Genomic DNA, 162,558 nt, shown 5'->3' with positions numbered 1-162,558 from the left:
AAGGTATTGTTCAACTATTTTTACCTTTTCTGCTGAATTGATTTTACTTTTTCTAGACATGAAAATACCCCCATATAGGACTTTTATATTTCATTGTCCTATATGAGGGTAGCATATCAAAGTGGCTGGTGGGGAATTTTTATTGTGGAGAATAATTATATACTATACAACACAAAAATATATAATATATTAAATAAACTATCAGACAAAAGAGTTGCACCTGTAATTACAATGGTGCTATACTTTGGAATAGATAAAGAAACAGTGGAAGTGGCATTGACATGCTTATAAATTATTGTTTGTATATGAATATGTAATATAAAAGGAAATTACAAATGTCATTATTTAAAAAAGATATATCAAAGAAAGAGCTTGAAAAAGCATTTAATGAGATTCAGATGAATCTGGAAAATAATTATAAAGATTTGGCGATAAAAGCATATAAAGACGCTGATTTAATGCTGAATAATTACCATAAAGAATCAAAGATTGATGAGAAAACATATACCAAATTCAAAGCAAGACTTGATATTTTTGCCAAGAGAATGGAAGGTTACAGTCATCGTCTTAATGTTAAGTATTAGAAGTCGGTTAAAATGAAGATATATGTGAAAAAGATATGTAAATTTGTTAAAACAGATACAGTGCTTGTTGTATCAATTGTATTAGCAGTGATTTCAATGCTTGCAGTTAAACCTGACAGACAGTATTTAACATATATAGATTTCAGGACACTTGCAATACTTTTTTGTCTTATGACGATAGTGGCAGTATTCAGACAGGAGGGGATTTTTGATTTTATTGCAGATAAAGTGTTAAACAAAGTAAGAAATACATCTTCAATTGTACTTGTATTGGTTCTGTTGTGTTTTTTTATGTCTATGATTATTACGAATGATGTTGCACTTATTACTTTTGTTCCGTTAGCGATTATAATACTTAATAAAACAGAGGAATGTGTGCGTGAAAAATGGATTCTTAATTGTGTAGCAATGCAGACGGTAGCGGCAAATCTTGGAAGTATGCTAACGCCGATAGGCAATCCTCAGAATCTTTTTTTATATGGTAAACTTAATAGCGAATCAGCCAATACAGGTGTACTGGGTTTTGTGAAATTAATGCTACTATATAGTATTGTTTCGTTGATTCTGCTTATTGTATGGGTAGCAGCTTTAAAAATAATATTGGAAAAAAGAAGTGACAACAGAAATGAAAAAAATCAGTATGATACGGGAAATATAAGAAAAGTATATGGTAAAACATTGAAAAATGTTAATAAGGCATATTTAATAAATTATTCAGCTTTATTTTTGATAAGTATTCTTGCTGTTGCACATAAGGTACATTATATAATTCCGCTTATACTTGTATTATTGTATTCAGTTATAAGAAATAGAAAAGTATTAACGAAAGTTGATTATTCTTTACTGGCTACATTTGTTGCATTGTTTGTATTTATAGGAAATGTGGGAAGAATTCCGTTTTTCAGTCATGCCCTTATGAGAATTATAGGCGGTAGGGAAACTATTACTGCTATAATTGCAAGTCAGGTTATAAGTAATGTTCCGGCTGCTATTTTACTTGCTGGTTTTACAGATAATATTTCCGCATTAATTGTAGGTACAAATATTGGAGGACTGGGAACATTAATTGCATCTATGGCAAGTCTTATCAGTTTTAAATATATATCAAGAGATAAACCTGATTTGAAAAAGAAATATTTTATTACATTTACTATATCAAATATTGTATTTTTGATAATTCTCGTTGTATTATATTATCTGAGTTTATAAATTTAATCTAAGGATGACTGTTAAGTTACAGAATAATCATAACCTGTTACAGCCAATGCATCAATGTTGGAACCGTTATTAACATGAACGCCTATTGTACATGAGGAAGCTTCGGATGCATTGAATGTTATTGTTGCAGAACTTCCGGAAACACGGCTGTTAGCTGATACACCATCAACTTCTACCTGATCAATAGTATTATTAAAATTGATTGTAAGAGAAACTGTTCCATTGATTCCTGACCACGAAGCAGAGATAAGTCCTTTTCCACCGCCATTCCATCTGTCCCAGACATTGAGAGAACTAACAGTCATATTTCCAGAACCGCTTGCGGCATAGATGCCTTCTGCTGATTCAGGTATAACAAAGGCAACAGGTCTTTCATAATTATTATTCATAAGACAAACCTCCTGTCATAAAAAGCAAATTAAAAGGATATAGTTGAATGTTACTCATTCTGTAATATATCATACATGAGAATCAATCAACTCGACACAAATATATTATATAGTTATAATGCACAAAAAATCAATAGTAAATTTATGACATTTTTTATTTAATATTTTATATCATTTCTTTGTAATCTTTTTTAATGTTTCGTATTACAAAGAATGCAACGATGCAAGATAAAATAGTTGTAAGTATATTACTTAAACACATTACGATTCCGACACTTTCACTTCCGAGAGTTGTAAAGTTCTGTAATGCCCAAAGAATAGGGATTCTGAAAACAAAAACACGGCAGAAATTACAAAAAAGAGTGAGCTTTGTTTTTCCAAATCCAAATAAAAGTGCCATGACTGCTGCATTTATTCCGAGAGGAACACATCCGCCGAGTGAATCGTAACGGAAAACTTTAATAATCATATTCTGGAATTCCACATTATATCCATCCTGGCTGTTGGCAAAAAGGTATGTTATTGGACCAGCAAAAATATTTAATATGATATACATAATTAATCCAAGTGATGCTTCAATAATCACAAGTCTCCAGAATGTTCCAAGAGCACGTTTGATGTTTCCGGCACCACGGTTCTGGCTTATTATTGAAGCACCGCCATCCTGAAAACCATTTTGCATCTGGGTTGTAATTCCGTTGATGTTATTTGATATTCCAAGTGCACCGACAGTTACAGAACCATAGTTTTTACTCATAGAATTAATTACTGTTTTTCCCATTGCAAATGCAACTTTTTCCACAATGACAGGGAAAGAAAGATTAAGCATAGGATTAACAACGTTTTTCTTAAAGCGGATACTTTTAAAGCTGAATGTAAATGCATCGTTGCCTGAACATAAATTATGTATTGCCATTACAAAAAGAAATGCCTGTGAAATAACACTTGCAACGGCAATCATTGTAATATCGGCGTTGAGTCCATAGATAAAATATGCTGTGATTGAAAGCTTTAATATGATTACAAACATATTAAGGCGGAGGATTCTTTTAGAATTGCCGCGTGAACGTTCAATGGCTATGTATACATTATTAAAGAAACTAAGTACTGTTGAAAAAAGTGTAATTATAAAATACTTTGTTCCTACATTAATAAAATCCTCGGGTGTTCCACATAAACGCAGAAGCACAGGAGTAAAAGGAAGTATACAAAGAACAACTGCTGAGCATATGCCACAGATTGTAATTAACGTACTTAACCGTTTTTTAACCATGTCATAATCACCGGCACCATATGCCTCACTGATTTTTAAGGAGCTTCCTACTGCAAGACCTGTACCAACGGCACTAATCATATTTTGGAGCTGTGAAAGATATGCAACTGCCGAAACAGCTATAGCACTTACATGTGATGCCATCATAGTGTCAAGAATGTTAAAAAGGTGGTTTATAAGCTGAAAAACGGACAGTGGTATACATACGTAAAATATTACTTTCCATAAATTACCATTTAATGCAAAGTCCCTGAATTTTTTGTCTTTTTCAGATAATTCAGAACCGGATGAATTGATATTGTTTTCTGCAGCCATTAAAAATGTCCTCCATTTAATTAGTAATCAGGTATTAGTTTAAAAAAATAATGCTGTAAATGCAATGATAAAAGTTACTTTTATTTAATAAAATACAGAAAAAAAGCATTACTTCAATTTATTATGATGGAAAATGCAACTGCAATATGGTAAAATAATTAACATTAATTACAGAAGTTAATAATAAATTAAAGATGAAAGAGAGGCAATACCCCGTGTCTAAATTTACACAACAGGCTATTATTGATACTTTTTTGAAAATGCTTGCATGCAAATCTCTTGACAAGATAACTGTAAAAGAAATTGTGAATGAATGTGGAATTAATAGAAACACATTTTATTATTATTATAAAGATATATATGATTTGCTTGAAGATGTGGTAAGCACAGAAAGCAAGAAAGTAATAGAAGAAGATGGAAACAGCAAGACATTTTATGATGAATGTGTGAGAGCATTTGATGTAATGATGAAATATAAAAACGCATTGCTTCATATATATAATTCACGAAGCAGAAGTGTAATTGAAAAGTATTTAATGGCTGTTACACCTAATTTTATAAGGCGTTTTGTTACGCTTAATTCTGAAAATATTGAAATAAATGAAAAAAATATTATATTTATCTGTGATTTTTATAAGTATGCTGTAACTGGATGTACTATAGAATGGATTCGGAGTGGCATGCCTGAAGAACGGGAAGAATTTGTAAAGAAAATTGCAGATATATTTGAGGCGACCGTGTCCGATGCGGTTAAAGCATTTGAAATAAAAAAGAATTAAATATACTTGTTAAAAATTAGACATTTTCAGACAAGTGACTGAAATTTAGACAAAATGGCCTATCTGACTGTGTGAAGTTATATTTTATAAATATATAATGCATTTAAGTTTAAGAATTTAAACGCAGGAGGAATATTTATGGGTACAATGACACATATAGCAGGAAGAGCTGCATTTTCAAAGGCAGTTGATATTGTTTTAAAGAATGCTGATAAGGACAGAGAGAAAGAAATTACAAAACTCGTTGACCTTATGGAAAAATATATGGGCTCAGAAAAGATAGATGTTGATTATAATAAAGTAAAAGAACTTATTTGTGATAAAGACAAAACTTTAAATAAATATATTAACAGACTTCTCGATGAAATTAATCCGCATGTCTTAAAAACAACGGCACTTAATCTTGGTTACGAAGCATTTTTCCATGGAACTAAGACTATAAGAAAGATGAGAGAAGTACATGACTGTAATGTGCCATGGCTTATTCTTATGGATCCTACAAGTGCATGTAATCTGCATTGTACAGGATGCTGGGCGGCAGAGTACGGCAATAAACTTAATCTTACATTCGATGAGATGGATAGTGTTATAACTCAGGGAAAAGAGCTTGGTATATATCTTTATATGTTTACAGGTGGAGAACCGCTTGTACGCAAGGAAGATATTATAAAATTGTGTAAAAAACATAGTGATTGTGCATTTCTTGCATATACAAACGGTACTCTTGTGGATGAAAAGCTGTGTGAGCAGATGGTTGAAGTCGGCAATTTCTATCTTGCAATAAGTCTTGAAGGCTTTGAAGCAGTTAATGATCTGAGACGCGGTAATGGTGTTTACGGAAAAGTAATGCATGCAATGGAGCTTTTAAAGCAGTATGGACTTATATTTGGTACATCAATATGTTATACATCAAAGAATATTGAAACAGTTACAAGTGATGAATTTGTTGATTTGATGGTCGAAAAAGGATGTCGTTATGCATTTTATTTCCATTATATGCCGGTTGGCAATGATGCAGCAGTTGAACTTCTGCCAACAATGCAGCAGCGTATATATATGAAAGACCGTGTAAGGCAGATTCGTAATATGAAAGACGGCAAAGGAATATTTACAATGGATTTCCAGAATGATGGTGAATATGTTGGCGGATGTATTGCTGGAGGAAGAAATTATTTCCATATTAATGCAAATGGTGATGCAGAACCTTGTGTATTTATACATTATTCAGGTGCTAATATACGTACGCATTCATTGCTTGAAATATTGAAACAGCCATTATTTATGGCATATCGTGACAGACAGCCGTTTAATGAAAATCATCTCCGCCCATGTCCGATGCTTGAAAATCCGGAGATTTTGCAGCAGATGGTAAAAGAAACAGGTGCGAAGTCAACAGATTTGCAGTCTCCGGAGGATGTAACGCATCTATGCGGTAAATGTGAGGAATATGCAAGAAAATGGAAGCCTTGTGCAGAACGTCTCTGGGCAGAAGAAAAACATAAAAAACATTCTTACGAAAATTATAAAAAGAAATAATGTATGTGAAAATGCACAAAAATAGTGCTGAACATCTGTTGAATATATAAATATTGACTATTTTCATAGATATGATAAAATACAAAATAGAGTTTGATAAAACTCATATTATGTAAAAAGGGAGTAAATTTATGAAGAAGGGTATTTTATTCAGATGCAGGAAGACTGCGGCTGTAGTGATGGCGTTTGCAATGACGCTTTCATATCTGCCACAGCAGGGGATTTCTGCATATGCAAAAGACGGTTCTGCGGCATCACAGTCACAGGTAACTGTGAGCAGCAGAGAATGCAGCGGATGGTACGAGAGTGCCTATGTTGAATGGCAGCCTGTAGATGGGGCAAAGTCTTATAACGTCTATATCAAGGGCGAAACAGAAGCAGATTCAGCTTACAAAAAGCTTGACGATGAGCTTATAAGACAGTATCCGGATTACTGGAGAGCTGATGCACCCGGCCTTAAAGCGGGAAAATATATGTTCAAGGTTGAAGCTGTTACTGACAGCACAACAGCAAGCATTGTTACGTCTGCTGTTGAAGTAATGTCATATGACAGAAGCGGTTACGGATTTGTCAACGGAACATCATCAGGTGCATATAACGAGGACGGAACATTAAAAGACAACGCAGTTGTTTTATATATTACAGAGAATACAAAGGATACAGTGTCCCTTGATGTTGTGACAGGCTCAAAAGGAGAAGTTACTTCATACACAGGACTTCAGGCAATACTTTACGGATTCAAAAAAGGCAAGGACAGCAGACCACTTGATGTAAGACTTGTCGGCAATATCACTGATTTAAAAAGCATGGATAAGGGTGATATTGTAATAGACGGATGCAAAAACGGTATCACATTTGAAGGTATCGGCGAAGATGCAACGGCAAACGGCTGGGGACTCCGCGTTAAAGGATCTTCAAATGTTGAAATAAGAAACCTTGCATACATGAACTGCGACAGTAACGAGGGTGATGATGTAGGCCTCCAGCAGGACAATGACCATGTATGGGTACATAACTGTGATTTCTTCTATGGACATGCAGGTTCAGACGCAGACCAGAAGAAGGGTGACGGAGCACTTGATACAAAGACATCAACATATGTCACACACTCATATAATCATTTCTATGATACAGGAAAGAGCAATCTTCAGGGAATGAAGAGTGAGACGACATCAAATTACATAACATACCACCACAACTGGTATGACCATGCAGATTCAAGATGTCCGAGAATCAGGACATGTACGGTGCATGTATACAACAACTATTATGATGGTAATTCAAAGTACGGAATCGGTGCAACAATGGGAAGTTCCGTATTTTCAGAAAATAATTATTACAGAAACTGCAAGTTCCCTATGCTTATGGCAGGACAGGGTTCAGACACAAAGTATGCCGAGACTGTAAAGGGAATATTTTCAGGTGAAAATGGCGGCGTGATCAAAGCATACGGCAACCACATCGAGGGAGCAAAGGCGGCGGTCACATATCAGAAGGATGCAGCAGGATTTGATTTCTATGAGGCATCATCAAGAGACGAAGTTATTGACTGTTCTGCATTAAAGGGCGGTTCAAAGTACAGCAATTTCGATACGGCAGCTGATTTTTACAAATACAGTGTACAGTCAGCAGAGGATGCGAAAGATACAGTCGTAAAATATGCAGGACGCATGAACGGCGGGGATTTCAAGTGGACATTCGACAATTCAGTTGATGACGAATCATATGCGGTTAATGAACCATTAAAAGCAAAACTTATGTCATATAAGACAACACTTGTATCTGTAGGCGGCAGTGTTTCAGGCACAGACAGGCCCGGCACAGGAGAGACACCGGGAACAGGTGAAGACAAACCGGGAACAGGCGAAGATAAGCCGGGAACGGGCGAAGACAAACCGGGAACAGGTGAAGATAAGCCGTCAACGGGTGAGACAGCAGCTTCAGCTGTACATAACTTCACAACAGATTACACAACAGCAGACAGTTTCTTTACTATTTCAGGAAATCTTACAGATAAGAAGGGAACAAATAAATATAACGGACTTAATCTTACAAAGTGTCTTAAAATGGAAAGTTCAACATCAGTCACATTTAAGGCGGCATCAAAAGGAAAGCTTGTGCTTGTAACAGAAGCGTCAAAGAAGATCAAGATTGACGGAAAAGCTGTCCAGGCAGACGCAGACGGTGTCATTTCAATGGATGTTGAAGCAGGTGAACATAAGATAGCAAAGAAGGATGCAACAATCCTTTTCTATATTTCATTCACGGGAGACGGCAGCCAGACACCGGGAACAGGAGAAGATAAGCCGGGAACGGGCGAAGACAAGCCGGGAACAGGCGAAGATAAGCCGGGAACGGGCGAGGACAAACCGTCAACAGGCGGCGATACAGACAAAGGTGACAAACCCGGTGAAAGGGTTGACAATGAAGTGCGTGAACAGGCACCGGGCTTCAAGGATGGAGATATATATGTATCTGCAAAGGGAAGCAGCGAGGGTGACGGTTCATATGAGAAACCGATGGATTTCGTAACAGCCCTTAACACGGTAAAGCCGGGAAATACAATCTGGATGTTTTCTGCAACATACTATGTATATGACATGTATAAGGCACCTGTTATCATTTCAGAGGATAACAGCGGCACAGCAGATGCTTACAAGACAGTAAGCAGCATCAATGGAAAGCCTGTAACAATCAACTTTGACGGAATGGCAGAAGAAGGTTCCAACAGGGGAATAACACTTGACGGTTCATACTGGCATTTTTATGACATTGACATCTGCAATGCAGGTGACAACGGAATGCTTCTTTCAGGTGACCATAATGTGATTGAACTCTGCCGGTTCTATGCAAACCATGATTCAGGTCTGCAGATAAGCAGATACAATACATCATATAATTCAATAGAACAGTGGCCGTCATACAATACAATCCTTAACTGTACGGCATATGACAACAAGGATATCAAAACATGTGAGAATGCGGACGGATTCGCAGCAAAGCTTACATGCGGCGAGGGAAATGTATTTAACGGATGTATTTCATACTGCAACAGTGATGACGGATGGGATCTGTATGCAAAGCCTGCAACAGGCCCAATCGGGGTGGTAACAATAAAGAACTGTATAGCATTCGGCAACGGCAAGCTTACGGATGGCTCAGGTTCAGCAAACGGCGACATGAACGGTTTCAAGCTTGGCGGAAGCAATGGGGCATGCCCTACACCGCACGTTGTGGAGAACTGTCTTGCATTCAATAACGGTGCGACAGGATTTACGGATAACGGCAACGGCGGAGCTATAAAGATGAGCAACTGTATTGCCGTAAACAATGGCATTTACGATAAGACTAAGGCAAATTTCATGTGCTACAGGACATCAGAAGATGCAGAATATACGAATATCGTATCGGCAGCAGCATCAAAGAATGCAGCGACAGACCAGTTCAAGGGCAAGTTAAGCCATGTGCTTTATAATTACAAGGGTGTGGGAACATACTGGGTAAATGAATGGACCTGCAAGGACGGAGCAAAGACAAAGTACACAGGCTCTGAGGCAAAAGATTATACAGTTGCACTTAGTGATTTTGTGAATACAACTATTCCTGGATACAATGCATCAAAGGGATCATATGCAGCGGATTACCATGAGGTATTCAGAAATGCAGACGGAAGCATTAATGTAAACCAGCTTTATGAATTAAAGAGCGACAGCAGGATTTATGAAGCAGGAGTAAACGGTTCCAAGATTGGATGCTCATTTGAAAAACAGGTTGAACCGGGCAAGACAGAAGGTAATGTTGAAAGCAAGGGTGATGCACCAAAGATTGATAATGCTGAGGATACAGCAAAGGAAATTGAATCATCAGTTGAACTTACTGATGAAGAAAAAGCTTCAATTGCTGCAGGAAGCAATATTTCTGTAAGTCTTGTTATTAATGATGAAGTTAAGACCGAAGAGAAAGAACTTGTAGAAAAGAATCTTTCATCACTTGTTGAAAATGGTAATATCGGACAGATTTTTGATATAAGCATTATTAAGAAGATTGGTGATGGTGAAGCAGTAAGTGCACAGGTTAATAAAGAAGTGACATTACAGATTGCAGTTCCTGAGAAGCTCCTTAATAAAGATAGCAATATTGAAAGAACATATAAGATTATAAGAGTGCATAATGGCGAAGTTACTGTTTTGGACAGTGATAAGTGTCAGTTTAATGAAAAAACAGGCGTTATTACATTTAAAACAGATAAGTTTTCAACATATGCCATTGTATACACAGATAAGGCTAAAGAAGTAATATCTGGCGGTTCTGAAGCGGGCGGTAAAGATAACACAGATAATGGAAACAATGCCAATATTGATGTTAAAGAAGAGCCGGTTTTGGGAAGTACAGCGGATGATTCAGTAAATACAGGTGATAATTTCAACCTTTATATGTATATTATGCTTCTTGCAGTATCAGGTGCGGCATTATTTTTATCAAAAAAGAAAAAATGTAAAAATAATTAATTAAAATAAGTTTGTTCACTGCATTACTTTTGATAATAATCAAAAAATTAAAATTTTTATTAAAAAAGTGTTGACATCTTATAAACGGAGTGCTATAAATACACGTAAACAGAAAGTTAAATGCAGTGAACAGAACAGTTTATCCAAGATGTTTGCATTGCAGAGAGTCATCGGTTGGTGTGAGATGATATGTGATTTTGGATAACATCATCTGCGAGCAGTGCACTGAAATTAGTCAATATTGATTAAGATTAAGTGTCACCGGTATTCTACCGTTATATAGAAGCTTATTAAACGGACGATTTAAAGTCTCCGTCAGATGAGGCAGAGTGGTCACGTAAGTGGCAATCAAAGTGGTATCGCGGAAGTTTTAGCTTTCGTCTTTGAGTATGCTGTAAGGCATATTTTAAGACGAAAGCTTTTTTTTATAAATAGGAAATTGCGTAGAACTTTCTGAATAAACATTTATACATAGACGGTTATAGATATTCCGTCAGGGAAGGAGAAACAAAATGAATGGTTTAGTTATTGTTTTAATCGGAATCGTTTGTTTAGGAGCAGGTTATCTTTTATATGGTCGTTGGCTCGCTAATAAGTGGGGACTTGACCCAAAAGCAAAGACACCTGCATTCACTCATGAAGATGGTGAGGATTATGTTCCATCATCTAAGTTTACAGTATTTTCACATCAGTTTTCATCTATCGCAGGTGCAGGTCCTGTAACAGGTCCTATTCTTGCTTCGGTATTCGGCTGGGTACCTGTTTTACTCTGGCTGATTGTCGGCGGACTTTTCTTCGGTGCCGTTCAGGATTTTGGTGCTTTATATGCATCAGTTAAGAATGAAGGCAAGTCAATGGGTATGATTATTGAGAAGTACATAGGTAAGACAGGTAGAAAGTTATTCATGCTTTTCTGCTGGTTATTTACACTCCTTGTTATTGCGGCTTTCACAGATATGGTTGCCGGTACATTCGTAGCAAAGGGTGTTGAAGGAATGACAGAAAAGACTGCTAATGCAGATGCTTCTGCTGCTTCAATTTCTATGTTATTTATCGTTGTTGCTATTATCTTTGGACTTGTTCAGAAGTCAATTGCAAAAGCTGGTAAGAAGATGAACGAATGGGTTAAGGCTATCGTTGCAATCGTGCTTTTGGTTGCTATGTTCGCTGTAGGTATGGCACTTCCAATTTATGCTACAAAGTCAGCATGGATTTACATCATCATGGCTTACCTTTTCCTTGCATCAGTTATGCCAATGTGGTTATTAATGCAGCCTAGAGATTATATGACAACATTCATGCTTCTCGGTATGATTATCGGTGCTGTGCTTGGTGTTGTTGTTGCACATCCAAGCATGAACTTAAATGCGTTTAACGGATTTACATTAGGAAGCGGTGCTTCAAAACAGATGCTCTTCCCTACATTATTTGTAACAATTGCATGTGGTGCTGTTTCAGGTTTCCACAGTCTTGTATCTTCAGGTACATCATCAAAGACAATCAGCAATGAGAAAGATATGCCTATGGTTGGTTACGGTGCAATGGTTGTTGAATCATTACTTGGTATCGTTGCACTTGTAGTAGTTGGTGCTGTTGCTGTTAATGGTACAAAACCAGCTGGTACTCCATTTGCTATTTTCTCAACAGGTGTTGCCGGATTCCTTGAAAAATTAGGTGTTCCTGTTCATGTAGCAACAGTATTTATGACAATGTGTGTTTCAGCTCTTGCTTTAACATCACTTGACTCAGTAGCAAGAATCGGACGTATGTCTTTCCAGGAGTTATTTTATGGAGACAGCACAGACCCAGCTACAATGACTCCTGTACAGAGAGTTCTTACAAATAAGTATTTTGCAACAGTTATCACATTGTTCTTTGGTTACCTTTTAACACTTGGTGGATACAACAATGTATGGCCATTATTTGGTTCTGCAAACCAGTTGCTTGCAGCTATGGTTCTTATTGCTATAGCAGTATTCTTAAAGACAACAGGAAGAACAGGCTGGACATTATATGCTCCTATGTTCATCATGCTTGCGGTAACATTTACAGCTCTTGTTCAGAAAGTAATCGCTCTTGTAGGCAATGTTGTAAATGGTAAAGCTACATTCCTTGTTGATGGTTTACAGCTCATCGTTGCAGCAGCACTTATGGTACTTGGTGTATGTGTTGCATACAGCTGCTTAAAGAAACTCTTCACAACAAAGAAGAATACAGAGCAGGCTTAATTAGAATGTTAAATTAATAAAATATATTTAAAATAAAAACGTTTTCTGTTATGATTATTATATAAACATAGTGGAAAACGTTTTTTATTTATGCTGGCAAAATACAATGTCCCGGTGCAGAAATGCATTTAGGGTGAATCTGCCCAAATTACGTAAATATGAGAAGGGACGGAGTGTATGAAAAATTTATATTATTGGCTTGCAATATGCATCGGATATTGTTTTGGAAGTGTTCTTTATGGATACGAAATTCCGCGTATTGTTAAAAAGATTAACATATGCGAATTGTCGGATGATGGTAATCCCGGAACATATAACGCATTTAGATACGGCGGATTTATTTGTGGTATAAGCGTCCTTATTGCTGAACTATTAAAAGGATTTATACCTGTATTTTTCAGTGCAAAGTATATTGGCAGAGAGTCAGTTTTGTTTGCATTTGTTATGGCAGCTCCCGTTATGGGGCATGCTTTTAGCGTTTATTATTTTTATATGAAATTCCGTATGAAATATATTAATAGAGAAAAAAATATGCCACGGGTATTTGCAGACGGAAATACAGGCGGCAAGGCAATTGCGGTTTCATTTGGTGTCATGTTGGGGCTTTATCCTGACACAATGCCGCTTACGATTCTTATTGCATGTTATCTGTTCTTTTCTTTGATATTAAGAATAAAGAGTCATGCAAGAAGAACTATAATAACATTCGGAAGTGTAATAGCATTGTCTTTATTTTTTGTCAAAGAAAAAAGCGTAATATTTGGAATAATAATAATTTCTTTTATTGTAATTTATAAACATGTAATATGCACAGAAAAGGAGAAAATATGCGAATCTTGATTTTATCGTGTAATACCGGTGGTGGCCACAATGCTGCCGGCAGGGCAGTTAAAGAGATTTTTGAAAAAAACGGGGATGAAGCAGTCGTGCTTGATTATCTTTGCCTTGCGGGAAATAAAGTTTCAAAGACGGTCGGAAATGTATATATAGAAACTGTAAAAAATGTTCCGGGACTTTTTGGTGCAGTATATAAACTCGGGATGGGAGTCAGCAGAATATGCCACAGGTCTCCGGTTTATTATGTGAATTCAGTTATGGCAAAATATATAAAACAATATCTCAAAGAAAATCCTGCAGATGCAGTTATTATGCCTCATCTGTATCCGGCGGAGACGATAACTTACATGAAAAGACATGGTATGAAGCTTCCGCTTACAATAGCTGTGATGACAGATTATACATGTATTCCGTTTTGGGAAGAGACTAACTGCGATTATTACATAACACCGCATGAAAGTTTGAACGGTGAGATTATAAAACGTGGAATTAAGAAAGAAAAGCTTAGAAGTTTTGGTATTCCGGTTTCGCTTTCATGTAATGATAATATAGAAAAAAAAGAGGCAAAAAATATCCTTTCGCTTGACGAAAATAAAAAATATATACTTGTGTCAGGCGGAAGCATGGGTGCCGGTGATATTTCAAAACTTGTAAAAAAACTTTCATATGCTTTAAATGATGATGAGGGGATAATAGTAATATGTGGAACTAATAAAAAACTGTATAAACAGCTTATAGATGAAAATATACCGCATGTAATAATAAAAGGACAGGTTAACAATATGCCTGTTTATATGAAAGCATGTGATGTCATATATACAAAGCCGGGAGGACTTACATCAACAGAGGCGGCTGTCTGCAATATTCCGATTATACATACAAAGCCTATTCCGGGATGTGAGACACAAAACAGCAGGTTCTTTGTGAAAAATGGCATGAGCATAAGTGCAAAAACAACGGACGGACTTATAAAACAGGGAATAAAATTGTTTCGTGACGATAAGCAGAAAGATATAATGATAAAAAATCAGTCAGATATAATATCAAAAAACAGTTCAATGAATATATATAATTTAGTGAAAAATAATATGGAAAAGTGAGGCTGACATATGGGTGATAATTTTTTGAATTGTTCTATAGGCCTGCTGATACCATTTGTGGGAACGTCACTCGGTGCAGCATGTGTGTTTTTTATGAAAAATAATATGAAGGAAATGACAACAAGAGCATTGACAGGATTTGCTGCGGGAGTTATGGTTGCAGCATCAATATGGAGCCTGTTAATTCCGGCAATGGAGCAGACACAATCACAGGGAATGGGAAAAATGTCATTCTTTCCGGCATTTATAGGATTCTGGATTGGAATATTATTTCTTTTGTTTCTTGATAATGCAGTTCCGCATCTTCATATGAACAGCAGTAAATCAGAAGGACCAAATAGCAGTCTTGGGAAAACACAGATGATGGTACTTGCAGTCACTATACACAATATACCTGAAGGAATGGCAGTTGGCGTAGTATATGCAGGTTATCTTTTGGGAAATTCGCAGATTACGCTTATGGGTGCACTGGCACTGTCTATCGGAATAGCCATACAGAATTTTCCAGAGGGAGCGATTATTTCAATGCCGCTTCATGCACAGGGAGAGAAAAAAGGAAAAGCATGCTGGTACGGTATACTTTCAGGAGCAGTAGAGCCGGTGGCAGCAGCTTTTACCATACTTTTATCAAAATTCATAGTTCCAGCGATGCCGTATCTTTTAAGCTTTGCCGCGGGAGCAATGATATATGTTGTGATTGAAGAACTTATACCGGAGATGTCAGAGGGTAAACATTCAAACATTGGAACAATAGCATTTGCTGTGGGATTTTCGATTATGATGACACTTGATGTAGTTCTTGGATAATTATTATTTTTCATATGGGCATGGATTAGGAAAGAGTGATTCCATAACTTTGATTTCATGGCGGCGGGCCTCGGTGCTTCCGCCATCGGCACCGGTATTAAGGCAGAATAAATCATAATTTCCAATTTCGGCAGTGCATCTTTGTATACTTGAAATTCCGTATGAAAGTGAACTGTTGATTTTTCTGTTTTTTGCGTTGACAAAGTAAAAGCCGTAAAGATTCTGAAAAGAAGGCTGTACTGTCTCATTTGTTGTGCTTGAAAGACAGACATCTGCATATCGGTAATATTTTTTTACTATATTATAGCATGTCTTTATCTCGGATAATTTCAAAGGAATTGCATTGTGCAGTGTGTTTAAAGGACGTTTCGGAAATGTTAATTTTTTTTCTTGTAAAGCCGCACATGTTATGCTGTGGGCAGAAAGCACCCTGTAATAAAAACCATACATTGTATTTGGATTTGCTTTTTTAAGAAATTTGTCGGCGATAAAATATTTTGTCATTATAGAATGACGCATATCAGAGCCTGTCTTGTCCTTATATAATGTATAAGGATACACGATTCCCGCATCTTCGTAGAAAAAATCTTCTTTTTTCAGAGGATTTCCGAAAAAGTTATCGTCGTTAGCGTATATAATGTGCTCTGAGCAGCCAAAGTCTTTCAGACGCCAGAGATTGTATTCAAAAGTTGTCGAAGACGAGCTGTCAAATCCGAGTAAATCATTGTCTTTAATATATTTGATACGCTGTGAAATCAAATCGGCAGATTTTAGAAAACTTACACGCTCATTAGGCATAATGATATAAATGTACCGAATCCATGGAATATTTTTCAATGCTGAGCGGATAGAATACCGAAGTTCGTTATTGTCAAAATCTTTGCGGACAGAATCTGTGCGGTTAAGAGCCGGATCGCTCAAATCAATATATTTATAAACTAAATCAACAGGTGTATTATTTAAAAGAGATAATTTATTCACGATAACCCTCCGGGGACTAAAATTACTACATTTTATTATATTATAATGTTGAAAAATGTGCAAGAATGGAGAAAAAATGGAAAAGGTATCAATTATTGTTCCTGTATACAATGCTGCTGAGTATGTCGGAAAATGTCTTGAAAGTGTTGCTTTGCAGGATTATAAAAATATTGAAATTATCGTTGTGGAGGATGGTTCGGATGATGAAAGTCCGGATGTATGTAAGGAGTATGCCCGCAGATATGACAATATAAAAGTATATCATGATAAATGTGGTACTGCAGGAGCTGCAAGAAATTACGGAATGAGTAAAGCGGCTGGCGATTATGTTATGTTTGTTGATGCCGATGATTATCTTACTGATAATTGTGTTGTATCTGAACTTATAAAAAAAATGGAGAATGTGGATATAGTAGTTGGAAACTACCAGAGATTGTGGAAGAACAGGCTTTTGGATGCTTCAAAAAACAGTGGATTTGCAGGATTAAATATGAATTCAGTGGATTTTGCTTTTGGTGGATTTTTTTCAATAGGGACATTGTCGTATGCATGGGCAAAGTTGTATAGAAAGAGCTTTCTTGACAGCAATAAGATTGAATTTGGTGATTACAGATATGCTGAGGATAAGATATACAATTATTTTTGCTATATTGCAGGTGCAAGATATGCATTTATAGATAAAAAAATTTATGTATACAGGAGAAATGAACAGTCAGTTTCCAATACATACCGCAAAGATGGTGATAAAGACTGGATGAGGATTGCACAGGATCTGCAGGATAAAATTGACAGCTTGAATTATGAAAAAAAACAGTACAGTCAAGATGAAATTGAAAATTATGAAAGTATTGTTGCATGGACAATATATTTTGCTGCCTTTTTTGATGGAAAAATGGAGTATGAGTACAGTACAGGAAAGATAAGAGCTGTAATAAATCTTTTAAAAAGGTATGCATCATATGATTTGACTAAAAAATATTTAAAAAATCCATTAAGATATACAAAAAAAATACCAGCATTATCATATAAAATAATGCTGGGGGGATTTGCTTTTTTGATGAAATGTAATATGTATCTACTTCTTTCATTAGGAATAAAGCTTCTTGTTGATTGCCATATTGACGAAAGGCTGTCTGATACGGGCAGAAAAGAAGATTAATTCAGACACATATATTTATTTTCAAAATCACTGACAGGAATAGGGCGGCTGTAATAAAAGCCCTGAATCAGGTCACATCCGTATGACTCGACAAGCTGCTTTTGCTCAAGCGTTTCTATGCCTTCAAAGACAACATTATAATCAATCTGGTGAAGCAGATTGATTAAAGTGCGGATTAAAATACGGCCTTTGTCAGTGCACAGTGATTTGCTGGCAAATATATGATCAAGTTTAATTGTATCAGCAGGCATATTGGCAATCTGGTTAAGTGATGAATATCCGGATCCAAAATCATCGACACTTACAAGAAAACCATATGAACGGAGCTGATTTGTCGTGTTGACAATAGTGTCGGTATTTTCAATAAAAACAGATTCAACAATCTCAAATTCAATAAGGAATGGTGGAATATTATATTTTTTCTGAAGAGCAATTGCCATATCAGTGAAATCACCTTTTGTAAAACGCTGCCGTGATACGTTGACTGAAATTGTAAAGACTTCCCGTCCTTCGTTAATCCAGCGTCTTTGAAGTTCAAAGACTTTTTCAATCATTATGTTATCAAGCGTGTCTATAACACCTGTACTTTCAAGCACAGGGATAATCTGGGCGGGCGGAATAATATTACTATGGTCATCCAGAATACGAACAAGGGCTTCAGCACCGACGATTTTATTTTTGGAAATTGAAAACTTGGGCTGCAGATACATTAATAAACGACCTTGTCTGCAAGCGTGGATAAACATGTTAGACATACGCATGTTATTGAGCATGGTTGTCATATCATTTTGGTTATATACCTGAAACTTTACATCAAACTTCCCTTTTGCCTGCTTTTTTGCAATATGAACACGGTCAAGAGCAGTGTCAGTATCTTCTGATGAATCGGAGATAAAGTAAACGCCTGTATATACATGTATATATACATTAGGATACTTTTTATTCATCATATCTTCAAAGGCCGTATTCATATCAGCAATCCGTTCGAGTTCCCTGTCATGGGAAAAATCTCCCAGGTCGTAAAGTCCACGAAATTGGTCACCTTCTTTGCGGTAGGCAACAAGACAGCGTGGATTATCTTTATAAAAGTAATCAGCCATTGTTTTTATAAATTCATCACCTGTATCGCGTCCGTAAAACTCATTGATATACTTGAAATTACTCACATCACTGGATATTAAAACGAGTTTTTTAGAACCCTCTTTTATATATTTCTTGCATGTATCATGGAAATCTTGTTTTGAAAGAAGACCCGTCAATGTATCATATTGCATAAACTCCATACCTTCCCTGTTCTGCCTTACAGAAAGAACATCGTAAGACGAATTAAAATTAAATCACGAAAAAAGCTATACTTATTATATTACAAAAAAACTATATATGCAACCGATTTACAATTTTAATATTGTTTTTTTACAAAAGAATAATTCTACGAGGCTGATAAATAGGTTGAAGTGAGGAGGTATAAATGGTATATTTTAATAAATAAATCTAATGGTCTGTGAGGCATTTATGCCGGAAAGAAACAAGCAGACAGACAGGAGTACAATATGCTGACAAATGACGCAACAATTTTAAAAATCAAGCATGAAGTATTATATGAAGTAGCAAAACTAGCTTATTCGGGTGAGTTTGACGACAAAAAAGAAGATTTACCATATAAAATGATTCCTGGGCTGAAGCCTAAGTTTCGCTGCTGTGTATACAAGGAAAGAGAAATCGTACGACAGAGAGTAAGGCTTGCAGAAGGACTTTGTCCTAACGATAATGGCCAGCAGGAATCAGATAATGTAATTCAGGTAATAGAATCTGCCTGTGCAGACTGTCCGCTTTCACACTATATTGTAACTGACAACTGCCGTAAATGTATGGCAAGAGCATGTCAGCAGTCATGCAAATTTGGTGCGATTTCGATGGGGCGTGACAGGGCATATATTGATCCTGATAAATGTAAGGAATGTGGAATGTGTGCAAGAAACTGCCCATATAATGCGATTGCAGACCTTATAAGACCATGTAAAAAAGCCTGTCCTGTGGGTGCAATTACTATGGATGAAGAGACGGGAATCTGTCTTATTGATGATAGTAAGTGCATCCGCTGCGGTAAATGTATACATAGATGCCCATTCGGTGCAATTGGTTCAAAGACAGCAATAGTTGATGTTATTAAATCTATTATTTCAGGAAAACAGGTATTTGCAATGTTTGCACCGGCTATGGAAGGACAGTTCGGAGCAGATATCACGATGGCAAGTATCCGTACAGCATGTAAGAAACTTGGTTTTACTGATATGTATGAGGTAGGACTTGGAGCTGATATGACAGCAGCATCTGAGGCAGCAGAGTGGGCAGAAGCATATGATGAAGGCAGAAAAAAGACTACATCATGCTGTCCGGCATTTGTTAATATGATTAAAAAGTGCTATCCTGAACTTATTGAGTGTATATCAGATACTGTTTCGCCGATGTGCGGAATATCAAGAATGATAAAGAAAAAATATCCTGACGCCATCACGGTGTTTGTAGGACCTTGTATTGCCAAGAAAGATGAAATCAAGGATAAGTCAATTGAAGGAAATGCAGATTATGTTCTTACAATAGGTGAGTTCCGTGCAATGATGCGTGCTAAAGAAATAGTTTTTGAACCTGAGGAAAATACAGCACAGCAGTCAAGTGTTTATGGCAAGCGTTTTGGTAACGGCGGAGGTGTTACGGCAGCTGTTTTAAAGAGTATGGAAGAATCAGGAGTTGATACATCAGATTTCAAGATTGAAAAGTGTGCCGGAGCTGATGAATGTAAGAAAGCACTTCTTCTTATGAAAGCAGGAAAGCTTGATGTTGATTTTATAGAGGGAATGATGTGCGAGGGCGGATGTGTAGGCGGTCCGAGCAGACACAAGGCAGAGCAGTTCTTTAAGAAAGACAGAGATAAGCTTATACAGGAAGCCGATGAGCGTGGAGTTCATGAAAATCTTGATAAATTTGATGCTTCAAAGGTTGGCATGCACAAATAAATTGTATGCTGATACTAAGAATAAGGCAGGTAGCAGATGTGGAATTTAATGGAATAGAAAAGGTGCATGAAGGTGCATTTATAAACAGGTATAATCTTACATATACAACAAAAGATAATAAGAAAAAAGTATATGAGATGATAAGCAGAAACCGCAATATTGACAGTGAAGATCAGATTAGAAATCCAAAGACTGACGGAGTTGTCATTATTATGACTGATGAAGATGACGAACATATATTGTTAAACAGGGAATTCAGAATGGCTGTTGATGATTATGTATACAATTTTCCGGCAGGGCTTGTAGATGCAGGGGAGACGCCGGAACAGGCAGCGGCAAGGGAATTAAGAGAAGAGACGGGACTTGAACTTGTAAAGGTTGAAGACAAACTTATTAACAGTTACAGTGCAATAGGTTTTTCTAATGAAACTAATGTTGTAGTAATCGGAAAAGCAAAAGGAAGATTTGCACCAAGTTCATCAACACTTGAAGAAATACAGGCAGCATGGTATACAAGACAACAGATAAGGGAACTTCTTAAAAACCAGCCATTTGCCGCGAGAAGCCAGGCATATTGTTATATGTGGTCAAAGCAGAAGTAAAATGGAGGAAATTAATGTATACATTTATAAGTAAAGTTGGCAGAAAAGTATGTGTTATGTTTAAAAGAAATATGTCAACTGCGGTTTTGTGTTACCTTGTAATGATGTGTGGGCTTGTTTTGGCAGGCTGTGGAAAAAAGCCGGGAACACAGATGTTTACATATGTGAAAAAAGATGATGCGACAATAGAAATTACCGGATTTACAGATGCGGCAAAAGAGCAGTCATCATTTATCATACCAACGGAAATTGATGGTATTAAAGTTACATCAGTTGCAAGAGAATCGTTTAGGGATTGTGCAAATATTAAAGAGATTTCGATTGCCGAAGGTGTTGAAACGATAGGTGAAAATGCCTTTTTAGGATGTTATAATCTTGAAACTATTAATTTTCCGTCAACAATAGAGTCGGTTGGAACTAATGTTGTAAAAAATACAATATGGGAAAAGAATGAATATGAGCAGTATGGAGCTGTAATAATTAATAACATTCTTTCTTCTGTGCAGAATGTACAATCAGAATATAAGCTGCCTGATGGTATTAAAAAAATAGCTTCGGGTGTATTTTATGGCAATACACAGCTTACAAAGATTGATATGGGCTCATCACTTGAAGAAATAGGAACCTATGCATTTGCAGGATGTACAGGTATTACAGAATTAAGCATTCCGTCAAGTGTAAAAAATATCGGATATGGAGCTTTCAGCCAATGCACCAATCTTACTGTAAGTGTTCCTGACACAGTTGGACAGGTAGGACAGGAAGCTTTTTATAAAGTTAAATTTGTAGAATATAAAGGAAAGCTTGGCGGTGCTTATTGGGGAGCTGCCGCGGGCGGAACGGAGAAACAATGACAGAGACATCAGCTGGAAAAATAAAGAAAGAAGAACATATATTTAAATCAACAAGCGGCGTGTGTGATATACATACTGTAATATGGTATCCTGATAAAGAAAAATATGAAAATCCTTTAGGTGTGGTTCAGATTGCACATGGAATGATTGACCATATAGAAAGATTTGAAGGACTTGCATTATATCTTACTGAACGTGGATTTGTTGTGGCTGGAAATGACCATCTGGGACATGGAGATTCAGTTAATGATAAAAATGACTGGGGATATTTTGCAAAAGGAAATAACAGCGGACTTTATCTTGTTAAAGATATGCACAAGCTGACAATTATAATGAAAAAGCGTTTTCCTGAACTGCCATATATTCTTATAGGACACAGCATGGGCTCATTTATGACAAGACGTTATCTTATGATGTATGGTAATGAACTTGATGCGGCTGTTATATTAGGAACCGGCAACCAGCCAAAGATTATGGTTGACGGAGGACTTTTAGCTGTAAAGTTCACAAAGCTTTTTCATGGTGACCATTACAGAAGCGAAACGCTTAACAGGATGATGTTCGGGACATACAACAACCGTATAGAAAATCCTGTTACAGATTCGGACTGGATTACAAGAAATCCTGATATAGTAAATGATTATGTAAATGATGAAAAATGCAGTTTCCTTTTTACGGTTAATGCGTATGAAGGTATGTTAAAAATCATCAGATATGTAATTAATGATGCAAATATCGAAAAGACACCAAAGGAGCTTCCGCTTCTTATCGCATCTGGAAATGCGGATCCTGTAGGAGAATATGGAAAGGCAGTAGAGCGTATTTATAACAAATATAAAAAACATATGGATGATGTTGAACTTAAGTTATATGATGGCTGCCGCCATGAGCTTCACAGTGAAATAAACGCACAGGAAGTGTTTGAGGACATTTATAACTGGATAGTTGAGAGAGTAGGATAAAAGTAATTGTTTTATGAATACATTTGTTGCTACTCGATAGCAACTAAAATAAGGTCGGGTTCAAATGTTATGAGACTTCATTCGAGAGAGTGAGGTCTCTTTTTTTATCGGTTATGATTAACCTAAAAGTTATTCCTGTATTCCCTCGGTGACATTCCGTAAATTTTTAAGAATGTCCGATTAAATGTGCTCTGGCTTGAAAATCCGGAATTGAGAGCAATGTTTGTGATTGAATCGTCGGTGCTTAAAAGCTGCTCTGCGGCGTATTTTGCACGTATGGATGAAACGTATTCCGACAGACTGACCTTTAATTTTTCGGAAAATGTATGCGATATGTAAAATTTGCTGACGCAGAATTCTTTTGCGAGCAGGTCAAGTGTGATATTTTCTTTGAAATTAAGAGAAATATAAGTTGTGATTTTTTTGGTGAGTCCGGCAACGGGAATGGACTGTTTGTGGGTCAAATTTAATTTTTTTATTAATTTTGAAAAAATAAGCATTGTCCAGGCGACCTGTTCGGTGAAATCAGTACAGCTAAGAAGTTCTTTAAAGGCGAGCTTTACAGAGCTGTCAATGTCGGTAATCACAGGACTTTCGGGTTGTACGTCGAAAAAATTTTGAAATAACCCTTTAAATATACCGGGCAGAAACAAAAGACAGATTTCATCTGTGTCACGGTAAACTTCCCTGTAATAAGTGTGAATGGTGTTCGGAAAAATAATTGCGGCTTCTCCCGCATTGATTTCATAGTCTATTCCGTCGATGTTGATATGCTGGCTCAAATCAAATATATAAAGAATCTCCATATGTTCGTGAACGTGTGTCGGATAGTTTAATTCTCTTTTGTTATGAATTATCTTAATGTCCGAACGCTGAATTTCATAAAAAGGGACCATGTCATAACCTCCTTTTGCTGTATGAATTACTGACTTTTGTGAAAATAGTAGTGTAAATTTTATAAAAATTCAAAATAAATACAGCAATTTTTGAGCAATTCTATGCTAAATCTGACTATTATTCTAAAGTATATTCATATAAAATTCAAGAGTAGAATATACAGAGATTTATATTCTATAAAAAATATTCAGTTAGAAGTAAATGTAATTTGGTAAGGAGGATTTTTATGAGGTTAAAAAGGGGTCTTGCCCTGGTAATGTCGGTTTTATTGGCAGTGCCGGGCATTGTTATGCCGATTGGTTCGGTGAGTGCGAAAGCACAGACGAAGATTGCCGTGAATAAGGCGGAGGAGATTCTGCCTTATCAGGATACGTCGCTTTCTTTTGAAGAGCGTGCGGCAGACCTGGTATCAAGAATGACACTTGAAGAAAAGGTGGCACAGCTCGGATATAAGGCTGCGGGAATCGAGAGACTCGGCGTTGCACCGTACGATTATTGGAAAGAGGCTTTGCACGGAGTTGCAAGACAGGGCACAGCTACAAGTTTTCCGACAGCTCTTTCAATGTCGAATACATGGAACACGGAGCTTATATATAAGCTTGCCGACGCGACATCTACAGAGGCGAGAGCAAAGAATGACAGATATAATCTTTCATATTGGTCACCTACGATTAATATGGCAAGAGACCCGAGATGGGGAAGAAATGAAGAGAGTATGGGAGAGGACCCATATCTTACGGGTCAGCTCGGTGCGGCATTTGTAAACGGCATGCAGGGAAATGATACGACTTATTTGAAGACAATAGCAACATTAAAGCATTTTGCTGCCAATAATAATGAAGCAAAGAGAAGTTCCGGTACATCTGTTATGACGGAATTTAATATGAGAAATTATTATACAAAGGCATTTCAGAATATTACGGAGTCATCAAATCCGGGTTCTGTAATGTCATCTTATAATGCAACAACAGTAAGCAGAAACGGTGAATATATATATAATTTCATACCGTCTCTTTCAAATTCATATCTTCTTAAAGATTTGTTGAGAAGAAGCTGGGGATTTAAGGGATATGTTACAAGCGACTGCGGTGCCGGTGAATATATGCTTAACAACAGCACCTTTAAAATCGGAATGCTCGGAAACGATAAACTTCCTGATGAACAGTATATCGGTACGGTTTATAAGTCAGGTCTTAACCTTGAATGTAATCTCGGCGGCGGTAACAAGTCTACATTATATGGTGTGGCTGCCGTAATGAACGGGTATCTCAGTGAAAAAGAACTTGAGCATACAGTATACGAGTTGTTTTTAAAAAGATTCCAGGCAGGTGAATTTGACGAGAAAACTCCGTACACGGGAACATCTTCTGATGTAATCGAATGTGACGAGCATGTTGAAATCGCTGAAAAGACAGCAGAGGAATCATGGGTTCTTTTAAAGAATGACAATAACACACTTCCGCTCGGAAACAGCGTAAAGAAAGCGGTTGTTGTCGGAAATATGGCAAACACACTTGCTTTGGGCGATTATTCAAGTACACCGACAAAAACGGTTACGCCTATTCAGGGTATTACGACAGAACTCGATAAAAAGAATATAGATGTAAATCATCTCGGTGTAGTATCTGATGATGAACCTTTATTTAATATAAAGAGCATCAATCTGATTTTAAAAGATGGAACAAAACGCAAAGTTGATTTGTCAAAAGCAGAAAAAGTATCGGGAATGACACTTTCAAACGGAACGTTTACAGATGTTACGACAAAAGCTGTTGCGGTTATTTCCAATGTTGATTTTCTTGATGTTGTTTCTGTTGAAGCTGAAATGGCAACAGGAGGAAGAAAAGGAGGTTCGTTAAATATTGCATACGGAAACGGCGGACCTACTGTGGCATCTGTTTCGACAGAGGTAACAGAAAGCACTTCTTCATACATGGCATGTAAGGGTGAATATACAGGTGCGGACGGCGGTTACAACGGAAAAGCCGATATGTATATCAGTGCAAGTGTTTCTGCTAAACCGTTTTCTGTTGAAGCATACAAAACGGAGCTTGATAATGCAGACGTAATTATTGCATATGCGGGAACTGTTCCGAAACAGGCAGGCTTCGGTACGGCAGATTCGTCTGAGTCAAAGGACAGAGCTTCTATAAATCTTCCTGATTCACAGTCACATGTACAGGAACTTGCAGAAGCATATCCTGAAAAGACAATTGTTGTAATGCAGACTGTAGGACAGATTAATGTTGAACCTTTTGCCGATAAGTGCAAAGCAATACTGTGGACATCTTACAACGGACAGACACAGGGAACAGCACTCGGAAAAGTCCTTACGGGGGAGGTAAATCCTTCAGGAAGATTATCGACAACATGGTATAAAAATGACGATGTCAACAAGATGGAGCTTGTCGGAACAACTAAGACTATAGGCGGAATAACAGGCTCATACACGGATTATAATATCCAGGCAGACGGAAATAATCCGGGACATACATATCAGTATTATACAAATACTCCTGTATATCCTTTCGGTTACGGTTTAAGTTATACGAATTTCCAATATTCGGATATGTCTGTTGACAAAACAAAAGCAGATGCAAACGATAAAGTAACAATTTCGGTTAATGTTAAAAATACAGGTTCAGTATCAGGAAAAGAAGTAGTGCAGTTATATGTTTCACATCCGGCGGCAGGAAAGGGAACAACACCGGCAAAGCAGCTTAAAGGTTTTGAAAAGGTTGAGCTTGCTCCGGGAGAGACAAAGAAAGTAACATTTAATCTTAATGTTGCTGATATGTATCTTTTTGACGAGGCAGCACAAAAGGACATTGTTCCTACAGGAACATATACGGCTTATATTTCATCAAATGCAGATGATACAGCAAATAAAAAGACATTTGATGTTACGGGAACACTTAACAGTGTTTTGAAAAATGTTACGGCAATTCCTGACGGAGTTTCGGTTGACGGTCTTATTTGCGAAGATGGCAGCGGACTTGAAGCAGCTTCTGTAATCAAATCAAATGTAACGGCTGTTATGTCTAATGAAGTTATGGTTGATTTGACAGATAAAAATACAGTTGTCTCTTATAAGAGTGCCGATAATGACATCGCTTCGGTTGATTCTGATGGAAATGTAAAATCAGGAAAGAAAGAAGGTGTAACAACGGTTACTGTTTCTGTTACGGTAGACGGTGTTACAAAGACAGATTCTTATCCTGTTGTAAACAAATTACAAATCAAACCTTATCAGTCTGAAATAGATAATGCAAAGGCTGAACTTAAAACGGCATTTGACAGACTTCCAAAGTCAGCTTATTCTGAGAAAAATTACAGTGAAGTGACGGATATATACAATAAGGCCGTTGAAAATCTCGGAAAAGTTTCAACAAGAGACGAGCTTGACAATGTTCTTTCAAAAGCTGTAAATGACATGAATTCCGTAGATATGGATAAGCTTGAGTCTGTTTACAATATCACTTCGGTAAATCCTGAGATTATCAAATCTGGTGTGATTGATTACCGTGATGGCGGAATTCCTGAATATAACGGGGCAACAGGCACAATTACAAATGCGTCACCTTATACGGGAATTGCGTTAAGCGTATCGGATAAAGACGGAAAAATAATAGACAATTCAAAACTTACATGGAAAGTTCAGAAAACAGACGATTCTGTACGTAAGACCGCATCTGTTGACGAAAACGGAAATCTTACGGTATACGGAAACGGAATAATCCAGATTACCGCAACAGACCTTGAAAATATGATTTGCGGAAAAATTACGGTTCATGTAAATACACAGATAGAAGCAGAGTATGCGGATAACGGCAACGGTGCCAGCCTGACGGATTCACAGAAAGGAAGCAGCGGCGGCTTTAATGTCGGCAGTGCCGGAGATACATGGATTGAATATAAGGATGTAAAATTATCAAATATTGACGGTATCACTGCAAGATATGCCGGTAAAAACGATTCGGTAATCAATATAAGTCTTGATAAAAGTGCATTGCCTGATAAGCTCATCGCATCTTCACAGGCAGCAGCAACAGGCACATGGGATACATGGGCAGATACACAATTTACGATTAACGAGGATGTAGTATACAATGCACAGCTTAACGGACTGCTTGATGAGAACGGCTGTACGACGGTATATGTACAGACAAACGGAAGCAATCTTGATTATTTCAGATTGAATTACATAGAAAATAATGATGATTTGCCTTATATCATAAGTAAGGTTGCCAACAGGACAAACGGAAGAGCGAAAGTTACTATTAAATATCGCGGAAGCGTAAAATCATCAGATGTCAAGCTTACGGCACAGGTATTAAATGAAGATTCGTCTGTTAAGAGTACAGTTGAGACTGTTGTATCAGGAACAGGTGAATATGAGATTGAAACAGGAGCGGTTTCGGGTGATATAGTTAAATTTGCAATATATGATGCAAACGGAAAACAGCTTTCCGATTCATATAAAAAGATTTACAAGACACCTAAGGACAGTGAAATTGTAGTTTACAACCTTGAAAATAAGGAGTTTGATTATACAAAGCTCACAGGAGGTACAGATGGAACTGTTTATGCGGACACGGTAAACGGTCTTTGCGGATACGGTTCATGGACACTTGCCTCTAAAAAAGGAACATATACCTATACAGATGCAAATGATAAGACATATGAGTATTCATTTAACAAAGCATGGCAGGCAGGTTCGGGAAGCACGACAAAGAGAAGCCTTTATTTCACACCGAAAGCACCATGTAAGGTAACGGCTGTATTTTTGGGCGGTGATGCTGCAAGAAGCATGACTGTTTATCAAAGCGAAGATAATAAGGCAACTCAGCCGGGTACGGGTTCTGTGGCTTCTGTAAGTCTTGAAGTAAAAGATACACAAAATCCTGTATACATTTACGGCGGCAGCAGCAATAAACAGATATTTGCTGTAATAGTAGAGTATTATGCCGACGGTGCAGGCGATTCGGAAGATGAAATAAAAGATATTGACACACCTGTTCAGTTTGTTGACTGGGGCGGTGCAAAAGCAGTTCTTACGAAAAATGACCTGACCGACAATACAAAAGTATGGATACAGGACAGCAACGGCACAATGACACAACTTAGTACGGAGTATTTTGCCGAAGCAGATGTTGCATACAATGCAAACGATAAGTATACAATAAATGCACTTGCTGTATATAAAGACAGATTATACGCATCATGCGATAACGGACTTGTGATTGTTTTTACAAGCTGTCAGAAGTGTTACAAGCTTAAAAAAGTCAGTGATTTCGATAATAAGATAATGACTATAGAAAATGATATTATGACTGTCAGCGACGGAACAAACAAAAAAGAAATCGAGATGGGAAGCATCGGAGGAAATTCGATAGAACCTGACGAAGCTAATGTTCTGCTCGCAAACGGTGCAAAGCTTATTGATGTAAGAACAGCGGAAGAATTTGAAGAAAAATGGGCAATCGACTCAATTAATATTCCGTTGGATACATTGGAGACGGGACTTAGTATTTATGACAAGAGCACACCGCTTATCTTTGCGTGTGCATCAGGTGTAAGAGCCGAAAGTGCTGTTAAAAAGGCAATGGAATTAGGATATACGAATGTATACAATCTTGGAAGTTTTGAAAAGATGCCTACACAAGAAAAAACACCGGACCCAACACCGACACCGGGCCCAACACCGACACCAGACCCAACACCGACACCGGACCCAACACCTAATCCGACGCCGGGAACAGATGATTCAAACGGAAACGGCGGAAACAGCCAGGGAACAACAGATGACACCAATACGGATGAATCTAAGACAGAACAGTCCAAGACAGAAGAAGCTGTTGCAACAGGTGAAAGCGGATTATTATGGTATTCAGTAAGTGCGGCTGTAACAGCACTTGGTGCGGGATTTGCACTTACAGGCAAAAAGTGCAGAAAAGATGAAGAGTAATCAATAATTGCACAAAAAAATTATTTGCGGAATCAGTTCCGACGAATAGAAACAATATGCTCCTTTTCGGGCGGACAAGTGAGAAGAAACAATCACTTCACGCACGGAAAGGAGCGTTTTAATTTACATGGAAATATCGTGTTTTATGATTTCGGAAGATATTTTAAAAGTTTAATGTAATAGCTATAAAAATAGGTTATATTTATCCTAGAATATGTGTACAATAAAAAAGAGAGGTGTGTATTGTGACAGTAGATACAAATACAATGATTTCTATAACAGAAGCTAATCAGAATTTTTCAAAGGTTGCAAGAGTTGTTGACGAATATGGTGCAGCGGTTATTCTTAAAAACAATGTACCAAGGTATCTTGTAATTGACTTTAGTAAAGCGGAGAAAGAAAAAATAGCATCTGCAGAGGACGTATATGTTATATCAGAGCGTCTTATTAAGCAGAATATGCAGGCTTATGAGGTGCTTGCTGAATGATAAGATTAAGCAGAGAGCAGGTTGTTGCACTTCACGAAAGGCTGATTGAAGCTACGGGAGGCAGTAACGGTATTCGTGACTTGGCATCGGGTAAAATCGTTACTGAGGATATGTTAAAATGGATTATTAGTCATGAGAAATAATTATAAATATTGTTTTGTAAAATTTAATATGAAAAATAAAACACGGTATTTTTTGAGTATTGACACGAAGTGTCCGAATCAAAAAATACCGTGTTTTATATTTTACAAAATATGCGGGATGTTAATTATATAACCCGCATTTTATATTATAATGTACATTCACGGTGTAAATTTAATACTGTATAATTCCTACAGCAGTGTTTCATACTTAGGCATAATACCGATTCCGATTGTTGTAGGACCTGTGTGTACGCCTGTTATTGAGCTTACACGTAAGTCAAAACGTTCACGGCTCTCGACACATTTGATTTTGAAATCTTCTTCAACCTGACGGCGGAGCTCGTCACATTCGTCCGGCGTAGTTGCCGATGCAACCGAAATATCGTAAGTATTCGGGTCAATGTTTCTGCTTGTGAAATATTTTTTGCAGCTTTCAAATACGTTTGCAACCGATTTTTTGCGTGTACGGCAGAGACCGCTTACGTTTACCTCACCGTTTTTAAGGAAAAGACTTGGCCTGATATTTAAAATTCCTGTTACCATAGATGCGAGTTTTCCAAGACGACCCCCTTTTTTGATATAATCAAGAGAGCCGATTGTAAAGTAAACTGTTCCGATGTCTGTCATTTTCTGAAGAATAGATACCGCTTTTTCATAAGGAATGTTATCGCGGTTCATACGGATTGCTTCATATACTAAAAGACCTTCAGCAGCAGATATGAACTGAGAATTGATTACTGTGATTTTTGCATCCGGATAATCTTCCATAACCTGCTGTGCTGCCATTCTTGCAGAGTTGACTGCACCACTTAAAGCAGTAGAAAGGCATATTGTAACAATTGGAATGTTTTCCTTTACGGCAGGAAGATATGCGTCTATATAATCCTGGACACTTGGAAGAGATGTTCTTGGATATATCTTTTCCTCTGTTATGCGTCTGTAGAATTCATCAGTTGAAAGCTCAGTTCTGTCTTTGTAATAAGTTTCACCGTCAAATGTTATATAAAGCGGAATGAGTGTGACATCTACGGAAGCTGCATAATCCATAAGAAAATCGCATGCTGTGTCTGTAATTATTTTAAACATAAAATTAAATCTCCAATTTCTATTACTTATAATATTTTTCCTATTACCTTTATGAATGGTTACTTTAAATGTTTATCACGGAGCATAAAGACGCAATAAAATATTTACATTAATATATCACATAGTATTAAAAACTACAATACATAAGGCTGGGAATTGCAAGTTAAAATATAGATGTATGCAAAAATAAACAATTTAAAGTAAAGTTGCATAAAATAATTGACGTATATATAAAAAAATAGTAAAATTTATATAAATAATTCAGTGCGATGTGTGTAAGCCTGATTGTTAATTAAACAAAAAAGAGGAGAAGATTAATGGCAGCTTTATTAATTTTAGTCATTGTGGCAGCACTGCTGGCACTTGGATATGCGGCATTTAATTTTATCGGCGTCAAAAAGCTTGATGAAGGAACAGACCGTATGTCAGAGATCGCGGAAGCTATCAGAGTTGGAGCTAACGCATTTATTACTTATGAGTATAAGATTATAGGTATTGTAGTGGTTATTATTGCAATTATATTTGCAGCAATTTTTTCAGTCCAGTATGGAAAATTCAGCTGGGAGCCATCAGTATGTTTCATCATCGGAGTTGTGATGAGTGCATCAGCAGGATGGGTAGGAATGAAGATTGCAACTTATGCAAATGTCAGAGTATCTAATACAGCAAGAAAGACTAAGAATATCGGTTCAACACTCAAGGTAGCATTAAAGGGTGGTTCTGTAATGGGATTATGTGTAGGTGGTTTCGCACTTCTTGGTTTATTCCTTGTATACATAATTTTCGGTTACGGTCTTAATATGATTTCAATCAGTGCACTTCGTGATGGACAGCATATTTTCACACAGTGTCTTTCATGTTATGCATTGGGATGTTCTATCGTAGCTATGTTTAACCGTGTCGGTGGTGGTATTTATACAAAGGCGGCAGATATGGGTGCCGACCTTGTAGGTAAGACGGAAGCACACATTCCGGAAGATGACCCTCGTAACCCGGCAACAATAGCAGATAACGTAGGTGATAATGTAGGTGATGTTGCAGGACTTGGTTCAGACCTGCTCGAATCGTTTGTAGGAGCTATATCATCTGCAATTATTCTTGCAGTAAGCTTATTCCTTTCAAATATCGCAAATAAACTTACGGTTTCAGATACACTTCTTATGAAGATGATGTATTTTCCACTTGTTTTTGCGGCAATTGGCCTTATTGCTTCGTGTCTTGGCATCGCATATGTTCTTATTAAGAAAGGCTCAGATAGTCCTCACAGGGATTTGAATATTTCAACATGGAGTGCAGCCGTAATCACAATCATAGGCGGCTTTGTTGCGACATATTTTATGTTTAAGCCTGAAACTAAAGCGGTACTTGATGTTGCAGGATTTAAGACAGGATATACATCACCTTGGATAGCAGCGTCACTTGGTGTTATTAGTGGTGTTATTATCGGTGCAATAGCAGAATATTATACAAGTTATGATTATAATCCGACTAAGAAGATTGCTGAGAGTGCAAAAGAAGGAGCAGCACTTACAATTACACAGGGTCTTGCAGTGGGCATGAAGTCTTGTATGCTTCCACTCATTATCCTTGGTATAACAACATACGTTTCATATGCTGTGTCCGGAATGTTTGGTATTGCTATGGCAGCTGTTGGCATGCTTTCATTTGTATCCGCAACAGTTTCTGTTGATACATATGGACCTATTTCAGATAATGCAGGCGGAATTGCTGAGATGTCAGAACTTGAGCCTGAGGTTCGTGAGATTACAGATAAACTTGATTCAGTAGGTAATACAACAGCAGCAATCGGCAAAGGTTTTGCCATTGGTTCTGCTTCATTTGCCGCACTTTCACTTATGGTTAGTTTCCTTTATGCATTCCAGCCTGAAGGTTCACAGCTTGAACTTAACTTTACAAATCCGCTTATTCTTGCTGGTGCCTTAATCGGTGGTGCACTTCCTTTCCTTTTCTCAGGAATGCTTATTGAAGCTGTTGCCAATGCGGCACGTAAGATGGTTGATGAAGTAAGAAGACAGTTTAAAGAAATTCCTGGAATTCTTGAAGGTAAAGCAAAACCTGATTATAAGACATGTATAGAGATTTCTTCACAGGGAGCTTTAAAAGAGATGAGAATGCCGGCTATTCTTTCAATTATTTTCCCTGTAATTTCAGGTTTCCTTTTCGGACCTTACTTTGTAGGCGGACTTCTTATCGGTGCAACACTTTCAGCTATTATGCTTGCAATATTTACAGGTAATGCAGGTGGTGCATGGGATAATGCAAAGAAGTATATTGAATCAGGTGCTTTTGAGGGACAGGGCAAAGGCTCTCCGGCACATGATGCGGCAGTTGTAGGTGATACAGTAGGTGATCCTCTTAAAGATACAGTAGGACCATCACTTGATATTCTTATCAAGATTATGTCAACAGTTTCACTTGTTGCAGCAGTTCTTTTCTACAACTATAACCTGTTATATCTCATTTTCGGAATCAGATAAAATATTTTTGTATTAAATGCACATACTTATAAAAATTTAAGAGGTACAGGGCGTGAAAAAGCGTTCTGTACCTTTTTGTTATAGATATCTATTAAGAATAGGTATTGGACATAATAGATATCATAATTTAAAATAAAAATTGTAAATAATAAAATTATAATTTTTATTTGAAAGGACTGATTTTGATTATGAAAATAAAAAATGCAGCGGCAAAAATATTACTGCCTGTAATGATATTATCATTTCTTGTGTCATGTGCATCAAAAAAGTCAGGAAATACTGATATAAAACAAGATACAGCACAAGGTACAGCACAAAATTCAGATGCCATGGATGATGATATTCCAAGAAATCCATATGGTGACACGGATTTTTCAAGACCTCAGGGATTTGATGAAAAAAGAGATGGTGTTGATTATGGATACATGAATGACAGGGTTATTTATTACAGTTCAACGATAGGAAAAGACAAGATGTGCGGCGTGCTTTTGCCGGCAGGATATGATGAAAAAAAGAAATATCCGGTTGTTTATGTGCTTCATGGATTTGGAGGAGACCATTTTGACTGGAGCCGTGATGACAGTTATCTTGATATTGTTTATGGAAATATGCTCGTTGACGGTACTGCAAAGCCTATGATAATAGTCACTGTTGATATGTATACATCGGAAATTGCATCAAAGGAGACAGCTACAGGAGAACAGTCAAGAACAGCTTATGATAATTTTGTCAATGATTTGCAAAATGATTTGATGCCGTTTATAGAAAGAACATATTCTGTAAAAACAGGGCGTGAAAATACCGGAATAATAGGAACATCACAGGGTGGAACAGAGTGCCTTGCAATAGGATTTATAATGCAGGATAAAATAGGATATATAAGCTCTCTTGCACCATGTCCGGGCGTTATACCGACACAGTTTAATGCAGGCTCATTCTGGAACAAGCCGATTCTTGAAGATTTTGAGATAAAAAGTGAAGAGACAAAGCCGGTTTATCTGTCACTTATGGTAGGCAGCCGTGACCCATGGTGTCTTGATTCTACCAGATATTATCATCAGAAACTTACGGAAGAAGGAATAAAACATGATTATTTTGAAGTCGAAGGCAGCGGGCATGACGATGATGTCTGGAAAGCAGGATTATATAATTTATTCAAGAGATGTTTTTAAAAATCATTTTATTAAAATTAACGTAACATTTATGTAACATTTACCATAAAACATATTGAAAAATCTGCGTTATTAGCGTACTATAAATATGTGGTGTTATATGACCACGGAATGGAGATTAGTATGAAAGTTACAGCTTTTTTGACAGACGGATTTGAGACAGTTGAAGCACTTGCTGTTATAGATATTTGCAGGCGTGCAGGAATAGATACAGATACAGTTTCAATTACAGGTGATAAAAATGTTATAAGTGCACAAAATATACCTGTAAAAGCAGATTATTTTTTTGATGAAGTTAATCTTGAAGAGTCAGATTTATTATTTCTTCCGGGAGGGCCTGGACATAAATCATATATGGAAAATGAAAAACTTCTTAATGCATTAAAGGAGCATGATAAAAAGGGAAAAAGGATTGCTGCGATATGTGCAGCTCCAAGCATACTCGGAAGAATAGGGCTTTTAAAAGGAAAGAAAGCAACATGTTTTCCTGGATTTGAAAAATATCTCGATGGAGCACAGGTACTTTTAGCACCTGTGAGAGTTGTAACTGATGGAAATATTACAACCTCAAGAGGAATGGGTACTTCTGTTGACCTGGGACTTGAGATAGTAAAGCTGCTTATAAGTGAAGAAAAAGCCAAAGAACTTGCTGCTTCAACACAGTATGCAGACTGATTATTTGTTATGAATGGGGAATATAATGGGAAGTTTATATGATAACTCTGGTGAAGATATATATGCAAGGCGTGATATTGAGAAAAGAAGAAAGCATGCCATGGCAATGAAGAAAAAAAGAAAACGTCAGATATTGAAAAGAAAAATTATGCTTTTTACGGGAGCTGCAGCAATACTTGTGGCATCATTGGGGCTGACGGCTGCTGTGCGAAAGAATAATACGGCATCCGGAAGCAGTCTCAATCCCAAAGAGACACAGCAGGTTGCCATAGATGCCAATGCTGATGCGGCAAATGATGATAATATTGATAAAAAAGATGAAAAAAAATTTGTATATGCACAAAAGAGCAGCGATTATAAAGAGATAACAGATGCAACAGTAAGAACGCCTTATGTTGCACTGCTTGATGTAAATAATAATAAAATTATAGCAGGACGTGAAGCAGAATCACGTATTTATCCGGCATCGATGACAAAAGTAATGTCACTTATTGTTGCAGTTGAGAATGTTAAAGATGTGACGAAGATGTATCAGTTTACTAATAAACTTTTATATCCGCTTTATAATGCACAGGCTTCAGTTGCTGGATTTGGAACAAATGAGATTGTGCCTGTATCTGACCTCTTTTACGGAATGATTCTGCCTTCAGGAGCTGATGCAGCAGCGGCACTTGCAGAGATAGTTGCAGGTTCAGAAGAACAGTTTGCGGTTCTTATGAATAAAAAATGTGAAGAACTTGGATTGAAAAATACACATTTTGTCAATTCGACAGGTTTATATGATGATGAGCAGTATACAACACCATCAGAGATGGCAATGATTATGAAGTATGCAATGGAGAATTCCGAATGTGCAAAGGTTTTATCGACATTCCAGTATACAACAGAAAAGACAACACAGCATCCGGATGGAATACTTCTTACAAATACTATGTTCAGCCGTATGTATGGAACAGAGGTTGAAGGTGTGACAATTACAGCCGGTAAGACAGGTTATACGGATGAAGCATTAAACTGCCTTGTAAGTTATGCTGTAAAAGGTGACAAGAGTTATATTTGTGTTACTTCGCATGCACACAACAAATGGCATTGCGTTTTTGATTCTTTTGAAATTTACGGGAATTATTTGCCATAATATTTTTTGTGAATGTTGAACATAATAACATCAGGATAGCAGCGAGAGCTGTTATTCAAATTCAAAACAGATTATAAATGTTTGCTATGGAGGTGTTTTTATGAACAATTCAACAGCGTCAAGCAAGACAAAGAAAGAAGCACAGAGTGCATTAGACAGATTTAAGATGGAAGTAGCTTCAGAAATCGGTGTAAACTTAAAAGAGGGTTACAATGGTGACCTCACATCAGCAGAAGCCGGTTCTGTAGGTGGTAACATGGTTAAAAAGATGATTAAGAGACAGGAAGAGCAGATGTCACAGGGCAACTAATCTGACTGCCTTATGACGGCATTGAAGACAGAAAAATGAGTCGGGGCTGCTGTCATTAAGTATAAGAGAAAAGAAGAGACGGGAGGTTTAAAACCCCTCGTCTCTTCTTTGCTTTCTTAATTCAATTCTTTTTTCAGCAGCATCCCATTTGGCCTGTTCATCGATAGTCTGTATTTTAAGACGTGGAACTTCGACAGGTTTATTGTTTGCATCAAGTGCAACCATAACAAAAAATGCTCTGTTTACAGGATGTCTTGAACCATCAGGACGCTCAACGTATGTGTCAATTCGTATTTCCATAGAACTGCGTCCTACATGTGTCACATAACCGATTATTACAATTACGTCATTTTCATAGCAGGGCTCTTTAAATTGAAGATTATCAATACATGCAGTTGTAAGATTGCCTTCACAATGTCTTCTAGCAACAATGCCGGCAACTTCATCTATCCACATGAGAAGCTGTCCACCGAATAATCTTCCGGCACTGTTCATGTGTTTGCTGAAAAGAAGGTGTGAAACCTCAGTTTTTGAATCTTCAACTGTTTTTATTTTTAATTCTGACATAAATCCTCCTTACGTCTCCACTTTGTGATTATACAGGTGGGGCAGATGTTCTGACAACAAATATAATTATAAAATATTATGCCAATTTAATAAAGTTTTGTAAAGTGAAAAATTTTGCTGGTAATATCAAAATATCTATGATATAATCCATTAGTATGTACGTTGTACGATTGAAATATTTTACATATATTTAAGGAGGAAATTTATAAAATGAGTTTCAAAGTTGAACAGTTAGAAGAAAAGAATATGGTTAAACTTGTGATTGAAGCTTCTGCCGAAGAATTTGAGGCCGGCTTGAACGCAGCATACAATAAGAACAAGAACAAGATTAGTGTACCTGGTTTCAGAAAAGGTAAAGCACCTCGTAAGATGATTGAACAGCTTTATGGTTCACAGATTTTCTTTGAAGATGCAGCTAATGAGATTATTCCTGATGCATATGCGGACGCAGCTAAGGAAAGTGGTCTTGACATCGTTTCACAGCCAAAGGTAAGCATTGAGCAGCTTGAAGCTGGAAAGCCATTTATCTTTGCAGCAGAAGTGGCAGTAAGACCAGAAGTAGAACTTGGCGAGTACAAGGGTGTTGAAGTAACTAAGGCTGATGCAGAAGTTACAGATGCTGATGTTGAAGAAGAATTAAAGAAGGTTCAGGATCAGAACTCAAGAACAGTAAGTGTTGAAGACAGAGCTGTTAAAGATGGTGATATGACTGTTATTGATTTTGAAGGATTTATTGATGGAGAAGCTTTTGAAGGTGGTAAGGGTGAGAATTATCCTCTTACAATCGGTTCACATTCATTCATCGATACATTTGAAGAGCAGATGATTGGAATGAATATTGGTGAAGAAAAAGAACTTAATGTTACATTCCCAGAGGATTATCATGCTGAGAACTTAAAGGGTAAGCCAGCTACATTCAAGGTTACTGTAAAGGAAATTAAAGAAAAGCAGCTTCCTGAACTTGATGACGATTTCGCTCAGGATGTATCAGATTTCGATACACTTGCTGAATACAAGGATGATTTAAAGAAGAAGATTGCAGAACGCAAGGAATCAGAAGCTAAGGCTAAGAAAGAATCAGAAGCTATTGAAAAAGTAGTTGAAGCAGCTAAGATGGATATTCCACAGGCTATGATTGATACACAGGTAAACAGAATGCTTGAAGATTTTGCTATGAGACTTCAGCAGCAGGGTCTTTCTGTTGAGCAGTATTTCCAGTATACAGGAATGACAGCAGATAAGATTATGGAAGAGATGAAACCTGAAGCAGTTAAGAGAATTAAGAACAGCCTTGTTCTTGAAGCTGTTGCTAAGGCAGAGAATATTGAAGTATCAGAAGAAGAATTTGAAGCAGAACTTCAGAAGATGGCTGATATGTACAAGATGGAAATTGAAAAGATTAAAGAGTTTATGCAGGATGCAGAAGCTAAGCAGATGAAAGATGATATTGCTATCCAGAAGGCAGTTGAATTAATCGTTTCTTCAGCAGTTGAAAAGTAATAAACTGAATTGATTTTTATTGGCATAATGCACAAAGAAATGGAGGGAAATTATGAGTTTAGTACCTTACGTCATAGAGCAGAACAGCCGTGGTGAGAGATCATATGATATTTATTCACGACTTTTAAAGGACAGAATCATTTTTCTTGGAGAAGAAGTTACAGATGTTTCAGCAAATATAATTGTTGCACAGATGTTATTCCTTGAAGCAGAAGATCCAAGCAAAGATATTCATTTGTATATTAACAGCCCTGGTGGTTCAGTATCAGCAGGTTTTGCTATTTATGATACAATGCAGTACATTAAATGCGATGTTTCAACCATTTGTATGGGTATGGCAGCAAGTATGGGTGCATTTCTTCTTTCCGGCGGTGCTAAAGGCAAGAGAATGGCTCTTCCTAATGCGGAAATTATGATTCACCAGCCATCCGGCGGTGCAAGAGGTCAGGAAACTGAGATTCGTATTGTGGCAGAGAATATTTTAAAGACAAGAAACAAATTAAATGAGATTCTTGCTGCTAACACGGGCAAGTCTGTCGAAGAGATTGCAAGAGATACGGAACGTGATAATTATATGACAGCACAGGAAGCACTTGCATATGGACTTATTGACAGTATAGTTGAAAAGAGATAATATGTGCGAAGGGCTGTCACTTATGTGGCAGTCCTTTGTTGTTTAAGGAGGAGTTATGGCAGGCAAAAATGTAGACGATAAGCTTAGATGTTCATTTTGTAATAAAACGCAGAATCAGGTTAAAAAACTTATTGCAGGTCCAAACGGAGCATATATATGCGATGAATGTGTTGGCATATGCAGCGAGATTCTTGATGAGGAATTTCTTGATGATGATAAGATGGACGAATCAGATGCCGGTCTTGATATAAATCTTTTAAAACCTAAGGAAATTAAAGAATTTCTTGATGATTATGTAATTGGACAGGATGATGCAAAAAAAGTTCTTTCAGTTGCAGTTTATAACCACTACAAACGTATTTTGTCAGGAAAAGATCTGGATGTTGAACTTCAGAAGAGTAATATTCTTATGCTTGGACCTACAGGTTCAGGTAAAACTTTTCTTGCACAGAATCTTGCAAGGCTTCTCAATGTTCCATTTGCAATTGCAGATGCAACAACACTTACAGAAGCTGGTTACGTAGGTGAAGACGTTGAGAATATTCTTTTGAAAATAATACAGGCGGCTGATTATGATATAGATAAGGCCCAATATGGTATTATTTATATAGATGAAATAGATAAAATAACTAAAAAGTCTGAAAATGTTTCAATAACAAGAGATGTTTCGGGTGAAGGTGTACAGCAGGCACTCTTAAAGATTCTTGAGGGTACAGTTGCTTCAGTTCCGCCTCAGGGGGGAAGAAAGCATCCTCAGCAGGAGCTTATTCCTATAGATACTACAAATATATTGTTTATCTGTGGTGGTGCATTTGACGGACTTGAAAAAATTATTGAATCAAGAATGGACAAGAGCTCAATCGGATTCAATGCAGAGATAAAAGAGAAGACAGATGCGGATGTAGGAGAGATGTTTCATAAAGTTCTCCCTCAGGATTTAATTAAGTTTGGTCTTATACCTGAGTTTGTAGGTCGTGTACCGGTTGTTGTTGCACTTGACTCGCTTGATGAGGAGGCACTTGTAAGAATTCTTCGTGAGCCAAAGAATGCTATTATCAGGCAGTATCAGGCATTGTTCTCGCTTGATGAAGTAGAACTTGAATTTACTGAAGATGCAGTGCGTGAAGTGGCAAAGAAGAGTTTTGAGAGAAAGACAGGAGCAAGAGGACTCCGCTCAATACTTGAATCTGTTATGAATGAAGTTATGTTTGAAATCCCTTCTGATGATACAATTTCAAAATGTATTATTACAAAGGAAGCTGTAGATGGAACAGGAAAGCCTGTTATCGAATATAGAACTGAGCAGGTAAATAAAGCACAATAATATGGAGAGTTGTTGGATTATGAAAAAGATGGTATTACCAACAATTGCATTAAGAGGTATGACCGTGTTACCGGACATGGTCATACATTTTGATATAAACAGGAAAAAATCAATTCATGCTGTAGAAAAAGCCATGCAGACGAATGAAACAATCTTTCTTCTCACACAGAAAGATATAGATACTGCAAATCCTGTGCAGGATGATTTATATTCTGTAGGAACTGTTGCGAAGGTTAAAGAGCTGATAAAACTTCCAAAGGGCATTGTAAGAGTTCTTGTGGCAGGTAAGTATAAAGGAATGGTTAATACAGTTAGTGAATCTGATGGAATGCTTATATCTGATATAGTTACTGACAGAGACTGGTTTTTAGCACCTGATAATCTGACACAAATAGCTATGATAAGATCACTTAATGAGCTTATATGCAGATATGCAGCAGTTAACCAGAGATTCAGCAAAGATATTTTAAAAGAATGGCTTATTGCCAAAAATCTTCAGGAAAAAGTCAAAAAAATTCTTGCGGATTATCCGGTTGATTATACTGTAAAACAGAAGTTCCTTGAGATGAGTGATGTTAATGAAATTTATGAACAACTTGCAAGGATGTTTATTGAGGATATCAATATTTTTGACATAAAAAAAGAACTCGAAGATGGCATAAAAGAAAAAGTAGAGAAAAACCAGAAAGAATATTATCTTAGAGAACAGCTCAAATATATTAACGAGGAGCTTGACGGTACAGATGGCTCATCTGAAATAGATGAGTATATGGAAAAACTTGAGAGTCTTAATGCAGCTGATGAAATAAAAGAGCAGATTGAAAAAGAAATACGGCGTTATAAAGTGCTTTCACAGGGTTCGTCAGAAGCAAATGTTGAACGCGGCTATATAGAAACGCTTCTTTCACTTCCATGGGAAAACAGTTCTCAGGACAGCGATGATATAGAAAATGCGGCAAAAATTCTTGATGAAAATCATTATGGAATGAAAAAAGTTAAAGAGAGAATACTTGAGACGCTTGCAGTGAGAAAAGTATCAAATAATGCTGATGCACCGATAATCTGTCTTGTAGGACCTCCGGGAACAGGAAAGACAAGTATTGCACGTTCGGTTGCACAGTCACTTAATAAAGAATATGTACGTATATGTCTTGGCGGTGTAAAAGATGAAGCAGAAATCCGTGGACACAGAAGAACATACGTCGGTGCAATGCCTGGTAGAATCATTGACGGTCTTAGAAAAGCAAAAGTTAAAAATCCTCTCATGCTTCTTGATGAGATAGATAAAGTAAGTAATGACTATCGTTCTGATACATCATCGGCACTTCTTGAAGTACTTGATGGAGAGCAGAATTCGCATTTTGTTGATCATTATATTGATATGCCTGTAGATTTGTCGGAGATTCTTTTTATTGCTACAGCGAATGATTTGTCAGATGTGTCAAGACCTCTTCTTGACCGCATGGAAATTATAGAAGTAAGCAGTTATACAAAAAATGAAAAACTGCATATTGCAAAAGAACATCTTGTGGCAAAACAGTTAAAAAAGAATGGACTTACAAAGAAGTCAGTCCGATTTACCGATAAGGCACTTGCAAAAATAATAGATGGCTATACAATGGAGGCCGGTGTAAGAGAGCTTGAGAGAATGATAGCTGCTGTTCTTAGAAAAGTTGTAAGAAAGAATTACACGGTTGATGGCGTAAATATTGAAAAGCAGATAGTCATTACAGATAAAAATCTCAGTGAATATCTTGGAAAAGTTAAGTTCATTAAGGAAAAGGCATCAAGAAAAAATGAGGTTGGCATTGTACGTGGACTTGCATGGACAGCAGCTGGCGGTGATACTCTTGAAATAGAAGTAAATGTTCTTGGTGGTAAGCCTGAACTTATTCTTACAGGAAATATGGGAGATGTAATGCGGGAATCTGCACAGATAGCACTCTCATATGTCCGCTCTGTTGTAAGAAAAAACCAGATTTTTGAAGAGAATGCAATACATATACATATACCTGAAGGTGCAGTTCCCAAAGATGGACCATCAGCCGGAATAACAATGGCGACAGCCATTTATTCCGCAGTTACAGGAAAGCCTGTAGATGCCTCAACAGCAATGACAGGAGAAGTTACATTAAGAGGCAGAGTAATGCCTATAGGCGGTCTTAAAGAAAAACTGCTTGCAGCAAAGACAGCCGGATTAAAGAGAGTGTTAGTGCCGTTGGAAAATAAATCTGATGTAGAAGAGCTTGAAGAAGAAATTGTACAGGGACTTGAGATTGTATATGTAAGCGATATGAAAGAAGTCCTTAAACTTGCCATTGTAAAATAGGAGAAAACTATGGTTATTAAAAAAGTAAATCTTGATATTGTAATTGGTGTTACAAGTCAGGTGCCGGAAACAGACTTACCGGAAGTTGCATTTGCAGGCAAATCTAATGTAGGTAAATCATCACTTATAAATGCCCTGATGAACAGAAAGTCATATGCAAGGACATCATCACAGCCTGGAAAGACACAGACAATTAACTATTATAATATTAATGATGCAATGCTTCTTGTTGATTTGCCGGGTTACGGATATGCTAATGTAAGCCAGTCCGTAAAGGAAAAATGGGGCAAGATGGTAGAGAAATATCTGAAGAAATCAAGTCAGTTAAAACAGGTCTTTCTTCTTATTGATATAAGACATGACCCATCTGCAAATGATAAGATGATGTATGACTGGATAGTTTCTAATGGATATCATCCTGTCATAGTTGCAACAAAACTTGATAAAATAAAAAGAAGCCAGCATGCCAAACAGATTAAAGCTGTAAGGACAGGGCTGGGTCTTTCTGCTGATGATATTCTTATCCCTGTTTCATCACAGACAAAACAGGGAATCCCTGAATTATGGGACGTTATAGAACAATTTATATAATTACATAAGTTTATTCATTACAAAATCATATATATCCTGGCTGGCGTCACGCCATCTGGCACACATTGCGTCAGCCTGTGATTCGAGAGGAACGGCAACATTTAATTCTATAAGATTAGTGTTGCCTTCTTTTACCTGGCAGTGAACAATAAAATCACCGTTTGTCGATTTATAATAATCAGAAGTTGTTCCCACTTCACATTTTAAATCATATTTATTATCTTTGAGATATTTGTCAATATCATCACGTATAGCTTGAGAAATTTTATTATAGAAAAAAGAAATTGTATCAATTCCTTCTTTAGTAAGCTTATATTGCGTGCTGCTTCTGTATGTGAGAATCTGCACAAAACCGTCGCTTGCAAGTGAACTTAATACTTCCTGAAGCGTAAAATAATTGGTATATTGTCTGTCTAACATAAAATCAGCAATCTGGCTGTTGGACAGAGGAAAATTAACTTTATCTAACATATATAAAACCATCAGTTTATAGAGGGTTGTTGCATCCGTACTCATTCGTAGTTCCGTCCTTGAATAATATTGTTGTTTGTAAAATATTGCATCAAACTGTTATGGACACGCTTTTTATCGGCACTCCATAAAGGTGCAATGAGAATTTTTTTTGGACCGTCTCCTGTAAGACGGTGTATAACCATATCGGGTGGCAGGAGTTCAATGATTCTTCCGATAAGCCTGATATAATTGTCCATAGTCATAGTTTCAAACAGGTGATTGTTATAATCATCAGCCAGATCAGTTCCTTTAAGGACATGAAGCAGCTGCAGTTTTATTCCCCAGGCACCGCTGTTTGCGATAAAACGTGCGGTATCAAGCATCATTTCATCACTTTCGCCCGGAAGACCAAGTATCATGTGGACAATTACTTTTATATCTGAATTGTTAAGGCGTTTAACGGCATCGGTAAAAATGTCAAGTTCATAGCCACGCCTTATGTAATCAGAAGTTTTTTTGTGGATGGTCTGTAATCCGAGTTCAATCCATACAGGTTTAATTTTATTGAGTTCGTCAAGCAGAGTTATAACACTGTCGTCAAGGCAATCGGGTCTTGTTGCGATTGACAGTATCTTAACATCAGGATTATTAATAACAGGCATAAACAAATTTCTTAAATAGCTGACATCTGCATATGTATTGGTATAGGACTGGAAGTATGCAATAAAATTATTTCCTGTATATTTATTTGATATAAGTTTTTTTGCATCGTCAACATTAGTGCATGCAAAATCACCGGAACCTCCGGCACTGCAAAAAATACATCCCCTTGTGTCAATAAGCCCGTCACGGTTGGGACAATTCATCCCACCGTTCAGGGCCAGTTTATACATTTTGACACCATAAGTGCCTTTTAAATATTCATTTACCGAGTAGAAATGTGGAAGCATAATTATTTAATAAGAGCCTTTATAGCCTGGCTTACAACGTCAGCAACGCGTGGGTCGAAAGCTTCCGGAAGAATATTTGTGTCACTGAGTTCATCATCAGGAACAAGATTTGCGATGGCAAGAGCTGCAGCAAGTTTCATTTCTTCTGTAATCTGTGTTGCACGTCCTTCAAGAGCACCCTTGAATATGCCAGGGAAAGCAATAACATTATTTACCTGGTTAGGGAAATCAGAACGACCTGTACCGACAACCTTTGCACCTGCGGCTTTTGCAACATCTGGCATGATTTCAGGAACCGGGTTAGCCATTGCAAAAAGAATGGAGTCTTTGTTCATTGATGAAACCATTTCTGCTGTAACGATGTTAGGTGCAGAAACACCTACAAAGATATCAGCACCTTTAAGTGCATCAGCAAGTGAACCGTGTTTTTGTTCAAGATTAGTAACATTCATCATAGATTCCTGCATCCAGTTAAGTCCTTCGCTGTTTTTTGCAAGAATGCCTGACTTATCACACATTGTAACATTTTTAAAACCATATGTAAGAAGGAGCTTTGTTATGGCAATGCCGGCAGAACCTGCACCATTTACAACAACACGACATTCTTCTTTAGTTTTTCCTGTAACCTTTAAACCATTGATAATACCTGCAAGCACTACAATAGCTGTTCCATGCTGGTCGTCATGGAAAACAGGAATGTCGAGGAGTTCCTTTAATCTTTCTTCAATTTCAAAGCATCTTGGTGCAGAAATATCTTCAAGGTTAATACCGCCAAATGCAGGAGCAATGTTTACTACAGTTTTGATGATTTCTTCTGTGTCCTGTGTGTCAAGACAGATAGGAACAGCATTGACGCCACCAAAAGACTTAAAAAGAACAGCCTTGCCTTCCATAACAGGCATAGCTGCATGTGCACCGATATTTCCAAGTCCGAGAACGGCACTTCCGTCAGAAACTACAGCGATAGTGTTGGCTTTTATAGTATACTTGTATGCGGCTTCCTTGTCTTTCGCAATAACCTTGCAAGGTTCAGCAACGCCGGGTGTATATGCGAGAGCGAGATCCTCTCTTGTTGAAATATCCATCTTTGGAGTGGTTTCAAACTTTCCATTCCATTTTTCATGTAAAGCAAGTGCTTTTTCTGCATTTGTCATGGTCGAGTCCATCCTTTCAAAAAAACATATTTAATTAATAATAACACATTACAGTGTTAGCGGCAAGGATTGAAATTATAACAAAATGTTTGAAATAATTTTAAAATAGTGTATAATAAATATATGTTAATTCTAAATTCTTGGATGAATCAAGATTCTTATCCGCAATTTGTATACATTTGTTATCTGCGGTATAATTCCAGAACATTAATTAAAAAAATAGGAGTGAATAATTTATGAGAGAAAAATTACAGACATTGCCACTTACTGTTTTACGAGAGTTTGCAAAGGACAAACATATTAAAAATATTACTGTAATGAGAAAAGCAGACCTTATTGAGGCGATTATCAAGGCAGATGAGGAAGAAAAGGCAGCTAAGGACGAACAGGAAAAAACAGTTAAGGCAGAACCGGAACAGCCAATAAAAAACGTGCAGCCTGTAAAAAATGAACATGAGCATGCTAATATAAATCATAATGACGGATATGTGCCAAGAAACAGACAGAACGTAAATAATGATAATGTTCAGGACAGACCTGAAAAACAGGAGATGGCAGATGGTATTCTCGAAGTTATGCAGGAGGGATATGGATTTATAAGATGTGAGAATTTCCTTCCGGGAGACAATGATGTGTATGTGTCACCATCACAGATAAGAAGGTTTAATTTAAAAACAGGTGATATCATAAGAGGACCTAAAAAAGCAAAAACACAGGGGGAAAAGTTCTCTGCACTTGTTTATCTTGAATCAGTCAATGATGAGGAGCCTGCAAAAGCGGCAAAAAGACCTTCATTTGAAAGTCTTACACCTATATTTCCAAATGAGAGAATTCATCTTGAAAAAAACAGCAATACAGTTGCAATGAGAATGGTAGATTTAATTTCTCCAATCGGTAAAGGCCAGCGAGGAATGATTGTTTCACAGCCAAAATCAGGTAAGACAACTCTTTTAAAGCAGATAGCCAATGCCATAACAAAAAATAATCCTGAGATGCATCTTATAATACTTCTTATTGATGAACGTCCTGAGGAAGTAACTGATATAAAGGAATCAATAGTAGGTGATAATGTTGAGGTTATTTATTCAACATTTGACGAACTTCCGGAGAGACATAAAAGAGTATCCGAGATGGTTATAGAGCGTGCAAAAAGACTTGTTGAACATAAGAAAGATGTTATAATTCTTCTTGACAGTATCACAAGACTTGCAAGAGCTTATAATCTCACTGTCCAGGCAAGCGGACGTACATTATCCGGTGGCCTTGACCCTGCAGCACTGCATATGCCAAAAAGATTTTTTGGTGCTGCAAGAAATATGCGTGAAGGAGGAAGCCTTACAATACTTGCAACTGCACTTGTTGAGACAGGAAGCAAGATGGATGATGTTGTATTTGAGGAATTCAAAGGAACAGGTAATATGGAACTTGTGCTTGACAGAAAGCTTTCTGAAAAGAGAGTATTTCCTGCAATTGATATTGCAAAATCAGGAACCAGAAGAGAAGACCTTCTTTTAGACCCTCAGGAACTCCAGGCAGTTGATATAATGAGAAAGGCACTTAATTCGCTTAAAAACGATGATGCGGCAGAAAGAATTCTTGAATTGTTTGTAAAGACAAAAAATAATAAAGAGCTTGTTGAGACAGTGTGCAAGAACAGATATATCTGATGTATACTGTAAAAATATAAAAAGGTTTTAAAATATTGTTATAATTTTGAAAAAACACTTGCATTGGTATAACCGGTATGTTACAATATCAAAGCTGCTTATCAAAGACAAAGAAACACTTTGTGAGTTTAAGTCTTGCAATTATAATAAAGATTATATAAAGAGGTGAAAATCATGAGAGAAGGAATCCATCCAGCATATTATCAGGCAAAGGTTGTCTGCAACTGTGGAAATGAATTTGTTACAGGTTCAACAAAGGAAGAAATCCATGTTGAAATTTGTTCAAAGTGCCATCCTTTTTATACAGGACAGCAGAAGGCAACTTCAGCACGTGGACGTATTGATAAGTTCAACAAGAAATACGGCGTACAGAACAATTAATTTTAGCTATTTACAAAGGTTGAGGCTGTATGCCTCAGCCTTTTTTGTTATGGAGAGAATATATGAAGACTTCCGGTATTGGTGGCCAGGCTGTTATTGAAGGAATAATGATGCGTAATAAAGATAAATACGCAATAGCAGTGAGAAAGCCTGACAATGAAATTGAGCTTTCTGTAAGAGAGAGCAGACTTTTAACTGAAAAATACAAATGGCTTAATTTTCCTGTTATCAGGGGTGTATTTAACTTTGTTGATTCACTTGTAACAGGAGTTTCTACAATTACATATTCAGCATCATTTTATGATGATCCGGCAGAACAGAAAAAGACAAAGGCTGATGAAATAGGAAAAGCCATTTTTAAAGATAAACTTGAATCAGTGCTTATGGCAGTTACAATTATTATATCTGTAGCATTGGCAGTAGGTCTTTTTATGGTTGTTCCTTATTTTGTATCAAGGCTTCTTGCCGGAGTTGTTACATCACAGTTCCTGCTTAACTTTTTGGAGGGTATTGTGAGAGTGGTTATTTTTCTTTTGTATCTTGTTGCAATTTCGCATATGAATGATATAAAAAGAACATTTATGTATCATGGGGCAGAACACAAATGCATTAACTGTATAGAGCATGGTGCTCCGCTTACTGTTGATAATGTTATGAACAGTTCAAGACTGCATAAAAGATGCGGAACAAGTTTTATGTTTCTTGTAATGTTTATAAGTATTATATTTTTTATTTTCATCCGTGTAGATAATACGATATTACAGCTTGTTATACGACTTCTTCTTATTCCTGTGATTGCAGGTGTATCTTATGAGGTATTAAGATGGGCAGGAAGAAGTGATAATGCATTCATTAATGTAATAAGCAAGCCGGGTTTATGGATGCAGAAACTTACAACAAGAGAGCCTGACCGTGATATGGCAGAAGTTGCAATTGCAGCGGTTGAAGCTGTCTTTGACTGGAGAGCATTTCTTGATGAATATTATGCAGATTTAGAGAGCGAAGAAGCAAGAAATGAAGCTGTAAAGGCATCTGAACAGGCTCTTGCTGATGAAGCAGCAGCAAGAGGATATAATAAAATTAAAGAACAGGTTGAACTTAATGCAACTTCAGCAGACTCAGAAACAAGAAAGATTAAGCCGTCAGAGCAGACAGAAGCTGTAGCAAAGGCAGCAGCACAGGTATCATCTGATGAAGGAATAAAAATAGAAGAACCTGAAATTCCATCTGAGGTGTCATCTGTAAATGTGTCTGATGCAGGCATTAATGGATCAGAAGATGGTATAGAGTTAGAAGACGATATAGAATCAGAAGACGGCGAGCAGATTGAGGATGATACACAGACAGAAGACAGTCTGCCTGATGAAGATGTGCAGGATACAGAAGAAGATGAACTTGGTGGAATAGAGATTGAGGAGCCTCAGGAAAGTGGCGAAGAAATAGAAAATGCTGATGATGTTCCGATATTTAAGAAAAGAGATTCAGAATGACCAACAAAGAAGCAATAGACAGTGCAGCTGTCAGGTTAAATCTTAATAATATTGAAAATTCACTTTATGACAGCAAACAGATGTTTATGGAAGCTTCCGGCATGAGCACAACGGATTATCTTATGCATATGACTGATGATATAAGTAACGAAGTTCATGAAAAATTTGAGAACATGGTTCAAAGAAGATGCAGCCATGAGCCGCTTCAGCATATATTGGGAAAGGCATATTTTTATGGACACGAATTTATTGTAAATAAAAATGTGCTTGTTCCCAGACCCGATACAGAAATTCTTGTTGAAGAATCATTAAAAAGGCTTAAAGGTGTCAATAATGCACATGTGCTTGATATGTGCACAGGTTCAGGATGCATTATAATAAGCATATTCCTGTCATGTATGGCAGACAGGGCTGTAGCTGTTGATTATTCGGAAAAGGCACTTTCGGTGGCAAAACAGAATGCATCATTAAATAATGCTGATATAGAATTTATTTACAGTGATTTGTTTGAAAATGTAAGTGATGATGAGATATTTGATATGATAGTGTCAAATCCACCTTATATTGAGACTGATGAGATTGAGACATTATCAGATGAAGTGCGTCTTTTTGACCCAATGATGGCACTGGACGGCGATAAAGATGGTTTGAAATTTTACAGAAATATTACTGAACAGGCTGCCGGATATCTTAAACGTGGTGGATGGCTCATGTATGAGATTGGATGCTCTCAGGCAGTGGCAGTAAGCGAAATTATGCACAAAAATGGGTTTGCAGAAGTGACGGTCATTAAAGATTTGTCCGGACTTGACCGTGTTGTGTGTGGAAAACTGATGTAATATAGAAATGGAGAGATAATATATGGAAATGTTTGATAAACTAGAAGATATAGTAAACAGATATGAAGATATTACAGCTGAATTAAGCAATCCTGATGTTGTTAATGATCAGGACAGATTCAGAAAGCTTATGAAAGAACAGAATAATATTCTTCCGATTGTTACTGCATTTACTGAATACAAGGACTGTAAGAAAAATATTGAGGACAGTCTTGCAATGCTTAGTGAAGAGAGCGATGAGGAACTTCTTGAACTTGCAAAAGAAGAGCTCAATGAATCAAAAAAACGAGTTGAAGAACTTGAAAATGAATTAAAGATATTACTTCTTCCTAAAGACCCTAATGATGATAAAGATATTATTGTTGAAATCCGTGCCGGTGCGGGCGGAGACGAAGCAGCATTGTTTGCAGCTGAACTTTTCAGAATGTATACACACTATGTTGAGTCGAGAGGCTGGAAAATTGAAGTGGTCAATGCTGATGAAACAGGAATTGGCGGCATGAAGGAAGTAGAATTCATGGTTAAAGGACAGGGTGCATATTCTGTTATGAAATATGAGAGTGGTGTTCACAGAGTGCAGAGAGTTCCTGAGACTGAATCAGGCGGACGTATCCATACATCGACAGCATCAGTCGCTGTTATGCCTGAAGCAGAAGAAGTTGATATAAAGATTGATGAAAAAGATATACGTATTGATGTAATGCGTGCATCAGGAAATGGTGGACAGTGTGTCAATACAACAGACTCAGCGGTTCGTCTTACTCATTATCCTACAGGAATTGTTATTTATTCACAGACTGAAAAATCACAGATTCAGAACAAGGAAAAAGCTTTTGCATTACTGCGTGCAAAATTATATGATATGGAATGTCAGAAAGCACATGATGCTGAAGCTGATGCAAGAAGAAGCCAGATTGGTACAGGTGACCGTTCTGAGAAAATCAGAACATACAATTTCCCACAGGGACGTGTTACAGACCACAGAATCGGTCTTACATTATACAAACTCGATAAAATTATGGATGGCGACATTCAGGAGATTATCGATGCATGTATTATAGCAGACCAGAATGCAAAGCTTGCAAAGATGAATGAGAATTAATAATAATAAAATTGAGAAGGACTTGTTTTTGTGGCAGGTCCTTTTTTATATAAAAATAAACGATTGAAAAAGTATATAAATATGATATAATATAATTTACAATTATGAATGTGAGGTAGCGATGTATGGATAATTTAAATAATATAGTTTCACAGCCAAAGCTTCTTTTATTTGATGTGAATATTTTTAAGGCGGATAATATTAAAAAAGTGTGTGAAAGTCTTGGCATAAGTGTAATTTGTGTGGATAGATGCGATTATGCCCAAAAACTTGGTGCAATTGCAGGAATTGTAGGCTTTGGAATGGTAAACATAATATATCTTGGAAGAGGTCTTTCAGACGAGATGATGGTATTTTCTGGAATAGATTCTGAGCTTCTTGATAAATTCCTTTCTGAATACAAGAAAAATGGTATTGAGCCTATTAATTATAAAGCGGTTTTAACAGTGAATAATATTTTCTGGACTCCAGAAGAGTTATTTGCTGAGCTTAAAAAAGAACACAGAAAGTTTTCAGGAAGATAATACGGACAGGGTTCTGGTTATAAAATAAAAAGAGAAAATATAGAAAAGAGGATAAGAAAATGGGAATGAATCCAGCAGCGATAATGAAATTAATGAGTGCGAAAAATAAATTTACTTCAAATCACCCAAAGTTTTCTGCATTTTTAAATGCAGTGTTTTCAAGAGGAATTGAAGAGGGAACAATTATAGAAATAACAGTTCAAAGACCGGGAGAACAGCCGCTTACATCAAATATAAAAGTGCAGCAGAGTGACATCGAACTGCTTGAAAGTTTAAAACAGATGGGAAATTAGTTATGTATACAAAGAATGATTTAAAAAATCAGCTTAAAAATATGGGACTTACAGGCAATGAGACAATTCTTATTCATTCGTCAATGAGGTCAATTGGCGATGTACAAGACCGGGCGGAAGGCGTACTTGATGTATTGATTGATTATTTTAAAAATGGATTGTTGCTTTTTCCTACACATACATGGAAAACAGTAAACAGTGAAAATCCTGTATATAATCCGTATGAAACGCCGTCGTGCGTTGGAATTCTTACGAATTTATTTATGAAAAGAGATGACGTAGTACGTTCACTTCATCCAACTCACAGCATGGCAGGAATCGGAAAAGATGCAGCTTTGTACCTTGTAGGCGAAGAAAACTGTAATACACCTTGCACACCTGGTGGATGCTATGACAGATTAAGGCAGCGTAATGCAAAAATACTGCTTGTCGGTGTAGGACATGAAAGAAATACTTTTATTCACAGTGTTGAAGAAGTTTTAAATATTCCTAACAGACTTGCAGACAAACCGATGGAGCTTTATATTGTAATGCCGGATGGCAGTAAGAAAAAAGTATATGTAAGAAAACATTTTAATCCGGATCAGCCACATATATCTGAGGATTTTGTAAAATTAAATCAGGCTTACATCGACTGCAATGCGGCAAAAGAAGTGAAATTCGGTGATGCAGATTGTATTTTGTGTGATGCAGCAAAGATATTTGAAGTAACAAGACATGTTCTTGCACCGAATCCTGAATGTATAATTACAGAGCAGTTTATAGATACGAGCAGATGGGAGGATTTTGTTTGAAAAAGGGAAGAATATCGGCTTTACTGCCTATATTAGTTTTTTTGGTGTTATATCTGGGGCTTGGTATAACATTTGAATATATAATGAAAATCCCTATGGGATTCTATAATGTTCCTATTATAGTTGCATTTCTTGCATCAATCTTTGTTGCAAGTATACAGAACAGAGCTGTGTCTTTTGACGAAAAACTTGAGATTATGGCTGGCGGACTGGCAGATAAAAATATTATCACGATGCTTCTTATATTTCTTACAGCAGGAGTATTTGTCGGAGTTGTAGGAAGAAGCAGTGCTGAGAGTGTTGCATATTTTATGCTTTCGATTATACCGGCACGATTTTCAGTTGTAGTGCTTTTTATAGTTGCATGTTTTGTATCTACAGCTATGGGAACGAGCGTAGGGACAATCACGCTTATTACGCCTATTGCGGCAGCAGTTTCTTCAGCGTCAGGATTCGGGCTTCCGTTATGTGTTGCATCTGTTATGGGAGGTGCAATGTTTGGTGACAATCTTTCATTTATATCTGATACTACGATTGCTGCATGCAACGGACAAGGCTGCAGGATGAAAGATAAATTCAGGGAAAATTTCCTGATAGCATTTCCGGCAGCAGCTGTAACGCTTGTTATTATTCTTATTATGTCATTTAATACAGAAATTAACGGACTAGTGTATAATGATTATAATCTTGTTCAGATAATACCTTATCTACTTGTACTTATCGGAGGTATAGCAGGATTTAATGTTTTTCTTGTTCTTATAACAGGTATTGTTTCAGGAATGGTTATTATGACATTCACCGGACAGATAACGGCCATAGGACTTATAACTAATATTGGTTCGGGAGTATCGGGAATGTTTGAGACATGCATGGTTGCTGTGCTCGTATCGGCGATGTGTGCCCTGATAAGAGAATACGGCGGTTTTGATGCACTTTTGTATGGAATAAAAAAAGTATTTAAAGGTAAAAAAGCCGGACAGCTTGGAATGGGACTTCTTGTGGGAACTATGGACATTGCAACTGCCAATAATACGGTTGCGATTGTCATGGCGAATCCTATAGCCAAGGAAATGGCAGAAAATTATGGAATAACACCGAGAAAGACGGCGTCACTGCTTGATACTTTTTCATGTATATTCCAGGGAATTATACCATATGGTGCACAGATGCTTGTTGCAATATCGGCAGTATCGGAGCTTGGATACAGTATATCGGCATTTCAGATATTGCCAAAGCTTTTTTATCCGATGATGCTTATGTTAAGTTCAATAATCTGGATATTTTTAATTCCTGAAAAACGAGTTGGTAAGGAGAAATAATAATGATACGTCTTGCAAAGACTGAAGATTTGAATAATATAACAGATGTTTATTCATATGCCAGAAAATTTATGGCTGAAAACGGAAATCCGACACAGTGGGGAACAAACTATCCTTCCGAACAGCTGATTGAAAATGACATAAACAATAAGAAAATGTATGTAATTGAAGAGGAAAATCAAATTCATGCGGTATTTATGTTTGACATCTGTGAGGATGAGACATACGAGGTGATAAAAAACGGGCAGTGGCTCTCGGATGAGGAGTACGGTGTCATACACAGGGTTGCAAGCGACGGAAAAATCAAAGGAGTATTAAATAAAGCTGTTGATTTCTGTTCAGCAAAAAAAGCACATCTTCGCATTGATACGCATAAAGATAATAAAATAATGCAACATCAGATTGAAAAAAACGGATTTAAAAAATGCGGTATTATTAAGCTTATAAATGGTGACGAGAGAATCGCATACGAGAAGATATAAGTTCACAGGCATTATAAAATAAATATATTACAGACAATTTTTCTGTATTCCATGCTATTAATCGCTAGAAAATGCAATTCTATTGCAGTATTATTATAAATAATAGATATGGAAATTTTGTTTTATAAAAGGAGCAAAAGATGTCAGGTACACAAAAAAGTAAGATTGATATGACAACAGGTCATATAATGAAAAATATTATACTGTTTGCGATACCAATTATTATTGGAAATGTTTTGCAGCAGTTATATACTACGGTTGATGCAATTGTAATAGGTAAATACTGTGGCGATACATCTTTGGCTGCTGTAGGAACAAGTTCACAGCCGGTTGAAGTATTATTATGTGTTTTTTTAGGAATAGGAACAGGTGTGTCTATTCTTATTTCACAATATACCGGGGCTAAGGAATCGGAAAAGGTTGTTTCAGTATGTGGAACTTCAATAACATTTATATATATTATAGGTATTCCGATTGGAATTCTTGGATGGTTTGCAGCACCGTATATTCTGGAATTTATGAAAGTGCCGCAGGATGTGTGGAATGCTGCATTAATCTACACAAGGGTTGTATTCTTAGGTACACTTGGTAATCTGGGTTATAATATGAATGCCGGAATTTTAAGAGGACTTGGAGACAGTAAGGCTTCGTTATGGTTTCTGGTTGTGTCATGTGTTTCTAATGTAGTATTTGATTTATTGTTTGTTGCAGGGGTTGGAATGGATGTAGCCGGAGCTGCACTTTCTACAAGTATTGCCATGTTTATTTCATGGATTGTAAGTATTGTTTATATAAGAAAGAAGTTTCCGGAGATACAGTTTACATTTTTGCCGAGAAGATTCTCTGGTACAATGATGAAAGATATTCTGGCTATTGGTTTGCCTGTTGGACTTAACAATTCGCTTTATTCATTAGGGCATGTTGCATTACAGACATTTAATAATTCACAGGGTGCTATATTTATGGCCGGAGGTGCAGTAGCAGGAAGAATCACGGGATGCTCTAACATAGCAATTACAGGATTGTCTTCGGCAGCCACTACATTTTCAGGACAGAATTATGGTGCGAAGAAATATGCAAGAATTAAAGAGGGACACTGGAGGATTCCATTGTGTTCAGGTCTGATTACATTAGGTTTTGGATTGTTTTTTATAATGATACATAAACCTATAATCCGTTTCTTTTCATCAGATGAAATGGTATTGATGTATGCGAGCAGACATGTAGTTGTCATGTTGCTTTCACAGTGGTTTTTTGCTATTTTTAACTGTATAATATCTATTGTAAACGGAACTGGAAAGGTGCGTTATACTACAATTGTTAACATTCTTATGCTTTGGGCAGTCAGAATTCCAAGTGCCTATATTATTAACAGATATTTTGATGGAACATGGGTAATGTTGTGTTTCCCAATATCTTTCAGCTTTGGAATGTTTGCAATGATAGGTTATTATCTGTTCTCGCCGGCATGGAAGGAAGTTATGAGAATGGCGGAAAAAAATTCATAATGCAAGTATAATATAAGGGGCTGCCGCACTAACGATTTGAAATTTCATTTCATTAGTGTGACAGCCCTTTTAATATAACAAAAAGTTATTTCAGAATAATTACTGAAGGAAGGTAAAAAAGTATTTCATAAAGCTGTCATGTAAAATTTTGTAAAAATAAAATTAAAATGTGTTACATTTTGCGGGTGTGGATTGTATTTATTATGAAAGGAAAATGATATAATAAATTACATTTCAATGAATATATGGAGCACTACATATGGAAAACGAAAGTAAAACTGAAAATGAAAGTCAGGCGGCACGTCTGCTCGAAAAACATGGCGACAGAGTTTTTCGCACTGCATTCATGTATTTGAAAAATTATCAGGATGCGGAAGATGTGTTGCAGATGACATTTGAAAAGTATCTGATTGCAAAGCCGCTGTTTAAAAATGATGAACACGAAAAAGCATGGTTTTTGCGGGTCGCGATTAATATAAGTAAAAATCTTGTTACAAGCGGCTGGAAGAGAAAGGTTATATATGACGATGAGCAGTTGAGATTGTTTGCAGATGAGGCTGTCGCACAGGATAATACAGGTGACAGTGATGATAACAGTGAGGCTGTATTAAAAGCAGTGCTTGCACTGCCAAAGGACCTTTCGGTTGTAATACAATTATTTTATTATGAAGAATATTCGGTTGCACAGATTGCTGATTTACTTGAAATAAGTGTCGGCAATGTGACAACAAGGCTGAACCGGGCGAGAAAAAAATTAGAAAAGTCTTTAAGGGAGGTCTGATTATGGATATTGAAAAGTATTTAAAAAAAGAAAAACTCGAAAAATCTGTTTCCAATCTTAAAGCAAATGACTGGGTAAAGCAGAAAATACTTGATGAGAGTAAAGATACAGATTATGAAAAATGGCTTTTTTCATTGGAACGTAAGTCACTTGTTAAAAAGAATATAAAGATTGTAATTGCGATGAGTATTGTGGTGCTTTTTTTAATATTATTGATGCTGTATACAATTTTGAGTAACAGGTTTATGGACAAACTTGTCCAGTCTGATAATTGTATTACACTTGAATATAATCCAGATACGAAAACATATTCTTTTAACGGAACTATCAATCATAAAAACATAAATTTAACATGCGGAAAGAAATGGTATTATGTTACCGGGTATGATTTTATGAGAATGTATTATACAGATGGAAATGAAGCTGATGCGATACCGGAATTTGTATATGAATACTGGCTGATAAGATATATATTTATTGCGGCGGCACTTTTGGCGGCAATATTTATAATATACAGGTCTTTAAGAAAAATTTTAAATATAAGGAGGATATATTATATGCCATTTGGAGATTATGACAGTTCAAACAACAGTATGGATTTGCTGGGAATGCAGGCAAATAAGGATATGTATGAGGACATGGGAGCAAACAGCAAAAACTCAGACAGAGAGTTTAAGAAGTCAAAAACTAAGAAAAAAGTTGATGTAAAGAAAATTGTGATTGTTGTTATTATTGTTGCTGCATGCATCGTCGCATTTTTCGCAAGAAAAGTGTATACAAGAAATTATTATACACAGGAGTATACGGCAGGCACAAATGGAATCAAAGGTAATGTCAATGTCAGCAAATTTACCGACATAAGTGAAGATTTTGCGATTGGTGCAAATTCAAACGGATATGCAGTATTCAAAAATCCATCGAAAGCATTTAAGACATTTGAAAAAATGTATGCTGATGATATCCAGAGTCTGAAAGATGAATTCGGATTAAAAGACTTCAACAAAAAAACATATCATGATTATATGACATATGGCTGGCAGTCTAATGTAGGAACAGATGAAGAAAAGCAGAATAAGAAATTTATTTCAAGTTTTCTTGATATTTATGAAAATTCAGAGTGGAGATGAAATCAGATAGATATACGGTGAATTAGTAAGTAAGGTTTCCCGCGGGCACAATTTTCACATTGGGATTATAAATCCAATATGTGAAAATTGCACCCGTGGGAATATACATATTAAACAATATACATCTGATTATAGTTCTGCTAGTTGCAGTAGCACGGAGAAAATATACAGATTTATTTTATACAGCCTGACGCAGGCATGTTTTTATATCATCTTCGGCATTGCTTATAAGCCTGAGGTTAAAAGTGTCGGTAAGATATTGAAGAACATTTGGGCTTATGAAAGCCGGAAGCGTCGGACCAAGGTATATATTTTTGAAACCCAGACTTAATAATGCCAGCAGGTCGGCAACGGCTTTCTGTTCATACCATGATATGATGAGTGACAGGGGAAGACCGTTTATGTCTGTTTCAAAAGCATCGGCGAGTGCAGTTGCAATCCGGACAGCAGAATATGCATCGTTACACTGACCAATATCAAGCAGACGAGGGATTCCTGCAGCTTCACCGAAATCAAGCTTGTTAAAACGGTATTTTCCGCATGCAAGAGTCATGATAATACAGTCATTGGGAACAAGTTTTGCAAATTCTGTATAATAATTACGTCCGGGTCTTGCACCGTCACAGCCTCCGATAAGGAAAAAGTGTCTTATATGACCTGATTTTACGGCATCTACGATTGACTGGGCGTTGCTTAATACCGCCTCATGTCCAAAACCGACAAGTATATTATGAGGTTCAATATCTTCTTTAAACCCTCCAAGTTCAAGTGCCTGTCTTATAACGGGAGAAAAGTCCTTTTCACCGTCAGATTTTTTCTCAATGTGTTTTACGCCTTCCCAGCCGACAACATTAGTTGAATAAATTCTGTCCTTATATGAGTCTCTCGGACGCATAAGGCAGTTGGTTGTCATTATGATACATCCGGGTAAGTTGTCAAATTCTTTTTGCTGGTCTTGCCATGCACCACCAAAATTGCCAATAAGATGAGGATATTTTTTTAATCCTGCATATCCGTGGCTTGGAAGCATTTCACCGTGAGTATATATATTTATTCCTGTGCCTTCGGTCTGTTTTAATAACATTTCAAGGTCTTTTAAATCATGGCCGGAGATAATTATAAATGGTCCTTTTTTGATATTCACATTAACGGTGTGAGGAGAGGGGTTATCATAAACAGATGTGTTGGCATCGTCAAGCTGTTTTATTATTTCAACAGCCATTTCACCTGTACGCATAGTAAGTCGTATAAGGTCTTCAACTGTAAGCCTGTCATCTGTTACGGCTTCAAGAGCTGTAATATAAAAATCGTCAACTTCATCGCTGTAAAATCCGAGCTCGCGTGCCTGATGTCCGTATGCACTGATACCTTTAAGACCGTATACAACAGTCTGTCTCAGTGAACGTATATCGGGGTCAAGTGATGAATCATACATAATGCCTGCGATATAGGCATCTTTTAGCATCTCATTTTTATCGTTTGGAAGTTTGTAAGTGGCATGATATGTCGGATTGTTTATTTCACCGACACTGCTTTTTAAAGTTTCTTTGATTTCCTGTGACTGACGCAGCAATTTTACATGAGCATCTGCATCGAAATTGACATTTGTAAGAGTAGTAAAAAGAGCGTTTTCGATAAATGTTACGATTGATTTATCTACGTGTTGTTCTTGTTCAATAAATGTTTTTGCATAACAGCTTATGCCCTTTATCTGAAAAATAAGTAAATCCTGCAAACCGGCTATTTCGGGAGTTTTACCGCATACACCAAGTTTAGTGCAGCCTTTGCCTCCGGCCGTCTGTTCACACTGATAGCAGAACATTTCATATCCGAGTTCCATATTATTCCCCATAAGTTCTCCTTCTTGAATGAAAGATGTATCATCCATTTGATATTGTGCATTTAGAAAGCACTGTCTTTATGATTGACATAAAATCCGGGAATAATACGGCTTTTTGTTAATTTTGTCCTTTGGAAATTATAATATTGATTTCTTCTATGCTTTTTTGATTCCGTTATGATCAGATCCTTTAAATTCACGTTCTAATTCGGAAGCAGCTTTTGGTTCCATTCCATAAAAAGCGGGGATACATGATATAACTATATTGGTCAGTATAATTCACAAACAATGATTTTTCAAGAATTAAAATATAAAAAGTATCTAAAATATAATTTAAGTATAAAAAATTATATACTGAAAAAACTTATCATTTTACTGCACAATTTTTATAACAAAATGATTGGATTTATAAAAAAAATAAATTATTATATTTTAGAGTCAGATAAGACTAATAAAACAATGAAGATATGAAATATAATATTAATTTGGAATATAAATATAAAAGGAAAGTGTGGATAAATATGTCTGATACAGCAGAAATATTAAGATTAAGGGTGCTGCTTGCATTTTTACAGCTTGAGCGTGAGTCATGTACTGTGATGAATATGTCAAGAATGCTAGGAGAAGAACATTATGCAATAAGCAGAACAATTAACGGACTTGAAAAAGAAGGGCTTGTGAGCCGTACATCGCCAAGACAGCCGGTACTAACGGAAAAAGGAATAGAGGAAGCGGCGTTGACCAGATTCTTCATGGGAGTATATGCCTTAAAATGAAATGTTCGGTAGGACTTATGCACATGCCGGAGTCAACTGCCATATTTACAGTATTAATATAGAATAGAAAAATGTATAGATAGAATCTATAATAAATACAGCTTGGTATTATTGTATAAAAAATACATTTGTAGTATTGACAAGTATATTAAATTGTGATATTAATATATTAAAAGAATTAAGAAGACGATTCTTTTATCTTGGGCTGAATGTTCATTCAGTTTTACCCATGTGACACACATTTATATAAAGCAGGCTTGTATTTGATTTTTTTTAATGCTAATATACTCTTATAAAAACATAAAAATAGTATATGTGCACACGGATATCAGCCTGCAAAGAAGAGGAGGATATCTATGGCAGAGAAGAAAGACAATGTAGCAGTTAAGTTTAAGGATAATGTATTTTGTATGATTTACAGGGATAAGAAAAATCTTCTTGAATTGTATAATGCACTCAACAATTCAAATTATGAAGATGTGGATGCTTTGGAAGTTACAACATTAAACGGCGGCTCATATATGAAATATAAAAATGATGCGTCATTTTTACTTAGCATGAATTTATATATGTTTGAACAGCAGTCAAGCAAAAACCCCAATATGCCATTAAGATTTTTGCACTATTTATCAGACGTATACAGGGAAATGTATAGTAATGATTTGCTTCATAGAAGGAGTATGATAAAGCTTCCGGTTCCACATTTTATAACATTTTATAATGGCAGAGAAAAGTGGATTGATAATGAGGAAATAATACGATTATCTGATATGTTTGAAAATTATGTAAATAATCCACAAATAGAACTTAAAGTACGTGTTATAAATATTAATGGAGATGCAGCGATTCTTGACAGATGTAAGAGTCTTCGTGATTACATGACATTCGTTGAAAAGGTGAGATATAAGACTGATTTTGAAAATATAGATATCAGGACTGCAGTAATGACAGCAATGGATGAATGTATGAAAGATGATATACTTGTTGATTTCTTTGAGGAGCACAGAGCGGAGGTAATTGAAGTGAGTATATATGATTATGATGAAGAAAAGGTAAGAAAAATATTGGCTGAAGAAGCAAAAGAAGAAGGAAGAGAAAAAGGAAGGGAAGAAGGAAGACAAGAAGGAAGGGAAGAAGGAAGACAAGAAGGAAGACAAGAAGGAAGGGAAGAGGGAAAAAAAGAAGGGGAAAAATTGGCTAAGATTAATCTTGTTATAAAGAAAGTTAAAAGGGGCAAGCCATTATCAATAATAGCATCTGAGCTTGAGGAAGAAGAGGATGACATGAAGCCAATGTATGATGCGGTAACAGCTTCGGCTCCAGAGTATAATATAGATGAGATTAAAGAAAAACTTAAAACGAACTGATACAGACAAAGCAATGCCGGCGGGATATACCACTGGCATTGCTTTTTTATAAGCTGTTTTATAAATAGACTGTACAAAATAATGGTGCAATATTGCACGAAAGATATGGAAAACAGGCAGATACTGCATTTAAGTTAGAGATAATTAACAGGAATTAGTCGTAATCTAACAACGCAATAATTAGACATTTAAGGAGGAGAAAGGAATAATGGTAAATGTCAAAGTAACAACAAAAAGATGTGTTTCGGCAGTAATGGCATTTTTGATGGCTGCTATGCTTGTACTAGGAGTAAGTGCAAGTCCTTTAACACAGGTTTTTGCAGCATCTGCAACTAAGAAATTAAAAAGTGGTGACGTTACCGTCGAACTGGATAAAAGTTGTGCAGCAACGAATGTTTCTGTAGATATTAAGACCGCAGCAGAAGGACTTCATGATTTTACAGATGATCCATATGTGCATAATTATCTTGATTATATGTTTGGTGATAACGGCTTGTCGGGAATAATCAACTTAACAGATAAAGATGGAAATAAGGTTGAGTATACAGGAACAATCAAAGTTACATATACACTTCCTGACGATTGGAATCTTAATTATGGAATTAAGGCATTGACGGTATCTGGATCATCGCTTGGGGATTATAAATTTTTAAGATGAAGAGAAAGTTCGGTGGGCATTGGAAATAACCAATACATATAAACATAAAGATAAAGCTGTAGCCAATCTTTCAGGAGGGCAGAAGCAGCGTGTATTTATAGCGATGGCACTTGCACAGGACACAAAAGTGCTCTTTCTTGATGAGCCGACAACATATCTTGACATAAGATACCAGCTTCAGATATTAAAGCTTATACGACGGCTTAACAAAGAATTTGGCATGACAATAGTAATGGTTTTTCATGATATTAACCAGGCTCTTTATTACAGTGATGAAATTGCGGCAATGAGAGATGGACAAATTGCAGCAAAAGGAAAACCGGATGAGATTATAACATCAGAGCTTATAAATAAAGTATACGGTGTTAATCTTGATGTTGAAATCCATAATAATAAGCCGTTTGTAATATCATGGAATTAAGATAATTACAGGTGTAAAAGATAATGCGTTTGGTATAGTCTGAAACTATGTCAAACGCATTAATTTATGTATTATACAAATTTGAATTACGATGTTAGCATAAAACCAATGACACAAAACAAGGAGGCTAAAATCCTCTCCTCATCATAGGATTTGGATTTTGCTTCGCAAAACAAGGAGGCTAAAATCCTCTCCTCATCATAGGATTCGGATTTTTGCTTCGCAAAAACAAGGAGGATTTTATGAAGGCATCGGTAATTGGTTTTCCACGAGTTGGAACATTAAGAGAGCTTAAATTTGCAACAGAAAAGTTTTTCAGAGGAGAGATAAATGAAGATGAATTGAAGCTGACATCTGGGAAGATAAGAAAGAACCAATGGCTGTTACAGAGCAGCAAAGGAATTGATTATATTGCGTCAAATGATTTTTCATTTTATGATAACCTGCTTGACACAGCAGTATTATTTAATATTATTCCCGAAAGATATGTTAATCTTGATGTATCACCTATGTGGAGATATTTTGCAATGGCGAGAGGATATCAGGGCGAAGCCGGAGATGTAAAAGCACTTGCAATGAAAAAATGGTTTAATACCAATTATCATTATATGGTTCCTGAAATTGAGGATGATACACAGATTAAACTTGCAGGAAGCAAGCCGTTTGATGAATATGAAGAGGCAAAAGCGGCAGGGGTTAAGACAAAGCCTGTTATTGCGGGACCATTCACTCTTTTAAAGCTTTTAAAATATACAGGAAGTAAAAAATGTGATGATTATGTAGATGAATTAATTAATGCGTATAAATCGTATGTCAGCAAATTTGAAAAGCTTGGAGCAGAATGGATTCAGTTTGATGAGCCATTTCTTGTACATGATCTGACAAATGATGATGTAGCATTATTTGAAAAAATATATAAAGAACTCCTTAAATGCAAGGGGAGTATAAAAGTTCTTTTACAGACATATTTTGGAGATATAAGAGACTGCTATGAAAATGTAGTAAAACTGGATTTTGACGGAATCGGACTTGATTTTATCGAGGGCAGAAAGACAATAGAACTTGTTGAAAAATATGGTTTTCCAAATGATAAAGTTTTATTTGCCGGTCTGGTTAATGGAAAGAATATATGGAAGAACAATTATAAGAAGACACTTGAAACAGTTTCTGGATTAAAAAATGCAGGAATCAATGTTGTTATCGGTACATCTTGTTCACTTCTTCATGTACCGTACACACTTGAAAATGAGAGCAGGCTTTCAGAAGATTATACAAAGCATCTTTCATTTGCAGTTGAAAAACTTACAGAACTTTCACAGTTAAAGAATCTTGCAGATAATAAAAATCCTGAAAGTGAAAAGGCATATAATGATAATATTGAACTTTTTAGCATAAAAAGAGTGAACAGTTTTAATGATAAGGTAAAAAAGAGAGTAGCTGATATTAAGGAATCGGATTTTGTGAGACTCCCGGCATTTAACGAAAGGGAAAAGATACAGAAAGCTGAATTCGGACTTCCGATGTTTCCTACGACAACAATTGGTTCATTTCCACAGACAGCTGATGTAAAAGCTAACAGAAGTGCTTATAAGAAAAATGAGATACCAAAAGAAGAGTACGTTGATTTTAATAAGAAAAAGATTGCAGAATGGGTAAAAATTCAGGAAGATCTTGATATAGATGTACTTGTTCACGGCGAGTTTGAAAGAAATGATATGGTTGAATATTTTGGTGAGCAGCTTGATGGATATGTGTTTACTGAAAAGGCATGGGTACAGTCTTATGGTACACGATGTGTTAAGCCGCCGGTAATCTGGGGAGATGTATCAAGAAATCATCCTATGACGGTTGATTGGTCCGTATATGCACAGAGTCTTACAGACAGACCGATGAAGGGGATGCTTACAGGTCCGGTTACAATTCTTAACTGGTCATTTCCAAGAGAAGATGTTTCAATAAAAGAGAGTACATATCAGATTGCACTTGCGATAAGAGATGAGGTGCTTGACCTTGAAAAAGCAGGAATAAGTGTAATTCAGGTTGATGAGGCAGCACTTCGTGAAAAGCTTCCGCTTAGAAAGACTGACTGGTACAGCCAGTATCTTGATTGGGCAATTCCATCATTCAGACTTGTACACAGCGGTGTAAAAGCAGAAACACAGATTCATACACATATGTGTTATTCGGAATTTACAGATATTATAACTGCTATTGATGATATGGATGCAGATGTTATAACTTTTGAGGCATCACGTTCAGATTTACAGATACTTGATTCTCTTAAAGAAAATAATTTTAAGACAGAAGTAGGACCTGGCGTATATGATATTCATTCGCCAAGAGTGCCTTCAACAGATGAGATTAAATCAGCTCTAAAGAAGATGCTTGAAAAAATAGATGCAGATAAATTATGGGTAAATCCGGACTGTGGACTTAAAACAAGAGGGGAAAAAGAGACGCTTGCAAGTCTTTATAATCTTGTAAAAGCAGCAAAAGAATTAAGAGAAGAATATAAGTAGAATTAACTGGTCATGGTAAAGTAGCAATAAAGGACTATATAATATAATGAAAGACTTGTAAATCATTTTTTGTTGACAAAAATTTGATTTTTGCAAGTCTTTTTTTAACAAAAATGGTACAAAAATACATTTTGATAATTGATAAAATTGTATGAAATGCACAAATCTAATTTCTAATGTGAAAAATTTATCAATATCGCAAAAAAAGGACTTGTAAAACATTTTCGGAGTGATAAAATAACCACGATTGGAGTTAATATATTACAATCTGGAGGTGATAAAACAAATGGGCAATTTGACAGAGTCTCTGATGGAAGAGCTGAATTGTGAAACAGTATTCACTATTCCGATATTTGGAGGTATTGGTGTATCTGAATCTGTTGTTGTAACGTGGATTATCATGGCAGTTATGGTGCTTGTAGCATTCATACTTACGAGAAATCTTCGTATTGACCACATCAGCAAAAGACAGGCAGTGGCTGAGACAATTGTTACCAAGCTGACAGGTATGGTTGAGGACATGACAGGTCCTGAGGGCAAGAGATATGTACCGTATCTTACAACTGTGCTTGTTTATATCGGATTAGCCAATATTATTGGTCTTTTCGGTTTCAAATCCCCAACTAAGGACTTGAATGTAACAGCAGCATTGGCAATTATGAGTATCGTCTTAGTTGAAGGTGCAGGAATATATCAGAGAGGTGTTAAGAAGTGGTTACATAAGTTTACAGAACCGATAGCAATCGTAACACCAATTAATATTCTTGAGGTCTTTACAAGACCATTATCGCTTTGTATGCGACTTTTTGGTAACGTATTAGGTTCTTACGTTATCATGGAACTTTTAAAAATCGTTGTTCCTATCGTGGTTCCGGCAGCATTCTGCCTCTACTTTGATATATTTGACGGTTTGCTTCAGGCATATGTTTTCGTATTCCTGACTTCGCTTTATATTAAAGAAGCAATTGAATAAAGCAAAACAATTTAATTAATGATTTTAAACAAAACAAATTTTTGCATCGGTTACAGATAAGTGATGCATTTGAATGAATGGAGGAAATTATTATGAATACATTAATAGCAATTGGTGCAGGTATTGCAGTTTTAGGCGGTCTCGGTGCTGGTATCGGTATCGGTATTGCAACAGGTAAGGCATCAGAGGCAGTTGCAAGACAGCCGGAGGCAGAAGGTAAGATTAGTAAGACATTGATTCTTGGTTGTGCTCTTGCAGAGGCAACTGCTATTTATGGTTTCGTTATCGCATTGATGATTATTATTATGTTACAGTAATTTGAAAGGCAGGTTGGTAAAATGCTCCGTTTAGATTGGAATTTATTATTTACCGTAATCAATCTTTTACTGCTTTTCGTTTTGATGAAGATATTTTTGTTCAAGCCGGTTCAGAAGATTATAGCTGCAAGACAGGCAGAAGCTGACAAGCAGTTTGATGAAGCTGCTGCAAAACAGGCAGAAGCTGATGGATTAAAGGCTCAGTATGCAAAGTCAATTGCAAGCGTTGAAGAAGAAAAGAGCAAGGCTATGCAGGAGACAATGAAAAAAGCTGATGCTGAATACCAGAGAATTGTTGGTGATGCAGAGAGCAAGGCTAAGCAGATTAAAGAAGATGCGGCTGTTGAGGCTGAGAATCAGAAGACTCAGATATTAAAGAAAGCTGAGAAAGAGATTGCCGATATGGTAGTTGATGCAGCGGTAAAGGTTGTTGGAAAGAACAGTGGAGCTGACGTTGACAGTTCTCTTTATAATGAATTTTTAGATAAAGCAGGTGATAAACAGTGACACAGGCAGCGATTGATTATGCGACAAGTTTACGCAAAACAGAAACTCCTAAGGAATTACTGCAGCAGGTAAAAGACGTTCTCGAGGCTGTGCCGCAGGTACGTTCGGAATTTGAAGATCCAACAGTATCTATTGAGAAAAAACACCTGATTATTGACAGAGTATTTCCTAAGGAAATCAGAGATTTTTTAAAGATATTATGTGATAACATGGATTTCGGGCTGTTTGATGAAATATGCACAGCTTATGATGAACTTGGAAGAAAGCCTGAAGCAAAAGAAAATCAGGCACAGTTAATCTATGTTACAGCTCCAACAGATGAGCAGTTAGAAGGTATTAAGGCATTTCTTGCAAAAGAATTCCACAATCCTGATATGGAACTTACATTAAAAGAAGATAAGTCTATTAAGAGTGGTTTCGTACTGCGTGTCGGAACAAGAGAGTTCGACTGGAGTGAAAAAGGAAGAATTGAGCAGCTTGAGAACAGAATAGCAAAGGCTGTTAATTCTTCAAGAAATACTACATTTAGTGAAGAAAGCATCGTTTCTATACTTAAAAGTTCTATTGATGATTTTGAACTTGAAGCAAAAGACAAGGAAATTGGTGTTGTAAACTGGGTTGGTGATGGTATTGCCAATGTTGATGGTATTGATCATGCATTTTACGGCGAAATTGTTGTATTTGACTGCGGCGTAAAAGGAATGGTACAGGATGTAAGAAGAGATGAAATCGGTGTTATCCTCTTTGGCCGTGATACAGACATCAAAGAGGGAACAAGAGTTATACGTACAGGTAAGATGGCAGGTATTCCTGTAGGCGAAGCCTTCGAGGGAAGAATTATTGATGCACTCGGTGCACCACTTGACGGACAGGGTGATATCGAATCTGTAGGTTTCAGACCGATAGAGTTTCCGGCACCAAGTATTGTTGACAGAAAGTCAGTTACTGTACCAATGGAAACAGGTATTCTTTCAATTGATTCAATGTTCCCAATCGGACGTGGACAGAGAGAGTTAATTATCGGTGACCGTCAGACAGGTAAGACTTCTATTGCGATGGATACAATTCTTAACCAGAAAGGTAAAGATGTTGTTTGTATTTATGTTGCAATTGGACAGAAAGCATCTACAATAGCAAAGCTTGTTAATACATTAAAGAAAAATGATGCAATGTCCTATACAATTATTGTATCAGCTACAGCATCAGACCCGGCTCCGCTTCAGTATATTGCACCATATTCAGGTACAGCACTTGCAGAGTATTTTATGTATCAGGGCAAAGATGTATTAATCGTATATGATGACCTTTCAAAGCATGCGGTTGCATATCGTGCAATTTCATTATTGCTTGAACGTTCTCCGGGACGTGAGGCTTATCCTGGTGATGTATTCTATCTTCATTCAAGACTTCTTGAACGTTCAAGTCGTCTTACACCGGAAGCAGGTGGTGGCTCAATCACAGCACTTCCTATAATAGAGACACAGGCAGGAGATGTATCAGCATATATTCCTACTAACGTAATTTCTATTACAGATGGACAGATATTCCTTGAAAGTGAGCTTTTCTTTGCAGGTCAGAGACCAGCCGTTAATGTAGGTCTTTCAGTATCACGTGTTGGTGGTGCTGCACAGACTAAGGCTATGAAGAAAGCTGCCGGAAGTATCCGTATCGATTTGGCACAGTACAGAGAGATGGAAGTATTTACACAGTTCTCTTCTGACCTTGATGAAAGTACAAAGAAACAGCTTGCTCACGGCAAAGCTTTGATGGAATTATTAAAACAGCCGCTCGGACATCCAATGAGCATGGCAGAACAGGTTATAACTCTTGTTGCAGCAAATGCACACGTATTCAGTGATTTGGAAGCAGCACAGGTTAAGCCTTTCCAGAAAGAAATGCTTGCAGATTTCAATATGAATCACACTGATATTATTAATCAGCTTGAGACAACAAAGTCATTATCAGATGATATAAAAGATTCTATCGTAAAAGCAGCAGAGAGTTTCAAGGCTGTAAAAATGCCTAAGAGTGTGGAAAGTGAAACAATGACAGAGTAATACGGAGTGATGTGTTATGGCTAGTGCAAAGGAAATTCAAAACAGAATAAGAAGCATTCAGGACACAATGAAAATCACAAGAGCAATGTATATGATGTCTTCAATGAAGCTTAGAAAAGCAAAACAGCAGCTTGAAGATACAGAACCGTATTTCTTCGGTTTGCAGGAACAGATTTCAAGTATACTTTATCACTTTCCGGATATGGAACATATATACTTTGATAACAGAAGCAAAGACCAGCATGAAGTTGTCAAGAAAAAGGCATTTATAGTGCTTACAGGCGATAAGGGTATGGCAGGTGCTTATAACCATAATGTTATAAAAGAAGCACAGAGATTGTGTGATGAGTCGGATGAATATAAATTATATGTTGTCGGTGAATTGGGAAGACAGTATTTTGCAGGACAGGGTTATCCTGTGGATGCCGATTTCCGGTATACGGCAACTAATCCGTCAGTTCATCGTGCGAGAGTTATATCTGAACTTATTGTTGAGCTTTATAAAGAAGAAGTATTTGATGAGGTATACGTTATCTATACAAAAATGGTGAGCAGCATCAGCGAGGAAGTTGAAGTACAACAGCTTCTTCCGTTAAAACCTCACCAGTTTATTAAGCAGGAAATGCTTGATAGTGCAATGAAGAAACGTGGTAACAGTTATAACAGTAATGAAAATCCAGATGTTAAATCATCAGAAGATGACAGCGATGATTATAAAAAAGGAACTTATGAAAATGATGGCGATTTCTTTATATATCCATCACCTAAAAAAGTCCTTAAAAAACTGGTATATAACTATGTTACAGGATTTATGTATGGTGCTTTAGTTGAGGCTTCAGCCAGTGAGGAGAATGCCCGAATGATGGCGATGCAGTCCGCCACAAACAATGCCGAGGAAATGTTAAAAGAATTATCGGTTGAGTATAACAGAGTAAGACAGGCTGCAATTACACAGGAAATCACTGAGGTAATCGGTGGTGCCAAGGCTTTGAAAAAGAAAAAGAAGAAGCAAGTGAGGTGAGACTTACAACTATGGAAAATATAGGTAAGATTGTACAGGTTTCAGGACCTGTAGTTGACGTAGAGTTTAGTGATAACAATCTTCCGTCTATCAAGGATGCACTTTATGTTATTAACAATGGTAAAAAGTGCGTTATGGAGGTATCACAGCATATAGGACATAATACTGTTCGCTGTATTATGCTTGCAGCCAGTGAAGGTCTTTGCCGTGATATGAAGGTAGTAGCTACCGGTTCTGCAATTGAAGTCCCTGTAGGTGAGAAAACACTTGGAAGACTTTTTAATGTTCTCGGTGATACTATTGATGGTGGTGAGAGTCTCGAAAATGAGACACATTGGTCAATCCACAGAGAACCACCTACATTTGAGGACCAGAGTCCGGTAGTAGAGATGCTTGAGACAGGTATTAAAGTTATCGATTTGCTTGCCCCTTATGCAAAAGGTGGTAAGATTGGTTTGTTCGGCGGTGCCGGTGTTGGTAAGACAGTTCTTATTCAGGAGCTTATTCATAATATAGCAACTGAGAGAGGTGGATATTCTATATTTACCGGTGTTGGTGAACGTTCAAGAGAGGGTAATGACCTCTGGACAGAAATGAAAGAGTCAGGAGTTCTTGATAAAACAGCGTTAGTGTTTGGTCAGATGAATGAACCACCTGGAGCTCGTATGAGAGTTGCAGAGACAGGTCTTACAATGGCTGAATACTTCAGAGATGTTAAGAAGCAGGATGTGCTTTTGTTTATTGATAACATCTTCCGTTTTGTTCAGGCTGGTTCGGAAGTTTCAGCACTTCTTGGACGTATGCCTTCAGCCGTTGGTTATCAGCCTACACTTGCTAATGATGTAGGTGAACTTCAGGAGAGAATCGCTTCTACAAAGGATGGTTCTGTTACATCAGTACAGGCTGTCTATGTACCTGCCGATGACCTTACTGACCCGGCTCCTGCAACAACATTTGCACATCTTGATGCAACAACAGTTCTTTCAAGAAAGATTGTAGAACAGGGTATTTATCCTGCTGTTGATCCACTTGAATCATCATCAAGAATTCTTGAAGCTGATGTTGTCGGTGAAGAACATTACAATGTTGCAAGACGTGTTCAGGAGATATTACAGAAGTACAGAGAACTTCAGGATATTATTGCAATTCTTGGTATGGAAGAGCTTTCAGATGAAGATAAGCTTACTGTATACAGAGCAAGAAAGGTTCAGAGATTCCTTTCTCAGCCATTCTTTGTAGCAGAAAACTTCACAGGTACTCCGGGACGTTTCGTTCCTGTTAAAGAGACGATTGAAGGATTCAAAGCTATTCTTGATGGTGAGATGGATGACTATCCTGAGGCAGCATTCTTTAACGTAGGTAATATTGATGACGTTAAGGCAAAAGCTGAACAGATGGCTAAGAATTAAGAGAGGTGTCATGTATGAGCACTTTTTCATTGAAAATAGTAGCCTGCAATAAGGTTTTTTATGACGGAGAATGTGAGATACTTATATATCCTGCTTATGATGGTCAGATGGCAATCATGGCAAATCATGAGCAGATGACATCTACAGTTGAAATTGGTGAAATCAAATTCAAGCTTCCTGACGGAACATGGATGAATGCTATTGTTTCAGATGGACTTGTTGAGGTTGACCATAACAAAGTCGATGTTTTGGTATATTCGGCAGAAAAGCCGGAAGAAATTGATAAATTCCGTGCCGAAGCAGCGTTGGAAAGAGCTAAGGAACAGCTCAGAACAAAGCAAAGCATAATGGAATATCATATTTCGCAGGCATCGTTATCAAGAGCTATGGCACGATTAAAAGGTGCACGCGGCTACAAGTAAAATCAGATTAAACAGACTGTAGCAGGCTGTTTGTGAGAATAATCCGGGACATGTGTTTATACATGTCCCGGATTGTTTTCTGCTTTCATATATTTTCTGTAGCGAAGCGGCATGTTACTCTGTTGAAGTTTTGGATTGCATCGCTCTTTTATAGCTATAGTGTCAAAAAATGTTTTCCAAAGATTCTGGAAGCCTTTTTCTGTGTCTGATAATACAGAAAAATTTGCAAGTTCACTTTCTGTGAGATAAGAAAAAAACACAGGCTTTGAAGCTTCATGTATGGCAGCGAAGTTTCGTCCGGTATCAAGTATTATCCAGTTTTCACAGTGTAATCTGTCAGCAAAGTGCTCACTTATAAGAGGAATTATATTACTCTTTGGTTCTATGCGGCTTACAAGTACACTGTTGGCAAGTTCTTCAAATCGTACAAATTCCAAAAAGCTATGTGACTCACGTCCGACCTGTTTATCAATATTAAATATCTTTAGTACATCATCATCGTGGAGCATATTTATAATAGCCGGACCCGTTTTAAAAGCCTTTTTTAAAAATGAGTATATATATGAGGCACGTTCTTCTTCATATGAGAGTGCGGTTCTGTATATATAAAAATAAATATCCCAAGACAGCTTTCTGATTATAGTATTATGTACTTTTAATGCAAGTTCATAGTCAGTGTCTGTCTCTACATAGCTTTCAAAAAAAGACAATGAAGATGAGCTGCTGCGGATTCTTACATCTGTTGTTTTGGGGTTATTATCCCATGCCTTGTAAATTGCAGTGAAAATGCCTTCTATAGTGTCATCACAAAGATAAATAGTTTTATTGGTAATATTTGTATTATTCATAAGATTAAACTCCGCTTTTTATATTATAATCATCAAATAAAGACATCTGTCTGTAAGTATCATGGCTGCTTATCTCATAATTCTTACGTTGTTCAGAACTTATAAGATTGTTGGTGATAAAGTTCTGCTCAATGTGCATATTTGTATACATCATGTGTCCCTGACAAGTTATGAAATATATGGCACGTTTAAGCACAACACCGATTTTTTTCAAATCGTTAAAATCAAGCTTTGCACTGCGTCTTGCACGCACAATACGTCTTGCGGAATTGACGCCGATACCGGGAACACGCAGAAGTGTATAGTAATCAGCACGGTTAATCTCGACAGGAAAATGTTCCAGATGCCGTATTGCCCAGTCACACTTAGGGTCAATGAAAATATTAAAATTAGGCTTTTCGGGGCTTAAAAGTTCAGCTGACTTAAACCCATAAAAACGCATAAGCCAGTCAGCCTGATAGAGGCGGTGTTCGCGAAGCAGCGGAACGTCTGACGAATCATTCTGGATTGGAAGAGTGTCATCATTATTGACATTGACAAAGGCAGAGTAATATACACGCTTTAAATCATATTGTTTATATAATGCTTCTGCTATAGTGACTATATGATAATCGCTCTCAGGTGTTGCACCTATAATCATCTGTGTGCTTTGTCCGGCGGGAACAAATGAATTGTTTACCGGTCGGACTGTAGAAAGATTGCGTGTGCTGCTGCCTGATATGATGCCTGGAGCATGAAAACGGTCTGCTGTGCTTATGTGGTTATTATAAAAATTACTGTCAGAATTATCAGGAGTGTTATCGTTAGTACTGCCGGGAAGAGAGGCAGTCTTATTATCAATAAGAGGAAGCTCACGGCTCTTATATATGCCATTCTGAATCTGACGCATAGGAGTGAGAATAGTTTTGCGGCTCTTGTGCGGTGCAAGTAAGGCAAGTCCGTCAGCAGTCGGAAGCTCAAGATTAACACTCATTCTATCAGCATACATACCAGCAGCTTCAATAAGGTCAGCCGCTGCACCCGGTATGGCCTTCAGGTGTATATATCCGCCAAAATGGTACTTCTCGCGTAAAAGATAAACAGTCTCTACAAGCTGGCTCATAGTATAGTTGGGATTGTGCGTTATGCCGGAACTTAAAAAAAGACCTTCGATATAGTTGCGGCGGTAAAACTGCATTGTGAGAGTGCATACTTCCTCAGGCGTAAAACTGGTGCGTACAGTATCATTATCAGAGCGGTTGATACAATAGCGGCAGTTAAAAATACACTCATTAGTAAAAAGGATCTTCAAAAGAGAGATACAACGTCCATCAGCAGCAAAACTGTGACATATGCCGCATGCTTTGGAATTGCCTATTCCTTTGCCGTTATTCTTACGGTCAACGCCGCTTGAACTGCATGATACATCAAACTTTGCGGCGTCTCCGAGAATTCTTAACTTTTCTGTCAAATCCATATCATATTGAATAACCATCATGCTGCCTCCGGTAAAATAAAAATAAAACGAACGTTTGTTTGATATAATAATAACACACGAACATATGTTTGTAAATATGCAAATTAAAAATTAAGTATAAAAATTTTATTTTGGAACAATACTGTAATTGTTCGTGATAATAAATTATTGGGGAGGCATATATGGCAGAGTTATCAGAAAAAGAACTTTCGGCAATAAATGATTGCCTTAAAGAAGAAGAACTTCTTGTAAAAAAATTTAAAATGCTTGCAGAGCACGCGGAAGATGACAAAGTAAAAAATTGTTTTAAAGAAATTTCCGATAAGCATCAGGGACATTTCAATATGCTTTACAATCAACTTTAATAAAAAGGAGGCAATTTGACATGGAGACAGTTTACGGCGAAAAAGAAGCTCTTGATGATGCACTTACATCAGTAAAAACAGCGACAGGTAATTACAACACATTTTCTAATGAATGTGTGCATGAAAATGTAAGAAACGTAATGTTAAAGATATTAGAGCAGGAGCATGAAATTCAGGATGATGTTTTTAAGATTATGCATGATAAAGGTTTATATCCTACTCCAGAGGCGGAGAGCAAGAAGGTAGAACAGGCAAAACAGAAATTTGCATGCTCTTATAAAGAGATATAGGAATGGAATAATAAGTTCTATTAAAAATTTATTAATTACCCTATAAAAATATTGAGATTTTCAAAATATTTGATATAATTAACTTTAATGTTTAAGCGGCAGTCCCGAACCAATGAATGAGCTTTGGCTGGCTGCCGCAATAATAGTTTATGAAAATGGAGAATATTTTATGAAACCAATAGGAGTAGTTACAGACAGTCATAGCGGAATATCACCGGAAGAAGCTGAGCAATTGGGAGTAAAAGTGCTTCCAATGCCTTTTTATGTGGATAACCGGTGTTGTTATGAGGGGGTGACATTCACAAGGGAAGAATTTCTTGAAAAACTGAAAAATGGAGCAAAGGTGAGTACATCGCAGCCGTCACCGCTTGAAGTGATGAAGTTCTGGGATGAGGCATTGACAGAATTTGAGCAGATTATTTACATACCGATAAGCAGCGGACTCAGCGGTTCGTGTTCGACAGCATCAATGCTTGCTTCAGACGAAAAATATGAGAACAAGGTGTTTGTAGTAGATAATGGCAGGGTTTCAGCACCGCTTCGCCGCTCTGTTCTTGATGCACTTGAACTTATAGAAAAGGGATATGTAGCACCATGGATAAAAAAGATGCTGGAATCATCAAGGTCAGATATGGTTATATATGTCGGTGTTGAAACGCTGGAAAATCTTAAACGCGGTGGAAGAATATCAGCTGCTTCAGCGGCACTTGGCACAGTTCTGAATATTAAGCCTGTCCTGAAATTTGATGTAAGTACGCTTGATGTGTATCAGAAGTGCAGAGGTTTTAATAAGGCAAGAAAAGTCATGATAGAAGCAATGAAAAATGACTTGAATACAAAGTTTGAAAAATGGTATAAAGCAGGTAAAGTCAATCTTCTTGCAGCATCAAGTGCATCGCCGGAAGTTACAAAAGAGTGGGAGGCACAGATTCGTGAAGAATTTCCGGGAATGGATGTAAGATGTGATGATTTATCAATGGGAGTTGCATGCCACATTGGATATGGCGGACTCGGGATAGGATGTTCATGCTGTCCTGATGCAGCATTGGACTAAATTAAATACCAATGTTAAAAATGCCTTAAAAGAGTTGAAAATGTAAAGTATTTGCTTTATAATTTAACGGAAAATGCAATTAAATTTATAAACTATACTTTGCGAAAGAAGGCTAAAATATGGCAAATAGAAAAGGCGTTAAAGTAAAACGCAGACGTGATGTTCAGATTAAAAAAGTGAAAAAATATATATCAAAGCATATATATTCATTTGTATGCGGAGGTGCTTTGCTTCTTGTACTGCTTATTGTGATAGCAGTTGCAATAGGAATTAGTCTTCATAAGACAGTCAATGCTAATTCTGATTCGGCAAATAATGCAGGAACACAGAAGACAGAGACAAAAAAGGATAGTAAAAAAGAAGATAAACGTGATTTGACAGCTCCTGTTATAAGTGGAGCTGCAGATAAAACATTCACACTTGGAGATAAGATAGCATATCTTTCGGGTATTACAGCAACAGATGATGTTGACGGTGAAGTAGATGTAGAAGTTGATAAGTCAGCGGTTGACACAGATACTCCGGGAACATACGAAGTAACATATAAGGCGGTTGATGCGGCAGGCAATGTTGCAACTAAGACTGCAAATATTACAATAGAAAAACCGGCACCCGTTGCTGGCACATATCAGGCACTTGCAGAGGAAATACTTGGAAATATTACCACATCTTCCATGTCTACAGGACAGAAGTTAAGAGCTATATTTGATTATGCACATAACAAAATCGGTTATACAGGAACACCCTATGACGGTTCTAACTGGGAAAATGAAGCATTGCTTGCACTTACAGAACTTAAAAAGTCTGATTATACAGGAGGCGACTGCTTTACTTACACATCAGTAGACAAAGCACTTCTTGAAGCATTAGGTGTTAAGACAATGTGGCTTGAAAATGAAAATTCACCTACAGGTGATCATGCATGGCTTTTAGTTGATGCCGGTACAGGCTGGTATCATTTTGATTCTACAAGAATGCGTTCGGGATTTTCATGCTTTATGAAGACAGATGCAGAGATTCAGGCATATCTTGATCAAGGCAATTATAATTATGTACGTACAGTATCAAAATATCCGGCGACACCTACGACGCCGTATACTTATTAATATGTGCACATTAAAAAGAAAATGATAGGAATGGAGAATATATGTTATTTACATCTGTTAGTTTTGTGATATTTGTGGCTGCAGTACTCCTCATGTATTACATTGTGCCTAAAAAGTGGCAGTGGATAATGCTTCTGTGTGCGAATGTCTGTTTTTATCTTCAGGCAGGAGTGCGTGGTGCGATATTTATGATTGCCACAATTATTTCAACATATTTTTGCTCACGAATGATAGAAAAGGCTTTTGACAGACAGAAGCTTGCGATGGAAAAATTAAAAGACCTTATGACAAAAGAGCAGAAGAAGGCTTATAAGGCAAAAACAAAAAAGAACCAGAGAATGTGGATGGTTTTATGTATACTTTTTAACTTTGGAATTCTTGCGGTATTAAAGTATACTAATCTTTTTATCAGTTTTACATCATTAAAGCCGGTTAATTTTATATTGCCGATGGGTATCTCATTTTACACATTTCAGTCAATGGGATATATAATTGATGTATACAGAGGCGTTACAGAAGCAGAAAACAATATTTTTAAATTTGCTTTATTTGTTTCATTCTTCCCGCAGCTTATGCAGGGACCTATCAGCCGCTGGAAAGATTTAAAAGAGACGTTGTTTGAGGAACACTCATTTTCGTGGGAGAGATTTGAGTCGGGAATCCAGAGAATCATCTGGGGTTACTTCAAGAAAATGGTAATTGCGGACAGGGCTGCAATCGGTCTTGCGACAATTACAAGTGATTTTTCAAAATATACAGGAGCATATGCATTTCTTGGAATGTTAATATATGCTGTTGAGCTTTATGCGGATTTTACAGGTGGTATTGATATAACAATAGGTATCGCTGAACTTTTTGGAATAAGACTTCCGGAGAACTTCAGACAGCCATTTTTCTCAAAGAGTCTTGCAGAATATTGGAGAAGATGGCATATCACACTTTGTGCATGGTTTAAGGATTATGTATTCTATCCGATTTCCATGTCAAAGAAGATGAACAAAGCTTCAAAGTGGCTTAAAAAGCATGTTTCAACAGGAATAGGACAGAGATTTCCTATATATACAGCAACAATAGTTGTATGGTTTGTTACAGGTATGTGGCATGGTGCAAGCTGGAACTTTATTGTATGGGGTCTTTTAAACGGCATAATAATGCTTGCATCACAGGAACTTGAACCTGTATATGCAAAAGTTGACGGAAAGCTTCATCTTAAAAAGTATACAGCATATAAAGTATTTGAGATTATAAGAACAACAGCTATTGTCTGTGTGCTCCAGATGCTTGATTATCACAGAAATATAGCAGATGCGTTCAGACAGTTTATATCAATGTTTACAACAGCTAATTACGCAAGTGTTTTTGGCAGTGGAATGTTTAATATAGGACTTTCTTTGCCGGATTATATTCTTTTACTTGCAGGTGTTATAATTATGTATATTGTAAGCTTTGCAGGACGTGAAGAATCTGTAAGAGAACGTCTTTCAAAGAAAAGCTTTGCATTAAGATTTACTATATTCCTTGCGTTATTCCTTGGAATAGCAGTGTTTGGTGTGTATGGAATAGGATATGAATCAAGTCAGTTTATTTATAATCAGTTTTAGGAGGACGTATTTATGGGAAAGAAAATTATACGTGTAATAGCAGTCGTCCTGATACCGGTTGTATGCCTTTATCTTCTGACACTGCTTCTTACACCGAAGTATGTTAATGATATACCTGAAGGCTCTATGATAGCAGAATATTATAAGAGTGAAAAAAATAATGATGTGCTTATTCTTGGTGACTGTGAAGTGTATGAAAATATTTCAACAGTCAAGATGTGGGAAGAGTATGGAATTACAAGTTACATAAGAGGAAGCTCTGAGCAGCTTATATGGCAGTCATATTACCTGCTTGAAGATACATTAAAACATGAGACACCAAAGGTCGTTGTTCTTAGTATGCTTGCGATGTCTGAAGCTGATGCGAAGAGCGAAGCATATAACAGAATGACGCTTGATGGAATGCGTTGGTCAAAGTCAAAGTGGAATTCAATAAAAGAATCAATGACAGAAAAAGAGACGATGGGGAGTTACATTTTTCCGCTTTTGCGTTATCATTCAAGATGGAGTGAATTGTCATCTGATGATATAAAATATATGTTTAACAAACCTAAAGTCACAAGCAACGGTTATCTTATGCAGGTTGGTGTACGTCCGGTGACTACGGTTCCGAAGGTTTCGCCGCTTGCCAATTATACATTTTCAGACAGAAATTACGAATATCTTGATAAGATTAAAGATTTATGCAATGAAAAGGGTATAAAACTTGTTCTTATAAAAGCACCGAGTATTTTCCCACACTGGTATGATGAATGGGAAAGTCAGATTCAGGACTATGCAAATGAAAATAATCTGTTATACTTAAACATGGTCGATAAGGCAGATGAAATAGGACTGGATTATACAACGGATACATTCGACTACGGTCAGCATCTCAATGTTGACGGAGCGGAAAAGACAGCGGTTTATCTTGGAAATATTTTAAAAGACCAATACAGGCTTACTGATCACAGAGGCGAGAGCGAAACTGCATCACAGTGGAACAAAATTGTATCGGATTACAACAGTCTCAAGACAAAAAAACAGGAAGCATGGAATAACAGCTTAAATGGAGGTTCACAATGAGAAAGAGAAGTTTAATAGCAGCAGGATTAATGATTTTATGCGTAGGTCTTACAGCCTGCGGCGGTTCTAAAGGAACAGACAATGGCAGCACAACACAGCAGCAGAGCCAGAATACATCCACAGGTTATGTGTTCACTACAAATGGTGTTAATATTGCAATAGACGAAAAAGTTGAAGATATTACATCAAAGCTTGGCACTCCAAAGGGTGGTTATTATGAAGCTAAGAGCTGTGCATTTGACGGAATGGACAAGTTCTGGTATTATGACAGCTTTACACTTCAGGGATATCAGAAAAATGGCGTAGATGTTGTATATTCAGTAACATTTATGGATGATACAGTAAAGACAAAAGAAGGAATCAAGATTGGTGATTCAAAGGATAAAGTAACATCTGCTTATGGTTCTTCATATAAGGAAGAAAACGGACAGATTAAGTATGAATCCGGAAATATGGTTCTTAGTTTTGCAATAAAGGATAACGCAGTAACAAGCATTGTATATTCAGTAAAATAATTATTTTATGAAAGGCGGAACATTAAAAAGTGTTTCGCCTTTTGAAAAAATATAGAGGTGATATCTATGAGTAAAAATTTATGGGTTGTCGGAGATTCGACACTTAGCAGCTTTGAGGATAAGTATTATCTGCCAAGATATGGTTACGGTACAAAGCTTCAGGAATATCTTGATGATGAAATTATAGTTAAAAATATTGCACTTTCAGGAAGAAGCAGCAAGAGTTATACAACAGAACCTGAATATCAGACATTACTTTCAGGAATGAAAAAAGATGATTATCTGATTATAGGATTCGGACATAATGATGAAAAGACTGAAAATGACAGATACACACAGGGTGAGGGTGATTATCTTACACAGGGAACATTTGCTTTTTCGCTTTATAATAATTATATCAAAAAGGCTCAGGAGGCAGGATGCACACCGATTCTCTGCACTCCGATAGTAAGAAGAAGCCCTGATGGAAAATGGAACGGACAGATGCTTCATGTAACTGCACCTGTAGGTGAATATAAGGGTGGAGATTATCCGAAAGCGATAAGGGATCTTGCAAGGCAGCTTAATATAGCACTTGTCGATATGACTATGATGACAAAAGAAATGTATGACAGACTTGGTGCAGATGAAACACTATATCTTCACGCATGGCCGTCAGATAAGGCGATAAGTGTTGATAACACACATACAAATGTGTGGGGAGCAAGAGTTAATGCATATCTTTGCCTTTCAGAGATAAAAAATATCGGTGTTGAGGGGCTTTCAAACCATATTACAGGACTTGAAAATGATGCTCCGATGCCTTCAAAGAAAAAGTATTTTAAACCATCTGAAACTTATAAACCTACTGTTTTTGATTCAAATCTTAGTGACAGTAAAATATGGGAAAAATCAGGAATATGGAAACCATCGGTATTTGGAGATATTATGGATATGCCGACAAAAGACACATTTACGCTGGAAGCTCTTTCTGATAACAGTTTCCATATTGCAGTCTGTGGAAATGTGGGAAAAATATCAGCTGTATCTGATGGTATAGCAGTATACTATACAAAAGTACCTGTAAAAGATGATTTTATATTTTCAGCTTCAATGAAAATAAACAATTATTTCCTGAATGACCAGGTATCGTTTGGGCTTATGGTAAGAGATGACATGTATATTGACAAAGTAACACCTGATATATTGGGAGATTATGTTGCAGCTGCACCTCTTCTTTTAACGCATGAAAATGCACCTGCTAATTGTTTTGCAAGAAAGAGCGGAAAGCTTGTATATGGAGGCACATGCACAAGAGGTTATAAACCGGGCGAGACAGTAAAAGTACAGATAGAAAGCACATCTGACGGATATGCGTGTACATTTGGAGATGAGACAACAATTACAGGTGGATTTGATTTCAAACTTACTGCGTTAGACCCTGAAAATGTATATCTTTGTATGTTTGCGGCAAGAAATGCAGATGTGACATTTTCTGATGTCAGATTAGATATAAAGTAAGATAATCAGGAAGATATTTACAGGTCTGCCGATGGGATATGTGAGGAGAAAATGGAAAAATTAAAGAAAATTTTAAACAGAATATTTATTGACGGTCTTGGCGGAATGGCACTTGGCCTGTTTTCAACATTGATTATTGGAACGATAATCGCACAAATCGGAACGTTTATCGGTGGTGACATAGGAAGCTATATCAATGGTGCTGCCAATGTTGCCAAAACACTTACAGGTGCCGGCATCGGCGTTGGAGTTGCTGTAAAGCTCGGCTCAAGTCCTCTTGTTACGATTGCAGCAGCTGTTTCCGGCATGATAGGAGCATTTCCGACAGTAAATTCAATGTCTGCATTTGCACTCGGAAAGCCAGGCGAGCCACTTGGTGCATTTGTTGCGGCATATGTTGCAATTGAAATCGGAAGACTTGTATCGGGAAAAACAAAAGTTGATATTATTGTGACACCATTTGCGTGCATAGCATCGGGAGCAGCAGTTGGATATGTAATCGGACCGCCGATATCAGCATTTATGATGTGGCTTGGCAATCTTGTTAATATTAATGTCGAACAGCATCCGGTAATTGGCGGAATACTTATATCGGTTCTTATGGGAATGATTCTTACTCTTCCTATAAGTTCAGCAGCAATAGGTGTTTCCATGGGAATAACAGGTGTTGCCGCCGGAGCGGCGACGGTTGGATGCTGTTGTCAGATGGTTGGATTTGCGGTTGCAAGTTACAGGGAAAATAAAATGGGTGGTCTTATTGCACAGGGAATCGGAACATCAATGCTTCAGGTTCCTAATATTGTAAAAAAACCGCTTATCTGGATACCGCCAATCGTGTCAAGTGCGATACTTGGACCTGTATCAAGTGCAATTCTTAGAATGACAAGCACTCCGACAGGTTCTGGTATGGGTTCAGCCGGATTTGTGGGACAGATTATGGCATGGCAGTCAATGACACAGACAATGTCAGTTCCTGTTGTTGCAATAGAAATCATACTTATGCATTTTGTCCTTCCTGCACTTATAACACTTGCTGTTTCAGAGTGGATGAGAAAGATGAAATGGATAAAAGACGGAGATATGCTTTTAAGGTTGTAAAGGAAAATATATATGAAGATAACGAAAGAGCAGTCATTTGAAGAAAATAGAAAATTTCTTGGATTTATAAAAGAATGTCCAACATCATACCAGACAGTAAATACATTGAAGAAAATATTTGATGAAGCAGGTTTTGTCCAGAAAGAAGAGTGGGAATACGGCTTCTGGAACAAGGATGATGCATTTGGAAGCCCTGATGGAGAATATAAGGGGTATGTTATAAGAAATGACTCATCAATTATTGCTTTCCGTGTACCGGCATGCAAAAGCCCGAAAGGATTTAAAATTGTATGTTCACACACCGACTCACCGATGTTTAAATTCAAAGATAATGGTGAATACGGAAATAGTGATACATGTTTAAAACTTGATGTGGAAAAATATGGTGGAATGATTACACAGTCATGGTTTGACAGACCTCTTGGTGCTGCCGGAAGAATAGTATGTGACGTTGATGGCATATTGGACAGTATACTTGTCAATATATCTGAGCCGTCTTTTATAATTCCGTCACTGGCAATACACATGACAAGAGGAAATGATGCTTCAAAGACGGGTATATCTGTGCAGAAAGAAATGCAGCCGGTTGCAGCAGACAAAGGTTTATATGAATTGATACGAAAAGAATTTGGAATAAAGCAGAGTGACATTCTAGGAACGGATTTATATCTGTATAATACTCAGGAAGGCTGTATTATGGGTGAGAATGCCTCTTTGATATCAGCACCGAGAATAGATGACCTTCAATGTGTTTACAGCACTATGACAGGCTTTATACAGACCAGATGTCAGGATAAACCGGAGAGAGATGAGTATATAAAAGTATATGCGGCCTTTGATAATGAAGAAGTAGGAAGCCTATCAAGACAGGGGGCGAGCTCTGATTTTCTGCCTGTTGTGTTAAGAGAACTCGCATCAGTTAAAGATATTACAGGAAGCGGATTTAACCGTATGCTTTCAAAAAGTTTTATGCTAAGTGCAGACAATGCACATGCCATGCATCCAAATTATTCTGAAAAAGCGGATGTTATCCATAGACCGGATATGAATGGTGGAGTTGTAATTAAGTATCACGGCGGACAGAAATATACAACAGATGCATGCACAGGTGCATTTGTAAAACAGATTTGTAAGAAAGCAGATATACCATATCAGACATATTATAATAATTCAGATGTTGCCGGAGGTTCCACACTTGGAAATCTTGTAATGTCTAATTTGTCAGTAAAGGCGGCAGATATAGGTATTGCACAGCTTGCAATGCATTCTTCATATGAGACATCAGGAGCATACGATACAATTTATATGAGTGAGTTTGTAAAAGAATTTTATGGAAAGGAAACACAGATATGATAAAGGAACTTGCAAAGAAAAACCGTTCATACAGAAGATTTTATGAAAATAAAAAGATAACAGAAGATGAACTTAAAGAACTTGTCGATACAGGAAGAAATACGCCGTCAGCAGCTAACAGACAGCCGGTAAGATATAAACTTGTATGTGATGAGGTAATGAAGGAAAAAGTATTTGAATGTCTTGGCTGGGCAGGATATTTAAAGGATTGGGCAGGACCTGTTAAAGGGGAAAGACCATCGGCCTACATAATTATGGCTACAGATAAAAATGCAAAAGCGGAATGTGATGAGGGAATTATCGGACAGACAATTCTTCTGGCAGCAGTTGAAAAAGGAATGGGCGGATGTTTTCTTGGCAATGTCAACAGGGCAAAGCTGGCTGGTGTTATTGGTCTTTCGGATGATATGAAGATTGATTACTGCATCGCACTTGGATATCCGAAAGAAGAAGTTGTGCTTGAGGATATTCCGGCTGGAGGAGATATAAAATATTACAGGGATGCGAATCAGGTACACCATGTTCCTAAGATTAAACTTGATGATTTGATATTATAAAAATATCTGAAAATCTACTTGATATATTTTATCATTAATGATATTATTTAAAAACGTAATTAATTCCCTGAGGGAGTAATCGGCATAACATAAGTTGTGTAGTTATATCGACATAATGGTTTAATACCCGGTATTACTGTAAATGATGAGACTCGTGGATAGCTTTTAATACAAAGCTGTCCGGAGTCTCTTTTTTGTTATGCCGGCGGGGAAAATATATAAAAATTACAAAAGAAATGGAGATTAATATGAGTTTAATTGAATTGTTTATTCTGGCAGTTGGTTTGTCAATGGATGCATTTGCTGTTTCAGTCTGTAAGGGGTTGTCACTTGGAAAGATAAAGCCTAAGCATATGTGCATTGCAGGTGCATGGTTTGGTGGTTTTCAGGCACTTATGCCTCTTATGGGTTATTTTCTTGGCAGCTTTTTTGCTGATAAAATAACTAAATATTCGCATTGGATAGCATTTATTCTTCTTGTGATTATCGGTGCTAATATGGTGAGAGAAGCATTTGGCGAAGAAGAAAGATTAGATGCCAATATGAATCCGGCATCAATGTTTCTGCTTGCAATAGCAACAAGTATAGATGCACTTGCGGTAGGTGTTACATTTGCATTTCTTCAGGTTAATATAATATATGCTGTAATATTTATCGGATGTGTCACATTTGTCTGTTCGGCAGCAGGTGTAAAAATTGGAAGTGTTTTCGGTGAAAAATATAAGTCCAAAGCAGAGATATGCGGTGGGATTATACTTATTCTCATAGGCATTAAAATTCTTTTCGACGGATTAGGAATTTTATAGGAATTTTAGTTGAAAATTAGCCTTGTTTATCATAAAATTGTATTATAAATATACGTTAAAAATATAAACTGAAAAGAGGGATAGTTATGAGACTTAATTTTTTAGGTGCTGACCATGAAGTAACAGGAAGCTGTCATTTTCTTCAGGCGTGTGGTGTGAATATACTTGTTGACTGCGGTATGGAGCAGGGGAATGATGTTTATGAGAATCAGGAACTGCCAATCCCGGCATCGGAAGTTGATTATGTATTACTTACACATGCACATATTGACCATTCTGGATTGATTCCGCTTTTGTATACAAATGGATTCAGAGGCAAAGTTTACACAACAAGACCAACTGTGGATTTGTGTGAGATAATGCTTAAAGACAGTGCTCATATTCAGGAATTTGAGGCTGAATGGCGTAACCGTAAAGCAAAACGTTCCAACGGTACGTTGAAAGAATTCGTGCCGCTGTATGATATGGATGCGGCTGTTAATGTTATGAAACAGTTTGTTGGCTGTCCATATTCAGAAAAGATTGATTTATGCGACGGAATTACAATAAGATTTATAGATGCCGGACATCTTCTTGGTTCAGCAAGTATTGAAGTCTGGATTGATGAAGATGGCATTTCAAAGAAAATTGTATTTTCGGGAGATATAGGTAATGTTAATAAGCCTATTATAAAAGACCCGGAATATATAAAAGATGCAGATTACGTTGTTATGGAATCTACATATGGCGACAGAAGCCATGGTGGAACGCCTGATTATGCGGCAGAACTTGTAAAGGTGTTTACGAGAACATTTGAACGTGGAGGTAATGTTGTAATTCCTTCATTTGCAGTCGGAAGAACACAGGAACTTTTATATTTTATACGCGAAATTAAAGAAAAGAAGCTTATTGACAGACCATTTGATGTATATCTTGACAGTCCGCTGGCAATTGAATCTACTAACATATTTGGTAAAAATACACATGAATGTTTTGATGAAGAAGCAATGAAATTTATAGATGCAGGAATCAACCCGCTTGTATTTGAAGGGTTGAAGTTTGCCACAACAAGTGAAGCCTCAAAGATGATTAATTTTGATAATAAGCCAAAAGTAATTATATCTGCATCAGGTATGTGCGAGGCCGGACGTGTAAGGCATCATCTGAAACATAACCTTTGGAGACCGGAGTGTACGATACTTTTTGTGGGATATCAGGCAGTCGGAACAACAGGCCGTGCTATTGTTGAGGGAGCCAAAGAAATTAAGCTTTTTGGTGAACCGATACAGGTAAGTGCTGAGATTGCACAGCTTCCTGGAACAAGCGGACACGCAGACAGGGAAGGTCTGGTAAAGTGGATTAATTCATTTGAAAAGAAGCCACAGAAGGTATTTATAGTTCATGGTGAAGATTCAGTATGTGATAGTTTTGCGGCATTACTTCACGATGCGTACGGATATGATACACTTGCACCTTACACCGGAGCTGTTTATGATCTTGCCGGTAATGTTGAGATTTCACATGGTAATGAACAGAAGAAGTCAAGAAGGACAGTTGTTAAGCGTAATCAGGGCGTATTTGCAAGACTTGTTGCAGCCGGACAGAGACTTATGACTGTTATAACCCACAATGAAGGAGGGGCAAATAAAGATCTTGCAAAATTTGCTGACCAGATAAATGCTTTGTGTGATAAGTGGGATAGATGATAATAAGCACAGGAGAGTTTATGAAGAAGTTATTATTTGTATTTAATCCCAATTCGGGTAAGGCACAATTAAAGAATAAACTTATGCAGATAGTACAGATATTTTCAGAAGGCGGATATGATGTTACGGTATATCCTACAAAAGCTGCCATGGATGGATATAATTATATTATAGAAAATGGCTTGTCACATGATGTCATAGTGTGCAGCGGTGGCGATGGAACGCTTAATGAGACTGTTGGTGCGGTATTGCATCTTGATGAAAGAATTCCTATAGGATATATTCCAAGCGGTACAACTAACGATTTTGCCAGGAGTCTCGGAATTCCCAAAGATATGATTGAAGCAGCTAAGGTTATTGTAAAAGGAAGAACATTCAACTGTGATATAGGAATGGTTGACGGACAGAGAAGTTTTAATTATGTTGCTGCATTCGGGGCTTTTACAGAGGTTTCATATAATACTCCGCAGCAACTGAAAAATGTACTTGGACATCAGGCATATATAATTGAAGCTGCTAAGCAGTTTATGACATTAAAGCCATGCTATGTAAGAGTAAAAAGCGATATAAAGAATGTTGAAGGAAACTTTGTATATGGAATGGTAAGTAATACAAAATCAGTTGGCGGCATGAAGTTTCTTGTAGGTGGTTCTACTGATTTGCAGGATGGTCTGTTTGAAGTGACACTCATACGTGAAATAAAGAATCCTATGGACCTGCAGCAGCTTGTCAATGCTTTTATGACACAGAAGTTTGATGAGACGGATATGGTATGTTCATTTAAGACCAATCATGTTGAATTTGAATCTCCAAATGAAATAGCATGGACTCTTGATGGAGAGTTTGGAGGTTCGCTTAAAAAGACAGTATTTGATGTAATGCCCAAAGCGGTGGATTTCATTGTCAGAGGAAAAAAGAAGAAAAGTTAGATGTGTATAACTTTATAAATTTAAGAAAAAATAGAAATTAGTTTATAATTTTAGGCTGGTTCGCTGAATTTTAAAATAAAATTTTGCGAATCAGCCTTTATTTTTTAGATTCAAACATAATATCGGACAAAAAACAAGCGATTTGCAAAACAAACAGTAAAAAAGATATGAACAATTCAGACACAATTTAATGATTGATACATGTATAATATAAATTATGAAAAATAAAATTTAAATTGATTTCGTGAAAAACTAATAAAATTACATCTAAACTGTAATAAATACTAAGAAAAACAAGTAAAATTACAGATAATATAATAAAATTAAGCGAAATGATAAATAATCAGACAAATATTTAAAAAAAGATATTTACACGCATATAAAAATGGCGTATATTATAGGACAAGAAAAAACCATTGCGAAAGGATGATAACGACTTATGGAAAAACAGAGCAGACAGCCGGGACTGTACAGTCCGAGCTTTGAACATGATAACTGCGGTATCGGTGCCGTTGTAAGCATCAAGGGAATTAAGACACACCAGACAGTTTCAGATGCATTAAGTATTGTTGAGAATCTGGAACACAGAGCCGGAAAAGATGCAGAAGGAAAAACAGGTGATGGTGTTGGTATTCTTCTTCAGATTTCACACAAGTTTTTCAAGAAGGCGGTAAAACCACTTGGAATCCAGATTGGTGAAGAGAGGGAATACGGCGTTGGTATGTTTTTCTTTCCACAGGATGAACTGAAGAGAAATCAGGCTAAAAAAATGTTTGAAATCATTGTTGAAAAAGAAGGTCTTGAATTCTTAGGCTGGAGAGAAGTGCCTACTTATCCTCAGATACTTGGTAAGAAAGCAGTGGATTGTATGCCTTACATTATGCAGGCTTTTGTGAAGAAACCGGCAGATGTGGCTAAGGGAATAGATTTTGACAGAAAACTGTATGTCGCAAGACGTGTTTTTGAACAGACTAATGAAGATACATATGTAGTTTCACTTTCAAGCAGAACTATTGTATACAAGGGTATGTTCCTTGTAGGACAGCTACGTCAGTTCTTTGGTGATTTGGAGGACACAGATTATGAATCAGCAATCGCAATTGTCCATTCAAGATTCTCTACTAATACAAATCCTAGCTGGGAACGTGCTCATCCTAACAGATTTATTGTTCATAATGGTGAAATTAACACAATTAAGGGTAATGCCGACAGAATGCTTTCAAGAGAAGAGACAATGTATTCGGAATATCTTGAATCAGAGATGGCAAAGATTACACCTGTTGTAAATACCAATGGTTCGGATTCAGCTATGCTTGATAACACACTGGAATTCCTTGTTATGAATGGCATGCCGCTTCCTCTTGCTGTAATGATTACAATTCCTGAACCATGGAGCAATAACAAAGCAATGGCACAGGAAAAGAAAGATTTTTATCAGTATTATGCAACTATGATGGAACCATGGGATGGACCTGCATCAATTCTTTTCTCTGATGGTGATATAATGGGTGCGGTTCTTGACCGTAATGGCCTTCGTCCTTCTCGCTATTATGTAACTAATGACGGTTATCTTATTCTTTCTTCAGAAGTCGGAGTCCTTCCGATTGCTGAGAGCAGAATCAAGGTAAAGGACAGATTAAGACCTGGTAAAATGCTTCTTGTTGATACAGTAAAGGGCGAACTTATAGATGATGATGAGTTAAAAGAAAAATATGCAACAAAGCAGCCTTATGGCGAATGGCTTGATAACAACCTTGTACAGCTTCATGATTTAAAGATTCCAAATCAGAAAGTGCCAATGCATACAAAGGAAGAGAGAGCAAGACTCCAGAAAGCATTCGGATATACATATGAAGATTTGAAGACATCTATTCTTCCTATGGCACTTAACGGTTCAGAGTCAATTGGTGCGATGGGTATTGATACACCGCTTGCAGTGCTTTCAAATAAACATCAGCCATTATTTAATTATTTTAAACAGCTTTTTGCACAGGTAACAAATCCGCCTATAGATTCAATCCGTGAAAAAGTTGTAACATCAACAACTGTTTATCTCGGAACAGATGGAAATGTCCTTGAAGAAAAAGCAGAAAACTGTAAACAGTTAAAGATTAATGACCCAATCCTTACAAATACAGACCTTTTGAAGATTAAAAATATGAAGGTTGACGGATTTAAGGTAGAGACAATTCCTATTATTTATTATAAGAATACATCTCTTGAAAAAGCAATTGACCATCTCTTTGTAGAGGTTGACAGAGCACACAGAGAGGGTGCAAATATTATAATTCTTTCTGACCGCGGTGTTGACGAAAATCATGTTGCAATTCCTTCGCTTCTTGCTGTATCTGCACTTCAGCAGTACCTTGTACAGACAAAGAAAAGAACTGCAATGGCTGTTATTCTTGAGAGTGGTGAGCCAAGAGATGTCCATCATTTTGCAACACTGTTAGGATATGGTGCATCAGCAATTAATCCATATCTTGCACAGGAGAGCATTCAGGAATTAATAGACCTTAATATGCTTGATAAAGATTATTATGCTGCTGTAGATGATTATAACAATGCGATACTTGGCGGAATTGTTAAAATTGCTGCAAAGATGGGTATTTCAACAATACAGTCATATCAGGGTGCTAAGATTTTTGAGGCAATAGGTATTGATTCAGATGTTATTAATAAATATTTCAAGGGTACAGTGAGCAGAATTGAAGGTATAAGCCTTAAAGATATCCAGGAGGATGTTGAAACACTTCATTCTAAGGCATTTGACCCATTGGGACTTCCTACTGATACAACACTTGACAGCAATGGTGCACATAAGTTAAGAAGCGGAAAAGAAGAGCATCTTTACAATCCGCAGACAATTCACCTTTTACAGCTTGCAACAAGAACAGGTGATTATAAGATTTTCAAGGAATATACAAAGCTTGTAAATAAAGATACAGGTGCCATGAATCTTCGTGGACTTATGGACATCAGATTTCCTAAGAAAGGAATTAATATTGATGAAGTTGAAAGTGTTGATTCGATTGTAAGAAGATTTAAGACAGGTGCTATGTCTTACGGTTCTATTTCAAAAGAAGCACATGAGACAATGGCAATTGCAATGAATATGCTTCACGGCAAGTCAAATTCAGGCGAGGGCGGTGAAGATGAGGACAGACTTACTGTAGGATCTGACGGATTAAACAGATGTTCAGCAATCAAGCAGGTTGCGTCAGGACGTTTCGGTGTAACATCTAAGTATCTTGTAAGTGCACAGGAAATACAGATTAAGATGGCACAGGGTGCAAAGCCTGGTGAAGGCGGCCATTTACCTGGAAAGAAGGTATATCCATGGATTGCAAAGACACGTCTTTCAACACCGGGTGTATCACTTATTTCACCTCCACCACATCACGATATTTACTCTATCGAGGACTTGGCACAGCTTATATATGATTTAAAAAATGCGAACAAAAATGCACGTATTTCAGTTAAGCTTGTATCAGAGGCAGGTGTTGGTACAGTTGCTTCTGGTGTTGCAAAAGCAGGTGCACAGGTAATTCTTATATCAGGTTATGATGGCGGTACAGGTGCGGCTCCGAGAAGTTCTATCCACAATGCCGGACTTCCATGGGAACTCGGACTTGCAGAGGCACATCAGACACTTACTATGAACGGACTTCGTAATAAGGTAATTATTGAGACAGATGGTAAGCTTATGAGTGGCCGTGATGTTGCGATTGCAGCTATGCTTGGTGCTGAAGAATTTGGTTTTGCAACAGCACCGCTTGTAACAATGGGTTGTGTAATGATGAGAGTATGTAATCTTGATACATGTCCTGTAGGTGTTGCAACACAGAATCCTGAACTTCGTAAGAGATTTACAGGAAAACCTGAATACGTTGTCAACTTTATGAGATTTATAGCAGAAGAACTTCGTGAATACATGGCAAAACTTGGTGTGAAGACAGTTGATGAACTTGTCGGAAGAACAGATTTACTCGAACAGAGAGATGTTCCTGGCAGCGGACGTTCAAAGAATGTTGATCTTTCACAGATTCTTGATAATCCATATATTAAGGAAGCTGCAAAGATTCATTACGATAAGAAAAATGTATATGATTTCCAGCTTGAAAAGACAGTTGATGAGAAAGTTCTCTTGAAGAAATTTGCAACGGCACTTGATGAAAAACAGAAGAGAAGTGTTGAGGTAGATGTAACTAATACAGACCGTGCAGTCGGTACTCTTCTCGGTGCTGAGATTACAAGAAGATTTGGTGAGACACTTGATGAAGATACATTTACAGTAAAATGTAACGGTGCCGGCGGACAGAGCTTTGGTGCATTCATACCTAAGGGACTTACGCTTGAACTTGTCGGCGACAGCAACGATTACTTCGGAAAGGGCCTTTCAGGCGGTAAACTTATTGTATATCCGCCTACAGGATGTGCTTATAAAGAAGATGAAAATATCATCATAGGTAATGTTGCACTTTATGGAGCTACAAGCGGTAAAGCATTTATCAATGGTGTTGCCGGAGAGCGTTTCTGCGTAAGAAATTCAGGTGCTACAGCGGTTGTAGAGGGTTGCGGTGACCATGGATGTGAATACATGACAGGCGGCCGTGTGGTTGTACTTGGCAGAACAGGAAAGAACTTTGCAGCAGGTATGAGCGGCGGTATCGCATACGTTCTTGATGAAGATACAAGCCTTTATAAGAGAATGAATAAACAGCTTGTATCAATTGAACCTGTAACAGATAAGTATGATGTACTTGAATTAAAAGATTTGATTACAGAACATGTTGCATATACAAATTCAAAGAAAGGCAAAGAAGTTCTTGATAATTTTGGTGAATACCTTCCAAAGTTCAAGAGAATCATACCTCACGATTATAAGAAGATGTTAAATACAATAGTCCAGATGGAAGAAAAAGGACTTAGCAGTGAGCAGGCTCAGATAGAAGCATTTTATGCGGCCACAAAGTGATGTGCACAGACGAGGCACACATCACATCGGTTCGTTTGATGGAAAGGAGATACGTATGGGAAAGCCAACAGGATTTTTAGAATATGAGCGAAAAGAAGCAAAAGCTGTTTCGCCAAAAGAGAGAATAAAGAATTTTAATGAGTTTCATACACCACTTTCAGAGGCAGAGCAGAGATGTCAGAGTGCAAGATGCATGGACTGCGGTGTTCCGTTCTGCCAGTCAGGAATGAATATTAAAGGAATGACGTCAGGATGTCCTTTAAACAATCTTATTCCTGAATGGAATGACCTTGTATACACAGGAAACTGGGAGCAGGCATATAACAGGCTTCATAAGACAAGTAATTTCCCTGAATTTACAAGCCGCGTGTGTCCTGCACTCTGTGAGAAAGCATGTACATGTGGTCTTAATGGTGATGCAGTCTGCACGAAAGAAAATGAAATGGCTATTATTGAACATGCCTATGCTAATGGCTGGGCAGGTCCAAAGCCTCCAAAGGTAAGAACCGGTAAAAGAATAGCGGTTGTAGGATCAGGTCCTGCCGGACTTGCAGTTGCAGACCAGCTAAATACGAGAGGACATAATGTTACAGTATTTGAAAGGGCTGACAGAATCGGCGGACTTTTAAGATATGGCATTCCTAATATGAAGCTTGAAAAACATATTATAGACAGAAAACTTGAAGTAATGAAAGCTGAAGGAATTGAGTTCGTAACAGAAGCAAATGTCGGAGAAAAAATCAAGGCAAAAAAGCTTGTTGATGAGTATGATGCAGTTGTACTTGCATGCGGAGCTTCTAATCCAAGAGATATCAATGCTCCGGGAAGGGATGCCAATGGAATTTATTTTGCCGTAGATTTTCTTAAAGCAACTACAAAGAGCCTTCTCGATTCTGATTTGAGCGATGGCAAATTTATATCAGCAAAAGATAAAAATGTTATTGTAATAGGTGGCGGTGATACAGGCAATGACTGTGTCGGAACATGTATAAGACATGGCTGCAAATCAGTTACACAGCTTGAGATGATGCCTAAGGCACCTGATACAAGAAGGGAGAGTAATCCATGGCCACAGTGGCCGCTTGTATGCAAGACTGATTACGGTCAGGAAGAGGCAATAGCGGTATTTGGACATGATCCACGAATTTATACAACAACAGTAAAAGAATTCAAGAAAGATAAAAAAGGAAATCTTGAGAAAGTTGTTGTTATAAGCCTCGAGTCCAAAGTTGACGAGAAAACTGGAAGAAGAATGATGGTTCCTGTAGAGGGAACAGAGAAGGAACTTCCTTGTGAGCTTGTTCTTATTGCCGCAGGATTTCTTGGAACACAGAAATATGTCACAGATGCATTTGGTGTTGAACTTACTGAACGTACAAATATCAAGACAGAAGAAGGAAAGTTTGCAACAAATGCAGCGGGTGTATTTACTGCCGGTGACTGCCATACAGGTCAGTCTCTTGTTGTAAAGGCTATCCGTCAGGGCCGTGATTGTGCAAGAGAGGTAGATAAATATCTGATGGGATATACAAATCTTTAAAAATTAATATAGCAAAACAGATGCTGCCGCTTTGATAAAAAGTGGCGGCATTTTTGGATTAATAATATAAAAATCTGCCAGGGAGTGGAAATAAAATAGAAAAAATGATATTATAAATATTAATCAGAGCAATTAGTCAGATAGAGAGTTATAGTGCAAGAGGTATTGAATATGAAGAAATCGACACAGAAACTGAAAAAAATAACAAGAGTTCTTTTTGGACGTACAGCATTTGTAATAATTGCAATTCTGATGCAGTTTGCATTTTTCTTCATACTTATCAACTGGCTGTACAGATATTCTGTGCTTATACATTTATTATTTGTACTTCTTGGTATGTTTGTTGTCATACATATTTTTAATGAGGATACCAATTCGGCGTTTAAGATGGCATGGATTATACCGGTGCTTATAATACCTATATTCGGAACCATGATATATGTATTTGTTAATCTGCAGCTTGGCACTAAGATTATGAGGTCTAGACTTGCATCGATTGATAAACAGCTGCATGAGAAAGCCAAAACAAGTGATGCAGTGCTCGAAAAGCTTAAAAGTGAGCTGCACGGAGAACGAGGGCTGGCTTCTTATTTACATAATGCCGGTGACTTTCCGGCGTATTATGATAATGATATTGAGTTCTTTCCGCTTGGCGAGTTCAAGTTTGAAGAGATGAAAAAGCAGCTCATGGCTGCAGAAAAGTTTATTTTTATGGAATATTTCATAGTGACTGACAGCTATATGTGGAGAAGCATTCTAGATATATTAAAGTTAAAGGCTTCACAGGGCGTAGAAGTCCGTTTTATGTATGATGGAATGTGCTCGCTTGCATTGCTTCCATATGGATATTACAAAGAACTTGAAAATATGGGAATAAAATCAAGACCGTTTTCACAGATAAAGCCGGTCCTTTCTACAGTACAGAATAACCGTGACCACAGAAAAATACTTATAGTTGACGGCAAGACTGCGTTTACAGGAGGAATTAATCTTGCTGATGAGTATATTGATAAACTTGACAGATTCGGACATTGGAAAGATACAGCAGTTATGGTAAAAGGCGATGCTGTAAAAAGTTTTACGTACATGTTTTTGAAAATGTGGAATGTAGCCGGTAAGAAGGACAGAATTGAACAGGAAGAAATTGATAATTATATTATTAATTTTGATAAGGATGAATGTCTGAATGATTTTGATTTGAAAAATGAACTTATCCGCAGTAATGGATATGTCATTCCATATGGTGACAGCCCATTTTCATCTGAGAGAATAGGAAAACGTGTATACATTGACATATTAAACAGGGCACAGCGATATGTTCATATTATGACACCATATCTTATATTGGATGATGAGATGATTGCCGCTTTGAGATATTGTGCAGCAAGGGGCGTTGAGACAACTATAATCATGCCGCATATCCCTGATAAGGTTTATGCATATCTTCTGGCAAGAACATATTATCCGGAACTTATAAAACATGGCGTTAATATATATGAATACACACCTGGATTTGTCCATGCAAAGGAATTCATAAGTGATGACTGCCGTGCGACTGTTGGAACTGTTAATCTTGATTTCAGAAGTTTATATCTTCATTTTGAGTGCGGAGCATATATTTATAAAAATGATGTTGTGGCAGATATCGAAAATGATTATCAGAAAACACTTGAAAAATGTCAGAAGATTACAGAAGAAGATTGTAAAAAATATCCGTGGCATAAAAAACTAATAGGACAGATATTAAGACTGCTTGCACCGCTTATGTAATATATTTTACAATTTTGCGTGAAATTTAAGGCGTTTCGGTTGTTTTTAATTTTTAAATGTAGTATTATCGGATTATCACAAACTAAAGTAAAAAACAGAAGGTACATATTTAAAGGATAAAAGTTCTTATGGTACCTGGAGGAGGATGAATATGTTTACAGTGACAGTAATGTTGGATTCAGTTGAAAAGGTGCAGAGATTTGTTAGTGTAATAAGCAAGTATTCTTGCTCGTTTGATATTGAGTCTGAACACAGTTGTGTTGATGCTAAGTCAATTGTAGGTTTATTCAGCCTTGATATCAGTAAACCTCTTCATCTTACAATACAGGATGAAGGAGCAGAACTTGAAGATATTTTGAGAGATATCCAGGAATTTATGGAATATTAATTGTAAATGTAAATTGTATATAAATAGACAGGAGTGAATTATTGAAGGTTTTAAATGCGAAACTTCGTGAGAAATTTATAGAAGCACTTAAAGCTGTGCTGCCTATAGTTGCAATTGTTCTGATTTTGGGATTTACAATCGCCCCGGTTACACCGAGTGTACTTCTTTGCTTTCTGGTAGGAACTGTAATGGTAATGGCTGGAATGATGTTTTTTACATTAGGTGCGGAGATGTCAATGACGCCGATGGGAGAAAAAGTCGGTGCATGTATGACAAAAAGTAAAAAAATAATATTCATTGTTATCATGTCATTTGTACTTGGCGTGATAATTACAATATCAGAACCTGATTTACAGGTTTTGGCTTCTCAGGTTCCATCCGTTCCCAATATGACACTTATATTGTCAGTTGCGGCAGGAGTAGGAGTCTTTTTGGCGATAGCTCTTATTCGTATGCTAATAGGAATTGCACTTCCGCCATTGCTCGCATTCTTTTACATTATAGTATTTATTCTTATGGCTTTTGTGCCTGAAAGCTTCAGGGCAGTAGCGTTTGATTCCGGTGGTGTTACAACAGGACCGATGACGGTACCATTTATAATGGCATTGGGAATTGGTATTGCTTCCATAAGAAATGATAAACATGCAGCGGATGACAGTTTTGGACTTGTTGCGTTATGCTCTATCGGACCTGTTCTTGCTGTAATGACACTTGGCATGATTTACAGACCGGCTGAGAGCAGTTACAGTGCTGCTGTGGTACCGGAAGTGGCTGATTCTGTGGAATTATGGCATCTTTTTGGGAGTGGTATGCCATCTTATATAAAAGAGATAGCAATATCAATGCTCCCTATTATAATAGTATTTGGAATTTTTCAGCTGGTTTCATTGAAACTTACAGGCAGAAGTCTCTTGAAACTCGTGATAGGACTTTTGTATACATATATAGGACTTGTACTTTTTCTTACAGGAGCAAACGTAGGATTTATGCCAGCGGGTAATTATCTTGGAAAGGTACTTGCGTCCCTTAATTATAAATGGATACTTGTCCCGATAGGTGCGTTGATTGGATATTTTATTGTTAAAGCAGAACCGGCGGTATATGTGCTTAATCATCAAGTTGAAGAAATTACAGATGGTGCAATATCAGCGAAAGCAATGGGAATAAGTCTTTCGGTCGGCGTTGCGTTGTCAGTGGCACTTGCTATGGTGAGAGTATTATGGGGGATTCCTATAATGTATTTTCTGATACCGGGATATGTGCTGGCTATATGGATATCATTTTTTATACCAAAGATCTTTACGGCAATTGCATTTGACTCGGGAGGGGTGGCATCGGGACCGATGACAGCAGCATTCCTTCTTCCACTTGCACAGGGGGCATGTGCAGCTGTCGGAGGCAATATTGTTGAAGATGCATTCGGGGTTGTTGCAATGGTTGCAATGACGCCTCTTATTACAATCCAGATTCTCGGCGTTGTATACAAAATTAAACAGCATACGTCTAAAGGTGAAGCAGTATATGCTTATGAAGCCATGGATGAAGATGCAATTATTGAACTTTAGAAATGCACAAATAAGATTGACGGAGTGTAAATATGAGTGAATTATATCTGATGGTTACTATTATCAATCGTAATCTTACAAAAAAGTTTATGGATTTTTATACAGATACCGGACTTGAAGTATCCATGACGGCAGCGGGCAGCGGAACAGCCGCCAATGAAATACTTGATTATTTTGGGCTTGAAGGCAGTGAGAAAAGTGTATTGTTTCATGTTGTGACAGATGGTAAGTGGAGTGAAGTGAAGCGAAAGCTTTCAAAAGAAATGAAGATTGACATTCCCGGAGTTGGGATTGCATTTGTAATCCGGATAAGCAGTATAGGGGGCAAGAAGGCACTTAACTATCTGACATGCGGGCAGGAATTTGTGAAGGGAGATGAATCTGTATTGAAAGAGACAAAGTATGAACTTGTTGTAGTTATTGCAAATCAGGGATATTCTGAAGATGTCATGGATGCGGCAAGGAAAGTGCATGCGGCAGGAGGAACAGTTATTCATGCAAAGGGAACCGGTGCAAAAAAAGCAGAAAAGTTTCTCGGAGTTACACTTGTTCCTGAAAAGGATATGATATTTATTGTTACAAAGACAGAGAATAAAAATGATATTATGAGAGCAATAATGGATGAAGCGGGATTTGAGAGCAAAGCCAAAAGCATTGTATTTTCAATACCGGTTACAGATACGGCAGGCATGAGGCTTATGGAAGAAATAGAAGAAAGCATGCACTTGACAAATAATAATACATAATATACAATATTATGAGTGCTTTGATGTTAATAACAGGCATTGGTTGTATATTTGCGGAAGTGTCGGAATGGCAGACGAGCAAGATTCAGGTTCTTGTGTGGATTATCCACGTGTGGGTTCAAGTCCCATTTTCCGCATTAATAATGTTTTGAGAAAGTCCCGTTAAGGGGCTTTTTTCTTATCACCGGGATGGGAAATATTAAAAAATAACATTGAATTGGTGGTGCATATGGCAGTTGATTATTCGAAGATTATTACGGATATATGTAAAGATATATTGAAACTGACGGATATGTTTCCTTATTTTATAATTGCAGCAGTTCTTATTACATGTTTTATATATACGATATTCAGATGGCATAAAAAATTAAAATTCGTATTGTGGTGTCTGTTTATATTTTATATTGAAGCATTATTGTGGATTACATTCTTTTCAAGGGAACCCGGAAGCAGAAGGGCAATTGATATGACATTTCTGTATACATGGGGATATACGGCTCAGGAACATGCTTTTTTTATAGAAAATATAATATTATTTGTTCCATTTGGCTTTATGATGCCATGCATTTTCAGAATGTTCAGGAAGATGCCGGTATGCGTTATGGGAGGATTTATATTCTCGGTTATGATTGAAGTTGTGCAATATATAACACAGAGAGGATACAGCCAGCTCGATGATGTTGTTACTAATACGGCCGGTGCACTGGCAGGCTGGATTGTGTGGGCTTTGATTGCAGGAATTATATATATGATAAAAAGAGTAATAAGAATATTGATGGGAAATATGTACAGCGTACATTCGCACAGAAATTTCAGAAGATATTAGGTACTTTTTACTTAACAGGTTTAGTAAAATTAGCACTTATTTACGTGCTGAATATGGCAGAAGTGCACAAAAATCAAAACAATTTTGATATATTTTCACGATTTTATTGACACATTTTTCTAAAGGTGGTATCTTAGTAGAGAACTAAAAAATACCATAAGAAAGGGAGATTTTATCATGAAGATTAAAAAGATTTCAGCTTTAGTATTATCTTTAATGCTCGTATTTGCTATGTCAATTTCAGCATTCGCAGCTTCTAAGGATGATATTATCAGCAAACTTCAGAGTGCAGGCGTTGCTACAGAGTATGTTAACGCTGCAAAGCAGTTCTTAGCAGACAACACAGTAAGTGATGAAGATGCTGCTTACGTTATCGCTAAGATTGATGCTGCAACAGCTACAGCTAATGGTGTAAAGGATATCGCTTCTCTTACAGCAGACCAGAAGTCAGCTATCATGGCAGATATCAAAGATGCAGCTGCTAAGCTTGGTGCTACAGTTTCATTTGATGCATCAACTAACACAATCACAGCTGTTAAGGATGGCAAGTCATATGTTGCTGCTCCTTCTGCTAAAGTAGTTAAGGATACAGGTTTCACAACAGCTGCTACAGTTGGTGTTGTTGCTGTATTAGCAATGGGATTAGTTGTTTGTGCATTCGTTAGCAAGAAGAAAGTTGCTTAATTGAATAATTATGCATAAACGTAAAAACGTTAAAAGAATACTGGCATATATCTATATGCCAGTTTTTCTTTCTTTAATTGGTTTTTTATTAGTTTTCATTTGCTTGTCACCATATATCAGTGCGGTATATTCAGTTATGTCGATTCTTTCAGGAGAGACAACTGAAACGACTGTTGATGTGTCAGGTGTTCCTGATTTTAAATTAGAGAATGCACAGAATCAGGAAGAGGAGATACCTTATTCATCTGATATGTATCCGGCTCTCGGTGAACTGTATGCACAGATTACATGTGAGAGACTTGGAATTAAAGAGAATATCTATTTTGGAGACAGCAGAACAGAATTAAGGAATGGTGTCGGTCAGTATGCCGGTACACCTATATTTGGTTTTGGTGCACCTATTCTTCTTGGCGGTCATCATGCCACTTCGTTTGCTCCTTTGGAATATGTTGAAATAGGCGATGTTTTTACAGTAGTTACTTCTTATGGAAAGTATACATATGAGGTATATGATACAAGAATTGCAGACCAGAATGACAGGTCAGCATTTGGTTTTGATAGTAATGAAGAGATTATAACGATGTATACATGTTATCCATTTACTCCGCTTACTTCATATACCCAGAGATTGTATGTATATGCAAGAAAAACATCCGGACCTAAGCTGGTATATTAGGAGGAGGTAGCATATGAAGAGAAAGTCAGAAAAGAAATCTAACTCAAAGAGAAAGTTTTATCCTTTGAGCATTATATTATCTTTTATATTAGCTGGTCTTCTTGCGATTGCCGGTTATCTTGTCGGAGCAAGCTTTGGAATATTCAGAAGCAATATCTTCCTTGAAAGTGCTGCAAAGACAGGATATTATGAGAGTGTCCATGAAAAATTCATTGAAAACGCAATGGATTTAGGTAAGCCGATGATGCTTCCTGATGAAGTATTTGAAGATATAGTGGATGTTGACAAGATGACATCTGATATAAAGCAGGTGTATAATTCAAGAATAGATAAAAAAGATATATCTGTTGACACAAGCAGTGTCAAAAAGAAACTTACAGATAACATATATAAATATGCACAGGATAATGATATTGCAATAGGCGACGAACAGAAGTCTGCTATTGAAGAATTTGTTACATCTATTGAAAAAGAGTATAAGACAGATGTTGATATAACATATATTAATTATTATGTCAGCTTCAGAAATATGTATAACAAGTTCTTTATCATACTTATTGTAATTCTGTTAGTGCTTGCTGTTGTAGACATAGTAATTACAATAAAAGACCATCATTATGTTCATAGAGGTCTTAGATATGTAACTTATGCTACGCTTGCAGCAGCTATAATGACAGGTGTGCTTCCGCTGTTTTTGTTTATTCAGGGCAGATATAAGCACCTTAATATCAAACCTGTTTATTTCTATAATATGTTTGTTGATGTTATTAATAAGAGTCTTTACTCATTTATGGCTGTATCAGTATTTTTTATACTTGTATCAGTAGGTTTGATAATAGCAACTGTTGTATTAAGAAAAAAAGCAGAAAAAGGACATAATTAATAAAATAATAAATAACAAGAGCCGCACGGTATGATTGAATAATCTGCTGTGCGGCTTTTCTTTGTAAAAAAGTGTCGTTTTTTTAATCAAATTGTCTTGCGTTACGGGTTTATGCAGACTGTTCATTTACAGACATGAAGGATTTGAAAGTCATATGACGGTCGATAATATTTCCGGCAATGCTTATGCCTTTGCCCATTGTAAAAGCTGCGACAATTGTTCCGATTCCAAGACCGTCGATGTGTCTTAAAAAGTAGCCTGTCATAAATGCTGTTGTTAAAAGGCATGTAACATCAAACCCAATTTTTATCTTTGAATATCTGACACCTGTTATATCAGCCATTTCGCGTGGAAATAAATCAGTAGGAACGATAGGAAGCTGACATCTGTTAGATAAAGCAATTCCGATGCAAAGAAGAATATAACTTATTACAAAGTAAAAAACACATGTTGGAATTGATTTTGGGAGAATATTAATCCACAATTCGTAAAAATCGAGCAGTTTTCCAAATACAAATCCGACAACAAAACTGAAAAGATATTGTGGAACGAATTTTTTTCGTAAAACCATAAGAGTGATGATAAGAATTCCCTGAAAAATATAAGTCCATGTACCGAGAGATATATGCGGCAGCACTTTTGAAAAAGCATAAGGTACACTTGAAATTGCCGAGATTCCTGCACCCGAATAAAGCATTAATACAACACCAAAGCTGTTGATAATTACGGCTGCCAGCAGGGCTAATTCACCCCTGAAAAGAAATGTCTGTTTTTTGTTTTCTAGATTTTCCATGATTTCCTCCTTAATAGAACGCTTTTAAATTTATCGCAGTGTGTGTTATTTTTCAAATAAATAGTTTTTATAAAACTATAGATAAAATCTATATAAAATGATATTATTTATTCGTCATTTTATGGAAATAAACAGGAGGGTAACTTCGTGAATCTTTTTCACATAAGATATTTTGTTAAGCTTGCCGAAGTAGGGCATTATACAAAGGCGGCACAGGAACTGCATATAACGCAGCCGAGTCTGAGCCATGCAATATCGCAGCTTGAAAATGAACTTGGTGTTCCGCTTTTTGAAAAAAATGGAAGAAATACAACACTTACAAGATTTGGGGATGAATTTCTGGCATGTGCAAAACAGACTATTTCAACACTTGACGGAGGTGTGGATTCCATACAGAGAGAAGCCAGAGGTGATGGTGTTATAAGGGTAGGGTTTCTACGTGCATTTGGAACACAGTTTGTTCCGCAGCTTGCGTCACAGTTTTTAAAAGAAAATAAAGATAATGAGATAGATTTTACATTTCATAGCGGAGCGACCAGAAAGCTGCTTAACGAGCTTGAACAAAAGAAGTATGACCTTGTATTCTGCTCAAAACCGACGGCTGAGTATAGATTTACAAGTGTTGCGGTAGAAAAGCAGATGCTGGTACTTATAACGCCGAAAAATCACCCGCTTGCGGCGAGAGAATCGGTTGAATTAGCGGAACTGATATCATATCCGATGATATATTTTACGAAAGAATCAGGTATGAGGGATGTTGTTGAACAGCTATTTGAGGCGGTAAAAGATAAGCCGAAGATAGCTTATGAAACAGAAGAAGACCAGGTTGTGGCGGGGCTTGTTGCACAAGGATTCGGAATCGCAATAGTTCCGTATATGGAATTGCTGCATAAACTGGATGTGAGTATAATACAGATAAGTTCACATCCATACAGCCGTGACTTGTATATGGTGAGTAATGAACAGATATATATGCGTCCGGCAGTAAGAAATTTCTATGAATTTGTACTTGATAAATATAAAAAACATGAAAATTAAACTTTTTGCTTGAATAACGCATAAAAAGGTGGTAAAGTTTATTTTAAAGGAAATGAAAAGAATTAAAAATAAACTTTCTGATATAAAAATAAACTTTTGGAGGGCATTATGGCTGACGGAACACAATTTACAGAACGCTTTAATGAACTTTTAAAGCAAAAAAACATGAAGCAGGTGGATTTGCTTACTGCGGCGGCAAATGAAGGAGTTAAGTTGTCGAAAAGCCAGATAAGCCAGTATGTAAGCGGTAGAGCAGTGCCGAGAAGAAATATTGGTGAATTTATTGCGATGACATTTGGTGTTGATGCTGATTGGCTTTATGGAGAAAAAATAGCTGAGAAAGGAAATATTAATATGCGTGAATTCAAGAAATCATCAAAGTTAGATAATGTCTTATATGATGTGAGAGGTCCTGTTGTTGATGAGGCAAACAGGATGGAAGAAAATGGTACACATGTACTCAAGTTAAATATAGGCAATCCTGCACCATTTGGATTCAGGACACCTGATGAAGTTATATATGATATGCAGAGACAGCTCACAGATTGTGAGGGATATTCAACTTCAAAAGGACTTTTTTCTGCGAGAAAAGCAATTATGCAGTATGCACAGCTTAAAAATATACCTAACGTTTCAATAGAAGATATATATACAGGAAATGGTGTAAGTGAGCTTATAAATCTTAGTATGTCAGCATTGCTTGACAATGGAGATGAAGTGCTGGTTCCAGCTCCTGATTATCCGCTATGGACAGCATGTGTAACACTGGCCGGTGGCAAGGCTGTTCACTACATTTGTGATGAGCAGTCAGAGTGGTATCCTGATATTGATGATATTAAGAAGAAAGTTACTGACAGGACAAAGGCTATTGTAATAATCAATCCAAATAATCCGACAGGTGCGTTATATCCAAAAGAAGTTCTTGATCAGATTGTTGAAGTTGCAAGAGAACATCAGCTTATAATATTTTCAGATGAAATATATGACAGACTTGTCATGGATGGCGAAGAACATATTTCAATTGCATCGCTTGCACCGGATTTGTTCTGTGTTACATTCAGCGGGCTTTCAAAGTCGCATATGATTGCGGGTTACAGAATCGGCTGGATGATTTTAAGCGGCAACAAGAGCATTGCAAAAGATTATATGGAAGGTCTTAACATGCTTTCTAATATGAGACTTTGTTCAAATGTTCCGGCACAGTCAATAGTACAGACAGCACTTGGCGGACATCAGAGTGTCAATGGATATATAGTTCCGGGTGGAAGAATTTACGAGCAGAGAGAATATATTTACAAAGCACTTAATGACATTCCGGGAATCAGTGCAGTTAAACCCAAGGCAGCATTTTATATTTTTCCTAAGATTGATACAAAGAAGTTTAATATATATGATGATGAGAAATTTGCACTTGACCTTCTGCGTGAGAAGAAGATTCTCATAATTCACGGTGCTGGATTTAACTGGGGAGAGCCGGATCATTTCAGGGTTGTATATCTTCCAAGAATTGAAGTTCTTAAAGATGCAGTAGATAAGATGGAAGACTTTTTAAAGACTTATAAGCAAAGATAATACAGATTTTAATATGCTGTAAAAATATATTTATTTTAATTGCAGTGTGTATATGCCATATGGGTGTATGCACACTGCTTTTTTGCTGTATTAACAAATAGCTGAATTAACGGATATTAAAGGAAGTAATGAAAAAACTATAAAATCACTGCCAATTGGTATCTCGGATTATGTGCGTGCACAATCGGAATATTATTATGTTGTAAAGAAGCTGGCAGAAGATTTAAGGGAGAATTATTATACAAGGAATCCTTTTGAATTAGCAGAAAAGTACGGAATAAGAGTAGTTGTAAGTAAAATGCTTCCGATAGACAGGAAAGCATATACGATAAGGTCGGATAATTATCCAACAATTATAATTATTAATGGAAGATATGAGCATAAAAGCCAGCTGGTTTTGTGTGCACATGAATTAGAACATGCACTTCTTCATTCAGATGATATTAATAATTTTGCGGTAACAAGTAAAAATGCATTTAAAAATGTTGAATATGAGGCTAATCTTTTTGCTGTATCGCTGCTGTTTAATGAAAATGATTTTAATATGAAAGTCTTAAATATGAGCAATTATCTGCTTAAGCAGGTACTTGATTATAATATTGCGGTTGAAGAGTAGGGGAAGATATATGTATGAGGTAATGTCAAAAAAACTGCTGGTTATTAATATACTTGATATTCTTAACAAATATTCAGATGCTGAACACAGACTGAAACAAAAAGATTTTATTGATATTCCTAGAAAAGAATATGGTATGGAAGTAGACAGGAAAGCCGTAAGAAGAAATCTGTCATATCTGTTGGAATGTGGATATGATAAGGATGAAGAAAGTTCTCGAAAAAAGAAAATTTTTCAAAGAATTATTGCAATACAGAATATTATAAAAGCAAGGTTAGACGGAAACATAAAAAATGAATATACATATTCTGATTTCAATGAAATAAAAAAACAGATAGCATTTATGAATATTAACAAAAGAGGTGGTTCATCTTCTACTGATTTCAAAGAACTTAATAAGTATGCTGAAAAATACAAAGAATTTATAAAAAGAGAAATAGAAATAATTAATCCTGATTATATTATATGTTGCGGCTCATATTGGCAAATTATTGATCATGTATATGATTATTTTAAAAGCAAGAAAGAATGGGGAAATAGGAAAAAATCGGAGCCAGATATAGATATGTATTATAAACTTAATATAAAAGGAAAAATAGTTCCAGCTTTTAATGTATTTCATCCTTCTGCAATAAAACGTAATCAGGAATATGAAGACTTAATAAATAATATATTTGACAAATTATGATTGCACAAAACAAATACTAAGCAATAGCATTCATGTACTAATATAGTCCCACGCCTTTTATATAATTAATAATAGATACGTAAGTTATTAACTATGGGAAAGGTGTGGGATTATGTTATTTTATGAGGCATCTGCCAAGATTCAAAGTTGTAGAATTGTAGAAAAATATTTGAAAAATAGTAATGGTGAACGAAGTATCCATGATCAGGATGAGAGAATCGGGTGTGATCTTGAGGATTGTGCAATAGAGTATTCGGGTGAGCATGAGTATAAGATTGTTGTATTTGTGTGTTATATAGATACGAATATATCTAATGGAAGAGTAGAATTCAGGGTTATTTCTAATAATTATAAGGAAAATGCGATGGAGCACATATATGGCTATATCGAAAAATGCGGTATAAAAATATATGATTTTATTATTACAGTTAATGGAAGAAAAGATACTGTTACTCTTTCATATGAAGAATACAAAAAAATGAAAGCCCACATAGAATTATTGGAACTACTGGCAGAAGCTGAAGATGATGTAAAAAATAAAAGAATGGCACCAATATCTGAAACATTTGATGATTTACTGAACATGCTTCAAGGGTAAATATGATATATTTTTATTGTTTAGAATTGCTTTAAATTAACGTGTCATTAAATTATGTACTTTGCCCACTGGTCCTCTATGTTACTATACATAGTGGGCTGGTGGGCATTTTTCGCATTATAAAAAATTCTAATTAAATGTCATCTGTTTGATGCTTACCTTTTAGGTGTCCTTACGAAGGATATTAAGATATTCAATATATGAATAAATCTTAGCCTTTCCCGATTTATCTGTTTGCTCCAATATTTCATCATCAATCAGGATAGAAACCACCTTTGCCACAGTATTATACGACATTTCAAGTGCAGTAGCGGTTTTCTGAATATCAATAATAGGATTAGATTCCAAATAGGCAAATACTTTAAGGGCACTGGTACGCTGTCTCTTTGTTAAAGCATCAAATAACTTTAAGTTTTTATCGTGTAATTCAGTAAGTTGGTCAATTGTATGGATTGCATCCTCCGCAGAATCTGCAAATGCCTGAAGGAAAAAAGAAATCCATTGCTCATAATCACCAGTACGTCGTACCTGAGTCATACGATCATAATATTCGATACGGTTCATCTTTAAGTAATAAGAAATATAAAGTGCCGGAGTTGACAAAATACCTTTTTCCATCAAGAAAAGAGTGATGAGAAGTCGTCCTACACGTCCGTTACCATCAAGGAATGGGTGTGTTGTTTCAAACTGGTAGTGAATTAAGGCAGCCTGAATCAATGGATCGAGGGTATCATCACTATTTATATACTTTTCAAGTTCAGACATAGCAGTTAACATATCTTCCGGGTTTGGTGGAATATATCTGGCGTTCTTAAGCGTACTTCCTTGACCGCCAATCCAGTTTTGCGAATATCGGAATTCCCCGGGATTTTTTTCCTGTCCTCGTGCACTTTCCAAAAGAACTGCGTGAGTCTCTTTAATTAAACGGTTGCACAGAGGCAATGTTTTTAGTCGCTCAAGTGCAAATTCGGTTGCACGAATATAGTTGACAACATCAGAAACATCTCTATTAGTGTTATTTTCAATAAGAGGATTCAAGATATCCTCAAGAGTACACTGTGTGCCTTCAATCTGCGAAGAAAGAAGTGCTTCTTTTCTAACATACATGGAAACGAAAAGCCCCATGTTAGGTATACGAGATGATAATCCTTCAAGTGTTGCTATTTTCTTATTAGCATCAATAAGTTTCGTAAGAAGCTCTCCAGATACCTCAATAGGAGGATTGGGTGGAAGAGGAGCCGGGCGAAAAGATTCATAAGCCATTTCGCCTGATAGATTACTTACAAATGTTCCAGCTCTATTTGTCATGATTGTTTCCTTTCCTCCGAAAAACGGAAAATGAAATTTCTAATGTTATTTTAGCATAGAATTTTCACTTTTTCAAATTATAATGAAAATATATTGTGATAGAAATTTCATAAAATTGCATTTTTATGAAATTTCATAGATAAAACTGCACTGGAAATTTCAAGTTAATAACTTATTTATTATTAAATCCTATCTGGATTTAACACATAAGTTCTTATCTATTAATTATAATCTACCATATTGCATTGAAAATACACCCTTTATATAATTAAATTATATTAGATTCTTAATTGGGTGGCATTTTGAAAGTTGTTTATAATAACATATAGATAAAATACCGCAAAGGATAAAATTGTGAAAGTTCAATATAAAAACTCCATCACAATCTAATTGATTTTAATCATATCTTCTTTTAAAATTATAAATAGTTTCACATATATATTTGTTGTATTTATATTAATCGAATCAATAAACCCTCTATGATTAGATTTTCATGTGCATATAGTTGCTTATCAAGCAAATTATTCATATTGACTCAATAAATTCCAATGAAGGAAAATATGAGATTGTAAATAAGTATCTTACAGTAATTTTAACTAATTTTGAACAAGATTGTTTCATGATTAAATCTGAATTAGGATTCACAAATATTGATATGCCAATAGAATATGTTTTTTCATATATAACTGATGAAGAAAAACTTCTTATTGATCAACTTATCGAAAAAGATATGGGAATTATGGCGATTCCAGAGGCAACAAAAATCAAATTATCCAAATTGAACAGGGTTGTTATTAATAATAATGTATGGTCTGGAATAAGTACCGATACCTTAGAAATATATAGAAGCACTTTGGATTTATAAGCAAAGTGGAAGACAAACCACATGTCAAAAGAAACTATGCCTGCTGTCTTTAGGAGGTTTCTATGAAAACTATGACATCAATTATTAAAGAAGACGGCAGCCCGGTACAGGTTACTATTCAGGAAGGGAATAATAGAAAGAATTATCAGGTATGCTACGCAAGTCGCCGTCTTACGATTATTCATATGCCCTGCTTATAAAAAATATTGATAAGCAGGTTACGATTGGCGGTGACCGTTACAATTATGCAACCGAATATTATTCAGGAAAAAAGATTATGTTTACAGGTGACTTTACAAAAATGTTAAACGGTGATTCGGCGATAATGTTTGGTATATACAAGGGAACAGATATTAATGATATTCCCGGATTTGATGCTTATTTTTTGGAATTTCATAACGGAGATTTCTAGAAACTATGCAATTTTGTAAGATTTTTTGTGGAATTATACATAATGATTTGAAGGGAGATACATATGATTAAAAGAAAGTTAATCAGTTCCGCATTGATATTGGCTCTTGTTATGACTGTTGCAGGATGTGGTAATGCAAAAAATAAAAGTAACAGTGAACAAAATAATTCACAGATAGCACAGGAAACGACACAGGCGGCTGCTGAAACAGCAAAGGCAGAAGAAAAGACTACCGGAGAGACAAAGCCGTCGGTTGATTATTCACCATATGATGAATTGATAAAAAAAGCTGCCAATATACTAAAAAACGGTTATTCAAGTCAGGATAAAGTTGATATATCACCTGTGTTCTTTTATAAGCAGTCAGGATATGAGACACTTGGATATATCAAAAAAGACCTTGATAATGATGGCATAGATGAGTTGATTTTTGGCGGAACAGTGAATGAAGACGGAACCACAATAATCTATGATATATTTACAATTCAGGATGGCACGGATGTTCATGCAGTTGCAGGCTGGGAACGCAATACATATTATCTGTGTACAGACGGAACAATCGCTAATGAAGGTTCAAGCGGTGCCGCATATTCCAACTGGACATATTTTAAGTATTCCAATGCAAAGCTGGATATGAAAGAAACTGTGTATACAGATGACAAGGTGCCAGGACAGAAGTATTATTATGCTACTGATGTTGCTTTAAAAACAGAAAAGCCTATAAGTGAAGAGCAGGCAAAAGAAATCAGGGGAAAATATACATACGAAAAGCTTCAGTTTACTCCGTTTGTAAATTAATTTAAAACTAAATATTTAAAGATATTGTAAAACGATATAATAAGATATGCGGGATATTCACGGCTGTGAATATCCCGCATATTTTTTAATATAACTAATTATAATATAAAATATGAGAATTTATCTCAAATATATGTTGTAAAAATGAGAAAATGGATATAATATATTATATAAGTAAGAAGTTTTGATAAGTGGAGGTAAATAATATGTTATGTCAATTTACAGTGAAAAATTTTAAGAGTATACGGGAAGAGATAACGTTTGACATGCAAGCTGCTGCGATTTCTGAGCATGAAGACAGAGTTATAAATTGTACAGATGGGGAATTATATTTGCCGGTATCGGCGGTATACGGTCCGAATGGCGGTGGCAAATCAAATGTTTTGGAAGCATTGCATAGTCTGGTTATGAAAGTGTTGAGACCATTATATGCGACAAGTAATAATGAAGATATTGCAATAAGGATGAAGAAGCTTATTATAGAGCCATTTGCTTTTGATAAAGAGACAATTAATGAGCCTACAGAATTTGAATTGTTCTTTAGAACTGCATTGGCTGAGTATAGATATGAATTAATTGTAAAAAAAGAAGTAATCGAATATGAAAGATTGGATCGTATAAAATTAGAAACAGGGCGAAAATCTGCACTTTTTGAACGGGATAAAAAAGAAATTAGATTAAAAGGTACATTTGCAAAGTTAAAAACAAGTGATGAATTATCAGACACATTGCCATTGTTATCTTATCTGGGAATAACTTATAGTAAAAATGATGTAGTTCGGGATGTGTTGGGCTGGTTTGATGAAGGAATTGCTTTTTTAAATTATGGAAATCCTATGCAGGAATTGCGTATGGCTGTATCAAAATCTGAAGATGTAAAAAGACTAATGCTTCAGATGATTCAGGAAATGGATTTGGATATTATAGATTTTCGTGTTGAAGAAAATGAAAATGACCGAATTGAGGTTTTTACAAAGCATATAGTAAATGACTATGAAGCTGAATTGAATTTATTTGATGAGTCAAGTGGAACAAAAAAATTATTTGGTCTTCTTCCTTTTATTGCAAAAAGCCTATTGAGAGGAACAACACTTGTAATTGATGAACTGGATGCAAAGATACATCCGGTATTGTTGAGATATCTTATTATGACATTTAGCGATATGGAAAAGAATAGGAATGGTGCACAACTGATTTTTACATCACATGATTTATCTACTATGAACAGCGAAGTATTCAGAAGAGATGAAATATGGTTTGTTGCTAAAGGCCAACGTCAGAATTCAAAATTGTATTCTCTTGTAGAATTTAAGAATAAAAAAGGAGAATCAGTACGAAAAGACGCTAAGTTTGATAAGCAGTATCTTGAAGGAAAATATGGTGCCGATCCTTACTTGAAAAAAATTATAGACTGGGGGAAGGTAAATGGCTAAGAGAGGTGGACAGAAAAAAGAAAATTGGAAGAAAAAGCGAAAACAGGAATATTTGGAAAAGAAGGAGTTTAGATATTATATCTTCTGTGAAGGTCAAGCAACAGAACCTAAGTATTTTCAGGGGTTTAAAAGGTATATTGAAGATAATCCAATTTATCGGGATATGGTTTTGATTGAAATTGAAGGATGTCAGGCTGAGACAATGCGGGTAATTGGAAGAGCCGAAGAGTATGTAAGTGATAATAAAATTGCCAAAGGGGAGATATGGTGTGTTTATGATAAAGATAGCTTTCCTTCAAGTGATGTTAATGGAGTCGTTCAGAGAACAAAAGCATTAAATCAGAAAAATCCCAATATTCAGTATCATGCAGCATGGAGCAATGAGTGTATTGAGTTTTGGTTTATGTTGCATTTTGCATATTATACATCAAATAATCACAGATCAGAGTATGTGAAATTTTTAAATGAAAAATTTCAGGAACTTGGGATCGGTAAGTATGAGAAAAATATGAATAATATATTTGAAATATTGATGAAGTCAGGAAATCCGAAATTGGCAATTCGATATGCTAAAAGAATTATTGAGAATGGAGTGGGAAAAACACCTGCACAGATTGCACCGGGAACAAAGGTGTATGAACTGGCAGAAGAATTAGCAAAGTACTTGCCGGAAGAAATACAAAAATATTTTTATTAGTTTTTCCCTAAAATTCCCACCCATTTTTATAAAATATTAATTTGAACAGATGTAAGTTATATGATATATTTATTAGTGTAAACTAACAAAAGTTCGCTGCAAAAGAAGAAAGGAAACTTACATTTATGATGATTAATAAAAGGCTGATTGGTACAGTCAAAGAAAGTAAAAAGTATATAGCACTCAATGTTGCGATACAGTGGTGCTCGCTTGCTGCCAATGTTGTCATGATGGCGGCAATATCCGTGCTTCTTGCATCTATGGCAGAAAAAAATGTCACAAGGACAAGAATCTATACAACTATAATAATAGCGGCAGCAGCGGTTGTCATAAGATTTCTGTGTGCGGTCGGGATGTCCAAGATGAGTTATCTTTCATCAAAGGCAGTAAAGAAAACACTGCGTGAAAAGATATATGAAAAGTTATTAAAGCTTGGAACTTCTTATCAGGAAAAGGTTCAGACATCAGAAGTTGTACAGGTTGCGGTAGAGGGTGTTGACCAGCTTGAGACATATTTTGGTGCGTATCTGCCGCAGTTTTTCTATGCAATGATTGCACCGCTTACTTTATTTGTGATTTTATGTTTTATAAATGTTCCGTCTGCGGTTGTACTTCTTATATGCGTTCCGCTTATACCTGTTGCGATAGCGGCTGTGCAGACATGGGCAAAAAAACTTCTCAGTAAATACTGGGGCAGATATACGGCACTAGGCGATACTTTCCTTGAAAATCTTCAGGGACTTACAACATTAAAAATCTATCAGGCAGATGAATTCAAACACAAACAGATGAATGAGGCATCTGAAGAATTCCGTAAAATTACTATGAAAGTGCTCACAATGCAGCTTAATTCGATTACGATAATGGATTTAATCGCATATGGCGGTGCGGCACTTGGAATTGTAATGTCTGTTACTCAGTTTAAGGCAGGGCATATCGGTCTTGCCGGGGCGATTTTTATAATACTTCTTTCGGCTGACTTTTTCATACCGATGAGACAGCTCGGAAGCTTCTTTCATATTGCAATGAATGGTATGGCATCAAGCGATAAGATATTTAAACTTCTTGATTTGCCGGAAGATAATAATGAAAACGGAAAAGAGTGTCCGCAGGATGGAGATATAGTGTGCAAAAATCTCGCATTTTCATATGATGATGACAGGGAAATATTGCATGGAATTGACATGGTATTTAAAAGTGGCAGCTTTACAGCTGTTGTCGGTGAGAGCGGCTGCGGAAAGTCAACAACTGCGGGAATTATTATGGGACATATGAAAAATTATACGGGAAATGTGACAATAGACGGCAATTCACTCTCGCAGATAAGCGAAGCAAGCCTTATGAAGCATATTACATATGTAGGGCATAACAGCTATCTTTTCAAAGGAACAGTAAGGCAGAATCTTCTTATGGGAAGTCCGGATGCCAAAGATGACAAACTATGGGAAATGCTTAAAGAAGTTAATCTTGCAGATTTCCTTAAAGGCGAGGATGGACTTGATACTAAGCTTCTTGAAAAAGCATCTAATTTTTCCGGCGGGCAGTGTCAGAGACTTGCACTTGCAAGAGCATTGCTGCATGACAGTCCTGTATACATTTTTGATGAGGCAACGTCTAATATTGATGTTGAAAGTGAAAATGAAATAATGGAAAGAATATACGAACTTGCAAAGACAAAGACAGTAATTCTTATTTCACACAGACTTGCAAACGTAACAGGAGCAGATAATATTTATGTTCTTGAAAGCGGCAATGTGGCAGAGTGCGGAACACATGAAGAACTCCTTGACAGACACGGAGTTTATGAGAAACTCTGGAATGCACAGCAGGAACTTGAAAGTTTTGGAAAGGAGACAGCATGAATACACATAAAAAAAGAAGCGGATTTAAAGTCATGACAAATCTTATCGGACTTGTTAAACCGATGACAGGATATATGATTCTTGCAATTCTGATGGGACTTATGGGACATCTTTGTGCATCATTTATAACGATTTCGGGCGGATTTGCAATATTAAGTGTCTTAGGAAAAAATAGTCTGCATCTGGCTGTTATATTTGCAGCAATGGCAGGAATGGCGGTACTCAGAGCTGTGTTAAGATATGCGGAACAGTCATGCAATCATTTTATTGCATTTAAGCTTCTTGCATTAATAAGAGATAAGGTATTTGGAGCATTGAGAAAGCTCTGTCCGGCGAAGCTTGAAGGACGAGACAAAGGTGATTTGATTTCTGTAATTACATCTGATATAGAACTTCTTGAAGTATTCTATGCACATACGATTTCACCTGTTGCGATAGCAGCACTTTTTACGGTGATAATGTGTATTTTTATCGGAAGCTATAATCCTCTGCTCGGTGTTATTGCACTTGCAGCTTATATTACAGTAGGTGTTATAATTCCACTTGCAGTTTCAAAGTTAAGCGGTGACATGGGACTGGTTTTTCGTACAAAATCAGGTGAATTATCAGCATTTGTGCTTGACAGTCTCAGAGGACTGCCGCAGATACAGCAGTTTGGAACAGGCAGAAAACGTCTTGCACAGATGAATGAAAAAATGGAAGAACTCAGCGAAAATGAAGCAAAGATGAAGTGCTTTTCGGGAAGGAATACAGCAATTACTAATACAGTGATTTTGTTTTTTGACGTATTAATACTTTTTGCAAGCGGAATGTTATTTGTAAACGGAGCGGTTGAATTTGATGGTGTGCTGATTCCTGTTATTGCACTTATGAGTTCTTTTGGGCCTGTTGTTGCACTTGCAGCACTTGGAAGCACATTACAGAACACATTTGCAGCAGGAAACAGAGTCCTTGATATTCTTGAGGAAAAGCCGGTTGTAGAAGAGGTCAGCGGAAAGCAGAATATAGAATTCAATGGGGCATCATCAGAAAATGTTACATTTGCATATGGAGATGAGACAATTCTTGATAATGTGTCAGTTGATATACCGAAAAATTCTGTTATAGGAATTGCAGGACGAAGCGGAAGCGGAAAATCGACATTTTTGAAGCTTTTTATGCGTTTCTGGAATGTGGATAACGGAAGCATCAATATTTCCGGGAAAAATATTAATGATGTAAATACTTCAAATCTTCGAGATATGGAGAGCTTTGTTACACAGGAGACACATCTTTTTGCGGACAGCATTAAAAATAATATTAAAATAGCAAAACTTGATGCAACAGATGTGGAAGTTTATGAGGCATGTAAAAAAGCGTCTGTGCATGATTTTATAATGGGACTTCCAAAAGGATATGACACACCTGTAGGAGAACTTGGCGGAACGCTTTCAGGTGGCGAAAAACAGCGAATCGGGCTTGCAAGAGCATTTTTACATAATGCGGATATGATGCTTCTTGATGAACCGACAAGTAATCTTGACAGCCTTAATGAAGCTGTAATTCTTAAATCTCTTCATGAAGAGAGAAATGGAAAGACAATTGTGCTTGTATCGCACAGAAAATCAAGCATGCGTATGGTTGACCGTGTATACAGCGTGGAAAACGGAAGGATGAGCTGATGAAAGATAAAGAAAGTAAAATGTCAGCAGAAAAAATACAGTCAAAAAGGGAGCAGGAAAAAGAGGTTGTCTCCCTTATGATTGGTTTGTACTGTAAAAAGAAACATAAAACAAAAGGCGTGCTTTGTGATGAGTGTAAAAAGCTTGACGATTATGCAAAGTTAAGAAGTGACAAATGCCCGTTTATGGAGACAAAGACATTTTGTTCTAACTGTAAAGTTCATTGTTACAAGCCGGAAATGAGAGAAAAAATACGTGAAGTTATGCGTTTTTCCGGTCCGAGAATGATTTTTTACCATCCATATCTTGCAATAAAACATGTAATAGAAAGCAAAAAAGAAAAAAAGCGGCTTGAGGTTGACGAGTTTAACAAGATAAAGTAAAATAGAAAGAAGAATTTTTAGCTTTTTTTCTTTGCACCATTAAGGCGGCATTGAATCAAAACAGGAATGGAGGAAATTATGGCTAAAGTTGGTATTGTTATGGGAAGTGACTCTGATATGCCTGTTATGGCAAAAGCAGCAGACATCCTTGAACAGTTGGGTATTTCTTATGAGATGACTATTATCTCTGCACACAGAGAACCGGATGTGTTCTTTGAGTATGCAAAGACAGCAGAGGAAAAGGGATTTAAGGTTATTATTGCAGGTGCAGGTATGGCAGCACATCTTCCGGGTATGTGTGCAGCAATATTCCCTATGCCGGTTATCGGTATTCCGATGCATACAACATCTCTCGGAGGCAGGGATTCACTTTATTCAATAGTACAGATGCCATCAGGTATTCCTGTTGCAACAGTTGCAATTAACGGTGGTGCCAATGCAGGACTTTTAGCAGCAAAGATTCTTGCAACATCAGACCCGGAACTCCTTGTTAAGTTAAAGGATTACAGCAAGGGCTTAAAAGAGAGCGTACAGAAGAAGGACGCCCGTCTTCAGGAAGTAGGATATAAGAATTATTAATTTCTTTATGTGTTAATTAATTTTAATTAAAAATAAAATAAATTTTTGCATGAAATGCATAATATGGAGGAAAAAATGGATTACAAAAAAGCTGGTGTAGATATTGAGGCAGGTTACAAATCGGTAGAGTTAATGAAGGAACATGTTGCAAAGACAATGAGACCTGAGGTACTTACAAATCTTGGTGGATTTTCAGGTGCGTTTTCTATGGAAAAGTTCAAAGGCATGGAAAAGCCTACACTTGTTTCAGGTACTGATGGTGTTGGTACAAAGTTAAAGATTGCATTTACAATGGACAAGCATGATACAGTAGGTATAGACTGTGTTGCCATGTGTGTAAATGATATTGCATGTGCCGGTGGCGAACCTTTATTCTTCCTTGATTATATTGCCTGTGGCAAGAATGAGCCTGAGAAAATTGCTCAGATTGTTAAGGGTGTTGCTGACGGATGTATTCAGTCAGAGTGTGCGTTAATAGGTGGCGAGACAGCAGAGATGCCTGGTTTTTATCCTGTTGAGGAATATGACCTTGCCGGTTTTGCAGTAGGCGTTGTTGATGAGAAAGATCTTATAACAGGCAAAGATATCAAAGCAGGAGACACTCTTATCGGTATTGCGTCAAGCGGTGTCCACAGTAATGGATTTTCACTTGTAAGAAGTGTATTTACTATAACAGAAGAATCACTTAATACATATTATGATTCACTTGGAAAGACTCTCGGTGAAGCATTACTTGCTCCGACAAAGATTTATGTTAAGACATTAAAGGAAATCAAGAATGCAGGTGTTCGTATCAAGGGATGCAGCCATATCACAGGCGGCGGTTTCTATGAAAATGTTCCTAGAATGTTACCAGAAGGTGCACATGCTGTAATTAAGAAAGACAGCTATGAAGTACCACCAATCTTCAAGATGCTTCAGAATGACGGTGAGATTGAAGAAAAGATGATGTATAACACATTCAACATGGGTATCGGTATGGTACTTGCAGTTGACAGTGCAGATGTTGATAAGGTTCTTGCAGCAGTAAAAGCAGCCGGTGAGACAGGTTATGTAATCGGTGAAGTAAAGGCTGGCGAGAAGGGAGTTACAGTATGCTAAGAATTGCGGTGATGGTATCCGGAGGCGGAACTAATCTCCAGGCAATTATTGATGGTATTAAGGATAAGACAATTACCAATACGGAGATTGCTGCTGTAATAAGCAATAATGCAGATGCTTACGCACTTACAAGAGCAAAAGATAATGGAATAGAAGCAATATGCGTTTCTCCTAAGTCATACGAGACAAGAGACGAGTTTAACAAGGCTCTTCTTGAGAAGGTTAATTCACTTAATGTTGACCTTGTTGTTCTTGCAGGATTTCTTGTTAAGATTCCTGAAGAAATGGTACATCAGTATTCACACAGAATTATTAATATACATCCATCACTCATACCATCATTTTGCGGAGTTGGTTTTTATGGACTTCATGTTCATGAGGCTGCACTTGCAAAAGGCGTAAAGGTGACAGGTGCTACTGTTCACTATGTTGATGAGGGAATGGATACGGGCGAGATTATATTCCAGAAAGCAGTTGAAGTTAAAGAGGGCGATACGCCTGAGATTCTTCAGAAAAGAGTTATGGAAGAAGCTGAGTGGAAGCTTCTTCCGGCTGCCATTAATATGATTGCCAATAAAGAAAGGAATTAGATATGAAAGTACTTGTAGTTGGAAGCGGCGGACGTGAACATGCTATCTGCTGGAAGATTTCACAGAGTCCTAAGGTTGATAAGATATATTGTGCTCCGGGTAATGCAGGAATTTCACAGATCGCTGAATGTGTTGACATCAAGGCGATGGAATTCGATAAGCTTGTTGCATTTGCTAAAGAAAAAAATATTGATTTAACAGTAATTGGTATGGATGACCCACTTGTCGGCGGTATTGTCGATGTATTTGAGGCAGAAGGATTAAGAGTATTCGGACCGAGAAAGAATGCGGCTATCCTTGAAGGCTCAAAAGCATTTTCAAAAGATTTGATGAAAAAATATAACATTCCTACCGCAGCATATGAGACATTCACATCTGCCGATGATGCAAAAGCATATCTTGAAAATGCAGAGTATCCTATCGTATTAAAAGCAGACGGACTTGCACTTGGTAAGGGTGTTCTTATCTGCCCTACAAAGGAAGAAGCACTTGCTGGAGTTGATGAGCTTATGCTTGATAAGAAATTCGGATCTGCCGGAAATACAATTGTTATAGAAGAGTTTATGACAGGACGTGAGGTATCTGTATTATCATTTGTTGACGGTAACACAATCAAGATTATGTCATCTGCACAGGATCACAAGAGAGCAAAAGATGGTGATCAGGGGCTTAACACAGGCGGTATGGGTAACTTTTCACCGAGTCCTTTCTATACAAAGGAAGTTGATGATTTCTGTCAGAAATATGTATACCAGCCTACGGTTGATGCCATGAAAGCAGAAGGAAGACCATTCAAGGGTGTTATTTTCTTCGGACTTATGCTCACACCTAAGGGACCAAGAGTCCTTGAGTACAATGCACGTTTCGGTGACCCTGAAGCACAGGTTGTTCTTCCGAGAATGAAGAATGATATAATTGATGTATTTGAGGCCTGCATTGACGGAACACTTGATAAGATTGACCTTCAGTTTGAAGACAATGCATGCGTATGTGTTGTTCTTGCTTCTGACGGATACCCTCTTTCTTATGAAAAAGGATTTGAGATTACAGGTATGGATAAATTCCATGATGATGAAGGATATTTCCTTTTCCATGCAGGAACAAAGTTTAATGAAGAGGGCAAAGTTGTAACTAATGGCGGACGTGTACTCGGTGTTACCGCATTGGGCAAGGATTTAAAAGAAGCCCGTGCAAATGCGTACCGTGCTACGGAATGGGTTGATTTTGCAAACAAATATATGCGTCACGATATAGGAAAAGCTATAGACGAAGCAGACGTTTAAGATATTATGAGAAGCATGCCCATATGTGTGTGCTTCTCATATTGTATAAATAAGAGGCTGCGTTATCGTAACACCGTTTTTTGGCAGTAAGTGCTGCAATTTTTAAATTATTATTAAGTAAAAGGAAAGTTTGAAAATGAAAATAACATCAGTAAAGGGAACTAACGATTATCTTCCTAACGAAGTGGAGATTCGTGATTATCTTCAGGAAAGAATTCTCAGTGTATATAAGGAAAATGGTTTTGAACATATCATTACACCTGCAATAGAAGATATTGAAAATCTTGATAAGAGTGACGGCGGTGAGAATCTTAATCTTATATTTAAGATTATGAAGCGAGGAGATAAGCTTGACAAAGCACTTGCTTCAGGAGTTACTGCTGCAAATGAAAATGAACTTGCGGATATGGGCTTAAGGTATGACCTTACACTTCCGTTGAGCCGTTATTATGCCAACAACAAAGATAAGCTTACACTTCCAATGAAGTGTATACAGATTGACCGTGTATACAGAGCCGAGAGACCTCAGAAGGGAAGACTTCGTGAGTTTATTCAGTGCGATATTGATATTATCGGTTCAGAGTCTACGGATTCGGAGATTGAACTTATTCTTACAACAACAAAGGCTCTTGATGCAATCGGTCTTAAAAATTATAAGGTTAAGTTAAATGACAGAAGACTTTTACGTGCTGTTCTTCAGTCATTTGGATTTGCGGAAAATGATTTGGACAGTGTATGTATCACATTTGATAAAATGGACAAAATCGGTCTTATGGGAGTTGTTGAAGAACTTACAGAAAAGGGTTTTGAAAAGGATGCTGTCGATAACTTTGAAAAGTTCTTATCAGAGGGCGATTTTACTCTTGAAAGCTTAAAGTCACGTCTTGAGGACAAAACTCCGGCAGAAAGCCTTGAACATATCATTGACACTGTAAATGAACTTACAGTCAATGCGTTTGAACTTGTATTTGATTTGTCACTTGTAAGAGGACAGGGATATTATACAGGAACTGTATTTGAAGTTGAAAGTATTGATTTCAAGGGAGCTGTTGCAGGCGGCGGAAGATACGACCACCTTATCGGCAAATTCCTCAATGAAGATATTCCTGCTGTAGGTTTCTCAATCGGTTTTGAGAGAATATTCGGAATTCTTATGAATAACGGAATCAGTATTGAACAGAGAGCCGACAAGATTGCGGTTGTATATGAGGACGGACAGTTAAAAGATGCTGTCAAGGCGGCTGATGCTTTAAGAGCACAGGGGAAAATCGCGTCATTATACATCAAGCCTAAAAAGCTTGGCAAGTTCCTTAACAAACTTGAAGAACGCGGTTACGACGGATTTCTTAATGTCGGCGTGAGCGAAGAAGTGAGCATGTTTGAGAAGTAAGTTTTTTATCAGATGTTTTGTCAGCGTTGAAACAGAAGAACATATTACCGGGGCGAATATGAATACAGGCTTAAATAGTACCACATTTTTAAGATAAGAAAATTTTAAGATAAGTAAAACAGTGCTGCCACATATTAAAGGACGTTAGTCTTTAGATATGCGGCAGCACTGTTTGTTAATTTATGTGGACAATATTACAAAAAGTAAACTGTATTTATTTTTATATGAAAAATAATAGACATATGATAAAATATCAGTTATAATTGTGCTTGTATAAATACAAAAATATGTGAAGTTTGCAAAAAGATATTGCGGAGTATGATTTATCTTTTTGATTACTGCGTATATTGATGCAAAAGAAGAGCAGGAGGGTTATGAAAAATACTAAATTATTATTTGAAATGTTACTTGTAGGATTGATTTTTGTTACATGTCTTTTTAAAAGCAGGGAAAGAATTTGTGCGGGAGAGCTTCAGGTTGAATGTGTATTACATAAAATTGAGATATGTAATATATGTCAGCATGATTTTAATAGTTCATTATGTTCACATTCAAAGGGAGTATTATATGGTGGAAATGAATGTACACCATATGAGGAAAGGTATTGTAATATATGTGGTGAAAATATAGTTTATTGTGAGCATGAAGAAGGCGTTGAATATGGAGGTACAGAATGTAATCCGTGGGAAAGGTGCAATATCTGCGGAAATAATTATTATGATGCCGGTGGTGCCTGTTCACATTGGAAGGGCGAGTATTATGGCGGTGAGGAGTGTTCGCCATATGAAATTTATGTATGTAATATATGTGGTGAAAATTATTGGGGAGGTAGCTGTTCGCACAGTGAAGGAGCATGGTATGATGAAGGATATTGTGAACTTGATAAATTAACAATATGTAATATCTGTGGAAATAATTATTTCGACCCTGATGGTGCGTGTTCACATTGGGAAGGTGAAATGTATGGACAGGTGGAATGTACAACAACTACAATATGTAATATTTGTGGGAATAATTATTATGATATTGATGGTGCCTGTTCACATTGGAAGGGTAATTATTACGGAGGTACAGTATGTGAGTATAATTATTTGAAAATATGCAACTTGTGTGGTAATAATTATAATGACCCTAGTGCATGTGGACACTGGGAAGGGCAGAGTTATGGAGACGAAGAGTGTAATCCTACAGATAAAATGATGTGTAATATATGTAATGACTGGTACATGAATTGTTGCCATATAGTTGGACGTGAGTATAAGAATATAGCATATTATTTTTATATTGAGAGTAGATATGACCAAATGAATAGTGATGTATCAGATTTAGAAAAAATAGGAAATGATGAGAATAATCCATATAATGATTCGAATAAAATATATGCTGTGGTAAAGTATGAAACAAATAGTAATGAACAATTTATTAACGCATGGAATTCGTTAGGTATATATGATGAAAAAGATTGTTGTATATATACAGTTATAATGAATATGCATGGTAATGAATACGAGATATCAAATGGTGTCGGAAAAGGTTACAGTTTTAAGTTAGATACAAGTGATATTGAATCATTAAAAAAGAAACCGGTACAAAGACTGGTTTTGTTACAATGTTCGGTCGGAAAAATAAGTTCAGCAGGAGAGAATATTGCATCTTCATTTGCAAGAGTTGTAAGCGGACGGGTTTTGGCAGGAGATGCGGAAGTGAATAATAATAAAATAGAGGGTGAATATATGGGACAGTTCCCGGATGAAGATAATTTTACATCAATAAATATGAATACATATGTGAGATATTATGTAAAAGAGGGAAGTAACGGATGGTTTATATACAAATATGATTGGAATGAGCGTAAAATAAAATATGAATATATGGCGGAGGCTGTTAAGAAGTTTAGGATATATCAGCTTTTAGCTTTTTTTGATTAAAGGATATAATAGATGAAAAAAATAAGTATAAGAAGGATATTCAGTCTTATTCTGATAGTTTTTGTTATCGGAGGAGTATTATATATCAACAGTCCGAGATATATAATAAAGCGGACGGTAATGTGGTATGAAAGAGATTTTACAATACCTGTATTTTGTAAAAAAGTAAGGTTTGAATATGACAGGAAAACGGGAAATTATACGGGAAAGTTTAAAATCAGTGAACATCAGGCACAAAAGATAATAGAAAAATTAGATTACTGTAAAGAAAGAGGATTAAAAGCATATGAAAAGAATTCTATAGTAAATGAAGAAAATTTAGAAAGCCTGAGTCCGGGTATTCTTAACTGTACGTATGTATGGACTCTTATGTTAAAAATAAATTATGAAAAACATGAGTGGGAAAAAAGAGAATATGTTGACGGGAAGAAATTATATCCTGAAGAGTGGATGATAGAAGATGACGCACAGATATTGGAAATCTATACAAGCCATCCGCAAAGATGGGGAAAGTACACGTTGTATAAGGGAAAAGATGTTACGTCATATATAACAATATATAAAAATTCAAAAAATGAGTATTATTTCTGCATAAAATATACAGATTTTTCTGATTGGGACGGGATAAAGATGGATTAAAGGATATAATAGATGAAAAAAATAAGTATAAGTAAGAAGGATATTCAGTTTTATTCTGATAGTTTTTGTTATCGGAGGAGTATTATATATCAACAGTCCGAGATATATAATAAAGCGGACGGTAATGTGGTATGAAAGAGATTTTACAATACCTGTATTTTGTAAAAAAGTAAGGTTTGAATATGACAGGAAAACGGGAAATTATACGGGGAAGTTTAAAATCAGTGAACATCAGTCCGAAAAGATAATAGAAAAATTAAATTATTGTCAGGAAAGAGGGTTAAAAGCACATGAAAAGAATTCTATAGTAAATGAAGAAAATTTAGAAAGTCTGAATCCTGATATTCTTAACTGTACATATATATGTACGCTTATGTTGAAAATAAATTATGAAAAGCATGAGTGGGAAAAAAGAGAATATGTTGACGGAAAGAAGCTATATCCTGAAGAGTGGATGATAGAAGATGACGCACAGATATTGGAAATCTATAAAAGTCACCCGCAAAGCTGGGGAAAGTATACATTGTATAAGGGAAAAGATGTTATGTCATACATAACAATATATAAAAATTCAAAAAATGAGTATTATTTTTGCATAAAATATACTGATTTTTCGGACTGGAAAGGAATAGATTATAGTATATCAGGAAAATAATACAGCCGCGATATCCTTTATAACCAAAAAGGAGGATTGTTAAATGGGCAGAAAAAAGAAAAATATAATTATTATAATATGTGTATTGAGCATAGTCATTGTATATTTTTTAATTAACTTTCTGATATGGGGGATTGTACCGCCTAAGAAGAAAATATATTTTTTAAACAATGAAGTGTCATTAAAGTACGAAAGAAAAAAACGTAATAATGGAATTATATCTGTTGTGTATAAAGATTCTGCGGGGAATGATTATATATTTGACAGAAACGGGAAATTGACGGGATATTACGATGTCGGCGGAGGAGCTGATTTTCCGGGTTATGATGCGGCTGAAATAAATCCGTCTGATGACAGTGATGAAGCATTGATATATTCTTTGGGACAGAAAGCGAAAACTGTTTTTGAAGAATTGATTATCGATAAGAGCAGAATTTCACAATATGAGTTAATTACTTCCGAAACATTTACTTCATATGGGGTGTGCCAATTCTCGTTTGTGAAGAGTATTAACGGATTTAATACTAATGATACGTTAAGTATTGCGATTGACAGAGACGGAAAGATAAAATCATACACAGGCAGTCGTCAGGGGATATTTGATAATCTTACAGTCAATGCAGATAGGTCTGACATAGAGAAATTTATAGATGAAAAAGTGAATTCGCGGTATAAAAATCAGACTGTGAAATATAACGTGAACAGCATGACTATAGATAAGAAAAAGAATAAGTTTTATATCAGATGTTTTGTCGGCGTTGAAACAGAAGAGTATATTACCGGGGACGAATATGAATACAGGCTTAAATAGTGCCACATTTTTAAGATAAGAAAATTTTAAGATAAGTAAAACAGTGCTGCCGCATATTAAAGGACGTTAGTCTTTAGATATGCGGCAGCACTGTTTGTTAATTTATTTCGCCCCTGTTACAACAGCTTTGTCAAGGGCGTTTTTTATGCCGGAGAGAATCATGCTTGAAGTGTATTTGCTGTCGGCACTGTAAGTTATATTCTGCGTGCTTCCGTTTATTTTTACGGCAGAAGCGATTTCTTCAAAATTATCATTTAACATAGGATACATTGTTGTTACGCTGTCAGACAGATTGACAAGCTCTATATTATTAATATTATTTTTATCAAGAGTTACTTTTATATCTACAGGATTTCCATCAAGCATGATAGAAGCAGTGTATACACCGGGTGTGTAGGTTACCGGTGAATTTTTGTATGTAGAATTCCTGACATCTGAGGAATCAGTATCCGCAGCGGATTTTACATCGGTAGATGTCATTCTGGCATTGCCGGATGATGAGCCGGAATCATTTTTTCCAATATTGAAATATAATACAATGCCGGCGATAAGGACAATTGCGGCAATAACGGCGATGATAAGCCATTTCATACGGATTACAACAATTTTTGTCTGAGAATTCATAGTCATTTACCTCGTTTTTTGTTATTATAAAGATATGCGGAATCAGTATGAAATATGAATGGAGGAAATAAAATGTCACTTCAGATTGTAGCAGGTGGTTCGGGGGCAGGAAAATCAACATATATATACTCGGATGTAATTGAGAAATCCATGAAATATCCTGAAAAAAACTATATTGTCGTAGTTCCTGAACAGTATACGATGGCAACACAGAAGAAACTTGTTGATAGCCATCCGCGAAAAGGAATTCTTAATATAGATGTTGTGAGTTTTGAGCGTCTTTCTTATAAGGTGTTTGAAGAAATAGGCGGACAGAATCATCCGGTTCTTGACGATACAGGTAAAAATCTTATTGTCCGTAAAGTCCTTGGCGATAACAGGGATAAGCTGAGATATTTTGGCAGCAATATCAACAAGACGGGATTTGTCTCAGAATTAAAGTCGGTTATATCGGAATTTCTTCAATATGATATAGACGTAAAAAGACTTGGTGAAATTCGGGAAAGAGTGGAAGACAGCAGACAGCTTTCAGCCAAGCTTGATGACATTTCGGTTGTATATTCTGCATTTAAAGAATATCTGGCTGATAATTATATAACTTCAGAAGAGATATTATCTGTTCTTTGCAGTGTTATTGACCGTTCGGAAAACATAAAAAGAAGCGAAATTATACTTGACGGATTTACAGGATTTACACCGATACAGTACAGGCTTATTGAACTTCTTCTTATATATTCAGGTAAAGTTATAGTTTCAGTGACGGCAGATTCAAGAGAAAAGCTTAATGTCAATGAGGGGGTACAGCAGCTTTTCTTTATGAGTAAAGAGATGGTATCAAAGCTTTATAGAATCTGTGATGTAATACATGTTGACGTGTTAAATCCTATAATACTTGACAATGAAAAAAATCCGAGATTTGTTTCGGATGAGATAGCTTTTCTTGAAAAAAATATTTTCAGAAATAATAATCAGTCATATAACAAAAAATGTGAAGATATAAAAATTATTACTGCACAGACACCAAAGGAGGAACTGAATTACTGTATCAGTGAGATTTTAAGGCTTACAAGATACGAAGGATACAGATATCGAGATATAGCGATAGTTTCGGCTGATATGGCTTCATATGGAATTCTTGCCGGAAATATATGCAGACAGAACAGGATTCCGTGTTTTGTCGATAACAAGAAGCCTGTAACCGACAATCCATTTGTCGAGTATATAAGAAGTGCACTTGAAATAATTGAAAAGAGCTTTACATACGATTCGATGTTCAGGTATCTGCGTTCGGGAATGTCGGGAATAAGCCGTGAAGATGTTGATTTGCTTGACAATTACTGCCTTGCAGTCGGTATACGTGGTTCAAAGCAGTGGCATGGCACATGGGTAAAAAAAGGCAGAGGCAGAAGTGCATATCCGCTTGATTATCTCAATGAACTTCGTGAAAAGATTATGAAGCCGCTTGAGATACTTGAGAAAGCATTAAAAGACAAAGATTCACTTGTAAAAGATTATGCAAGAGGGCTGTACGAGTTTATAAAAGCGTCCGATTGTTACAAAAAGATTAATGAATACGCAGATATGGAAGATACGGGAGCCGAGTATGAGCAGTTATATAAAAAAGTTATCGATTTTCTTGATAAAATAGTCGAACTGCTTGGTACCGAAAAGATTGCAATAGCTGAATTTAACAGGATTGTTGATTCTGGCTTTGCTGAGATAAAAGTCGGACTTATACCGCCGTCATCAGACTGTGTCCTTATCGGTGATATAGAAAGAACGCGTCTTGATGATGTAAAAGTCATGTTTTTTGTCGGTGTAAATGATGGGCTTATACCAAAATCAAATGACAAAGCCGGGATTTTGTCAGAGACTGACAGAGATGTACTTGAAAATGCAGATGTGACATTGTCACCCGGTGCAAGGCAGAAGGCTTTTGTTCAGCGATTCTACCTTTATATGATACTGACAAAGGCTTCGGACAGGCTTTATATAACATATTCATCAAAGGGTGATGACGGAAAGGGCAGACTGCCGTCATATCTTATAAGAAATATAAGAAAGCTGTATCCGTCGATAGGTATTTATCCTGCATCACAATTTACATCGCAGATGTCATATATAAAGATTCCGAAAGCGGAAATTGTATACAGTGATGAAAATTATATAAAAGTGCTTGGTGAAAATATTGCAGCGTCACTGTTTGGCGGTGAAATTACAGGAAGCGTTTCATCATTTGAGACATTTGCATCATGCCAGTTTGCATATTTTCTAAGATATGGACTGGGACTTGAGGAACGTGAAAAGTATACATTTGAAGTCGCAGATTTTGGTACTGTGCTTCACAGTGTGCTGGAAAGAATCAGTTCACATTTAAAGCATGAGAAAAAGCCGATAGCAAGTCTTTCTGATGAGGAGAGAAGAAAGCTTGTATCGGAGACACTTGGAAATATCAGTGCGGATTATGCCGATACAATCCTTAAAGATTCTGGAAGAAATGAATTTCTTATAAGAAGGATGGAAGATCTCGCTGACAGAACTTTGTGGGCTGTCGGAAAGCAGCTTGAAAAGGGGGTATTTGCACCTGACGTATTTGAGATGCCGTTTATCATAGATGAACATGAGATAAGGTCCGGCGAAAATACCGGAAGAATGGTGATAAAAGGAAAGATAGACAGAATTGACATCTGTGAGGATGATGACAATGTCTATGTAAGAATTGTCGATTACAAGTCAGGAAAATCTGATTTTGACCTGCTTAAAGCATATTACGGAATAAAGATGCAGCTTGTTGTATATATGCGTGCGGCAATGCAGATAGAGAAAAAACGCCACCCTGACAAGAATATTATTCCGGCAGGACTTTTGTATTATAATATTGACAATCCGATTGTGGAACTGGACAGCACGGCAAGTGATTTGCCGGATGATGGGACATCAGTTGAAAAGATGATATTTGAAGCACTTGCAATGAAAGGTGTTGTCAACTGTGACGGTAACATAATTAAAAATATGGATAGTTCTGATGTGAAAAAATCTGATGTTATTCCTGTAAGTTACAAAAAGGATGGCACAATTGATTCACGAAGCCATATTTTAAATACGGATCAGTTTATTTCACTTGATAATTATATTGCAAAGAAAACTTCTGATGTGGGTAAAAAAATATATTCGGGAGCTGATAAGATAAATCCGTATAAAGATGGCAATTACAGCTCATGTTCATATTGTCCGTATAATGAGGTGTGCGGATTTTCACAAAATCTTGGTAATATAAAGTTCAGGCAGATTCAGAAATTTGATGATGCACAGCTTTGGGAAAATATAAAGGAAGGAGTTGACGAGGATGGCAGCAAACTGGACTGATAAACAAAAACAGGCCATTTACGTTTCGGGCAGAAGTTCACTTGTGGCTGCCGCCGCAGGCTCAGGAAAAACAGCTGTATTAGTTGAACGTATAATAAAAAAAATTACAGATGAAAATCATCCTGTCGATATAGACAGGCTTGTTGTTGTTACATTTACAAAAGCGGCAGCAGCCGAGATGAGGCAGAGAATCCGTGAAGCACTTGATAATATCCTTGAGAGCAGCCCGGGAAATGAAAATATCATAAGGCAGCAGTCACTTATACATAATGCAAAGATAACGACTATTGACAGTTTCTGTCTTAATATTGTGAGAAATTATTTTTCGGATATTGATGTTGACCCGGGATTTCGTACTGCGGATGATGGCGAAATCAAGCTCCTTGAAAATGATGTCATGGATGATATGCTTGAAGAATACTATTCTTCCGGAAATGAAGATTTTCTTCAGTTTGTCGATGCTTACGGAACAGGCAGGGATGATTCTAAAATTGTTGACATTATAATGAAAATATATAATGCGGCAAGAAGCTGTCCGTGGGAAGATGAGTGGTATGAGGAATGTCTTGAAAATTATCTTGTGACAGAAAAATCAATGGACTCCAATCCTTGTATACAATATTTATTTAATGATTTAAAGAAAAGTCTTGAAGATTTTGACGGTATATTTGATAAGCTTGAAAAAATATGTCAGAGTCCGGATGGACCTGCAGGCTATCTTGCGACAGTAAGCGAAGACCATCAGCTTATAAAGATGCTTATCAATTCTGAAAATTTTGAGATGCTTGTAAAAAGGATAAATCTTTCTTCATTTGGAAATATCGGAAGATGCAGTAAAGGTGTTGATGAAGAAAAGAAGAATTATGTGAAACAGGAAAGGGATAATTTCAAGAATTTCCTGACAAAAGATGTTAAAGGAAAGCTGATAACGGGGGATATTAATAAGATTTATAAGGATATTGTGGATAACACTCCGGCAGTGAGAATGATGGTTCATCTTGCTCTTGAATTTTCGCAGAGGATGAGCGGGGAAAAGAAGAGAAGAAATGTTATTGATTTTAATGATATGGAACACATGGCTCTAAATATTCTTATAAAACGTGAAAACGGACAGAAAATCCGAACTGATGCGGCTAAGACACTTGCCGGCTTTTATGAGGAAATACTTATTGATGAATATCAGGACAGTAATCTTTTGCAGGAAGTGATTCTTACAGCTGTTTCAAAAGATGGACAAAACATTTATATGGTAGGTGATGTCAAGCAGAGTATCTATAAGTTCAGAATGGCATGTCCGGAACTTTTTATTGAAAAATATAATTCGTATGATGTATATAACAGCGATTCGCAGACTGATTCTGCGGAATCTTTAGATGCAGTAAAAATAGAGCTTCAGACTAATTTCAGAAGCCGCAGGAATGTACTCGAGTGTACGAATGATGTATTTTACAGGCTTATGAATGAATCATACTGCGGTATGGCATACAATGATGAAGTAAGGCTTAATACAGGACTTGTATATCCCGAGTGTCCGCCTGATGTTATTATTAATGCAAAAAAATATAAGACAATGAATTTTGGCATGGATGATAAGACAGAAATATATGCTTTTGAATCTGATGATGATACGGATTCGGGCAGTCATGAGACTGAGGCGGGAGCTGTTGCTGATATTATAGAAAATCTTATGAGCTGCAAAAATGGCAGAGTGTATATGGTGTATGATAAAAATGCTGATGGCAGATACAGACCTTTAAGATACAGTGATATTGTTATTCTTACAAGAACTGTTTCCGGATGGGCGGAAAGTTTTGTCAATACGCTTATGAGCAGGGATATTCCGGCATATTCTGACACATCACAGGGATATTTCAGTGTAAGGGAAATACAGATTTTAGTAAGTTTTCTTACAGTAATTGATAATCCGCTTCAGGATATACCACTGTCGGCTGTTATGCTTTCGTATTTTGGAAGATTTGATACGACAGAACTTGCCGCTATAAGGCAGACTGATAAAAAGACAAGGCTTTATAATCAGCTTACATCATTGGAAAATAATGAAAAGGTTGCGAAATTCCTTAAACTTCTTAACTCATACAGGGTAAAAAGTGAGATTATGTCTGTGTATGATCTTTTATGGGATGTTATTTACAACACAGGATACTATGATTATGTAAAGACAATGCCGGCCGGGGAGAGAAGGCAGGCAAATCTTGATATGCTTCTTTACAAGGCTGCACAGTTTGAAAAGACAAGTTACAGTGGATTATTTAACTTTTTAAGATACATAGAGCGTATGAAAAAATTTGAAGTCGAGATAGGTGAAGCATCGCTGCTTGGCGAAAATGATAATCTTGTGCGTGTAATGAGTATCCATAAGAGCAAAGGCCTTGAGTTTCCTGTTGTTATTCTTACGGGAATGGGTAAAAAGATAAATAATAAAGATGCTGCCGGAGATGTTGTAATCGACAGGGAACTTGGAATAGGTACTAATGTTGTGCGTGTTAAAGAAAGAACAAAGAGCCAGACAATTATAAAGAGTGCAGTTTCTAAAAAGATTATCCGTGATAATATAAGCGAAGAAATGAGAATTCTCTATGTTGCGATGACGAGAGCAAGAGAGAAACTGTTTATCACAGGAACTGTAAAAGATGAAGGAAAGGCAGAAGAGACATGGCATAGCAAATCCATATTTCTTGCTGAAAAAGGGATATTTGACTATGCTGATGATGCGTCATGCCAGAATTATTTTGATATGGTAATGCCACAGGCACTCATGGATGAGAGTGTTAATAATGGAAGATTTTTTGTCACATTTGGTAAACCGCAGGACTTTTTTGATACAAGCGGGGCTTCATATATTGATGACTTTGTGCAGACAGATGATGTCACACAGACAGATGCTGCTGTTGTGGTGGATGAATCGATAGAAAATGATTATGATGAAAACACACAGGAGGATTTTGAAACACAAAATCAGGAAATTGTGGAACTTCCGGAATATCCGTATGAAAATGATACTGAAAGAAAAGCAAAAGTTACGGTATCCGAACTTAAACAGATGCAGCACGATTCGGATTTTGATGAAAAATCACAGATGCATGAATCTATTGCAGGTATTACGGATACAGAGGAAGATGATGAGCCTGTTCCGTCATTTATGAGTGATGAAGAAGCGGTTCTTAAAGGAAGCAGGAGGGGAAGTGCATATCACAGGATTATGGAATGTATTGATTATGGTAAACTTCCTGATAATGAAGATGAAATGATTGATGCCATAAAAAGTGAAATCGCAGACATGCTTTCTGATGAAAAAATTGACAAATCACAGAAACAATGCGTAAAAGTGCGGGATATTGCAGCATTTTGCACTTCACAGATAGGAAAACGTGTAAAAAATGCGTCAATGGCAGGCAAGGTCTGGCGTGAGCAGCCTTTTGTGTTTGAGATGACTGATGAAAATGACCAGGCATTTGGACAGCTTATACAGGGCGTAATTGATTTGTATATAGTTGAAAATGATGAGATTACAATAGTCGATTATAAGACAGACAGAGTTTTAAAAGGCAAAAAGGGCGAAGAGGAACTCAGAAGCCGCTACAGTATACAGCTTGATTATTACGCAAAAGCATTAAGCCGTCTTACAGGATTAAATGTAAAAGAAAAAATTATATATTCATTTACGCTTGGATATGCAATAGATGTATGATTTTTAGTTAAATAATTGTTGCCCTGTTGATAATATTGATATATAATACAATATGTATTCGTGCGTAAATCAGTTACATGGAGGAATAGAATCATGGTTAGAACTTATAGTGTTAAGTATAAGAGCAAGAGCAAAATGCTTACAGATGCAGAAAAGGTTGAAGCAGCAAAGAAAGCTATTTTAGATGAAACAGTAGCAAAGTCTGTTGAGATCAAGGATGATGGACAGATTGTAAGTATTGAAGCTGAGGAAGATGAATTCACTGAAGTTATGAATACCGTAGTTAATGTATTCAGAAAAATTGATGATAAGTCAGAGGTTTCATATAAGTTTGCACTTAATATGAACAGATAGTCTTTTTAAGACGGTTGTGAGAAGCCTGTGATGCAGCCGCATCATAGGCTTCTTGCTGATTATTATGATGGCAGGTCAAAGCCTGTGTCTGCACGAAAATAATCAAAGTACAGGATGCTTTGTAAAAATATATTTTATTATAAAGATTTATAGTGAGGAAAATTTAATGCCTGATATTAAAAGTGAAATAGAAAAAAGACGTACATTTGCAATCATATCCCACCCGGATGCCGGTAAGACAACACTTACAGAGAAGTTTCTTCTCTATGGTGGTGCTATCAATCTTGCCGGTTCTGTAAAGGGCAAGAAGACGGCAAAACATGCAGTTTCTGACTGGATGGAGATAGAAAAAGAAAGAGGTATTTCTGTAACTTCTTCTGTTCTTCAGTTTAATTATGGAGGATATTGCATTAATATTCTTGATACTCCGGGACATGAGGATTTCTCGGAAGATACTTATCGTACACTTATGGCTGCCGATTCAGCAGTCATGGTTATTGATGCATCAAAGGGTGTTGAGAAACAGACAATTAAGCTTTTCAAGGTATGTGTAATGAGACATATTCCTATTTTTACATTTATTAATAAGATGGATAGAGAGGCAAACGACCCATTTGAACTTCTTGATGAGATTGAGAGCGTGCTCGGCATAAGCACATGTCCTGTCAACTGGCCTATCGGATGCGGCAAGGAATTTAAGGGCGTTTATGACCGCAATGAGAGAGAAGTTTCTCTTTTTAAGGCGGCAATGAATGGTCAGAAAGAAGTAGATACTAAGAATATGAGCATAGATGATGCTGCTTTAAAGGATGAAATCGGACAAGCTTTTTTTGATAAGCTGAATGAAGATGTAGAGCTTCTTGATGGTGCAAGTGCAGAATTTGACATTGAAAAAGTGCAGGCCGGTGATCTTACACCTGTATTTTTTGGTTCAGCACTTACTAATTTTGGTGTTGAGACGTTTTTACAGCATTTCCTTAAAATGACAACTCCTCCGCTTCCAAGAAATTCTTCTGAGGGAATTATTGACCCGGTAAAGGAAGATTTTTCGGCATTTGTATTCAAAATACAGGCCAATATGAATAAAGCACACCGTGACAGAATTGCTTTTATGAGAATCTGTTCCGGCAAATTTACGGCAGGCATGGAGTCATTCCATGTGCAGGGAGGCAAGAAGATAAGACTTTCACAGCCACAGCAGATGATGGCACAGGAAAGACATATTGTTGAGGAAGCATATGCCGGTGATATTATCGGTGTATTTGACCCGGGCATTTTCTCAATAGGTGATACAATCTGCAATTCCAATAAAAAGTTTGCATTTGAGGGAATTCCGACATTTGCACCTGAACATTTTGCGAGAGTACGCCAGATTGATACGATGAAGCGTAAACAGTTTATAAAAGGTATCAGCCAGATTGCACAGGAAGGTGCAATTCAGATTTTCCAGGAGTTCAATACAGGAATGGAAGAGATTATTGTTGGCGTTGTCGGTGTTCTTCAGTTTGAAGTATTAGAGTACAGATTAAAGAACGAGTACAATGTTGATATTAAGCTTGAACCGCTTCCATATGAGCATATCCGCTGGATTGAAAATCCTGAAGAAATCAATATGTCAAGAATTGTTGGTACTTCAGATATGAAGAAGATTAAAGACCTCAAAGATAACCCGCTTCTCTTGTTTGTAAACAGCTGGAGTGTTAATATGGTATTAGAGCGTAATGAAGGACTTAAACTTTCTGAGTTCGGTAAAAATAATTAGTTTTTACCGTAAGATATATGAATTAAGGTGGTTTAATGAATAAAGATAAAAAGATACTATTTTCATGGAAAAGAATAATTGCGGTATTTATGCTGTTCACAATGCTTGCAGCATCAATTGCCGGAGTGTCGCAGTATTTCGGACCTGTTGCTGTAAGGGCCGAAAATGCAGTCGCCACGGGACATGTGAATTCAGGTGTTTCCGGGCTGCGTGTGCGTACACAGCCTGATACGCAAACAGGACAGATTATAACGGTTGTCGATGATTCTTTTACATTTGACATTTATGAAACAGTATATACAAGCGATACTTATTATTGGTACAAAATAGGCTTTGACTACAATGGTTCATATACTTATGGTTATATAAGTGGTGAATATACTTCAAAAGATAATTCTTATTCGGAAGATATGGATTTTGAAAGCTATCTTAATGAGCAGGGATTTCCGGATTCATATAAGGATGGGCTGCGTCAGCTTCATGCAGATTATCCTAAATGGGTTTTTGTTGCAGATCATGTCGGAAAAGACTGGAATGAAGTTATTGACAATGAGAATGTTATAGGACGAAGCCTTATATATGGCAGTGCAAAGAGTTCATGGAAGTCTGTTGAATCAGGATGTTATAACTGGAATTCGGGCGAGTGGACAGAGATGGACAGCGGTGGCTGGGTTCAGGCTTCAAGAGAACTTATCGAGTATACTATGGACCCTCGGAATTTCCTTTCAAATCCATATATATTTATGTTTGAAAGTCTTGCATATGATTCTTCTTTGCAGAACGAATCCGGTGTAGAGCAGATTATATCAGGAACATTTATGGAAAATTCGAGCCATGATTTATCTTTTGAAGGAAATGATTATACATATGCGTCCGGACTTATGCTTGCGGGCAGACAGTCAGGTGTGAGTCCTTATCATCTTGCAACACGTATTTTACAGGAGCAGGGAAATACGGGATACGGTTCATGCATTTCCGGTAATGTTGCAGGATACAGAGGATATTATAATTATTATAATCAGGGAGCTGTAAAGAGCGGAAATATTTCAGCTGTTGTAAATGGCATGATATATGCAAGCCGCTCGGATTCTGATTCGCTTCGTCCGTGGAACACACGAATGAAATCAATTGTCGGCGGTGCAAAGATGATTGGCAGCAGTTACATAAACCGCGGACAGAGCACGATTTATTATGAAAAATTTGATGTCGTTTCATCGTCACCATACTGGCATCAGTATATGACTAATGTTATGGCACCTAGAAGTGAGTCGCAGAAAGCAGCAAATGCTTATTCAGACAGCACAAAATATAATACAGGTCTTGTATTTACAATTCCTGTATATGATAATATGCCGCAGGAGACATGTACAGCACCTGATGGCGACGGAGATCCTGGTAATCTTTTATCAGATATGTATGTTGACGGACATTCAATTACACCGTCATTCAAGAAGTATACTCAGGATTACAGCCTTATCGTTGACAATAATGTTGACAGAATAAATATTAATGCATCTGCAATATCAGGTTCATCATGGGTTGACGGAGCAGGCGAACACAGGCTTAATGTCGGTGAAAATAATATAGAAGTTACGGTACATGCAGAAAATGGTTCTGACAGGACATATTATCTTACAGTAGTAAGAAAAGAGCCGTCAGAAAATCCAAATCCTCCATCACCTGATCCGGCACCGGAAAATCCGTCATTTGATACAGGATATAATCTTGACAGTGACAATATGTATATTTCGGGCGTAAAAGCTGGTGACAATGCAGGAACTGTTCTTGGTAATGTGAGGACACAAAATGCCACAGCTTATATCTGTAACAGAAATGGAGACAGAAAAGGCGATGGCGATATAATTGCAACCGGCGACCATCTTGTCATAAATGATAATTCAGGTAATGAATATGCTTCTTACACATTTATTGTCTATGGAGATATCAATGGCGATGGTGAGATTGACCTTATAGATATTGTTAAGATTAAGAGACATATTCTTGAATTATCACAGCTTAAGGGAGAATTCCTGCGTGCTGCGGATATTAATAGGGATGGTGAGATTGACCTTATAGATATCGTTGCTGTAAAGAGGCATATTCTTGGAATGAAAGAGATTACACAATGATTTTTCTGAGAGATTGGAGAATGTTAATGAATAAGATTAAAAAATATACAAGTCTGGCTGTCGTTATGATTGTTATAATGACACAGCTTCTTGCATTTAACCAGAAAGTTAATGCAGCACCTGCTGTAGGCACAAGTGTCAGCTCAGCAAGCGGAAATGTCGGTGATGTAGTAAGCGTTACAGTAAATATATATGCTGATTTTAAGCTTGGTGCATCAAGAATGTACTTGAGTTATGATGCCGATATGCTTGAATATGTAAGCGGTGCTGATGCCGGTGGTGCAGGAAGCGTTAATTGGCTGGATACAGGTGATAATCCTGTTAGTAAAACTATTAATTTTAAGATTATAGCTTCCGGTTCTTCTTCAGTGAGTGTAATAGGTTCATCTTATGTTGTTGGACTTGATGAATATTCGGATGAAAAGATTCAGGTAACAGGCTCTTCCGGAACTGTTTCAGGAAAGGCAGGCGGTAATTCCGGCAATAATGATAATGGTGGCAATTCCGGCAGTGACGATAACGGTGGCAATCAGGGAGAAGATGATAATAACGGCGGTGAAAGCTATTCGTCAGATAATTATCTTTCATCACTTGAAATAAGTCCGGGAAGTCTTTCTCCGGCATTTTCAGTCGGAAGAACATCTTATTCGGTTTCAGTCGCAGATGATGTTACTAAGCTTATTGTAAGTGCCGATACAAGAGATGGTAATGCCAATGTGAGAATTTCAGATACAAGTCTTTCAGTCGGTCAAAATACGATTTACATAACCGTTACAGCCGAGAATGGCGATGAGAGAACTTATACATTGAATGTAACAAGAGGTGGGAACCAGGAGTCATCATCTGATTCGGAAAACAGCTCAAATCAGCAGAATGAACCACAATATACAAAAGTGACAATGAACGGAACGGATTTTGTTATTTCTGATGATTTTGGTGCATATCCACTTCCTGATGGATTTGAAGAGACAGAGATTGATTATAACGGAACAAAAGTTAAGGCGGCTAAAGGTTATGCTGGAAAAGTTACTATAATGTATCTTGATGCTGTGCTTTCTCCTGAGAAATCAGGATATTACATTTATGACAGCGTTACAAAGACATTTTCAAAATATATCCAGATTGCACAGCCTTCAATATCATATGTGATATTAAATATCACATCTTCAATGGAAATACCGGCAGGATATAAACTTAGTGAAGAACAGATAAACGGTATGGATGTGATAGTGCTTAAAGGAAGCAGTGACCAATACTGCCTGTTTTACGGAGTGAGCAGTGACGGTGTGACAGGCTGGTATTGTTATGATTATAAATATCAGACAATCCAGAGATTTTTTGCACTTCCGGATTCTGTAAAAACTGTTGCCGGTGTATCTGAAAATGTGTCAGGCGGCACGTTTTCATCAGGTACTTTTATCTGGAAGATTATAAGTGCGGTATGTGCTGTTGCTGCAGTGGCGGCTGTAATCTGTGCAGGTGTATTTGCTTCCAAATCATCTAAAAATAAAAAAATTGCAAGAGAGCTTGTCGGAAACCAGTTTGATGAAGATGAATTTGATGATGAAAATGAACTTGAAGATGAAAATGAACTTGAAGATGATGAAGAAGATGAAGATATGCCTGATTCTGACAATGACAGCATTGTCATAGATGACGATACTGTTGAGACGCTGGATATTACAGAGGTTATGGATTCGGATGATGATAAATAACTGACATAATAAGTTTAACGATTTTACTTGAAATAATTTAATAAATGAAGTAATATTATATTATTAAAAATCTTGAAACTAAAACTAAGGAGATTCACGTTATGTTTGGACAATTATTTGGAAAATATCTTGTAAAAGAAAATATTCTGGATGAAGAGACACTCAATAAGATTTTAAGTGCACAGTTACAGATAAGAGTTAAGCTCGGAGTTATAGCTGTTGCTGACAAGCTTCTTACAACTGAGCAGGCAGATGAGATTAACAGAATCCAGCAGCAGGAAGATAAGAGATTTGGTGACATTGCTATCGAAAAAGGATGGCTTACAGATGCACAGATATCTGAACTTCTTGAAAAACAGGGTAATCCATATATGCAGTTTTTACAGGTCCTTGTTGAAAACAGCAGCATTAAGATATCTAAGATTGATGGATATATTGATGATTTCCAGAAAGAACTTGGACTTAATGATGAACAGATGGCTGCACTTAAAAAAGATGATGTTGATGGCGTTGTGGGTGCATTTACAAAGGATGCACAGGGTTATGCGGCTAAGATTGCAAGCCTTGTATTAAGAAATATAACAAGATTTGTAAGTAATAATTATTACATTGATAATATGAAAAAGATTGACCACCTTGATTACAGATGTATGGCAGCCCAGAAGAGCGAAGGTGCACATGATTTCTGCATTGGTTTTGCGATGAAAGATATCAATGAAACATTTATTAAGGTTGCAGAAGGATATACAGGTGAGCAGTTTAATATGACAGGTGTTGAAGTAAGCGATGCAGTCGGAGAATTTGTCAACTGTATAAGTGGTCTTTTTGCTACAGCAATGGCAAAGGATGGCATGGAATTAGAGATTCTGCCACAGGTTGCATATGAGAATCAGGTTGCCAAGGGTGAAGCATATGTTATGCCTATATTTATTGATGGTGAGGAGCTTGATTTGTATGTTGCAATTGACAGCAATGCACAGCCGGGCAGCATGCCTATCATTGGAAAGATGAGGGTAAACCAGACGCAGTCAGATATAAAAGATGCAAAGGGTACTGTAGTTATTGTTGATGACTCAGGTATGTCAAGAAAGATGCTTAGAAATATTCTTGAAGGGGCAGGATTTGCAGTTGTTGGCGAAGCTTCTGATGGAATAGAAGGTGTTCTTGCATACAAGCAGTTCAGTCCGGATGTAATTACACTTGATATTACAATGCCTAATATGGATGGTACGGAAGCATTAAAGCAGATAAAAGATTATGATGAAGATGCAAAGGCTGTTATGATTACAGCAGCCGGCCAGCAGAATAAAGTCATAGAAGCATTAAAGATTGGTGCAGAGAAGTTTATAACAAAGCCTTTTGATAAAGAAGAAGTTGTTAAAGCGGTTACAGAACTTGCAGCAGAATAATAATAAATAACAATGAGCTGTTCGCTTGTATCATTAAGATTTGGCGTGACAGCTCTATTATTTTGTGCATAATATTATGTATGAATGACAGATATATTAATGATTTATGAAAATTACAAAAGCAATACAATAAAGATGATATATTCGTATGAAGAATTAAAAGAGAATTTATAAATTACAAAAAATTATAAAAAAAAATAAAAAAAGTGTTGACAGATGTCACATATAATGATATTATAACTAAGCGTTGTGAGTGCAACGGCAAAACAAAATAAGCAGTCGTGGCGGAATTGGCATACGCGCTAGACTAAGGATCTAGTCCATATTGCTTGGGTGCGGGTTCAAGTCCCGCCGACTGCACTGAGTAAGAACGGTAGAGCATTTTGCTTTACCGTTCTTTTCATATATACAAATAATAATGTGTATATAATAATCCGGTATAAAAATATTTTTTAAAAAATAGTAGACAAAACACAAATTATAGTGTAATATATCATTTGTTGTTACGAAACAGCTTAAACAAAGGTTTTGCTGTGAAACAATTTAATGAGCAGTCGTGGCGGAATTGGCATACGCGCTAGACTAAGGATCTAGTCCATATTGCTTGGGTGCGGGTTCAAGTCCCGCCGACTGCACTACTGTAAGAAGCGGTGAAGCATTTTGCTTTGCCGCTTTTTTATTTTGCAGGTGGCTGGCCGGAATTCATGAGAGCATGGTAAAACTGGTGAATGCCGCGAATTAAAAAGGAGGCTATATGAAGAAAGTTTTAACAATTGCCGGAAGTGATTGCAGCGGCGGTGCCGGAATACAGGCTGACTTAAAGACTATGATGGCACATAAAGTCTATGGGATGAGTGCCATTACGTCACTCACAGCACAAAATACTACAGGCGTATATGGAATAAGTGATGTGACACCTGATTTTCTTGCAAATGAACTTGAATGTATATTTGATGATATATTTCCTGATGCAGTAAAAATCGGAATGGTATCCAATTCAGAACTTATAAGGACTATTGCCGATAAATTAAAAAAATACAAACCGAAAAATATCGTTTTGGATCCGGTTATGGTTTCAACAAGCGGATCAAGGCTTTTGGAAGAAGAGGCTAGTGCATCATTGATTAACATTCTTATGCCGCTTGCAGATATAATTACGCCCAATATACCTGAGGCTGAGGTTTTATCCTCAATGAAGATAAGCAAGGCAGAAGAAATGGTGGAAGCTGCTAAAGTTATAAGCGATAAGCTTGATGGCAGGACAGCGGTGCTGGTAAAAGGCGGACATGATCTTAATACGGCGAATGATCTGCTTTATTGTGACGAAAGAGCAGTCTGGTTTGAGGGTGAGAGAATAAATAATGATAATACTCATGGAACAGGCTGCACATTATCATCTGCGATAGCATGTAATCTTGCAATGGAAAATGATATGGCATCTGCTGTAGAAAATGCAAAGAAATATATATCAGGTGCTTTAAAGGACGGACTTAATCTTGGAAAAGGCAGCGGACCTTTAAATCATGCTTTCTGGCTTGATATCAACAGATAATAAAAAACAGAGGAAAATAATATGGATAGTTTTATATACAGCATTAATTCAACTGTTCCGATATTTCTTGTCATGATACTTGGATGGGTTATAAAACGGCTTGGTATAATTGATGACAATTTTGCTTCTAAAGCAAATAAATATGTATTTAAGGTGGCACTACCGGTGCTTTTATTCCGTGATTTGTCAGCTACGGATTTTAAAAGCCAGTTTGATGCAAAGTTTGTGATTTACTGTATGGTGGTTACAATTCTTATGTTTTCAATAATATGGATTTTAACAGAGATTTTTATGAAAGATGAATCTATGAAGGGGGCATTTGTTCAGGCATCATTTCGAAGCAGTGCGGCAATTCTTGGCATGGCTTTCATACAGAGCATGTATTCAAACACAGGAATGGCACCTCTTATGATTGTTGCTGCCGTGCCGCTGTTTAATATATTTTCTGTTATTGTTCTTACATTTAAAGCAGTACCTGAGAATGCAGATGGCAAAGCAGCTGAAAAAGATAGTGCATCAAATATAAAGAAAGCATGTATTAATATAGCCAGAAATCCGATTATTATCGGTATTGTACTTGGATTTCTTGCGTCGGTTGCAGGGCTTAAACAGCCGGTTATCATGCAGAAGACGATTCAGTCGGTTGCCCAGACAGCGACCCCGGTTGCTTTAATATGTATCGGTGCCGGATTTGAGGGCAGCAAGGCTATAAAGAAGATAAAACCTACGCTTATAGCAACATTTATCAAATTGGTAGGAATAGCGGCCATAGCTATACCGGTGGCAGTTATGATGGGATTCAGAAATCAGGAACTTGTCGCAATTCTTATAATGACTGCCTCTCCATCAACAGTAACATGTTATATAATGGCAAAGAATATGGATAATGATGGTGTTCTTTCTTCAAGCATTATTGTTCTTACAACGCTTCTTTCAAGCATAACATTGACAGGGTGGATTTTTGTGCTTAGGAGTTTGGGCTTGATTTAGAGAGACGGACATGTTATAATTATCGATAGTTTAAAAACAGAAGGAGGAATTGTCGTGAAGCATATTAAGACAATCAGCAATCGTGTATTAAAAGATACAATGAAGCATGGCGGATGTGGCGAGTGTCAGACATCATGCCAGTCAGCATGTAAGACATCATGTACAGTCGGCAACCAGAGCTGTGAGAATAAGAATAACTAAGTAACAGTTGTTGTGTTACAGCAGTAATCAGTAGAAAAGGAGAGCGTGTTAAGCATTTTCGACACGCTCTTATTTTCTTTAAAAAAGATTTGGACAGGAACGGAGAACAAATGGTACACCAGTATAAAAATAACGGATATAATATTGTTCTTGATGTAAACAGTGGTTCGGTTCATGTTGTAGATGATATGGTATACGATATTATTGAACAGTATGAGAACCATTCATTGGATGAAATCATAGAACTTCTGGAGAATAAGTATCCTGAGAGTGATGTGCGTGAAGCATATAATGAGATAGAGCAGTTAAAAGAAGATGGACAGCTCTTTACAGAAGATATTTATGAACCATATATAGATTCATTTAAGGACAGGCCTACAGTTGTAAAGGCATTATGCCTGCACATTGCACATGACTGCAATCTTGCCTGTAAGTATTGTTTTGCCGAAGAGGGAGAATATCATGGAAGAAGAGCTATGATGAGCTTTGAAGTCGGCAAGAAAGCACTTGACTTTTTAGTTGCTAATTCGGGTTCAAGACGCAATCTTGAAGTTGATTTCTTTGGCGGCGAGCCTACAATGAATTTTGAGGTTGTAAAGCAGCTTGTAGAGTATGGAAGAAGTCTTGAAGAGGCTAATAATAAAAAGTTCAGATTTACACTTACAACTAACGGAATTCTTCTTGATGATGATATTCTTGAATTTGCCAATAAAGAGATGGGAAATATTGTTTTAAGTATTGACGGACGTAAGGAAATCAATGATTTAATGCGTCCTACAAGAAACGGACATGGCAGTTCATATGATATTATAATGCCTAAGTTTAAGAAGGTAGCAGAGAGCAGAAATCAGAATAATTATTATGTAAGAGGTACATTTACACATAATAATCTTGATTTTGCAAATGATGTTCTTCATCTTGCTGATGAAGGATTTGAACAGATTTCGGTGGAGCCTGTTGTAGCACAGCCTACAGATGATTATGCAATAAGACCGGAAGATGTACCTTTTATATGTGAACAGTACGATTTACTTGCAAAAGAGCTTGTAAAACGTAAAAAGGCCGGTAACGGATTTAACTTTTTCCATTTTATGATAGACTTAAACGGCGGACCATGTGTTGCAAAAAGACTTTCAGGATGTGGTTCAGGATGCGAATATCTTGCGGTGACTCCATGGGGCGATTTTTATCCATGTCATCAGTTTGTAGGAAATGAAGATTTCCTTATGGGTAATGTGGATGATGGTATTACCAGAACAGATATACGCGATATGTTTAAGAATAGTAATGTTTATTCTAAGGAAAAGTGTAAGAATTGTTTCGCTAAGTTTTATTGCAGTGGTGGGTGTGCTGCAAATTCTTACAATTTCCATGGGAATATTAACGATGCATATGACATCGGCTGTGACTTACAGAGAAAAAGAATTGAGTGTGCTATTATGATTAAAGCAGCACTCGCAAATGACTAAAAAAGAAGGGAGTTTTACTAAAAAAATGAAGTACAGCAAAGCTAAAAAAATAGTGTATTCAATTGTGATACTCGCTATGATTATCGGCTTTACACTGATTTCTGTTTTCGGTATTGACGAAAATGGTTCAGGAAGTGCCAAAGATATTAATCTTGGACTTGACCTTGCCGGTGGTGTAAGTATTACTTATGAAATACAGGAGGACAATCCAAGCAGTCAGGATATCAAAGATACAATCGCAAAGCTTGAAAAACGTGTGGAGGGCAAGAGTACAGAATCACAGGTTTACGAAGCAGGCGACAAGAGAATAACAGTTGAGATTCCTGGTGTTACAGATGCTAATGCAATTCTTGAAGAGCTCGGTACACCTGGTTCTTTGGAATTTCTTGACAGTACAGGATATACAGCATGGTCAAAGGGAGAGGAATATACGCCACTCCTTACAGGTTCTGATGTAAAGGGAGCACAGGCTTATACAGATACAAGCTCATCATCATCAACATCATTTGGTGTTCAGCTTACATTTACTGATGATGGAGCAGCAAAGTTTGAGCAGGCAACAAGAGATAACCTTAATAAGATTATCTATATTGTTTATGATGGACAGGTAATAAGCTATCCGACAGTTGAGTCTGTAATTTCAGGCGGAACAGCTTCTATTACAAATATGGAATCATTTGAATCAGCTGATAATCTTGCAGTATTCATAAGAATAGGTTCAATTCCTCTTACACTTAACGAGGTAAGTTCTAATGTAGTTGCTGCACAGCTCGGACATAATGCAATCCGTACAAGTGTTATTGCAGCTGCAATCGGTCTTATTGTACTTTGCATTTTTATGATTGTTTCGTATAGAATTCCTGGTGTTGTTGCAACACTTGCATTATGGATTTACACAGCACTTGTACTTGTACTCGTAAGCGTATATGATATAACACTTACACTTCCGGGTCTTGCAGGTATTATTCTTGGTATAGGTATGGCTGTGGATGCCAACGTAGTTATCTATTCAAGAATACGTGAGGAAATCGGTGCAGGAAGAAGCGTTGAGGCAGCTATTCAGGCAGGTTATTCAAAAGCTACATCAGCAATTGTTGATGGTAATATAACAACTCTTATTGCAGCAGTAGTTCTCTACATATTTGGTACAGGACCTATCAAGGGATTTGCCATGACACTTGCTCTTGGTATTGTTGTATCAATGTTTACAGCACTTGTAATCACAAGAGTAATCATGAAGCTTTTCTACAACTTCGGTATTACAGATGTAAAATGGTACGGAAGAACTATTCATACTAAGAAGTTTAATTTCCTTGGCATCAGAAAATGGTGTTTTATCGGTTCGGCAGTAGTTATTCTTGCTGGTTTTATCGGTATGGCAGGATTTAAGGCATCAGGAAACAGAGCTCTTAATTACAGTCTTGAATTCGTAGGTGGTACAACAACTACTTACACATTCCAGCAGGAATATTCACAGGAACAGATTGAAAATGAAATTATTCCTGTAATCAGACAGGCTGCCGGTATTACAGAAGTACAGCAGCAGAAAGTTAAAGACAGCACAAAAGTAACATTTAAGACAACAGATCTCACACTTGACCAGAGAGAAGCAGCGGAAGAAGCTGTAAAAGCTAAGTTCCCTATTCAGGATGGAACAATTGTTGAATCAGATACAATCGGTTCTTCAGTTAGTGCTACAATGAAGCAGAGTGCATTTATTTCAGTTATTATTGCAACAATCTGCATGCTTATTTATATCTTTATCAGATTCAGGGATATCAAATTTGCACTTGCTGCAGTTATCGCACTTGTTCATGACTGTCTTGTTGTACTTGCATTCTATGCCCTTGCAAGAGTTCAGGTAGGTACAACATTTATTGCATGTATGCTTACTATTGTAGGTTATTCAATCAACAGTACAATTGTCATTTTCGACAGAATCAGAGAAAGCTTAAAGAATGCTAACAGAAAGACTAATATTGCTGAGCTTGTAAATGAAGCAATTGGTAATACATTTACAAGAACATTCAATTCATCTCTTACAACATTTATCATGCTTCTTTCATTATTTATTTTTGGTGTGACATCAGTAAGAGAATTTGCACTTCCACTTATGGTTGGTGTAATTGCCGGTGCATATTCATCAGTATGTATTACAAGTGCATTATGGTATGTTCTTGGCGGTAAGAAAATCGGAGCACAGGCTGAGGAAGCAGCAAAGGAAGAAAAGAAGAAAAAAGCTGCTATTGGCGAAGATGGCTCACAGGTTTAAAAAGTATATTCAATTGGAATATTGAGTGATTATTGAAAGGGGGGAGCTTGCTCTCCCTTTTCTTTTATGGAGAAAAATTATGAGTAAATGGATGGTTTATGCCAAAAAGGCTGACTTTAAAGCAATTGCGGCCAGATATGGAATTGACCAGGTTATAGCCAGAATTATAAGAAACCGTGATGTATGCACGAATGAAGAGATTGATATGTATCTTGGCGGAGATATATCAAGTATGCATGATGCACATTTATTAAAGGATGCAGACAAAGCGGCGGATATTATTATTGATAAAATAAATCATAGAAAACATATAAGAATAGTTGGAGATTATGATATTGACGGCGTATGCTCTGTTACGATATTATTAAAGGGTCTTAAAAAAGCAGGAGCAGATGTAGATTACACAGTGCCTGACAGAATAGCTGACGGATATGGAATTAATGAAAATATTATTAATCATGCCATTGAAGATGGTATAGATACAATTGTGACATGTGACAATGGAATTGCAGCAATACCACAGATAAATTATGCTAAAGACAATAACATGACAGTAATTGTAACAGACCATCACGATATACCTTTTAAGGAAGAAAATGGAGAAAAAGTATTTCTGGAATCTGATGCAGATGCGATAGTTAATCCAAAACAGAAAGAGTGTAAGTATCCTTTTAAAATGCTTTGTGGTGCAACAGTTGCATACAAACTCATTGAGATTATTTATGAGCGTCTTAATCTAAATCCGGAAGACTTAAATGAATACAGGCAGCTCGCAGCTATTGCCACAATCGGAGATGTGGTTGACCTTGAAGATGAAAACAGGGTTCTTGTAAAATTTGGACTGTCAACACTGAAAAATACGAAAAATACAGGAATACGTGCTTTGGTAGATGCATGTCAGATTGATATAGCCTCTCTTTCATCATATCATATTGGTTTCGTTATAGGCCCATGTCTTAATGCTGGCGGACGTCTTGAAACAGCAAGGCATGCGGTAAGTCTTCTTTTGGAAGAAAATCCAGGCGAAGCCAGAGCCAAGGCAGAAAAGTTACGTTCACTTAATGAAGAACGTAAGGATATGACAGAAAAAGAAGCTGCAAAAGCTATTGATATGGTGGAAAATACGGAACTTATCAATGATAATGTTTTAGTTGTGTATCTTCCGGAGTGTCATGAGAGTGTTGCCGGAATAATCGCCGGAAGAGTGAAAGAATATTTTTACAGACCGACGTTTGTTATAACTGATGCAGCTGAGGGAGCAAAAGGTTCAGGCCGTTCCATAGAGGGCTACAACATGTTTGAGGAGATAACAAGATGTGGTTATCTTTTAAATAAATTCGGAGGTCATCCGATGGCGGCAGGAATATCACTTGACAAAGAAAATATTGATGAATTCAGGTGGCAGCTTAATCATAACCAGAAGCTTACAAAAGAGCAGCTTACACCTGTTACATGGATAGATGTTCCAATGCCTCTGGGTTATGCAGGATTTCCGCTTATTGAGCAGTTAAAGCTTTTGGAACCATTTGGCAAAGGAAATGAAAAACCTGTATTTGCAGATAAGAATCTTAGGGTAAGACAGGCTTCAATAATAGGGAAAAACAGGAATGTTTTAAAAATGGTGCTGGAAGATGCAAATGCATATTCGTATGATGCTATAATGTTTCGTGCTGACAGCATGAATGTTCCAAAGAGGGAGCAGAATATTTCAATTGTTTATTATCCATCCATCAATGAATTTAATGGGAAAAAGACTATTCAGTTTGTTGTTACGGAGTGGAAATAAAATAGGGAAGTTGAAAAGGAGAAAGAGAAAATGAAAAAGAAACTCATGGCATTGATTTTATGTATGGTAATTGCACTTGGGCTTACTGCGTGCCGGATGCCTTCTGACGGTAAAAGAGATGCAGACAACAGTGATGTGACACAATCACAGACACAGAGCTATGAAGCAAAAGATATTACAGTTGCTGCCTTGAAGGGACCTACAGCGATTGGAATGGTTAAGCTTATGGAAGATTCAAAAGAAAAAAAGACAGCCAATAATTATGATTTTAAGATTGCCGCATCTGCTGACGAATTCAGTTCGCTTCTGATAAAAGGAGATGTGCAGATAGCAGCATTGCCTTGTAATGCGGCTGCAACACTTTACAACAAAAGCAATGGCAAAATCAAGGTGCTTGGCATAAATACACTCGGTGTGCTTTATATCGTCGAAAAAGGAAACACGGTGCAGAATGTAGCTGATTTAAAAGGAAAAACAATTTATACAACAGGAAAAGGTACAACACCGGAGTATACACTTAAATATCTTTTGAAAAAGGCAGGGCTTGATGCTGAAAAAGATGTGAATATTGAATTTAAGTCAGAGGCTTCAGAGTCAGCAGCAATGCTTGCTTCATCAGATTCAGGTGCAGTTGCAATGCTTCCGCAGCCATATGTTACAACTGTTATGGCGGCAAACAGCGATGTAAGAATTGCACTTGATGTAACAAAAGAATGGGAAAAACTTTCAACAGACGGAAGCACTGTTGTTACCGGAGTTATAGCTGTTAATGCAGATTATTATGAAAAGAATAAAGCAGCAGTTGCCAAATTTATGGAAGAGTATGAAAATTCAGTTGATTTTGTAAATTCAAATGTTGATACAGCAGCAGAATATGTTGAGGAATTTGCTATATTTAAAGCGGCAGTTGCCAAGAAAGCAATTCCATATTGTAATATCACATTTATCAAGTCAAATGAAATGAAAACACGCATAAATCAGTATCTTACAATACTTTATGAGTCAAACCCTTCATCAGTGGGCGGCAGTATGCCGGATGACAATTTTTATGCGGAATAAATAGATTGTTTTCAGTCGGAATAAACAGATTAAATAAAAGCCGGTATCAGACAAAAGATGAAAATCGATAATGTCTGATACCGGTTTTTGTAATACACTCACTAAAGAAGTGATTTATGTTATTTTAAGAAGAATGTCTGTTAATGAATTCGGTTCTGTATTTTGAATACATGATTTTCTGGCTGTTATAGAGACTATAATAACCTGAGAGCAGATAGCTTAAAGCAATACATAACAGGCAGTATTTCAGGCTTTCGCTGCCAAACATCTCTATTGAGAGAAGCAGAGATGTGAGAGGGCAGTTAGTTACGCCGCAGAATACTGCAACCATGCCGCATGCAGCACATATGCCTGTAGGAAGTCCGAATATCGGAGCGAGGAAGCTTCCAAGTGTGGCACCGACAAAAAGTGTAGGAACAATTTCGCCGCCTTTAAATCCGCCGCCAAGAGTGACAGCTGTAAAAATTATTTTCAAAAGGAATACATACCATGCACTCTGTTCGACAAAGCTGCGTGCAATTATGTCTGTACCAGCACCAAGATAATCAGTAGTGCCGAATAAAAATCTCATAATAATAACCAACACGGCTGCAACTATGATACGAACGTACTGGTTTTCAAAATGAGCAGTGAAAAAATGTGAGGTTTTGTGCAAAACAACACATAAAAGTATGCTTGCTACTGCAAAGATGAGTGACAGGATGAAAAATTTTATACCATTAGGAATACCAAACTGAGGGATTTCTCCTACAGTAAAACGTGTGGAGGCAAGGCCTGACATTGAGGAAATGCTGCTTGCTATAAGTGCAGCAACAGTACATGGAACGAGTGCTGCATAATACATTATGCCGACGCTGATAACTTCCATTGAAAAAACAGCTGCGGCTACAGGAGTTCCGAAAAGTGCAGAGAAGCATGCACTCATTCCGCACATTATCATTATTCGAGTGTCTTTGTCATCAAAGTTAAATAGCTTTGCAAAAGCGTTGCCTAAAGAACCGCCGACCTGAAGTGCTGCACCTTCTCGTCCTGCTGAACCACCGCATAGGTGAGTAAGGATTGTCGATACAATAATTAAAGGTGTCATTTTTAGCGGAACTTCTTCGTTGGACTGAATAGCTGTTATAACAAGGTTTGTGCCTTTACTGCTTTTACATCCGGAAAGGCGGTATATAAAAACTATGATAATACCTGATATTGGAAGCAAAAACAGTATCCATGGATGTGCAGTCCTTATTTCGGCGGCCAAGTCGAGGAGTGAATGGAAAAAAGCTCCTATAAGACCGATTACAATACCTGATGCAATCGAGCATAACATCCACTTTAAGAGAGTAAGGATGGCAAGACGCAGTCTCTGCAAAGTTGTTTTAATATACTCTTTATCAATAAAAGGTTTCATTTTACTCTCCGTTTCCAGTATTAATATGGCTTACATCAAGCATGCTCATATTACTGTTATGATACATTTTGTTCATTGTTACGTCTTCTTTAAACCATGCCGGTGGATTGTAGCTTTCGGCTTCTTCAACAGAATCAAATTCAACTTCGGCAAGGATTGTTCCGCTGAAAACACCTTCAAATATATCAAGCTCAATAGTATGTCCGCTGTTATCAGGAATTTCATAGCGTTTTTTTGTTATTATATTGCCATCAGCCTTTTTGATAAGATGTTCATATGATTCTTTTGTGAGAGGAAGATTATATTCTTCTCTTGCGAGTAAACCTTTTCCCTTGTATGTAAGATAATATTCGTCGTTGTCCATTCTGACACGTACAACAGGAGAGGATGAAAGATAACCCTGCTCGATTTTACGGCATTTGTATTGTGGCAGATTGTCAGGAAGTTCCGATACAAGATATTTTTTTTCGATTTCCATTGCAGATATTCTCCATTTTATATTTATTAAATGGCAAAGTGGCGGACTTTGCCTGTATGCTGCAAAAATATAAGACCATGCTGGGAGAGCATATTAGAAAATGCAAACACATCATGGTCTTAAATCTTGCTTATTATAGATTATACTATATGATTAAGCGTTTACAGAATCCTTTAAAGCCTTACCAGCCTTAAACTTAGGAGCCTTGCATGCAGCAATCTTAATCTCAGCACCTGTCTGTGGATTCTTGCCTGTTCTTGCTGCTCTGTCAGAAGTCTCAAATGTACCAAAACCTACGAGCTGTACTTTTGAGCCATTCTTTAATTCATCTGTCACGGCCTCAATAAAAGCGTTTAATGCCTTTTCAGCATCCTTCTTTGATAATTCAGATTTTTCTGCGATAGCAGATACTAATTCTGTTTTGTTCATTATAGGAACATCCTCCTTAGATAAAAATATATTATACTTTTTTATACTCCATAAGGACTTATTTGTCAATAAGTTCTTCGGATAGCTCTTCCCATTTTTCGTACAATTCATCAAGCATTTCCGAGAGAGAAGTGCGTTCATTGTGAAGTTCGACAAGTTTTGCTGTGTCGCTTGCAATATCAGGATTGTTATATTCTTCATCAATTGCACTGATGCGTTCTTCAGTCTGGCTGATTTTGTCTTCCGTGTGTTTCAGCTCATTTTTAAGTTTTTTAAGTCTTGCAGCTTCTTCTTTTGACTGCTGCCATTCTGCCTTTGAAGACCCCTGTGCTGATGACGGTGTCTGACAGGCTGATGACGCCATGCTGTCATTAATGGCAGCTGTAGCATCAGTAAGTGCTTTTGGTGTAAGTATATCCTTTTTTTCGATATAATAATCGTAATTGCCGATATAATTTACAATTGTATGCCCTGTAAGTTCAATAATTCTTGTGGCTGTTGTGTTGATAAAATATCTGTCATGTGAGACATAAAAAACAGTTCCGGTGTAATTATTGAGTGCATTTTCAAGAATTTCTTTTGAAACTATATCAAGATGGTTAGTTGGCTCATCAAGAATCAGAAAGTTGGCGTTTGAAAGCATAAGTTTTGCAAGTGATACACGTCCACGTTCGCCACCGCTCAAATCCCTGATATACTTAAATACTTCGTCACCGGTAAATAAAAATGCGGCGAGAGTGTTTCTTATCTGTGTGTTGTTAAGGTCAGGATAAGCATCCTGAATTTCCTCAAACAGAGTCTTATCAGGGTCGAGAACGTGATGTTCCTGGTCGTAATATCCGATTGTAACTTTTGAACCGAGAGTGATTTCACCATAATCAGCAGGAATTAAACCGTTAATTATTTTAAGTATTGTTGTTTTGCCTGTTCCGTTATTGCCGATGAGGGCAACGCGTTCGCCTCTTTTTATTTCAAAGTCAAGACCTGAAAATAAAAAGTTATCGCCAAAACTTTTTGAAAGGTCTTTGACAGTTAATACGTCATTGCCGCTTACCACCTTAGGATCAAGGCGTATATGCATTTTGTCGTTTAGTTCTGTTGGCTTATCGACAAGTTCCATTTTGTCAAGCATTTTTTCACGGCTTTCGGCACGTTTGATTGATTTTTCACGGTTGAACTGTTTCAGTTTTGTGATTACTTCCTGCTGGTGTTTGATATCACGCTGCTGGTTTAGGTATTCTTTTAATTTCATGTTGCGAAGAACAGCTTTTTTGGCAGCATAGTCTGTATAATTGCCGGAAAATACCGTGACGGCAGTGTTGTCAATCTCGATAATCTTTGTGACAATTTTATCAAGAAAATACCTGTCATGTGCAACTATTAAGACGCTTCCATTATATGTGAGAAGATAATTTTCAAGCCATGCAATAGAATCCATATCAAGATGGTTGGTAGGTTCATCAAGCATGATGATGTCAGGCTTTGATATGAGCAGTTTTGCAAGTGCAACACGCGTTTTCTGACCGCCTGAGAGTGTGTTTACATGAAGAGAAAAATCCTCATCGCCAAATCCAAGACCTTTAAGGACACCGGTAACTTCACTTTTATATGCATATCCGTTATTCATCTCAAATTCATGATTAAGTCTTGTATACTGTGAAAGCAGGTTGTCAAGTTCATCGCCTGTAACATCTTTCATCTGTATTTCGAGACTGCGGATAGTATTTTCCATATCAATTAAATCCTGTTTAACAGACAGAAGTTCATCATATATAGTCTTGTCAGTTGAGAGATTCTGGTGCTGTGAAAGATAACCGAGAGTTTTTCCTTTGGAGACAGTCACATTTCCTGAATCAGCGGGAAGTTCACCGACAATGATTTTTAAAAGAGTAGATTTTCCGGCACCATTGATTCCGATTATGGCAGCTTTTTCACGTTCTTCAAGGTGAAATGAGCAGTCATTTATAATCTGGTCAGTGCCAAACGATTTGCTTATATGGTTACATGATAAAATCATTTTTATATCCGTCCTTTGAAAATTTGCTTATACATGGTGGCAGGTAAAAGACTTGTCTGCCACACTAATATTTTATTATAAATGGAAAATGCTTTATTTGCAATATGCATAGGAAGGCGATGGATATATTGAGTGTCTGAATTGTATGTAATAATAAACATTTTGACTTTATCAGCATAATTGTGTAAAATAAATCGATTATAAAGATTGCTTTTTACAGAGCAGGAATGGAGAATTAATGAAATTTGAAGAATTAAATTTAGATGAGAGAATATTAAGAGCTGTTGAAGATATGGGGTTTGAAGAGGCATCTCCTATTCAGGCTTCAGCTATTCCGGTTATTATGGACGACCGAGATGTGGTCGGACAGGCACAGACAGGTACAGGAAAGACGGCAGCATATTCTATTCCTGTTCTCGAAAAAATAGATCCTGATTTAAAGAAACTTCAGGCAGTAATACTCTGCCCGACAAGAGAACTTGCAGTCCAGGTTGCAGAAGAAATCAGAAAACTTGCAAAATATATGAGCGACATAAAAGTGCTTCCGGTATATGGTGGACAGGAGATTGTAAGACAGATTAAGTCATTAAAAGCTGGAGTGCAGATTCTTGTAGGTACGCCGGGACGTGTTATGGACCATATGAGAAGAAAGACAGTTAAATTTGATAATGTTTCAATGGTAGTTCTTGATGAGGCAGATGAAATGCTCGATATGGGCTTCAGGGAGGATATGGAGACTATCCTTACAGATACACCTGAAGACAGACAGACAATAATGTTCTCAGCGACAATGCCTAAGGCTATTATGGATATTGCAAAGAATTTCCAGAAGGATGCAGAAATTATCAAGGTTGTAAGAAAAGAACTTACAGTAAAGAATATTGAACAGTATTATTATGAAGTAAGACCAAAGAATAAGAATGAGCTTTTATGCAGGCTGATAGATATATATAATCCGAGACTTTCAGTTGTATTCTGTAATACAAAAAGACAGGTTGACGAGCTTATATCTGAGCTTAAAGGCAGAGGATATTTTGCAGACGGAATTCACGGAGATATGAAGCAGGCCCAGAGAGACAGGGTAATGGCTGATTTCAGAAGCGGAAAGACAGAAATACTTATTGCTACAGATGTTGCGGCAAGAGGAATTGACGTTGATGATGTTGATGTTGTATTTAATTATGACCTGCCTCAGGATGAAGAATATTATGTGCACAGAATAGGAAGAACCGGACGTGCCGGAAGAGAGGGTGTTGCTTTATCATTTGTTTCCGGAAAAGAAGCATATAAGCTGAAGGATATTGAGCGTTACTGCAAGACAAAAATCAAGGCAAAACCTATTCCATCAATGGATGATGTGAAAAATACAAAGCTTGAAGCAATATTTTCAAATATAAAGGAGACTATTGAAGCCGGAGGGCTTTCAGATATGGTTGAGGCTGTTGAGGACAGGCTTAATATGGAAGATTATACATGCCTTGATGTGGCTGCTGCACTTCTTAAAATGGTAGTAGGTGATTCACTTGAGGACAGAGAGGAACTTGAACAGGTTCATTATGACCTTGATGCTGACAGGAGAGGCATGGTAAGACTTTTTATCAATGTGGGTAAAAAAGATAAGATTAAGCCGGCTAATATTCTTGGTGCAATAACAGGTGAGTCAGGAATTCCCGGTAAGCTTGTCGGCTCTATCGATATGCTTGATAATTATACATTTGTTGAAGTACCTTCAAAGTATGCAGATGCAGTTCTGCTTGCAATGGAAAATGTTACCATAAAGGGCAGAAAAATCAGCATGGAAAAAGCAAAGGGAACAGGACGTAAAAAGAAGAAAAAAAGATAAAATTCATAGCAGATGCTATGAAAGGCAGGAGTTAATGATACATGCATGCTGATATAGTTCTTGGACAACTCGATAAAAATGAAGCATTAAGATATATGGGACACAGAGGTGAAGATATTGATGAGCAGCTTGATAAGCTTATAACAAAATGTGAGAAAGAAGTGCTTAGATGTGTAAAACCCAGATTTGTATACAAAGTATGCGATATTTCAAGAGAAGAAAAAGGAATTCTTGTTAAAGATACGAATCTGTTTCTTACAGGAAATTCTATAAAAAAACATCTTGATGGATGCGATAAGGCTGTGCTTATGGCGGTTACGATATCTGCTGATGCAGACAGACTTATAAGAATAGCACAGATACGTGACATGGCTGAGGCTGTTGCGATAGACAGTCTGTGCAGCGTTGCAGTTGAACAGGCATGTGACCGGGCTGAACTTATCATAAAAGAGGAAAATCCCGGATATTACCAGACATTCAGGTTTGGACTTGGATACGGAGATCTGCCGATAAGTCTTCAGGGACAGTTCCTTCATGTATTAAATGCTCCAAAACAGATTGGGCTTAATGTCAGTTCGACAGATATGCTCACACCGACAAAATCAGTTACGGCAGTTATAGGACTGTCGAAAAATCCAATTCCTCAGAGAGCAAGAGGATGTCAGACATGCAGTATGAATAAGAAGTGTCAGTTCAGACAGAAAGGTGGACGTTGTAATGGCTAGAGATTTTAGAGAATTATTAAAAAGAGATTATGTTATTCTTGATGGAGCAATGGGAACAATGCTTCAGGCAGCAGGCATGAAAATGGGTGAAACACCTGAGATGCTTAATATTACACATCCGGAACTTCTTGTTTCTATTCATGAGCAGTATCTTAATGCCGGTTCAGATGTAATATATGCCAATACATTTGGCGGCAACGCTTACAAACTGGAAGAATGCGGACACAGCGTGGATGAACTTGTCACTGCAGGAATTAAAAATGCGATTACAGCCAGAGATAATGTCAAACCTGAGGCACTGGTAGCACTTGATGTAGGTCCGATAGGCCAGCTTTTAGAGCCTACAGGCACTTTAAGCTTTGAAGAGGCATATGAGATGTATGCAGAGGTGGTGAAAGCCGGAAGCAATGCGGGGGCTGACCTTGTTGTATTTGAGACAATGACAGACCTGCTTGATGTAAAGGCAGCTGTACTTGCCGCAAAAGAAAATTCTGACCTTCCTATAATGTGTACAATGACCTTTGAGATGAATAAAAGAACATTTACAGGATGTATGGTTCCGTCAATGGCACTTACTCTTGAAGGACTTGGTGTTGATGCCATTGGTGTCAATTGTTCACTCGGACCAAAAGAGTTAGAACCTGTTATAGAGGAAGTTACAAAATGGACCAACCTTCCTGTTGTAGTTAAGCCTAATGCAGGACTTCCTGACCCACAGACGAATGAATATAATGTGGGACCAAAAGATTTTGCTGAATTTATGAAAGATTTAAGAAAGTACGGAATCAGGGTATTCGGCGGATGTTGCGGTACAAATCCGGAATTTATTAAAGAACTTTCAGATATGCTTAAAGAAAATGGCAATGCAATTGTAAATGAGCTGCCACAAAAAGTAATTCCGGCAGCAGTATGTTCTGCAACAAAGGTAGTTCCGATAGACCAGCCGAGAATAATCGGTGAGAGAATTAATCCTACAGGTAAGAAAATATTTCAGGAAGCTTTGCGTAAAGGCGATATAGATTACATACTTAACCAGGCACTTGAACAGGTTCAGGCAGGAGCTGATATTCTTGATGTCAATGTCGGACTTCCGGGAATAGATGAGCGTGAGATGATGATAACAGCTGTCAAGTCACTGCAGTCAGTAGTGGATGTTCCGCTTCAGCTTGATTCTACAATTCCTGAAGTGCTTGAGGCAGCACTTCGTGTATACAACGGTAAGCCGATAGTCAATTCAGTAAACGGTGAGGAAGAGTCTCTTAAAAATGTTCTTCCACTTGTAAAAAAATACGGAGCTTCTGTTGTTGGACTTACTCTTGATAAAAATGGTATTCCTAAAAAAGCGGAAGACAGATTTGCAATTGCAAAAAAAATTCTAGATGCGGCACTTGTAATAGGCATTCCGAAAGAAAATGTATACATTGACTGTCTTACACTTACTGCATCTGCAGAGCAGGATGGGGTAGTTGAGACACTTAAAGCACTTCATCGTGTCAAGACAGAACTTGGATTAAAGACGGTTCTCGGCGTATCCAACATTTCCTTCGGGCTTCCTAACCGTGTGCTTGTAAATCACATTTTTCTTACAATGGCACTTGAAAACGGACTTGACCTTCCTATTATCAATCCTAATATTGAAGAGATGACAGGTGCTGTAAGAGCTTACAAGCTTCTTGCAGGATTTGATAAGAATTCAGTTGATTTTATAAAGCATTATGCAGGAAAACAGATAGTACCAAAGATTGTCATTTCTGAAAATAAATCAGCAGGAACGGACACAAAATCAGGGACGGATGGTGCAAGGGGCATACAGCAATCAGCTTCTGATAATGATACAGGACTTGAAGGTGATAAGCTTGCACTTTACAATGCAGTTCTTAACGGACTTAAAAATGAAGGTGCTGACTGTACAGCTAAGCTTCTGGAAAATACAGACTCAATGGAAGTTGTCAATGAAGTTTTAATACCGGCACTTGATAAAATCGGTGAGGAATTTGAAAAAGGCACACTTTTCCTTCCGCAGCTGATAATGTCCGCATCAGTTGCACAGGCGGCATTTGAAGTTATAAGAAAATTTATGATAAAAAGTGATGCGGCACCGGTGAGTAAAGGAAAAATTGTAATTGCGACAGTAAAAGGCGATGTGCATGATATAGGAAAAAATATTGTAAAAGTTCTTCTTGAAAATTATGGATATGATGTTATAGATCTGGGAAAAGATGTTCCTTATCAGGCTGTAGTTGATGCGGTAAAAGAAAATGATGTAAAACTTGTAGGACTTTCAGCACTTATGACAACAACACTTGTATCAATGAAAGAGACAATCGAACTTTTGCATAAAAATAATCTTGATTGTAAAGTTATGGTAGGCGGTGCTGTCCTTACACCGGAATATGCAAAAGAAATTCATGCGGATTTCTATGCGAAAGATGCGAAGGAATCAGTTGATATTGCCAAGAGAGTATTAGGCTGACTTTGACATTGTTTTAACATTGGTTTATAATAAAAAATACGAAAAAACAGGAAGGTACGGATGAGCAATATGGAAGAGACAAAAAAAATATCATCTGCGGTAATCAGGAGACTTCCAAGATACTATAGATATCTTGGTGAACTGATTGAAAGCGGTGTTCAAAGAATCTCATCAAAAGAACTCAGTGCAAGGATGAAGGTTACCGCATCGCAGATAAGACAGGATCTGAATAATTTTGGAGGGTTTGGCCAGCAGGGATACGGATATAATGTAAAGTATCTTTATGATGAGATAGCTAAAATTCTTGGTATTGACCGTACTCATAATATGATTATTATCGGTGCAGGTAATCTCGGTGCAGCACTTGTTAATTCGGGTGATTTTGCAAAGAGAGGATTTATAATAAAAGGTGTTTTTGATAATAATCATGAGCTTAAAGGCAAAAAGATAGGCAGCCTTGATATTATGATGATGGATGAACTAAAAGGGTTTATAAAAGAAAATAATATCGAGATAGTTGCACTTACAATTCCAAGACAGGCAGCAAGAGAAGTTGCAAAAGAAGTGGCTGAAGACGGAATAAAGGCAATATGGAATTTTGCACATACAGACCTTAATATGCCTGAAGATGTTGTAGTTGAAAATGTACATTTATCAGAGAGTCTTATGAGACTTTCATATAATATAGCAAATAAAAATGGTAAAACTCGTAATATACAGGAGGGTTGATTTATCATGGCAGATATTACATATGATTTAATAAAAGACACAGCATCATTTAATCATATTCCTATTCTTACACTAGATAAGAGATGGTATCTGCTTGTCCCGGAGGTCAGCAAAACTGACGAGATAAAGTATTGGGAAAAAAAGGTTAATGACCTGCTTAAAAAACAGGGACAGGTAACCAATGATTTAAAAGAAGTAAAAAAGATAAAACAACAGGTTATTCAGGATGTCGTTGAAAATATGGAAGAAGACGGCAATGATTTTCGTCGTAAGAAACGTATGAATAAAAACCAGCGTCTTATACATGAAGCAAAAGACAAGATTGAATCACTTGAAGACGAAGAAAAAGAGATTCCAAGACAGCTGGCAGAAGCTAATAGAAAACTTCTGGTTGAAACGGTAAAGATGTGCTATGCGAAGATTAATGAAAACAGGGCAGATCTTGAAGTTCTGGATAAATGGATTGAAGC

Annotated in this window: 137 protein-coding genes, 3 tRNA genes and 1 other annotated feature (1 of these 141 cut by a window edge); of the genes, 120 read left to right on the top strand and 20 right to left on the bottom strand. The window is 36.9% G+C overall.

Features of this window, described 5'->3' with window-relative positions:
* The first annotated feature begins 335 nt into the window (after positions 1 to 335).
* The gene (locus H8S01_RS04605; protein ID WP_021867154.1) at positions 336 to 584 is read left to right on the top strand and encodes a hypothetical protein; all 249 of its coding nucleotides are present in this window, start codon (positions 336 to 338) and stop codon (positions 582 to 584) included.
* Positions 585 to 608: 24 nt separating this feature from the next.
* The gene (locus H8S01_RS04600) at positions 609 to 1,793 is read left to right on the top strand and encodes an SLC13 family permease (RefSeq protein ID WP_330605490.1); all 1,185 of its coding nucleotides are present in this window, start codon (positions 609 to 611) and stop codon (positions 1,791 to 1,793) included.
* A gap of 20 nt (positions 1,794 to 1,813) precedes the next feature.
* Here the strand turns inward: H8S01_RS04600 and H8S01_RS04595 are convergent, their stop codons facing one another.
* Positions 1,814 to 2,191: a hypothetical protein gene (locus H8S01_RS04595; protein ID WP_186836330.1), complete on the bottom strand. Its 378-nt coding sequence runs from the start codon at positions 2,189 to 2,191 to the stop codon at positions 1,814 to 1,816.
* Positions 2,192 to 2,357: 166 nt separating this feature from the next.
* Positions 2,358 to 3,779: an MATE family efflux transporter gene (locus H8S01_RS04590; protein ID WP_186836329.1), complete on the bottom strand. Its 1,422-nt coding sequence runs from the start codon at positions 3,777 to 3,779 to the stop codon at positions 2,358 to 2,360.
* A gap of 215 nt (positions 3,780 to 3,994) precedes the next feature.
* Between H8S01_RS04590 and H8S01_RS04585 the strand changes: the two genes are divergently transcribed.
* From H8S01_RS04585 to H8S01_RS04555, 7 genes are all read left to right on the top strand, one after another.
* Entirely contained in the window at positions 3,995 to 4,558 is a 564-nt protein-coding gene (locus H8S01_RS04585) for a TetR/AcrR family transcriptional regulator (RefSeq protein ID WP_186836328.1), read from the top strand.
* A gap of 138 nt (positions 4,559 to 4,696) precedes the next feature.
* Positions 4,697 to 6,094 (top strand): radical SAM protein, encoded by a 1,398-nt coding sequence (locus H8S01_RS04580; RefSeq protein ID WP_186836327.1) that lies wholly within the window; start codon positions 4,697 to 4,699, stop codon positions 6,092 to 6,094.
* Positions 6,095 to 6,225: 131 nt separating this feature from the next.
* Complete coding sequence (locus H8S01_RS04575) at positions 6,226 to 10,602, top strand: right-handed parallel beta-helix repeat-containing protein (RefSeq protein WP_186836326.1); 4,377 nt, start codon at positions 6,226 to 6,228, stop codon at positions 10,600 to 10,602.
* Between the two features lie 116 nt (positions 10,603 to 10,718).
* Positions 10,719 to 10,990 (top strand) — a binding site (T-box leader).
* A 124-nt stretch (positions 10,991 to 11,114) separates the two neighbouring features.
* Positions 11,115 to 12,830: a carbon starvation protein A gene (locus H8S01_RS04570; protein WP_186836325.1), complete on the top strand. Its 1,716-nt coding sequence runs from the start codon at positions 11,115 to 11,117 to the stop codon at positions 12,828 to 12,830.
* Positions 12,831 to 13,007: 177 nt separating this feature from the next.
* Positions 13,008 to 13,670 (top strand): glycerol-3-phosphate acyltransferase, encoded by a 663-nt coding sequence (locus H8S01_RS04565; protein WP_021867162.1) that lies wholly within the window; start codon positions 13,008 to 13,010, stop codon positions 13,668 to 13,670.
* On the top strand, positions 13,658 to 14,767 hold the full coding sequence (locus H8S01_RS04560; RefSeq protein ID WP_186836324.1) for an MGDG synthase family glycosyltransferase: 1,110 nt from the start codon (positions 13,658 to 13,660) through the stop codon (positions 14,765 to 14,767). Before H8S01_RS04565 ends, H8S01_RS04560 begins: the two co-directional genes overlap by 13 nt.
* Positions 14,768 to 14,776: 9 nt before the next feature.
* The gene (locus H8S01_RS04555; protein ID WP_186836323.1) at positions 14,777 to 15,574 is read left to right on the top strand and encodes a ZIP family metal transporter; all 798 of its coding nucleotides are present in this window, start codon (positions 14,777 to 14,779) and stop codon (positions 15,572 to 15,574) included.
* A gap of 3 nt (positions 15,575 to 15,577) precedes the next feature.
* Here the strand turns inward: H8S01_RS04555 and H8S01_RS04550 are convergent, their stop codons facing one another.
* Complete coding sequence (locus H8S01_RS04550) at positions 15,578 to 16,555, bottom strand: hypothetical protein (RefSeq protein ID WP_186836322.1); 978 nt, start codon at positions 16,553 to 16,555, stop codon at positions 15,578 to 15,580.
* A 76-nt stretch (positions 16,556 to 16,631) separates the two neighbouring features.
* Here H8S01_RS04550 and H8S01_RS04545 point away from each other — a divergent pair, with 76 nt between their 5' ends.
* Positions 16,632 to 17,714: a glycosyltransferase family 2 protein gene (locus tag H8S01_RS04545; protein WP_186836321.1), complete on the top strand. Its 1,083-nt coding sequence runs from the start codon at positions 16,632 to 16,634 to the stop codon at positions 17,712 to 17,714.
* Here H8S01_RS04545 and H8S01_RS04540 read toward each other — a convergent pair.
* Complete coding sequence (locus H8S01_RS04540) at positions 17,711 to 18,997, bottom strand: EAL domain-containing protein (protein WP_186836320.1); 1,287 nt, start codon at positions 18,995 to 18,997, stop codon at positions 17,711 to 17,713. The two genes, H8S01_RS04545 and H8S01_RS04540, sit on opposite strands and share 4 nt — an antisense overlap.
* A gap of 267 nt (positions 18,998 to 19,264) precedes the next feature.
* On the opposite strand from H8S01_RS04540, the gene H8S01_RS04535 reads away from it, so the two are divergent.
* The 4 genes from H8S01_RS04535 to H8S01_RS04520 are packed head-to-tail and all read left to right on the top strand — an operon-like array spanning position 19,265 to position 23,146.
* Positions 19,265 to 20,728: a 4Fe-4S dicluster domain-containing protein gene (locus H8S01_RS04535; RefSeq protein WP_186836319.1), complete on the top strand. Its 1,464-nt coding sequence runs from the start codon at positions 19,265 to 19,267 to the stop codon at positions 20,726 to 20,728.
* A 38-nt stretch (positions 20,729 to 20,766) separates the two neighbouring features.
* The gene (locus H8S01_RS04530) at positions 20,767 to 21,330 is read left to right on the top strand and encodes an NUDIX hydrolase (protein WP_021867169.1); all 564 of its coding nucleotides are present in this window, start codon (positions 20,767 to 20,769) and stop codon (positions 21,328 to 21,330) included.
* A gap of 14 nt (positions 21,331 to 21,344) precedes the next feature.
* Positions 21,345 to 22,184: a leucine-rich repeat domain-containing protein gene (locus H8S01_RS04525; RefSeq protein ID WP_186836318.1), complete on the top strand. Its 840-nt coding sequence runs from the start codon at positions 21,345 to 21,347 to the stop codon at positions 22,182 to 22,184.
* Positions 22,181 to 23,146, top strand: a complete 966-nt coding sequence (locus H8S01_RS04520) for an alpha/beta fold hydrolase (RefSeq protein ID WP_021867171.1) — start codon at positions 22,181 to 22,183, stop codon at positions 23,144 to 23,146. The genes H8S01_RS04525 and H8S01_RS04520 overlap by 4 nt, the downstream gene beginning before the upstream one ends.
* Before the next feature lie 122 nt (positions 23,147 to 23,268).
* On the opposite strand, the gene H8S01_RS04515 is transcribed toward H8S01_RS04520, so the two are convergent.
* Complete coding sequence (locus H8S01_RS04515) at positions 23,269 to 24,042, bottom strand: helix-turn-helix transcriptional regulator (RefSeq protein WP_021867172.1); 774 nt, start codon at positions 24,040 to 24,042, stop codon at positions 23,269 to 23,271.
* 227 nt (positions 24,043 to 24,269) lie between these two features.
* Between H8S01_RS04515 and H8S01_RS04510 the strand changes: the two genes are divergently transcribed.
* The 3 genes from H8S01_RS04510 to H8S01_RS04500 all read left to right on the top strand — a co-directional run bounded on the left by H8S01_RS04510 (position 24,270) and on the right by H8S01_RS04500 (position 30,642).
* Entirely contained in the window at positions 24,270 to 30,011 is a 5,742-nt protein-coding gene (locus H8S01_RS04510; protein WP_186836317.1) for a glycoside hydrolase family 3 C-terminal domain-containing protein, read from the top strand.
* A gap of 245 nt (positions 30,012 to 30,256) precedes the next feature.
* Positions 30,257 to 30,499: a hypothetical protein gene (locus tag H8S01_RS04505; protein ID WP_021867174.1), complete on the top strand. Its 243-nt coding sequence runs from the start codon at positions 30,257 to 30,259 to the stop codon at positions 30,497 to 30,499.
* On the top strand, positions 30,496 to 30,642 hold the full coding sequence (locus H8S01_RS04500) for a hypothetical protein (RefSeq protein ID WP_186836316.1): 147 nt from the start codon (positions 30,496 to 30,498) through the stop codon (positions 30,640 to 30,642). Before H8S01_RS04505 ends, H8S01_RS04500 begins: the two co-directional genes overlap by 4 nt.
* Positions 30,643 to 30,831: 189 nt before the next feature.
* Here H8S01_RS04500 and H8S01_RS04495 read toward each other — a convergent pair whose 3' ends face one another.
* The gene (locus tag H8S01_RS04495) at positions 30,832 to 31,728 is read right to left on the bottom strand and encodes a DegV family protein (RefSeq protein WP_186836315.1); all 897 of its coding nucleotides are present in this window, start codon (positions 31,726 to 31,728) and stop codon (positions 30,832 to 30,834) included.
* Between the two features lie 317 nt (positions 31,729 to 32,045).
* Between H8S01_RS04495 and H8S01_RS04490 the strand changes: the two genes are divergently transcribed.
* The 5 genes from H8S01_RS04490 to H8S01_RS04470 all read left to right on the top strand — a co-directional run bounded on the left by H8S01_RS04490 (position 32,046) and on the right by H8S01_RS04470 (position 37,518).
* A complete protein-coding gene (locus tag H8S01_RS04490; protein ID WP_021867177.1) occupies positions 32,046 to 34,226 on the top strand; it encodes a sodium-translocating pyrophosphatase in 2,181 nt (726 codons plus the stop codon).
* Positions 34,227 to 34,414: 188 nt separating this feature from the next.
* Positions 34,415 to 35,398, top strand: coding sequence for an alpha/beta hydrolase (locus H8S01_RS04485; RefSeq protein WP_186836314.1), 984 nt, complete (start codon positions 34,415 to 34,417; stop codon positions 35,396 to 35,398).
* 123 nt (positions 35,399 to 35,521) lie between these two features.
* Positions 35,522 to 36,073, top strand: a complete 552-nt coding sequence (locus H8S01_RS04480) for a DJ-1 family glyoxalase III (protein WP_021867180.1) — start codon at positions 35,522 to 35,524, stop codon at positions 36,071 to 36,073.
* 25 nt (positions 36,074 to 36,098) lie between these two features.
* Positions 36,099 to 37,208: a D-alanyl-D-alanine carboxypeptidase family protein gene (locus H8S01_RS04475; RefSeq protein ID WP_186836313.1), complete on the top strand. Its 1,110-nt coding sequence runs from the start codon at positions 36,099 to 36,101 to the stop codon at positions 37,206 to 37,208.
* A gap of 100 nt (positions 37,209 to 37,308) precedes the next feature.
* Positions 37,309 to 37,518 carry an alpha/beta-type small acid-soluble spore protein gene (locus H8S01_RS04470; RefSeq protein WP_021867182.1) on the top strand — a complete coding sequence of 70 codons (210 nt, stop codon included), beginning with the start codon at positions 37,309 to 37,311 and terminating at the stop codon, positions 37,516 to 37,518.
* A gap of 87 nt (positions 37,519 to 37,605) precedes the next feature.
* Here H8S01_RS04470 and H8S01_RS04465 read toward each other — a convergent pair whose 3' ends face one another.
* Complete coding sequence (locus H8S01_RS04465; RefSeq protein WP_021867183.1) at positions 37,606 to 38,085, bottom strand: acyl-CoA thioesterase; 480 nt, start codon at positions 38,083 to 38,085, stop codon at positions 37,606 to 37,608.
* A gap of 210 nt (positions 38,086 to 38,295) precedes the next feature.
* On the opposite strand from H8S01_RS04465, the gene tig reads away from it, so the two are divergent.
* Genes tig through yihA form a run of 5 tightly spaced genes read left to right on the top strand, consistent with a single transcriptional unit; the run spans position 38,296 to position 44,463 of the window.
* Positions 38,296 to 39,585 (top strand): trigger factor, encoded by a 1,290-nt coding sequence (gene tig / locus H8S01_RS04460; protein ID WP_186836312.1) that lies wholly within the window; start codon positions 38,296 to 38,298, stop codon positions 39,583 to 39,585.
* A gap of 52 nt (positions 39,586 to 39,637) precedes the next feature.
* Complete coding sequence (clpP, locus tag H8S01_RS04455; protein ID WP_021867185.1) at positions 39,638 to 40,219, top strand: ATP-dependent Clp endopeptidase proteolytic subunit ClpP; 582 nt, start codon at positions 39,638 to 39,640, stop codon at positions 40,217 to 40,219.
* Positions 40,220 to 40,274: 55 nt separating this feature from the next.
* On the top strand, positions 40,275 to 41,543 hold the full coding sequence (gene clpX / locus H8S01_RS04450; protein WP_021867186.1) for an ATP-dependent Clp protease ATP-binding subunit ClpX: 1,269 nt from the start codon (positions 40,275 to 40,277) through the stop codon (positions 41,541 to 41,543).
* A 19-nt stretch (positions 41,544 to 41,562) separates the two neighbouring features.
* The gene (gene lon, locus H8S01_RS04445) at positions 41,563 to 43,872 is read left to right on the top strand and encodes an endopeptidase La (protein WP_186836311.1); all 2,310 of its coding nucleotides are present in this window, start codon (positions 41,563 to 41,565) and stop codon (positions 43,870 to 43,872) included.
* Positions 43,873 to 43,881: 9 nt separating this feature from the next.
* Positions 43,882 to 44,463 (top strand): ribosome biogenesis GTP-binding protein YihA/YsxC, encoded by a 582-nt coding sequence (gene yihA, locus H8S01_RS04440; protein WP_021867188.1) that lies wholly within the window; start codon positions 43,882 to 43,884, stop codon positions 44,461 to 44,463.
* On the opposite strand, the gene H8S01_RS04435 is transcribed toward yihA, so the two are convergent.
* The 3 genes from H8S01_RS04435 to H8S01_RS04425 are packed head-to-tail and all read right to left on the bottom strand — an operon-like array spanning position 44,464 to position 47,020.
* Complete coding sequence (locus H8S01_RS04435) at positions 44,464 to 44,979, bottom strand: DUF4364 family protein (protein WP_021867189.1); 516 nt, start codon at positions 44,977 to 44,979, stop codon at positions 44,464 to 44,466.
* Positions 44,976 to 45,866: a TIGR01212 family radical SAM protein gene (locus tag H8S01_RS04430; RefSeq protein WP_021867190.1), complete on the bottom strand. Its 891-nt coding sequence runs from the start codon at positions 45,864 to 45,866 to the stop codon at positions 44,976 to 44,978. The genes H8S01_RS04435 and H8S01_RS04430 overlap by 4 nt, the downstream gene beginning before the upstream one ends.
* 2 nt (positions 45,867 to 45,868) lie before the next feature.
* The gene (locus tag H8S01_RS04425; RefSeq protein ID WP_186836310.1) at positions 45,869 to 47,020 is read right to left on the bottom strand and encodes an NAD(P)-dependent malic enzyme; all 1,152 of its coding nucleotides are present in this window, start codon (positions 47,018 to 47,020) and stop codon (positions 45,869 to 45,871) included.
* 236 nt (positions 47,021 to 47,256) lie between these two features.
* Between H8S01_RS04425 and rho the strand changes: the two genes are divergently transcribed.
* The 13 genes from rho to H8S01_RS04360 all read left to right on the top strand — a co-directional run bounded on the left by rho (position 47,257) and on the right by H8S01_RS04360 (position 59,327).
* Entirely contained in the window at positions 47,257 to 48,687 is a 1,431-nt protein-coding gene (gene rho, locus H8S01_RS04420) for a transcription termination factor Rho (protein ID WP_021867192.1), read from the top strand.
* Positions 48,688 to 48,861: 174 nt separating this feature from the next.
* Positions 48,862 to 49,068 (top strand): 50S ribosomal protein L31, encoded by a 207-nt coding sequence (gene rpmE / locus H8S01_RS04415; protein ID WP_021867193.1) that lies wholly within the window; start codon positions 48,862 to 48,864, stop codon positions 49,066 to 49,068.
* A 62-nt stretch (positions 49,069 to 49,130) separates the two neighbouring features.
* Positions 49,131 to 50,558 carry a DUF1385 domain-containing protein gene (locus H8S01_RS04410; protein WP_186836309.1) on the top strand — a complete coding sequence of 476 codons (1,428 nt, stop codon included), beginning with the start codon at positions 49,131 to 49,133 and terminating at the stop codon, positions 50,556 to 50,558.
* Positions 50,555 to 51,397: a peptide chain release factor N(5)-glutamine methyltransferase gene (prmC, locus tag H8S01_RS04405; protein ID WP_186836308.1), complete on the top strand. Its 843-nt coding sequence runs from the start codon at positions 50,555 to 50,557 to the stop codon at positions 51,395 to 51,397. The genes H8S01_RS04410 and prmC overlap by 4 nt, the downstream gene beginning before the upstream one ends.
* Positions 51,398 to 51,425: 28 nt before the next feature.
* On the top strand, positions 51,426 to 52,499 hold the full coding sequence (prfA, locus tag H8S01_RS04400) for a peptide chain release factor 1 (protein WP_186836350.1): 1,074 nt from the start codon (positions 51,426 to 51,428) through the stop codon (positions 52,497 to 52,499).
* Between the two features lie 125 nt (positions 52,500 to 52,624).
* Positions 52,625 to 53,023 (top strand): DUF3783 domain-containing protein, encoded by a 399-nt coding sequence (locus H8S01_RS04395; RefSeq protein WP_186836307.1) that lies wholly within the window; start codon positions 52,625 to 52,627, stop codon positions 53,021 to 53,023.
* 65 nt (positions 53,024 to 53,088) lie between these two features.
* Positions 53,089 to 53,316: a hypothetical protein gene (locus H8S01_RS04390; protein ID WP_243204208.1), complete on the top strand. Its 228-nt coding sequence runs from the start codon at positions 53,089 to 53,091 to the stop codon at positions 53,314 to 53,316.
* Positions 53,317 to 53,318: 2 nt separating this feature from the next.
* Positions 53,319 to 54,110 carry an AAC(3) family N-acetyltransferase gene (locus H8S01_RS04385; protein WP_186836306.1) on the top strand — a complete coding sequence of 264 codons (792 nt, stop codon included), beginning with the start codon at positions 53,319 to 53,321 and terminating at the stop codon, positions 54,108 to 54,110.
* On the top strand, positions 54,092 to 55,429 hold the full coding sequence (locus H8S01_RS04380; RefSeq protein WP_186836348.1) for a Na+/H+ antiporter NhaC family protein: 1,338 nt from the start codon (positions 54,092 to 54,094) through the stop codon (positions 55,427 to 55,429). Before H8S01_RS04385 ends, H8S01_RS04380 begins: the two co-directional genes overlap by 19 nt.
* Before the next feature lie 2 nt (positions 55,430 to 55,431).
* A complete protein-coding gene (locus tag H8S01_RS04375) occupies positions 55,432 to 55,911 on the top strand; it encodes an N-acetyltransferase (RefSeq protein WP_186836305.1) in 480 nt (159 codons plus the stop codon).
* A 140-nt stretch (positions 55,912 to 56,051) separates the two neighbouring features.
* Positions 56,052 to 57,419: an MATE family efflux transporter gene (locus H8S01_RS04370; protein ID WP_186836304.1), complete on the top strand. Its 1,368-nt coding sequence runs from the start codon at positions 56,052 to 56,054 to the stop codon at positions 57,417 to 57,419.
* 259 nt (positions 57,420 to 57,678) lie between these two features.
* A complete protein-coding gene (locus tag H8S01_RS04365) occupies positions 57,679 to 58,200 on the top strand; it encodes an RNA polymerase sigma factor (protein WP_186836303.1) in 522 nt (173 codons plus the stop codon).
* Between the two features lie 2 nt (positions 58,201 to 58,202).
* Entirely contained in the window at positions 58,203 to 59,327 is a 1,125-nt protein-coding gene (locus H8S01_RS04360; protein ID WP_186836302.1) for a hypothetical protein, read from the top strand.
* A 178-nt stretch (positions 59,328 to 59,505) separates the two neighbouring features.
* Here the strand turns inward: H8S01_RS04360 and hcp are convergent, their stop codons facing one another.
* Positions 59,506 to 61,179, bottom strand: coding sequence for a hydroxylamine reductase (hcp, locus tag H8S01_RS04355; RefSeq protein WP_186836301.1), 1,674 nt, complete (start codon positions 61,177 to 61,179; stop codon positions 59,506 to 59,508).
* 509 nt (positions 61,180 to 61,688) lie between these two features.
* On the opposite strand from hcp, the gene H8S01_RS04350 reads away from it, so the two are divergent.
* The 12 genes from H8S01_RS04350 (at position 61,689) to atpC (ending at position 73,614) form a co-directional block, all read left to right on the top strand.
* The gene (locus H8S01_RS04350) at positions 61,689 to 61,943 is read left to right on the top strand and encodes a MarR family transcriptional regulator (RefSeq protein ID WP_186836300.1); all 255 of its coding nucleotides are present in this window, start codon (positions 61,689 to 61,691) and stop codon (positions 61,941 to 61,943) included.
* A gap of 356 nt (positions 61,944 to 62,299) precedes the next feature.
* Positions 62,300 to 63,310, top strand: a complete 1,011-nt coding sequence (locus H8S01_RS04345) for a hypothetical protein (protein ID WP_186836299.1) — start codon at positions 62,300 to 62,302, stop codon at positions 63,308 to 63,310.
* 208 nt (positions 63,311 to 63,518) lie between these two features.
* On the top strand, positions 63,519 to 63,968 hold the full coding sequence (locus H8S01_RS04340) for a hypothetical protein (RefSeq protein ID WP_186836298.1): 450 nt from the start codon (positions 63,519 to 63,521) through the stop codon (positions 63,966 to 63,968).
* 19 nt (positions 63,969 to 63,987) lie between these two features.
* A complete protein-coding gene (locus H8S01_RS04335; protein ID WP_021866391.1) occupies positions 63,988 to 64,389 on the top strand; it encodes an ABC transporter ATP-binding protein in 402 nt (133 codons plus the stop codon).
* A 242-nt stretch (positions 64,390 to 64,631) separates the two neighbouring features.
* Complete coding sequence (metE, locus tag H8S01_RS04330; protein WP_186836297.1) at positions 64,632 to 66,908, top strand: 5-methyltetrahydropteroyltriglutamate--homocysteine S-methyltransferase; 2,277 nt, start codon at positions 64,632 to 64,634, stop codon at positions 66,906 to 66,908.
* 286 nt (positions 66,909 to 67,194) lie between these two features.
* Positions 67,195 to 67,881, top strand: coding sequence for a F0F1 ATP synthase subunit A (locus H8S01_RS04325; RefSeq protein ID WP_021866393.1), 687 nt, complete (start codon positions 67,195 to 67,197; stop codon positions 67,879 to 67,881).
* Between the two features lie 92 nt (positions 67,882 to 67,973).
* Positions 67,974 to 68,198, top strand: coding sequence for an ATP synthase F0 subunit C (gene atpE / locus H8S01_RS04320; protein ID WP_021866394.1), 225 nt, complete (start codon positions 67,974 to 67,976; stop codon positions 68,196 to 68,198).
* Positions 68,199 to 68,219: 21 nt separating this feature from the next.
* Positions 68,220 to 68,705, top strand: a complete 486-nt coding sequence (locus tag H8S01_RS04315; protein WP_021866395.1) for an ATP synthase F0 subunit B — start codon at positions 68,220 to 68,222, stop codon at positions 68,703 to 68,705.
* Positions 68,702 to 70,762 carry a F0F1 ATP synthase subunit alpha gene (gene atpA, locus H8S01_RS04310; RefSeq protein ID WP_021866396.1) on the top strand — a complete coding sequence of 687 codons (2,061 nt, stop codon included), beginning with the start codon at positions 68,702 to 68,704 and terminating at the stop codon, positions 70,760 to 70,762. The genes H8S01_RS04315 and atpA overlap by 4 nt, the downstream gene beginning before the upstream one ends.
* 16 nt (positions 70,763 to 70,778) lie before the next feature.
* Positions 70,779 to 71,783, top strand: a complete 1,005-nt coding sequence (atpG, locus tag H8S01_RS04305) for an ATP synthase F1 subunit gamma (RefSeq protein WP_186836296.1) — start codon at positions 70,779 to 70,781, stop codon at positions 71,781 to 71,783.
* A gap of 11 nt (positions 71,784 to 71,794) precedes the next feature.
* Positions 71,795 to 73,192: a F0F1 ATP synthase subunit beta gene (gene atpD, locus H8S01_RS04300; protein ID WP_021866398.1), complete on the top strand. Its 1,398-nt coding sequence runs from the start codon at positions 71,795 to 71,797 to the stop codon at positions 73,190 to 73,192.
* A gap of 14 nt (positions 73,193 to 73,206) precedes the next feature.
* Positions 73,207 to 73,614 carry an ATP synthase F1 subunit epsilon gene (gene atpC / locus H8S01_RS04295; protein WP_021866399.1) on the top strand — a complete coding sequence of 136 codons (408 nt, stop codon included), beginning with the start codon at positions 73,207 to 73,209 and terminating at the stop codon, positions 73,612 to 73,614.
* 56 nt (positions 73,615 to 73,670) lie between these two features.
* Here atpC and H8S01_RS04290 read toward each other — a convergent pair whose 3' ends face one another.
* Both H8S01_RS04290 and H8S01_RS04285 read right to left on the bottom strand, forming a co-directional pair.
* The gene (locus H8S01_RS04290) at positions 73,671 to 74,462 is read right to left on the bottom strand and encodes a TIGR03915 family putative DNA repair protein (protein WP_186836295.1); all 792 of its coding nucleotides are present in this window, start codon (positions 74,460 to 74,462) and stop codon (positions 73,671 to 73,673) included.
* A gap of 4 nt (positions 74,463 to 74,466) precedes the next feature.
* The gene (locus H8S01_RS04285; protein WP_186836347.1) at positions 74,467 to 75,936 is read right to left on the bottom strand and encodes a putative DNA modification/repair radical SAM protein; all 1,470 of its coding nucleotides are present in this window, start codon (positions 75,934 to 75,936) and stop codon (positions 74,467 to 74,469) included.
* Positions 75,937 to 76,100: 164 nt separating this feature from the next.
* Between H8S01_RS04285 and H8S01_RS04280 the strand changes: the two genes are divergently transcribed.
* The 25 genes from H8S01_RS04280 (at position 76,101) to H8S01_RS04160 (ending at position 103,898) form a co-directional block, all read left to right on the top strand.
* The gene (locus tag H8S01_RS04280; protein WP_021866402.1) at positions 76,101 to 76,283 is read left to right on the top strand and encodes a hypothetical protein; all 183 of its coding nucleotides are present in this window, start codon (positions 76,101 to 76,103) and stop codon (positions 76,281 to 76,283) included.
* A 20-nt stretch (positions 76,284 to 76,303) separates the two neighbouring features.
* On the top strand, positions 76,304 to 76,573 hold the full coding sequence (locus tag H8S01_RS04275; RefSeq protein ID WP_021866403.1) for a spore coat protein: 270 nt from the start codon (positions 76,304 to 76,306) through the stop codon (positions 76,571 to 76,573).
* Between the two features lie 169 nt (positions 76,574 to 76,742).
* Complete coding sequence (locus H8S01_RS04270) at positions 76,743 to 77,627, top strand: DegV family protein (RefSeq protein WP_186836294.1); 885 nt, start codon at positions 76,743 to 76,745, stop codon at positions 77,625 to 77,627.
* Positions 77,628 to 77,746: 119 nt separating this feature from the next.
* Positions 77,747 to 78,733: a transglutaminase domain-containing protein gene (locus H8S01_RS04265; protein WP_186836293.1), complete on the top strand. Its 987-nt coding sequence runs from the start codon at positions 77,747 to 77,749 to the stop codon at positions 78,731 to 78,733.
* 41 nt (positions 78,734 to 78,774) lie between these two features.
* Positions 78,775 to 80,334, top strand: a complete 1,560-nt coding sequence (locus H8S01_RS04260; protein WP_186836292.1) for an MBOAT family O-acyltransferase — start codon at positions 78,775 to 78,777, stop codon at positions 80,332 to 80,334.
* A 12-nt stretch (positions 80,335 to 80,346) separates the two neighbouring features.
* Positions 80,347 to 81,399 (top strand): SGNH/GDSL hydrolase family protein, encoded by a 1,053-nt coding sequence (locus H8S01_RS04255; RefSeq protein WP_186836291.1) that lies wholly within the window; start codon positions 80,347 to 80,349, stop codon positions 81,397 to 81,399.
* Positions 81,396 to 81,914 (top strand): hypothetical protein, encoded by a 519-nt coding sequence (locus H8S01_RS04250; RefSeq protein WP_021866408.1) that lies wholly within the window; start codon positions 81,396 to 81,398, stop codon positions 81,912 to 81,914. Before H8S01_RS04255 ends, H8S01_RS04250 begins: the two co-directional genes overlap by 4 nt.
* 66 nt (positions 81,915 to 81,980) lie before the next feature.
* Positions 81,981 to 83,414, top strand: coding sequence for a GDSL-type esterase/lipase family protein (locus H8S01_RS04245; protein ID WP_186836290.1), 1,434 nt, complete (start codon positions 81,981 to 81,983; stop codon positions 83,412 to 83,414).
* 51 nt (positions 83,415 to 83,465) lie between these two features.
* On the top strand, positions 83,466 to 84,512 hold the full coding sequence (locus H8S01_RS04240; RefSeq protein WP_021866410.1) for a PTS transporter subunit IIC: 1,047 nt from the start codon (positions 83,466 to 83,468) through the stop codon (positions 84,510 to 84,512).
* A 12-nt stretch (positions 84,513 to 84,524) separates the two neighbouring features.
* Positions 84,525 to 85,865, top strand: coding sequence for a M18 family aminopeptidase (locus H8S01_RS04235; protein ID WP_021866411.1), 1,341 nt, complete (start codon positions 84,525 to 84,527; stop codon positions 85,863 to 85,865).
* Entirely contained in the window at positions 85,862 to 86,422 is a 561-nt protein-coding gene (locus H8S01_RS04230) for a nitroreductase family protein (RefSeq protein WP_186836289.1), read from the top strand. Before H8S01_RS04235 ends, H8S01_RS04230 begins: the two co-directional genes overlap by 4 nt.
* A 248-nt stretch (positions 86,423 to 86,670) precedes the next feature.
* Positions 86,671 to 87,228, top strand: coding sequence for a manganese efflux pump MntP family protein (locus H8S01_RS04225; RefSeq protein ID WP_186836288.1), 558 nt, complete (start codon positions 86,671 to 86,673; stop codon positions 87,226 to 87,228).
* 86 nt (positions 87,229 to 87,314) lie between these two features.
* Positions 87,315 to 88,913, top strand: coding sequence for an MBL fold metallo-hydrolase RNA specificity domain-containing protein (locus tag H8S01_RS04220; RefSeq protein WP_021866414.1), 1,599 nt, complete (start codon positions 87,315 to 87,317; stop codon positions 88,911 to 88,913).
* Positions 88,914 to 88,933: 20 nt separating this feature from the next.
* The gene (locus H8S01_RS04215; RefSeq protein ID WP_186836287.1) at positions 88,934 to 89,842 is read left to right on the top strand and encodes a diacylglycerol/lipid kinase family protein; all 909 of its coding nucleotides are present in this window, start codon (positions 88,934 to 88,936) and stop codon (positions 89,840 to 89,842) included.
* 439 nt (positions 89,843 to 90,281) lie between these two features.
* Complete coding sequence (gene gltB / locus H8S01_RS04210; RefSeq protein ID WP_186836286.1) at positions 90,282 to 94,820, top strand: glutamate synthase large subunit; 4,539 nt, start codon at positions 90,282 to 90,284, stop codon at positions 94,818 to 94,820.
* A 55-nt stretch (positions 94,821 to 94,875) separates the two neighbouring features.
* On the top strand, positions 94,876 to 96,360 hold the full coding sequence (locus H8S01_RS04205; RefSeq protein ID WP_186836285.1) for a glutamate synthase subunit beta: 1,485 nt from the start codon (positions 94,876 to 94,878) through the stop codon (positions 96,358 to 96,360).
* 171 nt (positions 96,361 to 96,531) lie between these two features.
* Positions 96,532 to 98,130 (top strand): cardiolipin synthase, encoded by a 1,599-nt coding sequence (cls, locus tag H8S01_RS04200; protein ID WP_186836284.1) that lies wholly within the window; start codon positions 96,532 to 96,534, stop codon positions 98,128 to 98,130.
* 151 nt (positions 98,131 to 98,281) lie between these two features.
* Positions 98,282 to 98,518 carry an HPr family phosphocarrier protein gene (locus H8S01_RS04195; protein WP_021866419.1) on the top strand — a complete coding sequence of 79 codons (237 nt, stop codon included), beginning with the start codon at positions 98,282 to 98,284 and terminating at the stop codon, positions 98,516 to 98,518.
* A 41-nt stretch (positions 98,519 to 98,559) separates the two neighbouring features.
* Positions 98,560 to 100,083 carry a DUF1538 domain-containing protein gene (locus tag H8S01_RS04190; protein WP_186836283.1) on the top strand — a complete coding sequence of 508 codons (1,524 nt, stop codon included), beginning with the start codon at positions 98,560 to 98,562 and terminating at the stop codon, positions 100,081 to 100,083.
* Between the two features lie 32 nt (positions 100,084 to 100,115).
* The gene (locus H8S01_RS04185; RefSeq protein WP_021866421.1) at positions 100,116 to 100,829 is read left to right on the top strand and encodes a P-II family nitrogen regulator; all 714 of its coding nucleotides are present in this window, start codon (positions 100,116 to 100,118) and stop codon (positions 100,827 to 100,829) included.
* A 53-nt stretch (positions 100,830 to 100,882) separates the two neighbouring features.
* Positions 100,883 to 100,966: transfer RNA gene (locus H8S01_RS04180), tRNA-Leu, on the top strand.
* A gap of 92 nt (positions 100,967 to 101,058) precedes the next feature.
* On the top strand, positions 101,059 to 101,655 hold the full coding sequence (locus tag H8S01_RS04175; RefSeq protein ID WP_186836282.1) for a VanZ family protein: 597 nt from the start codon (positions 101,059 to 101,061) through the stop codon (positions 101,653 to 101,655).
* A 177-nt stretch (positions 101,656 to 101,832) separates the two neighbouring features.
* Positions 101,833 to 102,339 (top strand): hypothetical protein, encoded by a 507-nt coding sequence (locus H8S01_RS04170; RefSeq protein ID WP_186836281.1) that lies wholly within the window; start codon positions 101,833 to 101,835, stop codon positions 102,337 to 102,339.
* A 136-nt stretch (positions 102,340 to 102,475) separates the two neighbouring features.
* The gene (locus H8S01_RS04165) at positions 102,476 to 103,015 is read left to right on the top strand and encodes a class D sortase (RefSeq protein ID WP_186836280.1); all 540 of its coding nucleotides are present in this window, start codon (positions 102,476 to 102,478) and stop codon (positions 103,013 to 103,015) included.
* 13 nt (positions 103,016 to 103,028) lie between these two features.
* Positions 103,029 to 103,898, top strand: coding sequence for a hypothetical protein (locus tag H8S01_RS04160; protein ID WP_186836279.1), 870 nt, complete (start codon positions 103,029 to 103,031; stop codon positions 103,896 to 103,898).
* 109 nt (positions 103,899 to 104,007) lie between these two features.
* On the opposite strand, the gene H8S01_RS04155 is transcribed toward H8S01_RS04160, so the two are convergent.
* Positions 104,008 to 104,691 carry a DUF6198 family protein gene (locus tag H8S01_RS04155; protein ID WP_186836278.1) on the bottom strand — a complete coding sequence of 228 codons (684 nt, stop codon included), beginning with the start codon at positions 104,689 to 104,691 and terminating at the stop codon, positions 104,008 to 104,010.
* A gap of 147 nt (positions 104,692 to 104,838) precedes the next feature.
* On the opposite strand from H8S01_RS04155, the gene H8S01_RS04150 reads away from it, so the two are divergent.
* From H8S01_RS04150 to H8S01_RS14280, 5 genes are all read left to right on the top strand, one after another.
* Complete coding sequence (locus H8S01_RS04150; protein ID WP_021865446.1) at positions 104,839 to 105,729, top strand: LysR family transcriptional regulator; 891 nt, start codon at positions 104,839 to 104,841, stop codon at positions 105,727 to 105,729.
* 354 nt (positions 105,730 to 106,083) lie between these two features.
* Complete coding sequence (locus H8S01_RS04145; protein ID WP_186836346.1) at positions 106,084 to 107,301, top strand: aminotransferase class I/II-fold pyridoxal phosphate-dependent enzyme; 1,218 nt, start codon at positions 106,084 to 106,086, stop codon at positions 107,299 to 107,301.
* A gap of 172 nt (positions 107,302 to 107,473) precedes the next feature.
* Complete coding sequence (locus H8S01_RS04140) at positions 107,474 to 107,917, top strand: ImmA/IrrE family metallo-endopeptidase (protein ID WP_186836277.1); 444 nt, start codon at positions 107,474 to 107,476, stop codon at positions 107,915 to 107,917.
* A 10-nt stretch (positions 107,918 to 107,927) separates the two neighbouring features.
* Positions 107,928 to 108,605, top strand: a complete 678-nt coding sequence (locus tag H8S01_RS04135; protein ID WP_186836276.1) for a hypothetical protein — start codon at positions 107,928 to 107,930, stop codon at positions 108,603 to 108,605.
* A gap of 112 nt (positions 108,606 to 108,717) precedes the next feature.
* Positions 108,718 to 109,203 carry a hypothetical protein gene (locus H8S01_RS14280; RefSeq protein WP_243204194.1) on the top strand — a complete coding sequence of 162 codons (486 nt, stop codon included), beginning with the start codon at positions 108,718 to 108,720 and terminating at the stop codon, positions 109,201 to 109,203.
* A gap of 162 nt (positions 109,204 to 109,365) precedes the next feature.
* Here the strand turns inward: H8S01_RS14280 and H8S01_RS04125 are convergent, their stop codons facing one another.
* Complete coding sequence (locus tag H8S01_RS04125; RefSeq protein ID WP_186836275.1) at positions 109,366 to 110,511, bottom strand: Fic family protein; 1,146 nt, start codon at positions 110,509 to 110,511, stop codon at positions 109,366 to 109,368.
* A gap of 619 nt (positions 110,512 to 111,130) precedes the next feature.
* Here H8S01_RS04125 and H8S01_RS04120 point away from each other — a divergent pair.
* The 17 genes from H8S01_RS04120 to H8S01_RS04040 all read left to right on the top strand — a co-directional run bounded on the left by H8S01_RS04120 (position 111,131) and on the right by H8S01_RS04040 (position 127,598).
* Complete coding sequence (locus H8S01_RS04120; protein ID WP_186836274.1) at positions 111,131 to 111,376, top strand: hypothetical protein; 246 nt, start codon at positions 111,131 to 111,133, stop codon at positions 111,374 to 111,376.
* Positions 111,377 to 111,527: 151 nt separating this feature from the next.
* Positions 111,528 to 111,788: a hypothetical protein gene (locus tag H8S01_RS04115; RefSeq protein WP_186836273.1), complete on the top strand. Its 261-nt coding sequence runs from the start codon at positions 111,528 to 111,530 to the stop codon at positions 111,786 to 111,788.
* 63 nt (positions 111,789 to 111,851) lie between these two features.
* A complete protein-coding gene (locus tag H8S01_RS04110; protein WP_186836272.1) occupies positions 111,852 to 112,586 on the top strand; it encodes a hypothetical protein in 735 nt (244 codons plus the stop codon).
* 206 nt (positions 112,587 to 112,792) lie between these two features.
* Positions 112,793 to 114,019, top strand: coding sequence for an AAA family ATPase (locus H8S01_RS04105; RefSeq protein ID WP_186836271.1), 1,227 nt, complete (start codon positions 112,793 to 112,795; stop codon positions 114,017 to 114,019).
* A complete protein-coding gene (locus tag H8S01_RS04100; protein ID WP_186836270.1) occupies positions 114,012 to 114,716 on the top strand; it encodes an RloB family protein in 705 nt (234 codons plus the stop codon). The genes H8S01_RS04105 and H8S01_RS04100 overlap by 8 nt, the downstream gene beginning before the upstream one ends.
* A 125-nt stretch (positions 114,717 to 114,841) precedes the next feature.
* Positions 114,842 to 116,578, top strand: a complete 1,737-nt coding sequence (locus H8S01_RS04095) for an ABC transporter ATP-binding protein/permease (RefSeq protein WP_186836269.1) — start codon at positions 114,842 to 114,844, stop codon at positions 116,576 to 116,578.
* On the top strand, positions 116,575 to 118,239 hold the full coding sequence (locus H8S01_RS04090) for an amino acid ABC transporter ATP-binding/permease protein (protein WP_243204193.1): 1,665 nt from the start codon (positions 116,575 to 116,577) through the stop codon (positions 118,237 to 118,239). Before H8S01_RS04095 ends, H8S01_RS04090 begins: the two co-directional genes overlap by 4 nt.
* Positions 118,239 to 118,622 carry a nitrous oxide-stimulated promoter family protein gene (locus H8S01_RS04085; RefSeq protein WP_186836268.1) on the top strand — a complete coding sequence of 128 codons (384 nt, stop codon included), beginning with the start codon at positions 118,239 to 118,241 and terminating at the stop codon, positions 118,620 to 118,622. The genes H8S01_RS04090 and H8S01_RS04085 overlap by 1 nt, the downstream gene beginning before the upstream one ends.
* A 78-nt stretch (positions 118,623 to 118,700) precedes the next feature.
* Positions 118,701 to 119,201 carry a 5-(carboxyamino)imidazole ribonucleotide mutase gene (gene purE / locus H8S01_RS04080; RefSeq protein WP_186836267.1) on the top strand — a complete coding sequence of 167 codons (501 nt, stop codon included), beginning with the start codon at positions 118,701 to 118,703 and terminating at the stop codon, positions 119,199 to 119,201.
* 75 nt (positions 119,202 to 119,276) lie between these two features.
* Positions 119,277 to 120,302, top strand: coding sequence for a phosphoribosylformylglycinamidine cyclo-ligase (gene purM / locus H8S01_RS04075; RefSeq protein ID WP_021865451.1), 1,026 nt, complete (start codon positions 119,277 to 119,279; stop codon positions 120,300 to 120,302).
* The gene (gene purN / locus H8S01_RS04070; RefSeq protein ID WP_021865450.1) at positions 120,296 to 120,892 is read left to right on the top strand and encodes a phosphoribosylglycinamide formyltransferase; all 597 of its coding nucleotides are present in this window, start codon (positions 120,296 to 120,298) and stop codon (positions 120,890 to 120,892) included. Before purM ends, purN begins: the two co-directional genes overlap by 7 nt.
* Positions 120,893 to 120,894: 2 nt before the next feature.
* Positions 120,895 to 122,175, top strand: a complete 1,281-nt coding sequence (gene purD, locus H8S01_RS04065; RefSeq protein ID WP_186836266.1) for a phosphoribosylamine--glycine ligase — start codon at positions 120,895 to 120,897, stop codon at positions 122,173 to 122,175.
* 136 nt (positions 122,176 to 122,311) lie between these two features.
* Positions 122,312 to 123,565, top strand: coding sequence for a histidine--tRNA ligase (gene hisS, locus H8S01_RS04060; RefSeq protein WP_186836265.1), 1,254 nt, complete (start codon positions 122,312 to 122,314; stop codon positions 123,563 to 123,565).
* A gap of 374 nt (positions 123,566 to 123,939) precedes the next feature.
* Positions 123,940 to 125,493: a hypothetical protein gene (locus tag H8S01_RS04055; protein ID WP_186836264.1), complete on the top strand. Its 1,554-nt coding sequence runs from the start codon at positions 123,940 to 123,942 to the stop codon at positions 125,491 to 125,493.
* 12 nt (positions 125,494 to 125,505) lie between these two features.
* The gene (locus H8S01_RS04050) at positions 125,506 to 126,132 is read left to right on the top strand and encodes a hypothetical protein (RefSeq protein ID WP_186836263.1); all 627 of its coding nucleotides are present in this window, start codon (positions 125,506 to 125,508) and stop codon (positions 126,130 to 126,132) included.
* 124 nt (positions 126,133 to 126,256) lie between these two features.
* Positions 126,257 to 126,787 carry a hypothetical protein gene (locus H8S01_RS04045; protein WP_186836262.1) on the top strand — a complete coding sequence of 177 codons (531 nt, stop codon included), beginning with the start codon at positions 126,257 to 126,259 and terminating at the stop codon, positions 126,785 to 126,787.
* Positions 126,788 to 126,830: 43 nt separating this feature from the next.
* Positions 126,831 to 127,598, top strand: a complete 768-nt coding sequence (locus tag H8S01_RS04040; protein WP_021866979.1) for a hypothetical protein — start codon at positions 126,831 to 126,833, stop codon at positions 127,596 to 127,598.
* A 102-nt stretch (positions 127,599 to 127,700) separates the two neighbouring features.
* On the opposite strand, the gene H8S01_RS04035 is transcribed toward H8S01_RS04040, so the two are convergent.
* Positions 127,701 to 128,222, bottom strand: a complete 522-nt coding sequence (locus tag H8S01_RS04035; RefSeq protein WP_186836261.1) for a hypothetical protein — start codon at positions 128,220 to 128,222, stop codon at positions 127,701 to 127,703.
* Between the two features lie 72 nt (positions 128,223 to 128,294).
* Here H8S01_RS04035 and H8S01_RS04030 point away from each other — a divergent pair, with 72 nt between their 5' ends.
* From H8S01_RS04030 to H8S01_RS03955, 16 genes are all read left to right on the top strand, one after another.
* Positions 128,295 to 131,588 carry a PD-(D/E)XK nuclease family protein gene (locus tag H8S01_RS04030; protein WP_186836260.1) on the top strand — a complete coding sequence of 1,098 codons (3,294 nt, stop codon included), beginning with the start codon at positions 128,295 to 128,297 and terminating at the stop codon, positions 131,586 to 131,588.
* On the top strand, positions 131,569 to 135,297 hold the full coding sequence (gene addA, locus H8S01_RS04025) for a helicase-exonuclease AddAB subunit AddA (protein ID WP_186836259.1): 3,729 nt from the start codon (positions 131,569 to 131,571) through the stop codon (positions 135,295 to 135,297). The genes H8S01_RS04030 and addA overlap by 20 nt, the downstream gene beginning before the upstream one ends.
* Positions 135,298 to 135,390: 93 nt before the next feature.
* Complete coding sequence (locus H8S01_RS04020; protein ID WP_021866983.1) at positions 135,391 to 135,651, top strand: hypothetical protein; 261 nt, start codon at positions 135,391 to 135,393, stop codon at positions 135,649 to 135,651.
* Positions 135,652 to 135,817: 166 nt separating this feature from the next.
* Positions 135,818 to 137,413: a peptide chain release factor 3 gene (locus H8S01_RS04015; RefSeq protein ID WP_186836258.1), complete on the top strand. Its 1,596-nt coding sequence runs from the start codon at positions 135,818 to 135,820 to the stop codon at positions 137,411 to 137,413.
* Positions 137,414 to 137,448: 35 nt separating this feature from the next.
* The gene (locus tag H8S01_RS04010) at positions 137,449 to 139,542 is read left to right on the top strand and encodes a dockerin type I domain-containing protein (RefSeq protein ID WP_186836257.1); all 2,094 of its coding nucleotides are present in this window, start codon (positions 137,449 to 137,451) and stop codon (positions 139,540 to 139,542) included.
* A 26-nt stretch (positions 139,543 to 139,568) separates the two neighbouring features.
* A complete protein-coding gene (locus tag H8S01_RS04005) occupies positions 139,569 to 141,257 on the top strand; it encodes a cadherin-like beta sandwich domain-containing protein (protein WP_186836256.1) in 1,689 nt (562 codons plus the stop codon).
* A gap of 101 nt (positions 141,258 to 141,358) precedes the next feature.
* A complete protein-coding gene (locus H8S01_RS14275) occupies positions 141,359 to 142,666 on the top strand; it encodes a response regulator (RefSeq protein WP_186836255.1) in 1,308 nt (435 codons plus the stop codon).
* A 275-nt stretch (positions 142,667 to 142,941) separates the two neighbouring features.
* Positions 142,942 to 143,026 (top strand) — tRNA-Leu (locus tag H8S01_RS03995).
* 190 nt (positions 143,027 to 143,216) lie between these two features.
* Positions 143,217 to 143,301 (top strand) — tRNA-Leu (locus H8S01_RS03990).
* Between the two features lie 119 nt (positions 143,302 to 143,420).
* Complete coding sequence (gene thiD / locus H8S01_RS03985) at positions 143,421 to 144,218, top strand: bifunctional hydroxymethylpyrimidine kinase/phosphomethylpyrimidine kinase (protein ID WP_186836254.1); 798 nt, start codon at positions 143,421 to 143,423, stop codon at positions 144,216 to 144,218.
* 21 nt (positions 144,219 to 144,239) lie between these two features.
* Positions 144,240 to 145,208, top strand: coding sequence for an AEC family transporter (locus H8S01_RS03980; RefSeq protein ID WP_186836253.1), 969 nt, complete (start codon positions 144,240 to 144,242; stop codon positions 145,206 to 145,208).
* Between the two features lie 54 nt (positions 145,209 to 145,262).
* Entirely contained in the window at positions 145,263 to 145,409 is a 147-nt protein-coding gene (gene scfA, locus H8S01_RS03975; protein ID WP_012739622.1) for a six-cysteine ranthipeptide SCIFF, read from the top strand.
* A 110-nt stretch (positions 145,410 to 145,519) separates the two neighbouring features.
* Positions 145,520 to 146,878, top strand: a complete 1,359-nt coding sequence (gene scfB / locus H8S01_RS03970) for a thioether cross-link-forming SCIFF peptide maturase (protein WP_021866990.1) — start codon at positions 145,520 to 145,522, stop codon at positions 146,876 to 146,878.
* Between the two features lie 25 nt (positions 146,879 to 146,903).
* The gene (secD, locus tag H8S01_RS03965; protein WP_186836252.1) at positions 146,904 to 149,150 is read left to right on the top strand and encodes a protein translocase subunit SecD; all 2,247 of its coding nucleotides are present in this window, start codon (positions 146,904 to 146,906) and stop codon (positions 149,148 to 149,150) included.
* Between the two features lie 79 nt (positions 149,151 to 149,229).
* Entirely contained in the window at positions 149,230 to 150,936 is a 1,707-nt protein-coding gene (recJ, locus tag H8S01_RS03960; protein WP_186836251.1) for a single-stranded-DNA-specific exonuclease RecJ, read from the top strand.
* Between the two features lie 30 nt (positions 150,937 to 150,966).
* On the top strand, positions 150,967 to 151,995 hold the full coding sequence (locus H8S01_RS03955) for an ABC transporter substrate-binding protein (RefSeq protein WP_186836250.1): 1,029 nt from the start codon (positions 150,967 to 150,969) through the stop codon (positions 151,993 to 151,995).
* 124 nt (positions 151,996 to 152,119) lie between these two features.
* On the opposite strand, the gene H8S01_RS03950 is transcribed toward H8S01_RS03955, so the two are convergent.
* From H8S01_RS03950 to H8S01_RS03935, 4 genes are all read right to left on the bottom strand, one after another.
* Positions 152,120 to 153,394 (bottom strand): chloride channel protein, encoded by a 1,275-nt coding sequence (locus H8S01_RS03950; RefSeq protein WP_186836249.1) that lies wholly within the window; start codon positions 153,392 to 153,394, stop codon positions 152,120 to 152,122.
* 1 nt (position 153,395) lies between these two features.
* Complete coding sequence (locus tag H8S01_RS03945) at positions 153,396 to 153,872, bottom strand: CYTH domain-containing protein (RefSeq protein WP_021866996.1); 477 nt, start codon at positions 153,870 to 153,872, stop codon at positions 153,396 to 153,398.
* A gap of 153 nt (positions 153,873 to 154,025) precedes the next feature.
* Positions 154,026 to 154,301 (bottom strand): HU family DNA-binding protein, encoded by a 276-nt coding sequence (locus H8S01_RS03940; protein WP_021866997.1) that lies wholly within the window; start codon positions 154,299 to 154,301, stop codon positions 154,026 to 154,028.
* Between the two features lie 58 nt (positions 154,302 to 154,359).
* On the bottom strand, positions 154,360 to 156,318 hold the full coding sequence (locus H8S01_RS03935) for an ABC-F family ATP-binding cassette domain-containing protein (RefSeq protein WP_186836248.1): 1,959 nt from the start codon (positions 156,316 to 156,318) through the stop codon (positions 154,360 to 154,362).
* Between the two features lie 238 nt (positions 156,319 to 156,556).
* On the opposite strand from H8S01_RS03935, the gene H8S01_RS03930 reads away from it, so the two are divergent.
* The 5 genes in view from H8S01_RS03930 to H8S01_RS03910 are tightly spaced (at most 60 nt apart) and all read left to right on the top strand, a layout consistent with a single transcriptional unit that may run on beyond the window.
* Entirely contained in the window at positions 156,557 to 158,161 is a 1,605-nt protein-coding gene (locus tag H8S01_RS03930; protein WP_021866999.1) for a DEAD/DEAH box helicase, read from the top strand.
* 41 nt (positions 158,162 to 158,202) lie between these two features.
* A complete protein-coding gene (locus H8S01_RS03925; protein ID WP_186836247.1) occupies positions 158,203 to 158,886 on the top strand; it encodes a methionine synthase in 684 nt (227 codons plus the stop codon).
* Complete coding sequence (locus tag H8S01_RS03920) at positions 158,879 to 161,359, top strand: homocysteine S-methyltransferase family protein (RefSeq protein ID WP_186836246.1); 2,481 nt, start codon at positions 158,879 to 158,881, stop codon at positions 161,357 to 161,359. The genes H8S01_RS03925 and H8S01_RS03920 overlap by 8 nt, the downstream gene beginning before the upstream one ends.
* A 60-nt stretch (positions 161,360 to 161,419) precedes the next feature.
* Positions 161,420 to 162,088 carry a redox-sensing transcriptional repressor Rex gene (locus tag H8S01_RS03915; RefSeq protein WP_330605485.1) on the top strand — a complete coding sequence of 223 codons (669 nt, stop codon included), beginning with the start codon at positions 161,420 to 161,422 and terminating at the stop codon, positions 162,086 to 162,088.
* Positions 162,089 to 162,094: 6 nt separating this feature from the next.
* A protein-coding gene (locus H8S01_RS03910) for a hypothetical protein (RefSeq protein WP_186836245.1) crosses the window boundary here: on the top strand, positions 162,095 to 162,558 show its 5' portion. It continues 145 nt past the right edge of the window; 464 of the gene's 609 nt are visible here — the first part of the coding sequence; it begins with the start codon at positions 162,095 to 162,097; its stop codon lies off the right edge, out of view.

The sequence above is a fragment of the Lachnospira hominis (ex Liu et al. 2021) genome, assembly GCF_014287955.1.
GTDB classification, from domain to species: domain Bacteria; phylum Bacillota; class Clostridia; order Lachnospirales; family Lachnospiraceae; genus Lachnospira; species Lachnospira hominis.
Note: the sequence above shows the minus strand (reverse complement) of the source record. Positions and strands in the feature narration are given on the sequence as shown.

Coding starts and splice junctions, on each gene's coding strand:
- H8S01_RS04605 (WP_021867154.1), top strand. CDS start 336: ATGTCATTATTTAAAAAAGATATATCAAAGAAAGAGCTTGAAAAAGCA.
- H8S01_RS04595 (WP_186836330.1), bottom strand. CDS start 2,191: ATGAATAATAATTATGAAAGACCTGTTGCCTTTGTTATACCTGAATCA.
- H8S01_RS04590 (WP_186836329.1), bottom strand. CDS start 3,779: ATGGCTGCAGAAAACAATATCAATTCATCCGGTTCTGAATTATCTGAA.
- H8S01_RS04580 (WP_186836327.1), top strand. CDS start 4,697: ATGGGTACAATGACACATATAGCAGGAAGAGCTGCATTTTCAAAGGCA.
- H8S01_RS04575 (WP_186836326.1), top strand. CDS start 6,226: ATGAAGAAGGGTATTTTATTCAGATGCAGGAAGACTGCGGCTGTAGTG.
- H8S01_RS04570 (WP_186836325.1), top strand. CDS start 11,115: ATGAATGGTTTAGTTATTGTTTTAATCGGAATCGTTTGTTTAGGAGCA.
- H8S01_RS04565 (WP_021867162.1), top strand. CDS start 13,008: ATGAAAAATTTATATTATTGGCTTGCAATATGCATCGGATATTGTTTT.
- H8S01_RS04560 (WP_186836324.1), top strand. CDS start 13,658: ATGCGAATCTTGATTTTATCGTGTAATACCGGTGGTGGCCACAATGCT.
- H8S01_RS04555 (WP_186836323.1), top strand. CDS start 14,777: ATGGGTGATAATTTTTTGAATTGTTCTATAGGCCTGCTGATACCATTT.
- H8S01_RS04545 (WP_186836321.1), top strand. CDS start 16,632: ATGGAAAAGGTATCAATTATTGTTCCTGTATACAATGCTGCTGAGTAT.
- H8S01_RS04540 (WP_186836320.1), bottom strand. CDS start 18,997: ATGGAGTTTATGCAATATGATACATTGACGGGTCTTCTTTCAAAACAA.
- H8S01_RS04535 (WP_186836319.1), top strand. CDS start 19,265: ATGCTGACAAATGACGCAACAATTTTAAAAATCAAGCATGAAGTATTA.
- H8S01_RS04525 (WP_186836318.1), top strand. CDS start 21,345: ATGTATACATTTATAAGTAAAGTTGGCAGAAAAGTATGTGTTATGTTT.
- H8S01_RS04520 (WP_021867171.1), top strand. CDS start 22,181: ATGACAGAGACATCAGCTGGAAAAATAAAGAAAGAAGAACATATATTT.
- H8S01_RS04515 (WP_021867172.1), bottom strand. CDS start 24,042: ATGGTCCCTTTTTATGAAATTCAGCGTTCGGACATTAAGATAATTCAT.
- H8S01_RS04510 (WP_186836317.1), top strand. CDS start 24,270: ATGAGGTTAAAAAGGGGTCTTGCCCTGGTAATGTCGGTTTTATTGGCA.
- H8S01_RS04500 (WP_186836316.1), top strand. CDS start 30,496: ATGATAAGATTAAGCAGAGAGCAGGTTGTTGCACTTCACGAAAGGCTG.
- H8S01_RS04495 (WP_186836315.1), bottom strand. CDS start 31,728: ATGTTTAAAATAATTACAGACACAGCATGCGATTTTCTTATGGATTAT.
- H8S01_RS04490 (WP_021867177.1), top strand. CDS start 32,046: ATGGCAGCTTTATTAATTTTAGTCATTGTGGCAGCACTGCTGGCACTT.
- H8S01_RS04485 (WP_186836314.1), top strand. CDS start 34,415: ATGAAAATAAAAAATGCAGCGGCAAAAATATTACTGCCTGTAATGATA.
- H8S01_RS04480 (WP_021867180.1), top strand. CDS start 35,522: ATGAAAGTTACAGCTTTTTTGACAGACGGATTTGAGACAGTTGAAGCA.
- H8S01_RS04475 (WP_186836313.1), top strand. CDS start 36,099: ATGGGAAGTTTATATGATAACTCTGGTGAAGATATATATGCAAGGCGT.
- H8S01_RS04470 (WP_021867182.1), top strand. CDS start 37,309: ATGAACAATTCAACAGCGTCAAGCAAGACAAAGAAAGAAGCACAGAGT.
- H8S01_RS04465 (WP_021867183.1), bottom strand. CDS start 38,085: ATGTCAGAATTAAAAATAAAAACAGTTGAAGATTCAAAAACTGAGGTT.
- tig (WP_186836312.1), top strand. CDS start 38,296: ATGAGTTTCAAAGTTGAACAGTTAGAAGAAAAGAATATGGTTAAACTT.
- clpP (WP_021867185.1), top strand. CDS start 39,638: ATGAGTTTAGTACCTTACGTCATAGAGCAGAACAGCCGTGGTGAGAGA.
- clpX (WP_021867186.1), top strand. CDS start 40,275: ATGGCAGGCAAAAATGTAGACGATAAGCTTAGATGTTCATTTTGTAAT.
- lon (WP_186836311.1), top strand. CDS start 41,563: ATGAAAAAGATGGTATTACCAACAATTGCATTAAGAGGTATGACCGTG.
- yihA (WP_021867188.1), top strand. CDS start 43,882: ATGGTTATTAAAAAAGTAAATCTTGATATTGTAATTGGTGTTACAAGT.
- H8S01_RS04435 (WP_021867189.1), bottom strand. CDS start 44,979: ATGAGTACGGATGCAACAACCCTCTATAAACTGATGGTTTTATATATG.
- H8S01_RS04430 (WP_021867190.1), bottom strand. CDS start 45,866: ATGCTTCCACATTTCTACTCGGTAAATGAATATTTAAAAGGCACTTAT.
- H8S01_RS04425 (WP_186836310.1), bottom strand. CDS start 47,020: ATGACAAATGCAGAAAAAGCACTTGCTTTACATGAAAAATGGAATGGA.
- rho (WP_021867192.1), top strand. CDS start 47,257: ATGAGAGAAAAATTACAGACATTGCCACTTACTGTTTTACGAGAGTTT.
- rpmE (WP_021867193.1), top strand. CDS start 48,862: ATGAGAGAAGGAATCCATCCAGCATATTATCAGGCAAAGGTTGTCTGC.
- H8S01_RS04410 (WP_186836309.1), top strand. CDS start 49,131: ATGAAGACTTCCGGTATTGGTGGCCAGGCTGTTATTGAAGGAATAATG.
- prmC (WP_186836308.1), top strand. CDS start 50,555: ATGACCAACAAAGAAGCAATAGACAGTGCAGCTGTCAGGTTAAATCTT.
- prfA (WP_186836350.1), top strand. CDS start 51,426: ATGTTTGATAAACTAGAAGATATAGTAAACAGATATGAAGATATTACA.
- H8S01_RS04395 (WP_186836307.1), top strand. CDS start 52,625: ATGGATAATTTAAATAATATAGTTTCACAGCCAAAGCTTCTTTTATTT.
- H8S01_RS04390 (WP_243204208.1), top strand. CDS start 53,089: ATGAATCCAGCAGCGATAATGAAATTAATGAGTGCGAAAAATAAATTT.
- H8S01_RS04385 (WP_186836306.1), top strand. CDS start 53,319: ATGTATACAAAGAATGATTTAAAAAATCAGCTTAAAAATATGGGACTT.
- H8S01_RS04380 (WP_186836348.1), top strand. CDS start 54,092: ATGGGAGGATTTTGTTTGAAAAAGGGAAGAATATCGGCTTTACTGCCT.
- H8S01_RS04375 (WP_186836305.1), top strand. CDS start 55,432: ATGATACGTCTTGCAAAGACTGAAGATTTGAATAATATAACAGATGTT.
- H8S01_RS04370 (WP_186836304.1), top strand. CDS start 56,052: ATGTCAGGTACACAAAAAAGTAAGATTGATATGACAACAGGTCATATA.
- H8S01_RS04365 (WP_186836303.1), top strand. CDS start 57,679: ATGGAAAACGAAAGTAAAACTGAAAATGAAAGTCAGGCGGCACGTCTG.
- H8S01_RS04360 (WP_186836302.1), top strand. CDS start 58,203: ATGGATATTGAAAAGTATTTAAAAAAAGAAAAACTCGAAAAATCTGTT.
- hcp (WP_186836301.1), bottom strand. CDS start 61,179: ATGGGGAATAATATGGAACTCGGATATGAAATGTTCTGCTATCAGTGT.
- H8S01_RS04350 (WP_186836300.1), top strand. CDS start 61,689: ATGTCTGATACAGCAGAAATATTAAGATTAAGGGTGCTGCTTGCATTT.
- H8S01_RS04345 (WP_186836299.1), top strand. CDS start 62,300: ATGGCAGAGAAGAAAGACAATGTAGCAGTTAAGTTTAAGGATAATGTA.
- H8S01_RS04340 (WP_186836298.1), top strand. CDS start 63,519: ATGGTAAATGTCAAAGTAACAACAAAAAGATGTGTTTCGGCAGTAATG.
- metE (WP_186836297.1), top strand. CDS start 64,632: ATGAAGGCATCGGTAATTGGTTTTCCACGAGTTGGAACATTAAGAGAG.
- H8S01_RS04325 (WP_021866393.1), top strand. CDS start 67,195: ATGGGCAATTTGACAGAGTCTCTGATGGAAGAGCTGAATTGTGAAACA.
- atpE (WP_021866394.1), top strand. CDS start 67,974: ATGAATACATTAATAGCAATTGGTGCAGGTATTGCAGTTTTAGGCGGT.
- H8S01_RS04315 (WP_021866395.1), top strand. CDS start 68,220: ATGCTCCGTTTAGATTGGAATTTATTATTTACCGTAATCAATCTTTTA.
- atpG (WP_186836296.1), top strand. CDS start 70,779: ATGGCTAGTGCAAAGGAAATTCAAAACAGAATAAGAAGCATTCAGGAC.
- atpD (WP_021866398.1), top strand. CDS start 71,795: ATGGAAAATATAGGTAAGATTGTACAGGTTTCAGGACCTGTAGTTGAC.
- atpC (WP_021866399.1), top strand. CDS start 73,207: ATGAGCACTTTTTCATTGAAAATAGTAGCCTGCAATAAGGTTTTTTAT.
- H8S01_RS04290 (WP_186836295.1), bottom strand. CDS start 74,462: ATGAATAATACAAATATTACCAATAAAACTATTTATCTTTGTGATGAC.
- H8S01_RS04285 (WP_186836347.1), bottom strand. CDS start 75,936: ATGGTTATTCAATATGATATGGATTTGACAGAAAAGTTAAGAATTCTC.
- H8S01_RS04280 (WP_021866402.1), top strand. CDS start 76,101: ATGGCAGAGTTATCAGAAAAAGAACTTTCGGCAATAAATGATTGCCTT.
- H8S01_RS04275 (WP_021866403.1), top strand. CDS start 76,304: ATGGAGACAGTTTACGGCGAAAAAGAAGCTCTTGATGATGCACTTACA.
- H8S01_RS04270 (WP_186836294.1), top strand. CDS start 76,743: ATGAAACCAATAGGAGTAGTTACAGACAGTCATAGCGGAATATCACCG.
- H8S01_RS04265 (WP_186836293.1), top strand. CDS start 77,747: ATGGCAAATAGAAAAGGCGTTAAAGTAAAACGCAGACGTGATGTTCAG.
- H8S01_RS04260 (WP_186836292.1), top strand. CDS start 78,775: ATGTTATTTACATCTGTTAGTTTTGTGATATTTGTGGCTGCAGTACTC.
- H8S01_RS04255 (WP_186836291.1), top strand. CDS start 80,347: ATGGGAAAGAAAATTATACGTGTAATAGCAGTCGTCCTGATACCGGTT.
- H8S01_RS04250 (WP_021866408.1), top strand. CDS start 81,396: ATGAGAAAGAGAAGTTTAATAGCAGCAGGATTAATGATTTTATGCGTA.
- H8S01_RS04245 (WP_186836290.1), top strand. CDS start 81,981: ATGAGTAAAAATTTATGGGTTGTCGGAGATTCGACACTTAGCAGCTTT.
- H8S01_RS04240 (WP_021866410.1), top strand. CDS start 83,466: ATGGAAAAATTAAAGAAAATTTTAAACAGAATATTTATTGACGGTCTT.
- H8S01_RS04235 (WP_021866411.1), top strand. CDS start 84,525: ATGAAGATAACGAAAGAGCAGTCATTTGAAGAAAATAGAAAATTTCTT.
- H8S01_RS04230 (WP_186836289.1), top strand. CDS start 85,862: ATGATAAAGGAACTTGCAAAGAAAAACCGTTCATACAGAAGATTTTAT.
- H8S01_RS04225 (WP_186836288.1), top strand. CDS start 86,671: ATGAGTTTAATTGAATTGTTTATTCTGGCAGTTGGTTTGTCAATGGAT.
- H8S01_RS04220 (WP_021866414.1), top strand. CDS start 87,315: ATGAGACTTAATTTTTTAGGTGCTGACCATGAAGTAACAGGAAGCTGT.
- H8S01_RS04215 (WP_186836287.1), top strand. CDS start 88,934: ATGAAGAAGTTATTATTTGTATTTAATCCCAATTCGGGTAAGGCACAA.
- gltB (WP_186836286.1), top strand. CDS start 90,282: ATGGAAAAACAGAGCAGACAGCCGGGACTGTACAGTCCGAGCTTTGAA.
- H8S01_RS04205 (WP_186836285.1), top strand. CDS start 94,876: ATGGGAAAGCCAACAGGATTTTTAGAATATGAGCGAAAAGAAGCAAAA.
- cls (WP_186836284.1), top strand. CDS start 96,532: ATGAAGAAATCGACACAGAAACTGAAAAAAATAACAAGAGTTCTTTTT.
- H8S01_RS04195 (WP_021866419.1), top strand. CDS start 98,282: ATGTTTACAGTGACAGTAATGTTGGATTCAGTTGAAAAGGTGCAGAGA.
- H8S01_RS04185 (WP_021866421.1), top strand. CDS start 100,116: ATGAGTGAATTATATCTGATGGTTACTATTATCAATCGTAATCTTACA.
- H8S01_RS04175 (WP_186836282.1), top strand. CDS start 101,059: ATGGCAGTTGATTATTCGAAGATTATTACGGATATATGTAAAGATATA.
- H8S01_RS04170 (WP_186836281.1), top strand. CDS start 101,833: ATGAAGATTAAAAAGATTTCAGCTTTAGTATTATCTTTAATGCTCGTA.
- H8S01_RS04165 (WP_186836280.1), top strand. CDS start 102,476: ATGTCGATTCTTTCAGGAGAGACAACTGAAACGACTGTTGATGTGTCA.
- H8S01_RS04160 (WP_186836279.1), top strand. CDS start 103,029: ATGAAGAGAAAGTCAGAAAAGAAATCTAACTCAAAGAGAAAGTTTTAT.
- H8S01_RS04155 (WP_186836278.1), bottom strand. CDS start 104,691: ATGGAAAATCTAGAAAACAAAAAACAGACATTTCTTTTCAGGGGTGAA.
- H8S01_RS04145 (WP_186836346.1), top strand. CDS start 106,084: ATGCGTGAATTCAAGAAATCATCAAAGTTAGATAATGTCTTATATGAT.
- H8S01_RS04135 (WP_186836276.1), top strand. CDS start 107,928: ATGTATGAGGTAATGTCAAAAAAACTGCTGGTTATTAATATACTTGAT.
- H8S01_RS14280 (WP_243204194.1), top strand. CDS start 108,718: ATGTTATTTTATGAGGCATCTGCCAAGATTCAAAGTTGTAGAATTGTA.
- H8S01_RS04125 (WP_186836275.1), bottom strand. CDS start 110,511: ATGACAAATAGAGCTGGAACATTTGTAAGTAATCTATCAGGCGAAATG.
- H8S01_RS04120 (WP_186836274.1), top strand. CDS start 111,131: ATGATTAAATCTGAATTAGGATTCACAAATATTGATATGCCAATAGAA.
- H8S01_RS04115 (WP_186836273.1), top strand. CDS start 111,528: ATGCTACGCAAGTCGCCGTCTTACGATTATTCATATGCCCTGCTTATA.
- H8S01_RS04110 (WP_186836272.1), top strand. CDS start 111,852: ATGATTAAAAGAAAGTTAATCAGTTCCGCATTGATATTGGCTCTTGTT.
- H8S01_RS04105 (WP_186836271.1), top strand. CDS start 112,793: ATGTTATGTCAATTTACAGTGAAAAATTTTAAGAGTATACGGGAAGAG.
- H8S01_RS04100 (WP_186836270.1), top strand. CDS start 114,012: ATGGCTAAGAGAGGTGGACAGAAAAAAGAAAATTGGAAGAAAAAGCGA.
- H8S01_RS04095 (WP_186836269.1), top strand. CDS start 114,842: ATGATGATTAATAAAAGGCTGATTGGTACAGTCAAAGAAAGTAAAAAG.
- H8S01_RS04090 (WP_243204193.1), top strand. CDS start 116,575: ATGAATACACATAAAAAAAGAAGCGGATTTAAAGTCATGACAAATCTT.
- H8S01_RS04085 (WP_186836268.1), top strand. CDS start 118,239: ATGAAAGATAAAGAAAGTAAAATGTCAGCAGAAAAAATACAGTCAAAA.
- purE (WP_186836267.1), top strand. CDS start 118,701: ATGGCTAAAGTTGGTATTGTTATGGGAAGTGACTCTGATATGCCTGTT.
- purM (WP_021865451.1), top strand. CDS start 119,277: ATGGATTACAAAAAAGCTGGTGTAGATATTGAGGCAGGTTACAAATCG.
- purN (WP_021865450.1), top strand. CDS start 120,296: ATGCTAAGAATTGCGGTGATGGTATCCGGAGGCGGAACTAATCTCCAG.
- purD (WP_186836266.1), top strand. CDS start 120,895: ATGAAAGTACTTGTAGTTGGAAGCGGCGGACGTGAACATGCTATCTGC.
- hisS (WP_186836265.1), top strand. CDS start 122,312: ATGAAAATAACATCAGTAAAGGGAACTAACGATTATCTTCCTAACGAA.
- H8S01_RS04055 (WP_186836264.1), top strand. CDS start 123,940: ATGAAAAATACTAAATTATTATTTGAAATGTTACTTGTAGGATTGATT.
- H8S01_RS04050 (WP_186836263.1), top strand. CDS start 125,506: ATGAAAAAAATAAGTATAAGAAGGATATTCAGTCTTATTCTGATAGTT.
- H8S01_RS04045 (WP_186836262.1), top strand. CDS start 126,257: ATGTGGTATGAAAGAGATTTTACAATACCTGTATTTTGTAAAAAAGTA.
- H8S01_RS04040 (WP_021866979.1), top strand. CDS start 126,831: ATGGGCAGAAAAAAGAAAAATATAATTATTATAATATGTGTATTGAGC.
- H8S01_RS04035 (WP_186836261.1), bottom strand. CDS start 128,222: ATGAATTCTCAGACAAAAATTGTTGTAATCCGTATGAAATGGCTTATC.
- H8S01_RS04030 (WP_186836260.1), top strand. CDS start 128,295: ATGTCACTTCAGATTGTAGCAGGTGGTTCGGGGGCAGGAAAATCAACA.
- addA (WP_186836259.1), top strand. CDS start 131,569: ATGGCAGCAAACTGGACTGATAAACAAAAACAGGCCATTTACGTTTCG.
- H8S01_RS04020 (WP_021866983.1), top strand. CDS start 135,391: ATGGTTAGAACTTATAGTGTTAAGTATAAGAGCAAGAGCAAAATGCTT.
- H8S01_RS04015 (WP_186836258.1), top strand. CDS start 135,818: ATGCCTGATATTAAAAGTGAAATAGAAAAAAGACGTACATTTGCAATC.
- H8S01_RS04010 (WP_186836257.1), top strand. CDS start 137,449: ATGAATAAAGATAAAAAGATACTATTTTCATGGAAAAGAATAATTGCG.
- H8S01_RS04005 (WP_186836256.1), top strand. CDS start 139,569: ATGAATAAGATTAAAAAATATACAAGTCTGGCTGTCGTTATGATTGTT.
- H8S01_RS14275 (WP_186836255.1), top strand. CDS start 141,359: ATGTTTGGACAATTATTTGGAAAATATCTTGTAAAAGAAAATATTCTG.
- thiD (WP_186836254.1), top strand. CDS start 143,421: ATGAAGAAAGTTTTAACAATTGCCGGAAGTGATTGCAGCGGCGGTGCC.
- H8S01_RS03980 (WP_186836253.1), top strand. CDS start 144,240: ATGGATAGTTTTATATACAGCATTAATTCAACTGTTCCGATATTTCTT.
- scfB (WP_021866990.1), top strand. CDS start 145,520: ATGGTACACCAGTATAAAAATAACGGATATAATATTGTTCTTGATGTA.
- secD (WP_186836252.1), top strand. CDS start 146,904: ATGAAGTACAGCAAAGCTAAAAAAATAGTGTATTCAATTGTGATACTC.
- recJ (WP_186836251.1), top strand. CDS start 149,230: ATGAGTAAATGGATGGTTTATGCCAAAAAGGCTGACTTTAAAGCAATT.
- H8S01_RS03955 (WP_186836250.1), top strand. CDS start 150,967: ATGAAAAAGAAACTCATGGCATTGATTTTATGTATGGTAATTGCACTT.
- H8S01_RS03950 (WP_186836249.1), bottom strand. CDS start 153,394: ATGAAACCTTTTATTGATAAAGAGTATATTAAAACAACTTTGCAGAGA.
- H8S01_RS03945 (WP_021866996.1), bottom strand. CDS start 153,872: ATGGAAATCGAAAAAAAATATCTTGTATCGGAACTTCCTGACAATCTG.
- H8S01_RS03940 (WP_021866997.1), bottom strand. CDS start 154,301: ATGAACAAAACAGAATTAGTATCTGCTATCGCAGAAAAATCTGAATTA.
- H8S01_RS03935 (WP_186836248.1), bottom strand. CDS start 156,318: ATGATTTTATCATGTAACCATATAAGCAAATCGTTTGGCACTGACCAG.
- H8S01_RS03930 (WP_021866999.1), top strand. CDS start 156,557: ATGAAATTTGAAGAATTAAATTTAGATGAGAGAATATTAAGAGCTGTT.
- H8S01_RS03925 (WP_186836247.1), top strand. CDS start 158,203: ATGCATGCTGATATAGTTCTTGGACAACTCGATAAAAATGAAGCATTA.
- H8S01_RS03920 (WP_186836246.1), top strand. CDS start 158,879: ATGGCTAGAGATTTTAGAGAATTATTAAAAAGAGATTATGTTATTCTT.
- H8S01_RS03915 (WP_330605485.1), top strand. CDS start 161,420: ATGAGCAATATGGAAGAGACAAAAAAAATATCATCTGCGGTAATCAGG.